Consider the following 226,963-nt stretch of genomic DNA (forward strand, 5'->3'; position numbering starts at 1 on the left):
GGCATGTGGTTTTAGAGGGCTGAGGCATGTCGAGAGTCTGTCAAGTTACCGGTAAGGGTCCGGTGACTGGGAATAACATTTCCCACGCAAATAACAAAACCCGTCGTCGTTTCCTGCCGAACCTGCAGCATCACCGCTTCTGGGTTGAAGAAGAGAAACGTTTTGTTCGCCTGCGTGTATCTGCCAAAGGCATGCGTATCATCGACAAGCGTGGCATCACTGTCGTGCTGGCCGAAATCCGCGCCGCCGGCAAGATCTAAGGAGCTCTATCATGCGTGAATTGATTCGAATGATCTCTAGCGCCGGTACTGGTCACTTCTACACTACCGACAAGAACAAGCGTACTACCCCGGACAAGCTCGAAAAGAAAATGTTCGACCCGCGCGTTCGCAAGCACGTGATCTACAAAGAAGGCAAAATCAAGTAATTGATTTTCTTCCTTGTGAAAAAAAGCCCGTATCTCACGATACGGGCTTTTTTTTGCCTGGGATGTGCTGATCAGGCTTTCTGTTCGAACACCACGTAGATCTTGCGGCACGCTTGCAGCACTTCCCAGGTGCCGCTGAAGCCGGCCGGGATCACAAAGCGGTCGCCGGCGCGCAAGGTTTTGGCATTGCCCTGGGCATCGCGAAGTACGGAAACCCCCTGCACGATCTCGCAGTATTCATGCTCGGTGTAATTGACTGTCCACTGCCCGACTTCGCCTTCCCAGACGCCCGCGTTCATTTGTCCGCATGGGCTGTTGTAATGGTTGTAGACCGTCTGTTCGGGATCGCCCTTGAGGATTTTCTCGGCAGCAGGGCGATAGCGGTCGGGGGCGGTGTTGGCTTGGCTGAAATCGACGATGTCCTGGATGCTCATGTGCTTGTCCCGTCTGGCCTGCGGTTGGGGAGCCCAAAGTCTATGTTTATTAAAATGAACATCGCAAGGGCGTTTACCGCCGTTATGTCAAATATATTGAAACATCACCAGCCGCTGGTTTAGGGTGGCAGCTGCCTTGCGCCGAACAGATGGCTGGCGGGCAAGAATTCTTTGAGGTTGCCGGGGGTACATCCACCTGGCCCTCTATTCAATAAGAGGAGGACACTCGCATGACCACCCTGACCCGTGCCGACTGGGAGCAACGCGCCAAGGACCTGAAAATCGAAGGCCGCGCTTACATCAATGGTGAATACACCGCCGCCGTTTCCGGTGACACGTTCGAATGCATCAGTCCGGTCGATGGCCGTCTGCTCGCCACCGTGGCCAGCTGTGACGCCGCCGACGCCCAGCGCGCCGTGGAAAACGCCCGTGCCACTTTCAATTCCGGTGTCTGGTCGCGCCTGGCACCGGCCAAGCGCAAGTCCGTCATGATCCGTTTCGCCGCGCTGCTCAAGGCCAATGCCGAAGAGCTGGCGCTGCTGGAAACCCTGGACATGGGCAAGCCGATCAGCGATTCCCTGAACGTCGACGTACCCGGCGCGGCAAATGCCCTGAGCTGGAGCGGCGAGGCCATCGACAAGATCTACGATGAAGTGGCGGCCACGCCCCATGACCAACTGGGTCTGGTGACCCGTGAGCCCGTCGGCGTAGTCGGTGCGATCGTACCGTGGAACTTCCCGCTGATGATGGCCTGCTGGAAACTCGGCCCGGCGCTGTCGACCGGTAACTCGGTGATTCTCAAGCCGTCCGAAAAGTCTCCGCTGACCGCCATCCGCGTCGCCGCCCTGGCCGTTGAGGCCGGCATTCCAAAAGGCGTGTTCAACGTACTGCCGGGCTACGGCCACACCGTGGGTAACGCGCTGGCGCTGCACATGGACGTCGACACCCTGGTCTTTACCGGTTCCACCAAAATCGCCAAGCAGCTGTTGATCCGCTCCGGCGAATCGAACATGAAGCGCGTGTGGCTGGAAGCCGGCGGCAAGAGCCCGAACATCGTGTTTGCCGATGCGCCGAACCTGCAAGCCGCCGCCGAATCCGCCGCCAGCGCCATTGCCTTCAACCAGGGCGAAGTCTGCACCGCCGGTTCGCGCCTGTTGGTGGAGCGTTCGATCAAGGACACCTTCCTGCCGCTGGTGATCGAAGCCCTCAAGGGTTGGAAACCCGGTAACCCGCTGGACCCCGCCACCAACGTGGGTGCGCTGGTGGACACCCAGCAGATGAACAACGTGCTGTCGTACATCGAAGCCGGTCATGCCGATGGCGCCAAGCTGGTCGCCGGGGGCAAGCGCACGCTGGAAGAAACCGGTGGTACTTACGTCGAACCGACCATTTTCGACGGTGTGACCAACGCCATGAAAATTGCCCAGGAAGAAATCTTTGGCCCGGTTCTGTCGGTGATCACGTTCGACAGCGCCGAAGAAGCCATCGCCATCGCCAACGACACTCAATATGGCCTGGCCGCGGCGGTGTGGACGGCGGACATTTCCAAGGCGCACCTGACGGCCAAGGCCCTGCGTGCCGGTAGCGTGTGGGTCAATCAGTACGACGGCGGCGACATGACCGCTCCGTTCGGTGGCTTCAAGCAGTCGGGTAACGGTCGCGATAAATCGCTGCACGCGTTCGACAAATACACCGAGCTGAAGGCGACCTGGATCAAGCTCTAACTCTGCTGGAAATAGTGCAGGGGCAAATGTGGGAGGGGGCTTGCTCCCGATAGCTTAGTGTCAGTGGCTGCATCGGGTGACTGACACACCGCAATCGGGGGCAAGCCCCCTCCCACATGGGTTAGAGCATGCGCTCCAGGCCGACGCTGGTCGCGAACCACGCATTGAACCGTCGCCACCAACTGCCGGGCTCCCGGGTCAGGGTGTGCAACTGGCCGTTATCTTCGGTCTCCCACACGATCTGCCCGTCCTGCAATTTCGCCTCGTAGCTCAGCGCCGGCGCCATCCCTTGCAACGCCAGGTTGCGTACGTGTTCCGCCAGTTCCGGGCTGTCCACCAGCACGCCGACTTCGGTGTTCCACAGCACGGAGCGCGGATCGAAATTGAACGAGCCGATGAACGACTTTTCCCGATCGAAAATCATCGCCTTGCTGTGCAGGCTGGAGTCTGAGCCGCGAAAGCTGCCTCGACGAAACAGGTGCGGCCCGCTGGTCGCGCTGGGGTCGCCAGGTTGCCGACGCAGCTCATAGAGTTTCACGCCATGCTCGAGCAGCGCCTTGCGGTAGGGCGCGTAGCCGCCATGCACGGCCGGTACATCCGTAGCTTCGAGGGAATTGGTCAGCAGATTCACCGACACGCCCGCATCGGCGCGGCCGGTCAGGTACACCAGCCCGGGCGGCCCGGGAACGAAGTACGCCGAAATCATGATCAGCTCACGGCTGACGCCATCCAGCTCCGGCGCCAGTTGCGTGGTGAGGAGCAATTGCGGGTCCGGGTCAGCCTTGGCCAGCACCTTGCTCGGGGCATCCCACAGCGCCTGGTTCCACGCCCAGATCAACTCGCGACGCCAGATATCCATGCGCGGCTGGGTCTGGTAGGTGCGCAGGCGGTTATACAGGGCGTGGTTCTGCTGGCGCGATTGGGTCAGCGAGGCCTCCAGGCGCCCACGCGCCACAGCGAGGTCGATCCTGGAAGGCATGGTTGAGACAAACTCATCGATAGGCTTGCTCAGCGCGCTGTTCCAGTACTGATCGAAACTGTGGCCCAGTTGCTCGGCCACCGGTCCGACGCTGAGCATGTCGATATCGGTGAAATTCAGGTTGGGTTCGGCATCGAAATACTCATCCCCCAGGTTGCGCCCGCCGACGATCGCCACACTGTTGTCGGCCAGCCACAGTTTGTTATGCATGCGCCGGTGTTGCAGCGACAGGTTGAACAGGCGCCCCATGGCGCGAGTCACCCCGGTACTGCGCCCCAGGTGCAGCGGGTTGAACAGGCGAATGTCGATGTTGGGATGGGCGGCAAGCGTGGCGATGATCTGGTCGAGCCCGTCGCTGGTGGTGTCGTCCAGCAGGATGCGCACCCGCACGCCGCGGTCGGCAGCCTTGAGCAGTTCGTCCACGAGCATGCGCGTGCTGATGCCGTCGTGCACGATGTAGTACTGCAGGTCGAGGCTGGTCTGGGCGTTGCGGATCAGCTCGGCGCGGGCCATGAAGGCTTCGCTGCTGTTGGGCAGCAGGCGAAAGCCCGAGCGGCCCTGATACGCTGCCGCCTGGGCCTGGATCGAACGGCCGAAGGAGGACTGTGCCGCCGGCAGCGCATCAGTGGGCACGCGCGGCGTGTAGGCCGTCGCGCAGCCACCCAGTGCCAGCGCTCCCGTCAGGACAAGCGGTAAAAGCCGTTGAATCATCAAGGAAGCGGCATCCAGGTCAGGGCGTTTGTCGGCATATGACGGCAATTGCTCGGAAAAGGTCAGTCCGCCGTTTCGGCCAGCAGGGCGTGCGCAGCGGTACCGACCTTGCGCACCGCCTCCTCGATCTGCGGCGTCGATTTGGCAGCGTAGTTCATGCGCAGGCAATTACGGTATTTGCCGGAGGCAGAAAAGATGCTGCCTACCGCCACCTGCACGCCTTGTTCCATCAGGGCGCGGTTGAGCTTGAGCGCATCGAAGCCCTCCGGCAATTCTATCCACAGCATAAAACTGCCCTGGGGCCGGCTGGCGCGCGTACCGGCGGGGAAGTAGCGGCTGACCCAGTCGAGCATCAGGTCGCGGTTACGCTGATATTGCGTGCGCATCCGGCGCAAATGCGGTTCGAAATTGCCACCTTTGAGAAATTCTGCGATTGCGATCTGCGGCTGGGTGGCGGTCGAGCCGGTGCTGATGTATTTCATGTGCAGCACCCGGTCCAGGTAGCGTCCCGGTGCGACCCAGCCGATGCGCAGGCCGGGTGCCAGGGTTTTGGAGAACGAACTGCACAGCAGCACCCGGCCGTCTTCGTCGAAGGATTTGATCGTGCGCGGGCGCGGGTAGCTGTAGGCCAGTTCGCCATACACATCGTCTTCGATGATCGCCACGTCAAAGCGCTGGGCCAGGGTCAGCAGTGCGCGTTTGCGCGCCTCCGGCATGATGTAGCCCAATGGGTTGTTGCAGTTGGGGGTGAGCTGGATGACTTTGATCGGCCACTGTTCCAGCGCCAGTTCCAGGGCTTCAAGGCTGATGCCGGTGATCGGGTCGGTGGGGATTTCCAGGGCTTTCATGCCCAGACCCTTGAGGGTCTGCATGGCGCCGTGGAAACTTGGCGAGTCCACCGCAACGATATCGCCGGGCTCGCAAATGGCGCGGATGCTGGCGGACAAGGCTTCGTGGCAACCGGTGGTGATGACGATGTCCTCGGCCGTCAATTGGCAGCCGGAATCCAATGACAGTCGCGCAATCTGCTCGCGCAATTCCATACAGCCAAGAATGTTGTCGTAATACAGTCCCGGCAGGTCCTGGCGGCGACTGACGCGAGCCAGGCTGCGAAGCAATGGTTTGAGGGTCGGCGACAACACGTCCGGCATGCCACGGCCCAACTGTATGGTGCCCTTGCGCGGCACGGCACGAATCAATTCCAGTACCTGATCCCACTGCGAAATTTCCACCGGTCGCTGGGCCGGGCGACCCACCTCGGGCAGCGCCGGCAGTTCACGCCCTGGCGGCACAAAATAGCCGGACTTGGGCTTGGGCATCGCCAGGCCGTTGTCTTCCAGCAATCGGTAGGCTTGCTGCACCGTGCTCAGGCTGACCCCGTGCTCCACACTCAATGCGCGTACGGAAGGCAGGCGGTCGCCGGGGCGATAAAAACCTTGTTCGATGCGTGTGCCCAGCAATTCGGCGAGGTTGACGTAAAGGGTCACAGCGGTCACTCCCAAGGGACCAGTACAGATAGCATGAAAATACAGGATTCAGCCGCACATAGGCAGTGTCTGTATGGATTTAATAAAGATAGGTTGAATCTGTATTGGTTTTGCTCGCGCGCTCATTCTAGTCACTCAAGGCAGCAAGCCAACGAGGGACGGCAAATGAATGGCATGAGCGATGTGCGGTTGGCGTTACACAGCCAGGAATTGGAAGCAGGGCAGGAGCGGGCGCTGACAGTGCCCGGCGACAACCGCTGGAGCCTGTTCTGGCGCCGCCGTCATACACGCAAGGTCCTGCTGACGCTGACGCGCGAGCAATTGCGCGACGTGGGGCTGACGGCGGAACAGGCGCGCCATGAAGGCTTGAAGCCTTTCTGGCGCGATTGATTCAGACCAGTTCCTTGAGGCGGTGCCAGAGCATCCCAAGGGCCAGCAGCGGCGAGCGCAGGTGTTTGCCGCCAGGGAAGGTCATGTGCGGCACCCGGGCGAACAGGTCGAAGCGCCCTTGTTGCTGGCCGCTGATGGCTTCGGCCAGCAACCGACCCGCCAGGTGCGTAGCGTTGAGGCCATGGCCTGCATACGCCTGGGCGTAATACACATTGGGGTGCTCCGCCAGGCGTCCGATCTGCGGCAACCGGTTGGCGCCGATGCCGATCATGCCGCCCCACTGGAAGTCGATCTTCACATTGGCCAGTTGCGGGAACACTTGCAGCATCTTTGGCCGCATATAGGCGCCAATGTCGCTCGGGTCACGCCCGGAATAGTGGCAGGCGCCGCCGAACAGCAGGCGGCGATCGGCGGACAGGCGGAAATAGTCCACCGTTACCCGCTGGTCGCACACCGCCATGTTCTGCGGCAACAGGCTGGCGGCTTGCGCTTCACTCAGGGGTTCGGTGGCGATGATGTAGCTGCCGGCGGGCAATATCTTGCCACTCAAGTGCGGGTTGAGGCCGTTGAGGTAGGCGTTGCAGGCCAGCACCAGGGTTGTTGCATGTACCTGGCCCTGAGCGGTGTGCACCTTGACCTGCGTGCCGTAGTCGATGCGCGTCACTTCAGACTGCTCGAACAGCTTCACGCCCAATCGTTGGGCAGCGCCGGCTTCGCCCAGGGCCAGGTTCAGCGGATGCAAGTGCCCGGAGCCCATGTCGATCATCCCGCCCACATAGCGGTCGGAACCGATCACGCTGGCCATTTCGTGGGCTTGCAGCAGGCGCACTTGATGGCGATAACCCAGGCTGCGCAGTTCTTCGGCGTCTTCGGCGAGGCCTTGCAGGTCGCGGGGCTTGTTGGCGAGGTCGCAGTAACCCCAGGTCAGGTCGCAGGGGATCTGGAAGCGCTCGACACGCTCGCGCACGATCTCCACCGCTTCCAGGCCCATCAATTTCATCTGGCGCACGCCGTCGGTGCCGATCACCTTGGCGAACTGGTCAAGGCCATGGCCGACGCCGCGAATCAGCTGCCCGCCGTTACGCCCGCTGGCACCCCAGCCGATTTTGCGCGCTTCCAGCAGCACCACGCTGAAGCCGCGCTCTGCCAGTTCCAGCGCGGTGTTGAGCCCTGAATAGCCCCCGCCAATCACGCAGACATCGGCACGCACCTCACCCATCAACGCCGGGTAATCGGGGTGCGGCACGCTGCTGGCGGCGTAGTAGGACGCGGTGTGCCGAGCGCTGGCAGTCATGGGGGCCTCCCTGTTTGGAAAATTTGACGCAGGATACAACGGTCGGGCGAGGCTGTCTGCGCGGGGCGATTTGAGTCAGAATCCACGCCTATTCGCCGTTCGGTATGTGTTTCGATGAGTTGCAACAGTCAGACAATCAGCGCGCTGCGCAGGCAGATTCCTTCGTTCGAGTGTGTCCCCGGCTGCCACGACTGCTGTGGGCCGGTGACCACTTCGCCCGAGGAAATGTCGCGCCTGCCGCGCAAGACGGCTGCCGAGCAGGACGCGGCCATGGATGAGCTCAATTGCGTGCACCTGGGGCCCAACGGTTGCACCGTGTATGACGAGCGTCCGCTGATCTGTCGCCTGTTCGGCACGACCGAGACCTTGCCGTGCCCCAATGGCCGACGGCCGGTGGAGTTGATTCATCCACGGGTTGAAAAGCAGATTCACGCGTACATGGCGAACACTCGGCAGGTGCTGGTGTAGTGGATGTACTGGGTCAATGTGGGAGGGGGCAAGCCCTAATGCGGTCTGTAGGAGCGAGCTTGCTCGCGAAAAGCGTCAATGATAACGCGTGCTTTCAGAATGAACGCGGTGCCTGTGAGTTTTTCGCGAGCAAGCTCGCTCCTACAGACGGTCATTAGGGCAAGTCCTTCCCACATTTGAAAGCGTTGTGCCAGTGAGTCAGTCAGGAATTGGCAAGTTCAGGCTCTCCTTCACCTCTTCCATCACGATATAGCTCTTGGATTCGCGCACATGGGGCAATTTGAGCAGGATATCGCCGAGTAATTTGCGGTACGAAGCCATCTCGGAAATCCGCGCTTTCACCAGATAGTCGAAATCCCCGGACACCAGGTGACACTCCAACACATGCGGCAGTTTGAGCACCGCTCGGCGAAACTCTTCGAACGTATCGCCGGACTTGTAATCCAGGCTGATCTCGACAAATACCAGCAAACTCCCTTTCAAATGCTGCGGATTGAGCCGGGCGTTGTAGCCCATGATGATGCCTTCGCGCTCCAGTCGACGTACCCGCTCGGTACAGGGCGTCGTCGACAGCCCGACCTTTTCCCCCAGCTCCGTGAACGAAATGCGCCCATCGGTTTGCAGGATGCGCAGGATATTGCGATCGATCTTGTCCAGCTCCCGCTTGGTCTGGGTGTTGGTACGCATAGGGGATACGCCTCTGTAAAAAGCATTTGTGCCGAGAATTGTCGCCAAATATAGGCATTTATATAGTGAAATGCACTGGTGATTGTTTTTTACACTGCGCTCATCATTGCTCGAATAACACACGTCAGCGGCTCAGCCCGTGATGAGGATATAAAAATGCGCGTTCTGGTCTTGGGTAGCGGCGTCATTGGCGTGACCAGTGCCTACTATTTGGCTCGGGCCGGCTTTGAAGTCGTGGTGGTCGACCGTCAACCCGCCGCCGCCATGGAGACCAGTTTCGCCAATGCCGGCCAGGTATCCCCAGGCTATGCGTCGCCCTGGGCCGCGCCGGGCGTGCCGCTCAAGGCGATCAAATGGCTGCTGCAGCGCCATGCGCCGCTGGCAATCAAGGCCACCGCCGATATCGACCAATACCTGTGGATGGCGCAGATGCTGCGCAATTGCACTGCCAGCCGGTATGCGGTGAACAAGGAGCGCATGGTCCGCCTCTCCGAATACAGCCGCGACTGCCTTGACGAACTGCGCGCTGAAACCGGAATTGCCTACGAAGGGCGCAGCCTGGGGACGACTCAACTGTTCCGCACCCAGGCCCAGCTTGATGGCGCGGCCAAGGATATCGCCGTGTTGCAGGAGTCCGGCGTGCCTTTCGAATTGCTCGACCGTGCCGGCATCGCCCGGGTCGAACCGGCCCTGGCCAACGTCACCGATATTCTGGCCGGTGCCCTGCGCCTGCCCAACGACCAGACCGGCGACTGCCAGATGTTCACCACGCGCCTGGCCGATATGTGCAAGCAGTTGGGTGTGGAGTTCCGTTTCGAACAGGACATCCAGCGCCTCGATCATGCCGGCGACCGCATCAACGGCGTGTGGATCGACGGCAAGCTGGAGACCGCCGACCGCTACGTGCTGGCGCTGGGCAGTTATTCGCCGAAGTTGCTCAAGCCGCTGGGGATCAAGGCGCCCGTGTATCCCCTCAAGGGCTACTCGCTGACCGTGCCGATCACCAATCCCGCGATGGCGCCTACCTCGACCATCCTGGACGAAACCTACAAAGTCGCGATCACCCGTTTCGACAACCGCATTCGGGTTGGGGGCATGGCTGAGATCGCCGGTTTTGACCTGTCGCTCAACCCGCGTCGGCGTGAAACCCTGGAGATGATCGTCAACGACCTTTATCCTCAGGGCGGCGATTTGGCCCAGGCCAGTTTCTGGACCGGCCTGCGCCCCACCACACCCGATGGCACACCGATTGTCGGTGGCACCCCGTTCAGGAACCTGTTCCTGAATACCGGTCACGGCACCCTCGGCTGGACCATGGCCTGCGGCTCCGGTCGTTTGCTGGCGGACCTGATGGCGAAGAAAACGCCGCAGATCAGCGCCGAAGGCCTCGATATTTCCCGTTACGGCAATCACCAGGAGTCCGCAAAACATGTCCATCCAGCGCCAGCTCACCAATGAGCGCATGAGCCAGATCGTTGTTCACAGCGGTACCGTGTACCTCGCGGGCCAGGTGGGCGACGACATGAGTGCCGGCATTGAGCAGCAGACCCGTGAAACCCTGGCCAACATCGAGCGTCTGCTGGACCTGGCGGGCACCGACAAGACCCGCTTGCTGTCGGTGACGATCTATTTGAAAGACATCGACGCCGACTTCGCCGGTATGAACGCGATCTGGGACAAGTGGTTGCCCAAAGGCGCCGCGCCGGCGCGCGCCACGGTTGAAGCCAAGCTGTGCGAACCGGATATCCTGGTAGAGCTGTCCGTCGTGGCCGCGCTGCCTTAGAAACTAATCCCTCTCCCGGGCCGACGTTGTTGGTCGGCACCGGTTTTTCTTCACTCTGCCGCCTAGAAGCCTGCCGCCATGCGTCCTGCCCGTGCCCTGATCGACCTCCAAGCCCTGCGTCACAACTACCAATTGGCCCGCGAAGTCACCGGGGCCAAGGCCCTCGCCGTGATCAAGGCGGATGCCTACGGCCATGGCGCGGTGCGGGTGGCCCAGGCGCTGGACGGTGAGGCCGATGGGTTTGCGGTGGCGTGCATCGAAGAGGCTCTGGAGCTGCGCGCTGCCGGGATACGTGCGCCGGTGCTGCTGCTGGAAGGTTTTTTCGAAGCCGACGAGCTGCCGCTGATCATCGAGCAGGACCTGTGGTGCGTGGTGCATTCACTGTGGCAACTCGAGGCTATCGAGCAGGCTGCGCTGAGCAAGCCGCTGACCATCTGGCTCAAGCTCGACTCGGGCATGCACCGTGTGGGCCTGCATCCCAAGGATTTCCAGGAGGCCTACAAGCGCCTGCTGGCCAGCGGCAAAGTCGCCAGGATCGTGTTGATGAGCCATTTCGCCCGCGCCGATGAGCTTGATTGCGTGAGCAGCAGCGAACAAGTGGCGGTATTCGAAGCAGCCCGCCAGGGGCTGGCGGCTGAGGTCAGCCTGCGCAATTCTCCGTCCGTACTCGGTTGGCCGAGTGTGCCCAGCGACTGGGTGCGCCCTGGCATCATGCTCTACGGCGCCACGCCTTTTGGTGATGACCAGGCGATTGCCGCACGTTTGCTGCCAGTGATGACCCTGGAGTCCAAAATCATTTGCGTGCGCGAACTGCCGGCCGGCGAGCCGGTAGGCTACGGCGCCAGGTTCGTCACGCCCAAGCCGATGCGTATCGGCGTGGTGGCCATGGGATATGCTGATGGCTATCCGCGCCAAGCACCCACTGGCACACCGGTGCTGGTCGCCGGCCAGCGCAGCCAGTTGCTGGGCCGGGTGTCCATGGACATGCTCTGCGTCGACCTGACGGATGTGCCCCAGGCAGGGCTGGGTTCCACGGTGGAATTGTGGGGCAGGCACATCCTCGCCAGTGACGTCGCGACTGCGGCCGAAACCATTCCCTATCAGATTTTCTGCAACCTGCGTCGGGTGCCAAAGCTCTATTTGGGCACTTGATCGCCGGGTACGAATGCAGCTGCCCAGGATTTAGGCCCAAGTGTTGTAAATACTGAACGCTGTCGCCATGATAACGCTCAATTACAACAAAGCCTGAATCCTAGGAGGCACCTGCATTGGACGTCGGCGAACGACTGCAATCCATCCGTAAACTTAAAGGTCTTTCCCAGCGCGAGCTTGCCAAGCGCGCGGGCGTCACCAACAGCACCATTTCGATGATCGAGAAAAACAGCGTCAGCCCCTCGATCAGTTCCCTGCGCAAGGTACTGGGCGGCATACCCATGTCCATGGTCGAGTTCTTTTCCGAAGAGATCCTCCAGGAAATACCGACGCAGATCGTCTATAAGGCTAATGAGCTGATCGACATCTCCGACGGTGCCGTGACCATGAAGCTGGTAGGCCGGGCGCACCCGAGCCGGGCAATCGCGTTTCTCAATGAAATCTACCCGCCTGGCGCCGACACGGGCGAAGAAATGCTCACCCACGAAGGCGAGGAAACCGGGATCCTGGTGGAAGGGCGCCTGGAACTGGTGGTCGGTGTTGAAACTTTTGTGCTCGAAGCAGGCGATAGCTACTACTTTGAAAGCACCAAGCCCCATCGTTTTCGTAATCCGTTCGACGTGCCGGCGCGACTAATCAGCGCAGCCACACCCGCGAACTTTTAAAACAGAGGCGCCCTGCCAGCGTTGCAGGGTTCGCGCAGCAGTACACCGTGAGGCCGAATCTCCCTTTATTTAATAGGGTTGTTTCGGCCGGGCGGGCTAACCGCTATACTTTCGCCGCCTGCGAAACCGTGGCCGCAGGCGTGAATAGCCACCATTGAGGGTGAACGCGTGAACCTAATTATGAAAATGCTGGCTGCACCAGCAACCGTACTGGCCCTATGGGCTGTCAACGCTCAAGCTGCGACCAACGATGACATCGCCAAGCGCCTGGAGCCTGTGGGCCAGGTCTGTGTCCAGGGTCAGGAATGCAAGGGCATGGAAGTCGCTGTTGCGGCAGGCGGCGGTGGCGGTGGCGGTGCGAAAACGCCGGACGAAGTGATCGCCAAGCACTGCAACGCGTGCCACGGCACCGGCCTGCTGAATGCGCCAAAAATTGGCGATACGGCGGCGTGGAAAGAGCGCGCCGATCATCAGGGCGGTCTTGATGGCATCCTGGCCAAGGCTATTACCGGTATCAACGCCATGCCACCCAAAGGTACCTGCAGTGATTGCTCTGATGAGGAGCTCAAGGGCGCCATTGAGAAGATGTCAGGGTTGAAATAAGCCTGAATTCGCCAAAAACGCCGCTTGCGAGCGGCTTTTTTGTGCCCGCGATGTAGGTTTCGTTGCTGTTCATTGCAGCAAAGACCCGGCAAGCTCGGTCCAACCCCCATTCATGGAATGTTCGGGAGCAGTCGGATGGTGCAGTTGTGTTCAATCGAGCAAGCAGTTGACGACGTACTGGCGCGGTTGCCGGCGCATATCCACATGGGCATGCCGCTGGGGCTGGGCAAACCCAACCTGTTCGTCAATGCGCTGTACCGGCGCATCGCCAAGTTGCCCGAGCGGGCGCTGACGATCTACACCGCGCTGAGCCTTGGCCGCCCCTCCCTGGGAGACGGGTTGCAGAAGCGCTTTCTCGAACCGTTTATCGAGCGCGTGTTTGGTGATTATCCCGAACTGGATTTCCTCGCTGACCTGCACAAGGACAGCCTGCCGAAGAATATCCGCGTGCAGCAATTCTTCATGCAGCCCGGCAGCCTGCTCCACAGCGCCTCGGCGCAGCAGGATTACGTCAGCAGCAACTACAGCCATGCCGCCCGCGATATCAACGCCGCCGGCCTGAACCTGGTGGCGCAGCTGGTTGCCAGCAGCACCGAGCATCCCGATCGCCTGAGCCTGAGCTGCAACCCGGATATCACCCTCGACCTGTTACCGATGATCGCCAAACGCCGCGAAGCCGGGGAAACCATCCTGGTTGTCGGACAGGTCCACACTGAATTGCCCTACATGCCCGGCGATGCGGAGCTGGGCATGGACGTGTTCGACTACCTGCTCGACGAGAAAGACAGCACCACGCTGTTTTCCACGCCCAACATGCCGGTGGGGTTCCAGGACCATTTTATCGGCCTGCATGCCAGTACCCTGGTGCGCGATGGCGGCACCTTGCAGATCGGCATCGGCTCCATGGGCGATGCGCTGACCGCTGCACTGCTGGCGCGCCAAGCCGACAACGAAGCCTATCGATTGCTGCTCACCGACCTGAATGTGTATCAATGGGCGCCCTTGATCAGCCGTGAAGGCGGCGTCGAGCCGTTCGCCCGGGGCCTGTATGGTTGCAGCGAAATGTTCGTCAACGGCCTGCTGGTGCTGGCGGACGCCGGCATCATCCGGCGCAAGGTGTACCCGGATGTGGCGACCCAGGAGCAAGCCAGTGCCGGGCTGCTCGACGATGCGGCGCAGCCCGACGGCATCGCGATCCATGGCGGTTTCTTCCTCGGCCCGCGCAGTTTCTACCAGCGTTTGCAGGAGATGAGCCACGCCAAGCGGCTGCAATTCAACATGACCCGCATCAGCTATATCAACGAGCTGTACGGCCAGGAGGAACTCAAGCGTTTGCAGCGTCAGGACGCACGCTTCATCAACAGTGCGATCATGGTGACGCTGCTCGGCGCCGGTGTGGCCGACCAGTTGGACGATGGCCGCGTGCTCAGTGGCGTGGGCGGGCAGTACAACTTCGTCGCCCAGGGCCACGCGCTGGAAGGCGCGCGCTCGATCCTGATCCTGCGCAGCTGGCGTGAATCGGGGGGAGAGGTCAGTTCGAATATCGTCTGGGAGTATGGCCATTGCACCATCCCCCGGCACTTGCGGGATATCGTCATTACCGAATACGGCATTGCCGACTTGCGGGGTCAGACGGATGCTCAGGTGATCGAGGCGTTGCTCAATGTCACTGACTCGCGCTTCCAGGAAGGCTTGATCGAACAGGCGCAAAAGGCCGGCAAGCTGCCCAAGGATTTCAAGCTGGACCCGCGCTTTGCCGACAACACGCCGCAGCGGCTCCAGGCGATTCAGGCCAAGCATCGACGGCTGTTTCCGGAATACCCGTTGGGCAGTGATTTCACCGGTGAAGAGCGGGACCTGTTGCGGGCACTGAACTGGCTCAAGAGCAAATTCAAGCTCACGGAGATGCTGGAATTGGGCAAGGCGGCGTTGGACGCACCGGAGCCGGAGGCGTTTCCCGAACATTTGAAGCGGATGCGGTTGGATCAGCCGGAGGGTTTCAAGGAAGACCTGTACCAGCGCCTGTTACTCGCAGGCCTCCAGGCCACCGCGCACTAAAAGCCAACACAAGGCAAATGTGGGAGGGGGCTTGCCCCCGATGACAGTGGTTCAGCCAACATATTTGGTGACTGATACACCGCTATCGGGAGCAAGCCCCCTCCCACATTTTGAGCTGCGTTGATTCAGATGAAGGTAACCACCCCACCCGCCAGCGACTTCACCCGCGCCAGCGATTCAACCCGATAACCCTGCGCATCCAGCTCGGCACGGCCACCCTGGAACGACTTCTCGATCACGATCCCCAAGCCGGCCACGGTCGCGCCGGCCTGCTTGATGATCGAAATCAGCGCCTGGGACGCCTTGCCGTTGGCCAGGAAGTCATCGATCACCAGCACGCGGTCGCTGCTGGTCAGGTGGCGCGGTGAGATCGCCACGGTGCTTTCGGTTTTCTTGGTGAAGGAATACACCGTCGCCGACAGCAGGTTTTCGGTGAGGGTCAGGGACTGTTGCTTGCGTGCGAAGATCACGGGCACGCCAAGGTTCAGGCCGGTCATGATCGCCGGGGCGATGCCTGAGGCTTCGATGGTGACGATCTTGGTGATGCCCGAGTCCTTGAACAGCGCGGCGAATTCGTCGCCGATCAATTTCATCAGCGCCGGGTCGATCTGGTGGTTCAGAAAGGCGTCAACCTTGAGTACCTGATCGGAAAGCACGATGCCTTCTTCGCGAATTTTCTTGTGCAGTGCTTCCACGGAAAGCTTCCTCTGTTGGCGCAACAGGCGCCGAAAGTCGATTAAAAAGTAGTCGATTCTAGCGCTTTAACATCGCGCGTATATCGGCCAAGGCGCTGTTGCCGCGAACGGCCTTCACCTCGGTGGGGGTGTCGTCGTTACCTTCCCAGGCCAGGTCATCCGGCGGCAGCTCATCGAGGAACCGGCTGGGGGCACAATCGATGATTTCGCCGTATTGCTTGCGCTTGGCGGCGAAGGTGAAGGCCAGTGTCTGACGCGCGCGGGTAATGCCCACGTAGGCCAGGCGCCGTTCTTCCTCGATGGTGTCGGCTTCGATGCTGGAGCGGTGCGGGAGGATTTCCTCTTCCATGCCCATGATGAACACGTAGGGAAACTCCAGGCCCTTGGAGGCGTGAAGGGTCATCATCTGCACGCCTTCGGCGCCGTCTTCCTCTTCCTGCTGGCGCTCCAGCATGTCGCGCAGCACCAGCTTGCCGATGGCATCCTCGACGGTCATTTCACCGTCTTCGTCTTTTTCCAGGGTGTTCTTCAGGGCTTCAATCAGGAACCAGACGTTGCCCATGCGGTAATCCGCGGCCTTGTCGCTGGAACTGTTGGTGCGCAGCCAGTTTTCATAGTCGATGTCCATGACCATGCTGCGCAGGGCGCTGATCGGGTCTTCGCCGGCGCATTGTTCGCGCACCTTGTCCATGAAACGCTTGAAGCGCGACAGGCGGTCGGTGAAGCGCGTGTCCAGGTGTTCGCCCAGGCCGATCTCGTCGGTGGCGGCGTACATTGAAATCTTGCGTTCGGTGGCGTAGTTGCCGAGCTTTTCCAGGGTCGTCGAACCGATTTCCCGACGTGGCACGTTGATCACGCGCAGGAAGGCGTTGTCGTCATCCGGGTTCACGATCAGGCGGAAATACGCCATCAGGTCTTTGACTTCCTGGCGCCCGAAGAAGCTGTTGCCCCCCGACAGGCGATACGGCACCTGGTGGTGCTGCAGTTTCAGCTCGATCAGCTTGGCCTGGTAGTTGCCGCGATACAGGATCGCAAAGTCGCTGTAAGGGCGGTCGGTGCGCAGGTGCAGGCTGAGGATTTCCACCGCCACGCGCTCGGCTTCGGCGTCTTCGTTGCGGCAGCGGATCACGCGAATTTCGTCGCCATGGCCCATCTCGCTCCACAGTTGTTTTTCAAACTCGTGGGGGTTGTTGGAGATCAGCACGTTGGCGCAGCGCAGGATACGGCTGGTGGAGCGGTAGTTCTGCTCCAGCATTACCACTTTCAGGGACGGATAGTCGTCCTTGAGCAGCATCAGGTTTTCCGGGCGGGCGCCGCGCCACGCGTAGATCGACTGGTCATCGTCGCCCACCACGGTGAACTGGTTACGCGTACCGATCAGCAGCTTCACCAGCAGGTATTGGCTGGCGTTGGTGTCCTGGTATTCGTCCACCAGCAGGTAGCGCACCTTGTTCTGCCACTTTTCCAGGATGTCCTTGTGTTCCTGGAACAGTTTGACCGGCAGCAGGATCAAGTCGTCGAAGTCCACCGCGTTGAACGCCTTGAGCGTGCGCTGGTAGTGGGTGTAGACGATGGCGGCGGTCTGTTCCTTGGGATTGCGCGCGGCTTCCAGCGCTTCGGCGGGCAGGATCAGGTCGTTTTTCCAGGCGCCGATCATGTTCTTGATCTCGTCGACGCCGTCGTCGCCCGCGTATTCCTTCTGCATGATGTCGGTCATCAGGGCCTTGACGTCGGTCTCGTCGAAGATCGAGAAACCCGGCTTGTAGCCCAGCCGTGCATGCTCCTTGCGGATGATATTCAGCCCAAGGTTGTGGAACGTGCACACGGTGAGGCCACGGCCTTCGCCACCCTTGAGCAGGGTGCCGACGCGCTCTTTCATCTCCCGCGCCGCCTTGTTGGTAAAAGTCATGGCGACGATGTACTGGGCGCGGATGCCGCAGTTCTGGATCAGGTGCGCGATCTTGCGGGTAATCACGCTGGTCTTGCCGGAGCCAGCACCGGCGAGCACCAATAGAGGGCCGCCGACGTAGTTCACGGCTTCTTGCTGCCGGGGATTGAGTCGGGACATACAGAGTTCAGGGAGTCGTTATTCAAAAGGGCGGGCATTTTAACAGGCTGGCAGGATTCTGCTGCCTTAGAACGACGGTGTGACGTACCACTCGATCTAAATTTGCCGGTTTTGCTACTTTGCCGCAGGATGTCGGGGGTATCGCGACTAATTTTCACAGTCTGCGTGTTTGATGACACCTATCATTGGTCATGCATTGGTTATCGTCAGGCCGCACGTCATAATGCCCGCCGCCAACGAATTTTTGCAGAGTCTAGGGAGCTAGCTTGTCTACGCCTGTCGAACCCTTGCGTTTGCTGCTGCTGGCCGAGACGCCCGCGTGGGCAGCGTTATTGCGCGAGTGCCTGGCGCCGATGGGCGATGGGGCTGTGCTGATCAGTGCGCCCAACTGGGACTCGGTGAGTCGTCTGTTTGACGATGACCACGAGGCGGTGCTGTTGACCACGCCCACTCTGCAGCCCGGTCCCGGTCGTTGCAGCCTGCCGTGTGTATTGCTGCTGGAACAGGAACCGCTGGTTGCGCCGCTCGGCGTCAGCGATTGGCTGATCCATTGCGCGCTGGACGCCAGTACCCTGCGCCGCTGCCTGCGCCATGTGCGCGAACGTGGCGTGCTGGAAAACACCTTGCAGCGCCTGGCCGAACAGGATCCGCTCACCGGCATCGCCAATCGCCAGGGTTTCCAGACCTTGCTGGCGGCACGCCTGGCGGACAACGAAGGTCGCGGCCTGGCCCTCGGTCATCTGGACCTGGACAATTTTCGTCACGCCAACGATGCCCTTGGTCACCAGGCCGGCGACCGCTTGATCCTGCAGGTCGTCTCACGGCTCAAGAGCCAGCTGGAAGCCGGTGATCAACTGGCGCGTCTGGGCAGCGATGAGTTCGCGCTGCTGATCGACACCCGCCGTGCGCCCCAGCGCGCCGAGTGGATGGCCGAGCGCATCACCGAAGTCATGGCCGAGCCTTACTGGGTGGACGGCGAGAGCCTGCTGATCGGCTGCAGTCTGGGCGTGGCGCATGCCCGCGCCCGTGCCGGGGCCGACCCGTTGATGTGGCACGCCCATATCGCCATGCAACAGGCCAAAAGTACCCAGGGCTGCACCTTTCATATCTTCAACGAACGCATCAACCGCAACGCGCGCAGCCTGGCCGACCTGGAAAGCGAGTTGCGCCGTGCCTTGCGCCGCGATGAGCTGGAGCTGCACTACCAGCCGCGCCTGGACCTGGATGACGGGCATATCGTCGGCCTTGAGGCCCTGGTGCGCTGGCGCCACGGCGAGCGTGGCCTGTTGCCACCCAGCGAATTCGTGCCCTTGGCCGAGCAGAGCGGCCTGATCGTGCCGTTGGGTTACTGGGTGATTTCCCGGGCTCTGCGCGACATGCAGGATCTGCGCGAACGCGGCCTGCCGGCGTTGCACATGGCGGTCAACCTGTCGTTTCGCCAGTTCCAGGACAGCCAATTGCTCTCGACACTCAGCCGTTTGATTGCCGAGCGCGGCGTGGAAGCGCAATGGCTGGAGTTCGAGCTGACCGAAACCGCCGTGATGCGTCGCAGCGACCTGGTCAAACAGACCATGGACGCCCTCGGCCGCCTCGGCGTGCGGTTTTCCCTGGATGACTTCGGCACCGGTTTCTCATCGTTCGTGCACCTCAACAGCCTGCCGATTGCCTTGCTGAAGATCGACAAGAGCTTCGTCGGTGGCATGGAGGAGCGCGAAGAGAATCGCAAGCTGGTGCACGCCATGATCAACCTGGCGCACAACCTCAACCTGGAAGTGGTGGCCGAAGGCGTGGAAACACTTGAGCAGCTTGAGCTTTTGCGACTGTTTGGTTGCGATCAGGCCCAGGGTTACCTGATCAGTAAACCATTGCCGTTGGCTGAGTTGGTGGAATACCTGACCTCCGGCAAAAGCCAGCAGGCGTTGTCGGGCTAAGTTGTAAACTCGATTGAACATGTGGGAGGGGGCTGACCGAGCAGGGCTTTACTCTGTCTGTGCGGCCTCGAAAGTGCTTGGTCTTTCCGGCTCTCGCCGAATCATGCGTTTCATCTTCGCCTCGAACGCCCAGGTCAGGCTCACCGCCGCGCACGCCAGCCCCAACGCCAGGCCCCACCACACGCCGGTCGGTCCCCAGCCCAGGGTGAACGCCATCAGCCAGGCCGACGGCGCGCCGATCAGCCAGTAGCAACCGAGCCCCACCAGGAACGTGGTCTTGGCGTCCTTGAGGCCACGGATGCAGCCCATGGCTATGGTCTGCACCCCGTCGAACAACTCGAACCAGGCGGCGACAGCCAGCAGGCTGACGGCCAGGACGATGACGTCATGAAATGCCGGATCGTCATGGTCGAGGAACAGTCCGATCAGCGGGTCGGCATACAACCAGAACGCCACGGCAACGCCCAGCATCGATAGGGCACCAAAGCCGATGCCGACCCGCCCGGCCATGCGTGCCCGCAGCAACTGCCCGGCGCCATAATGCTGGCCGATACGCATGGTCACCGCGTAGGACATCCCCGCCGGAACCATGAACGCCACCGAGACGATTTGCAGGGCAATCTGGTGCGCCGCCAACTGCGTGCTGCCCATGGTGCCCATGCACAGCGCCGCAAACGCGAACAGCCCGACTTCCACCGCATAGGTGCCGCCAATCGGCAGGCCCAGGCGCCACAGCTCGCGCAGGTACCGGGTATTGAGGCGCAGCAGCCCGGTGCTCAGTGGATAGGCGGCGTAGGTGCGGTTGCTGCGGATGTACCACATCAGTGCCAGCGCCATGCCATTGGCGACGATGGCCGTGACCAGGCCAATGCCCATCAGCCCAAGCTTGGGCAGGCCGAACATGCCTTCGATCAGCGCGTGATTGAGCAAGTAGTTGACCACCGTGCCGCACAGGCTGATCACCATCACCGGGGTGGCTTTGCCGATGGCGCTGGTGAAGCCGCGCAACGCCATGAAGCTGAGGTAGCCGGGCAGGGCGAAGGGCAGGAGGGTCAGAAATTGCCCGGCGGCCTGCACGTTGGTTTCGGTCTGGCCGAACATCAGCAGCACTGGCTTGAGGTTCCACAGCAGCAGTGCCGCCGCCAGGGCCATCAACCACGCGAGCCACAGCCCGGCCTGGGTCAACCGGGTGGCGCCGTCGATGTCGCCAGCGCCGTGACGGATGGCCACCAGGGTACCCACCGCCGCAATCACGCCGATGCAGAAAATCGCCACGAACGAATAGCTCGCCGCGCCCAGGCCACCGCCGGCCAGGGCTTCGGGGCTCAGGCGCGCCATCATCAGGGTGTCGGTGAGCACCATCAGCATGTGCGCCAACTGTGAGGCAATCAACGGCCCCGACAGCCGCAGGATGGCCCAGAGTTCGGTACGTGCCGGATGCTGCATGATCATCACTCTCGGAATGTCAGGGAGGTGGAAAGGGTTGATTCTCGGCGCTTTCGGCGCACTGCACAAAAGGATAAAAGCGATCGTTCGCATGATTAAAACTCATGCATGATCGATTCTGGTAGGGTTTGTGCACTGCGCTGTCGGAGCTTTCAGAATGTCTCGTCGTCTTCCTCCGCTTTATGCCTTGCGGGCATTCGAGGCCGCATCTCGTCACCACTCTTTCACCCGTGCGGCGCAGGAGCTGTCGATTACCCAGAGTGCGGTCAGCCGGCATATTCGTACGCTTGAGGAGCATTTCGCCTGCCGGCTGTTCCAGCGCAGCGGCCGTACCTTGCAACTCACCGAAGCGGCGCGCTTGTTGCTGCCCGGCGTGCGCGAAGGCTTTGCCGCCCTCGAGCGCGCCTGCCATACCCTGAATGCCGAAGACGACATTTTGCGCATGAAAGCGCCGTCCACCTTGACCATGCGTTGGCTGCTGGCGCGGTTGAGCCGCTTTCGGGCCTTGCAGCCGGGCAATGAGGTGCAGCTCACCAGCGCGTGGATGAGCATCGATGAAGTGGACTTCAACCAGGAACCGTTCGATTGCGCGGTATTGCTCAGTAACGGGCACTTTCCGGCGGACTGGGAGGCCTGCCACCTGTTCCCCGAAATGCTGATTCCGGTGGGCGCGCCCAATCTATTGGATGACGGGGCGTGGGACGTGCAGCGCCTGGCAACGGCCGAACTGCTGCACCCGACACCGGACCGGCGTGACTGGCGTTACTGGCTGGAGCGCATGGGGCTCACGTCCCAGGTCTCGCTCAAGGGTGGGCAGGTGTTCGATACGCTGGAGTTGGGCATGATCGCTGCCGCGCGGGGTTATGGCGTGTCCATGGGTGACCTGTTGATGGTGGCCGAGGACGTCGCCCAGAAACGCTTGAGCCTGCCGTGGCCAACGGCCGTTGCCAGCGGGGAAAGTTATTACCTGGTGTGGCCGAAGACCCGTCCCGGTGGCGAGCGCTTGCGGCGCCTGGCGGAGTTTCTGCAGGGCGAGGTGCAGGCGATGGTTTTGCCCGCTGTGACACGCCTCGAATGAAGGGGGCGGCCGCTGGAAAGCAATCGTTTGCGTGATGTCCCTGTGAATCGCTCAAGTATTGTGAAACCGCGCCGAAGTAGGTGTGTTGGAACCCTCGTGAACCAACGATTCCCACTAGATAATTCGCCGAGCAGCGCTAAGAGATCAGGATGATCCTGGCCTCGGCTCAGGAGCTGTCATGTCTCAACCTCGCGCTCGGATCGCTTCCCAGTTAGGCCTCGCATTGGCCGTGATTCTGGCTGTCGTCATCAGCGGCAGTACCGTCTTCGCTCTACGCTCCCTCGATACCGCCAACCTCGCCACCCGCGAGGAACATCTGGCCAGCGAGGCGCGCTTGCTCGCCGACCAGCTCAATACCTTCCACAGCACCTTGCGCGAGAGCACTCAGCGTTTGAGCGGGCTGTTTGAAAAGCGCTTCGGCGCCGGTTTGAGCGTGCGTGCGGACCAGCCTGTCGCCGTGGCCGGTGTACAAACCCCAAGCCTGTACCTGGGCAGCGAGTTACTGAACAACAACTTCGGCGAAGTGGACGAATTCAAGGACATGTCCGGCGGCGTGGCCACGGTATTCGTACGCAGCGGCGACGACTTCGTCCGTATCAGCACCTCCCTGACCAAGCAGGATGGCAACCGCGCCATCGGCACCGTGCTGGATCGCCAGGGCCCGGCCTACCAGCGCGTGTTCAACGGGCAGACCTATATCGGCCGGGCAGTGTTGTTCGATCGCTCCTATATGACCCAATACAGCCCGGTGCGTGACGCCAGCGGAAAAGTCATCGCGGTGTTGTTCATCGGGTTCGACTACACCGACGAACAGAAAGCCCAGTTCGACAACCTCAAGCGCTTCCGTATCGGTCAGACCGGCTCCTTGTCTCTGCTGGATGAACAGAAGCACTGGCTGGTGCCGCCGGCCGGTGTACAGGCCTTGGATCAAGCTGTCGCCGTGATGCTCGACTTGGCGAAGAAGCCCGGTGAAGGCCGCTTCTGGAGTGACAAGAACGAAGATTTCTACAGCGTATCGGTACCCTTCGAGGGTGGCCCTTGGGCGGTAGTGGCAAGCATGCCCAAGGCCGAGATACGTGCAGTGACGTGGGACGTCGGCATGCGCCTGGTGATCGGCAGCGTGCTGGCCATGCTGTTGGCCGTGGGTGCCACGGTATGGCTGTTGCGCAGCAAGCTCGCGCCATTGAGTGACCTGGTGCGTCAGGCCGAAGCCCTCGGCGCAGGCGACCTGAGTGCGCGCCTGAATGTCTCCAGTCATGACGAGATCGGTCAGTTGGCGCGCAGCTTCAACCAGATGGGCGAGGCGCTGTCGACCATGGTTTCGCACATCCGCAAGGCGGCTGAAGAGGTCAACAGCCGTGCCCAGGCGCTGTCGGGGTTGTCTGGCGGCGCTTATGAAGGCATGGAGCAGCAGTCCGGCGAGATCACCAGCATGGCCGGCGCGGTGGAAGAATTCAGTGCCACCTCGCTGAATATCGCCGACAACATGGGCAACACCGAGCGTCTGGCCCAGGAAAATGCCCAGCAGACCCGTATCGGGCGTACCTCGATGGAAGAAGCGTCGTCGTCCCTGGAACATATCGCCACCGCGCTGAACAGCACTGCGACGGTGATCAACACCTTGGGCCAGCGCTCCCAGGAAATCGGCGGTATCGTCGGCGTGATCACCTCGATCGCCGAACAGACCAACCTGCTCGCGCTCAATGCCGCCATCGAAGCGGCCCGTGCGGGTGAGCAAGGTCGCGGCTTTGCCGTGGTCGCCGACGAAGTACGCAACCTGGCCTCGCGCACCCGCCAGGCCACCGATGAAATTTCCGGAATGATCCAGAGCATCCAGCAGGAAACCGGTAACGCCATCACCACCATGGAACACGGCAACGTGCTGATGCAGGAAGGCCTGTCGCGCAACGCCGACGTGGCCTCGGCCTTGGCGCGCATCGACGAGCAGAGCCGCTCGGCCGGCCAGCAGTTCGCCGCAATCACCACCGCCACCCAGGAGCAGAGCAGCACCGCGACGTTGCTCAGCAGCAATTTGCAGAGCATCGCACTGGCTAACAGCGAGCAGCGTGAAGTGGTGTCGAACCTGGCGATCACCGCCAAAGAGCTGGAAACCCTGGCGGCGGGCCTGCGGCATGAGGTGGATCGCTTCCGCTAAGCCACCCATCCGCTCCAGTGTAAGGCTCAAGAGCTCGCCGCCGGGCGGTATTGCAACGCCTCTTGCAGATGGTGGCGAGCGATGGCGTCTTTTTGTTCCAGGTCGGCCAGGGTACGCGCCACCTTGAGCAAGCGATGGGCCGCCCGCAACGAAAGCGTCAGCCGCTCGCAGGCGTTTTCCAGCCAACCTTCATCGACCTTCGCCAGCGTGCAGTATTCGCGCAGCCCCGGCAGGTCGAGGAAGGCGTTGGCGCAGCCCTGGCGTCGTTGTTGGCGTTCCCGTGCGTCGGCCACCAAGACGGCCGTTTTCGCGGTGGTGTCCTCGGTCTGTTGTGCCGGGCTCAGCGCCGTGGCTTCCCGCGCCACCGTCAGGTGCAGATCGATCCGGTCGAGCAACGGCCCCGAAAGCTTGTTGCGGTAGCGCTGGACCTGTTCCGGTGTACACCGGCAACGGCCGCTGGGTTCGCCCATATAGCCGCAAGGGCAGGGGTTCATCGCTGCGACCAGTTGAAAGCGCGCCGGGAAACTCACTCGGTCACGGGCGCGGGAAATCACGATATGTCCCGATTCGAGTGGCTCGCGCAGCACCTCCAGCACCTTGCGATCAAATTCCGGCAGCTCATCCAGGAACAGTACGCCGTGATGGGCCAGCGTAATCTCCCCTGGTTGCGGCTTTGACCCGCCGCCGACCAGCGCAGGGCCGGATGCCGAATGGTGCGGCTGGCGAAACGGCCGGTGCGGCCAATGGCTCAACGGTGCCAGGCTGACCACGGATTGAATCGCCGCAACCTCCAGCGCTTCCTGCTCACTGAGCGGTGGCAGCAACCCCGGCAGGCGGCTGGCGAGCAGCGTCTTGCCGGTGCCGGGCGGCCCGCTGAACAGCAGGTTATGCGCCCCCGCCGCCGCGATCAGCAAGGCGCGCTTGGCTGCCAGTTGGCCCTGGACTTCACTGAGGTCCGGGTAAGGTTTGTTCAGATACAGCAAGCCGTCCGACCGGTAGGGCTCGATCGGCACATGCCCATTCAAGTGCGCCACCACCTGCAGCAGGTGGTCCACCGCAATCACCTTCAACCCTGACGCCAGGCACGCCTCCTCGGCGTTTGCCCTGGGCACTATCAAGGTGCGCCCGGCCTTGCGCGCCGCCAAAGCGGCCGGCAACACGCCTTTGACCGCACGGACTTCGCCGGACAGCGCCAACTCGCCGAGGCACTCGACATCATCGAGCATCAACGCCGGCACCTGCACGCTGGCCGCCAGGATCCCCAGGGCGATCGCCAGATCAAAACGCCCGCCGTCCTTGGGCAGGTCGGCGGGCGCCAGGTTGAGCGTGATGCGCCGCGCCGGGTATTGCAGGGCCGAATTGAGAATGGCGCTGCGTACGCGGTCCTTGCTTTCCTTTACCGCAGTTTCCGGCAAACCTACCAGCGTCAGTGACGGCAGCCCATTGGCCATGTGCACTTCGACAGTGACGACGGGGGCTTCGACGCCGACCTGGGCGCGGCTGTGGACGATGGCGAGGGACATGCTCGATCCTTGAGTGGGAGGCCGCTTCCTGCGGATTCTTCAAGGGTAGACGAGGTGGGAATGCGCACAGCGGGGGAGGTTTTACAGAACGTATCCAGACAACGAAGTGAGGGAGGGGGCAAGCCCTGATGCTAAGGCTTTTTGTAGGAGCGAGCTTGCTCGCGAAAAACGTCAACGATAACGCGTGCTTCCTGAATGAACGCGGTGCCTATGAGTTTTTCGCGAGCAAGCTCGCTCCTACAGAGGGCGGCATCAGGGCTTGCTCCCTCCCACACTCATCGGGCTTATTCAGCCGATGGGGGCGTCAGTCGCGCTTCCAGTTCCGCCACCTTCGCCTCCAGGCTCTCCAGCCGTGCACGGGTGCGGGCCAATACCACCATCTGGCTGTCGAATTCTTCACGGCTGACCAGATCGAGCTTGCTGAAGCCACTCTGCAGCAATGCCTTGAACTGGCTTTCGATTTCGTTGCGGGGCAGCGGGGTGTCGCCGCTGAACAGGCGAGAGGCATGGCCGCTCAGGGCGTCGAGGAAGTCTTTGGGCGCGAGCATGTGAAATATTCCGGAAAACTGTTGGCCGGCAGTGTATCACGCAGTGTCTATAGTCTTTTCACGGCCCTGGCGCGCACGCTTTTCGCGCATGCGGATGGGCGGTCGCGCACTGTTTTGATGCGCATCGCCGCTGCCGGAACGCTCCGCAGGTGGGCATAAGCGGGCAACGGACTGATTTCGGTGATTTTTACGGAGCTGGCAAGGTTTCTGCTTAGACGATCATGACCCATGCACTGATGCAGTCGCTGTGACGAATGCAGTGCGCCGACGGATCAGGGGTACAGGTTTCGTCACCAGTGGTTCGCTGGCGTCGCCACGGTAATACGCAGGCGACGATGCGTTACAAAGCCAGGCACTGCGCTTAGACTTGAGACGGGTTTGTTTTCCTGGGGCAAGTCCACCAATTCGGGAGAGAGTTTTCATGAAGCTAGTCACTGCCATCATCAAGCCGTTCAAGTTGGACGACGTACGCGAGTCACTGTCCGAGATCGGCGTGCAGGGCATTACCGTTACTGAGGTCAAGGGCTTCGGTCGGCAGAAGGGGCATACCGAGCTGTATCGCGGCGCGGAATACGTGGTCGATTTCCTGCCGAAGGTGAAGATTGATGTCGCCATTGACGACAAGGATCTTGACCGGGTTATCGAGGCGATAACCAAGGCCGCCAACACCGGCAAGATCGGTGACGGCAAGATCTTCGTGGTCAATCTGGAACAGGCTATCCGCATCCGTACCGGCGAAACCGATACCGACGCAATCTAAGCCGCCAAACCCCAACGCCCCAGGAGAAAAACACTATGACTCTGCGTAAATTCGCAGGGCTCGGAGCCCTGTTGTCCATCGTAATGCCAAGCCTTGCACTGGCGGCGGACGAAGTGGCGGCTCCAGTCCTCAACTCCGGCGACACTGCCTGGATGCTGACCGCCACCGCACTGGTGCTGTTCATGACCATTCCTGGCCTGGCGCTGTTCTACGGCGGTATGGTTCGCTCCAAGAATATCCTGTCGGTGATGATGCAGTGCTTTGCCATCACTGGCCTGATCAGCATCCTGTGGGTTGTCTACGGCTACAGCATTGCGTTCGATACCACCGGTATGGAACAGGGCGTCGTCAACTTCAACTCCTTCTTCGGCGGCATGGGCAAGGCCTTCCTGGCGGGTGTCACCCCAGCCAGCATCACCGGGCCTGCGGCGCTGTTCCCGGAAGCGGTGTTCATCACCTTCCAGATGACGTTTGCCATCATCACTCCGGCGTTGATCGTCGGTGCATTCGCCGAGCGCATGAAGTTTTCCGCGATGCTGATCTTCATGGCTATATGGTTCACCCTGGTCTATGCGCCGATTGCGCACATGGTCTGGAGCGGCAACGGCGGCCTGATGTGGGACTGGGGCGTGCTGGACTTCGCCGGTGGCACCGTGGTGCACATCAATGCCGGTGTGGCTGGCCTGGTGGCGTGCCTCGTGCTCGGCAAGCGCAAAGGCTTCCCGACCACCCCGATGGCGCCGCACAACCTGGGTTACACCCTGATCGGCGCGGCCATGCTGTGGATCGGCTGGTTCGGCTTCAACGCCGGCTCCGCTGCCGCAGCCAACGGCACGGCCGGTATGGCGATGCTGGTCACCCAGATCGCCACCGCTGCCGCTGCGCTGGGCTGGATGTTCGCCGAGTGGATCACCCACGGTAAGCCAAGCGCACTGGGCATCGCCTCGGGCGTGGTGGCCGGCCTGGTCGCAATCACCCCGGCTGCCGGCACCGTGGGCCCGATGGGTGCGCTGGTCATCGGCCTGGCGGCGGGTGTGGTGTGCTTCTTCTGCGCCACTACCCTCAAACGCAAGCTGGGATACGACGATTCCCTGGACGCCTTCGGCGTGCACGGTATCGGCGGTATCCTCGGCGCGATCCTGACCGGCGTGTTCGCGGCTCCATCGATGGGTGGCTTCAACGCCGCGACCACCGACATCGCCGCGCAGGTCTGGATCCAGTGCAAAGGTGTCGGCTTCACCGTGATCTACACGGCGATCGTCACCTACGTCATTCTCAAGGTTCTGGACATGGTCATGGGCCTGCGCGTCACCGAAGAGGAAGAGGCAGTCGGCCTCGACCTGGCGCAACACAACGAGCGCGGTTACAACTTGTAAAGGCGCAAAAAAAAGATGCCCGGCTTGCCGGGCATTTTTTTGTCTGGCGTTTGTCTTTGACTATAAGTGGCATGGGTTTTTCGTCGACTTTGTGATGGGATCCTCGCGGCACTTTAGAGGGTGCGAATGTCTTACAGGCATGTGGGCGTATTCGGCACTTTGTTTTTTTCCAGAGCGCGCTAGAATGCGCGCCGATGGGCGGAGAACTGTATGTGGCAACAGACCCTGATTACGCTGCGGGCCAAGCCCCGGGGCTTTCACCTGGTGACCGACGAGTTGCTTGCCGGCTTGCCTGAATTGAAGGCCTGTCGCGTGGGCCTGTTGCATCTGTGGCTGCAGCACACCTCGGCCTCGTTGACGGTCAACGAGAATGCCGATCCGGCGGTTCGCCGTGACTTCGAACGTTTTTTCAACCTGCTGGCGCCGCAAGGCCAGGCGGGATTCGAACACAACGACGAAGGCCCGGATGATCTGCCGGCGCACTTCAAGGCCAGTCTCCTGGGCTGCCAGCTGAGTTTGCCGGTGAAGGCCGGCCGCTTGGCGATGGGGACCTGGCAAGGTGTTTATCTGGGCGAGCACCGTGATCATGGCGGTGCTCGTAAAGTCCTCGCCACCTTGCACGGTGAAGGGGCATAAGCCGCTGGTGATCCAGCGGATGTTGATTTTTTTCCGGCGACCTCGACAGAGGATGAAGCTGGGCTATAACTAATCTGCTTTTCGCAAGTCATGAGGTAGAACATGAGCGACGATGATCTGGAAAACGACGACCTTGAAGTAGGTGACGAAGAGGACACTGAAGACAGTCTTGAAGTGGCGGCTGATGACGTTGCGGAAGACATTGAGGACAGTGCTGGCGATGACGCCGCTCCCAAAGCCAAAGGCAAGGCCAAGGCTGCTGTATCGGTAGACGAGCTGCCCAGCGTTGAGGCCAAGAACAAAGAGCGCGATGCCTTGGCCCGTGCGATGGAAGAATTCCTCGCCAAAGGCGGCAAAGTGGTCGAAGTCGAGCCCAATGTGGTGGCCGATCCACCGAAGAAGCCGGATAACAAGTACGGCAGCCGTCCTATTTGAGGTCAGTTGACTGCTTGTAGGAAAAAGCCCGCCGTCGCTGCGGGTTTTTTCATGCCTGATGATTTATTCGAGCCTTGTAGAGATCCCACTGTGGGAGGGGGCTTGCCCCCGATTGCAGTGGGTCAGCCAGTACATTTGGTGGCTGATACACCGCTATCGGGGGCAAGCCCCCTCCCACATTTGGATCTCTGGTGTTACTGCCATTTGCGCAGCAACGCAGGCAACTCCGTCAGGCTACGAATCTCTGCATCCGGGCGCTTCGGCGCTTCCCATGCCTTGCCCGTCGGGTTAAACCACACCGCTCGCAACCCGGCCTGCTGCGCGCCGGCGATGTCATCCCCGGGATGATCGCCCACATGCACCGCCGCACTGGCGTCCACGCCGCCGCGCTGCAAGGCTTCCTGAAACAATCGCGCATCCGGCTTGGCGATACCGATATCCTCGGCGCGCAGGGCAAAGTGGAAGTAGTCCGCCAGGCCTACGCGCTGTACGTCGGCATTGCCGTTGGTAATAACCCCCAGCAGGAAGTGCTGGCGTAGCGCTTTGAGCATCGGTTCGGCTTCGGGAAAAACCGTGAGCTGGTGTCGCGCATGAATGAATGCCTCAAAACACACATCGGCCATCTCTGTCGCTTCGGGCTGCGGATAGCCGGCTTCTTCGAACGCGTGCAGCAATACACGGTGGCGCAGGACGCTGATGCGGTGTTTGAGCTCAGGATGACGCTGCAGTACCTGTTGGCGCAGGCTGGCGAAGTGCTCCAGGGGCAAGTCGCCCACTTTGGTGGCGTGGACCGCCAACCATTCGCGCATTGACGCTTCGGCGCTGATGATGACGGGTACGTTGTCCCAGAGCGTATCGTCCAGGTCGAAGGTGATCAGCTTGATGCTCATGAGTCGCCGTCCTTGATGCGTTTGGCCCGTGGATGGGCGCTGTCGTACACCGTTGCCAGGTGCTGGAAGTCGAGGTGGGTGTAGATTTGCGTGGTCTTGATATCGGCGTGGCCGAGCAATTCCTGTACCGCGCGCAGGTCCTGGGACGACTCGAGCATATGGCTGGCAAAGGAATGCCTGAGCATATGCGGGTGCAGGTTTTGCCCCAGTTCGCGTTCGCCGGCGGCCTTCACGCGCAACTGAATGGCTCGCGGCCCCAGGCGTCGGCCTTGTTGGCCGATGAATACCGCGTCGTCCTTCGGATTGGCCAGCGCCCGTAACGGCAACCACAGCTCCAGGGCTTCACGCGCTTTCCTGCCGACGGGCAGAACACGCGTCTTGCTGCCTTTACCCAGCACCTGCACCAGCCCGTCGGCCAGGTCCAGTTGCTCAAGGTTCAGGCCGGTCAGCTCCGACAGGCGCAGGCCCGAGGAGTAGAACAGTTCGAGGATCGCCTGGTCGCGGTGCGCCAGGAAGTCATCCTCGACCGCGCCATCAAGCAGTTGCAGGGTGCGGTCGGTATCCAGGGTCTTGGGCAGGCGTCGCTCGCCTTTGGGCGGCGACAGGCCATTGGCCGGGTCGTGGTCGCACAGGCCTTCGCGGTTGAGATAGTGATAGAGGCCGCGCACCGCCGACAGCAGGCGCGACAGGCTGCGCGAGGACTGGCCTTGCTGGTGCAGTCGTGCGACCAGGCTGCGCAGGCTCTGGATATCCAGGGCCTTCCAGCTGGCAACCTGCTGTTTTTCGCAGTAGGCCAGGACTTTATTCAAGTCCCGCCGGTAGGCGTCCAGCGTATGAGGCGACACCTGGCGCTCGTTGCGCAGATGAGCGCAATAAGCGTCCAGTTGCCGTTCCATGGCTAGCGCACCGCGCGCAGGGCAGTGGTGAAGCGTGGCAAGACGCGGCCCAGCACTTCAGCGATGTAGGTCAGGAACAGGGTGCCCACCGAGCTTTTATAGTGCGCCGGATCGCGGCTGGCGATGGCCAGTACGCCGTGCAGGCCTTGGTGACTGAGGGCAACCACGGCGGTGGAGCCGATTTGTTTGCCCTGTTCGGCACCAAACAGGAAATCCAGTTCATGTTCGCGCAGGGTACCGCTGATGGTCTTGCCTTCCGACAGCAGGCCGCCGATGGCGGTCTGTGCTTCGCCACCGCTGACCCAGCGACCCACCGGCATCGGGTTATCGCTGAACAGGATCAGGCTGACAAATGGCACCTGGAAGTCCTGGCGCAGGCTGTCTTCTACCGCCATCACGGTTTCTTCCAGGCTGGCGGCGTCCATCAGGGTCAGGATCAGGCGACGGGTCTTTTCGAACAGGCGATCGTTGTCGCGCGCCACGTCCATCAGGTGCGAAAGCCGGTGGCGCATTTCAATATTGCGCTCGCGCAGGATCTTCATCTGCCGCTCCACCAACGACACGGTATCGCCGCGTTGATGGGGGATGCGCAATGCCGGGAGCAATTCTTCGTGCTCGACGAAGAAGTCCGGATGAGCCTCAAGGTATGCCGCGACCGCAGCGGCCTCCAGGCTTTCACTTGAGGTGACTTGTGCGGGTACTTGAGGCTTATCGGTCATTGGCTTGGCTCACTCATAGACGGACCTGTCCTTCGTATACACGCGTAGCCGGCCCGGTCATCATCACCGGGTGGCCAGGGCCTGCCCATTCGATGGACAAGCGCCCACCCGGCAGGTCGATCAGCAGCGGCGAATCCATCCACCCCTGGCTGATCGCGGCCACGGCGGCGGCGCAGGCGCCGGTGCCGCAGGCCTGGGTTTCGCCGGCGCCGCGTTCCCACACGCGCAATTGCGCACGGGAACGGTCGATCACCTGCAGGAAGCCCACATTGACCCGCGCCGGAAAGCGCGGGTGATGTTCGATTTTCGGCCCCAGGTCGTGCACGGGGGCATTGTTGATGTCATTGACGCGCAGCACCGCATGGGGATTGCCCATGGACACGGCGGCGATATCGACCGTGTTGCCGTCCACATCCAGCGCATAACTGAGGGCCTGCTCGGGCGCCTGGAACGGAATGTCCGCCGGCACCAGACGTGGCGCGCCCATGTTGACGCTGATCTGGCCGTCACTGCGGATATCCAGTTCGATCACGCCGCCCTTGGTCTCGACGCGAATCTGGCGCTTGGCGGTCAGGCGCTTGTCCAGCACAAAGCGCGCAAAGCAGCGCGCACCGTTGCCGCACTGTTCCACTTCGGAGCCGTCGGAGTTGAAGATCCGATAACGGAAATCCACCTCCGGGTTGGTCGGCGCTTCCACCAGCAGCAGTTGGTCGAAGCCGATACCGGTATGGCGGTCGCCCCATTGCTTGGCGTGCTTGGGCAGGATGTGCGCGTGCTGGCTGACCAGGTCGAGAACCATGAAGTCATTGCCCAGCCCGTGCATCTTGGTAAAACGCAGCAGCATGGCTTACTCCGGCAGCAGGCTTTCGCCAGCATACAACTGGGCTACCGTCTCGCGGCGACGCACTTCAAACGCTTGATCACCGTCCACCAGCACCTCGGCCGCGCGGCCGCGCGTGTTGTAGTTGGAACTCATGACAAACCCATAGGCACCGGCCGAATGCACGGCCAGCAGGTCGCCTTCCTCCAGGGCCAGCTGACGATCCTTGGCCAGGAAGTCGCCGGTCTCACAGATCGGGCCGACGATGTCGTACGCACGCGCCTGGCTGTTGCGCGGCGTCACCGCCGTGACATTCATCCAGGCCTGGTACAGCGCCGGGCGGATCAGGTCGTTCATCGCCGCGTCGACGATGGCGAAGTCCTTGTGCTCGGTGTGCTTGAGGTACTCGACCTGAGTCAGCAGCACGCCGGCATTGGCGACGACATAGCGGCCCGGCTCGAACATCAGCGTCAGGTCGCGACCTTCGATACGCTCGCGCACGGCCTTGATGTAGTCGGCAATCAACGGCGGCTCTTCATCGCGGTAACGCACGCCCACACCACCACCCAGATCGATGTGATGCAGGTAGATGCCACAGTCGCCCAGGCGGTCGATCAGCGCCAGCAGGCGGTCGAGAGCATCCAGGAACGGCGGCAGGGTGGTCAGTTGCGAGCCGATATGGCAGTCGACGCCCAACACGTCCAGATTCGGCAATTGGGCGGCGCGGATGTACACGTCTTCGGCGTCGGCGATGGCGATGCCGAACTTGTTCTCTTTGAGGCCGGTGGAAATGTACGGGTGAGTGCCGGCGTCGACGTCCGGGTTGACGCGCAGGGAGATCGGCGCGCGAACGCCCAGCTCGGCGGCCACGACCTGCAGGCGCTCCAGTTCGTCGGTGGACTCGATGTTGAAGCAGTGCACCCCTACTTCAAGGGCGCGCCGCATGTCTTCGCGGCTCTTGCCGACGCCGGAGAACACGATCTTGTCGGCCTGGCCGCCAGCGGCCAGTACCCGTTCCAGCTCGCCACGGGACACAATGTCGAAACCGGCGCCAAGGCGTGCCAGGACATTGAGCACACCCAGGTTGGAGTTGGCTTTCACCGCGTAGCACACCAGGTGCGGCACGCCTTCCAGCGGGTCGGTGAACGAGCGGTATTGCGCTTCGATATGGGCACGCGAATACACATAAGTCGGGGTACCGAAGCGCTCGGCAATCGCGGACAGCGCCACGCCTTCCGCGAACAGCGCGCCGTCCCGGTAGTTAAAAGCGTCCATGAGGGTCCCTTAGTAAGTGTCGTGCTTGTGCGCTTTGGAAGGCTTTTGCGACGACTGCGCCTGTTCGTTCGGGTCCTTGCTGTCGTCGGGCAGGTACAGCGGGCCTTTTTGACCACAGGCACTAACGAGGCAAGCGACCGCGACGAGCGCAGCAAGGGAAGAGATCAGGCGCTTCATGGCGAAATCCTTGAATATGCATTAATTGCGCCCGAGTATACCGACCACCCGCCAGCTTGCCTATGCGCTGGAATACCCGTCCGGCGGGGGTTTGCCGAGATAGTCCGGAAGCGGGCTACGCTGGTTGAGGATATTTCGTACCGCCATCTGTGATGAAATCGGTATCCTTTGCAATCGGCGGGGCGCGTCCGTATCGTGCGGCGCTTGAGCAGAACCAGACACTTTCGAGGTTGCCACAATGAGTTTGACCGAAGCCCGTTTTCACGACCTGGTGGATGCGACCCAGCAGGCGCTGGAAGATATTTTCGACGAGAGTGACCTAGACATCGATTTGGAGAGCTCCGCCGGTGTGCTGACGGTCAAGTTCGAAAACGGCACTCAATTGATCTTCAGCCGCCAGGAACCGTTGCGCCAGCTGTGGCTGGCTGCCCGCTCCGGTGGTTTTCACTTCGACTTCAACGAAGAAGACAACAACTGGCAATGCGATACCAGCGATGAACTGCTCAGTGAAATGCTCACGCGGCTAGTCTTTGAACAAGCCGGCGTTGAGCTGGATTTCGACGAGATTTGACCGTGACCCAGCCTGCACCCATTCGCCCGCCCAAGCCGCTGTTCAGCAATGTCAGCCCGGCGGTGCCGTCACCTTGTATCAGTTTGTGTCGCCTGGACGAGCAGAAAGTCTGCCTCGGCTGTTTCCGCCATGTGGAAGATATCCGCGAATGGCGCTCCGCCGATGATGAGCGGCGCCGAGTGATCTGTGCCGAGGCCGAGCAGCGACGGGCCCGCGCCTGAGGTCGTCTTGTTTATTTGTGACGCTGTGGTAGTGTCCGGTTACGCCTCAACTCATCGAGGCCCGTGAGAACCCCGCCTTTTCCTGGCGGGGTTTTGCTTTTTTGTGCAGAAAAAAGGAGTCTGCCTGAATCATGACCACCGCACCGTCCATCATTCTCACCCGTCTTGACGTGCAGCGTCTGGAGCAACTGATCGACCGCCTGGGCGACGAGTTTCCCGGTGTCGAAGCGTTGCAGCACGAACTCGACCGCGCCGAAGAAGTGGTTGGCCACGATGAAGTGCCTGCAAGTGTCGTGACCATGAACTCCAGTGTGCATTGCCGCGAGCAAGGCAGCGGCAAGGACTATCATCTGACCCTGGTTTACCCCAAGGACGCCAACGCCGACGAAGGCAAGATTTCGATTCTGGCGCCGGTGGGCAGCGCGTTGCTCGGCCTGCAAGTGGGCCAGCACATTGACTGGCCTGCGCCGGGCGGCAAGACCCTCAAGCTCGAGCTGCTGAGTGTCGAAGGCCAACCCAAGGACGGCGGTCCTTTTCCTCTTTAAATCTGGTCCAGCGCCTGATTGAGCGCGAGCTCAAGCTCGGCCTTGTAGCGCAGGTACAGATTGCTCGGGCTTTGCACGTCGCCAAGCAGGCCCGACAGATCCAGATCGGTGATGTAGCAACGGTAACGCTCGGGTTCCCGGCGCTGCCCGACGATTTCCCGGGCGACCACCGCAAACAGCTGGTCGCCGAATTCCAATTCGGAAAATTCGCGCTGATTGCAGTACAGCGTAATACCCACCTGGCCGGGCGCCGCCTTGGCGATAATCGCCTGTACGTCATAAAACGGCTTGTTGGCGGGGTTTTGCGGGGCCGGCCTTGGTTCGACCAGACGAGCGCGGGCGTTGCCCGACGGCAGCAGTTGGTAATACGAGATTTGGACTTCGCCCAACGGTTGTTGGGTGTCCAGGGGTGACAGCGCTTCGCGGCGATAGATGATCGAGAGCAGGAAGCGCTGCAGCGGTGCCAACAGGCTTTGCTCGTCATGGAACGGCAAGCGCTGCTGCCAGAGCGCATTGAATTCGTCGAGCACATACAGCTCGGCAAACCCTTCATTGACCCGGTAGAACACCTGTATGCAATCGGCCATGCCCATGGGCAGCAGCAGCGCCAGGTCGTGGTCTTCCAGGGCCATGGCGTCCAGGTGCCACGGGCTGTAGCTGGCCAGCTCTTCGCTGAGGTAGGCGATCAAGGCATCCTGGGTCGGCAGCGCGACATGGGTGGCTTGGCCGGGAATCAATTCCATGACGTGATAATGCTGCTGCACCTGGAGCAGGTAGCGGTGATTGCCCTGGCCGAGCAGCAGGTTCTGCGCCGTGTCGAATACCTCTTCCACGCGCTGGGCAATGAACTGTGCGCGGTTGTGACAGAAGCAGCGCACGCGCAACCGGGGCAAATGATCCGACGGCAGTTGGTTGAGGTAGTCGCGCAGGCAGTCGAGCAGCGCATGGGGCCCGTCGTAGCGGCTGACCATCACCTCATTCCAGCTATTGAGCGTGACCTGATCCAGGGTCAATACCAGGTTCTCGCGTACACCGGCATAACTCAGCGAGTCGGTGCGCTCGGTGGTCATCAGAATATTCAGGTCGCGGTGATGCTTGAGCGGGTCGACGCCGACGTTGATCAGCAAAAGCACGTCTTCCGGCACCGCCGAACGTAACAGGCGAGTTTCATCGACGCTGGCCATGGGCAGGGCGATGGTCTGTTGCAGGCTGCCCAGCAGGTTGAACAGCTCGAACTCGGTCATGTCGCTGACGCCTGGGTGCAGCGCCAGGCGCGTACTGCTGTCGATCACACCATTACGATGACACCAGGTGAGCATTTCCAGCAGGTCGCGGCTGCGCTTGATGGGCGCAAAGTGCTCCCATTCCAGGGCGGTGAGGTTGCCGTTATACAGGCCCCAATGGTGCTGCCCCGGCTCCTTGCGGTTGGGCGAGTGCACCAGGGTCAAGGTGTCTTCGGCCAGGTCCGGGGCAATCCCGGGGTTGATGAACTCGACCTTGCCGGCCTTGCGTTCAAAGGCCGCGTACAAGCGACGGCCCAGCACATTGAGATCGCGCCGGTTGATCAGGCTGACGGTCTGTTCCGTGCGGGCGAACTGGGTGAGGAAGCGATAACTGTAGTTCAGCTCGTTGACCAGGGCGCGGCGCTCGGAGGCGACCTGACGCACTTTCCATTGGCTGCGGCTGTCCAGCAGAGCCAGTTGGCGCGGGTCCCAACCCCATTCATGGGCCAGGCGTTCCAGCAACAGTCGCTGCCAGCTGGCGGTGCGCTGGCCGGCGCTGAGCTTGCGGTTGACCTTCAGGTACAGGCTGCGCCGTACCAGTTCCAGGCGCTCCGGTTCATTGCGGGCCTTGAGGTATTCCTCGATGCGGCGGTAGACCACGATATAAGGGTCCAGCTCATCCAGGTCCATCTGATTGGCAAACACCGCACGCTTGAAGCGCAGGCTCAGGCACTGCACATCGGGATGTTCGCTCGCGTAGACCTCGGTCAGCAGCAGCTTGAGCACCGACTTATAGGGCGACTCGATACCCTTGAACAATTGCCACAGCCCGGCGCCGATGAACTCCCCTGGAGGGATGTGCGCCAGATGGCCGAGGTCGAGGGTTTCGTCGGCGCGGATGAAACGTTTTGAGATCAGCGTGTGGGTGAATTCGGCGTAGCGGCTTTCTTCATACACCGGCACCAGCCACCAGATCGGCGTGCGCCCGGCCAGCCAGATTGCCGTGCGGTAGAACTCATCCAGCAGCAGATAGTGCTGGGTGGTGCCGCAATCGTCGGAGCTCAGTTGCGTGTCCCGTTCACCGAGCACAAAGCGCGTCGGTTCGATCAGAAAGAAGTGGGCTTCGGCGCCCATGGTCTGAGCCCAGGCTTCCAGCAGTTGGCACTTTTTGCGCAGCTCGGCCAGCTCGTTGTCATTCAGGTCCGGCGCGTGGCACACCCACACGTCCATATCGCTTTGATCCGCCTGGGCCAGCGTCCCCAGGCTGCCCATCAGGAACAGGCCGTGAATGGGCGTTGGCGGGTTGCCGCGACGCGCCTTGTAGGAGAACGAGCGGGTCAGGCGCTGGGCTTCAGCGAGGGCCTGGGCATCGGGTTCGAAATTCGACAGCCCGGCCGGCGTGCCACTGGATACATAGCCTGGCAGTAAAGGGTGATTGACGTGGAAAAACAGCGGCAACAGCGTCAGCACGCTTTGCTGGCGCGGCGTCAGCCCCTCGACCGCCCGGGCCATACGGCCCTCATTGAGGGCCATGAAACGCGCGCGCAATTGGGCAAGCACCTTGCGGTCGATGCCTTCGTCCAGGTCGGGGCGGATTTCATGGGTGCGGGTCATGTCGAACTCGGTGGCTCGCAGGGCCCGACGTGGGCGGCCGTGTAGGAGTTTACAGACAGTAGCGTAGGAGTTTTAGAGGGAAATAGAGGTTGGCGGCAGAATTTTGTGAGTTGCACGGCAACGCCCGCGGAATCCGCAGAGGGGCGGACTCCATGAGCGGGAACAGGTGTCAGGCGGCTTCTTTGGTCGAGGCGGTGGTCAGGATAGTCAGCAAGGTCTGGGCTTGCTCGGCGGCGTCCCGGCCAAGGCTGGTCAGATAGCCTCCGTCCGGTTGGTCGATAAGCCCCTTGGCGTGGAGGCGCTTGGCAGCGGCGACGGCAGCAGGCGCGGCGGTCTGATGGACTTTCAGACCTTCCTTGGTGCTGTCCAGGGGGAAGAGTACAAGGATTTCCAGTTCGGCAACCAACTCAGGGGTATACGACATAAGGACTCCAGACTTTCTAAAATTTATTAGAGACTAGCAGGCCATAAGGTGAACGCACTTTGCCGAACTGTCCAGCGTGTTGCAGCGCGGCTGGATTATTCCTTTTCAGGCGGCAGCTCGGGCAGTGCCCGCAACGCGGTTTCATACCATTGGGTATCAAAGGCGCGGTCCTTATCCAGCATCGCGTCGATCTCGAAGGCCAGCACGTGGGCCATGAGATTCAGGATCTCTTCTCGCTCATAACCTACCAGCGTCAGCTTGTTGAACGTGGCCTTGGCCGCCGGCGGGTTATCGCTTTCGATCTGGTTCTCGATGGCCTGGATCAGCGTGCTTTCGGTGAATTCTTCTTCGTCATTGTCGATGTCGGTCGGCTCGCTCATGGCAGGCTCCTGAAGGAAAGGGTGTCAGTCTAACGCCATTCAGGCCGTTGATGCTGCTGGTCAGGCCAAGCCTCGGCGTCTATAACGCTTGCAGCCAACCCCGCACACGGCCTGGAGGCTCTGCGATGCTCAAGCTTTACGGATTTTCGGTCAGTAACTACTACAACATGGTCAAGCTGGCGCTGATGGAGAAAGGGCTGCCTTTCGAAGAGGTGCCTTTTTATGCGGGACAAACGCCTGAAGCCCTGGCGGTGAGTCCGCGCGGCAAGGTGCCGGTGCTTGGCGTCAAGCAAGGCTTCATCAACGAAACCAGCGTCATCCTCGAATACATCGAGCAGACTCAGGAAGGGCCGGCGCTGCTGCCAGCCGACCCGTTCCAGCGTGCCCAGGTGCTGGCGTTGTGCCGTGAGATCGAGCTGTACATCGAATTGCCTGCGCGGGCGTGCTTCGCCGAAGCCTTTTTTGGCATGACGGTGCCGGAGGCGATCAAGGAAAAATCCCGAGCTGAATTGTTGCTTGGAGTCGGTACGTTAGGCCGGCACGGCCAGTTCGCGCCTTATGTGGCGGGGGAGCGCTTCACAATTGCCGATCTGTATTTCATGTACAGCTTGAATCTGGCCTGTGGTGTGGGCGAGAAGCTGTTCGGGCTGGACCTGCTGGCGCAGTTGCCGCAGGCGACGGCGTTGCTGGGGCGTTTGAACGAGATGCCCAATGCGCAAAAGGTCGAGGCGGACAGGCTGGCGGCGATGCCGGGATTCCTGGCGATGATTGCAGCCAGGAAATAGTCAAATGTGGGGGGCTTGCCCCAATGCCAGTCAGTTAGCGCCGATCCCCTGTGGGAGGGGGCTTGCCCCCGATAGCGGTGGGTCAACCAACATCAGTGTTTGCTGGGCCGACGTCATCGGGGGCAAGCCCCCTCCCACATTTTTTAGCGGCTGGCGAGCAGTGCCTGGCCGCGCACGACTGCGGCCTTCACCTGCGCCGGCGCAGTGCCGCCGATGTGATTACGCGCATTCACCGAACCTTCCAGCGTCAGCACGGCAAACACGTCCTGCTCGATCTGGTCGCTGAACTGGCGCAGCTCTTCCAGGCTCATTTCCGCCAGGTCCTTGCCGGTGTCCACGCCGTATTTCACGGCATGGCCGACGATTTCGTGACAGTCGCGGAAGGGCAGGCCACGACGCACCAGGTAGTCGGCCAGGTCGGTCGCGGTTGAGAAGCCGCGCAAGGCTGCTTCGCGCATGATCGCATGCCTGGGCTTGATCGCCGGAATCATGTCGGCAAACGCACGCAGTGAGTCGCGCAGGGTGTCGGCCGCGTCGAACAGCGGTTCCTTGTCTTCCTGGTTGTCCTTGTTGTAGGCCAGCGGCTGGCCTTTCATCAGGGTCAGCAGGCCCATCAGTGCGCCGAATACGCGGCCGCTCTTGCCACGTACCAGTTCGGGCACGTCGGGGTTTTTCTTTTGCGGCATGATCGAGCTGCCGGTGCAGAAACGGTCCGGCAGGTCGATGAACTGGAATTGCGCGCTGGTCCACAGCACCAGCTCTTCGGAAAACCGCGACAGGTGCATCATCGCGATGCTGGCGGCGGCGCAGAATTCGATGGCGAAATCACGGTCCGACACGCCGTCCAGGGAGTTGCCGCCCACGGCGTCGAAGCCCAGCAGTTGCGCGGTGTACTCGCGGTCGATCGGGTAGGTGGTGCCGGCCAGCGCGGCGCTGCCCAGCGGCATGCGGTTGGCGCGCTTGCGGCAGTCCACCAGGCGCTCGTAATCGCGGCTGAGCATTTCGAACCAGGCCAGCAGGTGGTGGCCGAAGGTCACGGGCTGGGCGGTTTGCAGGTGTGTGAAACCGGGCATGATGGTGTCCGATTCACGCTCGGCCTGTTCCAGCAAACCTTTCTGCAGGCGGGTGATTTCAGCCAGGATCAAGTCGATTTCGTCACGCAGCCACAGGCGGATATCGGTGGCCACCTGATCGTTACGGCTGCGACCGGTATGCAGCTTCTTGCCGGTCACACCGATGCGATCAGTCAGGCGGGCCTCGATGTTCATGTGCACGTCTTCCAGGTCGACGCGCCAGTCGAACGTGCCGGCTTCGATCTCGCCCCGGATGGTGGTCAGGCCATCGATGATGCTGTCGCGCTCGGCGTCGGTCAGCACGCCGACCTTGGCCAGCATGGTGGCGTGGGCGATGGAGCCCATGATGTCGTGGCGGTACAGGCGCTGGTCGAAGTTGACGGAGGCGGTGAAGCGCGCGACGAAGGCGTCGACGGGTTCACTGAAGCGGCCGCCCCAGGACTGGTTGGTCTTGTCGGTGCTCATGAATTCGCTCGTGATCTGCTTAAAAGAGGCGTGAAGGTGTACCGCCGATAATAACAGGGTTGTCCGCGGACGCGATGCTGTGGGTGGACGGCAATTTATTTGTACAAAGGATGGCTAAGTGCCTTGCCGCCGATCCGATCCGGGACGAGACTGGGAACAGGACCTTATTGAAACGATATTTGACGATTGAGCAATATCGTCCCACCGAGCGTCTACAGTTGGACTGAGAGTGTGTGAATGCACCAAAGTCGGGTCATGCGGTCAGAGCCCAGACTATCCATTGAAAACGGGGGTATTCGGATTGTGTATCAGCAAACCCTATGACAATGCGCGAAGTTGGCGGGTCTTGGGCGCTATTGAACAGGTCCGGGTAAATTTGGGTGCCACTCCAAGGGCACTTTTTGCCGCTTGCGCCAGTCTTAGCGTGGATCGCTGTGACGTCAGTCACCGCACCTGTCTACGCTATCCTTGTGCGAGACTCACGCAGGAATCCAGCGCTATATGAATGTCCTGATCGTTGATGACGAACCCCAAGCCCGCGAGCGACTGAGCCGTCTGGTCAGTGAAATCGAGGGTTATACAGTCCTTGAGCCGAGCGCCACCAGCGGCGAAGAGGCGTTGACGCTGATCGACAGCCTCAAGCCCGATGTGGTGTTGCTCGATATCGGCATGCCGCTCCTTGATGGCCTGCAAGTCGCCGCCCGCCTGAGCGAGCGCGAATCGCCACCGGCGGTGGTGCTGTGCGCGGCACAGGAAGAGTTTTCTGCACAGACGCTCGAAGACAGCGGTGTCAGTTTTCTCGTCAAGCCGGTGGCTGGCGACGCGTTGCTCAAGGCCTTGAAGAAGGCCGAGCGTCCCAGCCGCGCCCAGCTCGCCGCCCTGACCCAGCCTGCGGCCCAGAGTGGCAATGGCCCGCGCAGCCATATCAGCGCACGGACCCGCAAGGGTATCGAGCTGATTCCCCTGGGTGAGGTGGTCTATTTTATCGCCGACCATAAGTACGTGACCCTGCGTCACGAAGCAGGCGAAGTGTTGCTCGATGAGCCGCTCAAGGCCCTTGAGGATGAATTCGGCGACCGCTTCGTGCGCATCCATCGCAATGCGCTGGTGGCCCGCGAGCGAATCGAGCGCTTGCAACGCACGCCTTTGGGACACTTTCAGCTCTTTCTCAAAGGGCTCAACGGCGATGCCTTGATCGTCAGTCGGCGCCATGTCGCCGGCGTGCGCAAGATGATGCAGCAGCTTTAGCCCAGGGGCTGCGGCGAGTTCTGCAGTCCCTATCCCGGTGCGACGCGGCCAGGGAGGCCCCGCACTTGCTGATTCAAATCAAAGCGTATTTGCCTGAGCTGTTATTATCTGCCGTATCTATTCAGTACGGATTGATCCATGTCTTCTCGCGAAATCCGCATCGCCACCCGTAAAAGTGCCCTGGCCCTATGGCAGGCCGAATACGTCAAAGCACGTCTTGAACTGGCTCACCCTGGCCTCAAGGTGACCCTGGTGCCCATGGTCAGTCGCGGCGACAAGCTGCTGGACTCGCCGCTGTCGAAAATTGGCGGCAAGGGCCTGTTCGTCAAGGAGCTGGAAACCGCGCTGCTGGAAAATGAAGCAGACATCGCTGTGCATTCGATGAAAGACGTGCCCATGGACTTCCCGCAAGGGTTGGGTCTTTTTTGCATCTGCGAGCGTGAAGACCCACGCGACGCTTTTGTTTCCAACACTTACCCATCCCTGGATGCATTGCCCCTGGGCAGTATCGTGGGCACCTCGAGCCTGCGTCGCCAGGCCCAGTTGCTGACCCGTCGCCCCGACCTGCAGGTCCGCTTCCTGCGTGGCAACGTCAATACGCGCCTGGCCAAGCTGGATGCGGGCGAGTATGACGCGATCATCCTCGCCGCCGCCGGCCTGATTCGCCTGGGCTTCGAAGACCGTATCACCCGCGCGATCAGCGTTGAAGACAGCCTGCCCGCTGGCGGGCAGGGCGCGGTCGGCATCGAATGTCGTACCGCCGACAGCGAAATTCACGCATTGCTCAAGCCGCTTGATCACGCAGACACCGAAGTTCGCGTCACGGCCGAGCGTGCCCTGAACAAACACCTCAACGGCGGCTGTCAGGTGCCGATCGCCTGCTATGCCGTGCTCGAAGGTGAAAACCTGTGGTTGCGTGGCCTGGTAGGCGACCCGGACGGCGGCACGCTGCTGACCGCCGAGGTGCGCGGTCCACAAAGCGAGGCCACGGCGCTGGGCATTCAGGTCGCCGAGGAACTGTTGGACAAGGGCGCCGGCGCCATTCTGCAAAAGGTCTACGGCGAGGCCGGCCCGCAGTGACCCGATGGCGATTGCTGCTGACACGGCCTGCCGAAGAGTCGGCAGCCCTGGCGGTGACATTGGCCGATGCGGGCGTATTCAGCAGCGCGCTGCCGTTGCTGGAGATCAAAGCCTTACCGGTCACGCCGGAACAACAGGCTGTCTTTGCGGCGCTGCGGCGTTATTGCGCCGTGATCGTGGTGAGCAAACCGGCCGCGCGTCTTGCCTTGCAACAATTGACCGCGCCCTGGCCGCGACTGCCGTGGTTCAGTGTGGGGGCCGCCACTGCACAGATACTGGCCGATCAGGGGCTGGACGTGCACTATCCGCCAACCGGTGACGACAGCGAGGCCTTGCTTCAGTTAACGGCATTGCGCGAGGCTGTCGCAGTTTCCGGTGCCAGGGTGTTGATCCTGCGCGGCGAGGGCGGTCGGGAGTTGCTCGCGCAGCGTTTGCGCGAGCGAGGTGTTAGTGTCGACTATCTGGAGTTGTATCGCCGTTTTCTTCCGGCCTACGACACGGGAGCACTGACGCAACGCATCCAGTTGGAACGCTTGAACGGCCTGGTGGTCAGCAGTGGGCAAGGTTTTCTACACTTGCAGGCCCTGGCCGGCCCCGATTGGCCCGAGGTGGCGCAGCTGCCGTTGTTTGTGCCCAGTGCGCGTGTCTACGAGATGGCGCGGGCCGCTGGCGCAGAAAAAGTTGTGGACTGTCGCGGCGCGAGTGCCGCGGCTTTGTTAGTGGCGTTAGGGAGCAATCCCGTTCCCACTCTCTGATACGCAAAGGACGGATACGTGAGCGAAACAGCCTTGCCTAAAGATGAAGCTCAGCCCGCGCTCGATGCGCCGGTCGCCGCGCCACGCCGTGGCAATGGCCTCGCAGTCGTCGCTTTGCTGCTTGGCGTCGCAGGCGTTGCCGCCGGCGGCTGGGGGATCTGGCAGGTCCGTGCCCTGCAAGCCAGCAGCCAGCAGCAACTGGGCCAGGTACAGACCCTGGATGAACAATCCCAGGGCCTCAAGCAGAGCCAGCAACAGTTGGCGGCGCGCCTGGCCCAGTTGCCCGGTGCGGACGAGCTGGAGGAGCGTCGACGCCTGGTCGCCCAGTTGCAGGGTGATCAGCAGCGCCTGAACCAGCGCCTGGAAACCGTCCTGGGCGCCAGCCGCAAGGATTGGCGCCTGGCTGAGGCCGAGCATCTGATTCGTCTGGCCAGCTTGCGTCTGTCGGCTCTGCAGGACATCAACAGTGCCCAGTCGCTGGTCCAGGGTGCCGACGAGATTCTTCGTGAGCAGAGCGACCCAGGCGCGTTCGCCGCGCGCGAACAGTTGGCCAAGAGCCTGGCGGCATTGCGCAGCACCGAACAGCCGGACCGCACCGGGTTGTACCTGCAACTGGCGGCGCTGCGCGACCAGGTGGTGCAACTGGCGGCGATCGCCCCGGAGTATCAACTTACGGAGCCCGCTTCCGAAGGCCGCCCGACCAGCGATACGGGTAACCAGTTGAACCAATGGTGGGAACAGATATCCCGTTATTTCCGTATCGACTTCAACCCGGATGACAATATTCGCCCGCTGCTGGCGGGCCAGGGCTTGAATCAGGTGCGCCTGGCCTTGAGCCTGGCGCTGGAGCAGGCACAGTGGGCGGCGCTCAACGGCGAGTCGGCGGTGTATAGCCGTTCGCTGGGCGAAGCGCGTAGCGTGTTGCAGGATAACTTCAACCAGGACAACCCGCAGAGCAAGGCGATGCTGGCGCGTATCGCCGAGCTTGAGCCCAAGGCCGTTTCGGTGGTGACACCTGACCTGGCTGCGAGCCTCGCGGCCGTGCAGGCGTACCTCGAGCGCCGCCATCTGTCTGCCGACGAAGCCAAGGCTTCGGCTGCCAAGCCTGCGACCCAGGAGTAGAACCGATGAAGCGTTTCTATGTGATCCTGGTGCTGGCAATTGCGATCGCCCTGGCGCTGGCGGTGGGCATTTCGAAACACACCGGCTACGTGCTGATTACCTATCCGCATCTGCTGCATTACGAGTCGAGCTTGTGGGCCACCCTGGTGGCGGTGTTTGCCATAGGCCTGGCGATCTATCTGATTCGGGTCCTGTTAGGCCTGGTCAGCGTTTCCGGCGGCGTGGTCAACCCGTGGTCGCGGCGCAATCGCAGCCGTCGTGTGCAGATTGCGATCGAGCAAGGCCAGATGGACCTTGCCGAAGGCCGCTGGGCCAGCGCCGAACGCCACCTGCACCGCGCTGCGGAAGCCGAGCGCCAGCCACTGCTGTACTACCTGGGTGCGGCACGTGCGGCCAACGAGCTGGGACGTTACGAGGAATCGGATGCCTTGCTCGAGCGCGCTCTGGCCCGCCAGCCCCAGGCGGAACTGGCCGTTGCCTTGAGCCATGCGCAACTGCAGATGGATCGTGGCGATACTGAAGGCGCCCTGACCACCCTGCAGGCGATGCATGAGCGCCATCCTCACAACGCCCAGGTCCTGCGACAGTTGCAGCGATTGCACCAGCAGCGTGGCGATTGGTCGTCGGTGATTCGCCTGTTGCCTGAACTGCGTAAGGACAAGGTGTTGCCGGCCAGCGAACTGGCTGAATTGGAGCGCCGCGCCTGGGGAGAAAACCTCAGCCTGGCCGCCCAACGTGAGGAGCAGAGCGAAGCCGGCTTGCAGTCTCTTGACCGCGCCTGGGAACAACTGACCTCAGCCCAGCGCCAGGAGCCACAGCTGGTGTTGGCTTATGCTGACCAACTGCGTCGACTGGGCGCTGATGCCAGGGCCGAGGAAGCACTGCGCGGTGCGATCAAGCGCAGTTATGACAGTCACCTTATTCGGCTCTATGGTCTGCTGCGCGGCAGCGACCCGGCCCGTCAGTTGAAATTTGCCGAAGGTTGGCTGAAGGAGCATCCAGGCGATGCCAGCCTGTTACTGACGCTGGGCCGTCTCTGCCTGCAGAACAGCCTGTGGGGAAAGGCACGGGATTATCTGGAAAGCAGCCTGCAGGTGCAGCGCAACCCCGAAGCCTGTGCCGAATTGGCCCGTTTGCTGGCTCAATTGGGTGATACCGAGCGCAGCAACCAGCTGTTTCAGGAAGGCCTGGGGTTACTCGACAATCGCCTGCTGGCCTCACCGTTGCCAGCGCCGGTGCGAGCTTGAAGTAGGAAAGGGCGAATGGATTGGCTCAGACGGATCTGCAGGCCAATCCTCTAACCCTTTGTAAATGCTCGGCTTAAATGGCCCTGTAATCAATTCTTACGTGTTGTAGGCAGATTTCTCCCGCGTACTGGTGGGATTTCCCTGTGTTTCTGCGGAATTGTCCGCTCCAAGGCGTATTGAAAGGGGTCGGGCCTTTCCTCTACCGTAGCGACCTATCTCTTGCGGTGCGGATAAACAATGTCTTTGGCCCCCTTACGCTCCTTGTTTCTCCTGGCGTTCATGGCCGGTGCGCTGACGTTGGGCGTGTCTTTCTATCTGGAATACGGTGCGCTGTTACAGCCATGTTTTTTGTGCCAGGTACAACGGTTGTTTCTCGCCGCCTTTGTACTGATCAACCTGATCGCCGCCCTGCATAACCCCGGCCGCACCGGTGTGTGCCTGTATGGGCTGGCGAGCATGGGGTGCGCGTTATTTGGCGCCGTTACCGCCGGGCGCCAGGTGCTGCTGCAGAACACGCCGTCAGATCAGATGCCCACCTGCTGGCCAACCCTTGATTACATGATTGAGCACCTGTCGTTCTGGCAGGCTGCCCGGTCAGTCTTCAAGGGCACTGTCGACTGCGTCGAAATCAATTGGACGCTGTTTGACCTCAGCCTTCCAGAGTGGAGCCTGCTGTTTTTCCTGGCGATGCTGATTCTGTGGAGCACACTGCTTTGTCGGTTGTTGCCTGGCCGGCATCGCGTATCGCAAAGCGAGGACAATTCGGTTCATGTGGTAGGACGGGATTAAACGCTTGTATGAACTTTCTCTCCTGCGTACCTTGAAGCCATAGTGATGCGGGCATAATCTGGCCCGCACGCGTTACCGAAACCGCTTGTCAGGCGCGACCTCGTCCGATTGCCGCTTCAACCCTGAAGCATTGCGCGGGCATGGGGCAGCAGCGTCCCCTATAGGGAAGAGAGATCATCATGTTGGAACGTTGCAAGAATGCTCGCGAACGCTGGGGTGGCGTGCACACACTGATCGACAAATGGTTGGATGCACGTCGCAAATTGGTTCTGGCGTTTGATGAGTTGGGTGCCGAGCCTGGAGCGCTGGCTGAGAAGCGTGAGCCGTTGCAGGATTTCTGCGTTGTATTGGTGGATTACGTTTCTGCGGGCCACCTGAGTATTTACACTCAGCTCACCAAGGAGGCGGAAGCCTTCGAGGACAAACGGGGTCTTGAGTTCGCTGAGACCCTTTACCCGCGTATTGATGTGATTACCGGGAAGCTGCTGGCTTTTAACGATCTGTGCGATGAAGGCAAGTGTGTTGCGGAAAAATTCAAAGAGCTGGGTGGTCTGTTGCATGAGCGTTTCGAGCTTGAAGATTGCCTGATCGAAGTACTGCATAACGCCCACAAGGAAGAGCCTGCTATTCAGGTCTGATCGGGGCGATGAGATAGAGAACGGTGCGCTTGGCGCACCGTTTTTTTATGCGTCAGTGACGAGTCCCGAGTAACTCGATTTCAAAGACCAAGGGCGTATAGGGCGGTATTAATTCGCCTGCGCCGTCCGCGCCATAGGCTTGGGCCGAAGGTATGACCAGGCGCCATTTCGCGCCTGTCGGCATCTGCTGCAATGCGCTGCTCCAGCCACTGATTACGCTGTCCAGGCGAAACCACTGTGGTTGTGCGCTCTGGTCGAACACGCTTCCATCGGGCAATCGACCCACATATTTCACCTGCACCTCATCAGTCGCCGACGGCTTGGTGCCGGTGCCCGGCGTCAACTCGGTGAGCAGGATGCCGTCCGCCAATTCACGCACGCCCTTTGCAGACTTTTCCTTGAGCAGGAATTGCTGTTCGGCGCCGAGTGCTTTTTCGCTCTGCGGCGCCGGGTTGTCGGTGGCGTTCTGTGCTTCATGCAGTGCAAGAATCTGTTCGATGCGTGCGTTGTCCAGTGCCAATGGTTTGCCCTGGTAGGCTTGTTTGAGTCCGTCGATCAGGGCCTGGATTTGCAAGTCGGGGACCTCCTGGCGCAAGCGTTCACCGAGGCTGGCGCCCAGGCTGTAGGCGAGATCATGCGGGTCTTGGGCAGCGGTTTTTGGCGGCGATTGCCCGTTTGCATTGGCGCTGGAAATCGCCAGGGCAAGGACTAAGAAAAGGTAACGCGACATGGGTGTTCTCCCGCCTGAAGTGCGACGGATTATGCCAGCGTAAATGGCTGAGCAGTGGCGCGCTTTTCTGTTATATCGATAAGAATTTTCGCACGTTGCAACGCAACGCAAACGATACTGTCAACATGCCCTAGCGGCGGTAAGAGCAGAGGGCTAGTATGAGCCGCACCCACGTCAGCCAGGAGGTAAACCATGTCGGCCAAACAGAAGCCTGTAAATACCCCGTTGCACTTACTCCAACAATTGTCGGGCAGCCTGCTCGAACATCTGGAAAGCGCTTGTTCCCAGGCCTTGGCCGATGCAGAAAAACTGCTCGCCAAACTGGAAAAACAACGCGGTAAAGCGCAAGAAAAGCTGCACAAATCCCGCACTAAATTGCAAGACGCCGCCACTGCCGGCAAAGCCAAGGCACAAGCCAAGGCCAAAGACGCTGTTAAAGAACTTGAGGAGCTGCTGGACGCCCTCAAGGACCGCCAAGCCGAAACCCGCAGCTACATTTCCCAACTCAAAAAAGACGCTCAGGAAAGCCTGAAACTGGCCCAAGGCGTTGGTCGTGTGAAGGAAGCTGTAGCCAAGGCGCTGGGTGCTCGTACTCCGGCAAAAGCTGTCGCAGCCAGCGCGGCCAAGAAGCCAGCGAGCAAGGCTGTTGCAGCGAAGGCGCCGGCCAAAACTGCCGCTGCAAAACCAGCCGCCAAGCCAGCTGCTAAAACCGCTGCTGCAAAACCGGCCGCCAAGCCAGCCGCTAAAACTGCTGCTGCGAAACCAGCCGCCAAGCCAGCCGCTAAAACTGCTGCTGCGAAACCAGCCGCCAAGCCAGCCGCTAAAACTGCTGCTGCGAAACCAGCCGCCAAGCCAGCCGCTAAAACTGCCGCTGCGAAACCAGCCGCCAAGCCAGCCGCTAAAACTGCTGCTGCAAAACCGGCCGCCAAGTCAGCCGCTAAAACCGCTGCTGCAAAACCAGCCGTCAAGCCAGCTGCCAAAACCGCTGCTGCAAAACCAGCCGCGAAGCCAGTTGCTAAAACCGCGGCTGCAAAACCGGCCGCCAAGCCAGCCGCTAAAACCGCTGCTGCGAAACCAGCCGCCAAGCCAGTTGCTAAAACTGCTGCTGCAAAGCCGGCCGCCAAGCCAGTTGCTAAAACCACTGCTGCGAAACCAGCCGCCAAGCCAGCTGCAAAACCGGCCGCAAAACCCGCTGCCAAGCCTGCTGCGGCAAAGCCAGCACCTGCAAAGCCAGCAACTCCCGCAGCAACTGCCGCTACCCCGGCCGCGTCCTCCGCTCCAACCGCATCCGTCAGCAGCACTGCTGCACCGGCAGCGCCAAGCGTCACCCCAACCAGCGCTTCCTAAGCGCGGGTGACCACGACGCGCAGCTGCTGCAGCGCGTTGTGGTCAAGGTTGGCGGCGTCTGTCGCCAGGCCTTCAAGCCATTCATATCGACCTGTCACCTCGTTGGTCGGCCATGTCTGCGCCAGCGCTTCCAGGCGCGTCAGCAAGGCTCGCTCGGCCTCCAGCTCCAAGGCCTTGACCTGTTCTCGCAACTCGGCCAATTGCGCATCCTGCTGTGCCATCGCCCGCCATTGCATACGCACCTCTCGCAAGGGTTCGACGACGCGCATTCGCCACGGCCGCGCAAGCTGTTGCAGCGCCGCAATGCGCTCGGGCAGTTGCGCCACACCCCGTTGTTCCAGCCACGCACCGCACAGCAGCAGGCATACATCCGCGCCCTGCTCCTGCAACCGCAGGCACGCAGCCTCCACACCGGGGCGGGCATAAGTCGAGAGGGCAAAGCTCCACAGGTCAGCGCACATATTCACACCCAAGCCAGCGGTCAACGAAGCTGGTAGACTCCGCCGCCATTATGATCCGACTTCAAAGCCTAACATTACAGCGTGGCCCGCAACGTCTTCTTGAAGATGCCGAGCTGACCCTGCACGCCGGTCACAAAGCCGGCCTGATCGGTGCCAATGGCGCCGGCAAATCCACGTTGTTTGCCCTGTTGCTGGGTGAGCTGACCCCGGATTCCGGGGACTGCCTGCTGCCGGCCGACTGGCGCATCGCCCATATGCGCCAGGAGATCGACACCCTGGACCGCATTGCGATCGACTACGTGCTCGATGGCGACCTGCGCCTGCGCCAGGTACAACACGACCTCGCCGCAGCGGAAACGGCCCAGGACGGTGCCGCCCAGGCCCGCCTGCATGCGGAGCTGGACAGCGCCGACGGCTACACCGCCGACGCCCGCGCCCGCAAGATGCTTGCCGGCCTGGGGTTTACCAATGAACAGATGGATCGCCCGGTCGCCGACTTCTCCGGCGGCTGGCGCATGCGTCTGAACCTGGCCCAGGCGCTGATGTGTCCCTCGGACCTGTTGCTGCTCGACGAACCGACCAACCACTTGGACCTCGATGCGATCCTGTGGCTGGAAGACTTCCTCAAGAACTACCAGGGCACCTTGTTGCTGATTTCCCACGACCGGGATTTCCTCGACGCCGTGGTCGACAATATCGCCCATGTCGAACAGAAGAAAATCACGCTCTATCGTGGCGGCTATACCGCCTTCGAGCGCGCCCGTGCCGAGCGTCTGGCCCAGCAGCAACAGGCTTTCGAGAAACAGCAAGCGCAACGTGCGCACATGGAAAGCTACATCGCCCGGTTCAAGGCCCAGGCCACCAAGGCCCGTCAGGCCCAGAGCCGGATCAAGGCCCTGGAGCGCATGGAAGAGTTGTCTGCGGCCCACGTCGATTCGCCGTTCGACTTCGTGTTCCGTGAGTCGGTGAAAATCTCCAGTCCGTTGCTCGATCTGTCGGATGCGCGCCTGGGTTATGGCGACAAGACCATCCTGGAGAAGGTCAAGCTGCAGCTCATACCCGGCGCGCGTATTGGTTTGCTGGGGCCTAACGGCGCGGGCAAGTCGACGCTGATCAAGAACCTGTCGGGCGAGCTCGAGCCATTGGCCGGTCACCTGACCCGTGGCGAGAACACGGTGGTGGGTTACTTCGCCCAGCATCAGTTGGACTCGCTGGATTCCAAGGCGAGCCCGCTGTTGCACCTGCAACGCCTGGCGCCGACCGAGCGCGAACAGACCTTGCGCGATTTCCTTGGAGGCTTCGATTTTCGTGGCGCGCGCATCGACGAGCCGGTGCTGAATTTCTCCGGCGGCGAAAAGGCCCGCCTGGCCCTGGCGCTGATCGCCTGGGACCGCCCGAACCTGCTGCTGCTCGACGAACCGACCAACCACCTGGACCTGGAAATGCGCCTGGCGCTGACCATGGCCCTGCAGGAGTTCAGTGGCGCGGTACTGGTGGTGTCCCACGATCGCCACCTGCTCAAGAGCACCACCGACAACTTCCTGCTGGTGGCCGACGGCAAGGTCGAAGAGTTCGACGGCGACCTCGACGACTACGCACGCTGGCTGACCGATTACCGACTGCGCAATGCGCCGGCCAGCAACACCCCTGTCAACCCGGACAAGACCGACAAAAAAGCCCAGCGTCAGGCCGCCGCCGCACTGCGTCAGCAGTTGGCGCCGCACAAGCGCGAAGCCGACAAGCTGGAGGCCGAACTGAGCAAGGTGCACGAGCGCCTGGCCAGGATCGAAACCAGCCTGGGCGACAGCGCCGTGTATGAGGCTGCGCGCAAGGATGAGCTGCGTGACTTGCTGGCCGAACAGGCCAGGCTCAAGGTGCGCGAAGGGCAATTGGAGGAATCCTGGATGGAAGCCCTCGAACTGCTTGAAACTCTGCAGGCGCAGCTCGAGGCGCTGTCCTGATGGAAGCGTTGCAACTGCCCTTGCCGGCGCAGTGGATCGAACCTGTGTGGATCGGCGTGCAAATCCTGCTGATCCTGCTGGCCGGCTACCTTGCCCAGCGGTTTGTCGCCAAAGGCTTGACCCGCCTGGGTGAGCGCTATCCGTTCCCGCCGCAGTTGCTGATGCCGCTGCGCGGTGGCCTGCGCTGGCTGATCATGGGCAGCGCGCTGATCTTCGTGTTGGGCCGCCTGGGTGTCTCCGCCACGGTGCTGTGGACGGCGCTGTCAGGGTTTGTGGCCGTGGCGGCGGTGGCATTCTTCGCCATGTGGTCGGTGCTGTCCAATTTGCTGTGCGCCATTTTGATCTTCACTGTGGGGCCATTCCGCCTAGGCGATATCGTCGAACTGGTGGATACCGTCGACAAGCCCGGTGTGAAAGGACGCGTGGTGGCAATCAATCTGCTCTATACCACGCTGATCGAGGTGCAGGAGGCCGGCACTGACAGCGCGATGGTGCAAGTGCCCAACAGTCTGTTCTTCCAGCGCTCGGTGCGGCGTTGGCCCGGTACGCACGTATTCCCTGGCGACCGCTAGAATCACATCCTGTAAAAATTTATAGCCAGCCCTTGGTCGGCGGCGTTAGCTTAAGGCACAACCGCAAACTCCCTTTTGAGGTGTGCTATGGCACTCGACACGTGGCTGGCTTTTTTCCTGGCCAGTTGGATCATCTCCCTTTCCCCCGGCGCAGGCGCCATCGCCTCGATGTCCAGCGGCCTGCAGTACGGTTTTGTACGCGGTTACTGGAACGCCATCGGCCTGCAACTGGGCCTGGCGATGCAGATTGCCGTGGTGGCGGGCGGCCTGGGTGCGATTCTGGCGACGTCATCGACCGCGTTCTATGCGATCAAATGGTTTGGGGTGGCGTACCTGGTGTACCTGGCCATCAAGCAATGGCGCGCCTTGCCCATGGACATGACCGATGATGCGGCGGTCCGTCCGATCGGCAAGCCGATGGCGATGATGTTTCGCGGTTTCCTGGTCAACGCCAGCAACCCCAAGGCATTGGTGTTCATGCTCGCGGTATTGCCGCAGTTCGTAAATCCGCAGGCGCCGTTGGCGATTCAGTACCTGATCATTGGTGCGACGATGATCAGCGTCGACATGATCGTGATGGCCGGTTACACGGGGCTGGCCTCGAAAGTCCTGCGCCTGCTGCGCTCGCCCAAGCAGCAGAAGCGCGTAAACCGCACCTTCGCAGGGCTGTTCGTCGGCGCCGCCGGTTTCCTCGCCAGCTTGCATCGCGCCACGGCGTAATTGACGAAACCGAATCAAAATGTGGGAGGGGCGGTGCGACGATTCGACTTGCCCCCGATGGCAGGGTATCAGTCAGCTCATCTCTAGCTGAACGACCGCCATCGGGGGCAAGCCCCCTCCCACATTGGTTTTGTGGCGTGACGAAATAACACCTTGAGTCAAATCCGTTAAAGCTCAACAATAGTGTTACTTCGTATTTCCACTTGAGATTCATTCATGACTGCCCCTTTCCGCTTTCTTGCCTGGCTGCTGTTGCCGGCGCTGATGTCGTGCAGCTTCAATCTGTTGGCCGCGACCGCCGAAGGCGCCCCGCAGGCTCTGCATTTGCTGGATTACATCGGTGCCGACTACCCGCCGACGGTAGAGGCGGGCAAGGTGGTGGACGACTCGGAATACCGCGAGCAGGTGGAGTTTCTTGGCGTGCTACAGGGCCTGGTGGCTGATCTGCCGGATAAACCCGAACGCGCCGAGTTGATAAAAGGCGTCGATGAGTTGCTGGCGGCAGTCACCGCCCATGCAGATGGCGCAACCGTGGCCCATCAGGCGCGTCAGCTGGGCGCCAAGCTGGCCGTGGCGTATGAAGTCAGCCAAGCCCCGGCCATCACACCGGATCCGGCACGCGGCGCGCCGCTCTACGCCCAGCACTGTTCGGTGTGCCACGGGACTGCCGGCGCCGGTGATGGCCCGGCCAGCGTGGGCATGACACCGCCGCCCGCCAACCTGCGCGATGCCACGCGCCTGGACCGCCTGAGTCTGTATGCGATCTACAATACCCTGGGCCTGGGTGTCGAAGGCACCGACATGCCGTCCTTTGCCGATCAGTTGGATGACCGTCAGCGCTGGGATCTCGCCACCTACATCGCAGGTTTCACCGCGGACCCGGCTGCGGCCAGGAGCGAGCAGCCCTTCAACCTCGCCGACCTGGCGCGCCAGACGCCCAACGAAGTGCTGGCCGCCGACGGCCCAGCGGCCACGGCAACCTTCCGCGCCCAGCGTGCACAACCGCCGCAGGTCAAGCGCGGCCCGGCGCAGTTACTCGATTACACCGCCGCCACCCTGGACAAAAGCCTGGCCGCGTTCCGTAACGGCGACCACGAACAAGCCTACGACCTGTCGGTAGCCGCTTATCTGGAAGGCTTCGAGCTGGTGGAAAGCTCGCTCGATAACGTCGACGCCAACGTGCGCAAGGACACCGAGAAGGCGTTGATGGCCTATCGGCAGTCATTGCAGGACGGCCTGCCGATCGAGCAAGTGCAACAGCGCCTGGACGCGGCCAAGGGCAAGCTCGGCGAGTCGGCTGGCTTGCTCGGCGGCGACGGCCTGAGTTGGTCGTTGAGCTACATCTCCGGCTTGCTGATCCTGCTGCGCGAAGGCCTGGAAGCGATCCTGGTGCTCGCCGCGATCCTGGCTTTCCTGCGTAACACCGGCCAGCAATCGGCGGTGCGCAGCGTCAACGTCGGCTGGGGCCTGGCGCTGTTGGCCGGCTTGGCCACCTGGGCGCTGGCGGCGTATGTGATTGATGTCAGCGGCGCCCAGCGTGAATTGCTGGAAGGCTGCACGGCGCTGTTTGCCAGCGTGATGGTGCTGTGGCTGGGCGTATGGATGCACGACCGACGCCACGCGGCGGCCTGGCAGGACTACATCAAGAGCAGCCTGGTGGGCGGCGGCGGACGCTTTGGTTTTGCGCTGCTGGCCTTCTTCTCGGTGTACCGCGAACTGTTCGAAGTGATCCTGTTCTACGAAACCCTGTGGCTGCAAGCCGGCCCTGCCGGACACGACGCGGTGCTGGCGGGTGGAGCCACCGCCCTGGTGCTGCTGGTGGGCCTGGCCTGGGTGATTCTGCGCGGTTCGGCGAAGTTGCCGCTGGCGCTGTTCTTTGGCATCAACGCCGCGCTGTTGTGTGCGCTGTCGGTGGTGTTCGCCGGGCATGGCGTCAAGGCGCTGCAAGAGGCGGGCATCTTCGGTACCCGACCGGTGGCATTTTTTGACTTTGACTGGCTGGGCATTCACGCCGATGCGTATTCGTTGAGCGCGCAGGCCGTGGCGATCCTGGCGATCGTGGTGCTGTATGGCCGCAGTCGCCTGGCTGAGAAACAAAGGGCGGCGGCGTAGGTATGCGGGTCTGGATCGACGCGGACGCTTGCCCAAGGGCGGCCAAGGATCAGGTGGTCAAATTCGCCCTCAAGCGCCAGTTCGAGGTGGTGCTGGTGGCCGGCCAGAGCCAGGTCAAACCGAGCTTTGCCTGCGTGAAACTGATCGTGGTGCCCAGCGGTCCCGATGCCGCGGATGACTATCTGGTGGAGCACGCCATGCCCGGCGAGCTGGTGATCTGCAGCGATGTGCCCCTGGCCGACCGCCTGGTCAAGAAGGGCGTCACGGCCCTCGACCCGCGCGGCAAGGAATTCAGCCCGGCGAACATGAGTGAGCGGCTAGCGGTACGTAACCTGTTCACCGATTTGCGCGAGCAGGGCCAGATGGGCGGCGGACCGCCGCCCCATGGTGAAAAAGACAAGCAGGCGTTTGCCAACGCGCTGGACCGCCTGCTTACCCGTTTGATGAAACCTTTGTAGGAGCGAGCTTGCTCGCGAAGAGCGTCAACGATAATGCGGGCACTCTGGATGAACGCGGCGCTCTCAGGTTCTTCGCGAGCAAGCTCGCTCCTACAAAAACAAGCTCGCTCCTACAGGAAGCGGGTGTCAGTCGTTCTCGTGGGTCAATTCCAGCACGCGATCCACCAGCTTGTTAATGCCCGACGCCACCTCACTGATGTTCTTGCCCAGCATATACGCCGGCGTGCTCACTAACTTGCGCGCGGTGTCCTCGACGATATCTTCTACCGTGCATTCCTGATGAGTGGCGCCCATTTTATCCAGGGCGGCTGCGGTGTCGGCATCGTTGCCGATGGTGCAGGTCACGCCCGGGCCGTAGATTTTCGCGGCCAGGGCAGGGGAAATGCAGATCAGCCCCACAGGCTTGCCGGCTTCGGCGAAGGCTTCGGCCAGCTCCAGGACCTGTGGGTTGACGCTGCAGCCGGCGCCTTGCACGGCGAAATTCGACAGGTTCTTCGCCGCACCAAACCCGCCCGGCACAATCAGCGCATCGAAGTCAGCAGCGTTGGCCTCGCGGATATCCTTGACCGCGCCTCGGGCGATGCGCGCCGACTCCACCAATACATTGCGTGATTCGGGCATTTCTTCGCCGGTGAGGTGGTTGATCACATGCAATTGCGCAATATCCGGCGCAAAACATTCAACCTGAGCGCCGCGCTGGTCCAGGCGCAGCAGGGTGATCACGCTTTCCTGGATTTCTGCACCGTCGTACACGCCACAGCCGGAAAGGATCACTGCAATCTTTTTGCTCATGGGCATTTCTCCTGATTCATGGCGTTAAATGTCTACTAATTTGTAACCTGTTGCCAATGGGAACTCACGCCACTGCACCTAATCTTGCTGTAACAAAAAAAGACCGGACTGGCCCATGGACTTCGTGCCTTACGCGGTACCGTTTTTCGTTGCGTTGATCGTGGTTGAGCTGCTGGCCGACCGCTGGCGCGGTGCGCGCAACTATCGAGTGGCCGACGCTATCAACAGCCTCAGCACCGGCGTGCTGTCGACCTCACCACCGCGCTGCGTCAGACCAGCACCGGCTTCTTGCTGAGCTGGATCTTCTACCTGCCGCTGGCCGTGCTCGGTGTACCGTTGGTGGTGTTCATCAGCGTGGCGTCGGTCAACCTGCTGTATCAATTCTGGGTGCATACACGTCACATCCCCAAGCTCGGCTGGTTCGAATGGTTCTTCGTTACCCCCACCAATCATCGTGCCCACCACGCACAGAACGCTCTCTACATGGATCGCAACTATGGCGGGGTGTTCATTTTTTGGGATCGGCTGTTCGGCACGTTCGAGGAGGAAGATGACAACGAGCCGGTGATCTTCGGTGTGACCACGCCCCTGGCCAGTTGGAATCCGCTGTGGGCGAACCTGCAGTTTTATGCGCAGTTGTGGAGCGATGCCCGCCTTACTGAAAACCGCTGGGACAAGCTGCGCATCTGGTTCATGCGCACCGGCTGGCGCCCCGCAGACGTCAAAGCCAAGTATCCGCTGGCCAAGCCGGACCTGGCTCTGTTCCGCAAATTCGACGTGCCGCTGGATACGCGCCAACAGGTCTACGTTGCGCTGCAATTTTCCCTTTATGTGGGGTTTGGCAGCTATCTGATGAATGTCGGCGAAGGCCTGCCCATGGCGGCGCTCGTCCTGGGCTGGGCAGCGATGGCGGTAGGGCTGTTCACGTTGGGGGTCGCGCTGGAGAATCGCCCGTGGGCGCTGAAGGCCGAGTGGGTGCGCCTGGGGCTGAATGTGCCGTTGGCAGGGCTGGCCCCGTGGGTCGGGCTGTGGCCCGCCGGCTACCTGGGCTGGCTGGGCCTGGCGAGCTACAGTGTGCTCAGCGTGATCGGCCTGTACTGCTGCAGGGGCCGGCTTACGCGTCTGGCGTCTTAGGCGTTTCGACCGGGTCGTGTTCGGCAGCGCGCCGAGCCTTGGCCTCGGCACATGCCTCGCGGGCGATACGCGCATTCTTGAAGCGGCGCCGCAGCCATAGGCCAACACCCAGCACCAGCAAGGCGCCCAGCACCCACAGCTCGTATTTCTTGACGCTGCCGAGCATGCCTTCGAGCACTGCGCCGAAATGATAGGCCGCAGCTCCCAGCGCCGCCGCCCATATCGCCGCACCGATACCGTTAAGGATCAGATAACGCAGGGGCGGGTAGCCGGACAGGCCAATCGCCACTGGCATCACCGTGCGCAAACCGTAGACGAAACGAAAGCTCAACACCCAGATATCCGGATGCTTGCGGATATGTTCCAGCGCCTTGTCGCCCATCAATTGCCAGCGCGGTTTGCGCGCCAGCAACTTGCGGCCGTGCTTGCGCCCCATGTAGTACCAGAGCTGGTCGCCGGCGTAGCTGCCGAAGAAGGCAACGACCACCACCAGGTTGATATCCATGTATCCACGAAACGCCAGGAAGCCTGCGAGTACAAGGATGGTCTCGCCTTCGAAGAACGTGCCGAGGAAAAGGGCAAAGTAGCCGAAGTCATGCAGAAATTGTTGAAGCATGGTCTAGGGTGCTGGCGAAATGAACGCGCAGCCTACGCCTTCAGGAAGATTCATGAAAGTATCGAGATGTGTCACGAAGTGAACAATTCCCATGTCGATGCCGAATGCGACTACAGGTCGCATCGATAAGCACAACTGTCATTCGTTCGTCATAATGGCCGCTTATAACTGCACCGCTCGCCCGTAAACGCGGGCTCAGGAGTCTGTCGTGAGCTTTACCCCCGCCAACCGGCTATTCCCCGCCACGCGTCTGCGCCGCAACCGCAGTGATGATTTTTCGCGCCGTCTGGTACGTGAAAATGTACTGACGACGAATGATCTGATTCTGCCGGTATTCGTGCTGGACGGTGAAAATCGCCGGGAAGCGGTGGCATCGATGCCGGGGGTGGAGCGCTTGAGCATCGATCTGTTGCTGGAAGAAGCCGCTCAATGGGTGGAACTGGGCATTCCGGCGCTGGCGCTGTTCCCGGTAACGCCCGCTGAGCTCAAGTCCCTTGACGCTGCCCAAGCCTGGAACCCGCAAGGGATCGCCCAGCGCGCCACCCGCGCCCTGCGTGAGCGTTTCCCGCAGCTTGGGGTGATCACCGACGTGGCCCTGGACCCGTTCACCACCCACGGCCAGGATGGCATCCTCGACCCGTCGGGCTATGTCGAGAACGACATCACCGTCGATGCACTGGTCAGGCAGGCCTTGTCCCATGCGGCGGCAGGCGCCCAGGTGGTGGCGCCGTCGGACATGATGGACGGCCGCATCCAGGCGATTCGCGAAGCCCTCGAGTTGGCCGGTCACGTCAATGTGCGGATCATGGCCTACTCGGCCAAGTACGCCAGCGCCTATTACGGTCCCTTCCGCGATGCGGTGGGTTCGGCCCTGAACCTGGGCAAGGCCGACAAGGCTTCGTACCAGATGGACCCGGCCAACAGCCATGAAGCCCTGCACGAAGTCGCGGCCGACCTGGCCGAGGGCGCCGACATGGTCATGGTCAAGCCGGGGATGCCTTACCTGGACATCCTGTACCGGGTCAAAGAGGAATTCAAAGTGCCGACCTTTGTCTATCAGGTCAGCGGTGAATACGCCATGCACATGGCCGCAATCCAGAATGGTTGGTTGAGTGAAGGGGTGATCCTCGAATCCCTGACAGCCTTTAAACGTGCCGGCGCTGATGGCATTCTGACCTACTTCGCCGCCCGCGCTGCCCAATTGCTTAGAGAGCAACAATAGCCCTCACAGGAACACTCATGAATACCGAAGGACTTACAGAAGTTGCCGTAAAAGACGCTCATCCGGTGGTTGAACAGGTCACCGAGACCCCGCCGGAGCTGGAGCCAGCCCCGCCTGCGGTGGTCGCCGAAGCGCCTGTCCCGGCGCCGGTGGCCGTGGTTACCAACCTGGATGACAGCAGCTTGTACATCCATCGCGAGCTGTCACAACTGCAATTCAACATCCGCGTGCTGGAACAGGCGCTGGATGAGTCCTATCCGTTGCTGGAACGGCTTAAATTCCTGCTGATTTTCTCGAGCAACCTCGACGAATTCTTCGAGATCCGGGTCGCCGGCCTCAAGAAGCAGATCACCTTCGCCCGTGAACAAGCCGGGGCCGACGGCCTGCAACCGCACCAGGCCCTGGCGCGCATCAGTGAACTGGTGCACGGCCATGTGGACCGCCAGTACGCGATCCTCAACGACATCCTGCTGCCGGAACTGGAAAAACATCAGGTCCGCTTCATCCGTCGCCGTCACTGGACTACCAAGATCAAGACCTGGGTGCGCCGTTACTTCCGCGACGAAATTTCACCGATCATCACCCCGATCGGCCTCGACCCGACGCACCCGTTCCCGTTGCTGGTGAACAAGAGCCTCAACTTTATCGTCGAGCTGGAAGGCATCGACGCCTTTGGTCGAGATTCGGGCCTTGCGATCATCCCGGCGCCGCGTCTGTTGCCACGCATCATCAAGGTACCCGAGGAAGTAGGGGGGGCTGGCGATAACTATGTATTCCTGTCGTCGATGATCCATGCGCACGCCGATGACCTGTTCCAGGGCATGAAGGTAAAGGGCTGCTACCAGTTCCGCCTGACCCGTAACGCCGACCTGGCGCTGGACTCCGAAGACGTCGAAGACCTGGCGCGTGCCCTGCGCGGCGAGCTGTTTTCGCGGCGCTACGGCGATGCGGTGCGCCTGGAGGTGGCGGATACCTGCCCCAAACACCTGTCGGACTACCTGCTCAAGCAGTTCAACCTGGCCGAATCCGAGCTGTACCAGGTCAATGGCCCGGTCAACCTGACGCGCCTGTTCAGCATCACCGGCCTGGACAGCCACCCGGAGCTGCAATACAAGCCGTTTACGCCGCAAATCCCGAAACTGCTGCAGAACAGCGAGAACATCTTCAGCGTGGTGAGCAAGCAGGACATTCTGCTGCTGCACCCCTTCGAATCGTTCACGCCGGTGGTCGACCTCTTGCGCCAGGCCGCCAAGGACCCGCACGTGCTGGCCGTGCGCCAGACCCTGTATCGCTCCGGCGCCAACTCGGAAATCGTCGATGCACTGGTCGACGCCGCGCGTAACGGCAAGGAAGTCACCGCGGTGATCGAGCTGCGGGCGCGCTTTGATGAGGAGTCCAACCTGCAACTGGCCAGCCGTCTGCAAGCGGCCGGTGCGGTCGTGATCTACGGTGTGGTCGGCTTCAAGACTCACGCCAAGATGATGCTGATCCTGCGCCGCGAAGCCGGCGAGATCGTGCGTTACGCGCACTTGGGCACCGGCAACTACCACGCCGGCAACGCCAAGCTCTACACCGACTACAGCCTGCTGACCTCCGACGACGCCTTGTGCGAAGACGTCGGCAAGTTGTTCAGCCAGCTCATCGGCATGGGCAAGACCTTGCGCATGAAAAAGCTGCTGCATGCGCCTTTCACCCTGAAGAAGGGCATGCTCGACATGATTGCCCGCGAAACCCAGTTTGCCCTCGACGGCAAGCCGGCGCATATCATCGCCAAATTCAACTCGCTGACCGATCCGAAGATCATCCGCGCGCTGTACAAGGCCAGCCAGTCGGGCGTGCGTATCGACCTGGTGGTACGTGGCATGTGCTGCCTGCGCCCGGGCATCGTCGGCGTCTCGCATAACATCCATGTGCGCTCGATCATCGGTCGCTTCCTGGAGCACACGCGGGTGTTCTACTTCCTGAACGGCGGCGAAGAGCAAATGTTTCTTTCCAGCGCCGACTGGATGGAGCGCAACCTCGACAAGCGTGTGGAGACCTGCTTCCCGGTGGAGGGCAAGAAGCTGATCATGCGGGTCAAGAAGGAGCTGGAAAGCTACCTGACCGACAACACCCACAGCTGGAGCCTGCAGTCGGACGGGCGGTATGTACGCAACACGCCGACCGGCAACCAGAACGCGCGCAGTGCGCAGGCGACGCTGCTGGAGAAGCTGGGTAGCCCGATCCTGACGGTGAACTGAAACCCGACGCGGTCTGAAAAATGTGGGAGGGGGCTTGCTCCCGATAGCGGTGGGTCAGTCGATGAATCTGTTGACTGATACTCTGCTATCGGGGGCAAGCCCCCTCCCACATTTGTTTTCTGGCGTTCTTTAGACCGCGTTAGCGCAGGTTCAGGCTGAACCCCACCCGCGTCAGCCATTCCGCTTCCTGGGCGAAGTCCGCCTGGGTCAGCTGGTTTTCGTCCAGCCAGCCTTTGGGGAACATCACTTCCAGGCTGTCGCCGTCGGCGCGCAGTTTCACCTGGGGCATTTCCTGGGTGCCACGGATGTGGTGGAACAAGATTGCAAAGCGCAGCAGCGCGCACAGGCGAATCAGCTTGATGCCGTCCTGGCCGAACTCGGCAAACTTGTCCTTGGGAATATTACGGCGATGACCGCGCACCAGCAGCGCGAGCATCTGTTGGTCCTCCCGTGAGAACCCGGCCAGGTCCGAATGCTCGATCAGGTAGGCGCCATGCTTGTGGTAGTGGTAGTGGGCGATGTCCAGGCCCACTTCGTGCACCTTGGCGGCCCAGCCCAGCAGTTCGCGCCATACCCCGTTTTGCAGGTCCCAGTCGTCGGCCACCTGGTCGAAGGCATGCAGGGCTTTGCGCTCGACGCGCGCCGCTTGCTCCAGGTCTACGTGGTAACGCTCCATCAACGAACTGAGGGTGCGCTCCCGCACATCTTCATGATGATGGCGACCGAGCAGGTCATAGAGCACACCTTCGCGCAGGGCGCCGTCACAGTGGTCCATGCGTTGCAGTTCGAGGGCGTCGAAGATGGCTTCAAGAATCGCGAGGCCGGCGGGGAAGATCGCGCGGCGGTCAGGCTTGATGCCGTCGAAGTCGATCTTCTCGGCATCCCCCAGCTTGAACAGCTTGCGCTTTAGCCACGCCAGGCCCTCGGCATTGACCTCGCCGGTGCCATGGCCGCCGGCCTTGAGCGCCAGGCCGATGGCACGGATGGTGCCGGAAGAGCCGATGGCTTCATCCCAGCTCAGGCGGTGCAGGGCGTGTTCGATACTCATGATCTCCAGCCGCGCCGCCGTATAGGCCTGGGCATAGCGCGCCGGCGTGATTTTGCCGTCCTTGAAATAACGCTGGGTGTAGCTGACGCAGCCCATCTGCAGGCTTTCGCGCAGCAGGGGCTCGAAACGCTGGCCGATGATGAATTCGGTGCTGCCACCGCCAATGTCCGCCACCAGGCGTTTGCCCGGGGTGTCGGCCAGCGTATGAGACACCCCGAGGTAGATCAGGCGCGCTTCTTCGCGGCCGGAAATAACCTCTACCGGGTGCCCGAGGATTTCCTCGGCGCGATGGATGAATTCGTTGCGGTTACGGGCTTCGCGCAATGCGTTGGTGCCTACTATTCGTACGGCGCCAGGCGGCATGCCGTTGATCAGCTGCGCAAAGCGCTTGAGGCAGTCGAGCCCGCGCTGCATGGATTCTTCATTGAGCTGACGCTCGTCGTTGATCCCGGCAGCCAGTTGCACTTTCTCGCCGAGCCGCTCAAGGATGCGGATCTCACCGTTCTGGGCCTTGGCCACGACCATGTGAAAGCTGTTGGAGCCCAGGTCGATGGCAGCGATCAGGGACAGATTCTTGGCTTGGGATTGCGGCATGGTTTGGGGTCTCGGTCGATAACCTTGCCATCGTGCCACGATCGACCGCTGGAGCCAACGCGTTGTGCTTCGGTAATTTTTCTGAGGCTGTCTGCGGGGATATCTTGTGAGATGTGTAGGGTGGCATCCCACGATAGCCGCTGAGTAGTGCCTTAAGTTTGTAGGGGATTTTAACTTTGCTTGTAGTGAAGCCGAATTTTGAATTTCCCTACAGGGCGCGTTTGTTTATTACAGCGATTATCTTGTTTTAGCCTACTTTTAAATTGGTTTCAGGTGACCTGTAGTTTTTACAGTTCTCACGTGAACCTTAGTTTTGTCTGATTCTTTAATGAAGCACCAAGGCGACACACTTGCATCCGGCAATTTTGCCTTGGTGTTATTTATGTGTCGTTGTAGACATCCAGGAAGATAAGGCGTTTGGCGATGGAGCCGCCAAGACGAAATAAAGAGCACCTGATAACTTTTCAGTAACAGGTCGAATATGAAAAAAATTGTTGGATTGACCCTGGGCCTCGCTTGCCTGGCCGCAAACATGGGCGCACAGGCTGCCACCAGCGCCGAACTGATCGTCAGGGGTATCATCAAGCCCGCCGCCTGCAACCTCAGCATGAGTGGCGGTGGCATTATCAACTACGGCGATATTCCTTCGGGCCAACTGTCCCAGACAGCGTTCAACGCGCTTGGCGAGAAAACCACGCCGATCACCGTCAGCTGTGGCAACACGCCTGCCCAGTTCGGACTCAAATTCGTCGATCTGCAGGCCGGCAGCAAGGTTCCGGGCATCCTCAGTGCGCTCGGGGGTGGCTACACCGAGGCGCATAACTTTGGGCTGGGGACTGTGGGCGGCCGCAAGACGGGTGGCTTTGCCGCTACGCTCAGGGACCTGCGCTCGCCGAACGGAACACTCTCTCCGATCATGCGAATCAGCACCGGCGCCTGGCAGAACAGTGATGGCAAAGTCGCTCAATCGCCCAGTCAATATTCCTGGCGCAGTGGGACAGCCGCCACACCCGCTTCGATCTCCCAGTTGACCGGGACGATCGCCGTGCGCGCTGTTATCAACAAAGCCCAGGATCTGGACTTGAGTCGTGACGTTACCCTGGATGGCCGCGCAACACTTGAATTGACTTACATCTAAGTGATTAAACGACAGCCGATCATGAAATATGGTGTTTCTGATCGGCTGTCTTTATAGGCGCGCCTGGCTGTCAATCGTTAACTTCAAGGTCGTGGGGAATACAGAGTGCTTAGTCTTCCAGCAAAAAAGAATATGCGTTTGTTATATGCAGTGTTGAGTCTGTGTTTTGCCGGTGTTGCAGTGGCCGACGGTATGTTGCCCGAGACCACGGTCATTGTGCTGAACGAAGAACAGGGTGAGGCGACGATAAACATCAAGAATACCGACGCGGCGCCAGCGCTGCTGCATTCCGTTATAGAAAATGTGCCTGAAGATGTGGAACCGCTCTTGATCGTGACGCCGCCTATTGCGCGGGTGGAAGCGGGAGAAACGCAACTGGTACGTTTCATCAGCACATTAAAAGCACCGCTAAAGACGCAACGGCTCAAACGCGTGTCGTTTGAGGGCATCCCCCAGGCGCGCGCCCCGGGCGGTGCGACCATTGGTATCACCCTGCGGCAGAATTTGCCGCTGATTCTGCATCCCCAGGGCCTCCCGGTTCATCACACGCCTTGGGAACTGTTGAAATGGCGAAGCACAGGGCAAAGGTTGACGGTCCATAACGACAGCGCATATGTGGTGCGCATGGCACCACAGGTCCGGTTATTGCCACAGGGAACCCCGGCTACGTTGCCACGCACCTACATTTTGCCGGGCGAAGCGCTGGCGGTGAAGGTTGAAGGGCCCTTGGAGGGACTGACGGGCATCGAGATTCAGCCGGCCACGATCTACGGCTTTTCAGTAGAAAACTACCGGGCCCCGATCACTGCCGGTGGGGGTTGATCGGCCCATGAAAAACCTGTCGAGTCACCGAGTTGGACCTTCTTTATGGACCCGTCGACCCACGTTGCTCATGGGGGTCGCAACACTGTGGAGTTTGCCTGGCGTCGTGCCTGCCTTGGAATTGGGCGAGGGCTTCGATCTGGCGGCGCTGACCACGCACGGTATTGACCCCAAAGTCTCGGACTACTTCCGCACGGCGGCGCGCTTTCGCGAGGGCACCCAAGTGGTGGGGTTGCAAGTCAATGGCAACCCGCTTGGGTTGGTGGACGCGCAGTTCGACGCCAATGGACAATTGTGTTTTACCCCGGCATTGCTGGAAAAAGCCGGGTTGGTAAAACCTGATGGGATCGTGCGCAAGGGTGCCTCCGCCGACCAGGCATGCCATGACTTTCTGGGCGCGTTCCCCACAACCATGGTCCGGCTGCGCCCTGGCAACGATGAGGTGTCGCTGGTGGTGCCCACATCATCATTGCGCGGACCGCAGTGGGAAGCCGGGGATTTTGCCCGGGGCGGGGCGGCGGCGCTGTTCAACTATGACGTGCAAGGTTTCGACAGCCATTCGCGCAGCGGGAACAACCGGTTTGTATCGGCCTACACCGAGGCAGGTTTCAACCTGGGCGATTGGATCGTTCGCAGTCGCCAAGTCCATGTTTCCGATAACGGAGTGATGCGCAACGAGCACCTGTATGCCTATGCGCAGCGGGATATCGCCGCATTGCATTCGACTTTCCAGGCCGGCCAGATTTCCAGCAACAACCCACTGTTTGGCGGCATCCAGCTGTCCGGTGTGCAGTTCTCGCCCGATGGCCAGTCGCGCGTGCCGGCGGGCAGCAATAATGCGGTGGTGGAAGGCTTGGCTCAGAGCCAGTCGCGCATTGAGGTGCGTCAGTCCGGAGTGTTGATCCACAGTACGCTGGTGCCCGAGGGGCCTTTCCGGCTGACCGGCTTACCGTTGCTCAATGGTACGAGCGACCTAGAAGTCAGTGTGATCGATGTGCGCGGGGCCAGACGTAGTTTCGTAGTGCCGGCGGCTTCGTTCGCCGGCGCCGTGCCGGCGGCGCCTGGTTATTATTTTTCCCTGGGCAAGATACGTGAAGAGACGCACGGTGAGGGACCCTCGCCCATTGTCGCCATGGGCAGCGGGACGTGGGGCCTGGGACGTGATTCCTCTGGCGGCTTGGGCTTGTTGAGCACCGACGAGTACTGGTCGGCGGGCGGCACATTGAGCAGTGTGTTTTTCCAGCGAGTGTCGGTGGGCGCGCGTCATAACCTGTCCCGCGACAGCCGTAATGCGGTATCCGGTTCTCGCAGTAGCGTATCCGTGAGTAGCCCGGTTTCCGCCAGCATCGATGTCAACCTCAGCGCAACCAGCCAGACGCGCGGCTATCGCGAGGTGATTGAGGCGGGTCGCCCGATTAAAGCTGACGTGCTGGAGTCGCGCTTCAAGAATCAATATACGGCGGGCGTGACATGGGTCGACCCCACCCTGGGTGCGTTCTCCCTGGGCTATACCCGTGGCGCCCAATTTGACGGGCAGTCGAGTGAGCATGTCTTTGCGTCCTGGAACAAGTCGTTGCGCTATGCCGATGTTGCGTTGATTGCCGACTCGCAGGTCGGCAGCACCCAGGCCCGCCGCGACGCCACGCGGGATAGGAATCGGCGTGACACCGTTCGCGAGGATGACGTGTCCTTGCGGTTGCAGGTCAGCGTGCCCCTGGGCGGTGATCGGCGCGTGAGCAGCTATATCAGCCGCCGTGGGGGGCAATCCCGTGCCGGTACAGCGCTCAACGAACGGGTCAATGAGTATGTGAATTACGAAGTGGGTGTCGAGCGCGACCTCAGTGCAAGGGAGCAGTCGATGCGCGGTCAGATGGATCTCACGCCGCGCTACACCCGGGTCGGTCTGGGCGTCAGTCGCGATCCATTGGGCACCAGTTATACCGGGCAATTGCAGGGCGGCGTGGTCGCTCACGAAGGTGGCGTTACCTTCTCGCCTTACACGGTGCAGGACACCTTTGGTATTGCGTCGGTGGGCGACATTGGTGCTGCAAAAATCGACACCCCGCAAGGCCCGGTATGGACCGACTTTACCGGCCAGGCTGTGCTCCCAAGCTTGCCTGCCTACACCAACAGCCACATCGAAGTGCAAACCCAGTCCTTGCCAAAGCGCGTTGATTTGAAGAACGGCACGCGGGTGCTCACGGCTGGGCGTGGCTCCGTCAACACCGTGGCGTTCGATGTGGTGAAAGTGCGCCGCATGCTGGTCAACACCACTGATGATCAGGGGCGACCGCTGCCTCAGGGGGCTGCGGTGTTCGGCAAGGGTGATCGTTTTCTGACCAGCGTAGTGGGCGAAGGCATGATCTTTCTCAATGACGTGAACGATTTGCAAAACCTGAAGGTTTTACTGCCGGACTCTGCCAGTTGCCTGCTGAACATTTCACCTGGGGGCCAGCCTGATAATGACAAGTTCTTCGAAACAACCGCGGCGGTGTGCCATGGTCGGTAAGCTCAGAAGCATCGGCGCCGCGCTGTTCTGTACGGTGCTGCTGGCCCAGGAGGCACAGGCCGAAAACTGCCGATTGTCGTTGAGCCAACCGCGTATCGACTACGGTGTCATTCGCAGGGAGGCGCTGGCCGAAAGCGCCACGGTGAGGCTCGGCACGCGCACGCTGCAGCTCAACGTTCTGTGTATCGAGCCATCGGCGATGGCGTTGCGGTTCATCGGCACCGCCGATGGGCAAGCGTTCCGCTTTGGCCAGCAGGGGCGACTGCGTTTGAGCCTCAAGCATGCACAGGTGGACGGGCGTGCTGTCGAGTGGGCAATGATGAGCCAGCCCTATGGCGGCGCCGTTGGGCAGTTATTGCCGGGACAGGTCCTTGTGGCCCGTGCCGCAGGAGTACCGATGACAGGCAAACTCCTGACGGCCCAGGTCGACATCGACACCGACCTGCCCGCCGACGCTTTGCAAGTACGCAACCAGACGCTGCTGGAAGGGCAGGGCAGTTTTGAGCTGGTCAGCCCGGCTGTTCCACCGAACCGATGAAGTTGGCGAGCTCGGGCGTTTGCGGGTTGGCAAACAGCACCTTGGGGTCGCCCACTTCATGCACCTTGCCCTGGTGCATGAACACCAGCTTGTCACCGACTTCGCGGGCGAAGCGCATTTCGTGGGTCACCATGATCAGGGTCATGCCGTCCCTGGCCAGTTGACGCACCACGCTGAGCACTTCATTGACCAGTTCCGGGTCCAGCGCCGAGGTGATTTCGTCACACAGCAGCACCTTGGGCGACATGGCCAGGGCGCGGGCAATGGCGACACGTTGCTGCTGGCCACCGGACAGTCGATCCGGGAAAGCGTCGAATTTTTCCCCCAGGCCGACCCGCTCCAGCATCTGCCTGGCCAGCTGCGCGGCCTTGGCCTTGGGCACCTTCTGCACCACTTGCGGGGCGAGCATGACATTCTCGCCGACGGTCAGGTGCGGGAACAGGTTGAACTGCTGGAACACCATGCCGACCTTCTGCCGCAGGCTGCGCAGGTCGGCGCGGGCGGCGTCGAGGTATTCTCCATCGACTTCGATCACGCCATCGTTGATCGACTCCAGGCCATTGAGAGTGCGCAGCAAGGTGGATTTACCCGAGCCACTGCGGCCGATGATTGCCACCACCTGGCCTTCTTCAACGGTCAGGTCGATGCCCTTGAGCACGTGGTGATCGCCGTAATATTTATGCAGGGCGGAAATTCTAAGCAGAGGCATGCAGTCTCCTTTCCAGGTAGCGCGCACTGAGGGACAAGGGGTAGCAGAGCAGGAAGTAACCGAGGGCCACCAGGCCGTAGACCATGAATGGCTCGAAGGTGGCGTTGGCGAGCATGCCGCCGGTCTTGGTCAGTTCGGTAAAGCCGATGATCGAGGTCACGGCGGTGCCTTTGACCACTTGCACCGAAAACCCCACGGTCGGCGCCACGGCTATTCGCAGGGCCTGGGGCAGGATCACGTAGCGCAGTTGTTCAAGGGGGTTGAGCGCCAGGCTGGCGGAGGCTTCCCATTGTCCGTGGGCGATGGAGTCAACGCAGCCGCGCCAGATTTCAGCGAGGTAGGCGCTGGTAAACAGGGTCAGGGCGATCGCCGCTGCCAGCCAGGGTGAGATGTCCACACCCAGCAGGGCAACGCCGAAGAACACCAGGAATAACTGCATCAGCAGCGGCGTGCCCTGAAACAGTTCGATATAGGTGCGCGCAACGTTGCGTGGGAAGGCCTTGCTACTGATGCGCAGGATCATCACCAGCAAACCGATCAGGCCCCCGCCGATAAACGCCACCAGCGACAGCAACAGCGTCCATTGCAGGCCGGTGAGCAGGTTGCGCACGATGTCCCAGAAGGAAAAATCACTCATCGGCTGTTCCTCATCACAAAGCGGCGGCCGATCCAGTTGAGCAACTGACGAATCATCAATGCCATGCACAGGTACACCAGCGTGGTCAGGGCATAGGTTTCAAAGGCGCGGAAATTGCGCGACTGAATGAAGTTGGCGGCAAAGCTCAGCTCTTCGGTGGCGATCTGCGAACACACCGCCGAGCCGAGCATCACGATGATGATCTGGCTGCTCAAGGCCGGCCACACCTTGCCCAGTGCCGGCAGCAGCACCACGTGACGGAAGGCTTCGAAGCGCGTCATCGCCAGCGCGGCGGCGGCTTCCAGTTGGCCTTTCGGGATAGCCTGGATGCCGGCGCGGATGATCTCGGTGGAATAGGCGCCCAGGTTGATCACCATCGCCAGTACGGCGGCCTGCCATTCGGTGATCTTCAGCCCCAGGGACGGCAGGCCGAAAAAGATGAAAAACAACTGCACCAGGAACGGCGTGTTGCGGATCAACTCGACATACACACCGAAGAACCAGGCGAACGGCTGGATCTTCCACGCCCGCACGACGGCGCCGAGCGTGCCCAGTGCCACGCCGAGGATGGCGCCGATGGCCGTCAGCTCAAGGGTGAACAGCGCACTGCGCAACAGCAGGTCGGTGTTGGCCAGCACCGGCACAAAGTCAAATTGATACGCCATGAGTCAGGCTCCGTCGCTTCAGAGGTCTGCGGGCAGAGGCTCTTTGAGCCATTGCATAGCGTTCTTTTCCAGGCTGCCGTCAGCCTTGGCAGCGACCAGGATCTGGTTGACCTTCTCCAGCAACGCCGGCTCGTTCTTGTTCACGCCAACGTACACCGGCGAGTCCTTGAGCTTCACTTTCAGCGCCGGTACGCGCTTGGGATTGCGTTCACTGATCGCCACCATCACCACGTTGCCGCTGGCGATCAGGTCGACCTGGCCGGCCAGGTAGGCGGCGATGGTCGAGTTGTTGTCTTCGAAGCGCTTGATGGTCGCCTCTTTGGGTGCGACAGCCGTCAGCTCGATGTCCTCGATGGCGCCACGGGTCACGCTGATGGTCTTGCCCTTGAGGTCGTCGGTGCTGCTGACCGCTGCGTCAGGCGGGCCGAATACGGCGAGGTAGAAAGGTGCATAGGCCCTGGAGAAGTCGATGACTTTTTCGCGCTCGGGGTTCTTGCCCAGGCTGGAGATCACCAGGTCCACCTTGCCGGTGGTGAGGAACGGGATGCGGTTGGTGCTGTTGACCGGGGTCAGTTCCAACTTGACCTTGAGCTGGTCGGCCAGCAGCCTGGCGGTGTCGATGTCCAGGCCGCGCGGCTTCATGTCGGGGCCGACCGAGCCGAACGGCGGAAAGTCCTGGGGCACGGCGACCTTCAGGGTGCCACGCGCGACGATATCGTCCAGACCATTGGCCTGGGCGGGTGCCTGGCTCAGCATCAGGCTGGCAAACAGGGCAGTGAGCAGGGCGCTGTAGCGCTTGTTCATGGCAACTCTCCGAGAAGGGCGAAGGAATTTTCTGAGTTTGCCCAGTGCACAGCCCATGCCAGCACTCTTGGAATGGTCTGCAAGGCACGCCACCGTTGAGGTGAGATGGTCTTACTGGTCTGAACAGTGCTTGAGCTTTTCGCACCCTTTTCGAGCGCCGTGAAAAACCCGCGAGCCCCTTTGGGGCGTGGCTTGCCGACAGGCGTGAATAGCTTTACAACTAGCCACTCCGTTGACTGCAATCTTGAGTTTTCCATGAATTCCATCGCCCAAGCCGTACCGGAGGCGGCCCTGCAGGCCATCCGCAAACTGATCAGGGAGCAGGGCTTCGGACCGGGCGATGCATTACCCTCCCAGCGCGATCTGGCGGTGCGGCTGGGCGTGAGCCGGGCATCGTTGCGCGAAGCGCTCTCGTCCTTGAGCGCCCTCGGTGTAGTCAGTGTGCAGCCGGGCAAGGGCGTGTTCGTGCAGGCGCCGGACCCGCCGTCCGAACTCGCCTGGCCGTTTGCGGCGCAGGCCACGCCGCTGGATATCTTCCAGTTGCGTTACGCCCTTGAGGGGTTCGCAGCCGGTCTGGCGGCGGTCACATTGACCACCGACGAGCTCGACAGCCTCCAGGACAATGTCGAGGCCATGCGCCAGGTGCTCAAGGCCGGAGACTTTGAAGCCGCCGCCCGACTGGACTTCGAGTTCCACCGGCGCATCCTGCTGGCCAGCGGCAACCAGGCGATGCTGAGTATTCTGAGCGTCAGCGCCGAGGTCTTCCTGGAAAGCCAGAAACTACCGTTCATCCGGCCGGAACGCGCCATGGAAACCTGGCAGGAACATCGCAAGATCCTGCGCGCCCTGGCCCGGCGCGCCAGTGCGGCAGCGCAGAAAACCATGCAGGAACATGTACGTAATGCGGCGTTGCGCACGGGCATTGCCTTCGTCACGCCTGTCTCGCCGTAAGCGGGTGATATTCAAAGTCATGCCTGGCCATAGCAAGACTCAATCAGAGGCGGCTTCCTGAACGGGGGAAGGGCGGCTATGATGGGCAACGTTTTTTTTGCTTACAATCCGGAGACATCCATGAGCAACGATCTTATCAAGCACGTCACCGACGCGACCTTTGAGGCCGAAGTACTCAAGGCTGCCGGCCCGGTGCTGGTTGACTACTGGGCTGAATGGTGCGGCCCTTGCAAAATGATCGCTCCGGTCCTGGACGACATTGCGACCACTTACGAAGGCAAGTTGACCATTGCCAAGCTGAACATCGACGACAACCAGGAAACCCCTGCCAAGCATGGCGTGCGTGGTATCCCAACGTTGATGCTGTTCAAGAACGGCAACGTCGAAGCCACTAAAGTGGGCGCGCTGTCCAAGTCCCAGCTGCAAGCTTTCCTCGACGCCAACATCTAAGCGTCGCCAGAAAAAGCCCCGAAAATCTCGGGGCTTTTTCGTCAAACAGGGCTAGACGCTCCGAAATCCAGGTGTTACATTCGGCCCCGCACTGGTTTCTCCACTGCCCCCTGCAAGCCGTCGCCGACGCATTCCTTTTCGATTAGTACGCGATCCTGTCGCCTTCTCTGCGGCGCGGCCTCATTAAGCCAAAAGCTTAATTTCCCCCCTCCATAAATGATTACGTCATTCCTATATGAATCTGACTGAACTCAAGCAAAAGCCGATTACCGACCTGCTCCAACTGGCCGAAGAAATGGGCATAGAAAATATGGCTCGTTCGCGCAAGCAGGACGTGATTTTCTCCCTGCTCAAGAAGCACGCGAAAAGCGGCGAGGAAATCTCCGGTGATGGCGTGCTGGAGATTCTCCAGGACGGCTTCGGCTTTCTCCGCTCCGCAGACGCTTCCTATCTTGCCGGCCCAGACGATATCTACGTCTCGCCGAGCCAGATCCGTCGCTTCAACTTGCGCACCGGCGACACCATCGTTGGCAAGATCCGACCGCCGAAGGAAGGCGAGCGTTATTTCGCCCTGCTCAAGGTCGACACGATCAACTTCGATCGTCCCGAGAACGCGAAAAACAAGATTCTCTTCGAGAACCTGACGCCGCTGTTCCCGACCGTGCGCATGAAGATGGAAGCCGGCAACGGTTCCACCGAAGACCTGACCGGTCGTGTGATCGACCTGTGCGCCCCGATCGGCAAGGGCCAGCGTGGCCTGATCGTCGCGCCGCCGAAAGCCGGTAAGACGATCATGCTGCAGAACATTGCAGCGAACATCGCGCGTAACAATCCTGAAGTTCACCTGATCGTACTGTTGATCGATGAGCGTCCGGAAGAAGTGACCGAAATGCAGCGCACCGTGCGTGGCGAAGTGGTTGCCTCGACGTTCGATGAGCCGCCAACCCGCCACGTGCAGGTTGCCGAAATGGTGATCGAGAAGGCCAAGCGCCTGGTCGAACACAAGAAAGACGTGGTGATCCTGCTCGACTCCATCACCCGTCTGGCCCGTGCCTACAACACTGTGATCCCGAGCTCCGGCAAGGTACTGACCGGTGGTGTTGATGCCCACGCTCTGGAGAAACCAAAGCGTTTCTTCGGCGCCGCGCGGAACATCGAAGAAGGCGGTTCGCTGACCATTATCGCCACCGCGCTGGTTGAAACCGGCTCGAAGATGGACGAAGTGATCTACGAAGAGTTCAAGGGTACCGGCAACATGGAACTGCCCCTGGACCGTCGTATCGCTGAAAAGCGTGTGTTCCCGGCCATCAACATCAACCGTTCCGGCACGCGCCGCGAAGAGTTGCTGACCGCCGACGACGAACTGCAGCGTATGTGGATCCTGCGCAAGCTGCTGCACCCGATGGACGAAGTAGCCGCCATCGAGTTCCTGATCGACAAGCTGAAAACCACCAAGACCAACGACGAGTTCTTCCTGTCGATGAAGCGCAAGTAACACCGCGTTTCAGGTCCGAAAAATGGCGCCCCGTCGAGGCGCCATTTTTTTCGCGTCGAGATTCATCGCGTTTTATGGCATAAGTGTCCGTTAAGTAACAAAAATTGTACGCGCGACTACGCTCACTCCTTTCGTCACAGACTGACCACAATTCTTATGACCACTCTTGCTTACCGCAGGGACATCGACGGCCTGCGTGCCATCGCTGTCCTCGCAGTCGTGTTGTTTCACTTCGGCGTTCCTGGCATTACCGGCGGTTTCGTCGGCGTTGATGTGTTCTTCGTCATTTCCGGCTTTCTGATCACGTCCATTATCTGGCGTGAGCGTCAGGCCGGGCGCTTCAGTTTCATCGACTTCTGGGCCCGGCGCGCACGGCGCATCCTGCCGGCGCTATTTGTGATGATTGCGGCGACACTCGCGGTGGGCTGGTTTCTGCTGGCGCCCAAGGACTACGAAGAGTTGGGGCGGTCCGCGCACTATCAAGTGACCTTTACCTCCAATCTGTTGTTCTCGCGCCAGCATGGCTACTTCGATGCAGCCTCTGACATCAAGCCGTTGCTGCACACCTGGTCACTGGCGGTGGAGGAGCAGTTCTATATTTTCTTCCCGCTGCTGCTCACGTTGCTCTCAAGTCGCCTGAAACACTGGCGCCTGGCGCTGTTTGCGGTGTTGCTGGGCTCGTTTGGCATGAGCGTCTGGGCGGTTCAGCATGAGCCGCAAAAAGCCTTTTTCCTGCTGCACCTGCGGGCCTGGGAATTGCTGGCCGGCGCGATGCTGGCGGTGCTGCCCAAATACCAGTGGCGCGCGGCGCCCGCCCTGGCGCAAGGGGTCAGCCTGGCCTCCATGGCACTGATCCTGATCGCCGTATTCGGTTACGACGCGCAAACCCCGTTCCCCGGCCCGGCCGCGCTATTGCCGGTGCTGGGTGTGGTCGGGTTGATCTGGGCCAACGGGCAGCAACACACCTGGGTCGGGCGCCTGCTGAGTACGCGGGTGATGGTCGGTATCGGGCTGATTTCCTATTCCTGGTACCTGTGGCACTGGCCGGTGTTCGTGTACGCCAACTATGCCGCGGTGGATGGCTTGAGCGCCGTGGAATTGGCCGGCCTGATGCTGCTCTCGCTGGTGCTGGGCTACCTGTCCTGGCGATTCGTGGAAACCCCGTTCCGGGAAAAACGCTTGCTGGCCTCGCGTAAGACGATTCTTGCTTCAGCCGTGGCCGGCATTCTGGGGCTTGGTTTCACTGGCTTGGCGATCCGTGAATTCGACGGTGTACCGTCGCGCTTGTCTGAACAGGCGTTGATTTTCGCGCAGGCAAAGAAGTGGAGCCCGGAGCTGATGGCATGCATGGCGGACAAGGACACGCCCGATGAGCGGTTGTTCTGCCATTTCGGTCCGAAAAGTCAGTCGGTCTCCGCGCTGGTGTGGGGCGACAGTCACGCCACCGCATTGATCCCGGCGCTCAAGGAAGGCGCTGATCGCCATGATATCAGCGTGATCGAAGCCAGCTTTGCAGGTTGTATCCCCTTGGATGGCCTTGAGAATATTACCCGGTGTGCGCATTTCAACCATCGCGTCGAGAAGGCGATGGCCGAGAAGAAAATCAGCGATGTGGTGTTGGCGGCGCGCTGGAGCCTGTATGTCTATGGGCAAATGTCGGGTGACAAAGAGCATGCGCTCAAGGATCCCGACAGCGGCGAGTACGTGCAGGCTGTCGCTGAACAACGCTTTGCCCAGGGGATGCGCGAGCGCATCCAGGCGCTGCGCGCTGCCGGGCACAAGGTCTGGCTGGTCAAGGAGGTGCCGCTGCAGGAAATCATCGTGCCTTACCGTCTCAGTCGCTTGGCGATGATGCACCGACCGTTTAACGGCGAAGGTCTCGACGTAGCCAAACACATAAAGCGCCAGGCGTTTATCAGCCAGTTGTTCGACGAGTTGGCGGCCGCCGACAGCGGCGTCGCGGTGCTGGACCCGGCGCCCTTGCTGTGTGGCACCGATGGCTTGTGCCGGGTCGAACTCAACGGGCGCGCGCTGTACACCGATGACAACCATCTGTCTGAAGTGGGCGCGCGGCATATCGAGGCCTTTATGGAGCCGCTGTTCAGTTCGCTGCAGTCACGGGGGCTGACGGCCAATTAAGCTGCCAGCCGCCTCGAGAGCAGGTAGGATGTACGCCTATTTTACGAGTGGCATGGTTAATGAAATTCAAGGATCTTCGGGATTTCGTGCAGCAACTTGAGCAGCGCGGAGAGTTGAAACGTATCCAGATGCCGATTTCACCGGTACTGGAAATGACTGAGATTTGCGACCGTACCTTGCGTAACAAGGGCCCGGCGCTGTTGTTCGAGAACCCGACCGGCTATGACATTCCGGTGCTCGGCAACCTGTTCGGCACCCCCGAGCGCGTCGCCTTCGGCATGGGCGCCGAGGCGGTCAGCGAGCTGCGCGAGATCGGCAAGCTGCTGGCCTTCCTCAAGGAGCCCGAGCCGCCCAAAGGCTTGAAGGACGCCTGGTCGAAGCTGCCGATCTTCCGCAAGATCATTGCCATGGCGCCCAAGGTGGTCAAGGACGCGGTATGCCAGGAAGTGGTCATCGAAGGCGATGACGTCGACCTGGCCATGCTCCCCGTGCAGACCTGCTGGCCCGGCGATGTCGGCCCGCTGATCACCTGGGGCCTGACCGTCACCAAAGGTCCGAACAAGGACCGCCAGAACCTCGGCATCTACCGCCAGCAAGTGATCGGCCGCAACAAGGTGATCATGCGCTGGCTGAGCCACCGTGGCGGCGCCCTGGATTTTCGTGAGTGGTGTGAAAAGCACCCGGGCCAGCCATTCCCGGTCTCCGTGGCGCTGGGCGCCGACCCGGCCACCATTCTCGGCGCTGTCACGCCAGTGCCGGACAGCCTGTCCGAATACGCCTTCGCCGGTCTGCTGCGTGGTAACCGCACCGAACTGGTGAAGTGCCGCGGTAACGACCTGCAGGTGCCGGCCACCGCCGAAATCATCCTGGAAGGTGTGATTCACCCAGGTGAAATGGCCGATGAAGGGCCTTACGGCGACCACACCGGTTACTACAACGAAGTCGACAGTTTCCCGGTGTTCACCGTCGAACGCATCACCCATCGGATCAAGCCGATCTACCACAGCACCTACACCGGTCGGCCACCGGATGAGCCGGCCATCCTTGGCGTGGCGCTGAACGAGGTGTTCGTGCCGATCCTGCAAAAGCAGTTCCCGGAAATCACCGACTTCTACCTGCCGCCGGAAGGCTGCTCGTACCGCATGGCCATCGTCACCATGAAGAAGTCGTACCCAGGCCATGCCAAGCGGGTAATGCTGGGTGTGTGGTCGTTTTTACGACAGTTCATGTACACCAAGTTCGTTATCGTCACCGACGACGATATCAATGCCCGCGACTGGAACGACGTGATCTGGGCCATTACCACGCGCATGGACCCCAAACGCGACACGGTAATGATCGACAACACGCCGATCGACTACCTCGACTTCGCTTCGCCGGTGTCGGGCCTGGGCTCGAAAATGGGCCTGGATGCCACCCACAAATGGCCGGGTGAAACCACTCGCGAGTGGGGCCGGGTAATCGTCAAGGATGACGCCGTGACTGCTCGCGTCGATGCCATCTGGAAAGACTTGGGAATAGATTGATGCGTGTAACCCTGCAACCTTCCGGCGCGGTACTGGAACTGAACCCTGGCGAACGCATCCTCGACGGCGCGCGGCGCCTGGGCTACGAATGCCCCCAGGCCTGCCGCAACGGCGTGTGCCATGTGTGTGCGGCGCTGTTGGTGGAGGGCCGGGTGCAGCAGGGCGGTGAAGTGCGCGATCATGGTGAGTTCTACACCTGCATCGCCGAGCCATTGGAAGACTGCATCGTGTTGTGGGATGGCGTGCTGGCGCCGGGAGAATTGCCGTTGCGCAAATTGTCGTGCCAATTGAGCGAATGCGTGGAAGTCGGCGGCGATGTATGGCGCGTGCGCCTGCGTGCCCCGGCAGGCAAGGCGGTGCGTTACCACGCCGGGCAATACCTGATGATCGAGCGCGAGAACGGCGAGAAGTCGGCGTTTTCCCTGGCGTCGGCGCCTCACTCCGGGCGTGAGCTGGAATTGCACGTGCTGGCCCGCGAAGACAGCGCGCGCAACCTGTTGGACCAGCTCCAGCGCGATCGGATGGCGCGTATTGAATTGCCGTTCGGTGACACCCACCTGGCGCAGTTGCCGGACGGGCCGCTGGTGCTGATCGCCGCCGGCACCGGCATGGCCCAGATGCACAGCCTGATCGAGCATTGCCGGGCTTCCGGCTTCAAGCACCCTGTGCACCTGTATTGGGGCGTGCGTCGCCCGGAAGACTTTTACGAGATCGAGCACTGGGATCAGTGGCGGCAACTGCCCAACCTGTTCCTGCACAAAGTCGTCAGTGACCTGTGCGGTTGGGAAGGGCGCTGCGGGTTGCTGCATGAAGCCGTGTGCGAAGACATTACCGACCTCAAGGCCGTGCATGTGTATGCCAGCGGGTCGCCGGCGATGATCTACGGCACGTTGGATGCGTTGGTCGACGCAGGGATGGATGCGCACCAGATGCGCGCCGACGTGTTTGCCTACGCCCCCCGACCCTGAAGTGATCGAAATGTGGGAGGGGGCTTGCTCCAGATAGCAGAGTGTCAGTCAATTCGTCGGTGACTGATCCGCCGCTATCGGGGGCAAGCCCCCTCCCACATGGATTTGTGCCCGCTCAGAATCGTAGACCAGTCGTTACCGTCGCAGCGTTGAACCCCAACAATACCCCGAGAAGGTCAATGCCCACGCCAGCAGCGGCGGCAACCTGGTCTACAGCACTTTTTCGCCGTACGGTTACAGCGGCGCGTTTTATTACGGTAAAGTCGCTTACAACGGGTAGCACACAGGAGGCGCAACGCTGTTCGCCATGACCGCCATTGAAACCGATCTTTTGCAGTTGGCTTACCCTCCGCGGCTCGATCTTGGGCCGCAACTCACTCACGAACAATTAATGAGCTCGATGCAGGCCACCATGGCCCGGCATAAGGGTGGGCCGGTCTGGCTGTTTGCCTATGGTTCGCTGATCTGGCGTCCTGAATGTTCGTCGAGCGAGCGGGTGCGCGCGCGGGTTCACGGTTATCACCGGGGCCTGTACCTGTGGTCCCACGAGCATCGGGGTACGCCGGAGTTGCCGGGCCTTGTATTCGGGCTGGATCGGGGCGGTTCGTGCAGCGGGTTTGCTTATCGCTTGCCGGAAGATCAGTTGGAGGCTTCGCTGTATGCATTATGGCAACGCGAAATGCCTTACCCCTCCTACAAGCCGCACTGGCTCAGTTGCCGCCTGGAAGATGGCAGTCAGGTACAGGCGTTGGGATTTGTGCTGGAGCGGCACTTGCCCAGCTATGCTGGCAACTTGCCCGATATCGTGCTGAACCACGTGCTGCAAAGCGCTTGCGGACGTTACGGCACCACTCGCGATTATGTCGAGCAGACCGTCAACGCCCTGCGTAGCCACGCCATGCCAGATAAGAACCTGGAGGCGCGGCTCAAGCGTTGTGCAAAGGATTGCTCAGGTAGCTAGCGCGCCGAGCTGACGCTGTTGGTGTGCCACAGCGTCGGGATCAGGAAGGCGATCGCCAATACGCACGCGCCAATCAGCAGCACGAAACCACCGTCCCAGCCGAAGTGGTCCACGGTGTAGCCCATCGCCGCGCTCGCCGCTACCGAACCGCCCAGGTAGCCGAACAGGCCGGTGAAGCCCGCGGCGGTACCGGCGGCTTTCTTCGGTGCCAATTCCAGTGCCTGCAGGCCGATCAACATCACCGGGCCGTAGATCAAGAAGCCGATAGAGACCAGCGCGATCATGTCGACCATCGGGTTGCCCGGCGGGTTGAGCCAGTAAACCAGGGTCGCCACGGTCACCAGCGCCATGAACACGATGCCGGTCAGGCCGCGATTGCCACGGAAGATCTTGTCCGACATCCAGCCGCACAGCAGCGTGCCCGGGATACCTGCCCACTCGTAGAAGAAATATGCCCAGGACGACTTGTCGACGGTGAAGTGCTTGGCTTCTTTCAGGTAGGTCGGTGCCCAATCCAGTACGCCGTAGCGCAGCAGGTAGACGAACACGTTGGCAAACGCGATGTACCACAGCATTTTGTTACGCAGCACGTACTTGACGAAGATTTCCTTGGCGCTGAATTCGTCTTCGTGGCTGGCGTCGTAGCCTTCCGGATAGTCGTTCTTGTACTTCTCGATCGACGGCAGGCCAACCGATTGCGGGGTGTCGCGCATGGTCATGAAGGCAAACGCCGCCACGGCCAGCGCCACCGTGGCCGGCACGTAGAACGCCGCATGCCAGTCATTGAACCAGGCCATGCCCAGCAGGAACAGCGGGCCGATCAGACCGCCGCCGACGTTGTGCGCCACGTTCCACACCGACACCACGCCGCCGCGTTCTTTCTGCGACCACCAGTGCACCATGGTCCGCCCACTTGGCGGCCAGCCCATGCCCTGGGCCCAGCCGTTGATGAACAGCAAAATGAACATCATGGTCACGCTGGACGTCGCCCAGGGCGCGAAACCAAAAATGAACATTACCCCCGCTGACACCAGCAGGCCGAAGGGCAGGAAGTAGCGCGGGTTGGAGCGGTCGGACACCAGGCCCATGAGGAACTTGGACAGGCCGTAGGCAATCGCGATGGCCGACATCGCCAGGCCCAGTTCACCGCGGGTGTAGCCCTCGTCGATCAGGTAGGGCATGGCCAGGGAAAAGTTTTTGCGCAGCAGGTAATAACCGGCGTAACCGAAGAAAATACCGGCGAAGATCTGCCAGCGCAGGCGTCGGTAGGTACTGTCTATTTTTTCTTCAGGCAGGGGCGCCTGGTGTGCGGCAGGGCGAAAGAAAGCAAACATTCAAGAGCTCCAAATTTCTTGTTTTGACTGCGGATGCGAATGTTACAGTTTCGTTACCGAAAATAGCATCGCCTCTTGGCTGCAAACACAGGAAATGGGAGCAATTGCATGTTCTCTTATGAACATGTCGCGAATAGGTAAGTGGGGGTCGTTGAGGATCAAATGTGGGAGGGGGCTTGCCCCCGATGGCGGTGTATCTGGTTAGTCATTCCTGGCTGACCCACTGCTATCGGGGGCAAGCCCCCTCCCACATTTGGGCTGCATTTCACTTCGGTCAGCGGATTTGCACCACAACCTTACCCACCGCCTTGCGCTGCCCCAGATCATTGATCGCCTGGGCCGCCTGCTCCAGCGGATACACCTGCGACACCAACGGCTTCAACTTGCCCTCGCCATACCACGTGAACAATTGTTGGAAATTCGCCGCGTTATCCTGCGGCTGGCGCTGGGCAAACGAGCCCCAGAATACGCCCACCACCGCCGCGCCCTTGAGCAGTGCCAGGTTCACCGGCAATTCGGGGATGCGTCCGCTGGCAAAGCCCACTACCAACAGGCGGCCGTTCCAGGCGATCGAGCGGATCGCCTGGTCAAACAGATCGCCGCCCACCGGGTCGTAGATCACATCGGCGCCGTTGCCATCGGTGAGGCGCTTGACCTCATCCTTGAGGCTGGCTTCGCTGTAATTGATCAACTCATCGGCACCGGCCGCCTTGGCCACCGCGAGTTTGTCGGCGCTGCTGGCGGCGGCGATTACCCGCGCGCCCATGGCCTTGCCGATTTCCACGGCGGCCAGGCCCACGCCACCGGAAGCGCCGAGCACCAGCAGGGTTTCGCCGGGTTGCAGGTTGGCTCGCTGTTTGAGCGCGTGCATCGAGGTGCCGTAGGTCATGCTGAAGGCTGCGGCAGTGTTGAAGTCCATGCTGGGCGGGATCGGCAGCACGTTATAGCCCGGCACCGCCACCTGCTCGGCAAAGCTGCCCCAGCCAGTCAATGCCATTACGCGGTCACCGACCTTCAGGTGGCTGACTTTTTCACCCACTTCACTGACCACGCCAGCCGCTTCGCCACCGGGTGAAAACGGGAAGGGCGGCTTGAACTGGTATTTGCCCTCGATGATCAGGGTGTCGGGGAAATTCACCCCGGCGGCATGCACGTCCAGCAGGATTTCGTTCTTCTTGATCGCGGGGCTGGCGATCTCTTCCAGCACCAGGGTTTCGGCGGGGCCGAAGGCTTTGCACAGCACAGCTTTCATCGGACTATTCCTTTTGGCATCGTGGCCGATAAGTGTAGGAGGGTACGCCCGTGGGTCAACGAGCATGCCCGCGCCTGATAAGTCCCCATAAGCTTGTGCTCAGCCTTGCTAGCGTTATGCTACCCGGCAACCGAATTCGAGGAATGAACTGTGAAAGCGTGGATCCTGTTGATGCTGGCCCTGACCTTGCCGATGGCAGCCCAGGCCGAAGAAGCCAAAGAGGGCGAGGCGCCGAAGGTCAGCTATATCAGCCTTTCCCCGCCGTTTGTGGGCAACTACGGCCTGGATGGCACGGCAAAACTCAAGGTATTCAAGGCCGACATTGCCCTGCGCGTGACCGGCGAAGAAGCGGCAAAGTTGGTCAAAGCCAACGACCCGTTGATTCGCAACCAACTGGTGGCGCTGTTTACCCAGCAGACCAACGAAGCCATGAGCAGTGTTGAAGGCAAGGAAAAGCTGCGTCAGGAAGCGTTGAAACAGACGCAGCAAGTGATGAACGATGAGACCGGCAAGCCGGTAGTGGAAGACCTGTTGTTCAACAACCTGATCATTCAGTAACGCTTCAACGCAAACCCATGACCGCCGCCCACTGTTCGGCAGTAACCGGCATCACCGAAAGCCGGCTGCCTTTTTGCACCAACGACAGTTCGTCCAGCGCGGCCTGCTGTTTCAAGTAGCCCAGGCCCAGCACTTTGGGAAAGGTCTCTACATGCGCGACGTCGATTGCGCTCCACGGGTTTTTCTCCGGGGTGGCCTTGGCATCGAAATAGTGGCTTTCTGGCTCCAGCGCGGTCGGGTCGGGATAGGCGGCCTCGACGATTTTGCCGACGCCGGCAATACCCGGCTCGGGACAGCTGGAATGGTAGAAGAAGAACTCGTCGCCCACCGCCATGGCCCGCAAAAAGTTGCGCGCCTGGTAGTTACGCACCCCGTCCCAGCGGGCTTCACCGAGCTTCTCCAGGCCTTGGATCGAGAGTTCGTCGGGCTCGGATTTCATCAGCCAGTAGGCCATTTTTGCGCTCCTGAAAAGGCATTGGGCAAGTTGTCGGGCAATCCCGTGACAAACCGACAGTCGGTTGGCGCCAAGGTTTGCGTGTTGGTTCACGTTACCGCAGAATGCCGGGCTTCAAGCTTGGCGCAGCTGCAACGGACTACTTTGGAACGTTGTTGTCATCGTGTACGAGATGCCTGAAGGGGGGCAATCGATGCAACGTAAACCGGATTTACTATGGATATTGGTTATTTTGTTTGGTCTGGGTGTCGTGACCACCGGTTATGCCCAGAGCCTGTGGTCGAACAAGACCGATGCGCCGGTTGAACTCTCGCCTGTGCAGCAGCAATTCAAGCGTTAACACGACTTAAAGCGTCGCTGGCTCCAGCGACGTTCCTGCGACATACCAGTGCTTATCGGTGACAGTGCCCGCCAGCGGCACGTCCCAACTTGCCTGCGCCAAGCGATCGACTTGCTGACACTCATGGGCCAACCCCAGCAGCGTCGGCTTGCGCCAGCTGTTGCGCCTGGCGAGGTAAGCCAGGCTGCGGTCATAGAATCCGCCGCCCATGCCCAATCGCCCGCCCTCATTATCGAACCCCACCAGCGGCAGCAGCACCAGGTCCAATGCCCACACATTGCGTTGGCGCCGGGCATCGGCCCGAGGTTCGAGAATGCGAAAGCGGTTGGGCAACAACTTATCCCCAGGCCGCACGCGCTGGAACACCATCTTGGTACGCGGCCACGCACTCAGTACCGGCAGGTAGGTGGCCTTGCCCTGGCGCTGGGCAGCGCGCAGCAGCAGGCGCGGATCGATTTCACCGTCCGTCGGTAGGTATAGGGAAATATGTCTGGCCCGGCGAAACAGCGGGTGCTGTGCCAGTTGCCGATACAGGCCAAGGGCGGCCTGGCGCTGCTCGCGGGGCGTCAGGGCGCGGCGGGCGTTGCGCAACAGGCGTCGAAGTTGCGGACGAGAAAGCGGCGCAGGTTCGGTCATGGCTTTTCGGCTCATAAAACAATGCCAGTCCTGGGACTGGCATTGAGTTTGGGAATTCAGGCTCCCCGGCAGAGCCGCTGTCGACTAAGCCCTTGAACCCGAAAGTTCAAGGTGGAAGAAGCAGTAGGCTTTAAGGCTTTCCGTCTAGCGGACATGCACACCAGCCCAACGTGCAACTTCCAGGGTAGTGCGAATCGGCTCCGGGACATCGCCGACTGGCAAACACGCCAGGGAGTGAGGCGAGTATACCTTAAACAGACTCGGCAATCAGCCCTTGGGTGCGTCCGAATCGGTGGAAAGCGCCAGGTCAACGCGTTCGAGCAGGTCACGCACCTGTTCGCGGGTCGAGCCGCTGGCCTGCACGTCAGGGCGCTCCTGCTTGTGCAGCAGGTCGTGGGTAATGTTCAGTGCGGCCATCACGGCGATGCGGTCGGCGCCGATCACTTTGCCGCTGCTGCGGATTTCACGCATCTTGCCGTCCAGGTAGCGGGCAGCGCTCACCAGGTTGCTGCGCTCTTCCTGGGGGCAGATGATCGAATATTCTTTGTCGAGGATCTGCACGGTAACGCTATTGCTTGAACTCATGAGTCTTGCTCCAGGGCCTTCAGGCGCGAAATCATCGATTCGACCTTACGCCGGGCGATTTCGTTTTTTTCAATGAGGTGAGCGCGTTCCTCGCGCCAGGTCTTTTCCTGAGCTAGTAGGAGTCCGTTTTGACTCTTAAGTTGCTCGACCCGATCAATTAGCAGTTCGAGTCTGGCCATCAGCGCTTGCAGGTCGGTGTCTTCCATTGGGTTCCACTGGATTTGTCTGATGAATGGCAACTTCAGGATAAACGATCTGACGCCCTCGATAGTCTTGGTACGTCTGCCGGTGCTAGGATACAGCGCTCCATTCTAGACATTGCGCCGTCTGGCGCCTAGCTCACCATGCCCATTCAGAACTCCCCGTACGACGCTTTTTCCAAACTGCTGAGCACCAGCGGCCATCCTTGCTCGCCTGCCGAACTGCACGGCGTGCTGTTGGGCCGCAGCTGCACCGGCGTGGGCTTCGATGCCGACAACTGGCTGGCCGATGTGGCCGAGCTGCTGGAAACCGAACCGACCGAGAACGTGCGTAACGCGCTGATCGGCCTGCAAGAGATGGTCAAGGGCGAACTGACCGGTGATGACGTCACCGTGGTCCTGCTGCTGCCGACCGACGATGCGCCGCTTGCCGAGCGCGCCGCTGCACTGGGCCAATGGTGCCAGGGTTTCCTCCACGGTTTCGGCGTGAACGCCGGCGGCCTGGAACTGAGCACCGACGCCAAGGAAGTGTTGCAGGACCTGGCAGCCATCTCCCAGGTGCAGGACGCCCTGGAAGAGTCCGAAGATGGCGAGGGCGATTACATGGAAGTCATGGAATACCTGCGCGTCGCGCCATTGCTGTTGTTCACCGAGACCAGGAAGTCCGCTGAACCTGCGGCGCCCAAGCCGTCGCTGCACTGAAAAAGGAAGCCCGTCTGCCCATGATCCATATCCCCAAAGCGGAATACACCCGTCGCCGCAAGGCGCTCATGGCGCAGATGGAACCCAACAGCATCGCGATCCTGCCGGCCGCCGCCGTAGCGATCCGCAACCGTGATGTCGAGCATGTCTACCGCCAGGACAGCGACTTCCAGTACCTGAGCGGCTTCCCAGAACCTTCGGCGGTGATCGTGCTGATGCCCGGTCGCCAGCATGGCGAGTACGTGCTGTTCTGCCGCGAGCGCAACGCCGAACGCGAATTGTGGGACGGCCTGCGCGCCGGTACCGAAGGCGCGATCCGCGATTTTGGTGCCGACGACGCGTTTCCCATCACCGATATCGACGACATTCTGCCCGGCCTGATTGAAGGCCGCGACCGCGTGTATTCGGCCATGGGCAGCAATGCCGAATTCGACCGGCATGTGATGGAGTGGATCAACGTGATCCGCTCCAAAGCGCACCTGGGCGCCCAGCCGCCGAACGAATTCGTTGCCCTGGATCACTTGCTGCACGACATGCGCCTGTATAAATCGGCAGCGGAAGTGAAGGTGATGCGCGAAGCGGCACGGATTTCCTGCGCCGCCCATGTGCGCGCAATGCAGGCCAGCCGTGCCGGCCTGCATGAGTTCAGCCTGGAGGCCGAGCTGGATTACGAATTCCGCAAGGGCGGCGCGAAAATGCCGGCTTATGGCTCCATCGTGGCGGCCGGGCGCAACAGCTGCATCCTGCATTACCAGCAGAATGACGCGCTGCTCAAGGACGGTGACCTGGTATTGATCGACGCCGGTTGCGAGATCGACTGCTACGCCAGTGACATCACCCGCACCTGGCCGGTCAACGGCAGATTTTCGCCCGAGCAAAAGGCGATCTACGAGATCGTGCTGGCCTCCCAGGAAGCCGCCTTCGCGCAGATCGCGCCGAACAAGCACTGGAACCAGGCGCATGAGGCGACCGTGCAGGTCATCACGGCCGGGCTGGTCAAGCTGGGGTTGCTGCAAGGCGACGTTGACGAGCTGATCGCCAGCGAAGCCTACCGCGCCTTTTACATGCACCGCGCCGGCCACTGGCTGGGCATGGATGTGCATGATGTGGGCGAATACAAAGTGGGCGGTGAATGGCGCGTGCTGGAAGTCGGCATGGCCTTGACCGTGGAGCCGGGGATCTATATTTCACCGGATAACCAGAACGTAGCGAAGAAGTGGCGTGGCATTGGCGTACGCATCGAGGACGACGTGATAGTGACCAAGCAAGGCTGTGAGATTCTGACCGGCGCGGTGCCCAAGACGGTGGCCGAGATCGAAGCGCTGATGGCGGCTGCCCGATGAGCCGGGTCAACCTGGCGATCATCGGCGGTGGCCTGGTGGGCGCCAGCCTGGCACTGGCGTTGCAGGCCGGAGCCAAGGCGCGAGGGTGGAAAATTGCACTGATCGAGCCCTTCGCGCCGGGTGACAGTTATCAGCCGAGCTACGATGCGCGTTCTTCGGCGCTGTCCTTTGGTGCCCGGCAGATCTATCAACGTCTGGGCGTGTGGCAGGACATTTCCCGCCGCGCCGAGCCGATCAAGCACATCCATGTGTCCGACCGTGGCCGTTTCTCCACCGCGCGTCTGTCCGCCCTGGAAGAGGGCGTGCCGGCCTTGGGTTATGTGGTGGAAAACGCCTGGCTGGGCCAGTGCCTGTGGCAAGGCCTGGATAAAGAGGTGGTCAGTTGGCGCTGCCCTGCGGAAGTCACGCGCATGGAGCCCCTGTCTGATGGCTACCGACTGACCCTCAACGACGAAACGGTGCTGGAGTGCGACCTCGCTGTACTGGCCGACGGTGGCCGCTCGGGCCTGCGCGAACAACTGGGCATCGGCGTCAAGACCCGCCCGTATAACCAGAGCGCGCTGATCGCCAATATCACCCCGAGCGAAGCCCACAACGGCGAAGCGTTCGAGCGCTTCACCGATGAAGGGCCGATGGCCTTGCTGCCACTGCCCGACAACCGCTGCGCGCTGGTGTGGACCCGCATGGGCATGGACGCCCAGCGCCTGGCCGACCTTGACGAGCGCAGTTTCCTCAGCGAATTGCAGGGCGTGTTCGGCTACCGCCTGGGCACCCTGAAGCAGGTAGGCGCACGACATCTGTATCCGCTGACTCTGGTGGAAGCGGAAGAACAAGTGCGCTCGCACCTGGTGGTGCTCGGCAATGCGGCGCACAGCCTGCACCCGATCGCCGGGCAGGGTTTCAACCTGTCCCTGCGCGATGCCAACGCCCTGGCCGAAGCCTTGCTGGCCGGGCCTGCGGTGCCGGGCGATCTGGCAACCCTGCAACGCTACCGCGAACGCCAGCGCCTGGACCAGCAATTGACCGTGGGTTTCTCCGACCAGGTCACGCGCCTGTTCGGCAGCGGGCAACCGTTGGTGGCGCTGGGGCGCAACCTGGGCCTGCTCGGCCTGGACCTGCTACCGCCGGCCAAGCGCTGGTTCGCCCGTCAGGCCATGGGCCTGGGCACGCGCCCCGATGCGTAAGTGGCTGATCCGGCGCCTGGGCAAGGCGCGACTGTTACGCTGGGTGATGACGCTCTATCCACCGTACCTGGGCGCCGGGGTCAGCGTGCAGCAGATGAGCGCCGACTTTCGTCACGTCAAGGTGCGCATGGGCCTGGGCTGGTATAACCGCAACTATGTGGGCACCCAGTTCGGCGGCAGCCTGTATTCGATGGTCGACCCGTTCTACATGCTGATGCTGATGGAAAACCTGGGCCGTGATTACATTGTGTGGGACAAGGCCGCCAGCATCGACTTCGTCTCGCCGGGCAAAGGCCCGGTGTATGCCGAATTTTCCATCGACGACGCCTTGCTCGATGAGGTGCGTCGACAGACCGCCACTGGCGAGAAATATCTGCCTCGCCTCAAGGTCCAGATTCATGACGGCTCCGGCACCCTGGTGGCGCGGGTCGACAAAACCCTTTACGTGCGGCGCAAGCCGCCAGCGAGACAGGCTTGACTATGGACATGCGCGCAGATGTGCTGATTGTCGGGGCCGGAATGGTCGGAAGCGCCCTGGCGCTGGCGTTGCAGGGCAGTGGCCTGCAGGTGTTGCTGCTTGACGGCAGCCCGCTGAGCGTCAAGCCGTTCGAGCCGGCAGCGGCGTTTGAACCACGGGTCAGTGCGCTGTCCGCCGCCAGCCAGCGCATTCTGGAGCGCCTTGGCGTGTGGGACGGCATCGTCGAGCGCCGCGCCAGCCCCTATGGCCAGATGCAAGTGTGGGACGGCAGCGGCACCGGGCAGATCCACTTCTCGGCGGCCAGCGTGCATGCCGAGGTGCTGGGGCATATCGTCGAGAACCGCGTGGTCCAGGATGCCTTGCTGGACCGCCTGCATGAGTGTGACCTGGGGCTGCTGGCCAACGCGCGCCTGGAGCAGATGCGCCGTTCCGGCGATGACTGGCTGCTGACCCTGGCCGACGGGCGCAAGCTGCGCGCGCCGCTGGTGGTCGCCGCCGACGGCGCCAACTCCGCAGTGCGCCGCCTGACCGGCACCCCCACCCGTGAATGGGACTACCTGCACAACGCCATCGTGACCAGCGTGCGCAGCAGCCAGCCGCACCAGCGCACGGCGTGGCAACGCTTCACCGACACGGGCCCGCTGGCATTCCTGCCGCTGGTGCGCGATGGGCAAGAGGACTGGTGCTCGATCGTATGGTCGACCACGCCGACGGAGTCCGAGCGCCTGATGGCCCTGGATGATGAGCGCTTCTGCCGTGAACTGGAGCGGGCCTTTGAGGGCCGCTTGGGCACTGTGGTCAGCGCCGACCCGCGCGTCTGCGTGCCGTTGCGTCAGCGCCACGCCAAACGCTACGTGGCCGAGGGCCTGGCGTTGATTGGCGATGCGGCCCACGTCATCCATCCCTTGGCGGGGCAGGGCGTAAACCTGGGGTTTCTCGATGCTGCGGTGCTGGCCGAAGTGCTGCTGGCGGCGACCGAGCGTGGCGAGCGTCTGGCGGATGTGAAGGTGCTGAGCCGCTACGAACGTCGGCGCATGCCGCATAATCTGGCGCTGATGGCGGCCATGGAAGGCTTCGAGCGCCTGTTTCAGGCCGATCAACTGCCGCTGCGCTGGTTGCGCAATGCCGGGTTGAAAATCGTCGATCAGATGCCCGAAGCCAAGGCAGTGTTTGTACGCCAGGCCTTGGGCCTGACCGGCGACCTCCCGGACCTCGCCAAACCGTGAACTGAAATGCGGCCCCCTGTGGGAGAGGGCTTGCCCCCGATGAGGCCATCAGCCCTCACGCATCTCTCCAGCCGTGCAACATCTGGTAACGCCTCCACCAAGCGTTACCAAATGTGAGTCCTTATCATTTGCGCTCTTTTTGCAAATGAGAGACCGCACCCATGTTGGCACCCAAGCGCCTCCTGACTGCCCTGGCACTCACCCTGATCGGCAGCGCCACCGTGCAGGCCGCCGACGAAGTGGTGGTCTACTCCTCGCGCATCGACGAGCTGATCAAGCCGGTGTTCGACGCCTACACCCGCAAGACCGGCGTACAGGTCAAGTTCATCACCGACAAGGAAGCGCCGCTGATGCAGCGCATCAAGGCCGAGGGCGAAAATGCCACCGCCGACCTGCTGCTCACCGTCGACGCCGGCAACCTCTGGCAGGCCGAGCAGATGGGCATCCTGCAGCCGTTCACCTCCGAGGTGATCGACAAGAACATTCCGCTGCAATACCGCTCCTCGGCCCACGCCTGGACCGGTTTGAGCCTGCGCGCGCGCACCATCGCCTATTCCACCGACCGGGTAAAACCGGGCGACCTGACCACCTACGAAGCCCTGGCCGACAAACAGTGGGAAGGCCGCCTGTGCCTGCGCACGGCGAAAAAGGTCTACAACCAGTCCCTGACCGCCACGCTGATCGAAACCCACGGCGCGGCCAAGACCGAAGAAATCGTCAAAGGCTGGGTGAATAACCTCTCCACCGATGTGTTCTCCGACGACATCGCGGTGCTGGAGGCGATCAATGCCGGGCAATGCGATGTCGGCATCGTCAACACTTACTACTATGGCCGCCTGCACAAGCAGAAGCCGGACCTGGCGGTGAAGCTGTTCTGGCCGAACCAGGGCGACCGTGGCGTGCATGTGAACCTGTCGGGCATCGGCTTGACCAAACACGCGCCACACCCGGCGGCGGCCAAGGCCCTGGTGGAATGGATGACTACGCCTGAGGCGCAGAAGATTTTCGCCGACGTGAACCAGGAGTTCCCAGCCAACCCGGCGGTACCGCCGTCGGCCGAAGTGGCGACCTGGGGCAAATTCGTGGCCGATACCTTGCCGGTGGAAGTGGCGGGTAAACGGCAGGCCGAGGCGATCCGCTTGATGGACCGTGCCGGCTGGAACTGAGTTTTTAAATCGTTAAAGCTTTTTGTAGGAGCGAGCTTGCTCGCGAAAAACTCACAGGCACCGCGTTCATTCAGGAAGCGCGCGTATCGTTGACGTTTTTCGCGAGCAAGCTCGCTCCTACACACGGCATTAGGGCAAGCCCCCTCCCACACTGTTTTTTGTCTGCCTTCAGATAGTCCATTTCCAGGGAATTTGCTTTTGGCCCACCCCGCCCAACGCCGCTGGTACCTGCCGGTCTTTACCGTCGCCGCCCTGGTGCTGCTGCCGCTGAGCGTGCTGTTGCTGTCCTGGCAAAGCATCGATCAGCAGATCTGGTCCCACCTGTGGGACACCCAGATGCCGCGCTTGCTGGGCAACACCTTGACCCTGGTGCTCGGCGTCGGTGTTGGCGTGACGTTGCTGGGCGTGAGCCTGGCTTGGCTGACCAGCCTTTGCGAGTTCCCGGGGCGGCGCTGGCTGGATTGGGCGTTGATGCTGCCCTTTGCGATTCCGGCCTATGTGCTGGCCTTCGTGTTTGTAGGGCTGCTGGACTTTGCAGGCCCGGTGCAGACCCTGCTGCGCGACTGGTTCGGCGCGGGGCTGCGCTTGCCGCGTGTGCGTTCCACCAGCGGCGTGATCATCGTCTTGGTGCTGGTGTTCTACCCCTATGTCTACCTGCTGGCGCGTTCTGCATTCCTGGCCCAGGGCAAGGGCTTGATGGAGGCGGCGCGGGTGCTGGGGCAGTCGCCGTGGCAAGCATTCTGGCGCGTGGCGCTGCCCATGGCGCGGCCGGCGATTGGTGCCGGCGTTGCCTTGGCCCTGATGGAAACCCTGGCGGATTTTGGCGCGGTCTCGGTGTTCAATTTCGATACGTTCACCACCGCCATCTATAAGACCTGGTACGGCTTTTTCAGCCTCTCCAGTGCCGCGCAACTGGCCAGCCTGTTGCTGCTGGTGGTGATGCTGGTGCTGTATGGCGAGCGTCGCGCACGGGGAGCGAGCCGACCTGGCAACGAGCGCCCGCGCGGCAAGGCGCTGTATCACCTGCGTGGGTTCAAGGCGGCCGCGGCCAGCGGCTGGTGTGGCCTGGTGTTCGCCTGCGCGTTTGTTATCCCGATGCTGCAACTGGTGGGCTGGTTCTGGCAGCGCGGCCGCTTCGATCTGGATGAGCGCTACACCGGCCTGATCGTGCATACGCTCTACCTGGGTGGGATCGCGGCGCTGGTGACGGTCAGCGTGGCCCTGATACTGGCGTTCGCCAGCCGCCTGGCGCCGACGCGGGCGATTCGTTCCGGCATCAGCCTGGCCAATGTCGGTTATGCCTTGCCCGGCTCGGTGCTCGCGGTCTCGATCATGCTGGCCTTCAGCTATCTGGACCGCGAACTGGTGGTGCCGCTGTCGGGCTGGCTGGGCGGTGCGGGCAAGCCGTTGCTGCTGGGCAGTCTGTCGGCGCTGGTGCTGGCGTATCTGGTGCGATTCCTGGCGGTCGCCTACGGGCCTTTGGAAAACAGCCTGGCGCGTATCCGCCCGTCGTTGCCCGAGGCCGCACGCAGCCTGGGAGTGAGTGGGCCACAACTGTTTTGCAAGGTGTATCTGCCGCTGTTGCTGCCCGGCACCCTGAGCGCGGCGTTGCTGGTGTTTGTCGACGTGCTCAAGGAAATGCCCGCTACCTTGCTGATGCGCCCGTTTGGCTGGGACACCCTGGCGGTGCGCATCTTTGAGATGACCAGTGAAGGGGAATGGGCGCGGGCCTCGCTGCCGGCGTTGACCCTGGTGCTGGTTGGGTTGTTGCCGGTCATCGGCTTGATCCGACGTTCGGCACGACAAATAGGCTAGGTGCCAGTCCTACAGCTTGCGGCTACAATGCGCGGCATTCGGTGTGCTCCGTCTTTCGGATCGACCTGCTGTATGTGGCTGCGGGCCTTGTCGTTCAAGGTGTTCGGCGCAAGTGGCAGCTCTGCGCACCTTCGCCAAGCCCGGAAGGAGAAACCCATGGGACAGCGTACGCCTCTGTATGACCTGCATCTCGCCCTCGGCGCGAAAATGGTCGATTTTGGCGGTTGGGATATGCCTTTGCATTACGGCTCGCAAGTCGAGGAGCACCATCAGGTGCGGCGCGACTGCGGGGTGTTCGATGTATCTCATATGACCGTGATCGATGTCACCGGCCCCCAGGCCAAGGAATGGCTCCAGCACCTGCTGGCCAATGATGTCGATCGATTGCACGGCTGCGGCCGCGCGTTATACAGCGCCATGCTCAACGAGCAGGGCGGGGTGGTGGACGACATGATCGTCTACCGTACCGAAACCGGTTACCGACTGGTGGTCAACGCCGCCACCCGTGACCAGGACATGGCCTGGATGCAGGTGCAACTGGGCAGCTATCAGGTGCAACTCCAGGAGCGCTCCGAGCTGGCCATGCTCGCCATTCAAGGTCCCCATGCGCGGCAGAAGATCGCCGAGCTGGTAACCCAGTCCCGTGGCACCCTGATCCATCAGCTCAAACCGTTTGAAGGCCAGGCCGACGGCGATTGGTTTATCGCCCGTACCGGTTACACCGGCGAAGACGGCCTGGAAATTGTCCTGCCTGCCGACCAGGCGCCGGGTTTTTTCAACGACCTGGTGGGTGCCGGTATTTCCCCCATCGGCCTCGGTGCCCGCGATACCTTGCGCCTGGAAGCCGGCATGAACCTGTATGGCCAGGATATCCACCAGCAGGTGTCGCCCCTGGCCGCCAACATGGCCTGGAGCATCGCCTGGGAACCGGCAGGGCGCAATTTCATCGGCCGTGCCGCGCTGGAGGCGGAAAAAGCGGCCGGTGTGCAGTTCAAATTGGTCGGGCTGGTCCTGGAAGAACGTGGGGTTCTACGTGCTCACCAGGTGGTTCGTATCGCCAATGTTGGCGAAGGGGAGATCACCAGTGGTAGTTTCTCACCTACGCTTAGCAAATCCATTGCCCTGGCGCGCGTACCGACGGCGACCGCCGACCGGGCCGAAGTGGAAATCCGCGGCAAATGGTACCCGGTTCGAGTGGTCAAGCCGACCTTCGTCCGCCATGGCAAGACCTTGATCTAACTATTTTCCGGCAGGCCACTGGCCGCTGACATTTCTTCTTGAGGACACAGACTATGAGCAATATCCCTGCCGACCTGCGCTTTGCCGACAGTCATGAGTGGGCCCGTCTGGAAGCGGACGGCACCGTGACCGTCGGGATCTCCGACCATGCACAGGAAGCGTTGGGTGATGTGGTGTTTGTTGAGTTGGCTGAGGTGGGCGCCACGTTTGAAGCCCAGGGCCAGGCGGGTGTGGTGGAGTCGGTGAAGGCGGCTTCGGACATCTATGCCCCGGTTGCAGGGGAAGTGATTGCGGTCAACGAAGAGTTGGGTGGGAGTCCTGAGCTGTTGAACTCTGACCCTTACGGCGCCTGGATCTTCAAGCTCAAGCCAAGCAACGTGGCCGATCTGGACAAGCTGCTCGATGCTGCAGGCTACAAAGCCGCCATCGGCGAGTAAACGCAGAACCCATTGTGGGAGGGGGCTTGCCCCCGATGGCGGAGTGTCAGCCGATTCATCAATGGCTGACCCGGCGCAATCGGGGGCAAGCCCCCTCCCACATTTATTTGCACCGGCCTTAAGTGATCAGTCCGCCTTTAATACCGCTTTGACCGCCGCCACCGCCCGCTCCACATCTGCCTCCGTCATCGCCGTGAACATCGGCAACGACACGATCAATCGCCCCACACGCTCCGCTACCGGGAACATCCCTTCCTTGAATCCCTGTGCTCGATACAGGCTCAGCAGGTGGATGGGCGGGTAGTGATAGCCAATGCCGACGCCCTGGGCCTGCATCTGCTCCATAAAGGTGGCGCGGGCGGGCAGACCATCCTGACGCTCCGGCAATACCAGTTGGAACAGGTGCCAGTTGCTGTTTTCGAAGTCCGCGGGCGGCAGTTGCGCGCCGTACTGTTGTTCAAAATCACTGCCGAAGCATTCGAAGTAGTGCCGTGCCAGGTTCTGGCGATGTGCGGTGATCTTCTCGATGTGGGCAAATTGTCCCAGGCCAATGGCGGCGGCGATATCGGTCATGTTGAACTTGCCGCCCAGCACGTCCACATCCAGGCCGTCGAAACCGCTGCGGGTCACACCTTGCAGGCGGTATTTCTCGGCCAGACGGGCTTCTTCGGCGTTGTTCAGCACCAGGCAACCACCTTCGGATGAGGTGATGTTCTTGTTCGCCTGGAAGCTGAACGACACGAAGTCGCCGGTAGCGCCGATGCGTTCCCCGTCCCAGCTGGACCCCAGTGCCTGGGCGGCGTCTTCGACGATGCGCAGGTTGTACTTGTTGGCCAGCGCGTAGAGCATCGGCATGTCCAAGGGCAAACCGGCCAGATAGACCGGAATGATCGCCTTGGTGCGCGGGGTGATCGCCGCTTCAACCTGGGCCAGATCAATGTTGCGGGTCACCGGGTCGATATCGGCAAAGACCGGGGTGGCGCCCACCTCGAGGATGACGTTGGCCGTGGCGACCCAGGAGATTGGCGTAGTGATTACTTCATCCCCAGGCCCGATGCCGGCGATGCGCAAGGCAATCTCCATGGTGCAGGTGCCTGAGTTGAAGGTGCGTACCGGACGGCCGCCGAAGTACTCCGACAACTGCGCTTCGAACGCCTGCACCTTCGGGCCACTGGTGATCCAGCCGGAACGCAGGACATCGCCGACCGCCGAGATCGTGGCTTCGTCAATGGTAGGTTTGGAGAACGGCAGGAAAGGCTGTTGGCTCATGACGAAGAAGGCATCCGATGGGCGATGAGTGATGGCGTGCGAGTCCTGCATGGTTGCACGGCTCGACTGAATATAGCCTGTCGCCCGTGAACGATTCGTCATGTTGCAGGCAAAAAAATGCCGCTTGAAAAAGCGGCATTTTTTACGCTGTAGTCTTACTCGGTAACAGCGTTCTTCGCGAGGATGGCGTTGGCCAGCTCCATGTCCGTGGCCTGCAGGCCAGGGTTGTCGGCACGCACTTTCTGCATGGCCGCTTCCAGGTACGGGCCGCGAATGCCGCCGTCGCTGGCGACGAAGCTGCCGGCGTCGTCCTGAGCGGCGACGACCATTTTGTGGTCCTTGAAGGTCAGGTAGGTCGAGCCGGTGGTGGCACCCGACGAGATGACATTACGCCAGAAGCTGTCGGCCATGGCTGAGCCGACAGGGAGGGAGAGCACAGCGAGGGTTGCGACAGCATATTTAAGACGCATGATGGATGACTCCGGTGGGTTATCTGTACGTTTTGATTGTAGTTAACCTGATCCAGTTCCATCACTGACTAAACAGTTTCAACCTTTAAAACCACCCCATCCTGCCCAACCACGCGGACTTGAGCGCCTACAGGTGCATCGGCACCGGTGACCATCCATACGCCATCGCCGACCTTGACCTTGCCCCTGCCGTCCACTATCGCCTGATGCACCACGAAAGTGCGTCCGACCAGCTCCGAACCGCGCTCGTTCAAGCCGGGTTGATCGCTGGTCCTGGCGCTGCTGCGTTGGCGTCTCCACCAGTACACGGCCGTCAATATCGACAACAGGGCGAACAGCAACAGTTGCCACTCCAGTCCGAGGGGCGGGACGATAAACTTGATCACGCCCACGGCGGCGGCGGCGATACCCATCCACAGCAGGTAGCCGCCGGTACCGAACACCTCAAGAATCAACAACACGGTGCCCAGCGCCAGCCAGTCCCAGAACGAAAGATGCTGCAGGAAATCCCACATGGCGGCGGCCTCAGCCTTTCTTGTTGTCGAAAGTTGCCCTGACGATCTCGCCGATACCGCCCACGGCACCAATCACCTGGCTGGCTTCCAGCGGCATCAGGATCACCTTGCTGTTGTTGGCCGAGGCCAGCTTGCCCAGGGCATCGATGTATTTCTGCGCCACGAAGTAATTCACCGCCTGCACGTTGCCCGAGGCGATCGCTTCCGATACCACCTGGGTCGCGCGGGCTTCAGCCTCGGCCTGACGCTCACGGGCTTCGGATTCGAGGAAGGCGGCCTGGCGGCTACCCTCGGCCTCGAGGATCTGCGCCTGTTTCTTGCCCTCGGCGGTCAGGATCGCCGAGGCGCGCAGGCCTTCGGCTTCGAGGATCTGTGCACGCTTGATCCGCTCGGCTTTCATTTGCCCGGACATGGCCGCCATCAGGTCGGCGGGTGGGCTGATGTCCTTGATTTCGATACGGGTGATCTTGATGCCCCACGGCGCCGTGGCTTCGTCGACGGTGCGCAGCAGTTTTTCGTTGATACCGTCGCGCTGGCTCAGCATGGCATCCAGCTCCATGGAGCCGAGCACAGTACGGATATTGGTTTGCAGCAAGTTGCGAATGGCATGCTCGAGGTTGTTCACCTCATACGCGGCCTGGGCAGTGTTGACCACTTGGAAGAAGCACACGGCGTCAATCTGCACGGTGGCGTTGTCGGCGGTAATCACTTCCTGGGGTGGGATATCCAGCACGCTTTCCATCACGTTGATCTTGCGGCCGATGCGGTCCATGACCGGGATGATGATGTTCAGGCCGGGCTTGAGGGTGTTGGTATAGCGGCCGAAACGTTCGACGGTCCACTGGTAGCCCTGGGGCACCACCTTGAAACCCATGAACAGGATGGCAATGGCCAGGCCCACGAAAAGAAGCAGTACGGTTCCGATCTGCATAACGATTCCCTATCTGATGATGTCAGTGACACGACGTTGTGCCGATTGTAACGGTGTCGTCACGGATAAGGACGGTTTCATTGGCCAGCGAACAAAGGATTTGTTTCTGAATCCCCAGGGGTAACCCTGAGGACTTCTGCCAGCGTCGTAAGCCCCGTCTGCACCTTTTGCATGCCGGCCATCCGCAGGCTGTGCATGCCTTGCCCGAGCGCCGCATGGCGCAAGGCCTGAACGTCAGCGCCGGGGGTAATCAGCGCTTTGAGGGCTTCGTCCAGAACCATGATTTCGTAAAGTCCGGCCCTGCCCCGATAGCCACTGTCGCGGCACTCCGCGCAGCCGACGGCCTCGTAGACTTCGGCCACGGCGCGCTTGCAATGGGGGCACAGCACGCGCACCAGGCGCTGCGCCATGACGCCGATCAGCGTCGCCTTGATCAGATAATGAGCGATGCCCAGCTCCTGCAAGCGGCTGATGGCGCTCGGCGCATCGTTGGTGTGCAGCGTCGACAGCACCAGGTGCCCGGTCAGCGCAGCCTGGATCGCCATTTCGGCGGTTTCCTGGTCGCGAATCTCGCCGATCATGATGATGTCCGGGTCCTGGCGCAGCAACGCGCGGATCCCGCCGGCGAAGGTCAGGTCGATGTTGTGCTGCACCTGCATCTGGTTGAACGCCGGCTCGACCATTTCGATGGGGTCCTCCACCGTGCACAGGTTGACCTCCCGGGTCGCCAGTTGCTTGAGGGTGGTGTAGAGCGTGCTGGTCTTGCCCGAGCCGGTGGGGCCGGTGACTAGAATGATGCCGTTGGCCTGTCGGGTCATGGCCTGCCAGCGCTGCTGATCTTCGGCGGACAGTCCCAGTTGGTCGAAATCCTTGAGCAGCACCTGGGGATCAAAAATGCGCATCACCAGCTTCTCGCCGAAGGCGATGGGCAAGGTCGACAGGCGCAGTTCCACTTCAACGCCCGCAGGGGTTTCGGTTTTGATGCGTCCATCCTGAGGCTTGCGCTTCTCGGCAACGTTCATACGGCCAAGGCTTTTCAGGCGGCTGACAACAGCGGTGGTGACCTGGGGCGGAAATTGGTAGACGTCATGCAACAGCCCGTCAATGCGAAAGCGCACACGACCCTGTTCGCGGCAGGGCTCGATATGGATATCGCTGGCCCGTTGATCGAAGGCGTACTGCAACAGCCAGTCGACGATATTGACGATATGCGCGTCATCGGCGTGCGGCTCGCTATCGCTGGCGCCCAGGCTGAGCCGTTCGACAGTACCGGCTGGCGCCATTTGCTGGTCGGCCCCGCTGACCGACTTGGCTAAACGGTAAAACTCATTGATACAGCGCTGGAGGGTTTGAGGGTTGGCCACCACGCGCTTTATCGAGCGCTTGAGTACCTGGGAAAGCCCGGCCTCCCAGCCGCTGATATGAGGTTGGGCGCTGGCAACCGTAACGCTGCGCGCATCCACGGCCACTGCAAGGATGGCGTGGCGCTGAGCGAAGGCGTGGGACATCAGCGGCACCACCGTCGCCACGTCGATCTTCAGCGGGTCGATGCGTAGATATGGCTGATCGACGTGCCGGGCCAGCCACTGTGTCAAGGTTTCCAGGCATGGACCTTGTGCGGCGATAACTTCCAGGGGGTGCCGGGCGCTGGTGGGCACGGACGACAATTGCCGCGCCGTCTCCGGGGTAATCAGTTGCTGCTCGATCAAGGCAGGCAGCAACTGATGCAGTTCCAGAGGGCGATCTTGCAGGACGGCGGACATGAGGGGTTCCTGGTTGGCGTCGGGTTTAATTCCCAGGCTAGCCAGTTTCCGAGAATCCTCCTTGGGCGTGTATTGCAGGCTTTGTCCGAAATCAAGCCCACCACCAGCCTGCCAGTATTGCGCTGACAGGGAGGCCTCATCTGGGCATAGGTATCTACACAACTTTGGCGCGACACCGGATTTGTAGTGAGGGAGCTTGCTCCCGTGACGGCCGGACAGCCGACGCGTTTCTACCTGACGCTCCGATGGCCGAATGTGGGAGGGGGCTTGCCCCCGATGGCGGCCTCAGGACCGATCAGGATGTTGGATCAGATCGAGTACATATCCGTTTCTGCGGTAACGGCTACTTAGGGTTCCGCTTTTACAGCGGCTCACTTTTGAAAAGCGCAAAAGTAAGCAAAACGCTCTTGCCCCACCACTCGGCACCTCGCTTGGGCTCGGTGTGCCCGAACGCAGGCTTGAATCCGTGGGCCGCCGCAATGGGCCATCCCTGGCCCAGTGCGGCTAACCCGGCGTCCTGCCGGGTTGCCCACGGAGTCAAGCCTGCGTTCGGCCAGCGTGGTTTAACGGGGCGCCTAAGATCAAGATCAAAAGCCAGATCAAGAGCGACTCGCTGCGCATCGTGGTTACGGTTGGGGGCTACAGAGTTGTGTAGATACCTATGCTCATCGGGGGCACGCCCCCTCCCACATTTGACCTGCGAGCGCTTTCAAATTGTGGGAGGGGCTGGCCCCCGATGGAGATGTTACAGACGCAGTAAGGTCTTCCAGGCCCGATGCTGATACACCGCAATCGCCTGGTGCATCCGCCCATCCAGCGACTCATCGGTAATCGGCTGGTTGGCCAGGTGCGCCAGCTTGTTCAGCTCGCCGTACAAGCGGTCCAGTTCAGGAATGTCCACCACCTGACGCGCATGGTGCAGCCAGGCCTGGATGCGTTCAATGCGCGGCAGTTGCTCGGCCAGGTCTTCCGGCTGTTGCTGGTAACGCTGCAGTTGCAGGGCAACGGCGTCATCGGCCAGCAGGCGCGGCAGCCAGTTGGTGATCTGCGCGGCGCCCTGACGGTTGCCACGCACGTTGCGTGCTTCGGTCCAGGTGCGGGCCAGCAGCCAGCGCGAGGTGTTCAGGGAGAACAGGCCCCAGCGCACGTCCTGCAGTTCTTCAACGAACTGCTCCGGCGCGGCTTTGCGAATGTCTTCATCGTCGTCACCGGCCTGCACCAGCGGGCGCCAGTCTTCCAGCAATGCATCCAGGGCACTGCGCAACTCGCTGGTGGATTGGCGCGGCGCGGCCTGGCCGAGGCTGCCGATCAGGGCGCGCAATTCGCCGAGGTTCTCGACCCAGTCCTGCAACAGACGCCAGCGGCCATTGAAGCGATATTGCTCGGCCAGGCGCTGGCTGCTGCCCAGCAGGTGCCACATGATCGCGGCGAAGGCATCGTCCAGCGGCATTTCGGCGTGGATCTGCGGTGCCGGCAGGCTCAGGGAATAGCTGCCGGCGTCGTACAGGCGATAGCCACGCTCGGCCTTGCTGATGTCACAGGGCATCAGCGCGAGGGTCGCCGCCAGTTCGGCGGCCAGCTCCAGCAGGGCGGCCGGTTCGCCTTCACGCAGTTCCAGTTCCAGCTCGCAGATTTCTTCCTTCTGCTTGCCGACCACCACATGGCCCAGGTCCAGGGCGGCTTCGATCACCACCTTGGCCTTGCCGCGGCCCCAGGCGATTTCGGCGCGTTCGCGCACGAAGTCGGTGGTAAAGATCGGCTTTAGGGTCTTTTTGTCCAGATCGGCCAACTGCTCGGGCCAGCACTCGCCGTCGAGCTTCTTCAGGTCGAGTTTGGCTTTGGGCAGGTCCCAGTTGTATTCGTTGCGTTCCGACAAGCCGGCGACGCTCTGGCCACGGGTCTTGAGGGTCTGGATGATGTCGTCACCGTCCTTGCGCAGGCGCAGGGCCACCTTGGCCTGGGCCAGATCGCGCTCGGGGGTGTCGAAGTACTGATTCATCAACTCACGGCGTTCCCAGCCACTTTTGTTGCGTTTTTTCAGTAGCGGGTGCTCACGTAGCGCGGCGAGTGTCTCGCGGCTGACGCGCAGCTTTATTTCGGTTTCTTTCTGCATGGCCGGAAAATCCAGGATCGGGAGCGCAGCCGGGGAAAAGTGTGGCTGCCAAGGTCGTGCAGTGTACAGGACTGAGCCCGCCAACGTGCCGCAACGGTTTATTGTGTCGTGCAGATGGCTCTATAGTGGGACTCATCCGGGAAGTTGGAGAGCGCGCATGCCGTTACCGTCCATGAAAGAGCAGTTCGCCGCGTTGATTGCCGCGCCGTCGGTCAGTTGCACTCAAGCGTCGCTGGACCAGACCAACCGCCCGGTGATCGATCTGCTTGCCGCCTGGCTGGGCGACCTGGGGTTCTCCATCGATATCCAGCAGGTCAGCCCCGGCAAATTCAACCTGCTGGCCAGCTTTGGCAGCGGCCCTGGGGGCTTGGTGCTGGCAGGTCATAGCGACACGGTGCCCTACGACGCGGCGTTGTGGAAAACCGATCCGCTCAAGCTGACGGAAGTCGACGGCCGCTGGGTAGGACTGGGCAGTTGCGACATGAAGGGCTTTTTCGCCCTGGTCATCGAAGCCGTGTTGCCGCTGCTGGATCAACCCTTCAAGCAACCGCTGCTGATTCTCGCCACGTGCGATGAAGAAAGCTCCATGTCCGGCGCTCGCGCGCTGGCGGAGGCGGGGCGCCCGTTGGGCCGCGCGGCGGTGATCGGCGAACCGACCGGCCTCAAGCCGATCCGCCTGCACAAAGGCGTGATGATGGAACGCATCGACATTCTTGGCCAAAGCGGCCATTCATCGGACCCGAGCCTGGGCCACAGTGCCCTGGAAGCCATGCACGACGCCATCGGCGAACTGCGCGGCCTGCGCCTGGCCTGGCAACGTGAATACCGCAACCCGCAGTTCAGCGTGCCACAGCCGACCATGAACTTCGGCTGTATTCATGGCGGCGACAACCCCAACCGCATCTGCGGCCAATGCTCCCTGGAGTTCGACCTGCGACCGTTGCCGGGCATGGACCCCGAGATGCTGCGCGCCGCGATCCGGCAGAAGCTGCAACCCTTGGCCGAGCGTCATCAGGTCAAGATCGACTACGCGCCGCTGTTCCCCGAAGTACCACCGTTCGAGCAACCGGAAGACGCCGAACTGGTGCGGGTCGCAGAGCGTTTGACCGGCCATCGCGCCGAAGCGGTGGCGTTCGGCACCGAAGCGCCTTATCTTCAGCGCCTGGGTTGCGAAACCCTGGTGCTCGGCCCTGGCGATATCGCCTGTGCGCACCAGCCGGGCGAATACCTCGAAATGTCACGCTTGACGCCTACAGTGCGTCTATTGCGGGAACTGATCGAACATTACTGCCTGAAACCTGCATAAATTAACCCCTGCCTGTTCGTACATAGAAAGGAGAGTGAGCGTGTCGCCAAGCCTGTTCCGACGATAACCATCAGCCCGCTGTGCGCTTTCACGATTGATCCCTTTTTGGCTGCTTTTTATTACAGGCCCAGGTGTTATGCCCGACTACGTTAATTGGCTTCGTCACGCTTCGCCCTACATCAACGCTCACCGCGACTGCACCTTTGTGGTCATGCTGCCCGGCGATGGCGTGGAACACCCCAACTTCGGCAATATCGTCCACGACCTGGTGCTGCTGCACAGCCTGGGCGTGCGGCTGGTGCTGGTGCACGGTTCGCGCCCACAGATCGAAGTGCGCCTTGAAGCGCGTGGCCTGACCCCGACTTACCACGAAGGCATGCGCATCACCGATGCAGCGACGCTGGAGTGTGTGATCGATGCGGTCGGCCACCTGCGGATCGCCATTGAGGCGCGCCTGTCGATGGACATGGCTTCGTCGCCGATGCAGGGCTCGCGCCTGCGCGTGACCAGCGGCAACTTTGTGACCGCCCGTCCTATCGGCGTCTTGGAAGGTGTGGACTATCACCACACCGGCGAAGTACGCCGGGTCGACCGCAAAGGCATCAACCGCCTGCTGGACGAGCGCTCCATCGTGCTGCTGTCGCCGTTGGGCTATTCGCCCACCGGTGAAATCTTCAACCTGGCCTGCGAAGACGTCGCCACCCGCGCCGCCATCGACCTGGGCGCCGACAAATTGCTGTTGTTCGGCGCCGATCTCGGTCTGATCGATGAAAACGGCCGACTGGTGCGTGAGTTGCGTCCGCAGCAAGTGCCGGCGCACCTGCAACGCCTGGGCAGCAACTACCAGGGCGAGTTGCTCGATGCCGCTGCCGAGGCCTGCCGTGGCGGAGTAGGGCGCAGCCATATTGTCAGCTATGTCGAAGACGGCGCCTTGCTCACCGAACTGTTCACCCGCGATGGCGGCGGTACGCTGGTGGCCCAGGAGCAATTCGAACTGGTGCGCGAAGCGGCGATTGAAGACGTCGGCGGTTTGCTCGACCTGATCAGCCCGCTGGAAGAGCAGGGCATCCTGGTGCGTCGTTCGCGGGAAGTGCTGGAGCGGGAGATCGAGCAGTTCAGCGTGGTCGAGCGCGAAGGCATGATCATCGCCTGCGCGGCCTTGTATCAGATCGCGGATTCGGATGCGGGTGAACTGGCGTGCCTGGCGGTGAATCCGGAATATCGCCATGGCGCACGCGGCGATGTATTGCTCGAGCGCATCCAGACCCGTGCCCGGGCGCAGGGTTTGAAGACCTTGTTCGTCCTCACCACCCGCACTGCCCACTGGTTCCGTGAGCGCGGCTTCGTGCCGAGCAGCGTGGACCGCCTGCCATCGGCGCGAGCGTCGCTGTACAACTACCAGCGCAACTCGAAAATCTTCGAGAAGGCCCTGTAACCCCGATCCAGCAAACACTGCATAACAAAATGTGGGAGGGGGCTTGCCCCGATAGCGGTGGGTCAGTTAACAGATAAGTCACTGACAGAGCGCAATCGGGGGCAAGCCCCCTCCCACATTTGATCTGCTTACTGGCTGATGAATTTATCGGTCACATAGGCCGAATAGTCCGGCAACACCGTCTCCACCTTGCCCTGCTCCTTCAAGAACTTCGCCGTCTCCCCAATCGCCTTTGCCGTGCCGCCCTTGAGCAGCGCCTCGGTCTGTTGCGCCTGGGCATCCGGAAAGGTGGTGCCGGCCAGCAACTCGGGAATGTCGGCGGCATTCGAACCTGTCAATTTCGCGATCTTCTGCACCGGCTCCGAATCCACCGTCCAACTGGCTTTGTGTGCGGCATAGTCGGCGAACGCGTCCAGGGTGACCTTGGCAAACTTGGCCACGACGTCAGGGTGTTTTTCCGCGAAATCCTTGCGCGCCACCCATACCTCGAAGGTGGGCGCACCCCACTGACCCACCTGCGCCGCGTCTGTCAGCGTTTTGCCAGTCTTGCGGATTTCCCCAAGGGCAGGCGACCACACGAACGCGCCGTCAATATCACCGCGTTTCCACGCGGCAGCGATTTCGGCGGGCTGCAGGTTCACGACTTTGACTTGTCGGGTGTCCAGCCCCCAATGCTTGAGTGCACCCAGCAGGCTGTAATGGGAGGTCGAGACGAACGGCGTGGCGATGGTTTTGCCGATCAGGTCGGCGGGTTTGTCGATACCGCTGCCGTTACGCACCACCAGGGCTTCAGAAGCATTGATTTGTGCCGATACGATAAACGCCACAATCGGTAGATTGCGTGAAGCGGCCGCCGCGAGCGGGCTGGAGCCCAGATTGCCGATCTGTACGTCGCCCGAAGCGATGGCCGTGACCACCTCCGGGCCACTGTTGAACCGGCGCCAATCGATCTTCTCGCCAATGGCCTGTTCGTAGAGACCGTCGGCCTGAGGGACTTTGCTGGGATCGATGCCGGTCTGGTAGCCGACAGTCAAGCCGGCCGCGTTGACACCAAAAGAAAGTAATACCGATACAAAAACTGTAACAAATTGACGGGAGGATGTGCGTTTGGCCATGATGGCGTCGCCTTTTTGATCGTGAGTGACGTATGCAATCGAACGTCAACACTAATCGATCTAAAAAAGCACTAGTAAATACCCTTTAGGAATTAGCTTATGGACGGGTTCGTCTATCCTGACCAGTCCGTTTCGCGAGCGTGCTTATTCCTGAATCGTATGAAAAAGAATGAAACAATTCTTTTTGGGTGTATGAAAAACTCATTACCCTGCAGGGACCAAATCAACTGCGATTAGACGAAGGTAGTAGACACACAAGGTTACGATTGACTTGGTGGTCACTATCTGGCGCTAATCGCGCATCTGTGGATCGAGGGCGTCAGACCCGAGACCAAAGAAATACAAAAATTAGAAATGAGAGGAGCGGTACATGAAGAAGTCCACCTTGGCTGTGGCTGTAGCGTTGGGCGCAATCGCCCAGCAAGCAGGCGCTGCCGGTTTCATCGATGACAGTAAAGTAACGCTGGGTCTGCGTAACTTCTACATCAACACCGACAACCGTGACTCGGCCGCAGGTACTGCAGCCAACAAGCGCGCCGGTGTTCAAAACAAGCAGGAAGAATGGGGCCAGGGCTTTGACCTGCGCTTCATCTCCGGTTACACCCAAGGCACCGTAGGTTTTGGTCTCGACGCCATCGGCCTGCTGGGTGTTCGCCTGGATTCCGGCGGCGGCACCAATGGCGCCACGGCCAGCTCCTACGGCGGCACCGTGTTCCCGAGCAAGTCCAATGGCGAAGCCGTTGATAACTACTCGAGCCTGGGCCTGACCGCCAAAGCCAAGATCTCCCAGACCGAACTGAAGCTGGGCACGCTGCAGCCCAAGCTGCCGGTAATCGTGACCAACGACGGTCGTCTGCTGCCGCAGACCTTCCAGGGTGGCCAGATCACCAGCAACGATCTCAACAAAGACCTGACGCTGGTTGCCGGTCAGATCGAAAAAGCCAAAGGCCGTAACTCCAGCAACGTCGACAACCTGTCTATCTCTGGTGCCAACTCCCGTGGCGTCAACTGGCGTGACAGCAACAAGTTCTACTACGCCGGTGGTGACTACAAGATCACCAAGGACCTGACTGCCCAGTACTACTACGGCAATCTGGAAGATTTCTACAAGCAGCACTTCCTGGGCCTGACCCATAACTGGGCCATCGGTCCTGGCGTGCTGAAGTCTGACCTGCGCTACTTCAACAGCTCCGATGACGGTAAGAACGGCCACGAGTCCGCCTACTTCTCCTCGGGCAACTACAGCGGTGTCAACTCCGGTCGTGGCAAGGTCGACAACAACCTGTACAGCGGCCTGTTCCTGTACACCGTTGCCGGTCATACCTTCGGTGGTGGTTATCAGGTCAGCAACGGCAGCAGCGATTTCCCTTGGTTGAACCAGGGTGACGGCTCGTCGGCTTACATTACTACCGACATGCAAATCGCCAAGTTCGCCCGTGCTGGCGAACGTACCTGGCAGGCTCGCTACTCCTACGATTTCGCCAAGGTTGGCGTGCCTGGCTTGACCGCCGGTGTGGTGTACCTCAAAGGTACTGACATCGACACCGTCAACGGTAGTCGTGCCGAGTTTACCGGCCAGTCCGAGTGGGAACGTGACATTACTGTTGCGTACGTTGTTCCGGAAGGCGTGTTCAAAAACGTCGGTGTGGCCTGGAAAAACGCCATGTGGCGCAACGATGTTGCAGCCGCGCGCGATCAGGACGAAAACCGCGTAATCGTCAGCTACACCTACGCATTCAAGTAACTGCGTAAAACCTTGCCCGGCGCAATGCCGGGCAAGGTGTCTTGCTTTTCAAGTCGGGCTCAACCCCCGCAAGCCCTTCCTGAACCCTCTTTGTGCAGCGTCTCAAGGCCTTCTCGAACCTTGAAAACGATGGTGCTCCTCCGTTCTGACCACGTCCAATGAACAGATTTTTAATATTCATTTATCGTCTAGATAAATCGATATTTATTCTTTTTAAATTCTCTACGATCCATGCACAGTGGGCTCCATAAGCACTCATCAGGAGCCACACCATGAGCCTAAGACTGGGCGATATCGCCCCCGACTTCGAACAGGATTCCAGCGCCGGCAAGATTCGTTTCCACGAATGGCTGGGCGATAGCTGGGGTGTGCTGTTTTCCCATCCGGCGGACTTCACGCCGGTGTGCACCACCGAGTTGGGCTTCACCGCCAAGCTCAAGGATGAATTCGCCCGGCGCGGCGTCAAGGCCATCGCGCTGTCGGTTGACCCGGTGGACTCGCACCACAAGTGGATCGAAGACATCAACGAAACCCAGAACACCGTCGTCAACTTCCCGATCCTGGCCGATGCCGACCGCAAGGTGTCCGACCTCTACGACCTGATCCACCCCAACGCCAGCGACACCCTCACCGTGCGCTCCCTGTTCGTGATCGACCCGAACAAGAAGATCCGCCTGACCATCACCTACCCGGCCAGCACCGGCCGCAACTTTCATGAAATCCTGCGGGTAATCGACTCGCTGCAGTTGACCGACAACCATAAGGTCGCCACACCGGCCAACTGGCAGGATGGGGATGAAGTGGTGATCGTACCGTCGCTCAAGGATGAGGAAGAGATCAAGCAACGCTTTCCGAAGGGCTATCGCGCGGTGAAACCGTACCTGCGCCTTACCCCCCAGCCCAACCGTTAACGCAGGTCAAATCTGGAAACAGGACCAGTGTGGGAGGGGGCTTGCCCCCGATTACGGTGCCTCAGTTACCAAATATTTAGCTGACCCACCGCTATCGGGGGCAAGCCCCCTCCCACATGTTGAGCGCATTTCAAGCAGGGGTTTTCAGGCCATTTCGATGGCCTTTTTTTTCGCGTGGCGATCTGTTTTCCGCATATGTTTTTATGGAATAAACAAATGAATAAATAAGATTTAAAGATATATAAATCTGCTGCTAAGGTCTGTTCCATCTTGGCGTCATCGCTGCACAGCGAACCGCCGACACTTGCGCAAGGAATTTCCTACATGCTGGTCGTAACACTTGGAGGCAGTCCCAGTCAGCGTTCCCGCTCCGGGGTCTTGCTGGAGAAAACCCGTCAATGGCTGCAGGACCAGGGCGTGGAAGTGGTGAGTTACCAGATCCGCGACTTCCCGGCCGAAGACCTGCTGCACGCGCGGTTCGACAGCCCCAAGGTCATCGACCTGTTGCAGCAAGTGGCGAATGCCGATGGCCTGGTGATCGCCACGCCGGTGTACAAGGCGTCGTTCTCCGGCGCATTGAAGACGGTACTCGACTTGCTGCCCGAGCGCGCCCTGGCCCACAAGGTGGTGTTACCGATGGCCACTGGCGGCAGCATCGCGCACATGCTGGCGGTGGATTACGCCCTCAAACCCGTGTTGTCGGCGCTGAAGGCGCAGGAATTGCTCCACGGGATTTTCGCCGAAGACAGCCAGATCGCCTACGGCGAAGGCAGTGCTCAGGCGCAGTTGGTGCCGGTGCTTGAACAGCGTCTGCAGGAAGCCCTTGAGCAGTTTTACAGCGCCATGGCCCGCCGCCCGAAACCGCTGGACCCACATGTGTTGAATGAACGCTTGTTGAGTGCTCGCTGGAGCATTTGAGTCTTACCCCGACATCTGGAAACACTCACCTTACTCAGCCGCCAACGGCCAAGCAGGTGCAGCCAATACCCCACTCGCATATTTGGAGAGAGCGCCATGCGCACTGTCATTTTGCGTCGCGGTCTGGTCGCACTGTTTGCTGCGGCTGTGTCCTTCGGCGCCATCGTTCAAGCCCACGCCGCAGAAACCTTGCGGATCGGTTATCAGAAATACGGCACGCTGGTGCTGCTCAAGGCCAAGGGCTCGCTGGAAAAGCGCCTGGCCGCACAGGGCGTGCAGGTGCAATGGACCGAATTCCCCGGTGGCCCGCAACTGCTTGAGGGCCTGAATGTCGGTTCCATCGACTTTGGCGTCACCGGCGAAACGCCACCGGTGTTCGCCCAGGCCGCCGGCGCGGATCTGCTGTACGTGGCCTATGAGCCACCGGCGCCGACCAGTGAAGCGATCCTGGTGCCGAAAGATTCAACGATCAAGTCGGTGGCGGAGCTCAAGGGCAAAACCGTCGTCCTGAACAAGGGCTCCAACGTGCATTACCTGCTGGTGCGTGCCCTGGAAGATGCCGGCCTCAAATACACCGACGTGAAAACCGTGTTCCTGCCGCCCGCCGATGCCCGCGCCGCCTTCGAACGCGGCAGCGTGGACGCCTGGGTGATTTGGGACCCTTACCAGGCCGCCGCCGAGAAACAGCTGCAGGCACGCACCCTGCGCGACGGCACCGGCATTGCCGACAACCATCAGTTCTACCTGGCCACCAAGCCCTACGCCGAACAGCACCCCGAGGTGATCAAGGCGCTGGTGGAAGAAGTGCGCGCCGTGGGCGAATGGTCCAAGGCCAACCCGCAGCAGGTGACTGACCAGGTGGCGCCGCTGCTCGGCCTGCCGGCTGATATCACCCTGACCTCGGTGAAACGCCAGGGCTACGGCGCGCTGTTCCTGACGCCGGAAGTGGTCGCGGCCCAGCAGAAAATCGCCGACGCCTTCTATCAGCTCAAATTGATTCCCAAGCCCTTGAGCATCAAGGACGTGATCTGGACCCCACCCGCCGCTGTTGCCAAAGCGCCGTAATCCGACTTCTTCAGGAGACAACTCCATGAGCCTCAATATTTTCTGGTTCCTGCCTACCCACGGCGACGGTCATTACCTTGGCACCGCCGAAGGCGCTCGCGCCGTCGATCACGGTTACCTGCAACAAGTGGCACAGGCCGCCGATCGGCTGGGCTTCGGTGGGGTGTTGATCCCCACCGGGCGTTCCTGCGAAGACTCCTGGCTGGTGGCCGCCTCGCTGATTCCCGTGACCCAGCGGTTGAAATTTCTTGTCGCGCTGCGGCCCGGGATCATTTCCCCGACGGTGGCCGCACGTCAGGCCGCGACACTGGACCGCCTGTCCGGTGGCCGCGCACTGTTCAACCTGGTGACCGGCGGTGACCCGGAAGAGCTGGCCGGCGACGGCTTGTTCCTCAGTCATGAAGAGCGCTATCAGGCCTCGGTGGAGTTCACCCGCATCTGGCGTCGGGTGCTCGAAGGCGAGACCGTGGATTACGACGGCGAGCACATCAGCGTCAAAGGCGCCAAGTTGCTCTACCCGCCGGTCCAGCAGCCACGCCCGCCGCTGTATTTTGGCGGTTCGTCCGAGGCGGCCCAGGACCTGGCGGCCGAGCAAGTGGAAATGGTGCTGACCTGGGGCGAACCACCGGCAGCGGTGGCGGAAAAGATCGCCCAGGTGCGGGCCAAGGCCGACAAGCTCGGACGCACCCTGCGCTTCGGCATTCGCTTGCATGTGATCGTGCGTGAAACCAACGAGGAGGCCTGGAAAGCCGCCGATAAACTGATTTCCCACTTGGACGACGACACCATCGCCCGCGCCCAGGCGTCCCTGGCGCGCTTCGACTCGGTGGGCCAGCAGCGCATGGCGGCCTTGCATGGCGGCAGTCGCGACAACCTGGAAGTCAGCCCCAACCTGTGGGCCGGGGTCGGGCTGGTGCGTGGCGGCGCGGGCACCGCGCTGGTGGGCGATGGCCCAACGGTTGCGGCGCGGGTCAAGGAATACGCGGACCTGGGCATCGACACCTTTATCTTTTCCGGTTATCCGCACCTGGAAGAGTCGTATCGGGTGGCGGAGTTGCTGTTCCCGCACCTGGATATCGAACGTCCCGAACTGCCGAAAAGCGCCGGCTACGTCAGCCCGTTCGGCGAGATGGTGGCCAACGACATCCTTCCCAAAGCTGCATCGCAGAGCTGAGGCGGCGCCATGAACCTAGAGAAACTCAGCCATCGCGTGGCGCCCTGGGTGCTGCCCATTTTATTGCTGGCGGTGTGGCAGTTGTCGGTGACGGCAGGGTGGTTGTCCACGCGTATTCTGCCGGCGCCCAGTGCGGTCATCGAGGCCGGCATCCACCTGGTCCGCAGCGGCGAAATCTGGACGCACCTGGCTATCAGCGGCTGGCGTGCGGGCCTGGGCTTTGTGATCGGTGGCAGCATCGGCCTGGCCCTGGGCTTTATCACCGGCCTGTCGAAATGGGGCGAACGTTTGCTCGACAGCTCGGTGCAGATGATCCGCAACGTGCCGCACCTGGCGCTGATTCCATTGGTGATCCTGTGGTTCGGGATTGACGAGACCGCGAAGATTTTCCTGGTGGCCCTGGGCACGCTGTTCCCGATCTACCTGAACACTTACCACGGCATCCGCAACGTCGACCCGGCGCTGGTGGAAATGTCGCGCAGCTACGGCTTGTCCGGCTTCAGCCTGTTCTGGCAAGTGATTCTGCCGGGCGCGTTGCCGTCGATCCTGGTGGGCGTGCGCTTTGCCCTGGGCTTCATGTGGTTGACGTTGATCGTGGCGGAAACCATTTCGGCCAGCTCCGGTATCGGTTACCTGGCGATGAATGCCCGCGAATTCCTGCAAACCGACGTAGTGGTGCTGGCTATCGTGATGTACGCGATCCTCGGCAAGCTGGCCGACCTGGCGGCGCGTGGCCTGGAGCGGGTATGGCTGCGCTGGCACCCGGCGTATCAAGTGAACAAGGGAGGTGCGGCATGACGGCTCAACAACCCCCGCGCCTGCTCAAGGGTATTCCCCTGGCGGTGCGCAAATTGCGCAAGTCCTTTGGCGCTCGAGAAGTGCTCAAGGAAATCGACCTGCATATTCCTGCCGGCCAGTTCGTGGCCGTGGTCGGCCGCAGCGGTTGCGGCAAAAGCACCTTGCTGCGCCTGCTGGCGGGCCTGGACAACGCCAGTGGCGGCGAGCTGCTGGCGGGCTCCGCGCCGCTGCACGAGGCGATCGAAGACACGCGGCTGATGTTCCAGGAAGCGCGCCTGCTGCCGTGGAAAAAGATCATCGACAACGTCGGCCTGGGCCTCAAGGGCAACTGGCGTCCCCGGGCGTTGCAAGCGCTGGAGGCGGTGGGCCTGGCCGAGCGTGCCGATGAGTGGCCGGCGGCCTTGTCCGGAGGCCAGAAGCAACGCGTCGCCCTGGCGCGCGCCTTGATTCACCAGCCGCGCCTGCTGTTGCTCGACGAACCATTGGGCGCGCTGGATGCGCTGACCCGTATCGAAATGCAGCAACTGATCGAGAACCTCTGGCAAAAACACGGCTTTACCGTGCTGCTGGTCACCCATGACGTCAGCGAAGCCGTGGCGATTGCCGACCGCGTGATCCTGATCGAAGACGGCGAAATCGGCCTCGACCTGAACGTCGACCTGCCGCGCCCGCGCGCCCGTGGCTCACATCGCCTGGCCGCGCTGGAGGCCGAAGTGCTCAACCGCGTGCTGTCGCTGCCCGGCTCACCGCCGGAACCCGAACCTGTTTCACCGCTGCCGACGCAATTGCGTTGGGCTCAATAACTACACAGGAAAACCATCATGACTATCAAAGCCATCAACGTGCGTAACCAGTTCAAAGGCACCATCAAGGAAATCGTAGTCGGCGACGTGTTGTCGGAGATCGACGTGCAGACCGCCTCGGGCATTGTCACTTCGGTGATCACCACGCGCTCGGTGAAAGAGCTGGAACTGGTGATTGGCAGTGAGGTGATTGCCTTTGTGAAATCGACTGAGGTGTCGATTGCCAAGCTGTGACTACTTGATCGTTCCCACGCTCCGCGTGGGAATGCCGCCGGGGACGCTCCGCGTCCCGCTGCATAAAAGTGGCGCAGAGCGTCACGGGATGCATTCCCACGGGGAACGTGGGAACGATCATGTGAGACGCTTGGGCAGGTAGGCCGGCAGATAAAGCCCCACATACGCATCAAACACCCGCATCCCTTCCTCCGCCATGCGCGGCGTAATCAATCCATGCTGATGCACTGAACGCGCATACACGCGGTCGCTCAATTCAAGCGCCAGGGCGAACACGTCCACATCACTCGGTAGCTTCGGCACGTCGAAGTGGCGGTTGAACACCTCCAGCATCAAATCACCCAATTCCAGATCATGCTGACGGTCCGCCTGCGTCACTTCAGTCAACCCGTGCTGTGCCAGGATCAACTGGCGCGCGGCGGCGTCGTGGCCGTAGATGGCGAGCATGCGCTGCTCGACGATGCACGACAGGTCGCGCCAGGTCTTGAGCGAATCCTGTTCGATGGGCGCCTGGATGGCCGCGCGAAAGGCTGCGTGCACATCGGCCGTCAACGCCTCGAGCAGTGCCGGCACGCTGGCGAAGAAGTGGTACACCGATGATGGCGGGATCTGCGCCCGTTCGGCCACGCTGTAGATCGACAAACCGCCCACGCCTTCGGCCGCCAGCAATGCGCGGGCGGCGTCCAGGATTGCGTCGATCCGGGCCTGACTGCGGGCGCGGGGTTTGCGCGGGGTGGCGGGGCGGGTCGTCATGGAAGTCTCCTACAAGGCAGCGGGCATTGTATGAGCAGGAATCTTTGTTGTCTGCCAGACCGCCATCGGGGGCTTGCACCCGATGAGGCCGACTCGGTCTCCCTGGATAACCCCATAAAAAACGCCACAGACCCAGAAGCCTGTGGCGTTTCTTCAATACCGCAACCGCTTACACGGTATGCAGGTACCAGTTGTACTCAAGGTCGGAGATGGAGTGTTCGAACTCCTCCAACTCACTTTCCTTACAGGCCACAAAGATATCGATGTATTTAGGATCAATGTACTTGGCCATTACCTCGCTGTCGTCCAACTCGCGCAGTGCATCACGCAGGTTGTTCGGCAGGCTTTGTTCGTTCTGCTCGTAGCTGTTGCCTTCCACCGGTGCGCCAGGTTCGATCTTGTTGGTCAGACCGTGGTGCACGCCCGCCAGGACCGAAGCCATCAGCAGGTAAGGGTTGGCGTCGGCGCCGGCCACGCGGTGTTCGATGCGCACCGCATCGGACGAGCCGGTCGGTACGCGAATCGCCACGGTGCGGTTATCCAGGCCCCAGCACGGCGAGTTCGGTACATAGAACTGAGCACCGAAACGACGGTAGGAGTTCACGTTAGGGCACAGGAACGCCATCTGGGCGGGCAGGGTCTCGAGCACACCGCCGATCGCGTGACGCAATGCGGCGTTCTGCTCGGGATCCTCGCTGGCAAAAATGTTCTTGCCGTCCTTGTCCAGAATGGAGATGTGCACGTGCAAACCGTTGCCTGCCTGGCCTGGGTAAGGCTTGGCCATGAAGGTGGTGTCCATCTCATGGTCGTAGGCGATGTTCTTGATCAGGCGCTTGAGCAGTACCGCGTAGTCGCAGGCCTTGATCGGGTCGGCGACGTGGTGCAGGTTCACTTCGAACTGCGCCGGGGCACTTTCCTTGACGATGGCATCGGCCGGGATGCCTTGCTCCTTGGCACCTTCCAGGATGTCCTGGAGGCAGTCGACGTATTCGTCGAGGTCGTCGATCAGGTAGACCTGTGTCGAGTGCGGGCGTTTGCCGGAGATCGGCGAGCGCGGCGGTTGCGGGCGGCCGTTCACGTTCTCCTGGTCGATCAGGTAGAACTCGAGCTCGAAGGCGGCGCAGATGGTCAGGCCCATGTCGTCGAACTTGCTCACGACCTGGCGCAACACTTCGCGAGGATCGGCGAAGAAGGGTTCACCTTCCAGTTCGTGCATGGTCATCAGCAGTTGCGCGGTTGGGCGCTTTTGCCAGGGCTCATTGCACAGGGTGTCGGGGATGGGATAACAGATTCGGTCAGCATCACCGATGTCCAGGCCCAGGCCGGTGCTTTCCACCGTAGAGCCGTTGATATCCAGGGCAAATAAAGAGGCAGGCAGGTTAATGCCCTTCTCGTAAACCTTGTGGAGGCTGGTGCGTTCGATGCGCTTGCCGCGCACCACACCATTCATATCCGCAATTAGAAGGTCTACGTACAGAACCTCAGGATGATCCTTAAGGAACGCGTTCGCTTCGTTAAGCTGAACGGCACGCGGGGGTACCGACATGATGCAACACCTTTGTTGTTAAAAATATCAATCATTGATCTTTTCTGGTTTCAGTCAACCCGAACGGCATGCCGAAGTCAAGCAAGGGCTTTTTTGCCCTGAAAAAGCGCCACGGCGCCTTTTTTGGGGCTTTTTGGGGCGGTTTTTTGGGTTTCACAGTCTTGGGACCGGCAGGCTTGAGCGGGCCGTGTTGTATTTTTTACGGGGGTGTTGTGTAAAAAAATGAACAAGGCTAAGCTCGATTCAAACCCATAACAGCAATAATATCGGGGTGCTTCATGTTTCACCTGCCGCCAATCGGCGTCTGCGCCTGCATCAGCCAGGTGTTGTCCGCAGTCCGTTCGTCCCGCGTGAATGCTCACGCACCGGCCAATATTCTTGACGGCCCGTCCGACCTCTTCTTTGCCCACTCCTGCGCCAGTCACCGGCCCTCATTCGCCGTGCCGATCATAATTGTGCACAAGTTTGGCGTGAGGAATGCAACGTTGCAGCAAATGGCAGGTAAGCTCCTACCCTGAATGAACAAACGACGCGGATGCTGCGTCAACCAACGCCTGGCCTTTAACGGATGCCAGGAAACCCAGCCCAGAGGCATTTATGAGTAACAACCTCGACCAGCTCACCGATTGGTTGAAAGACCACAAGATCACAGAAGTCGAATGCATGATTGGCGACCTCACCGGCATCACCCGGGGCAAGATCTCGCCGACCAACAAGTTCATCGCCGAAAAAGGCATGCGCCTGCCCGAAAGCGTTCTGTTGCAGACCGTGACCGGCGACTATGTCGAAGACGACATCTATTACGAATTGCTCGACCCGGCCGACATCGACATGATCTGCCGCCCCGACCAGAACGCAGTCTTCCTGGTGCCCTGGGCCATCGAGCCGACCGCCCAGGTCATCCACGACACCTACGACAAGCAAGGCAACCCGATCGAGCTGTCGCCGCGCAACGTACTCAAGAAAGTCCTCAAGCTCTACGCCGACCGCGGCTGGCAGCCCATCGTGGCGCCGGAGATGGAGTTCTACCTGACCAAGCGCTGCGAAGACCCGGACTTCCCGCTGCAGCCGCCGATTGGCCGCTCCGGGCGTCCGGAGACCGGTCGTCAATCCTTCTCTATAGAAGCGGCCAACGAATTCGACCCGCTGTTCGAAGACGTCTACGACTGGTGCGAACTGCAGGAGCTGGACCTCGACACGCTGATCCACGAAGACGGCACCGCACAGATGGAAATCAACTTCCGTCACGGCGATGCGCTGTCCCTGGCCGACCAGATCCTGGTGTTCAAGCGCACCATGCGTGAAGCGGCGCTCAAGCACAATGTGGCCGCCACCTTCATGGCCAAGCCCATGACCGGCGAGCCCGGCAGTGCGATGCACCTGCACCAGAGCATCATCGACATCGCCACCGGCAAGAATGTCTTCTCCAACGAAGACGGGAGCATGAGCCAGCTGTTCCTCAACCACATTGGCGGCCTGCAGAAATTCATCCCCGAATTGCTGCCTTTATTCGCCCCCAACGTGAATTCATTCCGCCGCTTCCTGCCCGACACCTCGGCGCCGGTCAACGTGGAATGGGGTGAAGAGAACCGCACCGTGGGCCTGCGCGTACCGGATGCCGGCCCGCAGAACCGCCGCGTGGAAAACCGCTTGCCGGGCGCCGACGCCAACCCGTACCTGGCGATTGCCGCCAGCCTGCTGTGCGGCTACATCGGCATGGTCGAAGGTCATAACCCGAGCGCACCCGTGGTGGGCCGTGGCTACGAGCGCCGCAACCTGCGCCTGCCGTTGACCATCGAAGACGCGCTGGAACGCATGGAAAACAGCAAGACCATCGAGAAATACCTGGGTCAGAAATTCATCACAGGCTACGTCGCGGTCAAGCGGGCCGAGCATGAAAACTTCAAGCGCGTGATCAGTTCGTGGGAGCGGGAATTCCTGCTCTTTGCCGTCTGATGCGCCGGGCGCGCCCTGCACACGGCGCGCCCTTCACCGAAACGTCTAGGAGATCGGTATGTCCAGCAACAACCCGCAAACCCGTGAATGGCAAGCCTTGAGCAATGATCACCACCTCGCGCCGTTCAGCGACTTCAAGCAATTGAAAGAGAAAGGCCCAAGGATCATCACCAAAGCCCACGGCGTTTACCTGTGGGACAGCGAAGGCAACAAGATCCTCGACGGCATGGCCGGCCTGTGGTGCGTGGCGATCGGTTACGGTCGCGATGAACTGGCCGACGCCGCCGCCAAACAGATGAAAGAACTGCCGTACTACAACCTGTTCTTCCAGACCGCTCACCCGCCGGTACTCGAACTGGCCAAAGTCATTTCCGAAGTCGCACCGGCCGGTATGAACCACGTGTTCTTCACCGGTTCCGGCTCCGAAGGCAACGACACCATGTTGCGCATGGTTCGCCACTACTGGGCGATCAAGGGCCAGCCGAACAAGAAAACCATCATCAGCCGCAAGAATGGCTACCACGGCTCCACCGTGGCCGGCGCCAGCCTGGGCGGCATGACCTATATGCATGAGCAGGGCGACCTGCCGATCCCGGGCATCACCCATATCGCCCAGCCGTACTGGTTTGGCGAAGGCGGCGACATGAGCCCTGAAGAATTCGGGATCTGGGCCGCCAACCAGTTGGAAGCGAAGATTCTGGAACTGGGCGTGGACAACGTCGGTGCCTTTATTGCCGAGCCGATCCAGGGCGCCGGCGGTGTGATCGTGCCGCCTGAGACCTACTGGCCGCGCATCAAGCAAATCCTCGCCAAGTACGACATTCTGTTTGTCGCCGATGAAGTGATCTGCGGCTTCGGCCGTACCGGGCAGTGGTTCGGCAGCGATTTCTACGACCTCAAGCCACACATGATGACCATCGCCAAGGGCCTGACCTCGGGCTACGTGCCCATGGGTGGCCTGATCGTGCGCGACGATGTGGTGGCCGTGCTCAACGAAGGCGGCGATTTCAACCACGGTTTCACCTACTCCGGGCACCCGGTAGCGGCGGCGGTGGCCCTGGAAAACATCCGCATTCTGCGCGATGAAAAAATCGTCAACCGCGTGCATGAAGAAACGGCACCGTATTTGCAGAAACGTCTGCGGGAACTGGCGGACCATCCACTGGTGGGTGAAGTGCGCGGTGTGGGCATGCTCGGTGCAATTGAGCTGGTGCAGGATAAAGCCACCCGCAAGCGTCATGAAGGGAAGGGCGCCGGCATGATTTGCCGAACCTTCTGCTTCGAGAATGGCCTGATCATGCGCGCCGTGGGCGATACCATGATCATTTCGCCGCCGCTGGTGATCAGCAAGGCTGAAATCGACGAGCTGGTGACCAAGGCCCGCCAGTGCCTGGACCTGACGTTGGCGGCATTGCAGGACTGAGTAGATAAATGTGGGGGCCGGTTGAAAGCGGGCCCCGGAACTTGCCAGACTGTCGTCCTGTTTTGTTGCCCTTTGGCTGGGCCCGAAACATATACAACGTGCGGCCCAAAAAAGAAAAAATCGGAGCATCACCCAATGAAGGCATTAGGTTTGAAAAACGCTGGCAAGACCCTCCTCGCCTTGTCCCTGATGGGCGCAATGGCGGGCGCGGCCCAGGCGGACAATAAAGTCCTGCACGTCTACAACTGGTCCGACTACATCGCACCGGACACCATCGCCAACTTTGAAAAAGAGTCGGGCATCAAGGTGGTGTACGACGTGTTCGACAGCAACGAGACCCTGGAAGCCAAGTTGCTGGCAGGCAAGTCCGGCTATGACATCGTCGTGCCGTCGAACAACTTCCTCGCCAAGCAGATCAAGGCCGGCGTCTATCAGGAGCTGGACACATCCAAGCTGCCTGAATACAGCAACCTGAACAAATCCCTGCTCAAGGCCGTGTCGGTCAGCGACCCGGACAACAAGCACGCGTTCCCGTACATGTGGGGCTCGATCGGTATCGGCTACAACCCGGAGAAGGTCAAGGCCGCGCTGGGCGTGGACAAGATCGACTCGTGGGATGTGCTGATGAAGCCGGAAAACATCGCCAAGCTGAAAAGCTGCGGCGTGAGTTTCCTCGACTCGCCGACCGAAATGCTGCCGATCGCGCTGCATTACCTGGGCCTGCCGACCGACACCCAGAAGAAAGCCGACCTCAAGCAAGCCGAAGACCTGTTCCTGAAAATCCGTCCTTCGATTGGCTACTTCCACTCGTCCAAGTACATCTCGGACCTGGCCAACGGCAATATCTGCGTGGCCGTGGGTTACTCGGGTGACATCCAGCAGGCCAAGTCCCGTGCGGCTGAAGCCGGTGGCAAAGTCAAAGTCGCCTACGACATTCCGAAAGAAGGCGCCGGCAGCTTCTTCGACATGGTCGCCATCCCGAAAGATGCTGAAAACGTCGAAGCCGCCTACGCTTTCATGAACTACCTGCTCAAGCCGGAAGTGATGGCTTCGATCACCAACAGCGTGCGCTTCCCGAACGGTAACGAGAAAGCCACCGCACTGGTCGACAAAGACATCACCAGCGACCCGGGCATCTACCCACCAGCGGACGTGCAGGCCAAGCTCTACGCCATTGCCGACCTGCCGGCTGCAACCCAGCGTGAAATGACCCGCAGCTGGACCAAGATCAAATCGGGCAAGTAACGCAAAAAACCTGTAGGAGCGAGCTTGCTCGCGAAAAATTCAAGAGCGCTGCGGGGTGCCTGATGCCCCGCATGATCGTTGACGACCTTCGCGAGCAAGCTCGCTCCTACAATTAAATGATAGAAAGTTTTGCCGGATCGGTTTATCGAGGGTAAGTTGCGCGCCGGTTTTGTTGCCGGGCAACAACTTTAAGGCCCAACTATTTTAGAGGACCTCCACTTGCCAATTTCTTTATTTCGCAAAGCCTTGCAGGTGGGTGCAGGTATCACGCTGGCTGTCAGCGTGCAGGCCGCACCCACGGTGCATATTTATAACTGGTCGGACTACATCGGTACCGACACCCTGGCCAACTTCGAAAAAGCCAGCGGCATCAAGCCCGTGTATGACGTCTTCGACTCCAACGAAACCCTGGAGGGCAAGCTGCTGGCCGGGCGTACCGGCTACGATGTGGTCGTGCCGTCCAACCACTTTCTCGGCAAGCAGATCAAGGCCGGGGCGTTCCAGAAGCTCGACAAGTCACTGCTGACGAACTACGCCAACCTCGACCCGGCGTTGCTCAAACGCCTGGAAAAAAACGACCCGGGCAACCAGTACGCCGTCCCGTACCTGTGGGGCACCAACGGCATCGGCTACAACGTCGATAAAGTGAAGGAAGTGCTGGGCGTCGACCACATCGATTCCTGGGCCGTGCTGTTCGAGCCGGAAAACATGAAGAAGCTGGCCACGTGCGGCGTATCGTTCATGGACTCGGCGGATGAAATGCTGCCGGCGGTGCTCAACTACATGGGCCTGGATCCCAACAGCAGCAACCCGGAAGACTACAAGAAGGCCGAAGCCAAGCTGCTCAAAGTGCGTCCTTACGTGACCTACTTCCATTCTTCCAAGTACATCTCGGACCTGGCCAACGGCAACATTTGCGTAGCGGCAGGTTTCTCCGGCGATGTGTTCCAGGCCAAGGCCCGCGCAAGCGAGGCGGGCAAAGGCGTGAACATCGCCTACGCAATTCCCAAGGAAGGCGGCAACCTGTGGTTTGACGTGCTGGCGATCCCCAAGGACGCTGCCAACGTCAAGGAAGCCCACGCGTTCATCAACTATTTGCTGCAACCTGAGGTGATCGCCCAGGTCAGTGATTACGTCGGTTACGCCAACCCCAACCCCGGGTCGGACACGCTGATGGAGCAATCGATACGCACCGACGCAGCGGTTTATCCACCGCAGGCGGTACTCGATCGGACATTCGTCAACTTCGAGCTACCCCCGAAGGTGCAGCGTTTAATGACCCGTAGCTGGACCAAGGTCAAGACGGGCAAGTAAGGCTCAAACTATCCAAGTTCGCTCACCTGGGGCGAACTGCAAATTTGTTGGGAGTTTCGTAAATGGCAGTTGCCTCCGGCGCCTACAAGAAAGCCCTCGAGGGCGACCAGACACCGAAAAAGGTGCTGGTCAAAATCGACCGGGTCACGAAGAAGTTCGACGAGACGATTGCCGTGGACGATGTGTCCCTGGAAATCAAGAAAGGCGAGATCTTCGCCCTGCTCGGCGGTTCGGGTTCGGGCAAGTCCACCCTGCTGCGCATGCTCGCAGGTTTCGAGCGCCCGACTGAAGGCCGCATCTACCTGGACGGTGTGGACATCACCGACATGCCGCCCTATGAGCGGCCGATCAACATGATGTTCCAATCCTACGCCCTGTTCCCGCACATGACCGTGGCGCAGAACATTGCGTTCGGCCTGCAGCAGGACAAGATCCCCAAGGCCGAGGTTGACGCCCGCGTGGCCGAGATGCTCAAGCTGGTGCAGATGAGCCAGTACGCCAAGCGCAAGCCGCACCAGTTGTCCGGCGGCCAGCGCCAGCGTGTGGCCCTGGCCCGTTCCCTGGCCAAACGCCCGAAACTGCTGCTGCTCGATGAGCCGATGGGGGCGCTGGACAAGAAGCTGCGCTCGCAGATGCAACTGGAGCTGGTGGAGATCATCGAACGCGTCGGCGTGACCTGCGTGATGGTGACCCACGACCAGGAAGAGGCCATGACCATGGCCGAGCGCATCGCGATCATGCACCTGGGCTGGATCGCCCAGATCGGCAGCCCCATCGACATCTACGAAACCCCTACCAGCCGCCTGGTGTGCGAGTTCATCGGCAACGTCAACATCTTCGACACCCAGGTGGTGGACGACGCCGAAGGCCACGCCGTGCTCAAGTGCCCGGACCTGGATCGCGACATCTATGTGGGCTACGGTATCGCCACGTCGGTGGAAGACAAGTCGGTGACCTACGCCATCCGCCCGGAAAAACTGCTGGTCACCACCCAAATGCCGACCTGCGAGCACAACTGGTCCAGCGGCAAGGTGCACGACATCGCCTACCTGGGCGGCCACTCGGTGTTCTACGTGGAACTGCCGAGCGGCAAGCTGGTGCAGTCCTTCGTCGCCAACGCCGAGCGCCGTGGCCAGCGTCCGACCTGGGGTGACCAGGTGTACGTCTGGTGGGAAGACGACAGCGGCGTGGTACTGCGCTCATGAACATGAAGAAATTCAAGCGGCGCTTGGATCGCATCGTGCCCAGTGGCAAGCAGGTGGTCATCGGGATTCCCTTCCTCTGGCTGTTCCTGTTTTTCGCACTGCCGTTTTTCATCGTATTGAAAATCAGCTTTGCCGAAGCCGACGTGGCGATCCCGCCCTACACCGAGATCTACACCTACGTTGAGCAGAAGCTGCAAGTGGTGCTGAACCTGGCCAACTACAGCTTGCTGGCGGGCGACGAGCTGTATATCGCTGCCTATCTGGGCTCGCTGAAGATGGCGTTCTTCAGCACGCTGCTGTGCCTGCTGATCGGCTACCCGATGGCCTACGCCATCGCCACTGCGCGCAAAGAGATGCAGACCGTGCTGGTGCTGCTGATCATGATGCCGACCTGGACCGCGATCCTGATCCGCGTGTATGCGTGGATGGGCATTCTGAGCAACAACGGTCTGCTCAATGGCTTCCTGATGTCCATGGGGCTGATCAACGAGCCGCTGCAGATCCTCAACACCAATATCGCGGTGTATATCGGCGTGGTCTATTCCTACCTGCCGTTCATGATCCTGCCGCTGTACGCCAACCTGGTGAAGCACGACCAGAGCCTGCTGGAGGCCGCGTCCGACTTGGGCTCAAGCACCTTCAACAGCTTCTGGAAAATTACCGTGCCGCTGTCCAAGAACGGCATCATCGCCGGCTGCATGCTGGTGTTTATCCCGGTGGTGGGCGAGTTCGTGATCCCGGAACTGCTCGGCGGCCCGGAAACCCTGATGATCGGTAAAGTGCTGTGGCAGGAATTCTTCAATAACCGTGACTGGCCGGTGGCGTCCGCCCTGGCGGTGGTGATGCTGGCGATCCTGATCGTGCCGATCATCCTGTTCAACCGCAGTCAGGCCAAAGAGCTGGAGGGCAAGATATGAAACGCTTTCGTTTCTCCAGCTTCATGCTGGTCGTGGGGTTGTTGTTCATCTACCTGCCGATGCTGATCCTGGTGATCTACTCGTTCAACGAATCCAAGCTGGTGACGGTGTGGGGCGGTTGGTCGATCAAGTGGTACGTGGGCCTGCTGGACAATACCCAGTTGATGGGCTCGGTGGCGCGTTCGCTGGAAATCGCCTGCTACACGGCGGTGGCGGCGGTGGCGCTGGGTACGCTGGCGGCGTTCGTGCTGACGCGTATCAGCCAGTTCAAGGGCCGCACGCTGTTCGGCGGCCTGGTCACGGCGCCGTTGGTGATGCCGGAAGTGATCACCGGTCTGTCGCTGTTGCTGCTGTTCGTGGCCATGGCGCAGATGATCGGCTGGCCCCAGGAGCGTGGCATCGTCACCATCTGGATCGCCCACACGACGTTCTGCGCGGCGTATGTGGCGGTGGTGGTGTCGGCGCGCCTGCGTGAGCTGGACCTGTCGATCGAAGAAGCGGCGATGGATCTGGGGGCACGGCCGTGGAAGGTGTTCTTCCTGATCACCATTCCGATGATCGCGCCATCGCTGGCGGCGGGCGGCATGATGTCGTTCGCGCTGTCCCTGGACGACCTGGTACTGGCCAGCTTCGTATCGGGCCCGGGTTCGACCACCTTGCCGATGGAAGTGTTTTCGGCGGTGCGTCTTGGGGTCAAACCCGAGATCAACGCGGTGGCGAGCCTGATCCTGCTGGCGGTGTCGCTGGTGACTTTCCTGGTGTGGTTCTTCAGCCGCCGTGCCGAAGAGCATCGCAAGAAAGCCATCCAGCAAGCCATCGAAGAGGCCGCGGCGGATGGCTGGCAGCAGCCGGACAAGCGCCGCGCCCCAGCCCCGGTCTAACTGCCGGAACTGGGTAAAAATGTGGGAGGGGGCTTGCCCCCGATTGCAGTGTGTCAGCCAGCTAATCTTTGGCTGATACTCCGCTATCGGGGGCAAGCCCCCTCCCACATTTTGATTGCATTTCAGGCTGGTTAAGCTGACCACGGCGACTGGCGAATCACCTCGACAAAGTTCATCGGCTTGAACCCCGGCTCCTGATCCACCAGCACATCGGTCTTCACGTTGCCAAACGTGGTCTGCGGGCGGTGGCGCAAGCCGTCGGCGAATGCGCAGATGATGCATTCCTTGAACCCCTCACCGCGTGGATGCGCATGCACCACCGCTTCGCGCTGCACCGTGGAAAATGCGGCGTAGTCCATGCCCAGCACGTCCATCTCCACCCCGGCGGTGACCAGCGCCACGGTAGGGCGCAGATGCTGCGGCACGCCCGGCGTGGTGTGCAGGGCGATGGAAAGCCACACTTGTTCGATATCGTCATCGCTCAGCCCATAGGGTTTGAGAAAGGCGGCCGCCGCGTTGGCGCCGTCCACTTCGAAACGTTCATTGTCGCTGCGATGGCCTTCCACCAGGCCGAGGTCGTGGAACATCGCGCCGACGTACAACAGCTCCGGGTTGTAGGCCAGTTGCTTGCGCTCACCGCTCAAGGCGCCGAACAGGAATACTCGACGGGAGTGGTGGTAGAGCAGGTCCGACTCAATGTCGCGGATGTATTCGGTGGTGGCCCTGGCCAGGGCGCTGTCGGGGATTTTGATGCCGGCGATGGTGGTGCTCATGGTGGCTCTCCTCTGGAAAGCGTCCAGTCTCGTTGCGCGTGCGCGATGGAGCCATCGCAACGATGGAGCGTTCTCGGCCAATGTGCCACCACTTCGTGCCAAGGCAAAATCGGCTAGGGTAAGGCCTGCGACAATCCAAGTGTGGGAGGGGGATTTGTGTTTATCCAGTTGGAAAAAGGTGTGCCTTCATGAGCAAAACCGTCGCCATCCTGATCTTCCCCGGCGTCCAGTCACTGGATGTGACCGGGCCGATGGATGTGTTCTGCGAGGCCAACCGCTTCCTGGCGCCCGAAGAGCACTACCGCCTGGAAGTCATTGGCCTGGGCCACGGCACGATGGCGTGCTCGAACGGTTTGTCCTTGCAGGCGCATAAGCACTACAGCGAAGCGTTGCAGCCCTACGACCTGTTGCTGGTCGCGGGCGGCCCGCAACTGCCCTTCGAGGATTTCGGCTCCCGGTTTGATGAGTGGCTGCGCGGTGCCACTGCCAGGGCACAGCGCTTCGGCTCGATCTGCAACGGCGCCTTCATGCTGGCCCGCGCTGGTCTGCTGGACGGTAGAACCGTCACTACTCATTGGAATGATGCCGCCAGCCTGGCGCGCCTGTGCCCCTCGGCCCAGGTCGAAGCCGACCGCCTCTACGTGCAGGACGGCAAGCTCTACACCTCGGCCGGGGTCACGGCGGGGATCGACCTGTCGCTGTACCTGCTGGCCCAGGACCATGGCCCGGAAGTCGCATTGAGCGTGGCCAAGCGCCTGGTGGTGTTCACCCAGCGTGCGGGCGGCCAGTCGCAGTTCAGCCCGTTCCTCACGCCCCATGCCGAAACCACCTCGGCGGTGGCGCTGGTGCAGTTGTACGTGCTGGCGAACCTGACCGGGGATTTGGGCATTGCCGACCTGGCCAGGGCGGCCAATATGAGCGCGCGCAATTTCTCCCGGGTGTTCGCCCGTGAAGCGCGCATCACGCCTGCGGAATTTGTCGAGAGGGCGCGCGTGGACGCGGCGCGGGTGATGCTCGAAAGCACTCACGCGCCGCTGAAGACCGTGGCCTATCAATGCGGGTTTCGCGATGCCCAGCATATGCGCAGTGTGTTCAACCGCCGGCTGGGCGTGACGCCGCAGCAGTTCAGGCTGAATTTCGCCGTAAATGTGGGAGGGGGCTTGCCCCGATGAGGGAGTGTCAGCCAGCACCTATGTGACTGACCCACCGCCATCGGGGGCAAGCCCCCTCCCACATTTTGACCGAGTGGAGCCTAACTATCTGGCAGGCAACAGTTTCAAGGTGCCACGGGTATTCGCCGTGATTTCTTCTTCACTGAAATGCGCCTGCTCATACCCGCCTTCGATATAGGTTTGTGCCTGGTCGCTGTAGTGCGCATCAAACGGCACGCCGCTTTGTCCCACCGGGTTGATGGTCAGGGCATGGGCAGGATCGGCGAAGTCGATCAGGCGGCGGGTCGAAGGGCCGTAGGTCACCGGCCAGGGTGCCGGGCCGATCAGGGCGGTCTGGTTGTTCGGCACTTCGTGGCTGCCCGGTGCCGCGAAGGGGCCGACGTTGAAGAGCTTGTCCAGCGGCTTCTGCATACCCAGCGGGTGGCCGTGGGTCAGGGTGTGCGCTTTGCCCCACTGCCACTGGGACGGGTCATCGCCGAAGGTGGCTTTCAGGTGCGCCAGGCTGTTGTCCCAGGCCCGCTTGACGGTGTCGGCCCGCGTGCCGTTCCACCAGGGCGAATCCGGGGTGGCGGCTAGGCGTGGCAGGGCCGCGTCGATCACGCGGGTGCCGAGCAGCGTCTTGAACAGCGCGTCGCCCAGTTTCGGGTGAAAGGTCGCATCGGCGAGGTTGAACAGCAACTGGTTGAACAGGGTGGCGCTGGTGGAGTCCAGCGGGTAATCGCCTGTCCAGCTTGCCAGTTGCTCCACCAGCTTCAACTGCGCCGGGTCTGTGACCACCTCGCGCAGCACCGGCAACAGCGGCGCCAGCAGTCGCGGGCCAAAGGCGGTGGTGGTGCCCAGTTGCAGGGCCTGGCTATTGTCCACGTCCCACTTCACGCGGCTGTCGCTCAATTGCGCATTCAACTGCTGGCCACGGTCGGCCAGGTTGTAATAGCCAGGGATCTCCATGCCGGTGGGCGATGTCGGCTGGGCGTTGGCGGAAACCACATAGCCGCGCGCCGGGTTTTCTTCCTGGGGGTTGGCGCTGAACGGGTAGAAGCCCACTTTATCGGCCTGGGTGGTACTGCCGTCGAGGATGAACCCCGGATTGACGCCGGCCGGGCGTATCGGCAATTGCGCCGCCGCCCACCAGCCGATATCGCCCCGGGCATTGGCCCACACGATATTCAGGCCCGGCGCCGATACCTTGGCCGCTGCAGCGCGTGCCTTGGCCAGGGTGTCGGCGCGGTTGAGCTGGTAGAAGCCTTCGAGAATCGGGTTTTCCGTATCGAGGAACGCCCACCACATGGCAATCGGCGTGGCGCCGGCCTGTTCACCGAGTACGTCATTGACGATCGGACCGTGGGGCGAGTGGCGCAGGGTCAGCGTGACCGGGGCCTGGCCCTTGACCTGGATTTGCTGTTCGCTGCTGGTCATGTCGACCCACTGGCCGTGATACCAGACCTGGTTGGGGTTGGCAGGGTTGACCTTCTCGGCGATCAGGTCGAGGTCGTCGTTCTGGAACATGGTCAGGCTCCAGCCGAAATCCAGGTTGTGTCCCAGGAATGCCACCGGCACCAGCGCGTTGTGATAGCCATACAACTCAAAGCCAGGCGCCGACAGCTGCGCCTCGTACCACACCGATGGCACCGAAAAGCGAATATGCGGATCGCCGGCCAATAACGGCTTGCCGCTTTTGGTACGGTTGCCGCTGATGGCCCAGGCGTTGCTGCCCTCGAACTGCGGCAGGCCGTTATCGGCCAGGGCCTGTTCGCTCAAGCGGGCAAGGGCGCCGAGGTTTTTCCAATCGCCGGCCGCCAGGTTGAGCGCGCCTTTGGGCTGCCAGTCGAGGTCGAAGACCTTGAGGTAGTCGCTGCCCAACTGGTCACGCACATAGGTCAGCACCGGTTCGGTACGAAAGGCTGCGGCAAAGCTGTAGGCCATGTACCCGGCGACACTGATGGAGTCCTCGGCAGTGAAGGGCCGCTTGGGAATGCCCAGCACATCGAACTCCATCGGGCTGGCGTGGCTGGCCTGATATTGGTTGACGCCGTCCAGGTAGGCTTGCAAGGCCTTCCAGGCGGGCGAGTCCGGGTTCATGTGCTCGACGTAGCTCAGGGCGCGCTCGCGAATGCGCAGGCTGCGAAACAGCTTGTCGGTCTCCAGCAGCTTGGGCCCCAGCACTTCGGCCAGTTCGCCACGGGCCAGGCGGCGCATGATCTCCATCTGGAACAACCGGTCCTGGGCATGCACATAGCCCAGCGCGCGGTACAGGTCGGCCTCGTTCTCGGCGCGGATATGCGGCACGCCACGGTCGTCATAGCGTACGGTGACCGAGCCTTGCAGGTGCGCCAGCGTGACCGTGCCCTGGCGGGTGGGTTGCTTGCTGTAGATGTACCCGCCGGCGCCAACGGCGACCAGCACAACCAGCACCACGAGAGCCTGCAAGACACGCTTCATCGACTTTCCTTACCCAGAATGGACGGACTACGGTTGCCCAGGCCACGAACAATAGCAGCCCACCGCCAGGGTGTGCGTGGCATTCACTTCGCGTCCGGCCTGCAGGGCCTTGAGGATCGGCTCGATAAAGCTGTTGCCGGCGTTGCAGGTCAGCCCTTCGCTGTACGGCCCGAAATAGGCGAGTTTGCCCGTACGGTCCCAAATGCCCACGGCCGGGCTGGCCGGTACCTGGTCGGCGCCGGGCAGGGCGTCGAGGGTTTTCATCCGGCGCAGGTTGTCCGGCAGGGCGCCGTGGCTGCCGGTTTTTTGCAGGGCATAGAACTCGACACCTTGCGGCGCGTAGTGCTCGATCAGCTCGCCCAGGTGTTGCTGGTTACCGACATTGCACGGGCAGGCCGGGTCCCAGAAGTGCACCAGGCGAATCGGGCCAGGGCCGCTGAGTGCGGCGGGCAGTTGCAGCGCATCGCCGGAGAATACCGCCGTGTGCTCGCTGAAGGCGCGCAGGTAACGGCCCTGGAACCAGTCATACGCGGCCCATAGCACGCCGGCGCAGATAATCAGCACCAGGCTGGCGAACAGGGCAGTGCGGTAGGGTTGTCGCATTCAGAGGTATCCTCGCAGGTCGCGTAGCTTGCCATGCTTGTCCTGACAGATGAATATCGCAGCTCGATATTCATCTTCACCCGTCAGTCTGGAAGCCTTTATGCCCGTCACCTTTGACCCTGATCATCTGCGCGAAAGCTTGCGGCCCCTGATGGAGGCGCAGCCGCTGTCAGCCGAGGCGCGGGTGTACCAGCGGTTCTACGGGTTGGACCTGCCGGCCCGCAAGGCCGTGAGCCGCCTGGGGCGTATGGAGGTGGCCGGGTTCGAGGTGGTTGCGCAGGTGTGGTGGCCTTCGGCGCCGGTGGCGACGATGTTCATGTTCCACGGCTTCTACGACCACATGGGGCTGTATCGCCATGCGGTGGATTGGGCGCTGCAGCAGGGGTTTGTGGTGATTGCCTGCGACCTGCCGGGCCATGGCTTGTCCAGCGGCACACGGGCCAGCATCGACGAGTTTGCGGTGTATCAGGACGTGGTGCAGGCCCTGTTCGCCGAGGCCAAGGCTTTGCAATTGCCGCAGCCCTGGCACCTGTTCGGGCAAAGCACCGGTGGCGCAATCGTGGTTGACCACCTGCTCAACCACGGCAACGAAAGCCCGGCCCAGGGCAAGACGTTTCTACTTTCGCCCCTGGTGCGTCCGCGAGCCTGGGGCTGGTCGCAGCTCAGCTATTACCTGCTGCGCCCGTTCGTCAAAGGCATCGCGCGACGTTTCAGCGATAACTCCAACGACCCGGCATTCAGGCCTTTTCTCGAAGCCGACCCGTTGCAGCCGCGCCAACTGCCCACCGCCTGGGTGGGCGCGCTGGCGTGCTGGATCAAACGCATCGAAGCCGCACCGCGCAGCGCTCGGCGGCCAGTGATCGTGCAGGGCGAGGAGGATATGACGGTGGATTGGCAGCACAACCTGCAGGTGCTGCGCAGTAAGTTCGATCAGCCCGAGGTGTTGATGCTCAAGCGCGGCCGGCATCATCTGGCCAATGAGATTCCCGAGATTCGCGAAGAGTACTTCAATTTTCTCACGCAGCAACTGAAGTAACGCAATTCAAATGTGGGAGGGGGCTTGCCCCCGATAGCGGTGTTTCAGCAAAAAATGTTTGTCTGACCCACCGCAATCGGGGGCAAGCCCCCTCCCACATTTTTACTGCGACAGGCTGGAGGTGCTCTGGCCCACAGCCAGTCCCGCACGGATGGCCGCCAGCGCCGCCTGGTAATACGCCTTCCCCTCCGGCGATTCGGCAAACGTCGCGAACTCTTCCAGTTCCGGGTCAGATAGATCCCGGTAGACATACAGCAGCGTGTTATTCAGATCCTTGTCGATCTGCTGCATCAAGCGCTCACGCTGCCCATTCAACATGCCCTGGGCCTGACCGCCGCCCAACAGGCCGGGGATCATCTGGCTCAGGCTGTCCGCCGCCACGCCGGCAATCGCCAGGCTGACTTCGGCGCCGGCTTCACGCGCAGGCAGCGCCTGGGCCAAGTGGCCGATGATCAGGCTGCGGGTGGCGTCGGCCTGGATTTTCGGCAGGCCCTGGGCGTTTTTCGCCAATTGGTCGCGACGCGTAGCCAGCAGCTCGGCGGCGACAATCTTGCGGCCCAGGGGCGATTGGAAAAACGCAAGGGCCGGTTTCGGGTCAGCCAGGTGTTTGCGCAATTGCGCTTCGGCACGCTGGTCCATGGCCTGGGCCGCGAAGCGTTTGCTGCTGTTGTCCACCAGCGCCTGGTACACCGCCGGCGGCAGGCTGTTGCGGTAGCGCTGCTGTGCGGCGCTGAGGGCGTCGTTGAAGTGCGCACGTTGTTCGGCCCAGCCGGCGACTGCGTACAACTGGTCATGGCCGTCTGCCCAGGCGGGCGAAACGCAGAACATCAGCAAGGAAAAAAACAAACGACGCATAAGGACTCCTGTCAGTCGGCCACTATTGTCCGTGTCGGGCGTAGGATTTGTCGAGAAGTCCTATCAGTCACCTGACTAAAGTGTATTCAGACGCTCGACGGCGCTGTCGGATTCACAGGCGTATGGATACTATGCGCGCCATGCAAACACCCCTCGATCACCCACTGCTGCAACGCATTGTCGACGACCTGGCCGAAAAAGGCTGGTCGCAGCAGAATGCCTTCCTGCCCCAGACTCTGACCCTGGAGCTGGCGGCTGAGTGCCGTAAACGTGCGGCCGAAGGTGAACTGGCCCCGGCGGCCGTGGGGCGCGGGCCGGCCCAGGAAATTCGCGAGGGGATTCGCGGCGATCATATCCAATGGCTGGAAGAGGGCGACGCCGCCGTCTGCGACACCTACATGGCAGTGATGGACAGCCTGCGCCTGGCGATGAACCGTGGCTTGTTCCTCGGCCTGGAAGACTTCGAAAGCCACTTCGCGATGTACCCGCCCGGGGCGTTCTACCTCAAGCACCTGGACCGTTTTCGCGACGATGATCGGCGCATGGTCTCGGCGGTGATCTATTTGAACGACGCCTGGCTGCCCGAACACGGCGGTCAGCTGCGCATGTACCTCAAGGGCGGCATCGAACACGACGTGGTGCCCACCGGCGGCAGCCTGGTGGTGTTTTTGTCGGGCGAGGTACCCCATGAAGTGCTGCCCGCCACCCGCGAGCGCCTGTCCCTGACCGGCTGGTTTCGTCGGCGGGGCAACGAGCCGTTCTGAGCAGGCAAAAGGTTCTGACCCCATATCTAAAGTCTCACCGGGAGCAAATGTGGGAGGGGGCTTGCCCCCTCCCACATGGGTTAGCGTGCATTCCCGTCGAGCCACTTCTCTTCCAGCGCCTTTAACCGGCCATCGTCCTTTACCCGTTTCAACGCCCCGTCCAGGCTGCTCTTGAACGCAGGGTTGCCCTTCTGAAACGGAATCACCAGCTCAGGTTTATCGTTATACGCGGCGCTGAAATCGAAACGATCCTCCAGCTCGGCAGTCATAGCGATATGGTTGATTGCCACATCGTATTTGCCGGTCGCCACGCCGTTCAGCAGGTCGGCATCATCGGTGGTGATAAACGAGGAACGCACGTCCATTTCCTTGGCCAGTTGCTCGCCCAGTTCCACTTCAAAACCGGTGAGCTTGTCGCCTTCCTTGAAATTGAAGGGCGGGGTGTTGGCTTCGAGGGCGATGCGCAGTTCACCGCGATCGTTGACGTCGTCGATCAACTCGGCATGTGCCCAGGGACTCAGAAGGGGAAGCAACAGTAACAGGCCAGGCGAGAAGCGCATGGTCACTCCTAAGGAATTCGAATGTACGAGGCGCTGTTCAGCATCGTTTTGCTATGGTGTCGAGTGCCTTGGACAGCAATTTGCCGCGAAGTTGTCATAACCCTACAGATTTCACCGAAAAACTGGAGAAGCGAATGAAAGCCCTTTTGTCCCGTGCCACCCTGGCCAGCCTGTTGCTGGGTGCTTCGATGTTGGCGACCGCCGCTGACGGTATCCCGCGTAGCGCTCCGCCTGAAGGTGCCAAGGTATTTATCGTTTCGCCGAAAGATGGCGCCACCGTCGATAAAACCTTTACCGTGAAATTTGGCATGGAAGGCCTGAAATTGGCCCCGGCCACTGACCAGGCGCCCGGCACCGGTCATCACCATTTGCTGATCGATCAAAAAGAATTGCCGGACGCGAAACTGCCGATCCCGGCCACCGACACCGTGATCCATTACGGCAAGGCCCAGACCGAGACCGAACTGACCCTGACCCCCGGCAAGCACACCTTGCAATTGGTGGCGGGCGACAAGCTGCACATGCAGTTCAACCCGACGGTTGCCTCGAAAGTCATCACGGTTAACGTCAAGTAAGCCTTGTTCAGGCAAAAAAAAGGGAGACCCCGGCGGGTCTCCCTTTTTTTGTGCAGCGTTTGAAGCGTTAGAACAACACGCGGCTACGAATTGTGCCGTTGATGTGCTGCAGCTTTTCCTGCGCCAGGTCCGAGTACTCGGCGTCGACGTCGATGACCACGTAGCCGACCTTCTCGTTGGTCTGCAGGAACTGACCGGAGATGTTGATGCCGTTTTCCGCGAACACCTTGTTGATCTCCATCATCACACCCGGAATGTTCTGGTGGATGTGCAGCAGACGGTGCTTGCCAGGGTGAGCCGGCAGGGCCACTTCCGGGAAGTTCACGGACGAGACCGAGGTACCGTTGTCGCTGTACTTGACCAGTTTTTCCGAGACTTCCAGGCCGATGTTGGCCTGGGCTTCAGCGGTGGAGCCGCCGATGTGCGGGGTCAGGATCACGTTGTCCAGGCCGCGCAGCGGGCTTTCGAAGATGTCGTCGTTGGAGCGTGGCTCCACCGGGAACACGTCGATGGCGGCGCCGATCAGGTGCTTGTCCTTGATCGCGTCGGCCAGGGCGTCCAGCTCGACCACGGTGCCGCGTGCGGCGTTGATCAGGATCCCGCCTTTCTTGATCGCGCGGATTTCCTTCTCGCCGATCATCCACTGGGTCTCGGCGGTTTCCGGAACGTGCAGGGTGACGATATCGGACATGCCCAGCAGTTCGGTCAGGCTCGACACTTGCGTGGCGTTGCCCAACGGCAGCTTGGTCAGGGTGTCGTAGAAGAACACCTGCATCCCCAAGCCTTCTGCCAGTACCGACAGCTGCGTGCCGATCGAACCGTAACCGACGATACCCAGTTTCTTGCCGCGGATCTCGAAGGAATTGGCCGCGCTCTTGATCCAGCCGCCACGGTGGCAGGAAGCGTTCTTCTCGGGGATACCGCGCAGCAGCAGGATGGCCTCGGCCAGCACCAGTTCCGCAACGGAACGGGTGTTGGAATACGGTGCGTTGAACACCGCGATACCGCGCTCGCGCGCCGCGTTGAGGTCGACCTGGTTGGTGCCGATGCAGAAACAGCCGACGGCCACGAGTTTCCTGGCGTGGTCGAAGATCTCTTCGGTCAGCTGAGTGCGGGAGCGAATGCCGATAAAGTGCGCGTCGGCGATCTTTTCCTTGAGCTGGGCTTCCGGCAGAGAACTGGTGATGTACTCAATGCTGGTGTACCCGGCGGCTTTCAGAACGTCGACAGCCGATGGGTGGACGCCTTCCAGAAGAAGGAACTTGATCTTGCTCTTATCGAGAGAAGTCTTGCTCATCTGCGTAAACCTGTATCCCGGAGAAAAATGGCAGGGAATCGGATCGCTTAAGCTGACCCGGACGGCAGGAAAGCCGTCACCGCAGAAACGCCCTTGGGCTCTGTCCTGCGGGGGCGGTATGCTAGCATACGCGCCCCGCTAAACACCTATTCCTGCGACGTGAAGCGTTCTCAGGATGACCATGAATTGTTCGAGAGTTCTGTCAATGACCCATCCTGCCCTGATTGATGAGCTGAAGACCCTGGTTGAGCCCGGCAAAGTGCTGACCGACGCCGACTCCCTGGAGGCTTACGGCAAGGATTGGACCAAGCACTTCGCGCCCGCGCCGTGTGCCATCGTCTTCCCCAAGACCACCGAGCAAGTGCAGGCCATCGTCCGTTGGGCCAACACCCACAAGGTGGCGCTGGTGCCGTCCGGCGGGCGCACCGGCCTGTCGGCGGCGGCTGTTGCGGCCAATGGCGAAGTGGTGGTGTCGTTCGACTACATGAACCAGATCCTCGACGTGAACCTCACCGACCGCACCGCTGTATGCCAGCCGGGCGTGGTCACCCAGCAGTTGCAGAACGTCGCTGAAGAAAACGGCCTGTATTATCCGGTGGATTTCGCATCCTCGGGTTCCAGCCAGATTGGCGGCAATATCGGTACCAATGCCGGCGGGATCAAGGTGATTCGCTACGGCATGACCCGTAACTGGGTGGCCGGCATGAAGGTCGTCACCGGCAAGGGCGATGTGCTGGAACTGAACCGCGACCTGATCAAGAACGCCACCGGCTACGACATGCGCCAGCTGTTCATCGGCGCCGAAGGCACCCTGGGTTTCGTGGTGGAAGCCACCATGCGCCTGGACCGCGCACCGAAAAATCTCACCGCGATGGTGCTGGGTACCACCGACTTCGACTCGATCATGCCGGTGCTGCACGCCTTCCAAAGCAAGCTCGATCTGACCGCGTTCGAATTCTTCTCCGACAAGGCCCTGGCCAAGGTCCTCGGCCGTGGCGATGTGCCGGCGCCGTTCGACACCGAATGCCCGTTCTACGCACTGCTGGAATTCGAAGCCACCACCGAAGAGGTCGCCAATCACGCCCTGGAAACCTTCGAGCACTGCGTCGAGCAGGGCTGGGTGCTGGACGGCGTGATGAGCCAGAGCGAAACCCAGCTGCATAACCTGTGGAAGTTGCGCGAGTACATCTCCGAGACGATTTCCCACTGGACGCCGTACAAAAACGATATCTCGGTCACCGTTTCCAAAGTGCCGGCGTTCCTTAGCGAAATTGACGCCATTGTCGGCGAACATTACCCGGATTTCGAAATCGTGTGGTTCGGTCACATTGGCGACGGTAACCTGCACCTGAACATCCTCAAGCCGGAAAATCTGAGCAAGGACGAGTTCTTCGCCAAGTGCGCCACCGTGAACAAGTGGGTGTTCGAGACCGTCGCCAAGTACAACGGCTCGATCTCCGCCGAGCACGGCGTGGGCATGACCAAGCGCGATTACCTGACCTACAGCCGCTCGCCGGTTGAGATCGAATACATGAAGGCCGTGAAAGCGGTGTTCGACCCGAACGGGATCATGAATCCAGGCAAGATCTTCGCTGTTTAAGGAGTCGTTCAATGAGCTACCAGCACAAGTATATCGACGGCACCAACATCCACTTCCCCGTGGGTAAAGTCGTGTGTATCGGGCGCAACTACGCCGAACACGCCAAGGAACTGGACAACCCGGTACCCACCGAGCCTTTGCTGTTCATCAAGCCGGGCAGTTGCGTGGTGCCGCTGGAAGGCGGTTTCGCCATTCCGACCGAGCGCGGTTCGGTGCATTACGAAGCGGAGATCGCCGTGCTGATCGGCAAGCCGTTGTCGAACAAGCCAAGCCGCGAAGAAGTGCTGGACGCCATCTCCGGCTTCGCCCCGGCCCTGGACCTGACCCTGCGCGACAAACAGGCCGAGCTCAAGGCCAAGGGCCTGCCGTGGGAGATCGCCAAGTCGTTCGACGGCGCTGCGGTGATCGCGCCTTTCGTGGTCGGCAGCACCTTCGCCGACGTGACCGATATCGGCATTCGCCTGACCATCAATGGCGAAGTGCGCCAGAACGGCAACAGTGCGCAGATGCTCAACCCGATCGTGCCGATGATCCAGCACATGGCCGGCTGCTTCTCGCTGCAGGCCGGTGATGTGATCCTCACCGGCACGCCGGCGGGCGTCGGGCCGCTGAATGTCGGTGACAAGCTGGTGCTGGAACTGTCGGGCGTGAACCGCTTCGAAAGCGTGGTGCGCTGATTTTTTCCTGAGGAAACGCGGTAAAAAATGTGGGAGGGGGCTTGCCCCCGATTGCAGTGTGTCAGCCAGCAAATCTGTGGCTGACACTCCGCTATCGGGGGCAAGCCCCCTCCCACATTTGATTGTGTACATCTGCCAAAACCGGTGGTTTTGCATTTTTTTCACACGCCACCCGGATAATCTCGATCCTGTGCTATTCCCTACCGCTGACTTTCCGGAAAAAAGCGCCCCATGGCCGTGCCTCTGCCCACTTCCAAACCTACGCTTCGCTCGCGCCTGACCATGCGCTGGTATTCCTGGGTGTTTCTGGCCGGGGCGATCCTGTATGGCATCGCCTGGGCCATGCACTGGGACGATCGCGGTGTGCTGTGGGTGCTGGAGGGTTTTGAAAGCCCGGCCGAACGCCGCGAAAGTGTGTGGCTCCCGGACTATCGCGTGGTCATCGACGCCAGGCTGCTGCCTGGTATGGAGAAGGATGAGGCTTCGGACCTGGCCTACAACCCCCAGACTAAAACCCTGTTTTCCGTGATGGGCAAGAACCCGTTCCTGGTGGAGCTGAGTCTGCAAGGCGATGTGCTGCGCAAGATGCCGCTCAATGGCTGGAACAACCCGGAAGGCGTGACGGTGATGGAAAATGGCCTGATGGCCGTGGTCGATGAGCGCCAGCACAGCCTGACCCTGATCAAGGTCGACGTCGGCACCACGGCGTTGAACAAGGCCGATTTCCCCAGTTATGACCTCGGCCCTTCCAAGGACCAGAACAAGGCCTTCGAAGCCATTACCTGGGACAAGCGCAACCAGCAACTGGTGCTGGGCGAAGAGCGTCCACCGGCGCTGTTCACCTGGAAAAGCGATGGCAGCCAGACCCTGGCAGGCGACAAGCAAAAGCTGGCCAGCACCGAACTCGACATGCGCAACCTCTCGGCGCTGGCGGTTGACCCGCGTACCGGGCACTTGCTGGTGCTGTCGGCCGACTCCCACCTGTTGCTGGAGCTGGACGAGAAGGGTGAGCAAGTCAGCTTCATGACGTTGCTGGGCGGCTTCAACGGCCTCAAAGACACTATCCCGCGTGCCGAAGGTGTGACCATGGACGAGAGCGGCACCCTTTACATGGTCAGTGAACCGAACCTGTTCTATCGTTTTGAAAAGCAGAAATAACGTACGTTTACGTCAGACATTTCTCAAATAGCGGCATTCGCCAGGCATCCCGGCGCGTTTAAGTTTAAATTCAGGCGACCTTGATATCTATTCGCCAGTTTTTTCACTGAGCCCGCCCCGATGCGCCGACTTGCCCGCCCCAAACCCGCTTTAGTCATCCTGATTCTGATTGCCCTGGTTGCCGCCGGGGTCGTTGCGCAGCAGTTCCGTCTGTTCGAACGTGCCTGGTTCAACTGGCGGGTGTGGCATCAGCCGGCCAATGAACGCAGCATCGGCCTGGCGGATTATCGCGTCTCCCTGGAGGCCCAGGTGATCGAAGGGCTCGACGACGATGTGTCGGCCCTCACTTACGATCCGGTGCGCAAAAGCCTGTTTACCGTCACCAATAAAAACGCCGAGCTGGTCGAACTGTCCCTGCAGGGCAAGATCCTGCGGCGTATTCCCCTGGTGGGTTTTGGCGATGCCGAAGCAGTGGAGTTCATCAGCGACAACATCTATGTGATCAGCGACGAGCGCCAGCAGCGGCTGATCAAAGTGCATGTGGACGATGACACGCAATTTCTCGATGCCGCCGATGCGGAGCAGATGACCCTGGGCGTGCACATCGGCAGCAACAAGGGTTTCGAGGGCCTGGCCTATGACTCGGTGGGCAAGCGCCTGTTTGTCGCCAAGGAACGCGACCCGATGGTGATTTACGAAGTCCACGGCTTTCCCCATTTCAAAGCGGAAAAAACCTACTCGGTGCACGTGATCAATAACCCCAAGCGTGATGCCGGGTTGTTTGTGCGCGACCTCTCCAGCCTGCAATACGACGAGCGCAGCGGCCATTTGCTGGCGCTGTCGGATGAGTCGTTTCTGGTGCTGGAGCTGGACATCGACGGTCGCCCGCTGAGCAGTCTGTCGCTGCTCAATGGGCGCCACGGCCTGAAAAAACGTGTGCCTCAGGCCGAAGGGGTCGCCATGGATGACGAGGGCACGCTGTACCTCGTCAGTGAGCCGAACCTGTTCTATGTGTTCAAAAAGCCCTGATCAGAACATCCACTGCACGCCCAGGGAATAGCCGGTCTGGCTGCCCTCGGCATGGCCGAGTCGACCGTTCACTTCAGCGTACAGCCCCAGTTGTGGGGTGATCGCCAATTGGCTGCCGATCTGCGCGCGACCAAAGCTTTTGTCGACTGAGCCCAGTTTGGCGGTGCGGGCCTGGCCATCGGCGCGGGCGCTCAGTTGCAAGTCGTCCAGACGCCCGTCGGCCAGCTCCTTGACCCACGCGAGAGTGCCGTAAGGCATCAGGTCCAGACCGTAAGGCAGGGCGACGGCACCGCGCACGCGCCAACCCAGGCTGGCTTCCAGGGAGTCGAACGACTGTTCTTCGTACTCAAGGGCCGTGCGCAGGTTTTGCTTCTCGTCGAACTGATCGATGCGGTAATGGCTGTAGTCGAGCCCGGCAAAAGGGCCGCTTTTGATTGTGCCGAAATCGAGGTCATAGCCGCCCAGCACCCGCGCGCCCTGGGAGAGTGCGTCGGTGTTGCCGGTCAGTTGCTGGTTGAGCAGGACCGGCCCGCCGTTGGCCTGGATCAGCAGGTTGCGCCTGGCATCGAAACGCGTATGGCCGACGCTCAGGTCACCGGCCAGCCAGCTCGGCCCGCCGTCATTGAGCAGGGCGTAGACGGCGGCCTGCCACGTGTCGCTGTCCAGTTTGCCGCGATGCTCCAGCTTATCGCGCCCGTTGAGGTAGCTCAGGCTGGCGCCGATGTTCAGGCTTGAACTGAATTGATAGTCGCCCAACGCGTGCACGCCCAAGCGGCGGGCCTCAGGGTTGAGCCGGGTGTCGAAGCCATTGTCCGGGTTGTATTCCCCGTCCACGCCGACCTCGCCATCAAAGCTGCCGACCTCGCGACTGGCGGCCTGCAGGGTCAGCCAGCGGCGCTCATGCAGGCGCACCAGCGCCTGGTGCTGGCGCTGCAGGTTGTCCTGCATATTGCGCGCAGCGGCGCCGCCGGAGGCGGTCGAGGCCATCAAGTCGGCGTTGGTCAGCTCCAGCACCAGGCGGCTGAGCAGGCGCGAATAGTCGCGCAGGCGCTGGTCGATGCGCGCCTGGCCGAAAGCATCGGTGAGCACGGCTTTGTTGTCTTCGCTCGGGTCGTGCCAGGTTGAGCCGCCGGGAATTTTCGGGTTGTCGGTCTGGGTGTAGCCGTCCAGGTCGCCCAGCTCCCAGTTGGTGGCCTCGATATACAGGATCGGGATATTCAGCGGTTCGAACGGTTCCCCATCACTGCAACAGCCGGTGCCCTTGGGGTATTGCGGGTCCAGGCCGGGGTTGGTGAACAGGGGGATATTCAATTCCCTGGCGATCTGGAACGTGTGCTCGCGCAACGCCGCCAGGCTCGGGTTGGCCGTGCTGTTCTGGCCGGCATGGGCGTACATCATGTCGCCGGTGATCAGGCTGTCGAGGTTGATCATCGCGAGCATATTGGCGCGCTGGCTTGCGCTCAGGGAATCGACGAAGGCCTTGGAGCCGCGCAGGCCTTCTTCCTCCGCGCCGAAGCCGACCACCTGCAAGCCATTTTCCAATTGCAGCCCGCCCAGGTTCTTCGCCACCTCGGTCAGCACGCTGGCGCCGGAGCCGTTGTCATCCAGGCCTTGCAGGGTGGGGCGACCGAAGTAGGTGTCGAAGTGCGCGCCGATCACCACGTACTGCGCCTTGGTGCCGGCGGCGTAGGCCACGACATTCTGCGAGGCGCGGCTGCCATTGTTCCAGGTGAAGTCCTGGCGACTGATGCTGTAGGCCGTGCCCATCTGGCTCTGCATCCAATCGGCGGCCCCGGCGAAATTGGCCGTGCCGCGATAACGGCCGGGGTAGTCGTTGATCAGCTTTTCCAGGGTGGTATTGGCGTGCTGGCCGTATTCGTAGGCCTGGGTTTGTGCCGACAACAGGGCGCCGGCAACGCTGATAGCGAGGGCTAGGGGCTTTATCACAGGGTTCTTCCTTGAGGTGTAATTTGTAACGGATGGAGCACATACCAAATGTGGGAGGGGGCTTGCCCCCGATTGCAGTGTGTCAGTCAGCCTGTCGGGTACTGATATACCGCTATCGGGGGCAAGCCCCCTCCCACATTAGAGTTTCCACATTGGAACTGCGGTGCTTTCAGGCCTTTAGGGTTCTTACGCCTTCCGGGGTGCCCAGCAGCAACACATCCGCCGGGCGCGCGGCGAACAGGCCGTTGGTGACCACGCCAACGATGGCGTTGATCTGCGTCTCCAGTTCCACCGGATTGGTGATCTGCATGTTGAACACATCGAGGATGATGTTGCCGTTGTCGGTCAACACGCCTTCGCGGTACACCGGGTCGCCGCCCAGTTTTACCAGCTCGCGCGCCACGTGGCTGCGGGCCATCGGGATGACTTCCACCGGCAGCGGGAACGCGCCGAGTACCGGCACCAGCTTGCTGGCGTCGGCGATGCAAATGAAGGTCTTGGCCACCGCCGCGACGATCTTCTCGCGGGTCAGGGCTGCGCCGCCGCCCTTGATCAGGTTCAGGTGTTCATCGCTTTCATCCGCGCCGTCGATGTAGAACTCCAGGTCGCTCACGGTGTTGAGCTCGTACACCGGAATGCCGTGGCCTTTAAGGCGTGCGGCGGTGGCTTCGGAGCTGGCCACGGCGCCGTCGAACGCACCTTTGTGCCGGGCCAGCGCATCGATAAAGCAGTTGGCGGTGGAGCCGGTGCCCACTCCGACGACGCTCTTGTCGTCGAGTTTGGGAAGGATTAAATCGACGGCGGCCTGGGCCACTGCCTGTTTGAGTTGATCCTGGGTCATGCGGGCTCCGGAACGGGCGGGGAGTTATCGAGGGCGGCGAGTATACCCCAACAAACCTTGGGATTCGTGTGGTCTCCCGGCCAAAAGCCGGGTTAGACTCCGTGGTCCTGCCCAACCCCCGAAGTAGATGCCTGCCGATGCTTGAACACTACGTCAAAAAGATCCTTACCTCGCGCGTTTACGACGTTGCCGTAGAAACACCCTTGCAGACTGCCCGCCAGCTTTCCGAGCGGCTGGGCAATCAGATTTGGCTCAAGCGCGAAGACTTGCAGCCGGTGTTCTCGTTCAAAATTCGCGGCGCCTACAACAAGCTGACCCAGCTCAGTGCCGAAGAGCGCGCACGTGGCGTGGTCACCGCCTCGGCGGGCAACCACGCCCAGGGCCTGGCGCTGGCGGCCAAGGTGCTGGGGGTCAAGGCGACTATCGTGATGCCCAAGACCACCCCGGAGATCAAGGTCGAAGGCGTGCGTTCGCGGGGCGGTAAAGTGGTATTGCACGGTGACTCCTTCCCGGAAGCGCTGGCCTACTCGCTGAAGCTGGTCGACGAAAAAGGCTACGTCTACATTCATCCCTACGATGATCCGCACACCATTGCCGGGCAGGGCACCGTGGCGATGGAAATCCTGCGCCAGCACCCCGGGCCGCTGGACGCGATCTTCGTGCCGGTGGGCGGCGGCGGGTTGATCGCCGGTATCGCGGCGTATGTGAAATACCTGCGCCCGGAGATCAAGATCATCGGTGTCGAACCGGACGACTCCAACTGCCTGCAAGCGGCGATTGCGGCGGGTGAGCGCGTGGTGTTGCCGACCGTGGGCATCTTCGCCGATGGCGTGGCGGTGGCGCAGATCGGCCAGCACACCTTCGAGATCTGCAAAGACTATGTGGACGAAGTGATCACCGTCAGCACCGATGAAATCTGTGCGGCGATCAAGGACATCTACGACGACACCCGCTCCATCACCGAGCCGGCTGGTGCGTTGGGCGTGGCCGGGATCAAGAAGTACGTGGAGACCCGTGGCGTCAGCGGCCAGACCTTCGTCGCCATCGATTCGGGCGCCAACGTCAACTTCGACCGCCTGCGCCATGTGGCCGAACGCGCCGAGCTGGGTGAGGGCCGCGAAGCCATCATCGCCGTGACCATTCCTGAGAAGCCGGGCAGCTTCAAGGCGTTCTGCGAGGCGGTGGGCAAGCGCCAGATTACCGAATTCAACTACCGCTATCACACCGGCAGCGAGGCCCACATCTTCGTCGGCGTGCAGACCCACCCGGAAAACGATCCGCGCAGTGCGTTGATCGCAAGCCTCACGGACCAGGGTTTCCCGGTGCTGGACCTGACCGAAAACGAATTGGCCAAGTTGCATATCCGCCATATGGTCGGTGGGCATGCGGCCAAGGTCAGCGACGAGCTGGTGTTTCGCTTCGAATTTCCGGAGCGTCCGGGGGCGTTGTTCAACTTTCTTAACAAGCTGGGCGGGCGCTGGAATATCTCGATGTTCCACTATCGCAACCACGGCGCGGCGGATGGCCGGGTGGTCGCCGGCCTGCAAGTGCCGGCGGACGAGCGTCACCTGGTGCCGGCCGCCCTCGCCGAAATCGGCTACCCGTACTGGGATGAAAGCGAAAACCCGGCCTACCAGTTGTTCCTCGGTTGAGCGACTACGCTGACTGAGCGGCCTTCAAGGAATCGAGACTATGGAAACGCTGACCACCCTCAAGGTTATCCACATCGCCGCCACCGTGTTGCTGCTGCTCAGCGGCCTCGGCCTGGCGCTACTGGCCTGGCGCAAGCGCAGCACCGGCCCGACGGTGACCGTGCAACGCCCGTGGGCCTTCGTGTGGCTGCTGATGGGCATTTGCCTGCTCAGCATGCCGTTCACCGGTTGGTGGCTGGTGCACCTGACCGGCTGGCCGTTGGGGCAAACCTGGATTCTGGGCTCCAGCATTCTCTACACCGTGGCGGCGCTGGCCTGGTTCTGGCTGGTGGCACGGCTTAATCGGTTGCGTCGAGGCGAGGGCGGTAGCTTGAATTTCACTCTGGTGCTGGCGGTGGTCAGCCTGGTGGGGTTTGTGGCGATTGCCGGGCTGATGGGTGCCAAACCTGTGTAGGAGCGAGCTTGCTCGCGAAAAACTGGAGAGCGCCGCGCGCATCCAGGATACCCGCGTCATCGTTGACGTTTTTCGCGAGCAAGCTCGCTCCTACAGGTGAAAGCCATCAACTGCGCAGCGTAATCACCGGCCAGCCGCGCCGTTCAGCCTCAGCCCGAAGATTGGGATCCGGATCCACCGCCACCGGATGCGTCACCTGCTCCAGCAGCGGCAAGTCATTCATCGAGTCGCTGTAGAAATAGCTGTCTTCCAGACTGAAGCCGGTTTCTTCCAGCCAACGGTTCAGCCGCGTCACCTTGCCCTCGCGAAAGCACGGCACATCGGTGCTGCGTCCGGTGTAGCGGCCATTTTCCATTTCGCATTCAGTGGCGATCAGGGTGTCAACGCCCAGGCGTGCGGCAATCGGCGCGGTGACGAAACGGTTGGTGGCGGTGATGATCACCAGCTTGTCGCCGGCGGCGCGGTGTTTGGCCAGCAGTTCCACGGCCTTGGGCAACAGGATCGGCTCGATGCAGTCGCGCATATAGTCGTTGTGCCATTCGTCCAGCTGAGCCATCTCGGTGCGGCCGAGAATTTCCAGGCAGAAGTTCAGGTAGGCGGCGTTGTCCAGCGTGCCGGCCAGGTAGTCCTGATAGAACGCGTCGTTGCGGGCCTTGTAGGCCACCGCATCGAGAATCCCGCGTCCACACAGGTAATCGCCCCAGGCGTGGTCGCTGTCACCGCCCAGAAGCGTGTTGTCCAAGTCGAATAAAGCCAGGCGCATTGCGGTTACTCGCTGAAAAGTCTGTAAAAAGGCGTCCAGAATACGGTCTTTTCACAAGAGTGCACATAAGGTAAGAAGCCTCGTTGCCGCTGGATGAACCTTTGTGGAACAATGCGGCGACATGCGTTTGCGAGGTTGTTGCCGTGATCGACCCCGATGGTTTCCGTCCTAATGTCGGGATTATTCTTACGAATGATGCCGGACAGGTGCTATGGGCTCGCCGAATCAACCAAGATGCCTGGCAGTTTCCTCAAGGTGGGATCAACCCGGATGAAACCCCTGAAGACGCCTTGTACCGTGAGTTGAACGAAGAAGTCGGCCTTGAGCGCGAAGATGTGCAGATTCTGGCCTGTACCCGTGGCTGGTTGCGCTATCGTTTGCCGCAACGCCTGGTGCGTACCCACAGCCAACCGCTGTGTATCGGCCAGAAGCAGAAATGGTTTCTCCTGCGCCTGATCTCCAATGAGCAGCGGGTGCGGATGGATTTGACCGGTAAACCGGAGTTCGATGGCTGGCGCTGGGTCAGTTATTGGTATCCGTTGGGCCAGGTGGTGACATTCAAGCGCGAGGTTTATCGTCGCGCTCTCAAAGAGCTTGCCCCGCGCCTTTTATCGCGCGACTGACGACGGAGTTCGACCCCGAGCCATGCTCAATACGCTGCGCAAGATCGTCCAGGAAGTTAACTCCGCCAAGGATCTCAAGGCGGCGTTGGGGATTATTGTGTTGCGCGTCAAGGAAGCCATGGGCAGCCAGGTCTGCTCGGTTTACCTGCTGGACCCCGAGACCAACCGTTTTGTGCTGATGGCCACGGAGGGCTTGAACAAGCGCTCCATCGGCAAGGTCAGCATGGCGCCCAATGAAGGTCTGGTGGGCCTGGTGGGGACGCGTGAAGAACCCCTGAACCTTGAAAACGCGGCCGATCACCCGCGTTATCGCTACTTTGCCGAAACCGGCGAAGAGCGCTACGCCTCGTTTCTCGGCGCGCCGATCATTCACCACCGCCGCGTCGTCGGCGTGCTGGTCATCCAACAGAAAGAACGCCGTCAGTTCGACGAAGGTGAAGAAGCCTTCCTGGTGACCATGAGCGCGCAGCTCGCCGGGGTGATCGCCCACGCCGAAGCCACCGGCTCGATTCGCGGCCTGGGGCGCCAGGGCAAGGGCATCCAGGAAGCCAAGTTCGTCGGCGTGCCGGGTTCACCGGGTGCCGCCGTCGGTACCGCCGTGGTCATGCTGCCGCCGGCCGACCTCGACGTGGTGCCGGACAAGACCGTCCATGACATCGACGCTGAAATCAAACTGTTCAAGACCGCCCTGGAAGGCGTGCGCGCCGACATGCGCAACCTGTCGACCAAGCTGGCGACCCAGTTGCGCCCCGAAGAGCGTGCGCTGTTCGATGTCTACCAGATGATGCTGGACGACGCGTCCCTGGGTAACGAAGTCAAGACCGTAATCAAGACCGGCCAGTGGGCCCAGGGCGCACTGCGCCAGGTGGTCACCGATCACGTCAACCGTTTCGAAATGATGGACGACGCCTACCTGCGCGAACGTGCCTCGGATGTGCGTGACCTCGGTCGCCGTCTGCTCGCCTACCTGCAGGAAGACCGCACCACCAACCTGGTCTACCCCGACAACACCATCCTGATCAGCGAAGAACTGACCGCCACCATGCTTGGCGAAGTGCCTGAAGGCAAGCTGGTGGGCCTGGTCTCGGTATTGGGTTCGGGCAACTCCCACGTGGCGATCCTGGCCCGGGCCATGGGCATCCCGACGGTGATGGGCCTGGTGGACCTGCCGTATTCCAAAGTGGATGGTATCGACATGATCGTCGATGGCCATCGCGGCGAAGTCTTCACCAACCCCAGCGAATTGCTGCGCAAGCAATACGCCGAAGTGGTCGAGGAAGAGAAACAGCTCGCACTGGGCCTGGATTCATTGCGCGAACTGCCATGCGTGACCCTCGACGGCCACCGTGTGCCGCTGCTGGTCAATACCGGCCTGCTGGCCGATGTGGCCCGTGCGCAACAGCGCGGCGCGGAAGGGGTAGGGCTGTACCGCACCGAAGTGCCGTTCATGATCAACCAGCGTTTTCCGAGTGAGAAGGAGCAACTGGCGATTTATCGCGAGCAACTGCAGGCCTTCCACCCGTTGCCGGTGACCATGCGCAGCCTGGATATCGGCGGCGACAAGTCACTGTCGTATTTTCCGATCAAGGAAGACAACCCTTTCCTCGGCTGGCGCGGTATTCGCGTCACCCTCGACCATCCTGAAATTTTCCTGGTGCAGACCCGCGCCATGCTCAAGGCCAGCGAAGGGCTGAACAACCTGCGCATCCTGCTGCCGATGATCTCCGGCACCCACGAGTTGGAAGAAGCCCTGCACCTGATCCACCGCGCCTGGGGCGAAGTGCGCGACGAAGGCGCCGACGTGCCGATGCCGCCGATTGGCGTGATGATCGAAATCCCGGCGGCGGTGTACCAGGCCAAGGAGCTGGCGCGGCAGGTGGACTTCCTGTCGGTGGGCTCCAACGACCTGACTCAGTACCTGTTGGCCGTGGACCGCAACAACCCGCGGGTCGCCGACCTTTACGACTACCTGCACCCGGCGGTGCTGCAAGCCTTGCAACACGTGGTGCGCGACGCCCATGCCGAAGGCAAGCCGGTGAGCATCTGCGGGGAAATGGCCGGCGACCCGGCGGCGGCGGTGCTGTTGATGGCGATGGGCTTTGACAGCCTGTCGATGAACGCCACCAACTTGCCGAAAGTGAAGTGGATGCTGCGCCAGGTCGAATTGAGCATGGCCAAGGATTTGCTGGCCGAGCTGATGACCATCGACAACCCGCAAGTTATCCACAGCTCGCTGCAATTGGCGCTGAAGAATCTGGGGCTGACCCGGATGATCAATCCGGCTTCTGCCAAAACTCTCTAGAGACATGCGCTGATCAAAAATGTGGGAGGGGGCAAGCCCCCTCCCACATTTGATTTTCGGTGTGTTCAAAAATTGAGTTCGACCTCGCCCAACCGTCCACCTTGCGGCCCGAAACTGCGCTCCACCATCCGCCGCGTGCCATCGGCATTCACAATCAGCGCCGTGCTCGCCCGCGTTCCGTAACTGGGGCTGGCGATAAACACACTCGACAACAGGCTCTCTGTCGCCAGGCCGACGCCGGTATCCGGCAGCTCAGCGAACGGCGCGGTTTGCGGATCGCTCAAAATCTCCAGCAACGCCTGCGGTTGCGGATCATCGAGGATTTCTGCGAGGGCCGCCCTGGCCTTGAGCAACTTCGGCCAGGGCGTATCCAGTCCTGCATTGGATAATCCATAAACGCCTGCCTTCAACCGCGTCGGCGTGGTCTCGTTGGCGTTGTAATGCCACAACTCGTCCGGGGTTCCCGCCAGCAGGTTGAACCCGGCATATTCAATCGAACGTCCGTTGACTTCCGCCAGATAATCGTCAATCGGCAGCGAACCACTGAGAAAGCGTGCCACCAGCTCGCCACGGGATTTACGCGACGGTGGCTGGTGCGGGTCGCGAATATTGGTCAGCGCGGCAAAGCGCCCATCGGTATTGACCCCCAGCCAGGTGCCGCCCGCTTCCTGGTCGCGGCCGGCATAGACCTGGGGCGCATCCGGCCATTGCGCCAGCGGCAGGCTGGGCCGGGCGTAGAACTCATCGCGGTTGGCCGCGACGATCAGCGGTTGGGCATGGCCCGGCCGCCAGGCAAAGACAATCAGGCACATCGGGCGATCCCTTGTGTGTTTTTCCTCACTCTACCCACACAACCGCGGGCGTTCCATCGCAACGAAGTTGGGCCGCGCACCTTCCATCCGTTAACATGCCGGGCTGTTTGGTGTGTGTGTGAACTTCTTAATTTGATCTCGCCGCTGTAACGCAGGCTTAATCGCGCATCGGCATGGTCCGGTGCGTCATGACTAAATGTTTAATGAGGAGTCGCAATGCTGCCTTACCCGCAGATCGACCCGGTGGCCCTGGCCATCGGTCCGCTGAAAATCCACTGGTACGGGTTGATGTACCTGATCGGCATCGGCGGTGCCTGGCTGCTGGCTTCCCGGCGCCTGAACCGTTTCGACCCGACCTGGACCAAGGAGAAACTCTCCGACATGGTGTTCTGGATGTCGATGGGGGTGATCGTCGGCGGGCGCCTGGGGTATGTGCTGTTTTACGATCTGTCGGCGTATATCGCCAATCCGACGCTGATCTTCGAAGTGTGGAAAGGCGGCATGGCGTTCCATGGCGGCTTTGTCGGCGTGATGATCGCCGCCTGGTGGTTCGGCCGGCGTAACGGCAAGTCGTTCTTCCAGTTGATGGACTTCGTCGCACCCTTCGTGCCCATCGGCCTGGGCGCCGGGCGCATCGGTAACTTCATCAATGCCGAGCTGTGGGGCAAGCCCACCGACGTGCCGTGGGCCATGGTGTTCCCGCCGTTCAGCGACCCGGCGCAATTGCCGCGCCATCCGTCGCAGCTGTATCAATTCGCCCTGGAAGGTGTGGCATTGTTCCTCATCCTCTACCTCTTTTCGCGCAAACCACGCCCAACCATGGCGGTGTCCGGGATGTTCGCGCTGTTCTACGGGATCTTCCGCTTCATCGTCGAGTTCGTGCGGGTGCCGGATGCGCAGTTGGGCTACCTGGCTTGGGGCTGGCTGACCATGGGCCAGGTCCTCAGCATTCCGATGATCCTGGCGGGCCTGGGCCTGTTGTGGTGGGCGTACAACCGTCCGCAACCGCTGAAGAACGCCGCGCTTTAAATTCGAATGCCGGGACCAGGAGGTCCTGGCTTCAACGCTACGGGTAATCACATGAAGCAATACCTCGAACTCCTGCACGACGTCGTGACCAATGGCCTGACCAAGGGCGATCGTACCGGCACCGGTACCAAAGCCGTGTTCGCCCGCCAGTATCGGCACAACCTGGCCGACGGCTTCCCGCTGCTGACCACCAAGAAGCTGCACTTCAAAAGCATCGCCAACGAGCTGATCTGGATGTTGAGCGGCAACACCAACATCAAGTGGCTCAATGACAACGGCGTGCGCATCTGGGACGAATGGGCCACCGAAGAAGGCGACCTGGGCCCGGTGTACGGCGAACAGTGGACCGCCTGGCCGACCAAGGACGGCGGCACGATCAACCAGATCGACTACATGGTGCACACGCTAAAGACCAACCCCAACAGCCGCCGCATCCTGTTTCACGGCTGGAACGTCGAATACCTGCCGGACGAAACCAAAACTCCCCAGGAAAACGCGCGTAACGGCAAGCAAGCGCTGCCGCCGTGCCACCTGCTGTACCAGGCGTTCGTGCACGACGGCCATCTGTCGATGCAGTTGTACATCCGCAGCTCCGATGTATTCCTTTTATCTGACGTGGGAAAAAGCGCACAGTACACGCTCCTCGCCTAAAAAAATTTGTATTTCGTGCTACTTCATCTTGACCTTGACAAGCTGCACATTCTGCATAGGATGGGCGGCCTTCAAAAAGGGGTAGTCGGTGAAGGTTGTAGTCGAAGAGAAGCAGTTGCTCGACCTAGGTGGGTCGATGCTCAACGAGGATGGGCCCACAGTGGCAGACCAGGTGTCTGTGACGGCGGTGGGGCTGTTCGATTCAGAAGAGAGGCTCGTACCGCTTGTAAGCGAGTACCTGACCTTCGCAGTTCGCAGCGCCAACCTGGCGGCCCTGTCAGCCGAGACATATGGGCGTAACATTGGTTATTTGCTCGAACACCTGAAAGGCACGCCAACTTTCAAAAGCTCGTCTTATGACGAAATCCTTCTTGCCGTAACTAAACACGGTATCCAACGGTACTTTACCCACCTGCGTGAAGTGCATGATTTGAGTTCGACTACAATCCGTAACAGGGATGCTTGTTATATGGCTCTGTTCAATGACTTCCTGTGCGTTGGCGGAAGGCACAAAGGCCCAGCACGTGAGGACAATCCTTATGCTGGTGGTTTTCTTTCTCCTGCTCCAAAGAAGGATTTGGTTTATCCCTGTTCATTGCAGGAACTCAAAGCGCTTATTGAATCTGCGAGCAGCGAGAGGGAGCGATGCCTGATCCAAGCTATCTTTGATGTGGGTTTGCGTCGAAGTGAAGTTGGCAGGGTTACCTTGGGCGCTGTGAATAAAGCTTTGGGGTTTGCTCAAGCTAACTTTGTTCCGGATGATGACCTTGATTGGGTGCATCCTGATTACTGCCCTCTTTACATTGATGGTAGTAAAGGACGTGGGAATGAGTTCAAGCCACGATACTCAATCGTTAGTCGAGCTGTGCTTGAACGCATCAAGCGTTATCACGCGTCTCCCCTATATAAGAAGCACGCTCGTCGTTATGAAATTGCTGATGTAACGCCGTGCTTCTTCAATTCTGAGGGACAGCCCTTTAATCCAGATGCCGTTAGCAAACTACTTGAGCGGCTCTCTAAACGCGCCGTCAGGAGTAAGCGGGTTGAACGCATGATTTCGCCCCATAAGCTTCGTCATGGTCACGCATATGCGATTTTGACTAGCCCTGACTTCGGTGATGACTATCTCAACAAACTCCTGATGGCTCAGAAGTCGCTCGGCCACTCAGACACATCCACGACAGGAACCTATACCAAGTTGCCACAGGAAATCTTCCACTTGGTTTGCCCGAACACTGGAGAGGTTGCGACCAAAGCAAAAAGCATGGCGGATCTTGCTGCTCAGACGACGCTGAAAATCAGGTTGGGAGATAAGAAATGAATATTTCAGAACGTGCAGTCGAGAGTGGCAAGATTTTCAGGTGGCTGAAGGAGCTGGAAGAAAATCCACTCCAATACTACCAAGTCGAGCTCAGCGATAACTCCAGTGGTACTTATGCTCCGCTGATGCTCAGCGAGTCGTACGTTGCAGGCAAGGATCTCGACCCATCAGTCAAGATGTTTGAGCTTGCAGAGCAAAAGCTCATCCTGAATATGCTTATTGATGGCGTTATACATCAGGGAGAAACTGCTGCAGGTTGTAATTGGCGTTTGAAGCTTTTGGGCTGGTATAAGTCGCTATCTCAGGAAGAGAAGCTCGCGCTTCCGATTTTTGGCAACAAGCTAAAGCTCTCCAAATCAGTAGTGCCGGCTTTTGTAAAGGAAGCGATTAAATCCGGCTATAGCCGATACGAAAGCGTTCGTCTTGCCTACGATGACATCAATGCCGATCTTCAGTCTCTTGGAACCGCCTCTGCGAGCTATATGACCGTCAAGGAGCGGATTGAATCCAAGGGGGAGTTTGTGCCGCAGGAGAATGCTCTTGTGGATTTCAAACGACTACAGATGCTTGATTTTGCTGCCCTGGACGGTCTCGAAAAATCATCTGAAGATAGGCCATTCAACGACTTGAAACATGCGTTTGCGACCGCTTCGCTGGGTACTACCAGCGACTCTGGAGCGAGCAATTATCATGAGGGGTTCAAATGGCTCACGAGGCTCCTCACTGGGCAAGGCTTCAGTGGCATGGAGCCGCTGACTGAGTTTCTCGATCCGTTCAGCCTCCCGTTGTTCCGTTCGTATCTCGAGCGCCATATTGTTGAGGGCACCCTTTCTCCGATTACCGCGACTACCTTGGTGAGTGCCGTCCGTAGCACCTTGACGACCATCAAAAATATCAAGGGTTACGCGGGATCAGATTTCATCAACTGTCAGGGGTTTGATGCTGATCGTGTCACTGATGCGTACCGCCCATACTCGAGCGCTGAGCGTGTTCGAATCTCTACGAGCGTGAACGAGGATATCGAGCACTACAACACCCTTGCGCAGCCCTACCAGCGAAGCGGTATTGGTGAAGATCCCATTGATGCGAAAGGCAGCTTAAGGCCAGGCTGCAATACCCTTGAAAATGCGCGCTGGATTTTCGAGAACAAGCTTGGTTGCGTGCATGTTGGCTATGATCAGAAGGACAGTGAAGATCCCCATGTAAGGGCCTTTCTAAGTATCGTGAGCCGTTCAGGCATGGGGCTACGTGAGATTGTAGAGCGTTGGGGCGTTCACTATCTGGTCGACGCTCAGGTGATTACGCCTTATGCGATCAAGCTGGCTCAAGTCACCGGACTGAACGCTGATTCGATCAAACTGCTTGATGTGGATGACTATGAGCCTAAGCATCCACTCACTGGGCGTCCTTGCCTCCGGTACTGGAAAGAGCGTTCTGACGGTGAAAAGCTGATGCATCTCGATATTTTCGAAGCTGACATCACTTGGCTCACCACGTCTCAATCGTATGCTGTCGCTCAGATTTTTGAGGACATCAAGGCACTGACAGCCAAAATCCGCGTATCTGCACCCCAAGTTATGCGAGATAAGCTATTCATTTGGCAATCCAGTGCTCGGAAAAGCTTCATGGAAATCAAGTCCTTCGCCACTGGGAAGGACGGCGCACTAGGGGTTGCCTTTGCTGCTTACGGTAAGCGTAAAGGCTTCGTGGACAGCAATGGCCAGCCCTTGAACCTCACTCCTGCCAGGTTGCGCCCCAGCTTCATCAGCGAGCTTGTGGAGCGTGACGTCCCCGTCCGTGAGATTCAGTTGATTCTTGGCCACAAGCATATTGAAACCACACTGGCCTACCTAGATCGTATGGACTTCAACTACATCGCACGCTCCAAGCTGGATGTGGCTCTCAGGGAGCTTCATGAGTCAGCAGCCGAGTTGGCTGATAGTCTCTCGAGCAGCAAGGCTGAAGCCAACCTCATTGATGTCGTTAATCTCGATGGGCCACAGGTTGTTTTCAAAACTCCTCTAGCGAGCTGCCGTAACATTTTCAACCCACCTGAGTTCATCAAGAAGCTGAGCTCCTACGTGCCCGGCAGCCCTTGTGCGTTGTACAACATGTGCCTGGGATGCGAGAACGTTTTGCTCACTGCGTCGAACCTGCCAGAGCTGTTCGCGATGGAGCGGGACTACCTCACGCTCAATGAGATTTCTCGCATCATGGATACCCCGTATGGACGCGTAGTACGCGAAAACCTAGCGTTGCTGGATGGCATCCTGCACTCAAAATCTGATTTCACGCCTGAAGAGTTAGCCGAGGGCCGTCGTCTTTCGGAGTTCGTTGACACGACTGTGCTGGTGGACGGGGTGGCGATGTGACGATGGAGCAGATTAATTTTTCTACCCTTTTGCGGTTCTCAAGTTTTCGCTCGAGCCTGTCACTGCTGCAAGGTCAGCTTTCTGCTATTGAAGCAGAGAGCGACCAGCAGGAAGCCTGGGCTTTCCTGTCCTACCTCAATAACTTGCAGGTATCTCAGAGCTCTGCATTCGTGGACGGGGTTTGGGACTTCAATAAGGATTATCCAAACGCTTCGCGCTACATTCGTGGGGCTAAACTTCGCATCGATTTCACGAAGTATTCCAACATTCCAGAGCTGGCGATTCTCGAGCTCAAAGCTGCATTCATGATCATCCTCAAGGCCCTGAGCGGGATTCCAGCGGATGGGAAATCCACCCGAGTCAGCAAGAAACCGCTCAAGCCCAATTCGCTGATCAGTGACTATGAGAGCGGGCTTCGGTTTTTGGATAAGGTTTATGCCGTCGCGGCTATTGAGCTTGGAAAGGAGCACGTGGATCGTGAGCTGATCTCAATTCAATGCTTGCCTGCGCATTTCTATGCAGCAGCTGCCGAAGATTTTGACTACGTATACGACGAATACACTGAGAAGCTGTTTAAGCACCTCAAGTCTGGCTACCTGCAAACGAACGTGTTCGGTGCGAGCCTGCCATTCGTCGACTTTTCCAAGCTGAAATGGAAAGTCCTAGGTGGTAAAAATCGGCCTGCAAAAGATGCTGAAAAAAAGTCGCAAATATTACCAAACAACGTCTTCGAAATTTCATCCCAGATGGCGTCGCTGTCCATTGTCGATTTTTTGGATGCGATGGGAGAGGATGTTGTTGATTCGGCTAGCCTCAAGCGTCGTAACGCTAAGGAATACTTTCCTTCACAACAGAGCGGGTTGAATCCGCTAAAATTCAATTTGTATGTGTATAAGCGGCTTTCTAACAAGGGTTTCTCTTTTGATGAGGTCGCTAAAGTTCTGGGCAGCGATGTCATGAGCTCTAGCAAGCTGTTCTCTGTAATAGCGCCCTATGCTGTTAAGCAATATGCGAAAGACACCGGATCGGCTCTCGATGATCAATTCAGGCTTTACCTGAACTTTGTTAACTATTCATGTCTCTACATTATTGGTCAATATACCGGGATGCGTCCTTCAGAATATGCAGAGCTGCTCGCAAGCTCGAGCCTCCGACCTGATGGCCGCTACTGGGTTTTGGCGAGTAATGTGAGCAAACATCAAGACAATCTTGTTGAGTTGTTTGATGATTTCTGGCTGGCTATTCCGATTGTGCGTGATGCTGTACGGGTGTGCCAGTTGATCAGCAAATACAAGAACAATGATTATATATTTTCAAACGTGGATACCGTCGCGTTTGGGGAGCAAGGACAGCCGTTCTCTGCCAGCGGCACGAAGCTTACGCTGGAGAAGTTTTTCGAGCGTATCTTGCCGCCAGAGACCTTTGCCGGCCTAGACTTCAACGCCTATATGATGCGTCATACCTTGGCCTATCAGCTGTATCGTGCCGACCTGGGGCTGCCGTTTATCTCTCATCAGCTTAAGCACTTCGGTGAGATCGTGGGTGTGGGGCATTCTGATCGTGGGTTCAGCAAGACCACCCTGCTGTATGGCGAAATTGCGGACAAGATTTCCAAGGGGGGTGGTGCCCGAAAGATGAAAGGGAGGTCTCTTCGTCAGGATGCGGAGCTTGAGAGCATTCATCAGCGGTTCGACCCTGACGGTAGCTATGCAGGTGTGAACGCCGAGGCCCATAAGGAGAGCCTCAAGAAGGTTTTCCGAGGTTACATGGCCTCTGGGCATACCAAGGAGGACATTTTCGAGGCCATGCTCGACCAGCACATTGCGGTGATCAATGTGGGCTCTGGCTTCTGTTATGGTGGAGGTGTGGATGAGTTCGACAGTACCCTGCCATGCATTGGCGGGCTGCGTTGCAACCCCAACCGTTGCCAGAATGCCATCGTCAGCAAAGCCAATGCTCCGGCTTGGCGAGACGTGTATTACCAAAACAAGGCGATGCTTGGTAACCCAGCGTACGCACACGCCCATGCGCAGAACAAAGCGGCGATGGAGGAAGCTTTCGGCGTCCTTCAACTGCTGGAAGAGGAGCTCTGAAATGAGTGATCCACGTGCATTCGATCAGAAGAACAAGGAAGATTTTGATCAGTACACAGAGTTGTTGACTCGGGCGCTCTTTGATATTGGTGCGAACGAATATTTGAAGGCAACTGTTGCCGAGCTTAGCCGTCTTACCGGTATGCATCGAAACACTATCCGGCAACGTGTTTGGCCTTTAGAGCGCCTTGAGATTATCAAGGAAAACCGCCGTATCGAGGTTTTGCGTAAGCAGGTTTCTAATAAGAAGCCAGTTGATCCTATGGTGGTTTTGACTGAGAAGTTAGAGTCGGCTCGTATTGAAGTGCTTCATTGGTTTACTGAGGCCAAATTAGCGTATGACGTTGCTCAGACTAACGAGAACAAATATCAAAGTATGGTAAGTTCGAGAGATACCTATATGAGCCTTTTGGCGGATGCCAATAAACGACTCTTGGAGTCTCAGAAAGAAATTGATAAACTTAAGCAAGTTATCAGCATCCTGGAAGCTGCCCAGGCGGAGGAGAATGCGTGAAAAGCTATCTAGAATTACTGACAGACGTTCTTGAAAATGGTGCTATTAAAGGTGATCGAACCGGTACAGGTACTATAAGTGTATTTGGTAGGCAGTTCCGCCATGACCTATCAAAAGGCTTTCCTTTGCTCACAACAAAGAAACTGCATTTCAAAAGCATCGTTAATGAGCTTATTTGGTTCCTTGGCGGCGATACCAACGTCAAATGGCTCAATGAGAATGGCGTAAAGATCTGGAACGAGTGGGCCACCGAGGAGGGTGACCTCGGGCCTGTTTATGGGAAGCAGTGGACAGCTTGGCCAACCAAAGATGGCGGGACGATCAACCAGATCGACTACGTCGTGAACGCCCTGAAGACTAACCCCAATAGCCGGCGAATCTTGTTCCATGGTTGGAACGTAGAGTACCTGCCCGACGAGAAGGTGAGCCCTCAGGAAAATGCCCGGCAAGGCAAGATGGCGCTGCCTCCCTGCCACCTGCTTTATCAGTTCTATGTCGTGGAAAACAAGCTATCTGCTCACCTGTTCATCAGGTCGTCCGACACCTTCTTGGGGCTCCCATACAACACGGCGTCCCTGGCGTGCCTGACTCACATGCTCGCCCAGCAGTGTGATCTCGATGTTGGGGAGATCGTAATTTCGCTCAGCGATGTTCACATTTACTCCAACCACATGGAGCAGGTGAAGACTCAAATCGCTCGTGAGCCACGTCAGTTGCCTGAGCTCAAGCTGCTTCGCAAGCCTGCATCCATCTACGACTACAAGTTCGAAGATTTCGAGGTGGTGGGCTACGATCCGCACCCGCATATCTCTGCGCCTGTATCGATTTGATCCTCAGCGGCATCGAGCTATAAGACCGGTCTTAGGGCCGGTTTTTCCTTTTCTGCGCGTGGAGAAAACCAGTGCGACATCCAAGCCCTGATCACACTCTTTTGGGCTGTCGTATGATTGCAGCAACTACGGTCATCACCTCATCTAAGGGTAATGCTTTGAAGCTCCTCGCACGCCTCTGGAACCTCATCAATCCCGACCGCCGCCCCGACTGGGAGAAAGCGCGTGAGCGTGAGTTCATCCGGGCAGCGAACAGCTTCAAGACCCTCCGGGTGACTCAAGAGGGAGGGATTTTCATCGATCCAGAAGAGCTCCGTGAACAAATTGTCGCCTCCCGTGAGCAGTTGAAGCATCTTGTCCACAAACCCGGAGCGTCTAGTGGGCTATGCCAAGCAGTGGCAGCCGTTGAGGTGGGGCAGGAGGCTGATACCTCTGCTGAGGCCACTGTAGAGCTGCAGGACGGTATTGAGGTAGTGGCTTGGCGTCGGCTCTCTAGTGGCGCTGCTGTGCGCTACGTGTGCCTTCAGTCTACAAGTACGGGGCGATTCGCTGTCGCTACAGCCAGTCTGTTCACAGAAGCCATAGAGAGTCTCCCGACTTGGGTCGAAGCCAACACAGCCAGGCACGTCGCCATTGCCATACAGAACGATCATCTCCGCTGGTTGGCTACTGTGAGCGAGGCGATGGATGCTTGGGATGCAGACCTATGATTTCCTTTCGAGGCGAGGCTTAGGCCTACAACTGCCATGCCTCAATAGTGTTGAAAAGCCTTTCAATCTGAGTTGGCAAGTCGGTTTGTGGATCATGGCTATGGTTGAAAGTGCTCCCCCCAGTTACGAATTTGTTGGCGATAGTAACTTTTGAATAGCTGGTAACCTGCTTTAGTCTAGCGCCGAAAATCCGATAATGCTTGTCTCGAAAAGCTGCTGGCAAATAACTTTCAATCGTATAGCCCTCAGTCACCCAGCAATATCCTGTCTTCGACTCATGTTCAGCAATGTCTGTCCAAACCTGATATTTCACGCAGCTTTGGTTAATACATTCATCAGTGCCGTCAGCTGCACGCTGAAAGTCCAGATCTCGATCCATAACTACTATGGAGTTCCTATTTATACTGAATATGTCAATTAATCCTGGCGTAGCATCTGATGTGAAATGGCCGAGCATAGACCCGCCGTAAAGAACGAAGGAGAAATCAAGGTTTTCCATGGGCATGGATTTACCATGTGTCGAGCACCAGAGCGAAAGCCAGTGCAAAATGTAGATTCGATCAGACGCCCCTTCGACCCATATCACGCCGTTGGCTTGGAAAACATCGCTTGGCTTTATGCCGAGCCCTGACAGAGCCCTTGCAGGTGATGTTAATTCTGATAATGCGTGACCATTGACTTCAAATAGCTTTGTGTCTGGTACAGACCAGCTTGATATGTCTAGAAGCACAGACGAGTGCGTAGAGATGAAAAGCTGAAGGTTCTTGCGGGTGACGATTTCAGAAACCCTAGCCATCATGAGTCTCTGAAGTGTTGGATGCAGGTGGACTTCAGGCTCCTCGATGACACATATCTGGTTATCATTAACAGAGTTCAGCCATCCTATTAGCCCAGCAAACGCCCGCCATCCAGACGGCAGCATCTTTATTGGGATATGGTTGTACTGACCTAAATCATCGTTGAGGTAGACACCTAATGTGTTCTTGTCAAGAAAGCTAACTGGGTTGGCATGCTTGTAGGTGTCATCTGCATTCGGAGGCCTTTTATAGTCTACTTGGTCGGGCTGCAATGGGTGCGGCGCGAGTCCCACTAGATGCTTGCCATCATTATTGAGCGCGTTGATGATTTTATTAATGCAAACTCCGCGCTCGTCGTGTGATGAGCGAAAACTAATTATTGCTTCCAGTTTATCTAAAACCTTTAAAAGTTCTTTTGGGGGTTTCGACGATTTACTGTAAATGCTTCCCTTGAATAAGTGCCTGTCGTCTCGTGCAGTAACGGCTATGTATGTGCCAAATTCATCAATATCTAGCTTGTTGAATACTGAAGCTATCCGAGTTCCATTGTCAAAGTAGATGATGGAAGCCGCCACGGTAGTGGATCGCATGTTTTCACGAGCAATCGTTTTTATAATCTCAACATCCTTGAGTGCGCGCACCATATCGAGCACAGTTGACTTACCGCCGCCGTTTGGGCCGACAAAAATATTAACCTGTGAAGCTTTGACTTGTGGAACATCACGCGGATTGAGGGAGTTGGTCTGCATGATGTTGTTGAGGCAGAGTGTTCGAAGCCCCAACAGACCAAAGCTTTTAATATGCAAGATCGTATTCCTTTACTAATTGATGTTGGTAGACGCACTCATTAAACATCTTCTGAAAATGAGCCTCCGAACGGTGCAGGCGTCACGCTCGTATTGTACCTAGAGAGACGGAAGCAGATGTGCTGGCAAGAGTTCTACTCTCTGGCATCGGGAGCTTTCACACTGGTGGTTTAGGATAGCTATCAGGAGCTATCCCAGAGGCGTCAAAATCAATGAAGAAAGCTGGACTTCCACAGTGTGCCTCCTGACTGAGGGTTGTGACTATTTGCGGCTACACCTACTGCTTATGCATACGCTTTACATCGCTCGACCAGCTGTTTTAGTCGCTAGCAGCCTGTACGAACCGGTGATTTTGCAGATGCTGCATATCACGCACCCATTCAGTCAGAAATTTATCCCAGTTTGTGGCGTAGGGCCCGTCGGGAACTCTGGTTGATCCGATGCTCGCTTGCAGAAAACGTTCTCGCCAGGGCTGCGGGATAGTCTGCTCCAAGATGATGTCGATGCCGGAGTGGTGATGCTGCACCGTGACACAATCCCGAACCTGGTTGAGATCAAGTGCCTTGTCAGTATGAGGGGAATATTTTCGCTCTTGCAGGTCTAGGTCATCAAGGATGGATAAGGCATCGAATGCCTTCGGATCGCCTGGGGATATGCTCGCAAGCATCCACAAAGCCTTTCGTCTCTTGGCTTCCAGCTTGCGGAGGTCATTGTGGCGCATTGGGCTACCTCTTGCTTGAGCCAGGCATCGCTGACGGCGTGCCGCCTGCGGCGAATTGAGCCCCGCCACGGCGTGTCTCGCCCCCTACGAGCTCGCATCCCTTACGCCTGCGCGCTCCGTTTGCTCTGGGTTTATGTGTCTAAGAAGCATAGATCGTAACGCATCCCGCCCACTGATTCGCAGCGCAGCATCTCAATTCAGAGCGTTCTGTTATCGTTCTAAAAGTAATTTATCCGCTCTTAGTCATCAGCCTTCTGGGGAGCCGGGAATGGACACAACTCGACGTATACCAGGCAGAGCCTACCAAAAGGTTCGCGATCCCGAGCGCCTACTCATTGAAGAACGCGCCGAAGCGCTATCCGCTGCCAGCTGATGACCCGGCTATGTACGCTGAGCGAAGGCTGAAAGAGGCCAGAGCGGCAGCGCGTTCCATCCCAGGTAGGTAGCGTTAGCGAAAACACTGCGGCTGAGCTCTCCGCAAGAGAGGTATCCCAGGTACTTAGGGAGGTGACTTTCGGTCGAACCGTCATGAGTAAGGTGGGTCATGAATCGTGGGACGAAATTTATGCCGGCCACTTCCAGATCAATGTAGATGGTTGGGAGATATCGATTTACAACGACTGCGATCAGTTGGATTACTGCGAACAATGCATCAGCGCTGATGGGCGGCGCTGGTCGTTTGACTCCGGAGATCGCTTTGGCACAGACCCCATTGCACTGCTATCTGTATGGGAGCAACAGATGCTTGAGAAACTGCTGAAGGATCTCTAGCGGTCGACTTTTAGTCGGCCACGACGACTGCCGCAGCCGCGCATCTTCTAACACCTACGCCAGCGTACATAGCCTTTAGTAATCATCCCAGTCGTCGTAATGCTCGTTGGATTCTGGCTGACCATCATCGCGCTGCAGGTCTTCAGTTATGAATTTGACACGACAAACCTTATGCCTTACCAGCGTGTCAGGCACGTACTCAATCGCAGCCGTCTGCGATGAGGGGCTGCTAAGCAAATCATCTAGGTTCGTAAAAGTAGTTCGAGGCTCGAGTGAAGCCACCACCGCATGATTAAAAAGAGTCAGGTTAGTGCCTTTCCGCACTTGAGCGGATTCGAACAGTACACCGTCGAGCGGCGGGTCGAATTGCGTAGCTAGGTACTCCGCCATGACTTGGGTAGCCAGGTATTCGTGTTCCTGGTTCGGAAGCACTGGTACGGTGATTTTTGCGTGGAGCGTTTTCAAGAAGATGCGCCTACCCATTTGCTCTTCATAGCTGGCTTCAAAGGCACTCAACGGCTTCGCTTCGTAGGCTTCATCCAATGCGATGAAATCCAGGACGCGGACGGGTCTTGTGAGTTTGAATTCGCCGCTTACGACTCGTCCTCCTACTGGTGGGCGAAGTTCGGCAACACATGTTTTTCGATCAAAGGCTCCATAAAAAGCAGCCAAGCCTTTAGGGTTCATTCGGCCAGCACCAGCGGCCTCCTTGGGTGGAGGGCCGAGTTCTGCAGCAGGCTTGCTAATGATCGAGTCGTATTCTGCAAGGGAATCACAGCGCCTGGCACGAAAGATCTGTTCGTCGACAAGCTCTCTAATAACGGACATCGAGCCATCAGGGCTTTTGAAGGATGAGAGCCCTCGAAACAGCCAGTCCAGAAAATCCTTGGCATGCTGACTAAAAAATCGATTTCCATGCTTCATTTCGTTCTGAAAATTCAGCCATCGAGCTTCTGCTTCTCTTGGTCGAATCACTCTCCACTCATAGTTTTCATCATCGCTGTACCTCGCTTCACCTCCCTGCATGATGTCGTAATGGGAGCTTTCGTTGAGGTCGCAGAGAACACGCTCGACAACCGGGTCGTCCTCATCCAAACCAAGTAATTCTGCGACATGAAAAATAAGGGGGTCGCCAGCCTGCTCTGTTTCAGAGCGTTTCCCATTGTCATCGTAATGATCGTATATCGCTCCAGGATGGCAATACTTCTGGAGGACATCGTCGACCATGGTGATCAGGTCGTCAAATGGGATAGCCTTACGCCTTTTTAGGCAGAACGAGCACTCCGCAGTCACGCCGGTTCGCCTGATCAACCCAATGAGATAGGCTTCGTTCAAGCATTGGTGGCAGATCAGGTCTTCATCCATGTGGCTGTGCCCAGCAATCCAGTTGACGCTGATTCTAAGTCAACATAGACGCTCGGCTCGATGAAAACCTGCGGCCCATAGGCTCTGCCCTCAAGGAACCCGTTGGAGACCACGTGTGGACTTGGGCTGCTTAGCCACTAGGTGTTGCAACACCATGGCTTCATAGCGTTAGCACTGACAAATGGAGTTGATTTTAAGGTTATGACCGCACCACATGCCTCGACCTACCGACGTCCCGCAGACTGGAAGCAATTCGAGCGTCTGTCTTTAGCAGTGATGAGTTGCGTCTTTAAAAGCAGGTTCGATCAGTACGGTCGGGAAGGCCAACGGCAGCATGGCGTGGATCTGTATTGTCGCCTCAAAGATGGTTCTCTCATCGCCGTTCAGTGCAAGGGACGAAATGAGAACCTCGGCAAAAATCTGACCCTGGCTCAGGTAAACCAGGCGGTTCTCGAAACAGAAGACTTTCCGTTCAAGATCGATCACTTCTTCATCCTTACCACCAGTCCGCATGACAAGCACCTTACCAATCGTGCCTTAGAGCTCACGGAAGAGCGAGCTATCGTTGGAAAGGGAACAGTGGACGTATGGGGCTGGGGGGCGCTTGAAGCTGTGATTCAAGAGAACGCCTCGCTCCAGGAGTCATTTTATCCTGACTACAAACCGAAGATTTCTCTTCGTGGCTGGTTCCTCAGGGTCGGGTTGGCTAGCTGCTTTTTCGTAGCTGCCGTCGTGGGGACTCATAAGTACCTTACCTATCAAGCCGATACAGCACAGATGAACCAAGCGACTGTCGAGGGCCTCACTGAGTATATGGATCTGAATGATCGGTTGATTCAGATCTATGAGGGTTGCTTAGGGATGCTGGACAAAGAGACCTTTGCCTTCTCATATTCTTTTCAGCAATTTTGCATCGTTCCTGTGGAAAGGACTCTGAATGCAATGGAGCATCAGGTGCAGCACGCCAGTTTGAAGATTGATATTGCTGCGATTAATCAGCTGGATGTGCTGCTCGATCTTTTGCGAGAGGATTATCGACAAGGATTGATAGCCAATCAGATGACTGATTTTTTTGAACAGGGCATCAGGGATAGCCAGAAGGCACTGTGCATTCCAAACAATTCTGACGCGTCCGCTGAACGCCTGAAGCGGCTGCGCAAGCCTGCTGACGATGCGATGAACCGGCAGCTGGAGTTCTACTTTATCCTCCGCGACTTTATCCTGCCTGGGCTTCAATCCATGCAGGCAAATGTGCTGGTCGCAGCTCGGCAAAGTAACCGCAGTGGCCTATCAGAACAGATGTTGAGTGACGCGCATCAGTTAAGCGAGCTACTGAAGCAGCGCCACCTGTATCGAATGGAGGAGCCACAGCAGCCTTTCACTCTGTCTGCTGTGAAGAATTTGAGCTCCCGAGGGATAACAATATCAGGCGAAATGGACACCATGATTGAAGATGCCCGCTATGCCCACGTTTTGCTGAAGGGGATTCGAGCATCATTTCTTGGCAAGCACGAGGACGTGAGTGAGCTAATTGAATGCGGCGTCTATGTTAAGGATGCAGGAGTAAGGTTCCGCAAGGATGAGGAAGCCATCAGGGCCTCCGCTGTACCAAACGCCTGAGATGAGCAGTCAGGCTCTTGCTTACCAAGGCAGTGCTTTGGTAGCACTGGCGCACAGAGGCATGCCACATGACGCAACCGCTCTTCGATTTTGACCTCAAACGCGTTTCTCGCCGGCACTACATAACTGGCAAAGCCGCAATCAATTTCCCCCACCCAGGGTGTATCACTGGTGGTTGGCATTTCCTGTCTTACTTCGACCGAGATTCGGGCGTCGCTAAAGTGTCGCTTGCAGGAATTCACTACCCGGATACCCACGCGTTTTTTGGTAACACGGGCATCACTGACGTGACCGAGCAGATGAGGGCGCGTGGTTGGCCCGTAGAGGACAGAGGGCTCTTCATAGCTGATCACTACAGAGCCGCAGCAGACATGGTGGTGAAATGGGCGATCAGTGATTCAACTCACTGCAACGTGGAGATCGTCGAATGGTTTCCTTCCCCCGAGGCTACGCAGCAGCTGCTTAGGATACTGGATCTTGGCAAGCCCAAGCTTTCGAAACTTAATAGGCAGCAAAAAGTTGAAGCCTGGCTAAGCTCGCAACAGGTGATGACGTCCGGTTGGTCAGGAAGACAGCCGTTATAACACGTGCTGAATGAGAGCAATGGATATGCGCAAGAAGTCCCAGTCATGGTTTGTCCCGCTCCTGATTCTTTTTGCCGTTCTGTGGGCATTTGGGAAGAAGGACACGCCTCCAGCCCCTGCACAGTCAGGCATTCCGAGCGCGCCTAGTACGTTAGCGTCGATTTCTCCAGCCTCCCCCTCAGCTCCGGCCCCTGTCTCTGCGACTGAGCACTTTGTGAGCGCTGATAATCTCAATGTCCGGGATCAACCAGGCGGCAGGGTCGTCTCGAAGCTGAAGCGTGGGGAAAAGGTTCAGGTTTTCGAGACGAGGAATGAATGGGCGCGCATCAGCATTGACGGCCAATCTTCAAAATGGCTTTCGTCCAAGAGTCTATGCAGTGGGCCTGGCTGCTACGTTGTTCCGAAGCCCAAACCGTCGGCTCAACTTCCGCTGCCCGCTCGCCAACAGACTCCAGCTTACGGTTCCTCGTGCCCCTGTTCTTCAGGAAACGTGTGTATCGGGCCTCGGGGTGGTCGATACTGCATTACCTCTGGTGGTAACAAACGGTACGGCGTTTGAGCGATTATCTGATGACGCCCTATCGAGGACTACACTTTCGCAAGCGCTTTAGCCGGTAGACGAGCAGATCTCGTGACGAGGTTTCGTTGCAGATGGCTAGATATTGGCTATGAATCCGTAACCAACCTGACTCTATAACTCAGGTGGTTCACCCTCATTTATTGATTTTCCAGCTCAGGGCTAGACATGCACACCATACGGAAAGTGGTAATTCAGAATTTCAAAAAATTCAAAACGCTCACGCTCGATTTTGAGTCTGGGAAGAATGTGCTGATTGGCAACAATGAGGCAGGAAAAAGCAGTATTTTGCTTGCCCTAGACCTCGCGCTCGGCGGGAGTCGCAACCGCATTGAAGCTCTAGGTGCAGAAGCTCTGCTCAACAAGGATTCGGTTGACACTTTCCTTGTTGGGGAGAAGAGCCTGGAGAAACTACCTGAGCTGATAGTCGACGTTTTCCTAGAGGAAGGTGACGACGAAGGCCTGTATGGAACCAACAACTCCCACCAGCGCCAGACTGACGGCGTGCGCATGATCCTTGCGGTGATGGCTGAGTATGGCGAAGCGGTGCAAGCCATCTTGGCTGATGATCAACCGAACTTCCCATTCGAATATTATGCGGTGCGGTTTGAAACGTTCGCCGGCAGGCCCTACGCAGCATTCAACCGCCCAATTAAGCACATGATGCTAGACGGTTCACGTATTGATGGCGATCACGCGTCTCGTGAATACACCCGAGCCGTTTACGCTTTCAACGCCCCCGTTGAAGACCGCTATAAACTTGAAAACCTGTACCGCCAAGGCAAGCAGGCTTTTACAGGACAACATCTCGCAGCGCTCAACGCTGACCTACCCGCGTATCAGTTTGACGTACGGAGTAGCGTCCGGTCGAACCTGGAAACTGACCTAATCATCACGGAAGACAATATTCCGCTTGAGAACCACGGCAAAGGAAGGCAGTGCTTCATCAAGACTGAATTTGCGCTGAGCAAGCACAAGCAAGGCGGCTTGGATGTAATGCTCTTGGAGGAGCCTGAGAACCACCTTAGCCATTCCTCCATGAAAGCACTTGTCGCCAAGCTAGCGGACAACGAGAGCACCCAGCTTTTCATTGCAACCCACAGCAGCCATATCTGCTCAAGGCTTGATCTTCGGCATGCCCTTTTGATCGGCCCGAATGCAGCTGCTGGCTCACTTAAAGCCCTATCACCAGACACCGCAGAATTCTTCATGAAGGCCCCGGACAACAACGTCCTGGAGTTCGCGCTCTCGAAGAAGGTGATATTGGTTGAAGGTGATGCTGAATTCATCCTGGTGGAAGAGTTCTATAAGCAATGTACAAATGGGCGTCTACCGCATGTCGATGACGTTCACATAATCTCTATTGGGGGCACCAGCTTCAAAAGGTACATGGAGCTCGCTAACCTGCTCGGAATTCGAGTCGCAGCCATACGAGACAATGACAAGGATTATCAGAAAAACTGCGTAGAAAACTACGTCGACTTCGCTTCGGATAATGCCAAAGTCTTTGCCGACAGAGACAATGACCGTTCAACCTTCGAAATAGGGTTGCACAACGACAACGAGGAAACCTGCAAGACCGTCTTCGGCCCAAGACGAAAAACCCTCTCCCCCTTGGAATACATGCTGGCAAACAAGGCAGAAGCCGCGTTTGAGCTGCTCAAGGGAAAGCCAGGCGAGCTCACCGTTCCTGCCTACATCGCGGAGGCAATCAAATGGATAAACGAGTGATGTTCGCCGTGGCAGGGTCAGGGAAGACCACCCTGCTAGTGAAGCGTCTGAGCCTAGAAAAGCGCGCACTGATAATCACCTACACGGAGAACAACTATCGCCATTTGCGCGATAGCATCATCAAACGGTTTGGCCATGTCCCAAAAAACATCAACCTGCTGAGTTATTTCACGTTCCTTTATAGCTTCTGCTATCGCCCTCTGCTGCAAGTGCATATGCAGACGCGGGGAATCAGCTTTCGAGCTCCGCACGCCCGTACGTTAAAGCTCAAACGGGACAATATGGCGTATTACGCCACGACAAACGGCAGCGTTTACCACAACCGCCTCGCAAAGCTCCTAGAGACCGTTGATGCAATTCCTGACGTGATGGCGCGAATGGAGCGCTTTTACGATGAGTTTTATGTCGACGAAGTTCAAGACCTAGCAGGTCATGATTTCAACCTGCTAATGGCATTAGCGAAAGCCAAGGTTGAAATGCTATTTGTAGGTGACTTCTACCAGCATACGTTCGACACCAGTCGTGATGGAAACGTGAACAGCTCGCTACACTCCGACATTGGGAAATACGAAAAGCTTTTTCAAAAGGCGGGTGTGACTGTCGACAAGGAAACACTGAGCCGAAGCTGGAGGTGTGGTGTCACCGTATGTGATTTTATTCGAGCACATCTGCAGATTGATATGCAGTCACAGCATACCTACGAAACCCAAATTATTCCTCTGGCCAATCAAGTGGATGCTAACGCCGTACACGCCGATGGCAACGTGGTGAAGCTGTTCTATCAGGAGCATTACAAGTACGGGTGCCTGTCTAACAACTGGGGCGCCAGTAAGGGTTTGGATCACTACAACGATGTGTGCGTTGTGCTGGGTACTACTCACTGGAAGATCTATCAGACGTCCTCGCTCGCCGCGCTCCCCCCACAGACAAAAAACAAGCTTTATGTTGCGTTCTCACGGACTCGCGGAAGGCTGTACCTAGCGCCCGAAAAACTTTTCAAACCATTTAAAACGGACTAGGTCGTAGCCATGGGTGGTGATGTCTGGCGTAAGACCTTGTCCAGAAAGTATGCTCAGTATGAAGGGGAGCCGCTGGGCATGACACCTAGCGTGATCAGTCGAAAGACTGGCCCTGCTCCATCTCCCCAATCCAGCTGTATGTGCCGTTTAGCCAAACGAAGACGCTGTTGAGCACCTCGCGCAAGTGCCGGATGTTGATATGCGTAACGTCTGGGAGATGGTCTTTACCACTGTTGGTCGTCGCATACCGAAACGCCATCGAGTCTGGGTCGACGTTGTCCAACTGGCGAATGAATTCGTGAACAGCAGTAGCGTTGACGTCAGAGCGCTCTAGCCCCAAGTCCTTGAGCAGATGACGCAACTCCGACCACAGAGGCATCAACGGATGCTTGTCGTAGTTCTTGGGCTCTTTGCCTGTCAGAGCGCGAGCACCCTTTAGCATCAGCTTGAACTGCAGCTCCAAGGAATGGCGGTACAGAAAAAGCAAGGGATAAATGCCGCTATCCAATGGCACCTGACGATTCGCCATGGCCTCCACAAGACCGTCGGCGGCATCTTTGTATGCAAAAGCATAGAGGTCGGCACGAAAGTGAGACCAGTTCAGCATCGCGTTGTACTGCCAATCCTCACCCTGGATAAACAGCTGCTGGCCGGAGAAGTCTGCCGGCCACTGGATGGCCTCAAGCTCCGGGTCGAGCATCGGTAGCGATTCCTCATCCATATCGTCTCCTCACGTTGGCCAGTCCATGGTGTAGAACTTTACGAATCTAGGTGGACTACCGGCAACCAGTAAGTGGTTTTCTGGCTCGGTCTACTGTGCGAGAAAGCGTGATCTCAGGTTGAGGTCACGGTGTCCTTTTTGCGGGGACATCGAAAAATGGCTCTGATCTATGCTGAGCACGGTTTCGACGCCTAATGAGCCTCAGAGAGTACGTTATCGCGGCAACCCAGTAGTCATTGCAAGGAAGCTTGTATGAAATTTTATCGGTTTGATCCCCAGAAACTTGTTATGCCCGTGAAGCACGACGTGCAAGTTGATTCCGATTTGGCCGGCCTGATTCTGCAGGTGCGTCCCAAGGACTGCATTGTGCTGGCCGGTTGGGACGCGAGAGCCCAGGTTGGCAATGTGAGGGCATTTGGCATCGTCATGACGGTTGATCGAGAGTCAGGCCGTGCAAAAATTCTGTGGCGCGAGGCTGATGTCACGCTTCGGCCCAGCTCGAATGGAAGACGTTACTGGGTGCAAGCCAAACACTGGTTTGCTTTTGCTCCTGACGTGGTCAACCGGTACGGTCTTCCAGATCTACATGCCGAATATTTTCCAGACATCGCTGGATTCGACATCCCTGCACCACCACCGCCCGTGAAAGGTGTGAGTCGTCCCTCGAATTCGCCGACAGGTGGATACGTCTATGTCATTCGATCTAAGCTGGGTTTCAAGATCGGCAAAACAATTCACCTGAAAGCTCGCACTCGGCTCTTTGAGGTCAAGCTCCCCTTTCCCATAAGCCTTGAACATTACGCCTGGTTTGATGATTACAGTCATGCAGAGCGAAGCTTCCACATCACTTATCAAGCAAAGCGCCTTGAGGGTGAGTGGTTCGATCTCGACGCCTCCGATCTTGAGCAGATCAAAACTTTTGGTAAGTCTGTGCCGGTGGCAGGGCTGTGAATAGGAACTCAAATGGAAGTGAATAGCTATTTGCGAGTCGAGGAGTCGATAGAGACTTGCCTTGAAATGTTGATGACGGCTTTGGTCACGATACCGACCCAGGTCACTGAATGTACTTCTGTCTCTACAGGCTCTTCTGCAGTTGCCATGCTAGATCGCGAAGCCTTTATCAAAGCGTGCGAGAGCCTCAAGCCTGCTGTGGTATTCATTTATCGCGAGCATAGCCTTTTGGAGGAACAACTCGCCGATCTGGTTTCCGAAATCACAGACGTCCAGGCTGAGGCGGATAAGCTCCGACAGGAGTTTTTGTCCACGGAAGCGGAAGTGATGGCTAGGGTTCGAAAATCCTGTCCTGATTACTCTCACCTTCAGTGCTTCTTTACCAGCGGGGCGTTATTAGTCGCGGTGGCCTGTGAGGTAGGTGACTACCAGGACTTCACAGAGGCACTCGACAGATTTGAGCAGGCTGCGGATGAGGCTGAGGAAATGGCGTCATCTCTAGACCAGGCAAGACTGAACGGTGAGATGAAAAAGGTCGCGGAGACGGTTTCCAAGGATCAAGGATTCATTTCCCTTCGTGGCAAGCGAAAGCGGGCGATGTACGTCCTAAAGCATTACCGACAGGGGATTCCTGAGTCTCCTTATCTTGAGCGACCCGATCAGGGATCAGAACCTATTGATCGGAACGTCGTTCTCGTTGCAAGGCAAGCCGCTGATATTCTTGAGTTTGAGACCTGAGCACGGTCAACCGCCGACGTACCACAGCCGGTTAACTGTGCTCTTGGGCAGTTCTAATTGCCGGCAAACCTCCGCTTGAGAAAGGCCTGCCGCCTTAAGATCGCGCACCGCTTTGAGTCTTTCTGCGGCAGCGATTCTCTGGGGTGTAGTGAGCGTTTGGGGTTCGGCAGGTAGCTGCTCATCAAGAACACCAAGCTGCATGAGTTCTTTCATTGTGTCATTCAGAACTGAGCGCGCGGTCTTACCTTCATCTGCTGCGGCCACCAGTGTGAGAAAGGAGAGTGGCATTAGGCCTAGCGCTTTAGCTAAGTCGGCACTGAGATCGACGGTTGCCGATGTCGTCGATGCTTCCAAGCGGCTTATGTGTGCTTGGTCAGTCTGATGCTGGAGGTCTGCTTGCGACAACCCATGTCGAACCCTCAGCCACTGTAGCGTTGCCGCATATGCCTTCCGCAAAGACATCCAGCGCACCTCTCCCCAAAAGGAGACGGTATGCCCCGTTTGATGAGTTCCACACAAATGTATATAGTCATTGCGATGGAACTACAGGCGCGCCACCTTTGCGATCTGTACGTGCGCAGAGCCCTATTTTCTTTGTCGCCAAGAGGATCATCAATTTATGACTAATTCTTCTGAGCACGAGCTGCTGCGGGAAGGGGAAACCTCCTCTGCTGGCACATCGCTGTCTCATGCAGAAGTGGAAGTATTGGTCGCGGGGCGCTTCGGTCGTAAGCCTTTTTGCACCGTCGCGGACTGGGTCATCTTCCACGTCGACGAGTCCCCAGAGTCGCTCGCGAAAGTAAGAGCTACTGGTCTGGAGCCGATGTTCATGTATGCCCATTGCGTCATCCATGACGGTCATGGCCGGTTTCCACCAGGGGGCTGGGTGCGCTCGACCCTGTGTAAATCGTTCGACGGTGTTTGCCTGTTCGAGACGCGAAACACGGTGTACGTGCTCGTGGGAAAAGGGCGCGAGATGACTGCCTCGCTGAAGACAATATTTGGCTTATGTTAATCGCAGGCCCACTTCGCGGGCCTGCTCAACACGAGATACACGATGTTCAGGATTAGCATGCAAGACCAGGCCGGCCCGGTGGGAATGTTCGGGGACGGTCTCGCTCACTTTCACGCCATGTCGCGATCCTTGGTTACCCATTGGTATCACGTGAGCCTCAAGCGCCGGCATGAGGGGCGATTCGTAGCTTATGAAGAGATGCTGAACGATGAGCCTCGCTTGGTAGAGCTGCTGGTCTCCCAAGACGAGAGCATGGTCATTCAAGATGTCCAGGTCGTTACCCCGGCATGGATGAACAACGGGTCAGGCTGGAAGATGGAAAAGCTGAAATCACTTTCCATGGGGTTCAACCAGGCAGAAGTGCCAATCTGTGTTCTACAGGTCGAGAGTGGTGATGTGTACGTCAATACCCATCAACGCGACCTGGATGTCGATGCCTTGATTGGGGTCAGGGAGCTATATCGGCGCAGTGCTGCAACTGCCGGCGTAGCCTCAGCGTCGGAGGCTCTGTAGCTATGGACGACATCAATACCGTCGCAGTCGATTTACACGAAAAGCGCTACTCGGACTTCGACCTTCTTCGCATCGCCAAAGCAGTGAATCAAGACTACGACGGGCTGGTCACGGCCTACTTGGTGAATGCCCATATTCATTCGTGCAGTGCTGTTGGTGTGGTGTTCGGTCACATTTGCCCTGGGCCGTACCAACGATTTGCAGATGGTCGGCTGATTCGGACATCCGACATTCAGTCCGTAACGAAGGAAGGCAGGTTTTGGGTGATCAATACGGTCAACTCGAAGTACGTCATTGCGACGTTCAGGCGGGACGTCGGACGGCATAGCTTGCGTGAGTTCATGCGCATAGCGGGGGACAGGTATCTGCCAACGCCTGATCGCCTTCAGTAGTCGCTGATCGTTGTTTTGGGCTTGCCCCGCTTCGGGGACAGCTGTCATGAACCAATCCCGCTGTTGCGGGACTTGGCTCCTTCGGGCTTCCATCCTCAAATCTCCGGCCCTGCTAGGGCCTGCGTGCTCCGCTTGCATTTCGCACGCCAATACAATGTTGTCTGCTCGATCCCAGAACCGTTGTCATTGAATCCGGTCTCCGAGGTTTTGAACACTTCTTCGGGAGCGGATAGTTATTGGACACTTTCAGCGATATCGTATGCTCGGTTCCCTATGCTTAGCCAAGGACGTGTGGCATGCCGAAGATCAAACCACTGGATATGAAGCTAATCGACCTTCTTTTCGAGATGGAAGGAGGTTACGTGTTGGACTTCTCAGACCGCACCATGTCCCAGTTCTTCCTTGGAGAGCTGGAGATCGATATTGATGATCCGCTGTTCACTGCGGATGGCACATCCAAAGCTAGGCGCCTGCGGAGCTTCCTCAAGCTTGCCGACACACCGACTTGCGTGCGAGCGCTCAAAGCACTCTGGCAATATCGTCAGGCTGCGCTGGCCAACCAACACAAAGATGAACCTGTGGTTAACGCCGAGGCGCGCTTCCTGACTTTGATTCAAGGCTTGGAGTCCGGCTCATCTGCCGACGTCATCAAGGGCGATCCGTTCGCAGCTGTGCGTCAGGTAAATGTTGATCAGGCGGCTCAGTTGAAGAGGGCCCTTTTAGACATTCATAAGCTCGCTCCTCAAGCACGTGGCTACGCATTCGAGACGTTCCTCCAGCAGCTGTTTGAGGCATCCAACCTCCAACCTCGCGCACCATTTCGGAATACGGGGGAACAGATAGATGGAAGCTTCCAATGCCGAGGGGACATCTACCTTGTTGAGGCGAAGTGGGTAGTGAACCCTGTTGGTGCAGGGGAGCTGCACATCTTTCAAGGCAAGATCAGCCAAAAGGCAGCTTGGACACGAGGTGTTTTTATCAGTTACTACGGATTCACTCACGTTGGGCTGGAGGCATTCGGGCGCGGCAAGAGCCTGATATGCATTTCGGGAAAAGATATCAACGATGCTTTAGAGAAGCACATACCATTCGCGGATGTAATCGACCGCAAAGTGCGGGCGGCTGCTGAGACAGGTTCAGTATTCGTACCTTTGGATAAATTGTTCTAAGCCCATGCGGCAACGCTAAGGGAAACTTCATCAGGGGCTCCAATGTACCTAACCATCATGAAGCCCGAAGTGCTTCAGGACGTTGCATCGCTCGGTCGTGGTCTTTGGATTGTAGAAGGCCCTGATGGCCCAGCGCTCGTGGTCAAAGCGGGCAAAGAATTTATCCTCGCCGCACGTGAGAAGCGCGAGCTGAAGTTCTATCTTGCACCATACGAGTCTGATGAGGCGCAAGGCTGGACGCTGTTGACGGCCTGCTTTGATGACCCGATTAGTCCGCTGACTATTAAAACACCCCTGATGGGTAGCGATCCTTTTACAGAGGGACTGAAAAGTCTCCCTGACCGTTTCAGCGTCTGTTTTTTTGATGAACACAATCGCGAGCTTCTCAGCAGTACAGCGCACGCTAGCCTTGAAGGGCTCCGAAAGTATGCGAAGGATGTCAATCCCTTGGGGAAGGAGCACTGGCATCTCATGATGGAGCAAGCAGATGCCTGGTTCAGCTTTACGACTAGGGAAGATGACAGCCGAGCAGTAACGTTGACGCTCTTGGAGGATCTATTTCCAAGCGACTTCCTGATCACCGACCTCACTCGCCAAGGCTTCCAGGGTTCCAGAGGTTTCTCGAATACTCACCTTGAGCGACGGGAGCCAGGACACCTTCAGGAGCTGGATATCATCTATCTGCTCCAGCGTGCTTACTCGGCAGAGCAAATCATCCATGGGCCAGTGAAAGTCTCGGACGGGGAAGAGCTGACAGATGCTGTTGTTTTGGGGACGGAGGTCACGCTGTTACTACAGGCTAAGGACAGCCCTAACACCGCTGAGATGATGGGGACAAAGCTTGAACGAAAGCGTAAGAAGGCCCTGAGTCAGTTGAAAGGAGGCCTATCGCAGCTACGTGGCGCAGTTTCAACTATCGAGCGTGAGGGAAATCCCGCGCTGCGGCTTGTTGATGGAACTCCCCTCAAAATCGATCTTGCAGCACGTCCCCTTGTAGGAGTCGTGGTGGTAAAAGAGCTGTTTAGCGACACCTATGAAGAGTACGGGGCCATGATCTTGGATTTCATGGATGATGTAGGTGTTCGTGTGTTGGCATTTGATTACAACGAGTTCGAGGTTATGACGAGGCATTGCCCCTCAGAGCAGGCACTCCTTTCGGCATTCTGGCAAATTTCCGAGTGTGCGGTTGAACAGAGGATCTATCCCAGACTTCGCTTCACTGAGCTTCCCCCACGCTGATTCACCACCATTTATGCGGAAGGCGCAGTGAGCAAAATCACCATGCGCGGGATTTCCACTCAATGAAGGGTACCCCCAACGATCCCCTAGACTGGGCTAGAAGTTTAGACGTCACTTCACCGTCGTAAAGGTTAGCGATCCGCAACAGTACCCTGGCATCACTGAGCAAACATGCTGGCAATAATCCTGGCGTCGAGCAGCGCGTGGTGAGGCAGCTCTTCACCCTCGCTAGTTGGAGAGAGGGTCGTTGCATCTGTAGGGAAATTACGAACGATTCTGGGCCAGCGTCCGTCGTAATAGACCAGATCGCAAAAAAGCTCCCAATCGTACTGGGGAGCATCCGTGACGATCTCGACCTCCTTTTTGAACGACGTCAGAAACCTGAGCAGCGATATCCTGGCTCCAAAAATGGGCAGCGCGTAGCTACCACCCCACAGCTGCGGAAGCACGATTTCCTTTACGAAATCACTGCAGTCTTCTTCTTCCCAAGTATCGAGCAATTCCACGTAGAATTCGCGCCCATCCTCAGCTACCAGTGCGAGTGATATCAGCTTCGCTGCTGCTGATAGACGGGTAAATTCGCAATCAAGAAAGACCATCACGTTGGTAGAACTCCACAATGGCTAGGGCTCGCCTGGATATGGCGCAGGAAGGTCAGCTATGGGAAATGGCCCTCGAACACCTTGGCTCAGACGGACTCCTCCAAGCGGTCATAGAAATGTGGAGCCGCGCCGCCCCTCCACCCAGACCATTGGTTGAACACCTGTCCACCAATGAGGAGAGTCAGGACGTCTTGAGGATACTGAAAATTGCCCAGCAGCGGGTAGGTGCCATCGTGCCAGGTCGAACGCCTGATGCAGGCACAGTCACGCTATACGCTCGTCACGCTAGCAACTTAGTTGATGGGCTCATTACACTGCTGCCAAAGGCGAAGCTTTCGCAAGCCTTACGAGGGTCTTGTCTTGAAATCGAACTGGGGATTTGACGTCCGCACAGGCTCCACGCACACCAGTCAGCAACAATCTTATTAAAACTTGCCCAGCGAAATGCGTCCCTTTGAGATGTTCTATGAAATCTGATTTAACTGAAGAAGAAATGCGTCATGCCCTTTTCGGCACACCTCAGCCAGAGGAGCAAGTTTCTACGACGCTAGTGCCTGAGCCTGTGGAAGAAGTTGTGCTCGCCAAACCGCTTGTCGCTCCAGCAGCGAAGAAGAAAGTGGCAAAAGCATTTACGCCTAGGCTGAAGGTCACGCTTCGGGTTGGAAACGAATTCGAGGGGAAGATGCATGAGTTTATCCACGAGGCCGACACGTTAAGCTCGTTGCTTGCTGAGCAGGAGGCTGTGAAGGCTGCTAGGAAGAAGTACAGGTATGTGGAGGTGGTCTCGGTCAAGTCGATGTAACCCCCCCCCCCGCCCAAGCCGGGTAGATGGTTAGCCATACCAGAGGCCGTATGCATGGGCAGGCATGCTGGCCCTAATGGATTTCCTCCTCACGTCCGCATGTTTCGCTTGATCGAGGTTCCCGCGTAGAAACCTTGAACGACCGCAGCGATGATTGCCGTACGATCCGTTGCAGTCGTTCAAAGTGTTGAAAAAACAAAGGCATTTAACTACGGTAATACTTACTTGAATTTAAAGGTTTTAAGAGCTGAAGCGTAGCTGTCGCGAAATCCTTTGGAAATAGGGGTGTCGGGGATGATTTCCAGCATTGCTGCTATTGCATTCACTACCGTAACCCTTGCCCAGTTCACAACCTTTTCAGTATCAAGCATGTAAATCCACGAAGTGTGGTGGCTTTCGTCTTCAAGGACATTAAGTCGTTTAAGCTCGCTAAGAACCCACGGGTGTTCGGAGACATTACCGTCCGCGTCCAGCTCGATTTCATCTGATTTCATGTGAACGAGTTTATTTCTTAGAGTTATTAATCGCTTCAAATTTTTGTAGTCTTCATCTTCTCCCTTTTTCCAGTTTTTGTTCAAGCTCTTTATGACTGTCTCATACTTATCAATAAGTCGATCTTTCTCGATTCTATTTATCAAGTCTTCCAGTTCGCGCTCGCTTGGCTGGAGGTACTCCATGTGGCCGTTAATGAAAAGTCCACCCCCGGCGTATTTTGTTTGAGGATTCATGTTGAATAGTGTACTTGGGGATGAGTACGGACGCAGCTTGGCAACGGACTGGTAGTAGCTTTTTAGATCCTCAAGAAAAACCTCTGCAGCCATCGTGCACAATGCAACATGCACGGTGCCATCTAAATATCCAATCTTTTCTGATTTTTCTAAAAAGATAATTCCATGAAATGGTAGGGACTTCAAATTATAATCCTTTATCTGATTTTTGATTTTTCATCGTATGAAGCACACTTACATTTTACCATTCTCACGAAGCATACTGTGAACGAAGGCAAAACAATCGAATGTTTCAAGGGTCGAAATTGAGCCACGCCGGTTTTCCTTGAAACGGTGCAGCAGAGGCTCTGCGCGTCGGTGGGGGAACGTTACCGTCGTCGCGGCGACTCCTTCGTGGTGTACATCTCCAGCGCAAACGGAGCGCGCCGGCCACGCGACGGGCCACAAGCTTGAGGATGAAAGCCCGCAGGGCCAAAACTTGGCGCAGCCAGGGTTTGGTTCACGCCAGCCATGCCCCTAAGGGGTCAAGCCCAAAACGGATCTACCGAAGTAGCCATCCAGCTAAGAGACAGGATAGTCGCCAAAGGCTTCGCGAAGCAGGCTCTGCATCATCACCGAGGCAGGGCCTACGAGAAAGTGCTCCTGACCGCTGATATCGAACCGCGCAGGATTAACGTGAGCAACGGTCGCCCCATGGCCCAGTGCACGTAGCGGTAGCTCAGCAGCTGGGTAAACAATCCCGGAAGTACCAATCGAGAGGAAGACATCGCATTCCTCTGCGGCTGCGAGACCTGCGTTCCATGCGCTTTCGGGCAGCATCTCGCCAAACCATACAACGCCAGGCCTCACATACCCATTGCACGCACTGCATCTCAGCGGCTCAATCCGACTCCCATACTCAGGCAAGGCGTCAGACGTGAGAGGTAGGGTATACGGCTGCCCACAATCGATGCACCGAGGCGAATGCAGGCTGCCATGTAGATGAATCACATCCTGGCTGCCAGCGCGCTCGTGAAGGTCATCAACATTTTGAGTGATCACCGTGAGATTGGGCACATGCCTGGCGAGCTCGGCGATAGCGAGATGCGCTCCATTCGGCTTCGCCTGCCCAACCTTCTGCCGACGCCACTCGTACCACCCCCAACACAAGGCAGGATCGGCTCTGAATGCTTCGCAGGTGGCGAGTTGAGCAGGATCGAAGCGCTCCCATAGTCCCGTCAATGCGTCTCTGAAAGTCGGGATGCCGCTCTCAGCTGATGCACCAGCACCCGTGAAGACAACAACATGCCGAGCCTCCCTGAATTGGTGAGCTAATGTGCTAGTAGTCATGAGCAGTCCTTGGAGCCGAATTTCAGTTGAGAGCTAGCATTATAGGGGCGTTGGGTTCCCGCTGGGCTGTCTGGACGGGCAACTATAAACCTAGCTGCCCCCACCGGATCCTCCCCGCCTCCAGATACGTGATAGTGATCGCTTATCCATTAAAATTTGACACTTTCCCCTGTCAAAAAGCCGACTCCTGGAATGCACAAATTTTGCAACAGATATCAGTTGTAGGTGATTCGATTACTCTGCTAAAACGGTTCCTGCTGGGTGTTACCACCCAGGTGCTCTTTAAACATGACTAAAATTCGGGCTTGCGGTTGTTGACCAGGAAACTGGTCGCCTTGGTGTTCTCCTTGGCTTTCTTCGCCGCGCAGGTTGTTGCTGCCCATCGCTCCTCAGTGCTTAGCGCCTAGAGCAATCCCAAAGGTGATCCAAGGGGTTGTCTCTGATCGTTGATACGTTGAGGCGAAAAGTGATGTGGCGGTAACGCGGCGGACGGCTTATCAAGGGACTTGATAAGCAGAACTGTGGTTTGTAGTGGCATCTTCAGCGTTCCTTTCGGCCCGGAATGCTTGGCGGCGGGGCAATTTCGCCTGTCGTTGGGAACATCAGTCATGATTAGTTTAAAGAACCTGGCGCGCCGCAAGGCTCGTCAGTCTATGCACAGCAGTGAAGATGCTCGTGTCACCGAGCCAGCTCCATCTCAAAGCTCTAAATCGGGGCGGATTGCGTGGATAAAGGCGAAGGCAGTAATGCTGCTCAAGTGGATCGCACGTATTCGTCTATGCATCTGGTTATGGGGGAAGGCTGTTGAGGGGTGGGATTTTGTCGAGACTGTGGTAATTCCATTTATTGAGAACCTCCTATGACACAACAAACCACATCATTCGAATTCAGAGGTACCGGTTCTTCGGAGCCGGCACATCGTCGGAAGCTTGGACATGGATGCCCCGTTCTATCCGCACAGCTCCATCAACAGTATCAAAGCCTTGGCACGTGCTCTTGGAGAGCCTGCTGAAAGACTTCTTGCGCTAGCCCAGCGTAGCTCCCGCCTTTATCGCTACGTGCCCCAAACAAAAAAAGACGGCATAACGCCCCGGCACACTTATGATGCCCATGAGCCGCTGAAGACCATTCAGCGTAAGATCGTGGATCGGGTGCTCAGCAAGGTCACGTACCCTGAATACCTGCACGGCGGCATCAGAGATCCCAAACTCCCTCGCAGCATCTACTCAAACGCTCGGATTCATATCGGCGCCAAAACAGTTATCCTCCAAGACATCGCTGATTTCTTCCCATCGATCACCACCGAGCACATCCAGCGCTTATTCGTGGGCCTGTTTCGCTTTTCCGCAGACGTAGCCTCCCTGCTTGCGAGCCTAGTTACTCGGGAGGGGCAGGTTCCGCAGGGTGCGAGCACAAGTAGCTACCTGGCAAACCTGGTTTTCTGGGACATTGAGCCGGCGCTGGTCACTCGTTTTAAAGCTCAGGGAATGGCGTATTCGCGCTTCGCAGATGACATCACTGTGTCGAGCAAAACTCGTATAGCTTCAGCCGCTACGACCCAAGTTATTGCCTCGGTCACATGGATGCTCGGACAAAAAGGCTGCCTGCAGAAGCGGAGCAAGCTGCATGTTCGTAAGCGTGGGCAAGCATTGATTACTGGAGAGAAAGCCGAGGCCGTCACTGTGACCGGATTGGTGGTGAACGGGCCGATACCGGCGCTTCCCAAAAAAGCCCGGCTGGCTATCCGTTCTGCCGTAAAACAGCTGGAGGATCGCGTCAGAGGTAATTCAGGTCAGCTATCCGCTGAGGATGATAAGGAAGTGCGTCGAGTGATGGGGCGCATAGGCAGGTTGATTGCTTGCGGGCATCCAGAAGGGCCGCGTCTGAAAGCTCGTGTGCGAGTGCTCCTGGCGCGTACACCACTGTTTAAACGCTATGCGGCTGGTGTCGAGATTCAGCCTCTAGTGGTTGCGGATACCCCCTTAGGCTTGAATGCGGTGGCTAACACCTTGCCACATGGGCAGCGAGAATTGCCATGGTATACCGAATAAGTGACCAACGACCTTCGGGAGGTGGAAGAAACTGCCCTTCCAAAAGTAAATTAGAACTCACATGGTTCCACCTTTGATTAGAGTAAAGCTACCTACGCTGCCAGGTGGAGTGCGCTCAAAACTTTCTAAGGCATATCTCTAAAGTCATGTGCTTGTCGAATTAGGATCTGTAGTTCATGGTTCAGATTGTCAGTATATCTACTGTCCAAATTCGAAAATCTGGACTCTCGAAAAGAGCAGAAATTGATGTCCTCCAACCAAGTGTAGCGTGCCCACCTCCGTTGATAGAGCAGAGTTGTTAGTCGCTCCATTGTTGCCACCAGCCCGTCTTGACGGTAAGCGATGCGCGCGTCATGGGAGCGGTCGGGATGGTTATGTCCCCATTCTCCGAATGAAAATCCGCGAGATCCTCTACAGATATTTTGATAAGCAGATTGCGAGAGGATGCCTTGGCCAAGGAGACGCTGGTGATCCCAGAGAGAGTCGAGAATCATGCCCAAATTCTCGGCAAATTTTCGCCTCACCCCTCTTTCCGTATTGGGATCAAAAAAAGGCACATTTATAGGCTTATTTCGACGCATTCTAGCCATCTCTTCTGCATCGAACTTCCATTCCTGCAGTACCTCTACTGTATACATCTTCCAGTTTTGAGGATGGTCGATCAGCCTGTGGCAAGAGCGACACAAGGGGATACAGTTAGATATGTGGTCGTAATCAAAATCGAGTATGAATTTGTATCTTGGCCCTTTAGAGGCCCCCGAGATTATGTGAGCGGCTTCAAACACGTCGACCTGGTACGGCCCATCATCACCGGGGCCAAGCAGGTAGCAAGAGCAGCGAGGATTAGCACATATACCACCGGTTCGTGCCGCCGCGATGAGACGGACGTCAGCTTTGAAAGGCATGGGTACTCCCTAAGTAAGCGATCGATTCTTAAGCCAGCCCACGCTCAATCATTCGATCCAAAAGTGCTTGAGGATGAATGCGGTAAGAGCCTACACCGACCCGCTGTGTGAAATGGTCATAGGTTGGGCTGCTAACGCCAGTGGTCATCTCCGAATTGGATAGGAAGACGCCTGTATAGGTTTCAGCGACATCGCTGAAAAGCTGGATCACAGCTTGTCTCGTGACAACAAGACCTTTGCCTAGGTGACCGTCGATTACAGCATCCAGCACATTGGTGCGCAGACTCATGTCGTGTTCCTTCTGTCAGGGGAAACTGGCCGGGGGGCGCTAGCTATTTTTGCTGGCTAATGGCTATTCTCTCATCATTTCTACAGCAAGGAACGCGCATGAAGCTCAATCCGCTACACCTCAAGATCGCTGGTTTGCTTGAAGGCAGGCTTTTTCGAATTCCAGAATACCAACGCGCCTACTCATGGACATCTCGCCAGCGTAAAGACTTATTCGGCGACATCGAGGAAGCATTTCGATCTGGCCGGGAGCATTTCATGGCTACTTTGGTCGCCCTGGCAAAGGAGAAAGAAACCCGCCTTCTCGGCGTCGACGAGTTCAAGACTGTCGAACTGGTGGATGGCCAACAACGTGTCACGACTCTCATCATCCTTATGAAGGCGATTGAAAAGGCTCTAGACAAGGATGATGTAACGCAAGCCAAGGTGCGGCGGGAGTTGGGTGAGCTGCTTGTAAAAGGAGACGACCATTCTCTGATTCTGCTCCAGACAAATCATGATGCGAGTCAGGTTTTCACCAACTACATCCGTAAGGGGGTGGTGGAGGAAGGCTCCGCAAAAACTGCTGCAGATCAGAACTTGGTTGAAGCCGCCCGGGACTGCGAGCTCTTTGTGAGCAAATGGTTGGCTCGTGGAGACACGATCTTTGAGCTGTTGGTGACCATCAGGAATAAGCTGACGATTATTTACCATGAGATTTCGGACGAGGCTACGGTATACCGAGTCTTCGAGGTTCTTAACAGCCGAGGGCTGGATGTGAAATGGATCGACAAGCTCAAAAGCCAATTAATGGCGCTGATTTTCGAGCATGTTGAGGGTGGTACTCGCGATGAGGCAGTGGCCGAAATGCAAGACGTCTGGCGGGGCATCTATCGCTCGCTGGAAAACAGCACAAGAATTGGAGACGAAGCTCTTCGCTTCGCAGGCGCATGGGCCTCTGACGCGAGACCTAATCGAATTCCCAGTGAAGCAGATTCGACCGCACTGCTAACCGTAAAGGCGGGCACCCAGTTAAGAACAATTGCAGAGGTTGGGCATGAACTCGAAGCGGTAGTGCAAGCGAACCTGCGCCTGTTCCGAGATCCGCGCCTCCGGGCTGTTACGCGCATTGTGCACGCTCGATTTGTTGCCGCAGCGATCCTCCTGCGGAAATTCGACAAGAAGACAGAGCAAGAACTACTCGGCAAATGGGAGCGCGCTACTTTCAGAATCTACGAGCTGGCAAGCCGGGATAGCCGACACAAGGTTGGGGAGTACATTCGTCTTGGCTATGAAATTTACCGGAATAATCTAAGCAAGGATCAAATCCTCAGTGGGTTGGAAAAAATCTCCAAGGGTTATTCGATTGACGAAGTTTTGAACAACATTGAGTGGGTGAGCAGCTACGATGGCTGGCAAAATCAGCTGCGCTATGTGCTGAACCGTTATGACGAACACTTGGCCAAGCTCGCAGGGCAGAAGCTAAATGAGAGCCAATGGGGAAAGATCTGGGAGCAGGATGCCGCTAGCTCAATAGAACATATTGCACCGCAGAGCAGTGGCGTTGAGTGGATGCACCACCTCGGGAATCTGACGATGCTGCCACCTGGAACAAACTCTTCGCTAAAAGCTAGGCCTCCGGTTGAAAAGCTAGACGTCTATCGAAGCTGCGGACTGATTGCCACGATCCATGTCGGCCAACAGATTCATGACGCTGAATCTTGGACTGAAAATATGGTTCTAGCTCGAGCAAAAAGCATCGAAGATTTCATCAGGCTTGAATGGGCCGACTGATCACAGTTTAAGTAACAGGCCATTATCGCAAGCGGAGCGCGCCGGCCCACGATGGGCCAAAGGCCTGAGGATGGACGCCCGGAGGGCCAAACCCTGGCGAAGCCAAGGTTTGGTTCACGACAGCCGTACCCCGACAGGGGGCTGGCCCAAAGCGGGGATACTTCAGATCGCCGTCGACCCATAGGGCAGGGAAACCGCTAATGGCCTCGCGAATGAAGCTCTCTACCATTTCCGAGTATGGGCCTAGTGAACAGTGCTACTGGTTGTAGGTAGTCCGACTGCGTATGCCAATGAGGTGTTGGCTGAGTGGTGCCCCATCTTCTCGCTCATTTGGCGCATCAAGTCCGCATAACCATCTGTGGTCTTGCGCACACTATGAGGTGTGACCAGGGACGCATCAATATCCGCTTTCCGAGCCCACGAGACGCAGATTTTTCTCAGCGCTTCAGACGATAGTGGACGCTCAGGGCCATTAATCGCACGGAACAGATACTCTCCGTCCGACAACTTCGAGGTCTTGATGTACTGCTCGAATACCGACCTGTGCCTATCGGGAATTGCATCGAGTACCTTCTTGGTATCAAGGCTCTTCACGCCATACACCGCACCACCGTGCCGCATTCTTGCCGATAGAAACTCGCCTGCCCGCAGCGCACCCAGCATGCATGCGAACAGCGCCCGATCTCTCAAGCTGCCGGATTCGGACAAGATATTCTCCAGCGTCTGAATGTGTTCTTTGGACAGTCCTGACTGAGCCCGGCTAACCCGTTCAGGTGACGGGCTATGACCAGCACTTGGAGAAACCTGCGCACGTTTGAAGGCTACGAGTTTTTTCAGGGACAGATCGTTTACAAGCCGTTCCAGCTTCTGTTGATCCAGAGGGAGCAATGTTTCCGGCTGCAGGGTAGTGCCGATGGCTGAACGAATTGCCTGCCTGACATCGGCTTCTGGCGGTACAGGTTTACCGGGTTGGCAGACTTTTGAGGCCTCGCTGAGATCGTGAATGCTTTGATAACCCAGTCCCCGTGCGAGCGCTTTCTGAGCATCTGCAAGCGAGATCGGGGTTGAGCCATACCATCGCTCTTGCAACTGTTTGGACAGGCTTTTGAAGCCACGATTACGGATCAGATCGTCTGGATAGACTGGGACGCGCATAGCAATTCTCCGGTAGCGTCAGGGTGTCGGCTGCCCGCTGACTATCGTCGAAATGCGTGCGATAAAAAGGGTGTTCACCTGTGGCATTTGAGCCTTCACGAGCCGACCGTTTGATCCAGGCAGATCAGGGAGGCTGCAAAACTAGCATGCTCAATTTAAGGATGTCTAGACACTATCGGCGGCGGTGATGTGATCTGTTCGTTGGTCGGGTGATGATTCCCCGACCCCATCATCAGTAACTGGGCGATTTCTCGAGCTCAACTCGCGCTGTTCAAAACCTTGTGTCCCTCATTGACTGCCGATTCGACTATTCGAATTGAAGATTCAAGGCTTTCAGCGCTATCTAGTTCTTCAAAATATACAAGAGCATCTCGAATTACTAAGATGCGGAGTAGGATTTCTGAAAGCATATTGTTGTAGAGCTGTATATGCAGCTTAAAGAATCTAAGATTTTTCTCTTTGAACTGTTCGCAAAAATGATGCTGGTTGAGCGCGTATCGATTAAATAGGTTTGCTTCTTTGGCTAGTTCGTCTTGTATGGCTTCGTCGATATCCTCAACTTGCGAAATTTGATGTATGAAGAGATCAGCTTTGTATCGAAAAGGATTTTTACGTGCATCTATAGTATAAAATTCTAGATATCCACTGTCTTGCATATACTCGGATATTTGACTGTCGTACTCAGGGTGAGCGCTAAGAAATGGATCTACATCGTTCTGAGTTTGGATGTCCCACTGCTCCGCTAACTCTTTTTTCTGGCTGACAAGTGCCCTGACTTTATCGAGCCACTCGTAGATTTGCCTGAGATTTTCCTGGGCTGGATGATCGTCGCTTTCTGCAAATGCTACCTCCGCATTGCTAGCAGGCCTGACAACCCCTTTAACCGGCTCGAACGCTTTGCATAGCGCCAATTGTTTGGGCGTGCAGAATGCAGGATTTCTCAAGTTCATCAAATCAAATTCAGCATGCTCATAAGATTTCGCAACCAACCTTGAGCAGAACTGCTGCTTTGAATCTTGATGTCTTAACAGCGTCCTCAGCTTAATGGTAATCGCTTCATTGAGGGCGTAGAGGCTTCCGACTTTTGACTGGGCATAGGAGCAAATTGCGCGAGTCTCAAGCTCAGATAGCGGGAGTTTCGCACGTAAAACCAGTACATCCGTAGGTCTGTCGAATATCAGACGTTGGGGATTTTTTGAGAAAACGCCAGCCATCGTAGCTTCGATAGTAGTATCTCCGACATAAATGGCAGCATGTGAATATCTGCTTATCGTGGCTGCCCTTACTGAGAGGCTTACCCCGCCCTTGTCGCCGGTAAGGATGATGTCAGCAGGCTGAAGCAGTGAGCGTTCAAGTATGTATTTTCGAACAGACATCAAAAATCCCTTTAATTAACCTGAGGTAAAAAATTAGCTATAGAAATCAGCTAGGGCTGCGTGGTTTTCATCGACGTCTCGACCTCGTATGGTCACTAACATGGTGCGATCTCACATTCACCGGCCCGTTACGAGTGTGCCTGACATGGCTGCTTCGAATGTGGCCGTTGACACGCTGAAGCAACAACCATTTGGGGAAGAATGACATTGCCTGCGTATGCCGCCTATACACCTTAGGCATGTGTTGCTGCAGGTACACAGCAAGCGAGTCTTCCGTGACCTCGAAGTTGTAGACGCGCCAGTAGGCTTCGAGGAGATCTCTGTTCCGGCCAAGGTAGTAGCGCCATAACCACCCTGGGTTCGGCGTCTCGTACTGGAATTTGGCCAGGGCAGGTGCGTCATCCAGCGATGCCTTAAACCCCTCCGTCCAAATCAGGAGCAGCATCAAGGCCACCCCGGTGACGATCATGAATGTCTTGTCGTAGATGAATGAATATATCGCTGCCGGAGAAGCCCAGCCCCACATCATCCAGCCGAACAGGAAGGCGGGCAGTAAGAAGAGCGGCATTAGGAAAAGGCCGATTGCCAGGCCAATCCAGGCGCCAATGATATCTGGCAGCTTCGACAAAACGTTCGGCATGTGTGTCCTCCCTGGAACCTGGTTGATCAGGTATATCTCGATGGTAGCAGGGGCTAATGCTCAGGGAATGGACGTCGCGCATGGCCAAGCTGCTTAAGGTCGCCGAGGCTGCCAGCGCCGGGAATGAAGTGCTCCAGATTGCGGTGTCTGGAAGGCGCAAGCAGGTATACATCCTCCTTCCAGCCTGAATGCCCTGAGAGCAGCCAAAGCGTATCTGTTCTGGCTACGGGCGAAGCGTGCAGGGCCTTGAGCAGCGTTCACTTGGGGGTAACGTAGTAGCGAACCGATGACTCCTGGAAGCGCTTGTTCAGGTACTCCGGCGTGAGCTGGCCGGCCTCCTCAAGCTTGGCGAATAGCTTCTCGTCCAGCAACACGAGTTCTGGGCTCACGGGCAATGCTAGGAAACGTTTCTCGTACAGGGCTACGTTCGAGTCGGGGAGAATGAATTTCTCCCCCCTCGTTGTGAAGGGCACCCATACAGTGTCCTCAATCAGCATCCGGTCTCTGATGAAGAACAATGTGAGTGTCCCGCTCACAACCATACGGGCTGAGGCATGTGGGTTTCCTGCTCCGTTGAACATTCGGACGGTCTCATGCACCTGCTCAACCTCCTCCTCTTCAAGCTCAGCCTGAGACAGCGCCCAGGAGGGTGGCTCCATAATGGAGTCGTAAAGCGGTCTTTCTTTGGCTGCAACGTAGGCTCGCGCTGCCAGCATCACGAAGTATTCTGTGATCCAAGGGGAGCGAGCGATGCTTCCGGTCTCTGCGAGTAACGTCAGCTGCTGCTGATAGTTGTCCTCGTTCGTTTTGATCATGCCTTGCTCAGTAGGCTGATCCCACAGTCTGGCAACAACGAACGCGTCCTTCGGGGCTCGGTATATTGGGTCGCCACCTTGCTTGCGGTATATCGTGATAAGGTTTTCTCCACCCAGCCATTCCTTCAGATGTGCCTGGGGGATCAAGTGCTGATTGACCGTGATCCTGTTCGGGTTTTTGACGCGATTGCCGTTTTCATCCAGCGTTTCGCTGGGAGTTTCGTGAGGCGAGTGGTCTTTCTTGTACATGCTAATGGCCCAATAGTTTTTTAGCTGAACCGGCGAGCAGCTATGCAGCCCCGAACGGGATCATTAACCAGGATTTGCCCATGTAATGCTCCCAAATGGAAACATTACAATTGAAGGGCCTTCAGATAGCCCGCATCCAATCTAGAGTGCTGCGGAAAACGGGAAAGTCTTGGTCAATTACCTCCGGCTGCCAGTTCCTGATGCTGTCCTCCTGGGCGATGATGGCTGCCTCTCCCTTCTCCTCAATATTTAATGCGTCCTCAATGCACCCCATTGGCCAGACCCAGGTTGAGAACGTTGCCTTCATGGCCTCATGGGCGGCGTTTGCGAGCGGTCGGCCTTCAGCATGCCTCGCGAAGGCAGCCCAACAGTCCGCTGCAGTCCCGCTTTGGGATTTCTGAGGCATTCCATTTCCTCCGAGCTGGAAACCTTCGGCTTGGCTGACAACCCGAAGTACAGATTTGACGTTATCCATCTCTTCGCATTCCTTCGTAAGCCAGGGGCCTCTAGCGTGGGTGAATGCAAAATCCAAGTCAGCGATCACGCCACATTTGATACCCATTGCCGTCAGTACAGAAAATCCTTTAGGGATAGCGGTGCAACTCCCAAGGGCAACGAAACAGATCCGTTCAAGCTCCGGACTAACGCCATAGAGCTTTTCGTAAATGAGGGGTAGCAACCTCTGGTCGGTTTTGCCCTCGCACAAAATTACTTTTTCGGCGAAATAGATCTCCGCAATGTTTCCGAGCTCAAAAAGAGTTCGAGATTGGCTTTGAGCCTCTGCTATAGCTTGAGTAACCGCCGTGCCCATCGGAATCCGAACCTCGGAACCATTCTCCCGTGATCTGCGCACGATGACCGTTTCTGGCGCGTTATCCCTGCTTACCATCAATGGCGAATGGGTCGTGAACACAACTTGGTAGCCGGATTTTGAAAGCACATGGAGCGCTTCCCTAAGGCCCCTGACACCTTGTGGGTGGAGAAAAATCTCGGGTTCATCGATCAGCAAGAGACGACGAGAAAGGTCTTGATCGCGGGTTTTACGGATGTCGGCTAGGAGCCGGATCAAGGCCATTTGTATTGCGCGCTGAGCACCGCTACCTAAAGTGTCGAATCGTCTGGTTTGACCAGATATCTCATCTGTCACGTTCAGATCACCGCTCTTGAAAAACTCCTTAACGTCGATTGACGGTACGTCCAGATTTAACTGCAAACCAGGGAAGAAGCTTGAGAGGGCATTGGTGGCGCTGGTGTCGAACTCAGTCAGCAGAGGGGATCTGTTTTCACCGTCGGTTCCCAGGATACTCCTGACTGCTGTGAGTGCATCCTGAACCTCTTGGTGGGCAGTGAGGATGGGCGCCATGATTTCATCCAGGAGCCCACGAATTGTGCTCCCAGCTTTGCCTTTACCTAAGTCTTCCTGAACATCGTCCATGGCGCGGATATGCAACGCTTCTGGTAGCAACGCCGAAATGGCTTGAGGCAGGCCCGTCGGATAGGAGCGCCAAGAAGTAGGGACACCTTGATCATCAAGTTCAGCATTTTCCCACACCTCCGTGGAAGGCCTAGCCGAGCCTAATGCAGAAATCCTGATCCAAAGGTCACCGCCGATGCAGTAGGGAGTAATCGCGGCTTGATGTCGGGCTTCAGGGATCTGCGCAATCAGCTCCTCCGTAATCCCGGACACGCAGGCGCTTATGATGATGGGCTGGGCAGGGTCATTCGCATCTGTCTTCGCAAATGCCTTGGGCGCAAGCACTAATCTGATCGCGTCGAGGATGGTGGATTTTCCTGCATTATTTTGACCGACCAGTGGGGTGAAATCGCCCAGTGGCAGGATTACTTGCTTGCAAGAGCGGAAGTTCTTGATGTGTATTTTGCTTAAGGCGTGCATGGGATGAATTCCTTTTCTACGGTGGGCAAGGCTCCTCAGCTTAGTCGGAAAGTGGCGATGCGCCACAGTCCTGGCACCATTGCTCAAGGATGCAGCAGCGCTGTGAGCACTTATCCTCTACCGCGCAAGCGGAGCGCGCCGGCCTAGGATGGGCCAGAGGCTTGAGGATGAAAGCCCGGAGGGCCAAAACCTGGCAAAGCCAGGGTTTGGTTTACGACAGCCGTACCCCGAAGGGGGCAAGCCCAAACCGGATTCTGCGTGAGTCGCCATCAAGCTGCGAGACACCAGTGCAGATACTTAGGGCTATTCGGGCTACTGATGTGAGCTGGTTAACTAAAGCTTTGCGGGTACGTACTGCTCTGAGTCGCCCCTGGCCCAATCATCGCTCCAACAAACCATTTGTGGTTTGCCGCGCTCGTGCCACACCACACCTTCTGAACGTCGCCGGGATGCATTCTCGTTTTCGCCGCCCGGCCATGCGCTACGCTCCGTGACAAACATCCATATACACACGAGCCCATTCTCCTTTAGGAACGTCTGGAAAAGCTGCTCATCAATGAATGCATGAGAGCCATCGCCTGGACTTCTGCCGCAAACGAAACGAGTTTCGCCAGCCTGATCCATATAGATATTCGCATCTTCAGGATGGGGCTTTAGGTTGAGCCTCTGGGCGAGCCATGGGGCTGGTATCAAAGCTTGACCGCCTTCGGGCATTGAAACGTCCAACTGTGATTCCCAGTGGTAACGGAAGCAGGGGTAGGCAACCTCGACTTCACCTAAATCGTGAAAATAGGCGGTTGACCACTGCTCCTGACCCCATGTCGAACGCCATGGCGCTTCCCGGAGGTAGCCGTCATTCGTGAAATCGCGGGTAGTCCATGAGTCTACATCCACCTTTTGTTTCGTCCGGATGTAATCGAGAAGCTGCTGTTCGTCTTCCTGTCTAACGACTACCGGTAATAGGAAGCGCCATTGTTCTCGCCTAGAGCCATGCTCACGACCTTGCTTGTCTTCGTATCGCTCGGTTACGCAGCGATGTTCGTGTAGGACTACCCAAGTTCCGCCGGATGAGTCCCGACGGTTCACCTGGTTCGTCACGCCGGTTGAGGGCTCCTCTTCAAACGGCCATTTCCCTACAGCGCTTTCAGGCGTATCCCGTATAGTTATCTCAAATTCCTCGATTGAGTGAGGCTGTTTGTGGGCTCGGCTGAGCTCGTCAGTCAGCAGAATGGTTGGATCGATATCCCGGTGGGTGCCTATGTCTAGAGGGTATGCATACCGACGCGAACCCTGTGCCGTCCTTTCCGATAACCACCTATTGTCTGCAAGGCTGCAGAGAAGCTCATCGAGGGCAAGCCATTGGTATTTCTTGCCGATGCGTTCTACCAATGGGCGACTACGACTGTGGTCAGACCGAAGGCTACGATCATCTGGAAATAGCTTTTTCGTCCAGCCTAAGCCATAGGCACGTTTGGCAATCCACCGCTTAGCCGCATTTAGGTCAATGTGAGGAAGTTGCTCACGTTCATTCTTCGAGGGTTTGAAGCGTTTTTTATATTCCTTCTTATATCTAACCCTCTCATCAGGTGTTAAGACATCCAGTAGTATTTTTTCCACTTTCGTGAAGTTGGTTGAGCGCTCTTGAATTTCTTGCTCGGAGCGACGGAGTCTAAGATCTCTGAAGGGGTTAGGGCTAAAATCACGCATCAATTTCAGGACGTCAGTCCGTAGGTCGCAGTGGTTAATGACCTCGTCCTCGAACCGTTCATATATCTCGGTAGCGCTTAGGGGCTCATCCGACATCAGCGGCACGTTCAAAAACGAGCTTATCCTGGGTTGGATTTCGTAGCTTGCGAAATCACCTCCCCAGCTAACGCAGGAATCCAGAATCTGATCTCCCCCCGCCCGCTTGGCAGTTTTTTCGACTGCCTCTTCGGACACGGAAAGTCGGATGCCTTTGGACTTATACGGGGGCATGGCTTTCAAAATATCAACATGCTCTGGCAGGTGATCACTTCGCAACGCCAGCTCGATAATGCCTAGCGCGCTGTCCCTGAGGATGATGGACAGCGGAACATCCTCTCTGTCAAAGACTTCGCTGTACGCGATCTCCGAATATGCGCTCAGTCGATGCTGCTCTGGATCGATGCAGCAGGCCCCAAAGGCAGCCGTGTGTATGCGCTCAAGGATGTAAAGATCGTCAACGCTAGCAAAGTCTTTGCAGAGCATTCCATACAAGCTGAGGTTCCAGATTATTAGAGACGTCAGTGCCTTGGTGGCTTTGTCTCGTAGCTCCCGATTAGAGCTTGCGAAGAACCAGGTCAGAGTTATTGCGCAGAGATACTGAATTTCTGGATCAGTCTGCTCGCTCTGCTCAAAGGCGCTCCACTCAATTAATCGCTGGCTGGCATTCGTCTCGTCCATCGGCAAGCTGTTTAGCACAACAGTCCAGGATGCATCACGCTCAGCCATGCTCTGAGCGACCAGCCGTTTGTGCAGGAACTTTGCATTCCAGGGGTGGCCAGCGCTGGCGCTAACTTGAAAGATGATGTCGAAATGTTCTTCGTTTTCCGATAAGAAATAATCGAAGAGCTCAAGTGTACGGTTGCTAAAGGCTTCGTTGGCTCGCCACCGGAGGCTCTCGATAAATGCACTACTTACAGAGTAATCGTTTGCCCAGTGATCTACGTCGCCAGGCATGGCGTCCAGCAGTTCCTTTTCGAAGCGCTCAGGCAGCTGTACGGAGAGTGCTTCCGTGAGTCCGGCCCACTTGCCATGAAGCCGTTTTCCATTGTGAATGAATTGAAGTGAGCCGTTTTTTAAGGCTTCTGCGGGGTCTTCAACGTCGGCCAAGAGCCCTGAAGCCATCAAATAATCTTGGAGCCTTTGGAAGCTAAAGCGAACAACGTCCTCCGTTGTGTCGAATGGGTCAACATCACGGCTTTTTGCGTCTGGATCAATCCTGAACAAACCATTTCGCTGAAGTACCTCAAACCAGGTTGTTCCTAGTGGAGGTGGAAAGGCGTGAAATTTGTCAGCAACGATTCGTATGGCGTCGGAGTGCAATACGTAGTCTTGCCTCTTTGCAGCCATCTCAGTAGCAATGACAGAGAGTGCATGGTTTGTAGGTTTGACAAGGTCATCGCTACCATCTCTTCCTACGCCTAAGTTTCGAGCAATACTTTTCAGGTAAAAGGAGAAAATTTGTTTCGTGCCTGACAAACCTCTAGGGAACCACTTCTGGTTCTCTTTCTGAAGTGCAATGCAGGCACTTCTCAAAAAAAGCGGATTGACAAACTCAGCAGCTAACCAAGGAGTGTTAGGTTGTGAGATTCCTCGTTTTCCGAGGTACATACGTGCGGCATGGATTTGCTCTTCATGAGTCACGAATCCGCGAACTTTGAATGATGGAACTTGGTCGCTGACACTGGCAGGTATTACGTAAGGGACATATTCTGTTCTACAACTGAAAACGACGGTCAGGTTTTTGTGTTTTTCGATCCTGCCGATAAACTCTGCAAGCTCCTTACGCCAGAGTGTTAAGCCTGATCCTTCATTCAAAGCATCAATCAGAATCAAGCCGCGCTTACCAGTCGCCTCTGCAGCAGCGCTCAATGCCTGAAGAAAAACGTCAGGATCGAGATCGCCAAGACCTAAACGGTTAGTTATTTGACTCCAGATATTATCGTTAGTCAGGTGTTGGCCCAGTAACAAAATGGCGACTCTGGCTTGCGATGTAGCTTGCTGAGCAATACTGCCAAGCAAGTGGGACTTTCCAATCCCAGCTTCCCCGGTGAGAAGAAAGCTGCGGCTAGGTTCTGCGGAGAGATACCTGTCTTGGAGTGATGATCTGAGCGCGTAAGACGCATCGCTAAGCTCGCTTAGCCGATTACGTAGATCGTTTAAAGAGTGATCGCTAGAGTTTTTTTCCTTGCGCTCTTCCTCCTTAACTTCCCATGCAACCCTCTGGAGCGAGTGTACGTCGTCCGAGATGTTTTCAATACAACCAAGACACTCCGCTAGCGGCCAAGTAAGCCAGGCATCAGAGGTGAAGCGCTGTCGCAGCTCTCTAAGCGTTTTTACATGGGATGTGATCCTGCCCATTAGGGGAGTGCTGGCATTACCTAATAGATTTTTTATGTCTTTTATTTTAGCTAAGGTGGAAAGCTTATCAATCTGGGCTTGAAGCTCTGAGATGATATTCTGGTCGTGTAAGATAATCTTGAATAATTCTTCAATTCCGACTTCCACATGGTCGTCAGGATGGTATCTTTCATCGAGAGACTTTACGGCCCATTCAACTTTTTCTGATAGCCAACTTGGTGAGAACTCAACGTCCCCAAACCAGTACCTTTTCATTCCTTCGGCATTTGCTTGGGACAGTCGATTAGTAAGATCTGACGCTGTCCAGGGAATGAATTCGACCGTATGCCCCGGTGGGACATAAGATGTCCATGTCGCCTTGTGAGTTTCCCAATGATCCCAGCCTCTTTTCCCAGCGCCTTTTTTTCCGGTCTTATCAGTCAGGTCACAAGCTAAGGCCACGACATATTTGGTCAATGATGGGTGTGCCTGCATGGCGCGTTTAACGGAATCGTCAATATTGGCCCAATCAATGTCGCCCGCTTTTAAATGATATTTGGCTTGGTATCCAATCTTGCTTCCATCACTTAGCAACCAGTACGCCTCGATACCCCCGTCACCCCCAGCCCCTTCTATTCGCCTAAATTCGGCGTCAGCGGCTGGCGGTTCGCGTCGACCAAGCTGACAAACGAGTTCTTCGAAGGCGAGGCGCTGTCCTGAATCCATGCCTCTGATGCGTCTGTAATCCATGGAGTGTCCGTTGCAAAATCAGGTTGTCGTAATGGCAGATCGCCTGCGCCGAGTGTATACGTTACAGGCGGTTCAGAGTGACTTGTCAATCGACGAGGAGACGTTCCCAGCTGGGAGGTTGGTCGAGCTGAGGTCTTCAGATACCGGCAGCAGGGACGTGGGCAGAGCGACACGTTTTCCTAGGCATTCACCCTGGGTAGGGCCTGCAGAAGAATGTGCAATCAATGAGCGCAAGTGCTTGTTATCTATAGCGTAATGTGCAATTATAATCATGCACTCCGAGATGATCTGGGTATTACCTAGGATTCTCGTCGTAGTGTGCATAAAATGGGTAGCACGAAATTCCTCGGCCTGCCTTACAACACTGCGGCGCTGGCGTTGCTCACCCATATGCTGGCGCAGCAGTGCGACCTGATCCCCCACGAGATCATCGTCACCACCGGCGACACCCACGCCTACAGCAACCACATGGAGCAGATCCGGACCCAGCTGGCGCGCACGCCGAAAAAGCTGCCGGAGCTGGTGATCAAGCGTAAGCCTGAGTCGATCTACGACTACAGGTTCGAAGATTTTGAAATCGTTGGGTATGACGCGGACCCGAGCATCAAGGCTGAAGTCGCGATCTGAAGCCTGTCTCGGTTAAAAATGTGGGAGGGGGCTTGCCCCGATTACGGTGTGTCAGTACCAGATATTCTGACTGACACACCGCTATCGGGGGCAAGCCCCCTCCCACATTTTGATCCGATTATCAGACTAAGTTAGTGGCCATGGCTTCTGCCCACATGCGAGGGCTCGGCCTCGCTGGCCGCAATCGCACCGCTGACTTCCAGCTGCTGCAGGATTCCACACTGCTCCCCACCCCCGCAGCGCTGGCGCAAGTCCAGCAACTGCGCCTGCAAGGCCAGCAGCCCATCGATCCGCGCTTTCACATGGTGGATATGCTCGTCGATCAACGCATTCACGTTTTCGCATTGATCCTGGGGACTGTCGCGCAGGCTGAGCAGGCTGCGGATTTCTTCCAGTGTCATGTCGAGGCTGCGGCAGTTGCGGATAAAGATCAGCCGCTCGGTGTGCGCCTGGGTGTATACGCGGTAGTTGCCATCCGTGCGCGCGGGGGGTGGCAGCAGGCCTTCCTTCTCGTAGTAACGGATGGTTTCCACCGGGCAGTCGGTCAGTTTGGCCAGTTCGCCGATCTTCATCGCAGCAATCTCCAAATGGGTGCTTGACCCTATAGTGGCTACAGGGTCTTTACTTGGCAACAGGCACCTTTCCGGACGCGACACCATGAGCGATTCCCTCCACACCCCGCACAAGCACGACCACGGCGAGCATAAGCTCAAGCCGGCGCATGACCACGGCGGCGCCTGCTGCTCCAGCGCTCCGGCACCGGCGCGGGTGCAACTGAGCGAAGCGCCCACCGCCGGCTCGCGCCTGAGCACCTTTCGCATCGAAGCGATGGACTGCCCCACCGAACAGACCTTGATCCAGAACAAACTGGGCAAGCTTGCCGGCGTGCAGCAGTTGGAATTCAACCTGATCAACCGCATCCTCGGCGTCACCCACGATCTGCCGAGCACTGCGCCGATCATCGACGCGATCAAATCCATCGGCATGCAGGCCGACCCGATTGAAGAAGGCACCCCTGCCGCCGCGCCGCCCGCCAAAAAACATTGGTGGCCGTTGGCGGTGTCGGGCGTGGGCGCCTTGGGCGCCGAGGTCCTGCATTTCAGCGGCGTTGCTCCGACCTGGGTGATCGCCCTGGTGGCGCTGGTGTCGATCCTCAGCGGCGGCATCACCACCTACAAAAAGGGCTGGATTGCCCTGAAAAACCTCAACCTGAACATCAACGCGCTGATGAGTATCGCGGTGACTGGCGCAGTGCTGATTGGCCAGTGGCCGGAAGCGGCAATGGTGATGTTCCTGTTTACGGTGGCGGAGTTGATCGAAGCCAAATCCCTGGACCGTGCGCGCAATGCCATCAGCGGCTTGATGCAGATGACCCCGGAGCAGGCCACCGTGCGGCAGGCTGATGGTTCCTGGCTGGAACAGGAGATCAAAAGCATCGATCTTGGCGCCATTGTGCGGGTAAAGCCCGGCGAGCGCATCGGCCTGGACGGTGAGGTTACCGCCGGCCAATCCACCATCGACCAGGCGCCGATCACAGGCGAAAGCCTGCCGATTGAAAAGACCGTGGGCGATAAAGTCTTCGCCGGCACGATCAACCAGGCCGGTTCCCTGGAATACACAGTGACCGCAGCGGCCAATAATTCCACCCTGGCGCGGATCATCCACGCGGTGGAGCAGGCCCAGGGCGCCCGGGCACCGACCCAGCGTTTTGTTGACCGCTTCTCGACAATCTACACCCCGGCGGTGTTCCTGTTTGCCCTGGGCGTAGCCGTCATCCCGCCGCTGTTCATGGCGGGCGTCTGGTTCGACTGGATCTACCGCGCCCTGGTGTTGCTGGTGGTCGCATGCCCGTGCGCCCTGGTGATTTCTACTCCGGTAACCATTGTCAGCGGCCTCGCGGCCGCAGCGCGCAAAGGCATCCTGATCAAGGGCGGCGTGTACCTGGAGGGCGGTTACAAACTCGACTACCTGGCCCTGGACAAGACCGGCACCCTCACTCACGGCAAGCCGGTGCAAACCGACTATGTAGCGCTGTTCGACACCGTGCAGGACAGCGCGCCGGCCCTGGCCGCGAGTCTGGCGGGGCGTTCCGACCACCCGGTGTCCCTGGCCATCGCCAACGCGGCGGTGGATAAAGACCTGCCGTCCCACGTTGTGGATAACTTCGAGGCATTGCCCGGGCGTGGTGTGCGCGGTGACATCAACGGCGAAACCTACCATCTGGGCAATCATCGTTTGGTGGAAGACCTCGGGCTGTGCTCGCCGGCGCTGGAGGAGAAACTCTTCGCCCTGGAAAAACAGGGCAAGTCCGTGGTGTTGCTGCTCGACAAATCCGGCCCGCTGGCACTGTTCGCGGTGGCCGACACCGTCAAGGACAGCAGCCGAGAAGCCATCCGGCAACTGCACGAACTGGGCGTCAAGACCTTGATGCTGACCGGCGACAACACCCACACCGCCCAGGCGATTGCCGCTCAGGTCGGTATCGATCAGGCTCAGGGCGACCTGCTGCCCACCGATAAACTGCAGGCCATTGAAACGCTCTACGGCCAGGGTCATCGCGTCGGCATGGTCGGTGACGGGATCAACGACGCGCCGGCCCTGGCTCGCGCCGAAATCGGCTTTGCCATGGCGGCGGCGGGCACCGACACCGCCATCGAGACCGCCGACGTGGCATTGATGGACGATGACCTGCGCAAGATCCCGGCATTCATTCGGCTCTCCAGGCAAACGTCGCGTATCCTCAAGCAGAACATCGCCCTGGCTTTGGTGATCAAGGCGATTTTCCTGGCGGTCACCTTCCTGGGCATGGCGACCATGTGGATGGCGGTGTTCGCCGACATGGGCGTCAGCCTGCTGGTGGTGTTCAATGGCCTGCGCCTGTTGCGCAAATAGACGATGAGAGGGCGGTGTGCTGAGTGCTGAGCTGAAGGCGTTTTTCATGGTCGCCCGCCTGGGCAGCATCACCCAGGCGGCGAAAAAACTCGGCCTGAGCCAGCCCACGGTCACCACCCAGATTCGCAACCTGGAAAGCCAGTACGGGGTTGAACTGTTCTACCGTGGCGGTCGCCGCCTGACGGTCAGCGATGAAGGTGCGCGGCTGCTGCCGATGGTCAAGGCGCTGTTGCAGCAGGAAGCGGATATCGAGTTTTTCCTGCGCAACAACGGCCAGGTTCAAGGCGCGCTGAGGATCGCCGCGACGGCGCCGTACTACATCCTTGATCTGGTCAAAGCCTTTCGCGAACGCCTGCCGCAAGTGGAAGTGTCGGTGGAAATCGGCAACTCCCAGCAGGTGCTCGAAGCGCTGGACGACTACCGCGTCGACGTCGCCGCCTCGTCGCAATTGCTGGAAGACTCGCGTCTGGTGCGCCGCGTGCTGGGCACTGATCCGCTGGTGCTGGCGGTGCATCGCAACCATCCGCTGGCCAGGCTTGATCATGTGCCATTGACCGCGCTGGCCGGGCATACGCTGCTGATGCGCGAAGCGGGCTCGACCACTCGCCGGCTGACGGAAGACCTGTTGCAGGGTGCCGGCGTCGGTTATGGGCCGCTGTTGGAAATCGGCAGTCGTGAATCGATCCGCGAGGCGGTGCTGCGCAATATCGGCATCAGCATCATTGCGCGGCAGGAAGTGCCGCACGACCCGCAGCTGAAGGTGCTGACCCTCGAGAATGCGCCGCAGATTCCGGAGTATCTGTACTGCCTTAAAGAAAGAAAAGGCGCGCGCCTGCCGGCGGCTTTCCTTGGCCTGGCTCAGGAAATGTCGCCCTTGTAGGAGCGAGCTTGCTCGCGAAAAAAACCAACGATGACGCAGCGCTATCAGGCAGCCCGCGTTGTTCTCAAGTTCTTCGCGAGCAAGCTCGCTCCTACAAAGAATACCAATACCCCTATCACTCCCTTTTGCCCTTCTGCCACATCAGCGACGCATTCCCTCCCTAGCATGGCCTTCATTCGTTCGATGAGGCGCTACCATGCACACAGCCCTGACTCACCCCGGCGCACCGATGAAGGTGCGCGGTATCCAGAAACGCTTCGGCGCTTTTACCGCGCTGGACAACGTGTCCCTGGACGTCGCCGCCGGGGAGTTGGTGTGCCTGCTGGGCCCGTCCGGCTGCGGCAAGACCACGATGCTGCGCTGCATCGCCGGCCTTGAGCGCCAGGACAGCGGCGAACTTTACCTGGGTGACCGCGATGTTTCCCTGCTGCCGCCCCAGGCGCGGGACTACGGCATTTTATTCCAGTCCTACGCGCTGTTTCCCAATCTGACTGTTGAAGCGAACATCGGCTACGGCCTTACCGGCAGCGGCCGCGACGAGGTGCGCAAGCGTGTCGGGCAGATGCTCGAGCTGGTCGGGCTGCTCGGCAGCGAAAAGAAATACCCCGGCCAACTGTCCGGCGGGCAACAGCAGCGGGTCGCCCTGGCACGCGCCCTGGCACCGGCACCGTCGTTATTGCTGCTGGATGAACCCATGTCGGCCCTCGACGCCCAGGTGCGCGAGCATCTGTGCACCGAGCTGCGCCAACTCCAGCGACGCCTGGGCATCACCACGCTGATGGTCACCCACAATCAGGACGAAGCCATGCTGATGGCCGACCGTATCGCGGTGATGAACAACGGCAAGGTCGAGCAATACGCGACGCCCCAGGACATCTACGACCGTCCGGCCACGCCGTTCGTGGCGGAGTTTGTCGGCCAGGGCAACTGGTTGCCGTTCAGCCGCAACAGCGCCAGCCACGCCCAGGTCGGTGGGATGAATATGCGCCTGGCCGACGATGCCGGCATGGCCGCATCCGGGCGCCTGTTCTGCCGGCCGGAAGCCATCAGCGTGAACCCGCCGGTGCATGAAGAAAATCTGTTTGCGGCCAAGGTCCGCGAGATCACATTTCTGGGCAACCGCTGCCGCATGAGCTTCGAACTGGCGCAGCTGCCGGGCCACCCGTTGCTGGCCGAACTTGCGCCACAGGACATGCCGCGCCTGGGCGCGCAGGATATCTGGGTAGCGCTGCCGCCGCGCAGTCTGCAGGTGTTTGCCTGAGATGGCTGCGGTCATGACCGTGCCGCTGCCGCGTCAGGTGTCCCGCGCCGAGTGGGGCGACCGCCTCTTCGTGGTCGGCGGCAAATGGCTCTGGCTGGGCCTGTTGGTGGTGGCGGTGTTGCTGCCGTTGCTGGCGATCTTCTGGCGCGGCTTGAGCAGCGAAGCCGGGCAGGGCGGCGGCCTGATCGCCGCACGGGAATTGCTGACAGGCGCCAACTTCCACTGGTTGCTGGGCAATAGTCTGAAAGTCTCCCTCAGCGTAGCCGCCATTGTCGTACCGCTGGCGTATCTGTTTGCCTACGCGCTGCAGCGCACCCTGATTCCCGGCAAGGTGATCTGGCGCGGCGTGTCGCTGCTGCCCTTGATGGCGCCATCGATGCTGCCGGGCATCGCGCTGGTGTATCTGTTCGGCAACCAGGGGCTGTTGCGCGGTTGGCTCTCGGACAATATCTACGGCTTCTGGGGCATCGTGCTGGGCGAAGTGATTTACACCTTTCCACACGCCCTGATGATTCTGCTGTCCGCATTGTCGCTGGCGGATGCGCGCTTGTTCGACGCGGCCTCCAGCATGGGCGCCAGCCCCGCCCGGGCGTTTCGCAGCATCACCTGGCCGGCCACGCGCCAGGCGGTGTTTGCGGCGTTCTGTCTGGTGTTTACCCTGACCATCACCGACTTCGGCGTGCCGGTGGTGGTGGGGGGTGACTATCAGGTACTGGCGTTGGAAGCCTACAAAGCCGTGGTCGGTCAGCAACAATTCGGGCGTGGCGCGTTGATCGGCATGGTGCTGCTGTTGCCGGCGCTGTTCAGCTTTGGCGTGGATGGGTGGTTGCGCCGCCGTCACGCTGATGCCATGAGCGGCCGTGCCCAAGTCTTTCAACCGCTGCCGTCGCGTTCACGGGATGGCTGCTACCTGGCTATCGTGCTGCTGATCTGCGCGGCCCTGCTGCTGGTGTTCGGCATGGCGGTGTATTCCTCGCTGGTCAAATTCTGGCCCTATAACCTGTCGCTGTCGTTCAACCACTACCAGTTCGAAGACACCGCCGGCGGCGGTTGGCTGGCCTATCGCAACAGCCTGACCCTGGCGCTGTGCACGGCGCTGATCGGCAGTGTGCTGATCTTCACGGGTGCCTATTTGATGGAAAAAACCAAGGGCCAAAAGGGCCTGAATCTGGCCCTGCGCCTGCTCAGTTTCGTGCCGATGGCGGTGCCGGGCCTGGTGCTGGGCCTGGGCTACGTGTTCTTTTTCAACCTCGGCGGCAACCCGCTGCATGTGTTCTACGGCAGCATGGCGCTGCTGGTGGCGTGCACCATCGCCCACTACCTGACCACTGCGCAAATGACCGCCACCACCGCACTGCGCCAGTTGGACGCCGAATTCGAAGCTGCCGCGCTGTCCCTCAAGGCGCCGTTGTACCGTCACTATCTGCGCGTCACGGTGCCGATCTGCCTGCCGGCGCTGCTGGACATCCTGCGCTATCTGTTTGTGTCGGCGATGACCACCGTGTCCGCCGCGATCTTCCTCTACAGCCCCGACACCATCCTTGCCGCCGTCGCCGTATTGAACATGGACGATGCCGGCAATGTGGGCGGCGCGGCGGCCATGTCGACCCTGATTCTGCTCACCTCGGGCGGCGTCTCGCTGCTGCTGGCGTGGGCTTGCCGTGGCGCCTTGCGCCGTTCTCAAGCCTGGCGCCAGACCGCGCCGGGGCAATGATCTTTCAAAGGAGGTATCCGATGTTCAAGCCCCTGGCGCTGGTCGCTGCCGTACTCACTGCATTCAGCCTGAATGCCTTCGCCAAGACCGAGCTGACCGTGTACACGGCCCTCGAAGCCGAGCAGTTGAAGAGCTATAAAAAAGCGTTTGAGCAGGCCAACCCCGACATCGAGATCAAATGGGTGCGTGATTCCACTGGGATCATCACCGCCAAACTGCTGGCCGAAAAAGACCGCCCGCAAGCCGACGTGGTCTGGGGGCTGGCCGCTTCCAGCCTGGCGATCCTCGACCAGCAAGGCATGCTCGATACCTATGCCCCGAAAGACCTGGACAAGATCGGCAAAAACTACCGCGACGCCGCCAACCCGCCGGCCTGGGTCGGCATGGATGTGTGGGCGGCGACCATTTGCTTCAATACGGTGGAGGCCGAAAAGCAGGGCCTGAGCAAACCGGTGAGCTGGCAGGACCTGACCAAACCTGAGTACAAGGGCAAGATCGTGATGCCCAACCCGGCCTCGTCCGGCACCGGCTTCCTGGACGTGAGCGCCTGGTTGCAGACCTTCGGCGAGAAGCAGGGCTGGCAGTACATGGACGACCTGCACCAGAACATCGGCCAGTACGTTCACTCGGGCTCCAAGCCGTGCAAGCTGGCGGCATCCGGTGAGTTCCCGATCGGAATTTCGTTTGAATACCCGGCCGTACAATTGAAGCGCCAGGGCGCACCGCTGGACATCATCCTGCCCAAAGAAGGCCTGGGCTGGGACATCGAAGCGACGGCAGTGATCAAGGGTACGACCCATGCCGAGGCTGCGAAAAAACTCGCGGATTTCTCTGCAAGCACAGCGGCGATGGATTTGTACAAGGACAATTTTGCGGTTCTGGCCCAGCCAGGCATTGCCAAGCCCCAGACCGAGTTGCCCGCCGATTATGAGCAGCGGTTGATCAAGAATGACTTTGACTGGGCGTCGAAGCATCGCGACAGCATCCTGGCTGAGTGGCGCAAGCGTTATGACGGGAAGTCGGAGAAACAATAACTTTTACCTCAACCTGTAGGAGCGAGCTTGCTCGCGAAAAACTAACAGGCGACGCGGGTAATCAGACTCACTGCGTCATCGTTGGCGACTTTCGCGAGCAAGCTCGCTCCTACAGAGGGCTGCATACTCCATGACAGATTTACTAATTGTCGGCGCCGGCATCCTCGGCCTGTCCCACGCCTACGCCGCCGCCAGACGCGGCCTCAAGGTCAAGGTGTTCGAACGCAGCGCCACGCCATTGGGCGCCTCGGTACGCAACTTCGGCCAGGCGCTGGTCACCGGCCAACCGCCGGGGCCGATGCTCGACCTGGCAAGGGAAAGCCGCGCTATCTGGGGGCATTGGGCCCAAGTGGCCGGCCTTGCGCTCAAGCGCAATGGCGCCTACCTGTTCGCCCGCACCGAAGCCGAAGAGCACCTGCTCCAAGCCTTCTGCGCCGGGCGCGCCCGCGAGCACGGCTACAACGTCGAGTTGCTGCAAGGCGCGGCCTTGAACGACCTGTACGGCGGCCAGTTCCGCCATCACCGCGCCGCGCTGCATGGCAGGGACGATCAGCAGCTCTATTCGCGTGAAGCGATCCCGGCGCTGATCAACTACCTGGCTCAAGCGCTGAACGTGGAGTTTCACTTTTCCACCCTCGTGCATGACGTCCAGCCGGGCCAGTTGCACAGCACGGCGGGGCGTTTTCGTGGCGAGCAGATCATTGTGTGTTCCGGTCACGACTACCAGACCCTGCTGGCCGAATCGATCGCCGCGCTCAACCCGCAAGTCTGCCGCCTGCAAATGCTACGGGCGCGGCCGGCGTTGAATCTGGACCTGCAACATGCCTTGCTGACCGGCCTCAGCTGCGTGCATTACGGCGCGTTTGCAGACTTGCCCGAGGCCGCAGCGGTACAGGCGCAGATCCTGCGCGAAACGCCGCACCTGCACGCACACGGCATCCACCTGCTGATCAGCCCTACGCCCCATGGCGACCTGATCATCGGCGATTCCCACGATTACGGCAGCGATGCATCGCCTTTCAATGCCGAACAGGTCGATGACTGGATGATCGAACTGGCCGAGCAGACCCTGGGCTGCAAGATCCAGGTGGTGGAGCGTTGGCAGGGCGTATATGGCTCGCGTGGGCCGGGGCCGTTTTCGTTTGTGCAAGCGGCTGCAGGCGTCAGCGTCGCGTTAATGCATACCGGTGTGGGCATGAGCGTGGGGCCGGCGATGGCCGAGCGAAATATCACGTCATTGTGGGGGCCGGCGTCATGAGTCGCGAGCGCTTGATTGCCGAGCTGTTCGGCCTGTACGAGCGGCATGGCACGGCGGATTACATCGGCGAGCCGGTGTCGCAGATCGAGCACATGTCCCAGGCCGCGCAGTGTGCGATGAACGAAGGTTTCGACGACGAAGTGGTGCTGGCGGCGTTCTTCCACGATATCGGCCACCTATGCGGCCAGAGTGGCGAGGGCATGGGCGGTTACGGTGTGCTCAGCCATGAGCGGCTGGGCGCAGATTACCTGCGCCGTGCAGGCTTCAGTGAACGCATGGCGAAATTGGTGGAGTATCACGTACAAGCCAAGCGTTACCTGACCTTCACGCAGCCGGACTATTACGCACAGTTGAGCGAGGCCAGCCGCCGTACACTGGCGTATCAGGGCGGCGTGATGACCGCGCAGCAAGCACAGGCGTTCGAGCAGGACCCGCTCTGTCACATCAGCCTGCGCATGCGCCATTGGGACGAACAGGCCAAACAGATGCACGTATCGTTGCTGGACCTTGAAGTGCTCAAGGCCAAGGCCCTGCGACTATTGGCGGATCAGGCTTCGTTCAGCCGCTGAGCCAGCACCTCGATCTGCTCCTGACGCTCGGCCTGGCTCAACTTGGCATGTGGGTTGAGCGACGACCATTGCGGATAGGCGCGGGCCTTGTTCAACGCGTCCGGCAGCTTGCCTTCGCGCCAGGTCTGGTCCTGGGGCGTATCGACCTTGATGCTGTGCATTGCCGCATGCCCGCGCAGGTTCAAGGCCTTGAGCAACTGGCGCTGGCGCAGGGCGAGCAGGCGCAGCACGCTGTCGTCGACGGTCAGCTCGCGCTGGCCCTTGATCTTGCCGAGCAGGCGACTGCCGTAGCTGCGAGCGGTTTGCAGGGCGCCGCCGGCAATCGCGCCGGCCAGCGCAGCAGCGCCAAGGGTCAGACCGCCGACCAGCAGGTCCACACCGGCGCCTGCCGCCGCGCCTGCCGCGATCCCCCCACCGACGCGCACGCCAAGTTGCTTGAGGGTCTGCGGGTTGAACAGGTCGTCACCCCAGCGCCCGTCCAGCAGCGGCAAGTCGCTTGCAGCGGCGTCCTGCGGGCGGAAACCAAATAGCTTGAGCAACGCGTCCACACACTTCTGTTCGCGCTGGCGCACGGCTTTGCGTAAATCACTGATGGCTTGTGGTTCATCGTCAGTCACCACACTGCGGCGGCAGGCCGCGCAGTCGATCAGCAGTTCGGCGATCAAGCGTGCGGCGCTTTGCTGGCGGGCCTGGCGCTGGGCCTGCTGATCAAGGATCAGCCGCTCCAACTGCGGCCGTGCGCTTTCCAGCAGCAGGGCCAGGCTTTCATACAATCGGCGTTCGCCGTCTTCGGGCGGTGCCACGCTGTCGAAACGCACCAGCGCATGCAGGCCGAGACGGGCCAGGGCTTCGCGCCAGTCCGGTTCGCGATGGTCGGCGCTGCTGACAAAATTAAGCACCGGCAGCAAAGGTTTTCCGCAACTGGCCAGCACTTGCAGCTCATCGCGGTACTTGGCCAGCACCGGCTCGCGGGCATCGATCACATACAGGCCGGCATCCGAGGCCAGCAGTTGGCGCAGCACCTTGGCTTCCTGCTCGAAGCGTTGGCGCGCCTCGCTGCCTTCCAGGAATCGCGCCAGGCGTGCCGGACCGTCGAGGCGTTCGCCGGGGCGGTCCAGGCGTTCCAGGTAGTCGAGCAGGGCGATGGCATCTTCCAGGCCGGGCGTGTCGTACAACTCCAGCAAGGCTTCGCCGTCCACCGACAAGCGTGCGCCTTCCACATGCCGTGTGGTACTGGGACGATGGGAGACTTCGCCAAAGCCCACATCGCGGGTCAGGGTGCGCAGCAGCGAGGTCTTGCCCACATTGGTATGGCCGACCACGGCAAGCTTCAGCGGTTTAGTCATGACCGGTCTCCAGCCAGTTCAGCGGCGCGCAATCGGCGAAGGGCAGTTCCAGTTGCTGCAGTGCGTTGTGCCAGTCGCCCAGGCGCTCGGCGTCCAGCGCCTGGCCGGGCGGCGCTTGCAGCAGCCACACGCGGGTGGCTGCCGCACTGCGCGCCAGTTCGCTGATCAGCGCCAGGCTGCCACGGTCGGGCGAGCGGCGCGGGTCGCAGGCGATGGCCAGGCGCGCGGGTGGGAAACGGCTGAGTTGTTCCAGCAGTTTGTTGCGCGATTCGCGGCTGTCGAGGATGCCGGCGTTCTTCACATTGCCGGGCAGTTTGGGCGGCCAGGGGCGCTGGTCGTCCAGTTCGATGGCGACCAGCAGCGCGCCATCGCTTTGCAGCTCGCTGACGCCGCCGGTCACGTGGTGCAGGTGTTCCGGCGCCGCATCATTGACCCCCAGCCGCTCGCTGCTGGGCATCAGGCGTTCGCGCAGTTGGGCGTAGCCGGGCAGGTTGAGGTCCAGGCGCAAAGCGGCGCGCCCGCGCTTCCAGCGCCACAGGCACAGCAGCGCGAGGGTCAGCCGGGGCAGCAGGCCGTAGACCAGCAGCACACCCACCAGCCAGGCGGCCCAGGCTTGACGGGCGCTTTCGATATTCAGCGCGGAATCGCCGCTGGCGCGGATCATTTCAACTGTCGGTACATTGAATCCGAGCAGGGCGGGCAGGGTGCCGAGGGCCTGGGTGACGGCGATGAAGGTATCCGCGCCGAGAAGGGTGGTTTCCCACACAAAGCCGTAGCGCCGGGTGGCGAGCAGCATCAGCAAAATCAGCATGGCGCTGAGCAACGCCAGCAACCACAGGCTGTTGACCAGAACGCCGATTGCCCAGCGATTGAGTTTTTGCCGTTGCAACAGCAGCAGCAACGCCGGGGCCAACTGCGCGGCCTTGGCATCGCGCGCGAGTTTTTCGCTGAGCCATAGCCACAGGCGGCCAAGGCTGGCGCCGTGTTCGCCGGCAAACAGCAGGCCCAGGGCCCAACTGAGCAGCAGGATCAGGTTCAGGCCGAGCAGGCTGCCCAGGGCCCAGAACACATTCACCGCGGTCAGACCGTTGCCCAGCGCGGCAAACGCCAGGCCGGCGCCGCTGATCACCGCGACGATCGCCAGCAGCACCAGTGCCAGGCGCGCGCCTTGCAGCCAACGACCGAGGGCGGCGGTGAGACCGTCGCGTTCGGCCAGGTGCAGGGCGCGCTGCTGGATGCGTGTCGGCAGGTCGCCACCGGCCATGCGGGCCAGGCGGTTGGCTTCGAGGTCTTCCAGGGGGCCGGCGTGTTCTTCGCGCAGGCGCACGGTTTCGGTCAGCCAGAGTTTTTGCAGCGGGTTCAGTGCAGTCACGCGCTGTCCTGTCGTGTTGATGAGGTTGGAGCATAACCGCTGACTCGCGGCTCTGGTATTCTCGTCGTCATGAAAAAAACTCTCCCTTTAAGCCTGATCGCAGCCCTCGGTGAAAACCGCGTGATCGGCGTCGACAACAGCATGCCCTGGCATTTGCCGGGGGATTTCAAGTATTTCAAGGCCACCACCCTGGGCAAGCCGATCATCATGGGGCGCAAGACCTGGGATTCCCTGGGTCGACCGCTGCCGGGGCGGCTGAACCTTGTGGTCAGCCGTCAGACCGACCTGAGGCTTGAAGGTGCGCAAGTGTTTCCATCACTGGAGGCGGCGGTGGAGCGCGCCGAGGCGTGGGCCAAGGCCCAGGGTGTGGACGAGCTGATGTTGATCGGCGGCGCGCAGTTGTATGCCCAGGGGCTGGAAGAGGCGGATCGCCTGTACTTGACACGGGTGGCGTTGAGCCCGGAAGGGGATGCGTGGTTTCCGGCGTTTGATGAGAACCAATGGAAGCTGGTGTCGAATGTGGAGAACCCGGCCGAAGGGGATAAACCGGCTTACAACTTTGAAGTCTGGGAGAAAGCTTAAAAGCATCGGGGGCAAGCCCCCTCCCACACTTGAATGTATTCACACATCAAATGTGGGAGGGGGCTTGCCCCCGATAGCGCTCTATCAGACCTGAGCTAATTCAGCATGCTCATCGGCATCCAGTAACGCCTTGTCCGTCTGCCCCATGATCTGGCTGGTAATCGCCCCCGCCGTCATCGAGCCATTCACGTTCAGCGCCGTGCGGCCCATGTCGATCAGCGGCTCCACGGAAATCAGCAACGCCACCAGTGACACCGGCAAGCCCATGGCCGGCAGCACGATCAAGGCCGCGAAGGTTGCACCGCCGCCCACGCCCGCCACACCGGCCGAACTCAGGGTCACAATCGCGACCAGCGTCGCGATCCACAGCGGGTCCAGCGGGTTGATGCCGACGGTCGGCGCAACCATCACCGCCAACATCGCGGGATAGAGCCCGGCACAGCCGTTCTGGCCGATGGTCGCGCCAAACGAGGCGGCGAAACCGGCAATGGACTGCGGGATACCCAGGCGGCGGGTCTGCGCTTCGATGCTCAAGGGGATCGACGCGGCGCTGGAGCGGCTGGTAAAGGCAAAAGTCAGTACCGGCCAGACTTTGCGGAAGAAGCGCAGCGGGTTGATCCCGGCCAGCGACAGCAACAGGCCATGCACCACAAACATCAGGCCCAGGGCCAGGTACGACACCACGACAAAACTGCCGAGCTTGATGATGTCCTGCAGGTTGGAGCTGGCGACCACCTTGGTCATCAGCGCCAGCACACCGTACGGGGTCAGCTTCATGACCAGGCGCACCAGGCGCATCACCCAGGCTTGCAGGGTGTCGATGGCGTTGAGCACCTTCTGGCCTTTTTCCACGTCATCCTTGAGCAGTTGCAACGCGGCAACCCCCAGGAACGCGGCGAAAATCACCACGCTGATGATCGACGTCGGCTTGGCCCGGGCCAGGTCGGCGAACGGGTTGGCCGGCACGAACGACAGCAGCAGCTGCGGGATATTCAGGTCGGCGACCTTGCCCGCGTAATCGTTCTGGATCACTTGCAGGCGTGCCATTTCCTGGGTGCCGGCGACCAGCCCTTCGGCGGTCAAACCGAACAGGTTGGTCAGGCCGATACCGATCAGCGCTGCGATCGCGGTGGTGAACAGCAGGGTGCCGATGGTCAGGAAGCTGATCTTGCCCAGGGACGAGGCGTTGTGCAGACGCGCCACGGCACTGAGGATCGAGGCGAACACCAGCGGGATCACGATCATTTGCAGCAGTTGCACATAGCCGTTGCCGACCAGGTCGAACCAGCCGATGGAGGCCTTGAGCACCGGGTGACCGGCACCATAGATGGCATGCAGCACCACACCGAATACCACGCCAAGTACCAGGGCGAACAGGACCTTCTTGGCGAGGCTCCAGTTCGTACGGCCGGTTTGTGCCAGGCCCAGCAACAGGGCCACGAACACCAGTAAGTTGAGAATCAGGGGAAGATTCATTGAAGCTCCGTTGAGAAGGCAGCCCATCGCATGAGCCTGCGATTGCGAACCGGGAAGCCTAACAGCTTGAAATATATTGATTTAATACCGATATGGAATGGTGACTGTCGTTTTTGGAATAAGCATTTGACGCTTAGACACACGCCCGTGGCGGAATCAGGACGCACACGGTCGCGCTCAACGCGAGAACTGTCACAGGGATTTGTTAGCGTCGATGTCTTTCACTCAGGAAGAAAACGCTTATGAAGCTCGCGCCGAAATTGCTTGCCGCCGCTCTTTGCCTCGGGCTCGCCAGCCAGGCGTTCGCCGCCACCGAGTTGAAACACTGGCCGGCGCCTGCCGCCAAACAACTGAACGAGATGATCGCCGCCAACGCCAACAAGGGTAACTTCGCGGTGTTTGACATGGACAACACCAGCTACCGCTACGACCTTGAAGAGTCCCTGCTGCCGTACATGGAAAACAAGGGCCTGATCACCCGTGAAAGTCTTGATCCATCGCTCAAGCTTATGCCGTTCAAAGACACCGCCGACCATAAGGAAAGTCTGTTCAGTTACTACTATCGCCTCTGCGAAGTGGACGACATGGTGTGCTACCCGTGGGTGGCCCAGGTGTTTTCCGGGTTTACGCTCAAGGAACTCAAGGTGCAGGTCGATGAGTTGATGGCCTCCGGCAAACCCGTTCCCGTCAGCTATTTTGAAGGCGACACGGTGAAGAAGTCCGAGGTGCAACCACCGAAAGTCTTCACCGGCCAGGCCGAGCTGTACAACAAGCTGATGGAGAATGGCATCGAGGTATACGTAATGACCGCCGCCTCCGAGGAACTGGTGCGCATGGTCGCCGCCGACCCGAAGTACGGCTACAACGTCAAACCCGAGAATGTCATTGGCGTGAGCACCCTGCTCAAGGACCGCAACACAGGCGAATTGACCACCGCGCGCAAACAGATTGCCGCCGGCAAGTATGACGAGAAGGCTAACCTCGGCCTGGAGCTGACGCCCTACCTATGGACCCCGGCGACCTGGATGGCTGGCAAGCATGCGGCGATTCTCACCTATATCGACGAATGGAAAAAACCGGTGATCGTTGGCGGCGACACGCCGACCAGTGATGGCTACATGCTGTTCCACGACGTGGATGTGGCCAAGGGCGGCATTCACCTGTGGATCAACCGCAAGGACAAATACATGACCCAGCTTGACGGCATGATCGCCAGGCACGCGGCGGCGCAGGCCAAGGAAGGGTTGCCGGTGACGGCGGACAAAAACTGGGTGATCGTCAAGCCGGAAGACATCCAGTAACAGGCTGAACGCGGTAAAAAATGTGGGAGGGGCTTGCCCTAATGCCAGTCTGTAGGAGCGAGCTTGCTCGCGAAAATCGTCAACGATAACGCGTGCTTCCTGAATGGACGCGGTGCCTGTGAGTTTTTCGCGAGCAAGAGCTAGGCGCCCCCCTCGCTCCTACACAAAGCCTTAACTGACTGGCATCAGGGCAAGCCTCCTCCCACCCTTGATCTTGTTTGTCTGCGTGATTTTTTCAGGCAAAAAATTGCCGCAGGCCAGAGCGCTAAGTGTTTAATAATTTGCAGGCTTCAAGCACTTTTTGATACGCGTGATCTACGGCCTCGGCGTTATATCGGTCCGCGCTGGCGAGCTGATTGAAACATAGGGGTGTGAAGTCTTTTTTATCATTATACGAAAACACCGTATAGGCTTCGTTAAGGGAGTGGCCTCCACTGAAGGTGAGATAGGCGGCGGTCAGGGTTTTCGCATGTTCCATGGAAAATACCTGGCCTTCCTGGGCCAGATTTTTAAATAAATGGTTCAGCAGGTTAGTGCTGCCGGACATGCCAATGCCCATTGAGCGCTCAGCGTGCAGCGCGGCTCGATTATGTGGGGTTATGCCCGATGTGACAGGTTGGTAGCGGTCGATAGGCCTGATGCCCAAGGTGCCGGGCAGATGGGTCTGTTGGTGGGGCGCTGATTGGTGAGGTAGCAATAAACCATATTGGTCGCTGCGAAAGTTTCTATTTTTGAGAGATTTGATCAGTTGTCGCTGGTCGGTGATGACATCCTCATAGTGCTCTGTCGCCACGTTGGTCAGCGGCCTTAAATTGGGGGCCGCCAGCATATATTTCACAGCCAGCGACAGGGTCAGCGCAATGGCATACGGGTTGCTGCTTTGCAGCATGGCGGCAAAGTTCTGCGGCTCGGGATTGTGAAGGAATTTTTGAGACTCCCTGATTTGCTCGCGCCAGCCGGGCGGGTCAGCCCGCATCCGCTGATGGATGTCGGCGCACAGAGCGAGTCGCGTGGCGAGTGGGTAACTATTGAAGTCCGTTAGAAGCGTGCGCGTCAGCATCTCATTGATGCGGCGCGATTCCGGCGTGGGATGATGGATTACATAGTCTGAAAAAGCCGTATCGAACAAGCGCCCATAGTAATTGTCATTGCGCTTGGTGATATAAAAGTCCTTTTCCAGGGTTGTCGATATCGTCTCTATCTTCGCCAGTAGTGCCTGATTCTTTTGCGGTTCGGATGACAGTTCGGACTGAAGCTGCTCAATAAGCGTTTGCGTAATCTCTTTTGAACTCTGGTTACCCAGCCAGCTTGCTTTCAGGTTCTCGATGAGCGGTATTTTGACAGCGGCATCCAGTGCCGACTCTGACACTGCCAGGGTCAATGCCAGCAGCACTTCCTTGGGTGTCCTTATCAGTTCGTCGGCAGGCTGTGGTCGATGAGTCAGGGGAGAAGTGATTGCACCGGCGATGTCTGTAAAGTTTCTGCTCGACAAGTGCCTGGCCTGAACCTTGGTGATCATGCCTCGACTGTCCACCGTGACCTTTTCCCTCATCTGAAATGCAGCTTCAGGGCCGATGGTTTTGCCGAGCAAGGTGGCAGCCTTTTCGTCAGGACATAAACGCCTGATGCTGTTTTGAGAACGCTGGAGTGGCGAGGCGGCGTGTTCTTGAGTCCAACGTTCAGTTGAAGGAGCGCCGTCCAGTATTTTCATCGTCCCACCTCTTAGCCAAGTCGATCGTCTCGGTTGGTGGGCGATTTGGTTAAAGGGTTCCAGAAGTCAGTGCAAGGGTTGATAGGCGTCAGGCAGCGTTACAAAAATGCCCCGCATGTGCGGGGCATTCTGTAGTGACAACAATTGGGCGAAGGCGGATTAAAACTTACAACCCATCCAACATTGCCTTATTGCGCACTGCGCCTTTGTCTGCACTGGTCGCCAGCAGTGCATACGCCTTCAACGCGGTGGTCACCTTGCGTGGACGCTTCTCCACCGGTTTCCAGCCTTTCTTGTCCTGCTCAACCCGGCGTGCCGCCAGTTCTTCATCGCTGATCAACAGGTTGATCGAGCGGTTCGGAATGTCGATCAGTACCTTGTCGCCATCCTGCACCAGGCCAATCGCGCCGCCGGCAGCGGCTTCCGGCGACGCGTGGCCGATGGACAGGCCAGAGGTGCCGCCGGAGAAACGGCCATCGGTCAGCAGCGCGCAGGCTTTGCCCAGGCCTTTGGACTTCAGGTAGGACGTGGGGTAGAGCATCTCCTGCATACCCGGGCCGCCTTTGGGGCCTTCGTAGCGGATGATCACGATGTCGCCTTCTTTCACTTCGTCGGCGAGGATGCCGCGTACCGAGCTGTCCTGGCTTTCGTAGATCTTGGCGCGACCTTCGAAGACATGGATGGACTCGTCCACACCGGCGGTCTTCACCACGCAACCGTCGAGGGCGATGTTGCCGTACAGCACGGCCAGGCCGCCTTCCTGGGAATAGGCGTGCTCGACACTGCGGATGCAGCCGTTTTCACGGTCGTCGTCCAGGGTGTCCCAACGGGTCGACTGGCTGAATGCCGTCTGGGTCGGGATGCCGGCCGGGCCGGCCTTGAAGAAGGTGTGCACGGCTTCGTCGTCGGTCTGGGTGATGTCCCACTTGGCGATGCCTTCGGCGAGGGACGTGCTGTGCACGGTCGGCAGGTCGGTGTGCAGCAGGCCGCCACGGGCCAGAGAGCCGAGGATCGAGAAGATCCCGCCGGCGCGGTGCACGTCTTCCATGTGGTACTTCTGGATGTTCGGCGCGACCTTGCACAGTTGCGGCACGTGCCGGGACAGGCGGTCGATGTCGCGCAGGTCGAAATCGATCTCGGCTTCCTGGGCGGCGGCCAGCAAATGCAGGATGGTGTTGGTGGAACCGCCCATGGCGATGTCCAGGGTCATGGCGTTTTCGAACGCCTTGAAGTTGGCGATATTGCGCGGCAATACCGACTCATCGTTCTCGGTGTAGTAACGCTTGCACAGCTCGACGATGGTTCGGCCGGCCTGCAGGAACAGTTGCTCGCGGTCGCTGTGGGTGGCCAGTGTGGAACCGTTGCCCGGCAAGGCCAGGCCCAGGGCTTCCACCAGGCAGTTCATCGAGTTGGCGGTGAACATGCCGGAGCATGAACCGCAGGTCGGGCAGGCGCTGCGCTCGTATTCCGCGACCTTCTCGTCAGACGCGCTGGAATCGGCGGCGATTACCATGGCGTCGACGAGGTCGAGGCCGTGGGAGGCGAGTTTGGTCTTGCCGGCTTCCATCGGCCCGCCGGAAACGAAGATCACCGGGATGTTCAGGCGCAGGGCGGCCATCAACATGCCGGGGGTGATCTTGTCGCAGTTGGAGATGCACACGATGGCGTCGGCGCAGTGGGCGTTGACCATGTACTCCACGGAGTCGGCGATGATCTCGCGGCTCGGCAGGGAGTACAGCATACCGTCATGGCCCATGGCGATGCCGTCGTCCACGGCGATGGTGTTGAATTCTTTTGCCACGCCACCGGCGCGTTCGATCTCGCGGGCGACCAGTTGGCCCAGGTCCTTGAGATGGACATGGCCCGGCACGAACTGGGTGAACGAGTTGGCAATCGCGATGATCGGCTTCTTGAAGTCGTCATCCTTCATCCCCGTGGCACGCCACAGCGCGCGGGCGCCGGCCATGTTGCGGCCGTGGGTGGATGTTTTCGAGCGGTAATCAGGCATTGGAGCACTCCGGGCGGCTAATCACTTACTAATCAGGTGCTAAAGGGGAGAGAGCTTCTATTGACGTCTGGAACACTCAGAAAATGGCCGTGTGTCCGGAAGTTGCCACTCGCGTCGCGGGATCGCCGCGTGCTTGGGCCTCGAGCTCATAAACCCGCCGGGGGATGACTGGCGATGAATAGGGCCGATTCTACACCGACTTCTTGTAGGAGCGAGCTTGCTCGCGAAAATCGTCAACGATGACGCGGTGCTATCAGGTAGCCCGTGTCGTCTATGGGTTTTTCGCGAGCGAGCTCGCTCCTACAAGGGCGGACATATCCAGAACAATTGTTTGAAGGCTGGTTGGCGCTTCAGCTCCTACCGTTTCTCTTCCAATCACAGAAGAGGACGAAGGAATGTCCACCCAGCAAAATGCTCATCGGCTGCGTACTGGCCGCTATTCAGAATCGGGCCGTATCTACTTGCTCACGGCTGTTACCCATCAACGGCATCGCATTTTTCAAGACTGGCTTATCGGTCGCTTGCTGGTCCGAGAATTCAGAAAGGCTCAGGAGGATGGAGATGCAACGTCACTAGCCTGGGTGGTCATGCCCGACCATTTCCACTGGCTGGTGGAGTTGCACAACGGCGATTTGCCCAGGCTCATGCAGCGAACCAAATCGAGAAGTGCCCGTGCAGTCAATAAGGCAAGACGGTCCTTCGGAGTGCTTTGGCAAAAAGGCTATTTCGACAGGGCGTTGCGTCGTGAGGAGGACTTGAAGGCAATGGCTCGCTACATCGTCGCAAACCCATTGCGCGCAGGTCTCGTTGATCACATCGGCCAATACCCGCTATGGGATGCCATCTGGCTATAAGGCACCTTTCCCTGTAGGAGCGAGCTTGCTCGCGAAGAACGTCAACGATAACGCGGGGTATTTGATACTCCGCGGCGTTCTCAGGTTTTTCGCGAGCAAGCTCGCTCCTACAAGGTAGTCGGCTTCAGCCCAGCGTTAGCTATTCGGCAACAACCGGCACGTAATGCTCTTGATATACCGTGTCTCGACAATCGCCGGGTGCACCGGGTGGTCCGGGCCCTGGCCGCCGCGTTCGAGCATCTGGATATTGCGGTCCAAGTGGCGGGCGCTGGTCAGCAGGATGTTTTGCAGGTCATCTTCCGGCAGGTGCATGGAGCACGACGCGCTGACCAGGATGCCGTCCTTGCTGAGCAGGCGCATGGCTTGCTCGTTCAGGCGGCGGTAGGCGCCTTCGCCGTTTTTCATGTCTTTTTTGCGTTTGATGAAGGCCGGTGGGTCGGCGACGATCACGTCGAAGCGTTCTTCGCTGGCTTTGAGTTCTTTCAACGCTTCGAAGACGTCGCCTTCGATGCAGGTCATCTTCTCGGCCACGCCGTTGAGCGCGGCGTTGCGCTCCACGCCGTCGAGGGCGAAGGCCGACGCGTCGACGCAGAACACTTCACTGGCGCCGAAAGCGGCGGCTTGCACGCCCCAGCCGCCGATGTAGCTGTACAGGTCGAGTACGCGCTTGCCTTTGGCATACGGGGCCAGGCGGGCGCGGTTCATGCGGTGGTCGTAGAACCAGCCGGTTTTCTGGCCCTGGATCACCGGGGCTTCGAATTGCACGCCGTTTTCTTCCAGCGCGACCCACTCCGGCACCAGGCCGAACACGGTTTCGACGTAGCGGTTGAGGCCTTCGGCATCGCGCGCGGCGGAGTCGTTCTTGAACAGGATGCCGCTGGGCTTGAGCACTTGGGTCAGCGCGGCGATCACGTCTTCCTTGTGGGCTTCCATGGTCGCCGAGGCGATCTGTACCACGAGGATGTCGCCGAAACGGTCGACCACCAGGCCCGGCAGCAGATCGGAGTCGCCGTAGACCAGGCGGTAGAACGGCTTGTCGAACAGACGGTCACGCAACGACAGGGCGACGTTGAGGCGGTGCACCAGCAGCGACTTGTCCAGCGGCAACTTGATGTCGCGCGACAGCAGGCGGGCGCAGATCAGGTTGTTCGGGCTCATGGCCACGATGCCCAGGGTCTTGCCGCCGGCCGCTTCCAGGATAGCCTGGTCGCCTGCCTGGAAGCCGTGAAGTGGGGTGGCGGCCACGTCGATTTCGTTGCTGTAGACCCACAGGTGGCCGTTGCGCAAACGACGATCGGCGTTGGCTTTGAGACGCAGGCTTGGCAGGGACATGACGTCGCTCCGGAAAAAAGAGCGGGAGTATACCCTGTTGTGTAGTGACTGACCGCGCCGCCGGACATGTGGGAGGGGGCTTGCTCCCGATAGCGGTATGTCAGAAACAGATGAGCTGACTGATCCACTGCTATCGGGGGCAAGCCCCCTCCCACATTTGATCGAGTTTCGGTTTGGGTTTTTGGGTGTCGGCCGGGTCTGCATAAGGGGTAGAATCCCCGCCTAGCCCAGAGTGTGTACTTATGTCCCAAGAGCTTTCCGCCGAACAGATCCAGCAGGTCCTGCAAGGCATCAGCGTGCCGCCCCAGCCGCAAATCATGGTGGATTTGCAGATGGAGCAGTACATGCCCGACCCGGACCTGGAAGTGATCGCCCGGTTGATCGCCCAGGACCCGGGCCTGTCCGGCGCGTTGCTGAAGATCGTCAACTCGCCGTATTACGGCCTGAGCAACAAGATCGCCTCGATTCAGCGCGCGGTGAACCTGCTGGGCAGCCGCTCGGTCATCAACCTGATCAATGCGCTGTCGATCAAGGGCGAGATGAGTGACGACACCATCGTTACGCTCAACCGCTTCTGGGACACGGCCCAGGATGTGGCAATGACCTGCCTGACCCTGGCCAAGCGCACCGGCTCCCAGGCGGTTGACGAAGCCTACGCCCTGGGCCTGTTCCACGATTGCGGCGTGCCGCTGATGCTCAAGCGGTTCCCGAACTACATGACGGTGCTGGAGCAGGCCTACGCCAATGCCGGCCCGGATTGCCGCGTGGTCGACACCGAGAACAACGCGTTCAACACCAACCATGCCGTGGTGGGTTACTACACCGCCAAGTCCTGGCGCCTGCCGGAGCATGTGACCGACGCCATCGCCAACCACCACAACGCCCTGGCGATTTTCAGCGATGAATCGTCGCGCAACCCTGTGCTTAAGAACCTGCTGGCGATCCTGAAAATGGCCGAGCACATCTGTTCGTCCTATCGCGTGCTGGGCAACCAGGCCGTTGACCATGAATGGGATGCGATCGGTCATCTGGTGCTGGATTACGTGGGCCTGTCGGACTACGACTTCGAAAGCATGAAGTTGTCGATCCGCGAGCTGGGCGCGCACTGAGCCTTTTTTCCCGAGGTACACATGCCTGAGTTACCAGAAGTCGAAACCACCCGGCGCGGGATTGCCCCTCACCTGGAGGGCCAGCGCGTCAGCCGTGTGGTGGTGCGTGAGCGTCGCCTGCGCTGGCCGATCCCCGAAGACCTTGATGTGCGCCTGTCCGGGCAGCGCATCGTGCTGGTGGAGCGCAGGGCCAAGTACCTGTTGATCAATGCTGAAGTGGGCACCTTGATCAGCCACCTGGGCATGTCGGGCAACCTGCGCCTGGTGGAAGTCGGCATGCCGGCGCTCAAGCATGAGCATGTGGACATCGAGCTGGAATCCGGCCTGGCTCTGCGCTACACCGACCCCCGGCGCTTTGGCGCCATGCTCTGGAGCCAGGACCCGCACAACCACGAACTGCTGATCCGCCTGGGGCCCGAGCCGTTGACCGCGCTGTTTGATGGCGAACGTTTGTTCCAGCAGTCCCGTGGGCGGTCGATGGCGGTGAAGCCGTTCATCATGGACAACGCCGTGGTGGTGGGCGTGGGCAATATCTATGCGACCGAAGCGCTGTTTGCGGCGGGGATCGATCCGCGTCGCGCGGCAGGCGGTATATCGCGGGCGCGCTACCTGAGGCTGGCCATCGAAATCAAGCGCGTGCTGGCTGCGGCGATCGAGCGCGGCGGCACCACCTTGCGCGATTTTATCGGTGGCGACGGGCAGCCGGGGTATTTCCAGCAGGAATTGTTCGTGTATGGCCGGGGCGGCGAGGCGTGCAAGGTCTGCGGGACCGAGTTGCGCAATGTGGTGCTGGGGCAGCGGGCGAGTGTGTTTTGCCCCAGGTGCCAGAGCTGATTGCTGTGTGATGGCTGATATCGCCATCGGGGGCAAGCCCCCTCCCACATTGGAATGCATTTCAAATGTGAGAGGGGGCTTGCCCCCGATGAGGGCCTCACAGGCAACAAAGAACCTCAGGCTTTACCGGTAATCTTCCGGTACTTCTCCATCAACTGCTCTTCAGTCTCAGGGCGCGCCTCATCCAGCGGAATGCAATCCACCGGGCACACCTGCTGGCACTGGGGTTCGTCGTAATGGCCGACACACTGGGTGCACAGGTTGGGGTCGATCACATAGATCTCTTCACCCTGGGAAATCGCAGCGTTCGGGCACTCGGGTTCGCAGACGTCGCAGTTGATGCAATCGTCGGTGATGATCAGGGACATGAGAACTCCTGCCAGGGCTGTCAGCCAAGGCATCTGAAAACGAATGCGCGCAATTGTGCCGCATTGGCGCCCGCAGTGCGAGCGGGCGCCGAGTGAGCGGTCTTACTTCTTGAAGCGCAGCGTCAGCGCGTCCGCGACGGCCGGGTGCACGAACTTGGTGATATCTCCGCCCAAAGCGGCAATTTCACGCACCAACGTCGAGGAAATGAACGAATAACGTTCCGATGGCGTAAGGAACAGGCTTTCCACGTCCGGCGCCAGTTGGCGGTTCATGTTGGCCAGCTGGAATTCGTATTCGAAATCCGACACCGCGCGCAGGCCACGCAGGAACACATTGGCGTTCTGCTCCTTGGCAAAGTGCGCCAGCAGGGTCGAAAAGCCCACCACTTCCACGTTGGGCAGGTGCCGGGTGACCTCTTGCGCCAATTCCACGCGCTGCTGCAGGGGAAACAGCGGGTTTTTCTTGGGGCTGGCGGCAACCGCGATGATCACATGGTCGAACAGGCGAGAGGCGCGCTCGACCAGATCGCCATGGCCTTTGGTAATCGGGTCGAAGGTACCTGGGTACAACACTCGGTTCATCGCGTCGTCCTGGCGGAGTCCGTTGGGGAACCGGATGGTATCGCAGCCATCCCGGTCGGCCAAGTCGACTTACGTAGATAAATGCCGTGAATCGAACGGTTTTTCACGCTGTTTTCAGACGTTCGGACAAGGCTGACGCCAATTGGGCGCTCATTCCATACACCGACAACTGGGGGTTTGCCCCAATGCTGGTGGGAAACAGGGAGCCGTCGTGAATCGACAGGTTACGCAGTTGGTGGTGGCGCCCGAGGCTATCGGCTACCGCGTTTTTCGGGTCTTCGCCCATGGCACAACCGCCCATCACATGGGCGCTGCCCAGCGTGGTTCGATGTAGCTCAAGGCTCAAACCGTCAATCACACTGCGCGCCTCGGCCAAGCTGCTCACGTAGCGGGCATCGTGATGCAGGGGCTTGACCGATTTGGCGCCTGCTGCGAACTGTATCTCGGCCATGCTGTGAAAGGCCCGACGCAGGCCGTCCCAGGCATAGGGCGAAACCTGATAGTCGAGCACCGGCGTACCGTCACCGCGCAATTCCACTGCGCCGCCAGGGCTGTCGGGGTGAAAACCGTCGCGCAACAGCGCGAGCATGGCGTGGGTATGAGGCAGTCGGTTCATGTCCAGGGCATTCTGCCCGCCGTAGCCGCCAAACAGCGTGCTTGCCAACCCTGGGTGTAAGGGCGGGGCTTCCAGTTTGTAGGACATTTTACCGGTAGTGCCGTCCTGCCATTGAAAATGGTCGGAATAGATCGACTGCGGCGCCCCGTAGAACGGATTGATCACCTCGTCGAACAACCCGGCGGAGAAGTTCACCAAGTGCAGGAAGGTGCGCTTGCCCAGCCGTGAATGAGGGTCGGGCGCGTCCGAGCGCATCAGCAACGCCGGGCTGTTGATGCCGCCGCCCGAGAGTACGTAATGTTTGGCCTTTACGCTGATCGTGCGTCCGGTAGGCGCCACACAACGCGCATCCATGGCCACGCATTCCAGGCTGCTGATCGTGTCGCCGCTGTATGTGAGGCGCTCGGCACGGGCCAGGTAGAGCAACTCGCCGCCTTTCTCCAGGGTGGCGGGGATGGTGGTCACCAGCATCGATTGCTTGGCGTTGACCGGGCAACCCATGCCGCAATAACCCAGGTTGAAGCAGCCGCGCACATTGCGCGGAATCACGTGCCAGCTGTAGCCGAGCTTTTCGCAGCCCTTGCGGATCACGTCGTTGTTGGCATTTGGCGGCAGGGCCCAGGGCGCAATGCCCAGGCGCTGTTCCATGGTCTCGAACCACGGCGCCATCTCGGCGCTGCTATGACCTTTCACCGCGTATTCGCTGGCCCAATGGGCGAGGGTGGCATCCGGGGTGCGGAAGCTGGAGGTCCAGTTGATCAGCGTGGTACCGCCTACTGCCCGGCCCTGCAGGATGGTAATTGCACCGTCCTTGCTCATGCGCCCGATCCCTTCCTGGTACAGGCTGGCATAGGCTTCATCTTCCAGCAGCTTGAAATCGCTGCTGGTCTTGAGCGGGCCTTCTTCGATCAGCAACACCTTGTAGCCCGCTGCGCTGAGGATTTCTGCGGTGGTGCCGCCACCGGCGCCGCTGCCGATGATGGCCACGTCGGCTTCCAGGGTCAGGTCGCTGTCGAGGGCGGCGCCATTGTGGGTTTTCCAGCCACGGGCCAGGCCGTCGCGGAACAGATCGGGTACGGGCATCAGGGTCGTCTCTTTATTATTGTGAGGGAGGCAGGTCAGATCTTCGGCGGGCCGGGGTAGCCGCAATGAGCCCAGGACTCGGGCCGCAAGTACCAGGCCATGATCACCAGCTTGAGCAGCGAGCCCTGGCCCATGCGCAGCAGGTTCAGGTAGCTGTTTTCCCAGCGCTGCAGGAAGTTGCGGATCTGCTCGCTGCCGGCGCTTTCCCAACTGCCCCAGATGCCGGTCAGCGGTCCTCGGGTAATGCCCATGCTCAACACATCGAACAACTGTTGGGTGAGCTTGAACATCTCCGGCGACAGGTGCTGCAGGCTGTAGTCGAGCTTTTTCAGGGTGTCTTCAATCCCGGCACTCACGGCCTGCGCGCTGGCCGCGCCTTCCAGCAGTACCGGGATTACCGCGCGCAGGAACGGCAAGTCACTGGCGCGCAACATCGCAAAGCCGCTGGCCGGCGTGCTGCTCGAGCAACCGCTGAGGCTGGCGCCCAGCCCGGCGGTGGCCAGGAAGGCACTGGCGCACAGGCCGATTTTCAAGACGCTGCGCCGCGACAGCGCAGGTGTTTCAGTCAGGCTGGGGTTCATTGTTTTTATTGTCCCGAAAGTGGCGGTTTCAGCGGATAAACAGCTTCTGGATCAATTTCTGAATGGATTTTCCATAGGGCGGATAGATCAACTTCGCCGCGTTCAGACGCTGCTTGATCAGCACGCCCTTGGCCTTGCTGAAAGTCAGGAAGCCTTCGTGACCGTGGTAGTGGCCCATGCCAGAAGGGCCGATGCCACCAAACGGCAGGTCGTCCTGTGCTACCTGCAACAGGGTGTCGTTCAGGCACACGCCGCCGGAGTGGGTCTCGTGGAGCACACGGTTCTGTTCGCGCTTGTTGTAGCCGAAGTAATACAGGGCCAGTGGACGCGGGCGCTGGTTGATGTAGGCAAAGGCCTGATCAATGCCGCGATAGGGCACGATCGGTAATAGCGGACCGAAGATCTCGTCCTGCATCACCGTCATGTCGTCGCTGACATTCAGCAACAGGCTGTGGGCCATGCGTCGGGCCTGGTCCTGGTCGTACAGCGCAATCAGGGTGGCGCCTTTGTCGGTGGCGTCCTTTACGTAAGCATTAAGCCTGGCCAGTTGCCGCTCGTTGATGATGGCGGTGTAGTCCGGGTTGTCGGCCAGGGTCGGATAGAACCCACGAATCGCATGGGAGTAAGCCTCGACGAAGCCTTCCACACGATCTTCCGGCACCAGCACATAGTCGGGTGCCACGCAGGTTTGTCCGGCATTCAACGCCTTGCCGAAGGCGATACGCTCGGCGGCATCCTTGAGCGGCACATCGGCGGAGACGATAGCTGGCGATTTGCCGCCCAGCTCCAGGGTGACCGGCGTGAGGTGTTCGGCGGCCGCACGCATCACGTGCTTGCCGATGCTGGTAGCGCCGGTGAACAGCAAATGATCGAAACGCAACCTGGAAAACGCCATGCCGACTTCGGCTTCGCCGAGCACCACGCACACCAGGTCCTCGGGGAAGATTTTCGCCAGCAATGCCTTGAGCAATTCACCGGTGGCCGGCGTGGATTCGCTGAGTTTGAGCATGACCCGGTTACCGGCGGCCAAAGCCCCGACCAGCGGGCCGATGGCCAGGTACAACGGGTAGTTCCACGGCACGATGACGCCGACCACACCCAGCGGCTGGTAGATGACTTTGGCCGACGCAGGCTGAAAGGCAATGCCTACAGCGCGGCGGGAAGGTTTCATCCAGGCTTTGAGGTGTTTGCTGGCGTAGTGAATGCCATGCAGGCTGGGCATCAGTTCGGCGAACAAGGTTTCGTCCGCGCTGCGATGGCTGAAGTCCTGGCTGATCGCGTCGATCAGCGCCTGGCGTTGATCGCTGAGCACATCGCGCAGGGCCTTGAGCCATTGCTGGCGTTGCGCGGCCGGTGGCATCGGGTTGGCGGCGTAGGCGCGACGTTGCGCTTCGAACAGGTCTTGGAGGTGATCCAGTGCCTGGGATTCTTGCAGGTAGGCAACGTTGGCAGACATGGCGCGGTCCCGGTTGTTATAGGTCTGCCTGGATTTTTAGAGTCATTGCTCTAAATTGTCAAATAACATTGCAGTAACATCCGGATTTAACCTGACCGGCATAGGCCGTAAGATGCCCCATCCCGTGTTTGGAAGCTGATCCCCTATGGCACCCCGAGTAAAGACCAGCGAGCGCATTGTGCAAACCAGCCTGGAGCTTTTTAACCAGCAGGGTGAGCGCAGTGTCAGCACCAACCATATCGCCGCGCATATGGAAATTTCCCCGGGCAACCTGTACTACCACTTCCCCAACAAGCAGGCGATCATCGCCGTGCTGTTCCGTGAATACGAAGCCTTGGTGGACAGTTTCCTGCGCCCGCCCCAAGGGCGCGCGATGAGGGTGGAAGACAAGCGCTTCTACCTGCAGGCCGTACTCGCCGGCATGTGGCGCTACCGCTTCCTGCACCGCGACCTCGAACATTTATTGGAAAGCGATCCGGAGCTGGCCACCGGCTACCGCCGGTTTTCCCAGCGCTGCCTGATCCAGGGCGGGGCGATCTACCAGGGCTTTGTCGACGCCGGCATTCTCACCATGGATCCGGTGCAAACCGAAGCCCTCACCCTCAATGCCTGGATTATCCTCACCTCCTGGGTGCGTTTCCTGTGTACCACCAATGAAAACTCCACCCATTTGAGCGCCGAGGCGATCAAGCGCGGGGTGTATCAGGTGCTGGTGCTGGAGGCGGGTTTTGTCACGCCCCAGGCCAAAGACGCGGTGGATGCGTTGTTCAAAGAGTTTTACGTGCCGTTGAACCAGGCACTGGAAGAAGTGAAGTAGGACCTTTCCCCTTTGTATTCACAGGAGTCAGTCATGCCGCTTGCCCAACTGATCAGCCCCCAGCAACTGGCCGAGCGCCAGACGTCGGCAGGGCGGGTGATCCTGGATTGTCGCTTTGCTCTGGAAGACCCGGACTACGGGCGGTGCAGCTATGCCGAAGGGCATATCGAAGGGGCGCACTATGCCGACCTGGAGCGCCACCTCAGCGGACCGGTGATCAAGGGTGTGACCGGTCGCCACCCGCTGCCTGCGGCGCAGGCATTCATCGAGCAATTGCAGGCGTGGGGTATCAGCGTTGATACCGATGTGGTGCTGTATGACGATGGGCCAGGGGCCTATGCGGCTCGGGCATGGTGGTTGCTGGCCTGGCTCGGCAAGCGCGATGGCGTGTTTATCCTGGACGGCGGTCTCAAGGCCTGGCATGCGGCGGGCTTCCCATTGAGCCTGGATGCGCCGGTGGTCGAGCCCGGCACGTTTGCCGGTACGCCGGATAATCGGCTGCTGCTGGATGCCGAGCAGTTGCAAAAACGCCTGGGCGAACCGGACATGACCTTGATCGATGCCCGCGCCCAGGCACGCTTTCGCGGCGAAGTGGAGCCCATCGACCCGATTGCCGGGCATATTCCTGGCGCGCAGTGCGCGGCGTTCAGTGAAAACCTGGGCAGCGATGGTCGTTTCTTGCCGGCCGAACAACTCAAGCAACGCTTTGCCGCACAATTGCAGGGGCGTCCGGCGCAAGAATTGGTTGCGTATTGCGGTTCCGGGGTGACGGCGTGCCATAACCTGTTTGCGCTGAGTTTGGCGGGGTATCCGCTGGGCAGGTTATATGCGGGGTCGTGGAGTGAGTGGATTACGGATCCCAAGCGGGAAGTGGCAACAGGCGACTGAGCAATCAGCCTGTGAACTCAATCAAAATGTGGGAGGGGGCTTGCCCCCGATAGCAGTGTGTCAGTCAGTACATCTGTTGCTGATCCACCGCCATCGGGGGCAAGCCCCCTCCCACATGTTTAACCGTGTTGTGCCAGTAACCACTGGGGGATGCGGCGTTCCAGGTAATAGGCGGGACGCTTCAGCGAACCCTCTACAAATCCCACATGCCCACCCTTGGCCAACAGCTCAAACTCCGTACAGTCTGATAGCTCACTGGCTTCGGGCAGGCTGTGGGCAAACACAAACGGATCATCGGCCGCCTGGATGATCAGAGTCGGCGTGCGGATACCACCCAGGTAATACCGGCTCGAGGCCTGGCGATAGTAGTCTTCGGCGCTTAAGTAACCATGCAGCGGCGCAGTTACACGCCCGTCGAAATCCCAGAACGTGCGCATTTTCTCCAGCGAACCCAGCGCCTCCAGGGTGTTCAACCCGTCTTGCCGGCCGTCCTGCAGAAACTGGCGTTGCTTGATGCGGATATACGCCAGCATCTCGCGCATGAAGTGCTTCTGGTAGATCCGCGAAAACCCCAGCCCGATGCGGTCCGCGCATTGGTCCAGGCGAAACGGCACCGACACCGCCGCCGCGCCTTGCAGCCCCGAAGCCTCGCCGGTTTCGCCCATGTGCTTGAGCAACACATTGCCGCCCAGGGAATAACCCACCGCATACAGGGGCGCCAAAGGTCGCTTGGCGCGTAGATGAGCGATTGCCGCCGCCAGGTCTTCACTGGCACCGGAGTGATAGCTGCGAGCCAACAGGTTCGGCTCGCCGGAGCAGCCGCGCCAGTTCAGGGCGGCACTGGCCCAGCCCTGGGCGGCGAGGACTTTTTGCAAGCCGGCCACGTAGGGCGAATTGGACGAGCCGGTCAGCCCGTGCAATACCAGCACCAACGGTGCATGCAGGTCATGGGGCCCATGCCAGTCGAGGTCGAGAAAGTCGCCGTCTTCCAGCCACAGGCGTTCGCGTTGGCGCTCGATATGGGTGGTCGGGCGCCACAGCGGCCCCCACAGTGTCTGCAGGTGGGGGTTGCCGAGGCCGAAGGCGGGTTTGAAGCGGTCCACAGAGGGAGTCATGAAATACTCGCTGCCGGACGAGCTTGGCATGACTCCCGTAGGAGCGAGCTTGCTCGCGAAAAACGTTAACGATGACGCAGCGCTATCAGGCAGCCCGTGTCGCCTGCTCAACCCGCGCGAGCACGCTCGTTCCT

210 protein-coding genes, 1 other RNA gene and 4 pseudogenes (1 of these 215 cut by a window edge) are annotated in these 226,963 nt (G+C 59.4%); 129 read left to right on the plus strand and 86 right to left on the minus strand.

Annotated elements, in window-relative coordinates:
* Positions 1-26 precede the first annotated feature (26 nt).
* The gene (rpmB, locus tag TU82_RS11490) at positions 27-260 is read left to right on the plus strand and encodes a 50S ribosomal protein L28 (protein ID WP_003176907.1); all 234 of its coding nucleotides are present in this window, start codon (positions 27-29) and stop codon (positions 258-260) included.
* An 11-nt stretch (positions 261-271) separates the two neighbouring features.
* Complete coding sequence (gene rpmG, locus TU82_RS11495; protein ID WP_003176906.1) at positions 272-427, plus strand: 50S ribosomal protein L33; 156 nt, start codon at positions 272-274, stop codon at positions 425-427.
* A gap of 71 nt (positions 428-498) precedes the next feature.
* On the opposite strand, the gene TU82_RS11500 is transcribed toward rpmG, so the two are convergent.
* Positions 499-861 (minus strand): cupin domain-containing protein, encoded by a 363-nt coding sequence (locus tag TU82_RS11500; protein ID WP_057723317.1) that lies wholly within the window; start codon positions 859-861, stop codon positions 499-501.
* A gap of 230 nt (positions 862-1,091) precedes the next feature.
* Between TU82_RS11500 and TU82_RS11505 the strand changes: the two genes are divergently transcribed.
* Entirely contained in the window at positions 1,092-2,585 is a 1,494-nt protein-coding gene (locus TU82_RS11505; RefSeq protein ID WP_057723318.1) for an aldehyde dehydrogenase, read from the plus strand.
* A gap of 121 nt (positions 2,586-2,706) precedes the next feature.
* Here TU82_RS11505 and TU82_RS11510 read toward each other — a convergent pair whose 3' ends face one another.
* Together TU82_RS11510 and TU82_RS11515 are read right to left on the minus strand one after the other, a co-directional pair.
* Positions 2,707-4,275, minus strand: a complete 1,569-nt coding sequence (locus tag TU82_RS11510) for a phospholipase D family protein (protein WP_057723319.1) — start codon at positions 4,273-4,275, stop codon at positions 2,707-2,709.
* Between the two features lie 62 nt (positions 4,276-4,337).
* On the minus strand, positions 4,338-5,762 hold the full coding sequence (locus TU82_RS11515; protein ID WP_057723320.1) for an aminotransferase-like domain-containing protein: 1,425 nt from the start codon (positions 5,760-5,762) through the stop codon (positions 4,338-4,340).
* Positions 5,763-5,927: 165 nt separating this feature from the next.
* Between TU82_RS11515 and TU82_RS11520 the strand changes: the two genes are divergently transcribed.
* Positions 5,928-6,152 (plus strand): DUF1127 domain-containing protein, encoded by a 225-nt coding sequence (locus TU82_RS11520; protein ID WP_057723321.1) that lies wholly within the window; start codon positions 5,928-5,930, stop codon positions 6,150-6,152.
* Between the two features lies 1 nt (position 6,153).
* Here TU82_RS11520 and TU82_RS11525 read toward each other — a convergent pair whose 3' ends face one another.
* A complete protein-coding gene (locus TU82_RS11525) occupies positions 6,154-7,446 on the minus strand; it encodes an NAD(P)/FAD-dependent oxidoreductase (protein WP_057723322.1) in 1,293 nt (430 codons plus the stop codon).
* Between the two features lie 114 nt (positions 7,447-7,560).
* Between TU82_RS11525 and TU82_RS11530 the strand changes: the two genes are divergently transcribed.
* Entirely contained in the window at positions 7,561-7,914 is a 354-nt protein-coding gene (locus TU82_RS11530; protein ID WP_057723323.1) for a YkgJ family cysteine cluster protein, read from the plus strand.
* Positions 7,915-8,112: 198 nt separating this feature from the next.
* Here TU82_RS11530 and TU82_RS11535 read toward each other — a convergent pair whose 3' ends face one another.
* Positions 8,113-8,601 (minus strand): Lrp/AsnC ligand binding domain-containing protein, encoded by a 489-nt coding sequence (locus TU82_RS11535; RefSeq protein ID WP_003176896.1) that lies wholly within the window; start codon positions 8,599-8,601, stop codon positions 8,113-8,115.
* A gap of 156 nt (positions 8,602-8,757) precedes the next feature.
* Between TU82_RS11535 and dadA the strand changes: the two genes are divergently transcribed.
* From dadA to TU82_RS11565, 6 genes are all read left to right on the plus strand, one after another.
* Complete coding sequence (gene dadA, locus TU82_RS11540) at positions 8,758-10,059, plus strand: D-amino acid dehydrogenase (RefSeq protein WP_057723324.1); 1,302 nt, start codon at positions 8,758-8,760, stop codon at positions 10,057-10,059.
* A complete protein-coding gene (locus TU82_RS11545) occupies positions 10,031-10,384 on the plus strand; it encodes a RidA family protein (protein ID WP_057723325.1) in 354 nt (117 codons plus the stop codon). Before dadA ends, TU82_RS11545 begins: the two co-directional genes overlap by 29 nt.
* A 78-nt stretch (positions 10,385-10,462) precedes the next feature.
* Complete coding sequence (alr, locus tag TU82_RS11550; protein WP_057723326.1) at positions 10,463-11,536, plus strand: alanine racemase; 1,074 nt, start codon at positions 10,463-10,465, stop codon at positions 11,534-11,536.
* Between the two features lie 116 nt (positions 11,537-11,652).
* The gene (locus TU82_RS11555) at positions 11,653-12,201 is read left to right on the plus strand and encodes a cupin domain-containing protein (protein ID WP_057723327.1); all 549 of its coding nucleotides are present in this window, start codon (positions 11,653-11,655) and stop codon (positions 12,199-12,201) included.
* Between the two features lie 180 nt (positions 12,202-12,381).
* Positions 12,382-12,804: a c-type cytochrome gene (locus TU82_RS11560; protein WP_057723328.1), complete on the plus strand. Its 423-nt coding sequence runs from the start codon at positions 12,382-12,384 to the stop codon at positions 12,802-12,804.
* A gap of 135 nt (positions 12,805-12,939) precedes the next feature.
* Positions 12,940-14,862, plus strand: coding sequence for an acetyl-CoA hydrolase/transferase C-terminal domain-containing protein (locus TU82_RS11565; RefSeq protein WP_057723329.1), 1,923 nt, complete (start codon positions 12,940-12,942; stop codon positions 14,860-14,862).
* Between the two features lie 125 nt (positions 14,863-14,987).
* On the opposite strand, the gene TU82_RS11570 is transcribed toward TU82_RS11565, so the two are convergent.
* Positions 14,988-15,557 carry a xanthine phosphoribosyltransferase gene (locus tag TU82_RS11570; RefSeq protein WP_003176890.1) on the minus strand — a complete coding sequence of 190 codons (570 nt, stop codon included), beginning with the start codon at positions 15,555-15,557 and terminating at the stop codon, positions 14,988-14,990.
* A gap of 58 nt (positions 15,558-15,615) precedes the next feature.
* The gene (gene rep, locus TU82_RS11575; RefSeq protein ID WP_057723330.1) at positions 15,616-17,625 is read right to left on the minus strand and encodes a DNA helicase Rep; all 2,010 of its coding nucleotides are present in this window, start codon (positions 17,623-17,625) and stop codon (positions 15,616-15,618) included.
* 266 nt (positions 17,626-17,891) lie between these two features.
* Here rep and TU82_RS11580 point away from each other — a divergent pair, with 266 nt between their 5' ends.
* Positions 17,892-19,556 carry a putative bifunctional diguanylate cyclase/phosphodiesterase gene (locus tag TU82_RS11580; protein ID WP_057723331.1) on the plus strand — a complete coding sequence of 555 codons (1,665 nt, stop codon included), beginning with the start codon at positions 17,892-17,894 and terminating at the stop codon, positions 19,554-19,556.
* 48 nt (positions 19,557-19,604) lie between these two features.
* On the opposite strand, the gene TU82_RS11585 is transcribed toward TU82_RS11580, so the two are convergent.
* Entirely contained in the window at positions 19,605-21,008 is a 1,404-nt protein-coding gene (locus TU82_RS11585; RefSeq protein WP_057723332.1) for a NorM family multidrug efflux MATE transporter, read from the minus strand.
* 151 nt (positions 21,009-21,159) lie between these two features.
* Here TU82_RS11585 and TU82_RS11590 point away from each other — a divergent pair, with 151 nt between their 5' ends.
* Complete coding sequence (locus tag TU82_RS11590) at positions 21,160-22,080, plus strand: LysR substrate-binding domain-containing protein (protein WP_057723333.1); 921 nt, start codon at positions 21,160-21,162, stop codon at positions 22,078-22,080.
* Between the two features lie 178 nt (positions 22,081-22,258).
* Positions 22,259-24,235: a methyl-accepting chemotaxis protein gene (locus tag TU82_RS11595; protein WP_057723334.1), complete on the plus strand. Its 1,977-nt coding sequence runs from the start codon at positions 22,259-22,261 to the stop codon at positions 24,233-24,235.
* Positions 24,236-24,261: 26 nt separating this feature from the next.
* Here the strand turns inward: TU82_RS11595 and TU82_RS11600 are convergent, their stop codons facing one another.
* Together TU82_RS11600 and TU82_RS11605 are read right to left on the minus strand one after the other, a co-directional pair.
* Complete coding sequence (locus TU82_RS11600; RefSeq protein ID WP_057723335.1) at positions 24,262-25,758, minus strand: YifB family Mg chelatase-like AAA ATPase; 1,497 nt, start codon at positions 25,756-25,758, stop codon at positions 24,262-24,264.
* A gap of 284 nt (positions 25,759-26,042) precedes the next feature.
* Entirely contained in the window at positions 26,043-26,306 is a 264-nt protein-coding gene (locus TU82_RS11605) for an accessory factor UbiK family protein (RefSeq protein WP_003195432.1), read from the minus strand.
* Positions 26,307-26,727: 421 nt separating this feature from the next.
* Between TU82_RS11605 and glnK the strand changes: the two genes are divergently transcribed.
* The 4 genes from glnK (at position 26,728) to sutA (ending at position 29,513) form a co-directional block, all read left to right on the plus strand.
* Positions 26,728-27,066, plus strand: coding sequence for a P-II family nitrogen regulator (glnK, locus tag TU82_RS11610; RefSeq protein ID WP_002555808.1), 339 nt, complete (start codon positions 26,728-26,730; stop codon positions 27,064-27,066).
* 35 nt (positions 27,067-27,101) lie between these two features.
* On the plus strand, positions 27,102-28,442 hold the full coding sequence (locus tag TU82_RS11615) for an ammonium transporter (protein ID WP_057723336.1): 1,341 nt from the start codon (positions 27,102-27,104) through the stop codon (positions 28,440-28,442).
* A gap of 210 nt (positions 28,443-28,652) precedes the next feature.
* Positions 28,653-29,078 carry a secondary thiamine-phosphate synthase enzyme YjbQ gene (locus TU82_RS11620; protein WP_057723337.1) on the plus strand — a complete coding sequence of 142 codons (426 nt, stop codon included), beginning with the start codon at positions 28,653-28,655 and terminating at the stop codon, positions 29,076-29,078.
* Positions 29,079-29,180: 102 nt separating this feature from the next.
* Complete coding sequence (gene sutA, locus TU82_RS11625) at positions 29,181-29,513, plus strand: transcriptional regulator SutA (protein WP_057723338.1); 333 nt, start codon at positions 29,181-29,183, stop codon at positions 29,511-29,513.
* Between the two features lie 194 nt (positions 29,514-29,707).
* On the opposite strand, the gene TU82_RS11630 is transcribed toward sutA, so the two are convergent.
* From TU82_RS11630 to lptM, 6 genes are read right to left on the minus strand one after another with little or no spacing between them, the layout of a single operon-like run.
* Entirely contained in the window at positions 29,708-30,403 is a 696-nt protein-coding gene (locus tag TU82_RS11630) for an HAD family hydrolase (RefSeq protein WP_057723339.1), read from the minus strand.
* Entirely contained in the window at positions 30,400-31,299 is a 900-nt protein-coding gene (gene xerC, locus TU82_RS11635) for a tyrosine recombinase XerC (RefSeq protein WP_057723340.1), read from the minus strand. Before xerC ends, TU82_RS11630 begins: the two co-directional genes overlap by 4 nt.
* 2 nt (positions 31,300-31,301) lie before the next feature.
* Positions 31,302-32,018: a DUF484 family protein gene (locus TU82_RS11640; RefSeq protein ID WP_057723341.1), complete on the minus strand. Its 717-nt coding sequence runs from the start codon at positions 32,016-32,018 to the stop codon at positions 31,302-31,304.
* A gap of 13 nt (positions 32,019-32,031) precedes the next feature.
* Positions 32,032-32,862: a diaminopimelate epimerase gene (dapF, locus tag TU82_RS11645; protein WP_057723342.1), complete on the minus strand. Its 831-nt coding sequence runs from the start codon at positions 32,860-32,862 to the stop codon at positions 32,032-32,034.
* A gap of 3 nt (positions 32,863-32,865) precedes the next feature.
* Positions 32,866-34,113 (minus strand): diaminopimelate decarboxylase, encoded by a 1,248-nt coding sequence (lysA, locus tag TU82_RS11650; RefSeq protein ID WP_057723343.1) that lies wholly within the window; start codon positions 34,111-34,113, stop codon positions 32,866-32,868.
* Between the two features lie 9 nt (positions 34,114-34,122).
* On the minus strand, positions 34,123-34,290 hold the full coding sequence (gene lptM / locus TU82_RS27820) for an LPS translocon maturation chaperone LptM (protein WP_003195417.1): 168 nt from the start codon (positions 34,288-34,290) through the stop codon (positions 34,123-34,125).
* A gap of 238 nt (positions 34,291-34,528) precedes the next feature.
* Here lptM and cyaY point away from each other — a divergent pair, with 238 nt between their 5' ends.
* The 3 genes from cyaY to rnk all read left to right on the plus strand — a co-directional run bounded on the left by cyaY (position 34,529) and on the right by rnk (position 35,627).
* Positions 34,529-34,861 carry an iron donor protein CyaY gene (gene cyaY / locus TU82_RS11655; RefSeq protein ID WP_057723344.1) on the plus strand — a complete coding sequence of 111 codons (333 nt, stop codon included), beginning with the start codon at positions 34,529-34,531 and terminating at the stop codon, positions 34,859-34,861.
* A gap of 2 nt (positions 34,862-34,863) precedes the next feature.
* Positions 34,864-35,082 carry a DUF1289 domain-containing protein gene (locus TU82_RS11660; protein WP_057723698.1) on the plus strand — a complete coding sequence of 73 codons (219 nt, stop codon included), beginning with the start codon at positions 34,864-34,866 and terminating at the stop codon, positions 35,080-35,082.
* A gap of 131 nt (positions 35,083-35,213) precedes the next feature.
* Positions 35,214-35,627 (plus strand): nucleoside diphosphate kinase regulator, encoded by a 414-nt coding sequence (gene rnk, locus TU82_RS11665; protein WP_057723345.1) that lies wholly within the window; start codon positions 35,214-35,216, stop codon positions 35,625-35,627.
* Here rnk and TU82_RS11670 read toward each other — a convergent pair.
* The 3 genes from TU82_RS11670 to TU82_RS11680 all read right to left on the minus strand — a co-directional run bounded on the left by TU82_RS11670 (position 35,624) and on the right by TU82_RS11680 (position 39,268).
* Positions 35,624-38,464, minus strand: a complete 2,841-nt coding sequence (locus tag TU82_RS11670; protein ID WP_057723346.1) for a class I adenylate cyclase — start codon at positions 38,462-38,464, stop codon at positions 35,624-35,626. The genes rnk and TU82_RS11670 overlap by 4 nt on opposite strands.
* A gap of 169 nt (positions 38,465-38,633) precedes the next feature.
* Entirely contained in the window at positions 38,634-38,888 is a 255-nt protein-coding gene (locus TU82_RS11675) for a TIGR02647 family protein (RefSeq protein WP_057723347.1), read from the minus strand.
* 95 nt (positions 38,889-38,983) lie between these two features.
* On the minus strand, positions 38,984-39,268 hold the full coding sequence (locus tag TU82_RS11680) for a hypothetical protein (RefSeq protein ID WP_057723348.1): 285 nt from the start codon (positions 39,266-39,268) through the stop codon (positions 38,984-38,986).
* 125 nt (positions 39,269-39,393) lie between these two features.
* Here TU82_RS11680 and TU82_RS11685 point away from each other — a divergent pair, with 125 nt between their 5' ends.
* Positions 39,394-40,053, plus strand: a complete 660-nt coding sequence (locus tag TU82_RS11685; RefSeq protein ID WP_057723349.1) for a glutathione S-transferase family protein — start codon at positions 39,394-39,396, stop codon at positions 40,051-40,053.
* A 143-nt stretch (positions 40,054-40,196) separates the two neighbouring features.
* Here the strand turns inward: TU82_RS11685 and argH are convergent, their stop codons facing one another.
* Positions 40,197-41,591 (minus strand): argininosuccinate lyase, encoded by a 1,395-nt coding sequence (argH, locus tag TU82_RS11690; protein ID WP_057723350.1) that lies wholly within the window; start codon positions 41,589-41,591, stop codon positions 40,197-40,199.
* A 501-nt stretch (positions 41,592-42,092) separates the two neighbouring features.
* Here argH and TU82_RS11695 point away from each other — a divergent pair.
* From TU82_RS11695 to TU82_RS11725, 7 genes are all read left to right on the plus strand, one after another.
* On the plus strand, positions 42,093-42,839 hold the full coding sequence (locus TU82_RS11695) for a LytR/AlgR family response regulator transcription factor (protein WP_057723351.1): 747 nt from the start codon (positions 42,093-42,095) through the stop codon (positions 42,837-42,839).
* A 138-nt stretch (positions 42,840-42,977) separates the two neighbouring features.
* The gene (hemC, locus tag TU82_RS11700; RefSeq protein ID WP_057723352.1) at positions 42,978-43,919 is read left to right on the plus strand and encodes a hydroxymethylbilane synthase; all 942 of its coding nucleotides are present in this window, start codon (positions 42,978-42,980) and stop codon (positions 43,917-43,919) included.
* A complete protein-coding gene (locus TU82_RS11705) occupies positions 43,916-44,674 on the plus strand; it encodes a uroporphyrinogen-III synthase (protein ID WP_057723353.1) in 759 nt (252 codons plus the stop codon). The genes hemC and TU82_RS11705 overlap by 4 nt, the downstream gene beginning before the upstream one ends.
* Positions 44,675-44,692: 18 nt before the next feature.
* Complete coding sequence (locus TU82_RS11710) at positions 44,693-45,796, plus strand: uroporphyrinogen-III C-methyltransferase (RefSeq protein ID WP_057723354.1); 1,104 nt, start codon at positions 44,693-44,695, stop codon at positions 45,794-45,796.
* 5 nt (positions 45,797-45,801) lie between these two features.
* Positions 45,802-47,043, plus strand: coding sequence for a heme biosynthesis protein HemY (locus TU82_RS11715; protein WP_057723355.1), 1,242 nt, complete (start codon positions 45,802-45,804; stop codon positions 47,041-47,043).
* Between the two features lie 237 nt (positions 47,044-47,280).
* Positions 47,281-47,832 carry a disulfide bond formation protein B gene (locus TU82_RS11720; RefSeq protein WP_057723356.1) on the plus strand — a complete coding sequence of 184 codons (552 nt, stop codon included), beginning with the start codon at positions 47,281-47,283 and terminating at the stop codon, positions 47,830-47,832.
* Positions 47,833-48,011: 179 nt separating this feature from the next.
* The gene (locus TU82_RS11725) at positions 48,012-48,470 is read left to right on the plus strand and encodes an Rsd/AlgQ family anti-sigma factor (protein WP_057723357.1); all 459 of its coding nucleotides are present in this window, start codon (positions 48,012-48,014) and stop codon (positions 48,468-48,470) included.
* A 52-nt stretch (positions 48,471-48,522) separates the two neighbouring features.
* On the opposite strand, the gene TU82_RS11730 is transcribed toward TU82_RS11725, so the two are convergent.
* On the minus strand, positions 48,523-49,200 hold the full coding sequence (locus TU82_RS11730; protein ID WP_057723358.1) for an FKBP-type peptidyl-prolyl cis-trans isomerase: 678 nt from the start codon (positions 49,198-49,200) through the stop codon (positions 48,523-48,525).
* A 192-nt stretch (positions 49,201-49,392) separates the two neighbouring features.
* Here TU82_RS11730 and TU82_RS27830 point away from each other — a divergent pair, with 192 nt between their 5' ends.
* On the plus strand, positions 49,393-50,547 hold the full coding sequence (locus TU82_RS27830; RefSeq protein WP_082632004.1) for an AlgP family protein: 1,155 nt from the start codon (positions 49,393-49,395) through the stop codon (positions 50,545-50,547).
* Here TU82_RS27830 and TU82_RS11745 read toward each other — a convergent pair.
* Positions 50,544-51,008: a TIGR02444 family protein gene (locus TU82_RS11745; protein WP_057723359.1), complete on the minus strand. Its 465-nt coding sequence runs from the start codon at positions 51,006-51,008 to the stop codon at positions 50,544-50,546. The two genes, TU82_RS27830 and TU82_RS11745, sit on opposite strands and share 4 nt — an antisense overlap.
* A 50-nt stretch (positions 51,009-51,058) precedes the next feature.
* Between TU82_RS11745 and TU82_RS11750 the strand changes: the two genes are divergently transcribed.
* The 5 genes from TU82_RS11750 to TU82_RS11770 all read left to right on the plus strand — a co-directional run bounded on the left by TU82_RS11750 (position 51,059) and on the right by TU82_RS11770 (position 56,831).
* Complete coding sequence (locus TU82_RS11750; protein WP_057723360.1) at positions 51,059-52,969, plus strand: ATP-binding cassette domain-containing protein; 1,911 nt, start codon at positions 51,059-51,061, stop codon at positions 52,967-52,969.
* Entirely contained in the window at positions 52,969-53,541 is a 573-nt protein-coding gene (locus tag TU82_RS11755) for a mechanosensitive ion channel family protein (protein WP_057723361.1), read from the plus strand. The genes TU82_RS11750 and TU82_RS11755 overlap by 1 nt, the downstream gene beginning before the upstream one ends.
* An 87-nt stretch (positions 53,542-53,628) precedes the next feature.
* On the plus strand, positions 53,629-54,261 hold the full coding sequence (locus TU82_RS11760; RefSeq protein ID WP_057723362.1) for a LysE family transporter: 633 nt from the start codon (positions 53,629-53,631) through the stop codon (positions 54,259-54,261).
* A 216-nt stretch (positions 54,262-54,477) separates the two neighbouring features.
* Positions 54,478-56,373 carry an FTR1 family protein gene (locus TU82_RS11765; RefSeq protein ID WP_057723363.1) on the plus strand — a complete coding sequence of 632 codons (1,896 nt, stop codon included), beginning with the start codon at positions 54,478-54,480 and terminating at the stop codon, positions 56,371-56,373.
* A gap of 2 nt (positions 56,374-56,375) precedes the next feature.
* Complete coding sequence (locus TU82_RS11770) at positions 56,376-56,831, plus strand: YaiI/YqxD family protein (RefSeq protein ID WP_057723364.1); 456 nt, start codon at positions 56,376-56,378, stop codon at positions 56,829-56,831.
* 126 nt (positions 56,832-56,957) lie between these two features.
* Here TU82_RS11770 and elbB read toward each other — a convergent pair whose 3' ends face one another.
* The gene (gene elbB, locus TU82_RS11775; RefSeq protein WP_057723365.1) at positions 56,958-57,623 is read right to left on the minus strand and encodes an isoprenoid biosynthesis glyoxalase ElbB; all 666 of its coding nucleotides are present in this window, start codon (positions 57,621-57,623) and stop codon (positions 56,958-56,960) included.
* Between the two features lie 115 nt (positions 57,624-57,738).
* On the opposite strand from elbB, the pseudogene TU82_RS11780 reads away from it, so the two are divergent.
* Positions 57,739-58,757: pseudogene (locus TU82_RS11780) on the plus strand (sterol desaturase family protein).
* Here TU82_RS11780 and TU82_RS11785 read toward each other — a convergent pair.
* Positions 58,738-59,373 carry a DedA family protein gene (locus TU82_RS11785; protein ID WP_057723366.1) on the minus strand — a complete coding sequence of 212 codons (636 nt, stop codon included), beginning with the start codon at positions 59,371-59,373 and terminating at the stop codon, positions 58,738-58,740. The pseudogene TU82_RS11780 and the gene TU82_RS11785 sit on opposite strands and share 20 nt — an antisense overlap.
* A gap of 208 nt (positions 59,374-59,581) precedes the next feature.
* Here TU82_RS11785 and hemB point away from each other — a divergent pair, with 208 nt between their 5' ends.
* Together hemB and ppk1 are read left to right on the plus strand one after the other, a co-directional pair.
* The gene (gene hemB / locus TU82_RS11790) at positions 59,582-60,595 is read left to right on the plus strand and encodes a porphobilinogen synthase (protein WP_057723367.1); all 1,014 of its coding nucleotides are present in this window, start codon (positions 59,582-59,584) and stop codon (positions 60,593-60,595) included.
* 17 nt (positions 60,596-60,612) lie between these two features.
* The gene (ppk1, locus tag TU82_RS11795) at positions 60,613-62,835 is read left to right on the plus strand and encodes a polyphosphate kinase 1 (RefSeq protein ID WP_057723368.1); all 2,223 of its coding nucleotides are present in this window, start codon (positions 60,613-60,615) and stop codon (positions 62,833-62,835) included.
* 139 nt (positions 62,836-62,974) lie between these two features.
* On the opposite strand, the gene ppx is transcribed toward ppk1, so the two are convergent.
* The gene (gene ppx, locus TU82_RS11800; protein ID WP_057723369.1) at positions 62,975-64,477 is read right to left on the minus strand and encodes an exopolyphosphatase; all 1,503 of its coding nucleotides are present in this window, start codon (positions 64,475-64,477) and stop codon (positions 62,975-62,977) included.
* Positions 64,478-64,958: 481 nt separating this feature from the next.
* Between ppx and TU82_RS11805 the strand changes: the two genes are divergently transcribed.
* The 4 genes from TU82_RS11805 to TU82_RS11820 all read left to right on the plus strand — a co-directional run bounded on the left by TU82_RS11805 (position 64,959) and on the right by TU82_RS11820 (position 69,484).
* The gene (locus tag TU82_RS11805; protein ID WP_057723370.1) at positions 64,959-65,615 is read left to right on the plus strand and encodes a DUF1120 domain-containing protein; all 657 of its coding nucleotides are present in this window, start codon (positions 64,959-64,961) and stop codon (positions 65,613-65,615) included.
* Positions 65,616-65,747: 132 nt separating this feature from the next.
* Complete coding sequence (locus TU82_RS11810; RefSeq protein ID WP_082632006.1) at positions 65,748-66,437, plus strand: fimbria/pilus chaperone family protein; 690 nt, start codon at positions 65,748-65,750, stop codon at positions 66,435-66,437.
* A 7-nt stretch (positions 66,438-66,444) separates the two neighbouring features.
* Positions 66,445-68,946, plus strand: a complete 2,502-nt coding sequence (locus tag TU82_RS11815) for a fimbria/pilus outer membrane usher protein (RefSeq protein WP_057723371.1) — start codon at positions 66,445-66,447, stop codon at positions 68,944-68,946.
* Positions 68,936-69,484, plus strand: a complete 549-nt coding sequence (locus tag TU82_RS11820; RefSeq protein ID WP_057723372.1) for a DUF1120 domain-containing protein — start codon at positions 68,936-68,938, stop codon at positions 69,482-69,484. The genes TU82_RS11815 and TU82_RS11820 overlap by 11 nt, the downstream gene beginning before the upstream one ends.
* Here the strand turns inward: TU82_RS11820 and TU82_RS11825 are convergent.
* The 4 genes from TU82_RS11825 to TU82_RS11840 are packed head-to-tail and all read right to left on the minus strand — an operon-like array spanning position 69,456 to position 72,299.
* Positions 69,456-70,193, minus strand: coding sequence for an amino acid ABC transporter ATP-binding protein (locus TU82_RS11825; protein WP_057723373.1), 738 nt, complete (start codon positions 70,191-70,193; stop codon positions 69,456-69,458). The two genes, TU82_RS11820 and TU82_RS11825, sit on opposite strands and share 29 nt — an antisense overlap.
* Positions 70,180-70,830, minus strand: coding sequence for an amino acid ABC transporter permease (locus TU82_RS11830; RefSeq protein ID WP_057723374.1), 651 nt, complete (start codon positions 70,828-70,830; stop codon positions 70,180-70,182). The genes TU82_RS11825 and TU82_RS11830 overlap by 14 nt, the downstream gene beginning before the upstream one ends.
* The gene (locus TU82_RS11835) at positions 70,827-71,495 is read right to left on the minus strand and encodes an amino acid ABC transporter permease (protein ID WP_057723375.1); all 669 of its coding nucleotides are present in this window, start codon (positions 71,493-71,495) and stop codon (positions 70,827-70,829) included. Before TU82_RS11835 ends, TU82_RS11830 begins: the two co-directional genes overlap by 4 nt.
* Before the next feature lie 18 nt (positions 71,496-71,513).
* On the minus strand, positions 71,514-72,299 hold the full coding sequence (locus TU82_RS11840; RefSeq protein WP_057723376.1) for a transporter substrate-binding domain-containing protein: 786 nt from the start codon (positions 72,297-72,299) through the stop codon (positions 71,514-71,516).
* A gap of 255 nt (positions 72,300-72,554) precedes the next feature.
* On the opposite strand from TU82_RS11840, the gene TU82_RS11845 reads away from it, so the two are divergent.
* The 7 genes from TU82_RS11845 (at position 72,555) to TU82_RS11875 (ending at position 80,789) form a co-directional block, all read left to right on the plus strand.
* Entirely contained in the window at positions 72,555-73,250 is a 696-nt protein-coding gene (locus TU82_RS11845; protein WP_057723377.1) for a FadR/GntR family transcriptional regulator, read from the plus strand.
* Positions 73,251-73,370: 120 nt separating this feature from the next.
* Positions 73,371-73,700 carry a thioredoxin TrxA gene (gene trxA, locus TU82_RS11850; protein ID WP_015886460.1) on the plus strand — a complete coding sequence of 110 codons (330 nt, stop codon included), beginning with the start codon at positions 73,371-73,373 and terminating at the stop codon, positions 73,698-73,700.
* A gap of 235 nt (positions 73,701-73,935) precedes the next feature.
* On the plus strand, positions 73,936-75,195 hold the full coding sequence (rho, locus tag TU82_RS11855) for a transcription termination factor Rho (protein ID WP_003176825.1): 1,260 nt from the start codon (positions 73,936-73,938) through the stop codon (positions 75,193-75,195).
* 156 nt (positions 75,196-75,351) lie between these two features.
* Positions 75,352-77,334: an acyltransferase family protein gene (locus TU82_RS11860; protein ID WP_057723378.1), complete on the plus strand. Its 1,983-nt coding sequence runs from the start codon at positions 75,352-75,354 to the stop codon at positions 77,332-77,334.
* Between the two features lie 59 nt (positions 77,335-77,393).
* On the plus strand, positions 77,394-78,860 hold the full coding sequence (gene ubiD, locus TU82_RS11865) for a 4-hydroxy-3-polyprenylbenzoate decarboxylase (protein WP_057723379.1): 1,467 nt from the start codon (positions 77,394-77,396) through the stop codon (positions 78,858-78,860).
* On the plus strand, positions 78,860-79,828 hold the full coding sequence (locus tag TU82_RS11870) for a CDP-6-deoxy-delta-3,4-glucoseen reductase (RefSeq protein ID WP_057723380.1): 969 nt from the start codon (positions 78,860-78,862) through the stop codon (positions 79,826-79,828). The genes ubiD and TU82_RS11870 overlap by 1 nt, the downstream gene beginning before the upstream one ends.
* A 307-nt stretch (positions 79,829-80,135) precedes the next feature.
* Positions 80,136-80,789, plus strand: a complete 654-nt coding sequence (locus TU82_RS11875; RefSeq protein ID WP_057723381.1) for a gamma-glutamylcyclotransferase — start codon at positions 80,136-80,138, stop codon at positions 80,787-80,789.
* Here the strand turns inward: TU82_RS11875 and glpT are convergent.
* The gene (gene glpT / locus TU82_RS11880; protein WP_057723382.1) at positions 80,786-82,123 is read right to left on the minus strand and encodes a glycerol-3-phosphate transporter; all 1,338 of its coding nucleotides are present in this window, start codon (positions 82,121-82,123) and stop codon (positions 80,786-80,788) included. The two genes, TU82_RS11875 and glpT, sit on opposite strands and share 4 nt — an antisense overlap.
* A gap of 274 nt (positions 82,124-82,397) precedes the next feature.
* Entirely contained in the window at positions 82,398-83,375 is a 978-nt protein-coding gene (locus TU82_RS11885) for an NADPH:quinone oxidoreductase family protein (protein WP_057723383.1), read from the minus strand.
* Between the two features lie 150 nt (positions 83,376-83,525).
* On the opposite strand from TU82_RS11885, the gene TU82_RS11890 reads away from it, so the two are divergent.
* The gene (locus TU82_RS11890; protein WP_057723384.1) at positions 83,526-83,933 is read left to right on the plus strand and encodes a flagellar basal body-associated protein FliL; all 408 of its coding nucleotides are present in this window, start codon (positions 83,526-83,528) and stop codon (positions 83,931-83,933) included.
* A 4-nt stretch (positions 83,934-83,937) separates the two neighbouring features.
* Here the strand turns inward: TU82_RS11890 and TU82_RS11895 are convergent, their stop codons facing one another.
* Positions 83,938-84,387, minus strand: coding sequence for an EVE domain-containing protein (locus TU82_RS11895; protein ID WP_057723385.1), 450 nt, complete (start codon positions 84,385-84,387; stop codon positions 83,938-83,940).
* 193 nt (positions 84,388-84,580) lie between these two features.
* Between TU82_RS11895 and TU82_RS28900 the strand changes: the two genes are divergently transcribed.
* Positions 84,581-84,727 carry a hypothetical protein gene (locus TU82_RS28900; RefSeq protein ID WP_015886446.1) on the plus strand — a complete coding sequence of 49 codons (147 nt, stop codon included), beginning with the start codon at positions 84,581-84,583 and terminating at the stop codon, positions 84,725-84,727.
* Positions 84,728-84,733: 6 nt separating this feature from the next.
* On the opposite strand, the gene TU82_RS11900 is transcribed toward TU82_RS28900, so the two are convergent.
* From TU82_RS11900 to TU82_RS11910, 4 genes are all read right to left on the minus strand, one after another.
* Entirely contained in the window at positions 84,734-85,363 is a 630-nt protein-coding gene (locus TU82_RS11900; protein WP_057723386.1) for a 5-formyltetrahydrofolate cyclo-ligase, read from the minus strand.
* A 58-nt stretch (positions 85,364-85,421) separates the two neighbouring features.
* A non-coding RNA gene (gene ssrS, locus TU82_RS27835) (6S RNA) lies at positions 85,422-85,600 on the minus strand.
* Between the two features lie 30 nt (positions 85,601-85,630).
* A complete protein-coding gene (locus tag TU82_RS11905) occupies positions 85,631-85,948 on the minus strand; it encodes a cell division protein ZapA (RefSeq protein ID WP_057723387.1) in 318 nt (105 codons plus the stop codon).
* Positions 85,945-86,154, minus strand: coding sequence for a TIGR02449 family protein (locus TU82_RS11910; RefSeq protein ID WP_003177365.1), 210 nt, complete (start codon positions 86,152-86,154; stop codon positions 85,945-85,947). Before TU82_RS11910 ends, TU82_RS11905 begins: the two co-directional genes overlap by 4 nt.
* Before the next feature lie 138 nt (positions 86,155-86,292).
* On the opposite strand from TU82_RS11910, the gene TU82_RS11915 reads away from it, so the two are divergent.
* The 9 genes from TU82_RS11915 to gcvH all read left to right on the plus strand — a co-directional run bounded on the left by TU82_RS11915 (position 86,293) and on the right by gcvH (position 95,738).
* Positions 86,293-86,850 carry a YecA/YgfB family protein gene (locus TU82_RS11915; RefSeq protein WP_057723388.1) on the plus strand — a complete coding sequence of 186 codons (558 nt, stop codon included), beginning with the start codon at positions 86,293-86,295 and terminating at the stop codon, positions 86,848-86,850.
* Between the two features lie 20 nt (positions 86,851-86,870).
* Complete coding sequence (gene pepP / locus TU82_RS11920; RefSeq protein WP_057723389.1) at positions 86,871-88,193, plus strand: Xaa-Pro aminopeptidase; 1,323 nt, start codon at positions 86,871-86,873, stop codon at positions 88,191-88,193.
* Positions 88,190-89,377, plus strand: coding sequence for a 2-octaprenyl-6-methoxyphenyl hydroxylase (gene ubiH / locus TU82_RS11925; RefSeq protein WP_057723390.1), 1,188 nt, complete (start codon positions 88,190-88,192; stop codon positions 89,375-89,377). The genes pepP and ubiH overlap by 4 nt, the downstream gene beginning before the upstream one ends.
* A complete protein-coding gene (locus TU82_RS11930) occupies positions 89,370-89,855 on the plus strand; it encodes a DUF4442 domain-containing protein (protein WP_057723391.1) in 486 nt (161 codons plus the stop codon). The genes ubiH and TU82_RS11930 overlap by 8 nt, the downstream gene beginning before the upstream one ends.
* A gap of 8 nt (positions 89,856-89,863) precedes the next feature.
* On the plus strand, positions 89,864-91,081 hold the full coding sequence (locus TU82_RS11935) for a 2-octaprenyl-3-methyl-6-methoxy-1,4-benzoquinol hydroxylase (protein ID WP_169794963.1): 1,218 nt from the start codon (positions 89,864-89,866) through the stop codon (positions 91,079-91,081).
* A gap of 161 nt (positions 91,082-91,242) precedes the next feature.
* Entirely contained in the window at positions 91,243-92,247 is a 1,005-nt protein-coding gene (locus tag TU82_RS11940) for an extracellular solute-binding protein (protein WP_057723393.1), read from the plus strand.
* Between the two features lie 198 nt (positions 92,248-92,445).
* Positions 92,446-94,062, plus strand: coding sequence for an ABC transporter permease (locus TU82_RS11945; RefSeq protein WP_057723394.1), 1,617 nt, complete (start codon positions 92,446-92,448; stop codon positions 94,060-94,062).
* 156 nt (positions 94,063-94,218) lie between these two features.
* Positions 94,219-95,301, plus strand: a complete 1,083-nt coding sequence (gene gcvT / locus TU82_RS11950; RefSeq protein WP_057723395.1) for a glycine cleavage system aminomethyltransferase GcvT — start codon at positions 94,219-94,221, stop codon at positions 95,299-95,301.
* A 53-nt stretch (positions 95,302-95,354) separates the two neighbouring features.
* On the plus strand, positions 95,355-95,738 hold the full coding sequence (gcvH, locus tag TU82_RS11955; RefSeq protein ID WP_057723396.1) for a glycine cleavage system protein GcvH: 384 nt from the start codon (positions 95,355-95,357) through the stop codon (positions 95,736-95,738).
* 126 nt (positions 95,739-95,864) lie between these two features.
* Here gcvH and TU82_RS11960 read toward each other — a convergent pair whose 3' ends face one another.
* From TU82_RS11960 to TU82_RS11985, 6 genes are all read right to left on the minus strand, one after another.
* Complete coding sequence (locus tag TU82_RS11960; protein WP_057723702.1) at positions 95,865-97,007, minus strand: DegT/DnrJ/EryC1/StrS family aminotransferase; 1,143 nt, start codon at positions 97,005-97,007, stop codon at positions 95,865-95,867.
* 155 nt (positions 97,008-97,162) lie between these two features.
* A complete protein-coding gene (locus TU82_RS11965; RefSeq protein WP_057723397.1) occupies positions 97,163-97,477 on the minus strand; it encodes a DUF2388 domain-containing protein in 315 nt (104 codons plus the stop codon).
* A gap of 68 nt (positions 97,478-97,545) precedes the next feature.
* On the minus strand, positions 97,546-97,992 hold the full coding sequence (locus tag TU82_RS11970; protein ID WP_057723398.1) for an NfeD family protein: 447 nt from the start codon (positions 97,990-97,992) through the stop codon (positions 97,546-97,548).
* 10 nt (positions 97,993-98,002) lie between these two features.
* Positions 98,003-98,923, minus strand: a complete 921-nt coding sequence (locus TU82_RS11975; protein ID WP_057723399.1) for an SPFH domain-containing protein — start codon at positions 98,921-98,923, stop codon at positions 98,003-98,005.
* Positions 98,924-99,000: 77 nt separating this feature from the next.
* Entirely contained in the window at positions 99,001-100,686 is a 1,686-nt protein-coding gene (locus TU82_RS11980) for a GspE/PulE family protein (RefSeq protein WP_057723400.1), read from the minus strand.
* 745 nt (positions 100,687-101,431) lie between these two features.
* Positions 101,432-102,799: a CYTH domain-containing protein gene (locus tag TU82_RS11985; RefSeq protein WP_057723401.1), complete on the minus strand. Its 1,368-nt coding sequence runs from the start codon at positions 102,797-102,799 to the stop codon at positions 101,432-101,434.
* A 157-nt stretch (positions 102,800-102,956) separates the two neighbouring features.
* Between TU82_RS11985 and argE the strand changes: the two genes are divergently transcribed.
* Entirely contained in the window at positions 102,957-104,105 is a 1,149-nt protein-coding gene (gene argE, locus TU82_RS11990) for an acetylornithine deacetylase (RefSeq protein ID WP_057723402.1), read from the plus strand.
* A 136-nt stretch (positions 104,106-104,241) separates the two neighbouring features.
* Positions 104,242-105,540, plus strand: a complete 1,299-nt coding sequence (gene argA, locus TU82_RS11995) for an amino-acid N-acetyltransferase (protein WP_057723403.1) — start codon at positions 104,242-104,244, stop codon at positions 105,538-105,540.
* A 128-nt stretch (positions 105,541-105,668) separates the two neighbouring features.
* Here the strand turns inward: argA and tauA are convergent, their stop codons facing one another.
* The gene (gene tauA / locus TU82_RS12000) at positions 105,669-106,655 is read right to left on the minus strand and encodes a taurine ABC transporter substrate-binding protein (protein ID WP_057723404.1); all 987 of its coding nucleotides are present in this window, start codon (positions 106,653-106,655) and stop codon (positions 105,669-105,671) included.
* A gap of 370 nt (positions 106,656-107,025) precedes the next feature.
* Here tauA and TU82_RS12005 point away from each other — a divergent pair, with 370 nt between their 5' ends.
* The 8 genes from TU82_RS12005 to TU82_RS12040 all read left to right on the plus strand — a co-directional run bounded on the left by TU82_RS12005 (position 107,026) and on the right by TU82_RS12040 (position 114,302).
* The gene (locus TU82_RS12005) at positions 107,026-108,399 is read left to right on the plus strand and encodes an OprD family porin (protein ID WP_057723405.1); all 1,374 of its coding nucleotides are present in this window, start codon (positions 107,026-107,028) and stop codon (positions 108,397-108,399) included.
* A 272-nt stretch (positions 108,400-108,671) separates the two neighbouring features.
* A complete protein-coding gene (locus TU82_RS12010; RefSeq protein WP_057723406.1) occupies positions 108,672-109,310 on the plus strand; it encodes a peroxiredoxin in 639 nt (212 codons plus the stop codon).
* A 324-nt stretch (positions 109,311-109,634) separates the two neighbouring features.
* Positions 109,635-110,228, plus strand: coding sequence for an NADPH-dependent FMN reductase (ssuE, locus tag TU82_RS12015; RefSeq protein WP_057723407.1), 594 nt, complete (start codon positions 109,635-109,637; stop codon positions 110,226-110,228).
* Between the two features lie 96 nt (positions 110,229-110,324).
* Complete coding sequence (locus tag TU82_RS12020) at positions 110,325-111,293, plus strand: sulfonate ABC transporter substrate-binding protein (RefSeq protein WP_057723408.1); 969 nt, start codon at positions 110,325-110,327, stop codon at positions 111,291-111,293.
* Between the two features lie 25 nt (positions 111,294-111,318).
* A complete protein-coding gene (gene ssuD, locus TU82_RS12025; protein WP_057723409.1) occupies positions 111,319-112,467 on the plus strand; it encodes an FMNH2-dependent alkanesulfonate monooxygenase in 1,149 nt (382 codons plus the stop codon).
* Between the two features lie 9 nt (positions 112,468-112,476).
* The gene (ssuC, locus tag TU82_RS12030) at positions 112,477-113,265 is read left to right on the plus strand and encodes an aliphatic sulfonate ABC transporter permease SsuC (RefSeq protein ID WP_057723410.1); all 789 of its coding nucleotides are present in this window, start codon (positions 112,477-112,479) and stop codon (positions 113,263-113,265) included.
* Complete coding sequence (ssuB, locus tag TU82_RS12035; protein ID WP_057723411.1) at positions 113,262-114,068, plus strand: aliphatic sulfonates ABC transporter ATP-binding protein; 807 nt, start codon at positions 113,262-113,264, stop codon at positions 114,066-114,068. The genes ssuC and ssuB overlap by 4 nt, the downstream gene beginning before the upstream one ends.
* Positions 114,069-114,086: 18 nt before the next feature.
* Positions 114,087-114,302, plus strand: coding sequence for a TOBE domain-containing protein (locus TU82_RS12040; RefSeq protein ID WP_003176783.1), 216 nt, complete (start codon positions 114,087-114,089; stop codon positions 114,300-114,302).
* A gap of 117 nt (positions 114,303-114,419) precedes the next feature.
* Here TU82_RS12040 and TU82_RS12045 read toward each other — a convergent pair whose 3' ends face one another.
* Together TU82_RS12045 and TU82_RS12050 are read right to left on the minus strand one after the other, a co-directional pair.
* The gene (locus TU82_RS12045) at positions 114,420-115,055 is read right to left on the minus strand and encodes a TetR/AcrR family transcriptional regulator (protein WP_057723412.1); all 636 of its coding nucleotides are present in this window, start codon (positions 115,053-115,055) and stop codon (positions 114,420-114,422) included.
* Positions 115,056-115,224: 169 nt separating this feature from the next.
* Positions 115,225-116,601 carry a glutamine synthetase family protein gene (locus tag TU82_RS12050; RefSeq protein WP_003176781.1) on the minus strand — a complete coding sequence of 459 codons (1,377 nt, stop codon included), beginning with the start codon at positions 116,599-116,601 and terminating at the stop codon, positions 115,225-115,227.
* A gap of 597 nt (positions 116,602-117,198) precedes the next feature.
* Here TU82_RS12050 and TU82_RS12055 point away from each other — a divergent pair.
* The 7 genes from TU82_RS12055 (at position 117,199) to TU82_RS12085 (ending at position 125,542) form a co-directional block, all read left to right on the plus strand.
* Entirely contained in the window at positions 117,199-118,557 is a 1,359-nt protein-coding gene (locus TU82_RS12055) for a glutamine synthetase family protein (RefSeq protein ID WP_057723413.1), read from the plus strand.
* A 58-nt stretch (positions 118,558-118,615) separates the two neighbouring features.
* On the plus strand, positions 118,616-119,980 hold the full coding sequence (locus tag TU82_RS12060; protein WP_057723414.1) for an aspartate aminotransferase family protein: 1,365 nt from the start codon (positions 118,616-118,618) through the stop codon (positions 119,978-119,980).
* 150 nt (positions 119,981-120,130) lie between these two features.
* Entirely contained in the window at positions 120,131-121,225 is a 1,095-nt protein-coding gene (locus TU82_RS12065; protein WP_057723703.1) for a polyamine ABC transporter substrate-binding protein, read from the plus strand.
* Positions 121,226-121,444: 219 nt separating this feature from the next.
* Complete coding sequence (locus TU82_RS12070) at positions 121,445-122,539, plus strand: polyamine ABC transporter substrate-binding protein (RefSeq protein ID WP_057723415.1); 1,095 nt, start codon at positions 121,445-121,447, stop codon at positions 122,537-122,539.
* 62 nt (positions 122,540-122,601) lie between these two features.
* A complete protein-coding gene (locus TU82_RS12075; protein ID WP_057723416.1) occupies positions 122,602-123,744 on the plus strand; it encodes an ABC transporter ATP-binding protein in 1,143 nt (380 codons plus the stop codon).
* Positions 123,741-124,661 carry an ABC transporter permease subunit gene (locus TU82_RS12080; protein WP_057014223.1) on the plus strand — a complete coding sequence of 307 codons (921 nt, stop codon included), beginning with the start codon at positions 123,741-123,743 and terminating at the stop codon, positions 124,659-124,661. The genes TU82_RS12075 and TU82_RS12080 overlap by 4 nt, the downstream gene beginning before the upstream one ends.
* Positions 124,658-125,542: an ABC transporter permease subunit gene (locus tag TU82_RS12085; RefSeq protein WP_057723417.1), complete on the plus strand. Its 885-nt coding sequence runs from the start codon at positions 124,658-124,660 to the stop codon at positions 125,540-125,542. The genes TU82_RS12080 and TU82_RS12085 overlap by 4 nt, the downstream gene beginning before the upstream one ends.
* 131 nt (positions 125,543-125,673) lie before the next feature.
* Here TU82_RS12085 and TU82_RS12090 read toward each other — a convergent pair whose 3' ends face one another.
* Positions 125,674-126,315, minus strand: coding sequence for an HD domain-containing protein (locus tag TU82_RS12090; protein ID WP_057723418.1), 642 nt, complete (start codon positions 126,313-126,315; stop codon positions 125,674-125,676).
* 188 nt (positions 126,316-126,503) lie between these two features.
* Here TU82_RS12090 and TU82_RS12095 point away from each other — a divergent pair, with 188 nt between their 5' ends.
* On the plus strand, positions 126,504-127,487 hold the full coding sequence (locus TU82_RS12095; protein ID WP_057723419.1) for a GlxA family transcriptional regulator: 984 nt from the start codon (positions 126,504-126,506) through the stop codon (positions 127,485-127,487).
* Positions 127,488-127,571: 84 nt separating this feature from the next.
* Here the strand turns inward: TU82_RS12095 and TU82_RS12100 are convergent, their stop codons facing one another.
* Entirely contained in the window at positions 127,572-129,926 is a 2,355-nt protein-coding gene (locus TU82_RS12100) for a penicillin acylase family protein (RefSeq protein ID WP_057723420.1), read from the minus strand.
* Between the two features lie 27 nt (positions 129,927-129,953).
* Complete coding sequence (locus tag TU82_RS12105; RefSeq protein ID WP_057723421.1) at positions 129,954-130,529, minus strand: DUF6436 domain-containing protein; 576 nt, start codon at positions 130,527-130,529, stop codon at positions 129,954-129,956.
* A 100-nt stretch (positions 130,530-130,629) separates the two neighbouring features.
* Between TU82_RS12105 and bipL the strand changes: the two genes are divergently transcribed.
* Positions 130,630-131,565 (plus strand): phospholipase BipL, encoded by a 936-nt coding sequence (bipL, locus tag TU82_RS12110; RefSeq protein ID WP_057723422.1) that lies wholly within the window; start codon positions 130,630-130,632, stop codon positions 131,563-131,565.
* Between the two features lie 102 nt (positions 131,566-131,667).
* On the opposite strand, the gene TU82_RS12115 is transcribed toward bipL, so the two are convergent.
* Entirely contained in the window at positions 131,668-132,420 is a 753-nt protein-coding gene (locus tag TU82_RS12115) for a DUF2059 domain-containing protein (RefSeq protein ID WP_057723423.1), read from the minus strand.
* A 131-nt stretch (positions 132,421-132,551) separates the two neighbouring features.
* Here TU82_RS12115 and TU82_RS12120 point away from each other — a divergent pair, with 131 nt between their 5' ends.
* On the plus strand, positions 132,552-133,184 hold the full coding sequence (locus TU82_RS12120) for a 2OG-Fe(II) oxygenase (protein WP_057723424.1): 633 nt from the start codon (positions 132,552-132,554) through the stop codon (positions 133,182-133,184).
* A gap of 80 nt (positions 133,185-133,264) precedes the next feature.
* Here the strand turns inward: TU82_RS12120 and TU82_RS12125 are convergent, their stop codons facing one another.
* Positions 133,265-133,744, minus strand: a complete 480-nt coding sequence (locus TU82_RS12125; protein WP_057723425.1) for a transporter substrate-binding domain-containing protein — start codon at positions 133,742-133,744, stop codon at positions 133,265-133,267.
* A gap of 134 nt (positions 133,745-133,878) precedes the next feature.
* On the opposite strand from TU82_RS12125, the gene TU82_RS12130 reads away from it, so the two are divergent.
* Entirely contained in the window at positions 133,879-134,319 is a 441-nt protein-coding gene (locus TU82_RS12130) for a DUF4399 domain-containing protein (protein ID WP_057723426.1), read from the plus strand.
* A gap of 67 nt (positions 134,320-134,386) precedes the next feature.
* Here TU82_RS12130 and serA read toward each other — a convergent pair whose 3' ends face one another.
* The gene (gene serA / locus TU82_RS12135; RefSeq protein WP_057723427.1) at positions 134,387-135,616 is read right to left on the minus strand and encodes a phosphoglycerate dehydrogenase; all 1,230 of its coding nucleotides are present in this window, start codon (positions 135,614-135,616) and stop codon (positions 134,387-134,389) included.
* A gap of 205 nt (positions 135,617-135,821) precedes the next feature.
* On the opposite strand from serA, the gene TU82_RS12140 reads away from it, so the two are divergent.
* From TU82_RS12140 to TU82_RS12155, 4 genes are all read left to right on the plus strand, one after another.
* Positions 135,822-137,216: an FAD-binding oxidoreductase gene (locus TU82_RS12140; RefSeq protein WP_057723428.1), complete on the plus strand. Its 1,395-nt coding sequence runs from the start codon at positions 135,822-135,824 to the stop codon at positions 137,214-137,216.
* 11 nt (positions 137,217-137,227) lie between these two features.
* Entirely contained in the window at positions 137,228-137,893 is a 666-nt protein-coding gene (locus TU82_RS12145) for a fumarylacetoacetate hydrolase family protein (protein ID WP_057723429.1), read from the plus strand.
* A 231-nt stretch (positions 137,894-138,124) separates the two neighbouring features.
* On the plus strand, positions 138,125-139,051 hold the full coding sequence (locus TU82_RS12150) for an SdiA-regulated domain-containing protein (RefSeq protein WP_057723430.1): 927 nt from the start codon (positions 138,125-138,127) through the stop codon (positions 139,049-139,051).
* Positions 139,052-139,171: 120 nt separating this feature from the next.
* The gene (locus TU82_RS12155; RefSeq protein ID WP_057723431.1) at positions 139,172-140,080 is read left to right on the plus strand and encodes an SdiA-regulated domain-containing protein; all 909 of its coding nucleotides are present in this window, start codon (positions 139,172-139,174) and stop codon (positions 140,078-140,080) included.
* On the opposite strand, the gene TU82_RS12160 is transcribed toward TU82_RS12155, so the two are convergent.
* Both TU82_RS12160 and rpiA read right to left on the minus strand, forming a co-directional pair.
* Positions 140,081-142,027 (minus strand): autotransporter domain-containing protein, encoded by a 1,947-nt coding sequence (locus TU82_RS12160; protein ID WP_057723432.1) that lies wholly within the window; start codon positions 142,025-142,027, stop codon positions 140,081-140,083.
* A gap of 169 nt (positions 142,028-142,196) precedes the next feature.
* Positions 142,197-142,868: a ribose-5-phosphate isomerase RpiA gene (gene rpiA / locus TU82_RS12165; RefSeq protein WP_057723433.1), complete on the minus strand. Its 672-nt coding sequence runs from the start codon at positions 142,866-142,868 to the stop codon at positions 142,197-142,199.
* A gap of 137 nt (positions 142,869-143,005) precedes the next feature.
* Here rpiA and ilvA point away from each other — a divergent pair, with 137 nt between their 5' ends.
* Together ilvA and TU82_RS12175 are read left to right on the plus strand one after the other, a co-directional pair.
* On the plus strand, positions 143,006-144,520 hold the full coding sequence (gene ilvA / locus TU82_RS12170; RefSeq protein WP_057723434.1) for a threonine ammonia-lyase, biosynthetic: 1,515 nt from the start codon (positions 143,006-143,008) through the stop codon (positions 144,518-144,520).
* 40 nt (positions 144,521-144,560) lie between these two features.
* Positions 144,561-144,974 (plus strand): DUF2269 family protein, encoded by a 414-nt coding sequence (locus TU82_RS12175; protein WP_057723435.1) that lies wholly within the window; start codon positions 144,561-144,563, stop codon positions 144,972-144,974.
* Between the two features lie 106 nt (positions 144,975-145,080).
* Here TU82_RS12175 and TU82_RS12180 read toward each other — a convergent pair whose 3' ends face one another.
* On the minus strand, positions 145,081-145,737 hold the full coding sequence (locus TU82_RS12180; RefSeq protein ID WP_057723436.1) for a histidinol-phosphatase: 657 nt from the start codon (positions 145,735-145,737) through the stop codon (positions 145,081-145,083).
* A 143-nt stretch (positions 145,738-145,880) separates the two neighbouring features.
* Here TU82_RS12180 and TU82_RS12185 point away from each other — a divergent pair, with 143 nt between their 5' ends.
* Both TU82_RS12185 and ptsP read left to right on the plus strand, forming a co-directional pair.
* Positions 145,881-146,360, plus strand: coding sequence for an RNA pyrophosphohydrolase (locus TU82_RS12185; protein WP_053128161.1), 480 nt, complete (start codon positions 145,881-145,883; stop codon positions 146,358-146,360).
* Between the two features lie 22 nt (positions 146,361-146,382).
* Positions 146,383-148,662 carry a phosphoenolpyruvate--protein phosphotransferase gene (gene ptsP / locus TU82_RS12190; RefSeq protein WP_057723437.1) on the plus strand — a complete coding sequence of 760 codons (2,280 nt, stop codon included), beginning with the start codon at positions 146,383-146,385 and terminating at the stop codon, positions 148,660-148,662.
* 65 nt (positions 148,663-148,727) lie between these two features.
* Here the strand turns inward: ptsP and TU82_RS12195 are convergent, their stop codons facing one another.
* Positions 148,728-149,474, minus strand: coding sequence for an NRDE family protein (locus TU82_RS12195; protein WP_057723438.1), 747 nt, complete (start codon positions 149,472-149,474; stop codon positions 148,728-148,730).
* Between the two features lie 216 nt (positions 149,475-149,690).
* Here TU82_RS12195 and lgt point away from each other — a divergent pair, with 216 nt between their 5' ends.
* The 8 genes and pseudogenes from lgt (at position 149,691) to TU82_RS12235 (ending at position 158,994) form a co-directional block, all read left to right on the plus strand.
* Positions 149,691-150,503, plus strand: coding sequence for a prolipoprotein diacylglyceryl transferase (lgt, locus tag TU82_RS12200; protein ID WP_057723439.1), 813 nt, complete (start codon positions 149,691-149,693; stop codon positions 150,501-150,503).
* 51 nt (positions 150,504-150,554) lie between these two features.
* A pseudogene (gene thyA, locus TU82_RS12205) lies at positions 150,555-151,109 on the plus strand (thymidylate synthase); the annotation flags it as partial.
* A 133-nt stretch (positions 151,110-151,242) separates the two neighbouring features.
* The gene (locus TU82_RS12210) at positions 151,243-152,475 is read left to right on the plus strand and encodes a tyrosine-type recombinase/integrase (protein WP_057723440.1); all 1,233 of its coding nucleotides are present in this window, start codon (positions 151,243-151,245) and stop codon (positions 152,473-152,475) included.
* Positions 152,472-154,847 (plus strand): tyrosine-type recombinase/integrase, encoded by a 2,376-nt coding sequence (locus tag TU82_RS12215; RefSeq protein WP_057723441.1) that lies wholly within the window; start codon positions 152,472-152,474, stop codon positions 154,845-154,847. The genes TU82_RS12210 and TU82_RS12215 overlap by 4 nt, the downstream gene beginning before the upstream one ends.
* Positions 154,848-154,849: 2 nt before the next feature.
* Positions 154,850-156,940: a site-specific integrase gene (locus TU82_RS12220; protein WP_057723442.1), complete on the plus strand. Its 2,091-nt coding sequence runs from the start codon at positions 154,850-154,852 to the stop codon at positions 156,938-156,940.
* 1 nt (position 156,941) lies between these two features.
* Positions 156,942-157,454, plus strand: coding sequence for a hypothetical protein (locus TU82_RS12225; protein WP_057723443.1), 513 nt, complete (start codon positions 156,942-156,944; stop codon positions 157,452-157,454).
* Positions 157,451-158,284: a thymidylate synthase gene (locus tag TU82_RS12230; RefSeq protein WP_057723444.1), complete on the plus strand. Its 834-nt coding sequence runs from the start codon at positions 157,451-157,453 to the stop codon at positions 158,282-158,284. Before TU82_RS12225 ends, TU82_RS12230 begins: the two co-directional genes overlap by 4 nt.
* A gap of 113 nt (positions 158,285-158,397) precedes the next feature.
* On the plus strand, positions 158,398-158,994 hold the full coding sequence (locus TU82_RS12235; RefSeq protein ID WP_057723445.1) for a hypothetical protein: 597 nt from the start codon (positions 158,398-158,400) through the stop codon (positions 158,992-158,994).
* A 25-nt stretch (positions 158,995-159,019) separates the two neighbouring features.
* Here TU82_RS12235 and TU82_RS12240 read toward each other — a convergent pair whose 3' ends face one another.
* Positions 159,020-160,597 carry an ATP-dependent nuclease gene (locus tag TU82_RS12240; protein ID WP_057723446.1) on the minus strand — a complete coding sequence of 526 codons (1,578 nt, stop codon included), beginning with the start codon at positions 160,595-160,597 and terminating at the stop codon, positions 159,020-159,022.
* A gap of 319 nt (positions 160,598-160,916) precedes the next feature.
* A complete protein-coding gene (locus tag TU82_RS12245; RefSeq protein ID WP_057723447.1) occupies positions 160,917-161,318 on the minus strand; it encodes a hypothetical protein in 402 nt (133 codons plus the stop codon).
* A gap of 528 nt (positions 161,319-161,846) precedes the next feature.
* Here TU82_RS12245 and TU82_RS12250 point away from each other — a divergent pair.
* The gene (locus TU82_RS12250; protein ID WP_057723448.1) at positions 161,847-162,089 is read left to right on the plus strand and encodes a DUF7693 family protein; all 243 of its coding nucleotides are present in this window, start codon (positions 161,847-161,849) and stop codon (positions 162,087-162,089) included.
* Between the two features lie 75 nt (positions 162,090-162,164).
* Here the strand turns inward: TU82_RS12250 and TU82_RS12255 are convergent, their stop codons facing one another.
* Positions 162,165-163,454, minus strand: coding sequence for an RES family NAD+ phosphorylase (locus TU82_RS12255; RefSeq protein WP_057723449.1), 1,290 nt, complete (start codon positions 163,452-163,454; stop codon positions 162,165-162,167).
* A 201-nt stretch (positions 163,455-163,655) separates the two neighbouring features.
* On the opposite strand from TU82_RS12255, the gene TU82_RS12260 reads away from it, so the two are divergent.
* From TU82_RS12260 to TU82_RS12275, 5 genes are all read left to right on the plus strand, one after another.
* Positions 163,656-165,074 carry a PDDEXK family nuclease gene (locus tag TU82_RS12260; protein ID WP_156421661.1) on the plus strand — a complete coding sequence of 473 codons (1,419 nt, stop codon included), beginning with the start codon at positions 163,656-163,658 and terminating at the stop codon, positions 165,072-165,074.
* A 68-nt stretch (positions 165,075-165,142) separates the two neighbouring features.
* Entirely contained in the window at positions 165,143-165,658 is a 516-nt protein-coding gene (locus tag TU82_RS12265; RefSeq protein ID WP_057723451.1) for a hypothetical protein, read from the plus strand.
* 25 nt (positions 165,659-165,683) lie between these two features.
* Positions 165,684-166,217: an SH3 domain-containing protein gene (locus TU82_RS27855; RefSeq protein WP_082632015.1), complete on the plus strand. Its 534-nt coding sequence runs from the start codon at positions 165,684-165,686 to the stop codon at positions 166,215-166,217.
* A gap of 186 nt (positions 166,218-166,403) precedes the next feature.
* Positions 166,404-167,966 (plus strand): ATP-dependent nuclease, encoded by a 1,563-nt coding sequence (locus TU82_RS12270; RefSeq protein ID WP_057723452.1) that lies wholly within the window; start codon positions 166,404-166,406, stop codon positions 167,964-167,966.
* Complete coding sequence (locus TU82_RS12275; RefSeq protein ID WP_057723453.1) at positions 167,951-168,985, plus strand: AAA family ATPase; 1,035 nt, start codon at positions 167,951-167,953, stop codon at positions 168,983-168,985. The genes TU82_RS12270 and TU82_RS12275 overlap by 16 nt, the downstream gene beginning before the upstream one ends.
* Before the next feature lie 94 nt (positions 168,986-169,079).
* Here the strand turns inward: TU82_RS12275 and TU82_RS12280 are convergent, their stop codons facing one another.
* Complete coding sequence (locus TU82_RS12280; protein ID WP_231982714.1) at positions 169,080-169,706, minus strand: hypothetical protein; 627 nt, start codon at positions 169,704-169,706, stop codon at positions 169,080-169,082.
* A 252-nt stretch (positions 169,707-169,958) separates the two neighbouring features.
* Between TU82_RS12280 and TU82_RS12285 the strand changes: the two genes are divergently transcribed.
* Both TU82_RS12285 and TU82_RS12290 read left to right on the plus strand, forming a co-directional pair.
* Complete coding sequence (locus tag TU82_RS12285; RefSeq protein WP_057723454.1) at positions 169,959-170,657, plus strand: GIY-YIG nuclease family protein; 699 nt, start codon at positions 169,959-169,961, stop codon at positions 170,655-170,657.
* Positions 170,658-170,669: 12 nt separating this feature from the next.
* The gene (locus tag TU82_RS12290) at positions 170,670-171,395 is read left to right on the plus strand and encodes a hypothetical protein (protein WP_057723455.1); all 726 of its coding nucleotides are present in this window, start codon (positions 170,670-170,672) and stop codon (positions 171,393-171,395) included.
* Positions 171,396-171,401: 6 nt separating this feature from the next.
* Here TU82_RS12290 and TU82_RS12295 read toward each other — a convergent pair whose 3' ends face one another.
* On the minus strand, positions 171,402-171,857 hold the full coding sequence (locus tag TU82_RS12295; protein WP_057723456.1) for a helix-turn-helix domain-containing protein: 456 nt from the start codon (positions 171,855-171,857) through the stop codon (positions 171,402-171,404).
* Positions 171,858-172,014: 157 nt separating this feature from the next.
* Here TU82_RS12295 and TU82_RS12300 point away from each other — a divergent pair, with 157 nt between their 5' ends.
* The 5 genes from TU82_RS12300 (at position 172,015) to TU82_RS29175 (ending at position 175,723) form a co-directional block, all read left to right on the plus strand.
* Complete coding sequence (locus TU82_RS12300) at positions 172,015-172,410, plus strand: DUF6957 family protein (protein ID WP_057723457.1); 396 nt, start codon at positions 172,015-172,017, stop codon at positions 172,408-172,410.
* A 42-nt stretch (positions 172,411-172,452) separates the two neighbouring features.
* Complete coding sequence (locus TU82_RS12305) at positions 172,453-172,923, plus strand: hypothetical protein (protein WP_057723458.1); 471 nt, start codon at positions 172,453-172,455, stop codon at positions 172,921-172,923.
* 2 nt (positions 172,924-172,925) lie between these two features.
* Complete coding sequence (locus TU82_RS12310; RefSeq protein WP_057723459.1) at positions 172,926-173,315, plus strand: hypothetical protein; 390 nt, start codon at positions 172,926-172,928, stop codon at positions 173,313-173,315.
* 296 nt (positions 173,316-173,611) lie between these two features.
* Complete coding sequence (locus TU82_RS12315) at positions 173,612-174,484, plus strand: restriction endonuclease (RefSeq protein WP_057723460.1); 873 nt, start codon at positions 173,612-173,614, stop codon at positions 174,482-174,484.
* Positions 174,485-174,526: 42 nt separating this feature from the next.
* Complete coding sequence (locus TU82_RS29175) at positions 174,527-175,723, plus strand: hypothetical protein (protein ID WP_231982713.1); 1,197 nt, start codon at positions 174,527-174,529, stop codon at positions 175,721-175,723.
* 158 nt (positions 175,724-175,881) lie between these two features.
* Here TU82_RS29175 and TU82_RS12325 read toward each other — a convergent pair whose 3' ends face one another.
* A complete protein-coding gene (locus TU82_RS12325) occupies positions 175,882-176,325 on the minus strand; it encodes a 3'-5' exonuclease family protein (protein WP_057723461.1) in 444 nt (147 codons plus the stop codon).
* A 466-nt stretch (positions 176,326-176,791) separates the two neighbouring features.
* Here TU82_RS12325 and TU82_RS12335 point away from each other — a divergent pair, with 466 nt between their 5' ends.
* Entirely contained in the window at positions 176,792-177,127 is a 336-nt protein-coding gene (locus TU82_RS12335; protein ID WP_057723463.1) for a hypothetical protein, read from the plus strand.
* Between the two features lie 221 nt (positions 177,128-177,348).
* Here the strand turns inward: TU82_RS12335 and TU82_RS12340 are convergent, their stop codons facing one another.
* From TU82_RS12340 to TU82_RS28905, 3 genes are all read right to left on the minus strand, one after another.
* Positions 177,349-178,041 carry a hypothetical protein gene (locus TU82_RS12340; RefSeq protein ID WP_043301529.1) on the minus strand — a complete coding sequence of 231 codons (693 nt, stop codon included), beginning with the start codon at positions 178,039-178,041 and terminating at the stop codon, positions 177,349-177,351.
* Between the two features lie 375 nt (positions 178,042-178,416).
* Positions 178,417-179,184 carry an SIR2 family NAD-dependent protein deacylase gene (locus tag TU82_RS12345; RefSeq protein ID WP_057723464.1) on the minus strand — a complete coding sequence of 256 codons (768 nt, stop codon included), beginning with the start codon at positions 179,182-179,184 and terminating at the stop codon, positions 178,417-178,419.
* A 242-nt stretch (positions 179,185-179,426) separates the two neighbouring features.
* Complete coding sequence (locus TU82_RS28905; RefSeq protein WP_163000805.1) at positions 179,427-179,567, minus strand: hypothetical protein; 141 nt, start codon at positions 179,565-179,567, stop codon at positions 179,427-179,429.
* A gap of 225 nt (positions 179,568-179,792) precedes the next feature.
* Between TU82_RS28905 and TU82_RS12350 the strand changes: the two genes are divergently transcribed.
* Positions 179,793-180,047: a hypothetical protein gene (locus tag TU82_RS12350; protein WP_057723465.1), complete on the plus strand. Its 255-nt coding sequence runs from the start codon at positions 179,793-179,795 to the stop codon at positions 180,045-180,047.
* Positions 180,048-180,119: 72 nt separating this feature from the next.
* Positions 180,120-181,235, plus strand: a complete 1,116-nt coding sequence (locus TU82_RS12355; RefSeq protein ID WP_057723466.1) for a reverse transcriptase family protein — start codon at positions 180,120-180,122, stop codon at positions 181,233-181,235.
* Positions 181,236-181,360: 125 nt separating this feature from the next.
* On the opposite strand, the gene TU82_RS29570 is transcribed toward TU82_RS12355, so the two are convergent.
* Both TU82_RS29570 and TU82_RS12360 read right to left on the minus strand, forming a co-directional pair.
* Positions 181,361-182,140 (minus strand): HNH endonuclease signature motif containing protein, encoded by a 780-nt coding sequence (locus TU82_RS29570; protein ID WP_072024058.1) that lies wholly within the window; start codon positions 182,138-182,140, stop codon positions 181,361-181,363.
* 28 nt (positions 182,141-182,168) lie between these two features.
* The gene (locus TU82_RS12360; RefSeq protein WP_057723467.1) at positions 182,169-182,429 is read right to left on the minus strand and encodes a hypothetical protein; all 261 of its coding nucleotides are present in this window, start codon (positions 182,427-182,429) and stop codon (positions 182,169-182,171) included.
* Between the two features lie 98 nt (positions 182,430-182,527).
* On the opposite strand from TU82_RS12360, the gene TU82_RS12365 reads away from it, so the two are divergent.
* Positions 182,528-184,201, plus strand: a complete 1,674-nt coding sequence (locus tag TU82_RS12365) for a DUF262 domain-containing protein (RefSeq protein ID WP_057723468.1) — start codon at positions 182,528-182,530, stop codon at positions 184,199-184,201.
* A 243-nt stretch (positions 184,202-184,444) separates the two neighbouring features.
* On the opposite strand, the gene TU82_RS28690 is transcribed toward TU82_RS12365, so the two are convergent.
* The 6 genes from TU82_RS28690 to TU82_RS12395 all read right to left on the minus strand — a co-directional run bounded on the left by TU82_RS28690 (position 184,445) and on the right by TU82_RS12395 (position 195,163).
* A complete protein-coding gene (locus TU82_RS28690) occupies positions 184,445-185,356 on the minus strand; it encodes a site-specific integrase (protein WP_072024057.1) in 912 nt (303 codons plus the stop codon).
* 257 nt (positions 185,357-185,613) lie between these two features.
* Positions 185,614-186,732: a C40 family peptidase gene (locus tag TU82_RS12375; protein WP_057723470.1), complete on the minus strand. Its 1,119-nt coding sequence runs from the start codon at positions 186,730-186,732 to the stop codon at positions 185,614-185,616.
* Between the two features lie 67 nt (positions 186,733-186,799).
* Positions 186,800-187,372 carry a hypothetical protein gene (locus TU82_RS12380; protein WP_057723471.1) on the minus strand — a complete coding sequence of 191 codons (573 nt, stop codon included), beginning with the start codon at positions 187,370-187,372 and terminating at the stop codon, positions 186,800-186,802.
* Positions 187,373-187,629: 257 nt separating this feature from the next.
* The gene (locus TU82_RS12385) at positions 187,630-188,436 is read right to left on the minus strand and encodes a hypothetical protein (protein ID WP_169794961.1); all 807 of its coding nucleotides are present in this window, start codon (positions 188,434-188,436) and stop codon (positions 187,630-187,632) included.
* A gap of 121 nt (positions 188,437-188,557) precedes the next feature.
* The gene (locus TU82_RS12390) at positions 188,558-190,330 is read right to left on the minus strand and encodes an ATP-dependent nuclease (protein WP_057723472.1); all 1,773 of its coding nucleotides are present in this window, start codon (positions 190,328-190,330) and stop codon (positions 188,558-188,560) included.
* Positions 190,331-190,663: 333 nt separating this feature from the next.
* Complete coding sequence (locus TU82_RS12395; RefSeq protein ID WP_057723473.1) at positions 190,664-195,163, minus strand: NACHT domain-containing protein; 4,500 nt, start codon at positions 195,161-195,163, stop codon at positions 190,664-190,666.
* 333 nt (positions 195,164-195,496) lie between these two features.
* On the opposite strand from TU82_RS12395, the pseudogene thyA (TU82_RS12400) reads away from it, so the two are divergent.
* Positions 195,497-195,790, plus strand: a pseudogene (thyA, locus tag TU82_RS12400) (thymidylate synthase); the annotation flags it as partial.
* Between the two features lie 131 nt (positions 195,791-195,921).
* Here the strand turns inward: thyA (TU82_RS12400) and cadR are convergent.
* On the minus strand, positions 195,922-196,362 hold the full coding sequence (cadR, locus tag TU82_RS12405) for a Cd(II)/Pb(II)-responsive transcriptional regulator (RefSeq protein ID WP_057723474.1): 441 nt from the start codon (positions 196,360-196,362) through the stop codon (positions 195,922-195,924).
* Positions 196,363-196,447: 85 nt separating this feature from the next.
* Between cadR and TU82_RS12410 the strand changes: the two genes are divergently transcribed.
* From TU82_RS12410 to TU82_RS12440, 7 genes are all read left to right on the plus strand, one after another.
* Positions 196,448-198,682, plus strand: coding sequence for a heavy metal translocating P-type ATPase (locus TU82_RS12410; RefSeq protein WP_057723475.1), 2,235 nt, complete (start codon positions 196,448-196,450; stop codon positions 198,680-198,682).
* Between the two features lie 16 nt (positions 198,683-198,698).
* Positions 198,699-199,562 (plus strand): LysR family transcriptional regulator, encoded by an 864-nt coding sequence (locus TU82_RS12415; protein ID WP_057723476.1) that lies wholly within the window; start codon positions 198,699-198,701, stop codon positions 199,560-199,562.
* Between the two features lie 196 nt (positions 199,563-199,758).
* On the plus strand, positions 199,759-200,823 hold the full coding sequence (locus TU82_RS12420; protein WP_057723477.1) for a putative 2-aminoethylphosphonate ABC transporter ATP-binding protein: 1,065 nt from the start codon (positions 199,759-199,761) through the stop codon (positions 200,821-200,823).
* 1 nt (position 200,824) lies between these two features.
* Positions 200,825-202,537, plus strand: a complete 1,713-nt coding sequence (locus TU82_RS12425) for a putative 2-aminoethylphosphonate ABC transporter permease subunit (RefSeq protein WP_057723478.1) — start codon at positions 200,825-200,827, stop codon at positions 202,535-202,537.
* Positions 202,538-202,557: 20 nt separating this feature from the next.
* Positions 202,558-203,571: a putative 2-aminoethylphosphonate ABC transporter substrate-binding protein gene (locus TU82_RS12430; protein ID WP_057723479.1), complete on the plus strand. Its 1,014-nt coding sequence runs from the start codon at positions 202,558-202,560 to the stop codon at positions 203,569-203,571.
* A 130-nt stretch (positions 203,572-203,701) separates the two neighbouring features.
* Positions 203,702-204,829 carry a TIGR03364 family FAD-dependent oxidoreductase gene (locus tag TU82_RS12435; protein WP_057723480.1) on the plus strand — a complete coding sequence of 376 codons (1,128 nt, stop codon included), beginning with the start codon at positions 203,702-203,704 and terminating at the stop codon, positions 204,827-204,829.
* Positions 204,826-205,398 (plus strand): phosphonate degradation HD-domain oxygenase, encoded by a 573-nt coding sequence (locus tag TU82_RS12440; protein WP_057723481.1) that lies wholly within the window; start codon positions 204,826-204,828, stop codon positions 205,396-205,398. The genes TU82_RS12435 and TU82_RS12440 overlap by 4 nt, the downstream gene beginning before the upstream one ends.
* Here the strand turns inward: TU82_RS12440 and TU82_RS12445 are convergent.
* The gene (locus TU82_RS12445; protein WP_057723482.1) at positions 205,377-206,744 is read right to left on the minus strand and encodes a DUF3482 domain-containing protein; all 1,368 of its coding nucleotides are present in this window, start codon (positions 206,742-206,744) and stop codon (positions 205,377-205,379) included. The genes TU82_RS12440 and TU82_RS12445 overlap by 22 nt on opposite strands.
* Positions 206,737-208,116, minus strand: a complete 1,380-nt coding sequence (locus TU82_RS12450; protein ID WP_057723483.1) for a DUF2868 domain-containing protein — start codon at positions 208,114-208,116, stop codon at positions 206,737-206,739. The genes TU82_RS12445 and TU82_RS12450 overlap by 8 nt, the downstream gene beginning before the upstream one ends.
* Positions 208,117-208,185: 69 nt before the next feature.
* Between TU82_RS12450 and TU82_RS12455 the strand changes: the two genes are divergently transcribed.
* Entirely contained in the window at positions 208,186-208,698 is a 513-nt protein-coding gene (locus TU82_RS12455; RefSeq protein ID WP_057723484.1) for a dihydrofolate reductase, read from the plus strand.
* Between the two features lie 84 nt (positions 208,699-208,782).
* On the opposite strand, the gene TU82_RS12460 is transcribed toward TU82_RS12455, so the two are convergent.
* Positions 208,783-210,174, minus strand: coding sequence for an L-cystine transporter (locus TU82_RS12460; protein ID WP_057723485.1), 1,392 nt, complete (start codon positions 210,172-210,174; stop codon positions 208,783-208,785).
* Between the two features lie 242 nt (positions 210,175-210,416).
* Here TU82_RS12460 and TU82_RS12465 point away from each other — a divergent pair, with 242 nt between their 5' ends.
* Positions 210,417-211,475 carry a hypothetical protein gene (locus TU82_RS12465; protein ID WP_057723486.1) on the plus strand — a complete coding sequence of 353 codons (1,059 nt, stop codon included), beginning with the start codon at positions 210,417-210,419 and terminating at the stop codon, positions 211,473-211,475.
* A gap of 265 nt (positions 211,476-211,740) precedes the next feature.
* On the opposite strand, the gene TU82_RS12470 is transcribed toward TU82_RS12465, so the two are convergent.
* A complete protein-coding gene (locus tag TU82_RS12470) occupies positions 211,741-213,186 on the minus strand; it encodes a hypothetical protein (RefSeq protein WP_057723487.1) in 1,446 nt (481 codons plus the stop codon).
* 166 nt (positions 213,187-213,352) lie between these two features.
* Positions 213,353-215,194, minus strand: coding sequence for a dihydroxy-acid dehydratase (gene ilvD / locus TU82_RS12475; protein ID WP_057723488.1), 1,842 nt, complete (start codon positions 215,192-215,194; stop codon positions 213,353-213,355).
* Positions 215,195-215,589: 395 nt separating this feature from the next.
* Between ilvD and TU82_RS12480 the strand changes: the two genes are divergently transcribed.
* Positions 215,590-216,048: an REP-associated tyrosine transposase gene (locus TU82_RS12480; protein WP_057723489.1), complete on the plus strand. Its 459-nt coding sequence runs from the start codon at positions 215,590-215,592 to the stop codon at positions 216,046-216,048.
* Positions 216,049-216,183: 135 nt separating this feature from the next.
* Here TU82_RS12480 and TU82_RS12485 read toward each other — a convergent pair whose 3' ends face one another.
* The gene (locus TU82_RS12485; RefSeq protein ID WP_057723490.1) at positions 216,184-217,380 is read right to left on the minus strand and encodes a class I SAM-dependent rRNA methyltransferase; all 1,197 of its coding nucleotides are present in this window, start codon (positions 217,378-217,380) and stop codon (positions 216,184-216,186) included.
* 296 nt (positions 217,381-217,676) lie between these two features.
* Between TU82_RS12485 and TU82_RS12490 the strand changes: the two genes are divergently transcribed.
* On the plus strand, positions 217,677-218,489 hold the full coding sequence (locus TU82_RS12490; protein ID WP_173667498.1) for an HDOD domain-containing protein: 813 nt from the start codon (positions 217,677-217,679) through the stop codon (positions 218,487-218,489).
* A 21-nt stretch (positions 218,490-218,510) separates the two neighbouring features.
* The gene (gene mutM / locus TU82_RS12495; RefSeq protein WP_057723492.1) at positions 218,511-219,323 is read left to right on the plus strand and encodes a bifunctional DNA-formamidopyrimidine glycosylase/DNA-(apurinic or apyrimidinic site) lyase; all 813 of its coding nucleotides are present in this window, start codon (positions 218,511-218,513) and stop codon (positions 219,321-219,323) included.
* A gap of 116 nt (positions 219,324-219,439) precedes the next feature.
* On the opposite strand, the gene TU82_RS12500 is transcribed toward mutM, so the two are convergent.
* The 5 genes and pseudogenes from TU82_RS12500 to TU82_RS12520 form a co-directional block, all read right to left on the minus strand.
* Positions 219,440-219,691, minus strand: a complete 252-nt coding sequence (locus TU82_RS12500) for a YfhL family 4Fe-4S dicluster ferredoxin (RefSeq protein WP_057723493.1) — start codon at positions 219,689-219,691, stop codon at positions 219,440-219,442.
* Between the two features lie 102 nt (positions 219,692-219,793).
* Complete coding sequence (gene coaD, locus TU82_RS12505; protein WP_057723494.1) at positions 219,794-220,273, minus strand: pantetheine-phosphate adenylyltransferase; 480 nt, start codon at positions 220,271-220,273, stop codon at positions 219,794-219,796.
* A 103-nt stretch (positions 220,274-220,376) separates the two neighbouring features.
* Positions 220,377-221,972: a GMC family oxidoreductase gene (locus TU82_RS12510; protein ID WP_057723495.1), complete on the minus strand. Its 1,596-nt coding sequence runs from the start codon at positions 221,970-221,972 to the stop codon at positions 220,377-220,379.
* A 35-nt stretch (positions 221,973-222,007) separates the two neighbouring features.
* Complete coding sequence (locus TU82_RS12515; RefSeq protein WP_057723496.1) at positions 222,008-222,553, minus strand: hypothetical protein; 546 nt, start codon at positions 222,551-222,553, stop codon at positions 222,008-222,010.
* 28 nt (positions 222,554-222,581) lie between these two features.
* Positions 222,582-224,021 (minus strand): annotated as a pseudogene (locus TU82_RS12520) (coniferyl aldehyde dehydrogenase); the annotation flags it as partial.
* 133 nt (positions 224,022-224,154) lie between these two features.
* On the opposite strand from TU82_RS12520, the gene TU82_RS12525 reads away from it, so the two are divergent.
* Both TU82_RS12525 and TU82_RS12530 read left to right on the plus strand, forming a co-directional pair.
* Positions 224,155-224,826, plus strand: coding sequence for a TetR/AcrR family transcriptional regulator (locus tag TU82_RS12525; protein ID WP_057723498.1), 672 nt, complete (start codon positions 224,155-224,157; stop codon positions 224,824-224,826).
* A 33-nt stretch (positions 224,827-224,859) separates the two neighbouring features.
* Positions 224,860-225,714 carry a sulfurtransferase gene (locus TU82_RS12530; RefSeq protein WP_057723499.1) on the plus strand — a complete coding sequence of 285 codons (855 nt, stop codon included), beginning with the start codon at positions 224,860-224,862 and terminating at the stop codon, positions 225,712-225,714.
* 119 nt (positions 225,715-225,833) lie between these two features.
* Here the strand turns inward: TU82_RS12530 and TU82_RS12535 are convergent, their stop codons facing one another.
* Both TU82_RS12535 and rsmD read right to left on the minus strand, forming a co-directional pair.
* Positions 225,834-226,829 (minus strand): hydrolase, encoded by a 996-nt coding sequence (locus TU82_RS12535; RefSeq protein ID WP_057723706.1) that lies wholly within the window; start codon positions 226,827-226,829, stop codon positions 225,834-225,836.
* Between the two features lie 132 nt (positions 226,830-226,961).
* On the minus strand, positions 226,962-226,963 hold a 2-nt sliver of the coding sequence (rsmD, locus tag TU82_RS12540; protein WP_057723500.1) for a 16S rRNA (guanine(966)-N(2))-methyltransferase RsmD. 604 nt of this gene lie beyond the right edge of the window; only 2 of the gene's 606 nt are visible here; its start codon lies off the right edge, out of view; only part of the stop codon is in view: it crosses the right edge, with 2 bases visible at positions 226,962-226,963.

It is taken from the genome of Pseudomonas orientalis (assembly GCF_001439815.1).
GTDB lineage: Bacteria > Pseudomonadota > Gammaproteobacteria > Pseudomonadales > Pseudomonadaceae > Aquipseudomonas > Aquipseudomonas orientalis.

Excerpts from the sequence above, each read along its gene's own strand:
- rpmB (WP_003176907.1), top strand. The coding sequence starts at position 27 with ATGTCGAGAGTCTGTCAAGTTACCGGTAAGGGTCCGGTGACTGGGAAT.
- rpmG (WP_003176906.1), top strand. The coding sequence starts at position 272 with ATGCGTGAATTGATTCGAATGATCTCTAGCGCCGGTACTGGTCACTTC.
- TU82_RS11500 (WP_057723317.1), bottom strand. The coding sequence starts at position 861 with ATGAGCATCCAGGACATCGTCGATTTCAGCCAAGCCAACACCGCCCCC.
- TU82_RS11505 (WP_057723318.1), top strand. The coding sequence starts at position 1,092 with ATGACCACCCTGACCCGTGCCGACTGGGAGCAACGCGCCAAGGACCTG.
- TU82_RS11510 (WP_057723319.1), bottom strand. The coding sequence starts at position 4,275 with ATGATTCAACGGCTTTTACCGCTTGTCCTGACGGGAGCGCTGGCACTG.
- TU82_RS11520 (WP_057723321.1), top strand. The coding sequence starts at position 5,928 with ATGAATGGCATGAGCGATGTGCGGTTGGCGTTACACAGCCAGGAATTG.
- TU82_RS11525 (WP_057723322.1), bottom strand. The coding sequence starts at position 7,446 with ATGACTGCCAGCGCTCGGCACACCGCGTCCTACTACGCCGCCAGCAGC.
- TU82_RS11530 (WP_057723323.1), top strand. The coding sequence starts at position 7,561 with ATGAGTTGCAACAGTCAGACAATCAGCGCGCTGCGCAGGCAGATTCCT.
- TU82_RS11535 (WP_003176896.1), bottom strand. The coding sequence starts at position 8,601 with ATGCGTACCAACACCCAGACCAAGCGGGAGCTGGACAAGATCGATCGC.
- dadA (WP_057723324.1), top strand. The coding sequence starts at position 8,758 with ATGCGCGTTCTGGTCTTGGGTAGCGGCGTCATTGGCGTGACCAGTGCC.
- TU82_RS11545 (WP_057723325.1), top strand. The coding sequence starts at position 10,031 with ATGTCCATCCAGCGCCAGCTCACCAATGAGCGCATGAGCCAGATCGTT.
- alr (WP_057723326.1), top strand. The coding sequence starts at position 10,463 with ATGCGTCCTGCCCGTGCCCTGATCGACCTCCAAGCCCTGCGTCACAAC.
- TU82_RS11560 (WP_057723328.1), top strand. The coding sequence starts at position 12,382 with ATGAAAATGCTGGCTGCACCAGCAACCGTACTGGCCCTATGGGCTGTC.
- TU82_RS11565 (WP_057723329.1), top strand. The coding sequence starts at position 12,940 with ATGGTGCAGTTGTGTTCAATCGAGCAAGCAGTTGACGACGTACTGGCG.
- rep (WP_057723330.1), bottom strand. The coding sequence starts at position 17,625 with ATGTCCCGACTCAATCCCCGGCAGCAAGAAGCCGTGAACTACGTCGGC.
- TU82_RS11585 (WP_057723332.1), bottom strand. The coding sequence starts at position 21,008 with ATGATCATGCAGCATCCGGCACGTACCGAACTCTGGGCCATCCTGCGG.
- TU82_RS11590 (WP_057723333.1), top strand. The coding sequence starts at position 21,160 with ATGTCTCGTCGTCTTCCTCCGCTTTATGCCTTGCGGGCATTCGAGGCC.
- TU82_RS11595 (WP_057723334.1), top strand. The coding sequence starts at position 22,259 with ATGTCTCAACCTCGCGCTCGGATCGCTTCCCAGTTAGGCCTCGCATTG.
- TU82_RS11600 (WP_057723335.1), bottom strand. The coding sequence starts at position 25,758 with ATGTCCCTCGCCATCGTCCACAGCCGCGCCCAGGTCGGCGTCGAAGCC.
- TU82_RS11605 (WP_003195432.1), bottom strand. The coding sequence starts at position 26,306 with ATGCTCGCGCCCAAAGACTTCCTCGACGCCCTGAGCGGCCATGCCTCT.
- glnK (WP_002555808.1), top strand. The coding sequence starts at position 26,728 with ATGAAGCTAGTCACTGCCATCATCAAGCCGTTCAAGTTGGACGACGTA.
- TU82_RS11615 (WP_057723336.1), top strand. The coding sequence starts at position 27,102 with ATGACTCTGCGTAAATTCGCAGGGCTCGGAGCCCTGTTGTCCATCGTA.
- TU82_RS11620 (WP_057723337.1), top strand. The coding sequence starts at position 28,653 with ATGTGGCAACAGACCCTGATTACGCTGCGGGCCAAGCCCCGGGGCTTT.
- sutA (WP_057723338.1), top strand. The coding sequence starts at position 29,181 with ATGAGCGACGATGATCTGGAAAACGACGACCTTGAAGTAGGTGACGAA.
- TU82_RS11630 (WP_057723339.1), bottom strand. The coding sequence starts at position 30,403 with ATGAGCATCAAGCTGATCACCTTCGACCTGGACGATACGCTCTGGGAC.
- xerC (WP_057723340.1), bottom strand. The coding sequence starts at position 31,299 with ATGGAACGGCAACTGGACGCTTATTGCGCTCATCTGCGCAACGAGCGC.
- TU82_RS11640 (WP_057723341.1), bottom strand. The coding sequence starts at position 32,018 with ATGACCGATAAGCCTCAAGTACCCGCACAAGTCACCTCAAGTGAAAGC.
- dapF (WP_057723342.1), bottom strand. The coding sequence starts at position 32,862 with ATGCTGCTGCGTTTTACCAAGATGCACGGGCTGGGCAATGACTTCATG.
- lysA (WP_057723343.1), bottom strand. The coding sequence starts at position 34,113 with ATGGACGCTTTTAACTACCGGGACGGCGCGCTGTTCGCGGAAGGCGTG.
- lptM (WP_003195417.1), bottom strand. The coding sequence starts at position 34,290 with ATGAAGCGCCTGATCTCTTCCCTTGCTGCGCTCGTCGCGGTCGCTTGC.
- cyaY (WP_057723344.1), top strand. The coding sequence starts at position 34,529 with ATGAGTTTGACCGAAGCCCGTTTTCACGACCTGGTGGATGCGACCCAG.
- rnk (WP_057723345.1), top strand. The coding sequence starts at position 35,214 with ATGACCACCGCACCGTCCATCATTCTCACCCGTCTTGACGTGCAGCGT.
- TU82_RS11670 (WP_057723346.1), bottom strand. The coding sequence starts at position 38,464 with ATGACCCGCACCCATGAAATCCGCCCCGACCTGGACGAAGGCATCGAC.
- TU82_RS11675 (WP_057723347.1), bottom strand. The coding sequence starts at position 38,888 with ATGTCGTATACCCCTGAGTTGGTTGCCGAACTGGAAATCCTTGTACTC.
- TU82_RS11680 (WP_057723348.1), bottom strand. The coding sequence starts at position 39,268 with ATGAGCGAGCCGACCGACATCGACAATGACGAAGAAGAATTCACCGAA.
- TU82_RS11685 (WP_057723349.1), top strand. The coding sequence starts at position 39,394 with ATGCTCAAGCTTTACGGATTTTCGGTCAGTAACTACTACAACATGGTC.
- argH (WP_057723350.1), bottom strand. The coding sequence starts at position 41,591 with ATGAGCACCGACAAGACCAACCAGTCCTGGGGCGGCCGCTTCAGTGAA.
- TU82_RS11695 (WP_057723351.1), top strand. The coding sequence starts at position 42,093 with ATGAATGTCCTGATCGTTGATGACGAACCCCAAGCCCGCGAGCGACTG.
- hemC (WP_057723352.1), top strand. The coding sequence starts at position 42,978 with ATGTCTTCTCGCGAAATCCGCATCGCCACCCGTAAAAGTGCCCTGGCC.
- TU82_RS11715 (WP_057723355.1), top strand. The coding sequence starts at position 45,802 with ATGAAGCGTTTCTATGTGATCCTGGTGCTGGCAATTGCGATCGCCCTG.
- TU82_RS11720 (WP_057723356.1), top strand. The coding sequence starts at position 47,281 with ATGTCTTTGGCCCCCTTACGCTCCTTGTTTCTCCTGGCGTTCATGGCC.
- TU82_RS11725 (WP_057723357.1), top strand. The coding sequence starts at position 48,012 with ATGTTGGAACGTTGCAAGAATGCTCGCGAACGCTGGGGTGGCGTGCAC.
- TU82_RS11730 (WP_057723358.1), bottom strand. The coding sequence starts at position 49,200 with ATGTCGCGTTACCTTTTCTTAGTCCTTGCCCTGGCGATTTCCAGCGCC.
- TU82_RS27830 (WP_082632004.1), top strand. The coding sequence starts at position 49,393 with ATGTCGGCCAAACAGAAGCCTGTAAATACCCCGTTGCACTTACTCCAA.
- TU82_RS11745 (WP_057723359.1), bottom strand. The coding sequence starts at position 51,008 with ATGTGCGCTGACCTGTGGAGCTTTGCCCTCTCGACTTATGCCCGCCCC.
- TU82_RS11750 (WP_057723360.1), top strand. The coding sequence starts at position 51,059 with ATGATCCGACTTCAAAGCCTAACATTACAGCGTGGCCCGCAACGTCTT.
- TU82_RS11755 (WP_057723361.1), top strand. The coding sequence starts at position 52,969 with ATGGAAGCGTTGCAACTGCCCTTGCCGGCGCAGTGGATCGAACCTGTG.
- TU82_RS11760 (WP_057723362.1), top strand. The coding sequence starts at position 53,629 with ATGGCACTCGACACGTGGCTGGCTTTTTTCCTGGCCAGTTGGATCATC.
- TU82_RS11765 (WP_057723363.1), top strand. The coding sequence starts at position 54,478 with ATGACTGCCCCTTTCCGCTTTCTTGCCTGGCTGCTGTTGCCGGCGCTG.
- TU82_RS11770 (WP_057723364.1), top strand. The coding sequence starts at position 56,376 with ATGCGGGTCTGGATCGACGCGGACGCTTGCCCAAGGGCGGCCAAGGAT.
- elbB (WP_057723365.1), bottom strand. The coding sequence starts at position 57,623 with ATGAGCAAAAAGATTGCAGTGATCCTTTCCGGCTGTGGCGTGTACGAC.
- TU82_RS11785 (WP_057723366.1), bottom strand. The coding sequence starts at position 59,373 with ATGCTTCAACAATTTCTGCATGACTTCGGCTACTTTGCCCTTTTCCTC.
- ppk1 (WP_057723368.1), top strand. The coding sequence starts at position 60,613 with ATGAATACCGAAGGACTTACAGAAGTTGCCGTAAAAGACGCTCATCCG.
- ppx (WP_057723369.1), bottom strand. The coding sequence starts at position 64,477 with ATGCCGCAATCCCAAGCCAAGAATCTGTCCCTGATCGCTGCCATCGAC.
- TU82_RS11805 (WP_057723370.1), top strand. The coding sequence starts at position 64,959 with ATGAAAAAAATTGTTGGATTGACCCTGGGCCTCGCTTGCCTGGCCGCA.
- TU82_RS11810 (WP_082632006.1), top strand. The coding sequence starts at position 65,748 with ATGCGTTTGTTATATGCAGTGTTGAGTCTGTGTTTTGCCGGTGTTGCA.
- TU82_RS11815 (WP_057723371.1), top strand. The coding sequence starts at position 66,445 with ATGAAAAACCTGTCGAGTCACCGAGTTGGACCTTCTTTATGGACCCGT.
- TU82_RS11820 (WP_057723372.1), top strand. The coding sequence starts at position 68,936 with ATGGTCGGTAAGCTCAGAAGCATCGGCGCCGCGCTGTTCTGTACGGTG.
- TU82_RS11825 (WP_057723373.1), bottom strand. The coding sequence starts at position 70,193 with ATGCCTCTGCTTAGAATTTCCGCCCTGCATAAATATTACGGCGATCAC.
- TU82_RS11830 (WP_057723374.1), bottom strand. The coding sequence starts at position 70,830 with ATGAGTGATTTTTCCTTCTGGGACATCGTGCGCAACCTGCTCACCGGC.
- TU82_RS11835 (WP_057723375.1), bottom strand. The coding sequence starts at position 71,495 with ATGGCGTATCAATTTGACTTTGTGCCGGTGCTGGCCAACACCGACCTG.
- TU82_RS11840 (WP_057723376.1), bottom strand. The coding sequence starts at position 72,299 with ATGAACAAGCGCTACAGCGCCCTGCTCACTGCCCTGTTTGCCAGCCTG.
- TU82_RS11845 (WP_057723377.1), top strand. The coding sequence starts at position 72,555 with ATGAATTCCATCGCCCAAGCCGTACCGGAGGCGGCCCTGCAGGCCATC.
- trxA (WP_015886460.1), top strand. The coding sequence starts at position 73,371 with ATGAGCAACGATCTTATCAAGCACGTCACCGACGCGACCTTTGAGGCC.
- rho (WP_003176825.1), top strand. The coding sequence starts at position 73,936 with ATGAATCTGACTGAACTCAAGCAAAAGCCGATTACCGACCTGCTCCAA.
- TU82_RS11860 (WP_057723378.1), top strand. The coding sequence starts at position 75,352 with ATGACCACTCTTGCTTACCGCAGGGACATCGACGGCCTGCGTGCCATC.
- ubiD (WP_057723379.1), top strand. The coding sequence starts at position 77,394 with ATGAAATTCAAGGATCTTCGGGATTTCGTGCAGCAACTTGAGCAGCGC.
- TU82_RS11870 (WP_057723380.1), top strand. The coding sequence starts at position 78,860 with ATGCGTGTAACCCTGCAACCTTCCGGCGCGGTACTGGAACTGAACCCT.
- TU82_RS11875 (WP_057723381.1), top strand. The coding sequence starts at position 80,136 with ATGACCGCCATTGAAACCGATCTTTTGCAGTTGGCTTACCCTCCGCGG.
- glpT (WP_057723382.1), bottom strand. The coding sequence starts at position 82,123 with ATGTTTGCTTTCTTTCGCCCTGCCGCACACCAGGCGCCCCTGCCTGAA.
- TU82_RS11885 (WP_057723383.1), bottom strand. The coding sequence starts at position 83,375 with ATGAAAGCTGTGCTGTGCAAAGCCTTCGGCCCCGCCGAAACCCTGGTG.
- TU82_RS11895 (WP_057723385.1), bottom strand. The coding sequence starts at position 84,387 with ATGGCCTACTGGCTGATGAAATCCGAGCCCGACGAACTCTCGATCCAA.
- TU82_RS28900 (WP_015886446.1), top strand. The coding sequence starts at position 84,581 with ATGCAACGTAAACCGGATTTACTATGGATATTGGTTATTTTGTTTGGT.
- TU82_RS11900 (WP_057723386.1), bottom strand. The coding sequence starts at position 85,363 with ATGACCGAACCTGCGCCGCTTTCTCGTCCGCAACTTCGACGCCTGTTG.
- TU82_RS11905 (WP_057723387.1), bottom strand. The coding sequence starts at position 85,948 with ATGAGTTCAAGCAATAGCGTTACCGTGCAGATCCTCGACAAAGAATAT.
- TU82_RS11910 (WP_003177365.1), bottom strand. The coding sequence starts at position 86,154 with ATGGAAGACACCGACCTGCAAGCGCTGATGGCCAGACTCGAACTGCTA.
- TU82_RS11915 (WP_057723388.1), top strand. The coding sequence starts at position 86,293 with ATGCCCATTCAGAACTCCCCGTACGACGCTTTTTCCAAACTGCTGAGC.
- pepP (WP_057723389.1), top strand. The coding sequence starts at position 86,871 with ATGATCCATATCCCCAAAGCGGAATACACCCGTCGCCGCAAGGCGCTC.
- ubiH (WP_057723390.1), top strand. The coding sequence starts at position 88,190 with ATGAGCCGGGTCAACCTGGCGATCATCGGCGGTGGCCTGGTGGGCGCC.
- TU82_RS11930 (WP_057723391.1), top strand. The coding sequence starts at position 89,370 with ATGCGTAAGTGGCTGATCCGGCGCCTGGGCAAGGCGCGACTGTTACGC.
- TU82_RS11935 (WP_169794963.1), top strand. The coding sequence starts at position 89,864 with ATGCGCGCAGATGTGCTGATTGTCGGGGCCGGAATGGTCGGAAGCGCC.
- TU82_RS11940 (WP_057723393.1), top strand. The coding sequence starts at position 91,243 with ATGTTGGCACCCAAGCGCCTCCTGACTGCCCTGGCACTCACCCTGATC.
- gcvT (WP_057723395.1), top strand. The coding sequence starts at position 94,219 with ATGGGACAGCGTACGCCTCTGTATGACCTGCATCTCGCCCTCGGCGCG.
- gcvH (WP_057723396.1), top strand. The coding sequence starts at position 95,355 with ATGAGCAATATCCCTGCCGACCTGCGCTTTGCCGACAGTCATGAGTGG.
- TU82_RS11960 (WP_057723702.1), bottom strand. The coding sequence starts at position 97,007 with ATGAGCCAACAGCCTTTCCTGCCGTTCTCCAAACCTACCATTGACGAA.
- TU82_RS11965 (WP_057723397.1), bottom strand. The coding sequence starts at position 97,477 with ATGCGTCTTAAATATGCTGTCGCAACCCTCGCTGTGCTCTCCCTCCCT.
- TU82_RS11970 (WP_057723398.1), bottom strand. The coding sequence starts at position 97,992 with ATGTGGGATTTCCTGCAGCATCTTTCGTTCTGGGACTGGCTGGCGCTG.
- TU82_RS11975 (WP_057723399.1), bottom strand. The coding sequence starts at position 98,923 with ATGCAGATCGGAACCGTACTGCTTCTTTTCGTGGGCCTGGCCATTGCC.
- TU82_RS11980 (WP_057723400.1), bottom strand. The coding sequence starts at position 100,686 with ATGTCCGCCGTCCTGCAAGATCGCCCTCTGGAACTGCATCAGTTGCTG.
- TU82_RS11985 (WP_057723401.1), bottom strand. The coding sequence starts at position 102,799 with ATGCAGAAAGAAACCGAAATAAAGCTGCGCGTCAGCCGCGAGACACTC.
- argE (WP_057723402.1), top strand. The coding sequence starts at position 102,957 with ATGCCGTTACCGTCCATGAAAGAGCAGTTCGCCGCGTTGATTGCCGCG.
- argA (WP_057723403.1), top strand. The coding sequence starts at position 104,242 with ATGCCCGACTACGTTAATTGGCTTCGTCACGCTTCGCCCTACATCAAC.
- tauA (WP_057723404.1), bottom strand. The coding sequence starts at position 106,655 with ATGGCCAAACGCACATCCTCCCGTCAATTTGTTACAGTTTTTGTATCG.
- TU82_RS12005 (WP_057723405.1), top strand. The coding sequence starts at position 107,026 with ATGAAGAAGTCCACCTTGGCTGTGGCTGTAGCGTTGGGCGCAATCGCC.
- TU82_RS12010 (WP_057723406.1), top strand. The coding sequence starts at position 108,672 with ATGAGCCTAAGACTGGGCGATATCGCCCCCGACTTCGAACAGGATTCC.
- ssuE (WP_057723407.1), top strand. The coding sequence starts at position 109,635 with ATGCTGGTCGTAACACTTGGAGGCAGTCCCAGTCAGCGTTCCCGCTCC.
- TU82_RS12020 (WP_057723408.1), top strand. The coding sequence starts at position 110,325 with ATGCGCACTGTCATTTTGCGTCGCGGTCTGGTCGCACTGTTTGCTGCG.
- ssuD (WP_057723409.1), top strand. The coding sequence starts at position 111,319 with ATGAGCCTCAATATTTTCTGGTTCCTGCCTACCCACGGCGACGGTCAT.
- ssuC (WP_057723410.1), top strand. The coding sequence starts at position 112,477 with ATGAACCTAGAGAAACTCAGCCATCGCGTGGCGCCCTGGGTGCTGCCC.
- ssuB (WP_057723411.1), top strand. The coding sequence starts at position 113,262 with ATGACGGCTCAACAACCCCCGCGCCTGCTCAAGGGTATTCCCCTGGCG.
- TU82_RS12040 (WP_003176783.1), top strand. The coding sequence starts at position 114,087 with ATGACTATCAAAGCCATCAACGTGCGTAACCAGTTCAAAGGCACCATC.
- TU82_RS12045 (WP_057723412.1), bottom strand. The coding sequence starts at position 115,055 with ATGACGACCCGCCCCGCCACCCCGCGCAAACCCCGCGCCCGCAGTCAG.
- TU82_RS12050 (WP_003176781.1), bottom strand. The coding sequence starts at position 116,601 with ATGTCGGTACCCCCGCGTGCCGTTCAGCTTAACGAAGCGAACGCGTTC.
- TU82_RS12055 (WP_057723413.1), top strand. The coding sequence starts at position 117,199 with ATGAGTAACAACCTCGACCAGCTCACCGATTGGTTGAAAGACCACAAG.
- TU82_RS12060 (WP_057723414.1), top strand. The coding sequence starts at position 118,616 with ATGTCCAGCAACAACCCGCAAACCCGTGAATGGCAAGCCTTGAGCAAT.
- TU82_RS12075 (WP_057723416.1), top strand. The coding sequence starts at position 122,602 with ATGGCAGTTGCCTCCGGCGCCTACAAGAAAGCCCTCGAGGGCGACCAG.
- TU82_RS12080 (WP_057014223.1), top strand. The coding sequence starts at position 123,741 with ATGAACATGAAGAAATTCAAGCGGCGCTTGGATCGCATCGTGCCCAGT.
- TU82_RS12085 (WP_057723417.1), top strand. The coding sequence starts at position 124,658 with ATGAAACGCTTTCGTTTCTCCAGCTTCATGCTGGTCGTGGGGTTGTTG.
- TU82_RS12090 (WP_057723418.1), bottom strand. The coding sequence starts at position 126,315 with ATGAGCACCACCATCGCCGGCATCAAAATCCCCGACAGCGCCCTGGCC.
- TU82_RS12095 (WP_057723419.1), top strand. The coding sequence starts at position 126,504 with ATGAGCAAAACCGTCGCCATCCTGATCTTCCCCGGCGTCCAGTCACTG.
- TU82_RS12100 (WP_057723420.1), bottom strand. The coding sequence starts at position 129,926 with ATGAAGCGTGTCTTGCAGGCTCTCGTGGTGCTGGTTGTGCTGGTCGCC.
- TU82_RS12105 (WP_057723421.1), bottom strand. The coding sequence starts at position 130,529 with ATGCGACAACCCTACCGCACTGCCCTGTTCGCCAGCCTGGTGCTGATT.
- bipL (WP_057723422.1), top strand. The coding sequence starts at position 130,630 with ATGCCCGTCACCTTTGACCCTGATCATCTGCGCGAAAGCTTGCGGCCC.
- TU82_RS12115 (WP_057723423.1), bottom strand. The coding sequence starts at position 132,420 with ATGCGTCGTTTGTTTTTTTCCTTGCTGATGTTCTGCGTTTCGCCCGCC.
- TU82_RS12120 (WP_057723424.1), top strand. The coding sequence starts at position 132,552 with ATGCGCGCCATGCAAACACCCCTCGATCACCCACTGCTGCAACGCATT.
- TU82_RS12125 (WP_057723425.1), bottom strand. The coding sequence starts at position 133,744 with ATGCGCTTCTCGCCTGGCCTGTTACTGTTGCTTCCCCTTCTGAGTCCC.
- TU82_RS12130 (WP_057723426.1), top strand. The coding sequence starts at position 133,879 with ATGAAAGCCCTTTTGTCCCGTGCCACCCTGGCCAGCCTGTTGCTGGGT.
- serA (WP_057723427.1), bottom strand. The coding sequence starts at position 135,616 with ATGAGCAAGACTTCTCTCGATAAGAGCAAGATCAAGTTCCTTCTTCTG.
- TU82_RS12140 (WP_057723428.1), top strand. The coding sequence starts at position 135,822 with ATGACCCATCCTGCCCTGATTGATGAGCTGAAGACCCTGGTTGAGCCC.
- TU82_RS12145 (WP_057723429.1), top strand. The coding sequence starts at position 137,228 with ATGAGCTACCAGCACAAGTATATCGACGGCACCAACATCCACTTCCCC.
- TU82_RS12150 (WP_057723430.1), top strand. The coding sequence starts at position 138,125 with ATGGCCGTGCCTCTGCCCACTTCCAAACCTACGCTTCGCTCGCGCCTG.
- TU82_RS12155 (WP_057723431.1), top strand. The coding sequence starts at position 139,172 with ATGCGCCGACTTGCCCGCCCCAAACCCGCTTTAGTCATCCTGATTCTG.
- rpiA (WP_057723433.1), bottom strand. The coding sequence starts at position 142,868 with ATGACCCAGGATCAACTCAAACAGGCAGTGGCCCAGGCCGCCGTCGAT.
- ilvA (WP_057723434.1), top strand. The coding sequence starts at position 143,006 with ATGCTTGAACACTACGTCAAAAAGATCCTTACCTCGCGCGTTTACGAC.
- TU82_RS12175 (WP_057723435.1), top strand. The coding sequence starts at position 144,561 with ATGGAAACGCTGACCACCCTCAAGGTTATCCACATCGCCGCCACCGTG.
- TU82_RS12180 (WP_057723436.1), bottom strand. The coding sequence starts at position 145,737 with ATGCGCCTGGCTTTATTCGACTTGGACAACACGCTTCTGGGCGGTGAC.
- ptsP (WP_057723437.1), top strand. The coding sequence starts at position 146,383 with ATGCTCAATACGCTGCGCAAGATCGTCCAGGAAGTTAACTCCGCCAAG.
- TU82_RS12195 (WP_057723438.1), bottom strand. The coding sequence starts at position 149,474 with ATGTGCCTGATTGTCTTTGCCTGGCGGCCGGGCCATGCCCAACCGCTG.
- lgt (WP_057723439.1), top strand. The coding sequence starts at position 149,691 with ATGCTGCCTTACCCGCAGATCGACCCGGTGGCCCTGGCCATCGGTCCG.
- TU82_RS12215 (WP_057723441.1), top strand. The coding sequence starts at position 152,472 with ATGAATATTTCAGAACGTGCAGTCGAGAGTGGCAAGATTTTCAGGTGG.
- TU82_RS12220 (WP_057723442.1), top strand. The coding sequence starts at position 154,850 with ATGGAGCAGATTAATTTTTCTACCCTTTTGCGGTTCTCAAGTTTTCGC.
- TU82_RS12225 (WP_057723443.1), top strand. The coding sequence starts at position 156,942 with ATGAGTGATCCACGTGCATTCGATCAGAAGAACAAGGAAGATTTTGAT.
- TU82_RS12235 (WP_057723445.1), top strand. The coding sequence starts at position 158,398 with ATGATTGCAGCAACTACGGTCATCACCTCATCTAAGGGTAATGCTTTG.
- TU82_RS12245 (WP_057723447.1), bottom strand. The coding sequence starts at position 161,318 with ATGCGCCACAATGACCTCCGCAAGCTGGAAGCCAAGAGACGAAAGGCT.
- TU82_RS12250 (WP_057723448.1), top strand. The coding sequence starts at position 161,847 with ATGAGTAAGGTGGGTCATGAATCGTGGGACGAAATTTATGCCGGCCAC.
- TU82_RS12255 (WP_057723449.1), bottom strand. The coding sequence starts at position 163,454 with ATGGATGAAGACCTGATCTGCCACCAATGCTTGAACGAAGCCTATCTC.
- TU82_RS12260 (WP_156421661.1), top strand. The coding sequence starts at position 163,656 with ATGACCGCACCACATGCCTCGACCTACCGACGTCCCGCAGACTGGAAG.
- TU82_RS12265 (WP_057723451.1), top strand. The coding sequence starts at position 165,143 with ATGACGCAACCGCTCTTCGATTTTGACCTCAAACGCGTTTCTCGCCGG.
- TU82_RS27855 (WP_082632015.1), top strand. The coding sequence starts at position 165,684 with ATGCGCAAGAAGTCCCAGTCATGGTTTGTCCCGCTCCTGATTCTTTTT.
- TU82_RS12270 (WP_057723452.1), top strand. The coding sequence starts at position 166,404 with ATGCACACCATACGGAAAGTGGTAATTCAGAATTTCAAAAAATTCAAA.
- TU82_RS12275 (WP_057723453.1), top strand. The coding sequence starts at position 167,951 with ATGGATAAACGAGTGATGTTCGCCGTGGCAGGGTCAGGGAAGACCACC.
- TU82_RS12280 (WP_231982714.1), bottom strand. The coding sequence starts at position 169,706 with ATGGATGAGGAATCGCTACCGATGCTCGACCCGGAGCTTGAGGCCATC.
- TU82_RS12285 (WP_057723454.1), top strand. The coding sequence starts at position 169,959 with ATGAAATTTTATCGGTTTGATCCCCAGAAACTTGTTATGCCCGTGAAG.
- TU82_RS12290 (WP_057723455.1), top strand. The coding sequence starts at position 170,670 with ATGGAAGTGAATAGCTATTTGCGAGTCGAGGAGTCGATAGAGACTTGC.
- TU82_RS12295 (WP_057723456.1), bottom strand. The coding sequence starts at position 171,857 with ATGTCTTTGCGGAAGGCATATGCGGCAACGCTACAGTGGCTGAGGGTT.
- TU82_RS12300 (WP_057723457.1), top strand. The coding sequence starts at position 172,015 with ATGACTAATTCTTCTGAGCACGAGCTGCTGCGGGAAGGGGAAACCTCC.
- TU82_RS12305 (WP_057723458.1), top strand. The coding sequence starts at position 172,453 with ATGTTCAGGATTAGCATGCAAGACCAGGCCGGCCCGGTGGGAATGTTC.
- TU82_RS12310 (WP_057723459.1), top strand. The coding sequence starts at position 172,926 with ATGGACGACATCAATACCGTCGCAGTCGATTTACACGAAAAGCGCTAC.
- TU82_RS12315 (WP_057723460.1), top strand. The coding sequence starts at position 173,612 with ATGCCGAAGATCAAACCACTGGATATGAAGCTAATCGACCTTCTTTTC.
- TU82_RS29175 (WP_231982713.1), top strand. The coding sequence starts at position 174,527 with ATGTACCTAACCATCATGAAGCCCGAAGTGCTTCAGGACGTTGCATCG.
- TU82_RS12335 (WP_057723463.1), top strand. The coding sequence starts at position 176,792 with ATGAAATCTGATTTAACTGAAGAAGAAATGCGTCATGCCCTTTTCGGC.
- TU82_RS12345 (WP_057723464.1), bottom strand. The coding sequence starts at position 179,184 with ATGACTACTAGCACATTAGCTCACCAATTCAGGGAGGCTCGGCATGTT.
- TU82_RS28905 (WP_163000805.1), bottom strand. The coding sequence starts at position 179,567 with ATGGGCAGCAACAACCTGCGCGGCGAAGAAAGCCAAGGAGAACACCAA.
- TU82_RS12350 (WP_057723465.1), top strand. The coding sequence starts at position 179,793 with ATGATTAGTTTAAAGAACCTGGCGCGCCGCAAGGCTCGTCAGTCTATG.
- TU82_RS12355 (WP_057723466.1), top strand. The coding sequence starts at position 180,120 with ATGGATGCCCCGTTCTATCCGCACAGCTCCATCAACAGTATCAAAGCC.
- TU82_RS29570 (WP_072024058.1), bottom strand. The coding sequence starts at position 182,140 with ATGCCTTTCAAAGCTGACGTCCGTCTCATCGCGGCGGCACGAACCGGT.
- TU82_RS12360 (WP_057723467.1), bottom strand. The coding sequence starts at position 182,429 with ATGAGTCTGCGCACCAATGTGCTGGATGCTGTAATCGACGGTCACCTA.
- TU82_RS12365 (WP_057723468.1), top strand. The coding sequence starts at position 182,528 with ATGAAGCTCAATCCGCTACACCTCAAGATCGCTGGTTTGCTTGAAGGC.
- TU82_RS28690 (WP_072024057.1), bottom strand. The coding sequence starts at position 185,356 with ATGCGCGTCCCAGTCTATCCAGACGATCTGATCCGTAATCGTGGCTTC.
- TU82_RS12375 (WP_057723470.1), bottom strand. The coding sequence starts at position 186,732 with ATGTCTGTTCGAAAATACATACTTGAACGCTCACTGCTTCAGCCTGCT.
- TU82_RS12380 (WP_057723471.1), bottom strand. The coding sequence starts at position 187,372 with ATGCCGAACGTTTTGTCGAAGCTGCCAGATATCATTGGCGCCTGGATT.
- TU82_RS12385 (WP_169794961.1), bottom strand. The coding sequence starts at position 188,436 with ATGTACAAGAAAGACCACTCGCCTCACGAAACTCCCAGCGAAACGCTG.
- TU82_RS12390 (WP_057723472.1), bottom strand. The coding sequence starts at position 190,330 with ATGCACGCCTTAAGCAAAATACACATCAAGAACTTCCGCTCTTGCAAG.
- TU82_RS12395 (WP_057723473.1), bottom strand. The coding sequence starts at position 195,163 with ATGGATTACAGACGCATCAGAGGCATGGATTCAGGACAGCGCCTCGCC.
- cadR (WP_057723474.1), bottom strand. The coding sequence starts at position 196,362 with ATGAAGATCGGCGAACTGGCCAAACTGACCGACTGCCCGGTGGAAACC.
- TU82_RS12410 (WP_057723475.1), top strand. The coding sequence starts at position 196,448 with ATGAGCGATTCCCTCCACACCCCGCACAAGCACGACCACGGCGAGCAT.
- TU82_RS12420 (WP_057723477.1), top strand. The coding sequence starts at position 199,759 with ATGCACACAGCCCTGACTCACCCCGGCGCACCGATGAAGGTGCGCGGT.
- TU82_RS12425 (WP_057723478.1), top strand. The coding sequence starts at position 200,825 with ATGGCTGCGGTCATGACCGTGCCGCTGCCGCGTCAGGTGTCCCGCGCC.
- TU82_RS12430 (WP_057723479.1), top strand. The coding sequence starts at position 202,558 with ATGTTCAAGCCCCTGGCGCTGGTCGCTGCCGTACTCACTGCATTCAGC.
- TU82_RS12435 (WP_057723480.1), top strand. The coding sequence starts at position 203,702 with ATGACAGATTTACTAATTGTCGGCGCCGGCATCCTCGGCCTGTCCCAC.
- TU82_RS12440 (WP_057723481.1), top strand. The coding sequence starts at position 204,826 with ATGAGTCGCGAGCGCTTGATTGCCGAGCTGTTCGGCCTGTACGAGCGG.
- TU82_RS12445 (WP_057723482.1), bottom strand. The coding sequence starts at position 206,744 with ATGACTAAACCGCTGAAGCTTGCCGTGGTCGGCCATACCAATGTGGGC.
- TU82_RS12455 (WP_057723484.1), top strand. The coding sequence starts at position 208,186 with ATGAAAAAAACTCTCCCTTTAAGCCTGATCGCAGCCCTCGGTGAAAAC.
- TU82_RS12460 (WP_057723485.1), bottom strand. The coding sequence starts at position 210,174 with ATGAATCTTCCCCTGATTCTCAACTTACTGGTGTTCGTGGCCCTGTTG.
- TU82_RS12465 (WP_057723486.1), top strand. The coding sequence starts at position 210,417 with ATGAAGCTCGCGCCGAAATTGCTTGCCGCCGCTCTTTGCCTCGGGCTC.
- TU82_RS12470 (WP_057723487.1), bottom strand. The coding sequence starts at position 213,186 with ATGAAAATACTGGACGGCGCTCCTTCAACTGAACGTTGGACTCAAGAA.
- ilvD (WP_057723488.1), bottom strand. The coding sequence starts at position 215,194 with ATGCCTGATTACCGCTCGAAAACATCCACCCACGGCCGCAACATGGCC.
- TU82_RS12480 (WP_057723489.1), top strand. The coding sequence starts at position 215,590 with ATGTCCACCCAGCAAAATGCTCATCGGCTGCGTACTGGCCGCTATTCA.
- TU82_RS12485 (WP_057723490.1), bottom strand. The coding sequence starts at position 217,380 with ATGTCCCTGCCAAGCCTGCGTCTCAAAGCCAACGCCGATCGTCGTTTG.
- mutM (WP_057723492.1), top strand. The coding sequence starts at position 218,511 with ATGCCTGAGTTACCAGAAGTCGAAACCACCCGGCGCGGGATTGCCCCT.
- TU82_RS12500 (WP_057723493.1), bottom strand. The coding sequence starts at position 219,691 with ATGTCCCTGATCATCACCGACGATTGCATCAACTGCGACGTCTGCGAA.
- coaD (WP_057723494.1), bottom strand. The coding sequence starts at position 220,273 with ATGAACCGAGTGTTGTACCCAGGTACCTTCGACCCGATTACCAAAGGC.
- TU82_RS12510 (WP_057723495.1), bottom strand. The coding sequence starts at position 221,972 with ATGCCCGTACCCGATCTGTTCCGCGACGGCCTGGCCCGTGGCTGGAAA.
- TU82_RS12515 (WP_057723496.1), bottom strand. The coding sequence starts at position 222,553 with ATGAACCCCAGCCTGACTGAAACACCTGCGCTGTCGCGGCGCAGCGTC.
- TU82_RS12525 (WP_057723498.1), top strand. The coding sequence starts at position 224,155 with ATGGCACCCCGAGTAAAGACCAGCGAGCGCATTGTGCAAACCAGCCTG.
- TU82_RS12530 (WP_057723499.1), top strand. The coding sequence starts at position 224,860 with ATGCCGCTTGCCCAACTGATCAGCCCCCAGCAACTGGCCGAGCGCCAG.
- TU82_RS12535 (WP_057723706.1), bottom strand. The coding sequence starts at position 226,829 with ATGACTCCCTCTGTGGACCGCTTCAAACCCGCCTTCGGCCTCGGCAAC.